Below are 222,817 nucleotides of genomic sequence, written 5' to 3' on the forward strand. Positions count from 1 at the left end.
CAGGCCGGGCTGGTCCAACTCCCGCTGTTCGCCACCGCGTTGGTCGTCTCGACGCTCACCGGGCATCGGCAGGCCATCCGGGGCAAGCTGCTGGTGGGCTCGGTCGGCCAGCTCGCCGCGTGCGCGCTGCTGCTGACCCTGACCGACGCGAGCCCGGTGTGGATACTGCTGGCCGTCGTCCTCGTCCTCGGTGTCCCGCAGGGCCTGAACGGCCTGGCCCTGCAGAACTCCGTCTTCCACCAGGCCGACCCCGAGCGCATGGGCTCCTCCGCCGGACTGCTGCGCACCTTCGGCTACCTCGGCGCGATCGTCGCCGCCGCCGCGAGCGGTGCCCTCTTCGGCCAGCGCGCCGACACCGGCGGACTGCACCATCTCTCCTGGCTGATGCTCGCCGTCAGCGCCCTCTTCCTCGCCGTGACGCTCGCCGACCGGTCCTTGCGCGGCCTGGGCACCCCGCGCGACGAGGCCACATCCCGCTAGGACTCCAGGGGCCCCGTCGCGGTGAGGACGAGGACGGCCTGGTCGTCGTCGATGTCGTGGCCGCCGGTGAAGACGTGCACGGCGTCGGTGAGCGTGTCGATGAGGTGCCGTGCGGCAGGCGGACGCGGGGACCCGGCCAGGGCCTGGGCGACGCGCTGCTCGCCGAACTGCTCGCCGTCCGGGGCGCGGGCCTCGGTGAGACCGTCGGTGTAGAGCAACAGGCTCTCCCGCGGCCGCAGTCGGAGCCGACGGGCACTGACCTGCGGGTCGGGGGCGACGCCCAGGAGGAGTCCGGACGCCTCGACGGTGTGGACGGCGTGGTCCGAGTCGAGGACGAGCGGCGCGGTGTGCCCGGCCCGGATCAGCTCGATGTCCAGACCCTCCGGGGTCGGGGTGAACTGCCCGTAGACGAGCGTGACGAAGCCGGTGCCGTGGCTGCCGGGGCGGTCGCACAGGGCACGGTTGACGGCCTCGACGACGGCCTGCGGGCCGGGCAGCAGCGGGGCGACGGCTCGGGCGGTGTGCCGGACCAGGGCGGTGGTGGTCGCGGCGGTCGCGCCGCGGCCGCACACGTCGCCGAGCATGAACGCCCACCGGCCGTCCCGCAGCGGGAAGACGTCGTAGAAGTCGCCGCCGATGTCGAGGCCCTCACCGGCGGGGTGGTAGTACGTCGCCACGTCGGCGCCGGGCACCTCGGGTACGCCGGGCAGCAGCAGCCCGGCCTGGAGGTCGCGGGCCAGGGTGACCCGGTGGGTGTACTGGCGGGCGTTGCGCGCGGCGGCGGAGGCCCGCCGGGCGAGTTCCTCGGCCAGCGCGACGGTGTGCCCGTCGAAGGTGTGGTCGCCGACGCTCAGCAGGGTCATGGTGCCGACCGTGCTGCCCCGGTCGAGCAGCGGCACGCACAGATAGCCGGTGACGCCCAGGTCGTGCCAGGGGCCCGGACCGGTGGGCGTACGGCGGGCGACCTCGCTCACCCCGGAGGCCAGCACGCGGGCCACGGCGTCGTCGACGGCGTCGTAGACCGGGATGTGGGACGCCAGCAGAGCGCGCTGTTCGGCGCCCGGTGCCGCCGTGGCGACACGGCGTACGCGGCCCGCCTCCACGATGTCGACCGCGCTCAGCGGTGCGAGGGCCGGGCTGCACGCGTCGGCCAGGCGCTGGAGCGTCTGGGTGGCGTCCAGGTCGTGGGCGAGGGAGGTGCTGGCGTCCAACAGGAAGGCGAGGTCGGCGCGGGCGGCCTTCTCGCGGGCCTCTGCGGCCTGGCGGGCCTGCTCGGCCTGGTGGCGTTCGATGGCCAGGGCGGCCGTGCCCGCGAAGATCCGGGCGAGCGCGAGATCGTAGTCCTGGGGCGAGCGGGGCGTGCGGTGGTACATGGCGAAGGTGCCGAGCAGCGATCCGTCGCGGGCCAGCACCGGGGTGGACCAGCAGGCGGCGAGCCCGGCCTTCTCGGCCAGGTCCCGGAAGTCGTCCCAGTACTCGTGCGTGGCGATGTCGGAGACGATCACGCTCTGCCGACGGTGGGCGGCGGTACCGCAGGAGCCGACGCCGTCACCGGCGGCGATGCCGTCGATGGCCTGGTTGTAGAAGTCGGGCAGGCTGGGGGCGGCGCCGTGGCGCAGGTGGCGGCCGTCGGCGTCGGCGAGCAGTACGGAGACCAGCACCTCCTCGGGCGCCAGCTCCTCGATGACCCGGGCCATGCCGTGCAGCACGTCGGTCAGCGGGGCCTGCCGGGCGATCTGCTCCAGCAGGGCCGCCTGCTCGGCCGTGAGCCGCTGGGCCTGCCTGACCTGGGTGGTCTCGACGCCGATCACGCGTACGCCGGTCACATTGCCACCGGCGTCGAGCCGGGGCTCGTAGGTGAAGTCGAAGAACGCCTCACGGGCGTCGGCGCCGGAGCCGAGCAGCACCCGCCGGTCCCGGCCGGTGACGGGGCGCCCGGTGCGGTAGACCCGGTCCAGCAGGGTGATCAGACCCTGCTCGACGAGTTCCGGCAGCAGTTCGCCGAGCGGCAGGCCGGTGCGGGCCCGCTCCGTGCCGCCGATCGCGGCGAAGAACGCCGGGTTCGCCGACTCCAGCATGTGCGCCGGACCGGCGAGGGAGGCGAACACGGCCGTCGAGTGCCCGAACAGCGCGCGCAGATCGTCGTCCAGCCCGCCCGAGGCACTCCCCGGCCGTCCGGGCTTGGGCTGGTTCAGCCCTGGTACGAGCGTCATGCGCTCCGCTCCTCATTCTGTTGAACCGCCGCGACGACGCCACGCGTGTCCGAGCCTGCGGCAAGCGCCTCAGCAGCGTCCATGTGCACGGAGAACAGCTGGTCCAAACCTGTCAGGGTGAACAGACGTGACACCGAGGCGGGTACGGCCGCCAGCCGGAGCGCCCGCTGCTGTGCCGAGAGTTGCTGGTAGAGACGGAGCAGCGCGCTGATCCCGGAGGAGTCGCAGAAGGTCAGGGCGGCGCAGTCGACGACGACCGGCAACGCCCCCTTAGATGTGGACAGTTCTTCGTCGGCAGCCTCGTGCAGTTGCACCACGCTGTCGAAGTCCAGCTCTCCGAACAACACGAACAGCACGCCCAGCGCGTGCTGTCTGACATCCACCGAGAACACCCTCAGCTGCCTCCCTTTCGGCTACCGCCGTCCGCCCTTCGTCACAGGAAGCGTCTCACGGGCGTGACCGCGGCCTCCTTCAGCCTTTGGAACGCCGCTCTCCGCCGCCATCTGGCGAGGTCGATGGCGACGCTGTGCTCCAGGTCGGCGTCGTAGTCGCGGTCGAGGGACGCGGTGAACCGCTCGTCCAGCACGGCGAGCATGACCTCCTCGTCGTGGTCCATGGAACGGCGGTTGAAGTTGGTGGACCCGATCAGGGCCGCCACCGAATCCACGGTGATGATCTTGGCGTGCATCATCGTCGGCTGGTACTGGCGGATGTCGACGCCCGCGCGCAGCAGCTTGGTGTAGTGGTGCTGTCCGGCGAGCTGGCAGGCCCGCTGGTCGGTGTACGGGCCGGGCAGCAGGATCTCCACCTTCACGCCCCGCTCGGCGGTGCGGCACAGCAGGTCGATGAAGTAGTCGTCGGGGGCGAAGTAGGCCGTGGCGAGGCGGAAGCGCTCCTCGGCGGAGGTGAGCATGACCCGGATGAGGGTCTGCATGTCCTGCCAGCCGATGCTGGCCGAGCCGCGCACGACCTGGACGACGGAGTCGCCGATCTGCTGGTGCTCGGTGAAGCGGTCGCGGTCGTCGAAGAGTTCGTCGTGGCACTCGGCCCAGTTCTGGGCGAAGGCGGCGGCTATCCCGTCCACCGCGGGACCGCGCACCTGGACGTGGGTGTCGCGCCACTCGCCGGGGTTGCGGGCGTCGCCGCACCACTCCTCCGCGATGCCGACGCCGCCGGTGAAGGCGGTGTCCTCGTCCACGATCAGCGCCTTGCGGTGGCAGCGGTGGTTCTGCTTGAACGGCGAGAGCCAGACGGGCTTGCGGAACCACGCCACCTGGACCCCGGCGGTGTCCATGAGGTCCAGCAGCGCGGGCTCGATCTGCTTGGCGCCGAAGCCGTCGAGCAGCAGCCGTACCCGCACCCCGTCCCGCGCGCGGTCGGCGAGGGCGGCGGCGAAGTCGCGGGCGATCTGACCGCGCCAGTACACGAAGGTCATCATGTCGATCGTGTGCCGGGCCGAGGCGATGGCCTCCAGCATCGCGGGGAAGATGGCGCTGCCGTTGCGCAGCGGGATCAGCTCGTTCCCCTCGGTCGCGGCCACCCCGATCAGCCGCTCCAGGCGTCGGCGCAGACGCTGCTTACGGGCGTCCGCGTCAGTTGCGCCGCCGGGCGCGAGAGCTACCGGTCTGCCGTCGAGGCTCACAGCGAATCTCCAGTGGTGCCGTTGCGCGAATGGGATCGGGACGGCCGGAAGACCCCCGAGGAAGCTCTTGCCCGGCACTCGGCCCATCATCCCGCGACCGTGAACCACCCCACATGTGACCGGCATCACAGTGCGTCGACCGCTGTCGTCAGGTCATCATATGACCCGACCGTCGGCGAAGGGGCCTGGCAGTGAAGGGCGTCCGGGCGGCCACTGCGAGACAAGGATGTTGCGCGTGAACGACCAGGAAAGGTCCGCCGCCCCACCCCGTGTGGGTGTGGTGGGACTCGGGGCCATGGGACTCGGGATGGCACGGAGCCTGCGGAACGCGGGGTACGACGTCGGGGTCCACGACCTGCGGCCCGACGTGGCCGCCGACTTCGCCAAGGAGGGCGGTACCGCCTTCGCCACGGCCGGTGAACTCGCCGCCACTGTTGATGTCCTGGTCGGCGTGGTCGTCAACTCGGCCCAGATCGAGCAGGTGTTGTTCGGTGCGGATGGTGCCGCCGAACGGCTGCGTCCGGGGGCCGTGTTCGTGATGTGCTCCACCGTCGACCCCGCCTGGTCGGACGAACTGGCGGGCCGACTCGATGAGTTGGGCGTGCTCTACCTGGACGCCCCGGTCTCCGGCGGTGCCGTGCGTGCGGCGGCCGGTGAGCTGACCATGATGACGTCCGGCGCCCCGGAGGCGTACGCGCTCGCCGGGCCGGTGCTGGACGCGATGAGCGCGACCGTCCACCGGCTCGGCGACAGCGCCGGGCTCGGCTCCAAGGTCAAGGTCGTCAACCAGCTGCTCGCGGGCGTCCACATCGCCGCGGCCGCCGAGGCGATGGCGCTGGGCATCAGGGCGGGCGTCCCGGCCGACACCCTGTACGAGGTCATCACGCACAGCGCGGGCAACTCGTGGATGTTCGAGAACCGTATGGCGCATGTGCTGGCCGGTGACTACACGCCCCTGTCCGCCGTCGACATCTTCGTCAAGGACCTGGGGATCGTGCTCGACTCCGCCCGCCCGGAGCGTTTTCCGCTGCCGCTGGCCGCCACCGCCCACCAGATGTTCCTCCAGGCCGCGGCCTCGGGGCTGGGCGGCGAGGACGACAGCGCGGTGATCAAGATCTTCCCCGGGATCGACCTGCCGAAGCCGGAGGATGGCTGACATGGGAATCCGGCTCGGCGCCATCGCCGACGACTTCACCGGCGCCACGGACCTGGCGAACAACCTGGTGCGCGCGGGCATGCGCGTGGTCCAGCTCATCGACGTCCCCGAGGAAGGCGGCCCAGACATCGCGGGGGACGTGGACGCGGTCGTCATCGCGCTCAAGTCCCGTACCGTGCCGGTCGCGGAGGCCGTGGACGCCTCGTTGCGCGCCCTGGCGTGGCTGCGGGGCGCGGGTGCCGAGCAGATCTACTTCAAGTACTGCTCGACCTTCGACTCCACCCCGGCCGGGAACATCGGGCCGGTCGCCGAGGCCCTGATGGACGCGCTGGGCACCGGCTTCACGGTGGCCACCCCGGCCTTCCCGGACAACGGGCGCACCGTCTTCAAGGGTCATCTCTTCGTGGGTGACGTGCTGTTGAGCGAGAGCGGCATGCGGGACCACCCGCTGACGCCGATGACCGTCTCCAACCTGGTCACCGTGCTGGGCGCGCAGACCACGCGTCCCGTCGGTCTCATCGACCACACGGTGCTCGCGGCGGGCGTGGACGCGGTGCGGGCCCGCATCGACGAACTCCGCTCCGAGGGCGTCGCGTTCGCCATCGCCGACGCCGTCTCCAACGACGATCTGGTGCGCCTGGGCGAGGCCGTGCGGGAGCTGCCGCTGGTGACCGCCGGTTCGGGCCTGGCCATCGGGCTGCCCGCGAACTGGGGGCTCCAACCGTCCACGGCAGCGGCTCAGTTGCCGCCCGCGGGTGGCCGCCAGGCCATCGTCTCCGGGTCGGTGTCCGTGGCCACCAACGGCCAGGTCCGGGAGTTCGTGGACAGCGGGCGGCCCGCGTTCAGCGTGGACCCCCTGCGTATCGCGGCCGGTGCGGACGTGGCCGGGGAGGCGCTGGCCTTCGCCGACGCCCACCTGGCCGACGGACCCGTGCTGATCTACTCCACCGAGGCGCCCGACGCGGTGCGCGGGGTACAGAGCAGGCTCGGTGCCGCCGAGGCCGGTGAGCTGGTGGAACGGACCCTGGCCGAGGTGGCGCGGGGGCTCGTGGCGCGCGGGGTGCGGCAGCTCGTCGTCGCCGGGGGCGAGACCTCGGGCGCGGTCGTCCAGGCGCTCGGTGTCACCGGGCTCCGGATCGGCCCGCAGATCGACCCCGGCGTGCCCTGGTGCGCGGCGACGCTGCCCGACGGGTCGCCGCTCCATCTGACCCTGAAGTCAGGCAACTTCGGCGCCCCCGACTTCTTCTCCGCCGCCTTCGCCCTGCTGGAGACGTCATGACAGACGCGGTGGAGGAGGCCCGGCGCGAGATCGTCCGGGTCGGCACGAGTCTGTTCGCGCGGGGCTATGTCCACGCCAGCGCGGGCAACATCAGCGCCCAGGTGGGCGACTCCCACCTGATCACCCCGACCGACGCCGCCCTGGGCTTCCTGGAGCCCGACCGGCTGGCCCTCGTCGACGCGCGGGGCGAGCAGCTCGCGGGCGACCGCGCCAGTAAGACCCTCACCCTGCACCGGCGGATCTACGCGGCCGACTCCACCGCCCGCTTCATCCTGCACACCCACTCCACGCACCTGGTCGGGCTGACCCTGGCCGGAGTGTGGAGTCAGGACGACGTACTCCCGCCGATCACCCCGTACTACGTGATGAAGGTCGGGCACGTCCCGCTCGTCCCCTACCACCGGCCCGGTGACCCGCGCGTGGCCGAGCTGGTGACCGCCCGCATCGCCGAACGCGCCGCGCGCGGTACGCCGATCCGGGCCGTGCTGCTCGACCGGCTGGGCCCGGTCGTCTGGGGGCCCGACGCGGCCTCCGCCCTGGCCGTCCTCGAAGAACTCGAGGAGACGGCCCGCCTGTGGCTGCTCACCGAGCGCACGCCCGCACCGCTCACAGAACCCGAACTCGCCGAACTGCGTGCCGTGTTCGACGCCCGCTGGTGAACCCCGCTCCTCCTACCCTCTGTCCCCGTCCCGCCCGAGAATCCCCCTGAGCCGCTCAAAGGATTCGCCATGTCGCTCCCCACGGTCGCCACCGAAGTCGACCTCATCCGCGAGAACGCCGTCTTCCGCAAGGTGGTCCGGCGTATCGTCCCCTTCCTCGTCCTCTGCTACATCGTCTCCTACCTCGACCGCGTCAACGTGGGCTTCGCCAAGCTCCAGATGTCGCACGACCTGGGGTTCAGCGAGGCGTCGTACGGCCTCGGCGCCGGGCTGTTCTTCATCGGGTACTTCCTCTTCGAGGTCCCCTCGAACCTGCTGCTCCAGCGGGTCGGCGCCCGCACCTGGATAGCCCGGATCATGATCAGCTGGGGCGTGGTCTCGGCGGCGTTCGTGTTCGTGACGAACGAGACGACGTTCTACGTGCTCCGCTTCCTGCTCGGCGCGGCCGAGGCCGGGTTCTACCCCGGTGTCATCCTGTACTGCACCTACTGGTTCCCGTCCCACCGCCGGGCCCGCGTCATCGCGATGTTCATGTCGGCGATCCCCGTGGCGGGCATCTTCGGCAACCCGCTCTCCGGCTGGATCCTGGACGCCTTCCACGGCACGGGCGGCTGGCAGGGATGGCAGTGGATGTTCGCGCTGGAGGCCCTTCCGGCGCTGGCCGTCGGTGTGGCCACGCTGTTCTACCTGGACAACGGCGTACGGGACGCGAAGTGGCTCAGCGACGAGGAGAAGGACGTCGTGGAGCGGGCGCTCGCCGAGGACGCCGCGCACCGGACCGTGCACGGCAAGGTCTGGGACGGTTTCCGCGACCCCAAGGTGTGGTTGATGAGCCTCATCTACTTCTGCTTCATCATGGGCCAGTACGCGCTGACGTTCTGGATGCCGACCTTCGTGGAGTCCACCGGCATCAAGGGCAACCTGACCATCGGTGTGCTGAGTTCGGTGCCGTTCCTGGCCGCCCTGGTGGCGATGAACCTGTTCGGACGCTCGGCGGACCGGCGCCGGGAACGCCGCTGGCACCTGGTGATCCCGAGCCTCATGGGCGCCGTCGGCTTCACGCTGGCCGCCTCCTGGTCCGGCTCGACCGCGCTGTCCCTCCTTGCCCTGTCCTTCGCGGCGGCCGGTGTCCTGACCTGCGCCCCGCTGTTCTGGTCGCTGCCCACCGCCTTCCTGGGCGGCACGGCGGCCGCGGCCGGGCTCGCCCTGATCAACTCGGTGGGAAACCTGGCCGGTTTCGTCAGTCCGTACATGATCGGCGCGCTCAAGGACAGCACCGGTTCGGCGGCGATACCGATGTACGTGCTGGCGTTCAGCCTCGTCGTGGGCGCCGCCGCCGTACTCACCACCAAGAAGGACGTCGTCAACCGCTGACCGACGCCCCATCGGCGTCATGGGAGTGACCATGCCGAGGTTCGCAGCGAACCTGTCCATGATGTACACCGAGCACCCGTTCCCGGCGCGCTTCGCCGCGGCCTCGGCGGACGGCTTCGCAGCCGTCGAGTACCTGTTCCCGTACGCGTACGACGCCGCCGAGCTGCGCCGCCGTCTGGACGACCACGGGTTGCGGCAAGTGCTGTTCAATGCCCCTCCCGGCGACTGGGATGCGGGCGAGCGGGGTACGGCCGCGCTGCCGGGACGCGAGGCGGAGACGCGGGCCGGGATCGACCGGGCGCTGGAGTACGCGGCCGCGCTGGACTGCCCGCGCGTGCATGTGATGGCCGGACTGTCTACGGCCGGCGCGGCCCGCGACACCTATCTCGGCAACCTCGCCTGGGCCGCCGAGCGGGCCGGGGCTGCCGGGGTGGACATCCTGATCGAGCCGATCAACCACCGTGACATGCCTGGCTACTTCCTGAACCGTCAGGAGGAAGCGCACGCTGTCGTAAGGGAGTTGGGCGCCGACAACGTCAAGGTCCAACTGGACCTCTACCACTCCCAGATCACCGAGGGCGACCTCACCACGGCCCTGCGCCGGGACCTGCCGACCGGCCGGGTCGGGCATCTCCAGATCGCGGGCGTGCCCGACCGGCACGAACCCGACGCGGGCGAACTGAACATCGGCCATCTCTTCGACGTCATCGACGAGTTGGCCTTCGAGGGGTGGATCGGCTGCGAGTACCGCCCCCGTGCCGGGACGAGCGAGGGGCTCGGCTGGCTGCGCGACTACCGAGGAGCACACGCATGAGGATCGTCATCACCGGTGGCTTCGGCTTCCTGGGCCGCCAGGTGGCCGAACGACTGCTGGAGACACGGACGTTCGACGGCGCACCCGTGGACCGGCTGGTACTGGCCGACCTGTTCGTACCGGAGGAGTCACCGCTGGCCGCCGACCCGCTCGTTCAGGTGGTGCGGGGTGATCTGACCGAGCGGCTGGGCGAGTTGTTCGCCGAGCCGGTGGACGTGGTGATCCATCTCGCGTCCGCCGTGTCGGCCGCGTGCGAGGCGGACTTCGACCTCGGCATGGCCGCCAACGTGGACACCACCCGCGCGCTGCTGGAGGCCGCCCGTGCCCAGTCGGCCGCCGGGGGCCCGGTCGTACGGCTGCTGTTCTCCAGCAGTGTCGCGGTGTACGGCTCGGACCCGGCGCTGCCGCTGCCCGAGCTGGTCGCCGAGGGCACCCTGCCGACGCCTCGGTCCAGCTACGGGGTGCAGAAGTTTGTCTGCGAGCAGTTGGTCGCCGAGTACACGCGGAAGGGGTTCGTGGACGGCCGGGTGGCCCGGCTGATGACCGTGTCGGTGCGGCCGGGCAGGCCCAACGCGGCCGCGTCCGGCTTCCTGTCCGGCATCGTCCGCGAGCCGCTGGCCGGGCTGCCCGCCGTCTGCCCGGTCGACCCCGCCCTGCGGGTGGCCCTGGCCTCGCCCCGGCGCACGGTCGCGGGCATCCTCCGGGTCGCGGAGCTGGAGCGCGGTGAGGGCCCCGGTCAGCTGAGCGGACGGCTCCCGGTCAACCTGCCCGCGCTGACGGTCTCCGTCGCCGAGATACTCCAGACCCTGCGCCGGGTGGCCGGGGACGCGGTCGCCGACCTGGTGACGGTGGTTCCCGAGCCCGCCGTGGAGGCCATCGTGGGCTCCTGGCCCGCCGACTTCGACAACGCGCGCGCCGCCACGCTCGGCCTCGCGGCGGACCCGGACTTCGAGTCGGTCGTCCGGGAGTACCTGGCCGACCACGCCGACGCGGTGACCGCCGTCACCGCGCTCGGGGCCGGGCCGCAGACCGCCGGTCGATAGACTGAAAAGCATGTTTTCCAAGGTGAGCGGTCCGATACGACTCGCGGACCGGGTCGCCGCGATCCTCGCGGAGGAGATTGAGTCCGGCCGGCTCGCCGAGGGCGACAAACTGCCGACCGAGGTCGCGCTGGTCAAGCAGCTCGGCGTGAGCCGTACGGTCATCCGCGAGGCGGTGTCCCGGCTGCGCAACGCGGGCCTGGTCGAGCCCCGCCAGGGCCTCGGCGTCTTCGTCCTGCCCCGGCGCACCCGGCCGCTCGACCTGGCGGCGGAGTCTCCGGGCACCAAGTCCAAGGTGCTGCAGATCGTCGAGGTCCGCGCCGCCCTGGAGGGGGAGGCCGCGGCGCTGGCGGCGACCCGTGCCACACCGGACGACATCGCCCGGATGCGGCTGGCGCTGGCCGCCCTGGACACGGCGGTCGCCGCCGACGGTGACGGAGTCGACGAGGACCTCGCCTTCCACCGCACCATCGCGGAGTCCACCGGCAACCCGGTCCTCGTCCAGACGGTGCGCTACCTGGGCGAGGTGGCCCGCGACGGCATCCGCGTCACCCGCGCCAACGAGGCCCGCCGCACCGACTTCATCGAAGCGGTCCGCCAGGAGCACCACGCCATCCTCGCCGCCATCGAGTCCCACGACCCCGAAGCCGCCCAGACCGCCGCCCGCCTCCACCTCCGCCACGCCGCATCCCGCCTCCAGGACGCGGACGACCGCTTCTGGACGGAGAACGACGGGCTGGACGTGCGGCTGGACTCGGGCACCTGACGACCGGGGCCTGTTCGGCGAAGACCGGCCAGGCATGTCCATGTCTCACCGTTCTGGATCATGGTTGACTTCACCTCGCGTTCACCTCCACGCACGGGCGCGGAGAGTTCACGAGGGATCACACATGCTGAAACGAATACGGCTCCTGCTGGCGGTGGTTCTCACCGCGCTCAGCACCGTCGTGGCACTGGCCGCGCCGTCGGCCGCGGCCGACACCCCGGTGCCCCCGTCGTCGGCGGGCCAGAGGTGGGCACTGAAGGTGGCCGACCACTACGTGACCGTCTCCGCCGGGTCCAACGGCGACAGCAAGCTCAGGGCCAACCTGACCGCCACCACGCCTGGGCCCACTGAGCAGTTCACGCTGCACACCGACTGGGTCACGGGCAAGGGCTTCGGCACCACGGTGAGCTTCCGCTCCGAGGCGACCGGCAACTACGTCACGACCGAGGACGACGCCAGCGACTCCATGCTGCGGACCCGGGCGACGACGATCGGGGCCTGGGAGCGCTTCACGCTGAAGCCGCTGTCCGGCGGAGTCTTCGGCCTGCTGGCGTCCAACGGCAAGTACGTCGCGGCGGAACTGGGCACGTACCCGGACAAGGGGCTGCTGCGGGCTCGTACGGCGCAGCCCGCCAATGTCGAGACCCTCGGTTCCTGGGAGCGCTTCTCCCTGGTGAGGGTCGACGGACAGGGTTCCACCAGCCCCGCGCCCGCGCCCACCGCCCAGGCGCCGGTCGCGCGTGACGTCGTCTCGTGGAACGTCTGCGCCAACAACAACGGCTCCTGCCCCCTGAACGACGCCCCGTCCGCGACCGTCGCCACCAACGTGTCGAACGCGCTGCACCAGGCCATGGGCACCCGGCGTCCCGACGCGATCTTCTTCCAGGAGATCTGCGAGAAGGCGGCCAAGCCCCTGGAGCTGGCGCTCGAGAGCTGGGCCGGTCCGATGGACGTGCGCTTCATGCCGACGTCCTTCAAGGTCGCGGGCACGTCCATCGAAGCCCAGAAGGACTGCGACGACTCCAAGGACGGTGTCAGCCGGGGTTCCTTCGGCATCGCGCTCGCCGTGCCCGACAGCAACACCTGGTACCAGGGCACCGTGCTTCCGTCGCCGCCCAAGAAGGGCACGGACCCGGCCAAGGAGCAGCGGCCCATGCTCTGCGCGGTCATGCCGGCCGAGGGCTCCGCGTACTGCGACGCGCACTTCAGCAGCGGCCCGTACACGGACGCGAACGGCAACCCGCAGGGTGACGACACCGACCCGTCGGACCTGTACCGCCCCAAGCAGGCCCAGGCCATGCGCGACACCGTCGACGCCCTGACCGCGAAGGGCTACGCCACCTACTACGGTGGTGACCTCAACACCACGCAGAACGACGTCAGTTACCTCGACGCCCTCTACCCCGGCCACCAGGAGTGCGGGCAGCCGACGCCGTCCTCGCCGCACACCGGCGCGCCCACGGACGGCAACAACAAGATCGACTACATCTTCGGCCCGCAGGGACCCACGTACACGTGCCGGGTCGTGGACGGCACGCTGTCCGACCACCGCATGATCAACCTCACCACCTCCTGAGCCAATGGGAGAGTGACCGCGAGGGCCGTCCCGGATCATCCGGGGCGGCCCTTCCGCGTACGCGCCGTGATCTACGTCATTCCGGGCAATCCGTGGAATTTTCTCGGCCGTCTGGAAGGTTGGTGTTTACATCTGATCGTCGAGGACGCGAGGCACCCGTGAACCACTCCCCCACCGAGCAGGCCGCCGACACCGTGGCCCGGCTGCGCGGCACGTTCCGTACCGGACGGACCAAGTCCGTCGAGTGGCGCGAGGAGCAGTTGCGCCGACTGCGCGCGATGCTCACCGAGCATGGTGCCGACCTCGCGGCCGCCCTCCACGCCGACCTGGGCAAGAGCGCCACCGAGGCATACCGCACGGAGATCGACTTCACGATCCGCGAGATCGACCACACCCTGGAGCACCTGGCGGAGTGGCTGCGCCCCGAGCCGGCGCCGGTCCCCGCGTACCTCGGTGACGACGCCACGGCGTGGACGCAGTACGACCCGCTCGGCGTCGTCCTCGTCATCGCCCCCTGGAACTACCCGGCGCAGCTCCTGCTCGCCCCCGTGGTCGGCGCCCTGGCGTCGGGCAACGCGGTCGTGGCGAAGCCGAGCGAGCTGGCCCCGGCCACCTCCGCCGCGCTGGCCGAGCTGATCCCGGCCTACCTCGACACCGACGCGGTCGCCGTGGTCGAGGGCGGCATCCCGGAGACCACGGCCCTGCTGGCCGAGCGCTTCGACCACATCTTCTACACCGGCAACGGCACGGTGGGCCGTGTCGTCATGCGGGCGGCGGCCGAGCACCTCACCCCGGTCACCCTCGAACTCGGCGGCAAGTCACCGGCGTTCGTCGACCGGGACACCGACCTCGAGGTGGTCGCCGACCGGCTGGCGCGCGGCAAGTTCCTCAACGCCGGGCAGACCTGTGTCGCCCCCGACTACGTCCTCACCGACCCGGAGACCGCCCCCGCCCTGGAGGCGGCGCTCGTCCGCGCCATCGAGGGCGTCTACGGCGCCGACCCGGCGGCCTCGCCGGAGTACGGCCGCATCATCAACGAGCGCCACTTCGACCGCCTCTCCGGCCTGCTGGACTCCGGCCGGGTGGCCGTCGGCGGGCACAGCGACCGTACGGACAAGTACATCGCGCCGACCGTGCTGGCCGACGTCGCCCCCGAGGCGCCGGTGATGCGGGAGGAGATCTTCGGCCCCATCCTCCCGATCGTGACCGTGCCGGACCTGGACGCGGCGGTGGACTTCATCAACGACCGCGACAAGCCCCTCGCGCTGTACGTCTTCACCGACTCCGACACCACCCGCGAGCGCATCGCCGCCGAGACCTCCTCCGGGGGCCTCGGCCACGGTCTGCCCCTCGCCCATCTCACCGTCTCCGACCTCCCCTTCGGCGGCGTGGGTGAGAGCGGCATGGGCAACTACCACGGCCGCTACTCCCTCGACACCTTCAGCCACCGCAAGGCGGTCCTCAGCAAGCCGCTGGCCTGACCCCTCACAGCCACCGCAGCGCCGCCTCGACGCTGTCCCCGCCTCCGGTGTTGAAGGCGAGGGCGGCCCGAGGGGCGTGGCGGTGGACGAGGTTCACGATCTGCTCGAACAGCGGCAGCAACTGCTCGGTCTTGCGGATGCCCCCGCCGACGACCACGACGTCCCACGGCCGCTCGGCCAGTGCCGCGACGAGCGTGGCCTCGGCCGTTCCGTCGAACACGACCAGCGCCATGCCCGCGTCGATCCCGTGCTCGCCGAACCGCGCCAACTCCGCGTCGAGCGCGGCCCGAAGGGCGTCCGCGTCGATACCGGGAATCGCTTGCGGGTCGTAACCGACGATGAGTACGGAAGCCATGCGGCCAACCTACCCCCCTCCACCACCCCGCCGGGCGGCAATTTCACACCGGTGCCGACGCGCTGACACGGCCGGTGAATGCCGCTAGCTTCCTGGCTGAGTTCGTGCCGACGCACGAGCCGACAGGGGAGGGATCTTCGGTGTTTTCCAAGAAAGTGCTGCCCAGAGGGCTGGGGAGAGCGGCGGCCGCAGTGACGGCGATGACGGTCGTCGCGGTGCTGGGCTCGGCCACCGCCGCCAACGCCGGTGCGAGTTGCAGCCTCGCGGGCTGCTCGTCCTCCGTGAACGACACCGCGCTGGGAGCGACCGCGCTCAAGAACTGGTGCCGTGGCGGGGACAGTACGGGCGCGTGGACGGCGACACAGCCGACGTGCAAGAGCGACAACGTGGCGCAGACCACCTACTACCTCTCCTCGGGCGGGGGTCACACCCCCTACAAGGAGGACTGGGACACGCTGCGCGTCGACGCCGGGTACTGCTACAAGGTGAAGTTCATCGTCGACCTGGGCTCGGACTTCACCAAGACCTACGACCGCCGGGGCACGTCGGCCGCCTATGTGAAGGCGGCGGACAACGCGGACGCCCACGTCGTCGGCCAGAGCTCCAGCTCCTGCCCGTGACCGCGCGGACGGGACAGTGACGAACCATCGGCGGACGGCCGGAAGACCGTCCGCCGGTGGCGTTCACTTGATCGCTACGACCCGCTCGCCGGTCCGCGGAGCCGCCTCGTGCCTCCGTACGGACGGTACCGCCAGCACCACCCCGACCGCGGTCAGCTGCCACAGCACCCCGAACCCCAGCAGCCGGTCGGCGCCCACGACCCCGGACACCGGCCCCGCCAGCGCCAGCCCGAGCGGTCCCAGCGCGAAGGCCCCCAGACTGTCGAAGGCGCTGATACGTCCCCGTACCTCCGCCGGGACGTCCCGCTGGATGACGGTCGCGGCGAGGGTGGTGCACACGGCGGCGCCGATCCCGGCGCAGAAGGCGGCGGCAGCCACCCAGCGGAGCGGCAGCCCGACGGCCAGCGCGGCCGCGGGTACGGCCCAGCCCGCGGACGCGGCCACCGACCAGGCGAGCCCCCGCCGGGGTTTCCGGCCGAGCAGCAGCGACCCGCCGACGATCGCGCCGATGCCCTCCAGCGCCAGCACCAACCCCCAGGCCCGCGCCCCGCCGAGCCGCTGCTCGGCCATGGACGGCCCGAGCACCAGGAACGGCGCCCAGAGGACGAAATTGAACAGGCCGATGTGGAGAGTGGTGACCCACAGCCAGGTGCGTGAGGTGAACTCCCGCCAGCCACGCCCCAGTTCGCTGAACATGCGACCCCCGGAGCCCCCGGCCGCCCGCGCCACCGGCAAGCCGGTCAGGGCGACGACGCTCACGCCGTAGCTGACCGCGTCGACAGCGACCACCGTCCCGGCGTCGAAGGCGGCGACGAGCAGCCCGGCCAGCCCCGGTCCCACGATGGAGGTCATCGGCCGGGCCATCTCCAACAGCGCGTTGGCGTCCGCGAGTTCGTCGGCCGGGACGAGACCGGGGACCAGTGCCGACAGGCCCGGCATGAAGCCGCCCTCCCCGATCCCGAGGAGCACCGCCAGCACGACCACTTCCCAGATCCGCACGCTGTGCGTGAGCAGCAGCACGGCCAGCACACCTTGGGAGAGGAAGCGGAGCAGATCCGCCGCCAGCATGACCGTACGGGCCCCGAGCCGGTCGGCGAGCACACCGCCGAGCAGCAGCGCGGCCAGCACCGCAAGAATCCGGGCCGCCATGACCCCGCCGACGGCGTCGACACCGCCGCCGGGGAGGCGCAGTACGGCGAAGGTCGTGGCGATCGCGTTCATCCCGGAGCCGAGCAGCGAGGTGGTCTGGCCGAGGAGGAATCGGCGGAACCGGGCGTGCCGCAGCACGCGCAGCCGGTGAGTTCCGAGTGTCATGAATGCGCACCCTGCCTTTGCCGAACAATGCGCCGCAAGGGTTTACGCGAATTAAATGGGCCTCTCGATGAAAAACTTTCCGCCCGCGATGACGGGCGCAGTAAATGACGCAGATTTACTGCAACATCCCTGGTGGTAAGGTCAGTTGCCGAAGCCGAAGGCAATTCATTTACTGCGGATGGGCAGCATGATCGAGGAGCATGTCACGCCGGTCGAATACGGTGCCGCCGTCGACCGCTATGTGGCCGCAGCGGAGCTCGGTCCCGCATCCCGGCGTATCTACCGCATATCGCTGCTCGGCTGGGCGTGGCCCCTGGTCGACCGGCGCACCCCCACCGGTCGGGACCGCCGAGGTGCCCACCCGCCGACCGTGCCCCTCGCGGTGCTGGACGACCCGAGGACCCCGCAGCGGCTGCGACAAGGACTGGCCGACCGCACCGCGATCGCACAACCCGCATCCCTCACCCGCGAGTTGGCCTGCCTTCGAGCAGCGGGCGCGTGGTGGCTGGCGCGAGGCTGGATCGGCACCGACCCGACCATCGGCCTGGCACAGCCACCCGCGCCACCCCGGCTCCCCACCCCGGACCGCGCCCGAGCCGCCCTGGCCCTGCGGGCGCCGCTCCGGGAGCTGACCCTGTGGTACCTCCTCCACGAGTCCGGAGCGCCGGTGGAACACGTACTCGCCCTGGACATCGACCACTTGGACCTTCCCGGGCGGCACACCAGAAGAGGCGCGGGGGCCGGGCTGGGCTGGGGGCCGGGAACCGCCCGCCTGCTTCCCCTGCTCCTGGCGGGCCGCACCGCGGGGCCGGTGTTCGTCACCGCCCGCCGGGCCCCCGCCACCGCGCCTCCGGCCGACCGCTGCCCGGTGACCGGCCGGGGCCGCCTCTCCTACCGCCGGGCGGCCGAACTCTTCACCGCCGCGACCAGCCCCCTCGACCCGAGCGGCCGGGGCTGGACGCTGCTGGCGCTGCGCGACAGGACGGCGGACGCACGGGACGCCCTCTAGGCCCCGTCCAGCACCACCCTCAACTGGTGCAGCCGTACCGCCAGATGGAGCCGCAGCGCGGAGTCCGCCGAGCGCCAGTCGTCGCCGAGGAGGGCCGTGATTCGGTCCAGGCGCTTCAGCAGGGTGTTGGTGTGGACATGGAGGGAGTGGGCGGTCCGGCTCAGGTTGCCGGAGTGGGCGAAGTAGGCGGCCGCCGTGCTCACCAGGTCGGTGGAGCGGCGGCGGTCGTAGTCGAGGAGGGGGCCGAGGGAGTCGTCGATGAACCCATCCAGTTCGTGGGAGCGCCGGGGGTCGAAGACGAGCCCGTACATCGCGTACCGCCGTGTGGTGGCGCCCCGGTCGGTCTCGCCGAGGGAGCGCATGACGTCCAGGCAGCGCTGGGCCAGCGTGACGGAGTGGGCGCGGTCGTGGCCGGTGATCCGGTCGGCGACCACGAGGACCGGCGTGCCGAGTCGGCGGCGCAGCCGCTGGTGCAGCGTCCGTACCGCGGCCTCGGGGTCGTCCGCGCGCAGCAGCATCGTCGCCCGGCCCAGGTATTCGCCCGCCAGCCCGGACCACTCCGGGGAGGAGGCGTGCAGCTCGCGGACGAGGTCACCGGCGGACCGGTCGGGGCAGTCGGCCGTGACCAGGACGTCGAGCCGGTCGACGTCGACGCCCCGGGCGAGCGCGCGGTCCCGCAGCGCGGGATGGACCGGCTGGAGCGGCGGGTGGGACAGCAGCTCGGTGAGCAGTTCGCCCCGTACCCGCTCCTCGGCCTCCACGCGGGCGTCGCGCATGAGCACGAGCAGGCCCGTGATCTGGGCCGAGCGCTCCAGCATCCGGACGTCGGCCGACTCCGTGGGGGCCCGGCGCCGCAGGGACAGGGAGCCCAGGTGGCTGCCACCGGCCTGGATGGCGGCCACGCTGAGGACCGTGCCGTCGTCGCCCTGGCCGTGGACGCACCGCCCGGTCCGGCGCGCCCGCTCCAGCGCCTCCCGCTCGAGCGCGGGGTCGGCGGCCGTGGTTCCGGCGCCGCAGGAGCGGGTGGCGACGACCTCGTCGTCCCGGTCCCGGATGGTGACCACGCCCCGCAGATGCTCGACCAGCGACTGCGCGATGTCGCCCGGTCCGCCGCCGGTCAGCACCACATGGGTCAGCGCCTCGTGCACCGCGGCGGCCAGCTCCATCGTGGCGACCTGGTCCTCGATGACGCGGTACGCGTCCTGGAGGCGTTGCAGTGCCACCCGGCTCTCGTCGTACAGCCGCGCGTTGTTGAGGGCGATGGCGGCATGGTCGGCGAAGGCGCTGAGGAGGGCGACCTCGTCCTTCTCGAAGGGGCGCTCGGTGCGGTCGGCCGCGAAGAGAACACCGATCACCCGGTCGCCCACCAGGAGCGGTACGCCGAGCAGTGCCACCAGTCCCTCGTCGGAGACGAGGCGGTCGAAGACGGGGTCGCGGTGGAAGCCGTCGGCGTGCCGGTAGTCGCTGACCCAGACCGGCGCCCTGGTCTCGATCACCCAGCCGCCGAGACCGGCCCCGGCGGGCATGCGGGCGGAGGAGAACTCCGGCGAGATGGTGCCCGCCGCCGCGCTGAGGGAGAGGACGCCGTCCGCGTCGCGCAGCGAGAGATAGACGAAGTCGCTGCCGATCAGCTCGTGCGCCTCCCGGACGATGGCCGGGAGCACCACGTCGACCTCGCCCAGCACGGTCAGCGAACGGGCCGTGGCGTACAGGCTGCTCAACTCGCGTTCGCGGCGCAGCCGGTAGGCGGCGAGTTCGCCCTGGCCGTCGTTCCTGTCGGGCTCGGACCCGGTCGGTGCCATCGCTCGCCTTCTGCCAGCGGGGACGAGAAAGGGAGGTGGTGGATTCACCCACCCCTGAAGTGCGAGGAGTGTAGCCAATCCCCATCTCCCAAAGCGCTTGCTCAGCCCTACTCTCACCCCACACAGAGCTGTGACACATACCCCGACCGGCCGGCGGGCGTCCCCGCACACACCCCTGACCAGAACCGGAGGGATGCCTCCCATGGCCTCATCCGCGCAGGCCCACATCCAGGACGAGGGCTCCGGTCCCGCCACGGTGTCCGAACGCCGTACCGGCTGGAAGCTGCTGGCGGCCGGACTGATCGGCAGCTCGATCGAGTGGTACGACTTCTTCCTCTACGGCACGGCGGCGGCGCTGGTCTTCCCGCACGTCTTCTTCCCGCACTCGTCGGCCTTCATGGGCACGCTGCTGTCCTTCAGCACCTTCTGGGCCGGGTTCGTGGCCCGGCCGCTCGGCGGGCTGCTCGCCGGTCACTTCGGGGACAAGCACGGCCGCAAGCCCACGGTCGTGGCCTGTCTGATCGGCATGGCCACGGCGACCTTCCTCATCGGCTGTCTGCCGAGTGCCGCGAGCGTCGGCGTTCTCGCCCCGGTCCTTCTGGTGCTGCTCCGCTTCGTCCAGGGGGCGGCGGCGGGCGGCCAGTGGGGTGGCATCGCGCTGCTCCTCACGGAGTCGGCGCACCCCAAACGCCGTGGTTTCGCGGGCACGTTCGGGCAGACGAGCGTGCCCGTGGCGGTCATCATCGTGAACCTCATCTTCACCACGACCGGCTCCGTCATCTCCGACGACGCGTTCCTGGACTGGGGTTGGCGCATCCCGTTCCTGCTCAGCGCGGTCATGTTCCCCGTCGTCCTGCACATCCAGCACAAGGTGGAGGACACCCCGGACTTCCGCGCACTCCAGGAGAAGGCCGCCGTCACGCCGGAGGCGAGCGTGGTCCGGGCCCCGCTGACCGAGGCGGTACGCCGTAACTGGCGGACCATCCTGCTCGGTTGCGGCACCCTGTCCGCGACCAACAGCCTCTTCTACGTGAGCATCACCGGCCTGCTGAGCTACGGCACGACGACGCTGCACATGGACCGCGACTCCCTGCTCACCGTCACCCTGCTCAGCTCGGCCCTGATGGCGGGAATACTCCCCTACGCGGGCCACCTGTCGGACCGCCTCGGCAGGCGCAAGCTGGTCCTCGTCGGCGGACTCGGCGTGGCGGCCTGGGCGTTCCCCTACTTCGCGCTGGTGGACACGGCGTCGGCGCCCCTGGTCTTCGTCGCGATCACCGTCGGTTTCCTCTTCCAGGGGCTGACGTACGGCCCGATGGCCGCCTACCTCGGTGAGCTGTTCGCGACCGACGTCCGCTATTCCGGGGCCTCTCTGGCCTACCAGTTGTCCGCCATCGTCGTCAGCGGCGGTACCCCGATCCTGATGACCACGGTGGTCGCGCGGACCGGGACGACCACGCTGGTCGCGGCGTACATCGCGCTCATGGGTCTGATCACCTTCGGCTGCGCCTGGTTCCTGCCCGAGACGAACACCGCCGAGGTGCGCCGGGACCCCGACGCGCTGCCCGGAGCGCAGCTGCACTCGTGACCGCCCGGAAGCCCCCACCAACGTCTGAACTAGTTGGTGCCCGCGGTGAGTTCGGCGAAGAGCCGGTTCGCCGCCTCCGAGGTGAACTGCCGCTGGAGTTCCGCCCGGGCGACCCGCTTGCGGAACTCTCCCTTGTGCCCGGGGTCACCGGCGTCGTGCATGACGTCGGTGATCCAGGTGGCGAACGCCTGGTAGTTCCAGATGTGGGGCAGGCAGGTCTCGGAGTAGCCGTCGAGCAGGCTCGTGTCGCCGTTCTCGGCCCAGCGCAGGACCGCGCGGGCGAACACCTCGGCGTCGTGCAGGGCGAGATGGATGCCCTTCGCGCTCATCGGAGGCACGATGTGCGCCGCGTCCCCGAGGAGGAAGAGCCTGCCGTGGCTCATCGGGTCGAAGACCACACCGCGCAGCGGCACGATCTGCCTGCTGACGATCTCCCCGCGCGCCACCGAGGTCCCGAACCGGGCTTCCAGCTCGCCCCAGACCCGCTCGTCCGGCCACTGCTCGGGGGTGTCGTCAAGGGCGCACTGGAGGTAGACGCGGGTGGCGTGCGGACCGCGCGGGATCAGTCCGGCGAGGCCGCGCGCGTGGATCGCCATGCCGGACGGGCTGGTCGGGACGGCGGCCAGGGCGCTGAGCCAGGAGTACCCGTACTGGTGGGAGTACTCGGTGAGGGCGCCCGCGGGGATGGTCCGCCGACTGACGCCGTGGAAGCCGTCGCACCCCGCGACGAGGTCGCACTCGACGACCCTGGTGGTGCCGTCGGCGTCCCGGTAGCGGGCGCGGGGGTGTGCGCCGTCGATGTCCTCCAGCGTCACGTCGGCGGCTGCGTAGCGGAGGTCGCCGCCCTCGCGGAGGAAGGCGTCGGTGAGGTTGCGCACGAGGACCTGCTGCGGGCAGTAGAGGCTCTCGTTGTCGTCGTCCACGTCGATCGGCATGGCCTCCCCGTCGAGGTAGAAGCCGCCTTCGCTCTGCGGGACCGGGTCCCCCGCCAGCACCTCGGCGAGCCCCCACTCGCGGAGCATCCGCACCCCGAACCCGTCGATGGTCCCGGCCCGCTGCCGCTGCTCGACGTAGGCGCGGCTGTGCTTCTCCAGGACGACGCAGCGGACGCCGTTGCGCAGCAGGAAGTTGCCGAGCGCCAGCCCGGCGACACCGGCTCCGACGATGACTACGGCGGTGCGGTCGATTGTCTCGGTCATGGGTGTACGGGCCTCCGTGCTCGGTGGGGTGGTCGGGGGGACTGCCACCACTCTGGAGCCGGGGCACGACGGGGAACCACCGGGAAAGGGACAGCGGATACCGGAAACCCGCCAACCTACCGGCCGCGCAGCTCCGCCTGATAGCGGCCGGGAGTCTGCCCGACCACCTCGGTGAACGCCTCGATGAAGCTGGAGGGGTTGGACCAGCCGCACACCATGGCGGTGTCGGTGACCGACAGGCCGCCGGTGAGGTGGGCCAGGGCGTGATGGACGCGCAGGGTGGTGCGCCAGCGGTGGAAGCTCATGCCCAGCTCGGTGTGGAACAGCCTGCTCAGCGTGCGCTCGCTCGCCCCGGCCGCCCGGCCCAGCCCGGCCAGGGTGGCGGGGTGCGCGGGATCGGCGTGCAGGAGGTCGGTGACGGCCCGCAGCCGGTCGTCGCGGGGTTCGGGCAGATGCAGTGACTGCTCGGGGGTCTCGGCCAGCTCGTCCATGACCACGGCGAGCAGCCGCGCGTGGGCGCCGGGGCGGGTCTCCGGCCGGTCGGTCAGCACCAGGACCGCCTCGCGCAGCAGCGGACCGACCGCGAACACGCTGGGCCGGTCGGTGAGTTCGCCGCACAGCTCCGGCGGGACGCTGAGGAGGCGGGCGTCGGTGCGGCCGTAGAAGCGGTGGGAGTGGGCGAATCCGGGCGGGGTCCAGGTCACCCGGTTGGCCGGGGCGACCCAGGTGCCGCGCTCGGTGGTGGTGGCCAGTACCCCGGCGGCGGCGTAGACGAGCTGGCCGTGGGGGTGTGTGTGCGGGTCGAGGTGATAGCCGTGCGGCAGCCAGCCCGCCCCGCGCAGCGGCACGTCCACCGACTCGGGCGGGGACAGGCGGTTCTCCGGCATCGCCCGGCAGCGTATCGCGCTCCCCCACGCTCACTCATTCGGCCGATGAGTAAATCGCCGTAAATCGAATTCCGGCACCTAACCTGCAAAAACCCCCAGCCAGCGGTCGTCCCCTCGGAGATCAGACATGAATGACCAGCAGAACGCGAACGACGTACCCCGGCGTCAGTTCGTCGCACTCTCCGGAGCCGTCGGCGCCGCGACGCTGCTGACCGGCGCGGCCGCGCTGAGCGGCGGCACGGCCGCGGCGGCGAGCGGTGTCGACGCGGGCCCGACACCCGACACATGCCCCACCACGCCTCCTCCCCCGGGCGGCGCGAGCCCCTGTCCCCCGGCCCAGCTCCAGGGCATCTGCGGCAGGCCCACGGACAACGAGCCGCTGTGGAACGACGTCCAGTACTGCGTGAACGGGACGGTTCCCCCGTCGGGGCAGAAGCCGGACTGCCTGAAGATGACCCCGAACTACATCGTGCTGCACGGAAAGCCGCTGAGCACGCAGAACTACCTCCTGGTGCCGACGTGCCGCATCACGGGGATCGAGTGCCCGTTCCTCGAGACCAGCGGGGTCGCGAACTACTGGCACGAGGCGTGGGAGACCGGGCGCAGCGGCGGGGACGTCCCCGTGCAGTCCCGGTACATCGGGTTCGGGATCAACTCGCAGGGCGCCCGGCAGCTCAACCAGCTCCACATCCACATGGCGGGCATCCGCCCGAGCACCCAGCGGCGCCTGCAGGATCTGGAGGCGCAGGGCCGGATGGCCACGTCCCCTTCGCAGTGGGCGGCCCCGGCGAACCACGCCCCCATCACGGGCACGGGAGGTGACCGGGAGTACCGCATCCTCCGGCTCCCCAACCTGACGGTCAACCTGTTCGACCTGGTGTACCGGAACGTGGCGCGGCCGAACTCGCTGAGCATGGCGGACCAGACCATCATCGTGGTCCCGAAGATCACCGCGACCGGCGGTTTCGCCAACGCCTTCTACATCCTCAACAGCGACAACTCGCTGCACGACGGCACGAGCACGTGCGACCGCCTGCTCGTCTACTGACGGACACCTGGGACGGCAGGGCACCGGCCCGGTGAGGTGCGCCGGGCCGTACCCCCGGAAGAGGTAATCCGGGTCCGCACACCGATCCGGCCGGGGTGACGGCACCGGATCACCGTCGATGAGGTCGAGCGTCCCCGCTCTCGGCACCGTGCTCGTCCCCACGCGTGAGGTGATGTCGTGCGCTCGTTCCGCGAGCTGTCCGTGGTGGCCCGGTTCCCGGTGTTCGTCGTGGCCGCCTGGCTGGTCGTGGCCGTGTGCACGGCCGTCTTTCCCGGCCGTCTCGCGTCGGTCGCGGCGCAGCGGCCGTCGATGACGCTGCCCGCGGCGGCCGAGTCGAGCCGGGTGGCGGAGGAGCTTCAGCGGGGTCGACCGGCCGCGGGGCCACCGGTCGTGGTCGTGTGGGAGGCCGCCGCGCGGCTGGACCCGGCGGCCGCACAGCGGGTCCTGGGCGCGCTGCCGCGTTCGGTCGGGTCCCCCGGCCCCGTGACCGCCTCGGCCGACGGCCGGGCCCTCGTGGGTGTCGTCACGCTCACCGACCCGGACGAGTCCCGGCTCCAGCCGACTCTGGAGCGCGTCAGGAAGATCGCCGGTTCGCTGCCGGACAGCAGGGTCCGGCTGGCCGGTCCCGCGGCGGCGCAGGCCGATCTTCAGACGTCGTTCGAGGGCATCGACGGCAGGCTGCTGATGATCGCGCTGGCCGCGGTCGCCGCCATTCTGTTCCTCGTCCACCGCAGTGTCCTGCTGCCTCTGGTGGTGGCCGCCTCCGGGGTCGTCGCGCTGACCCTGTGCAGTGCGGTGCTGTACGCGCTGGGCAGCTGGGGCGTGGTGACGGTCGACGGGCAGGTGCAGGGCATCCTCTCCGTGCTGGTCATCGGCGCGACCACGGACTACGGGCTGCTCCTGCTGGCGCGGTATCACGAGCACGCGCCGGAGATGCCCGCCCCGGCCGCCATGCGGACGGCGCTGCGGGCGAGTTGGGCGCCCATCACGGCGAGCGCGGCGACGGTGGCCTGCGCCATGGTCGCCCTGCTCCTCAGCTCCCTCCCCGCCAACCACTCCCTCGCCCTGGCCGGAGCGGTGGCGATGGCCTGCTGCGTACCGGCCGCGCTCACCTTCGTCCCGGCCGCCGTACTCCTCGGCCCCCGGGCGATGTTCTGGCCGCGGGGACCGCACTCCGGGCGGTCCGGCGGGCGGGTCTGGTCCCTGGTCGCGGCGGTGGTCGGGCGGTACGCGCGTCCGGTGTGGACGGTGGGCTGCGCGGCGCTCGCGGGCTGCGCCTGCCTCGCCGTACTGCTGGCGCCCGGCGGCCTTCCGCTGGGCCAGGCGCTCGCGGCGCGGGCGCCCTCGGTGCGGGCCCAGTCGGCTCTGGAGGCGCATTTCCCCGCAGGGACGGGCAGTCCGGCCATCGTCCTGGTCGACTCCGGCGGCGCGGCACGGACGCGGCAGCGGATCGACGCCACGACGGGGGTCGCGCGGACGGAGGTCGTGCCCGGCGCCGGTTCCGCAACGGGCCGCACAGCCCTCGCGGTCACCCTCGACAGCGCCCCGGACAGCGCCCGCGCCCAGAAGACCGTCGGCCGTCTCCGCGCGGCCGCCGCGGGCGCCCGAGCCCGGGTCGGCGGGCATCCGGCGCAGGTGTACGACATGCAGCGGGCGGCCGAGCGCGACCGCTCCCTCGTCCTGCCCGCGGTCCTGGTGATCGTGCTGCTGCTTCTGCTCGGCCTGTTGCGCAGCCTCGCGCTGCCGGTCCTGCTCGTGGCCATCGCCGTGGCCAACTTCCTTGCCGCACTGGGCATTTCGGCGCTGATCTTCGACGTGACCTTCGGTTCGACCGCGACGGAGCCGTCCCTGATCCTGTTCTCCTTCGTCTTCCTCATCGCGCTCGGGGTGGACTACAACATCTTCCTCATGCACCGCGTCCGTCGTGAGTCCCTGCTCGCGGGACAGCGGATCGGCACGCTCCGGGGACTGCGCGCCACGGGGAACGCCATCAGTTCGGCGGGGGTCGTCCTCGCCGTCACCTTCGCCGCGCTGACCGTCATGCCGCTGCGCTACCTCGCGCAGATCGGCATCATCGTGGCCGTGGGCGTCCTCCTCGACACCCTGTTCGTCCGCCCGTTGCTCGTCCCGGCCCTCGCCGTCGACACGGGCCCCTGGCTGTGGTGGCCGACGAAGCCTCCGGCCGGTCCGCGGCTGGGCAACGTCGGTGAGCAGCGGGCCCAGCCGGAGCTGGCCCCGGTGTGACAGCGGAACGGTGAGGCCGGCCCCCGCTCATGGGCCGACCTCACCGCGTTCGGGGTCAGTACCAGTAACCCGAGTGCCAGCAGCCGTTGCCCCACCAGCCGTTGTGCCAGTTGTTGTGCCAACGGTGGTGCGAGTTGCCCCAGCCGTCGTGGCCGTACCGGTCGTGGTCGTACCGGTCGTGATGGCGGTTGCCGTAGCCGTAGCCGTGGTGGCCCGACCCCCGGTCGCCGTGATGCTGGCTGTGGGAGGTCGGCGCCGACGTGGGTACGGACGCCGACGCGGTGCCCGCCGTACCGATGGCGGCGCCGCCCGCCAGCATCGCTCCGGCCGCCGCGAGGACGGCGGTCCGCTTCACACTGAGTGCGCGCATTGAGTACACCTCCTCTCAGGTCTCGAAGTGTTCATGCCCTTGATTCGGAGCGGTGGCTGCCATGGTTTGCCCCGGTTCGGGAGTTTCTGCCGAGGCCATCCCACCCGGCCGGACGCCCATCCGAGGTGCGTTCCGTGACGAATTACCTGAAAGGCGACTGAAAGGCCACTGAAGGTGTTCGTCATGAAGCGCGATTCCCGCCGTCTCCGCCACGACCGCGCGGCACCCGCCGACGCGGTGCGCGACGATCTGCGTGACCTTCTCGCCCGCTGGCAGGTGGCGGAGTTCGCGGACGACGCCACCGTGGTGGTGAGCGAGCTGCTGTCCAACGCGCTGCGCCACGGCAGGCCGCCCGTGCGGGTCGCGTGCGCGCTGCGCCGCCGGTTCCCCGGCCGGACGGCGCTGCGCATCGAGGTGGCCGACGCGGGGCCGAGCTTCGACACCACCCTGGTCCGGGCCCGGTGGCGGCATCCGTCCTTCACGCTCGAGGAGTCCGGCCGCGGCCTGTTCCTCGTCGACGCCCTGGCCAGCCGCTGGGGCGACGAGCCGACCCGGCACGGACACACCGTCTGGGCCGTCCTCGGCCCCACGGACGGCCCACCCCCGTGACCTCCCCCGGACACCCCCTGGCACTCGAACGGACGGACTTCCGGGCCCCCGGGCGTCCAGCAGGCGCGGGATCGGGACCGGGCACCCAGGCTGGACGGGGAAGAGCCCGGCCGGGCGGTGCGAGGACGAGGGGAGGAACGACACGGATGCACGGGGACAGATCCGCCGCGGACCGCCGTCTCGACGGCTACCTGACGGCGACCGCGCGCGGCAGCGAGGAGGCGTTCACCCTGCTGTACGACAGCCTGTCCGGCTCCGTGCGCGGCCTGGCCCTGCGCGTGGTGCGCGACGCCTCGCAGGCGGAGGAGGTCGCGCAGGAGGTGATGCTGGAGGTGTGGCGCACGGCGGCCCGTTTCCACCCCGAGCGCGCCTCGGCCAGGTCGTGGGTGTTCGCCCTGACGCACCACCGCGCCGTCGACCGGGTCCGCTCGGCGCAGGCCGCGTCCGACCGGGACCGCAGGGTGGCGCTGAGCAACAGCGAGCGCCCCTTCGACATGGTGGCCGAGCTGGTGCAGGACCGCGACGAGCGGCGCAGGCTCTACCGCTGCCTGGCGGCGCTGTGCGGGAACCTGCGAGTGCCGCTGGTGCTGGCCTACTACGAGGGCCTCACGTACGAGGAGGTCGCCCACGCCCTGAGCAGACCGGCCGGGACCGTGAAGACGCGGATGCGCACCGGGCTGCACCGGCTGCGGGAGTGTCTGGAGGCCGGCGGATGAACGCGGCACCCGGCGAGCACGACGCCGTCGGCGCCTACGTCCTCGACGCCCTGCCCCCCGATGAGCGGGCGGCCTTCGAGAACCACCTCGCGGCCTGCGCGGCCTGCCGCGAGGAGGCCGCGCAGCTCATGGACGCGGTCGTCGGACTCGCCGAGGCCACCGCGCTGCCCCCGGACGACGCGGCCCGCGCGCGCGTGCTGGCGGGCATCCGGAACACCCGGCAGGAGACCCCGCCCGCCCGGCCGGGCCACGGCCGACGGCTGCTCCCCTGGGCGCTCGCCGCGTGTCTCGCGGCGGCCGTCGCGGGCGGCTCGGTCGCCTGGTGGCAGCACGAGGAGGCGCGGGACGCCCGGCGCACGGCCCAGGAGCAGGAGCGGCGCACCACCTCGCTCGCCGACGTGGTCACCGCCCCGGACGCCACCGTGCGCACCGGCGAGCTGAGCAACGGCGCCCGGGCGAGCGTGGTCATGTCGCGGCAGCAGCGGAAGGCGGCCTTCGTCGCCGCCGGGCTGCCCGCCCTCGGCGGGGGAAAGGTCTACCAGCTCTGGTACGCCGACAACGGCACCTTCCGCTCGGGCGGCCTGCTCTCCGGCGCGGGCGGTCGCCAGGGCCGGGTACTGCTGGGCCCCCTCGGCCGGGCGACCGCCGTCGGGATCACGGTGGAGCCCGCGGGCGGCTCGAAGCAGCCGACCGCCACACCGCTGGGGGTGGTCCAGCTCTGAGGCCGTGCCCCGTGAGCCCCCCGTTCAGGCGCCGGTGCGCGAGGCCGTTTCCTGCTTGCCCGCCGTGACGACCAAGGCCATGATCAGCGCGCCCGCGACGAACACCAGGGCACCGGCCAGCAGGGCGTGCGTGAAGCCGTACGTCATGGCCGCCTGGGCCTTCACGACGAGGGCGGTGTCGCCCCGGTCCACCGCGTCGGAGTACACCTTGCCGGCCTTCGGCAGCCGGGTGTCGGCGATGGTGTGCGCCAGCATCGCCAGACTCGCGATGCCGAGGGCGCCCCCGATCTGCTGCGCGGTGTTGAGCAGGGCCGACGCGCTGCCCGAGTCGGCCTCGTCGACCCCGCGCACCGCACCGAGCGTCAGCGGTACGAAGGCCAGCCCGAGCCCGGCGGCGGTGATGAACATGGCGGGCATCAGGGTGCTCGGGTAGGAGGAGTGCGGGGTCAGTCGGCTCAGCCAGACCAGCCCGGACGCGGCGACGAGCAGGCCGGGCCCGGCCACGAGCCTGGGCGGCAGCTTGGCCACGAGCTTGGAGGCGACGGGGGCCATCACGCCGATGCCGACGCTGAACGGCAGATAGGCCAGACCGGTCTTCACCGCTCCGTAGTCCAGCACGTTCTGCATGTACAGGGTCAGGAAGTAGAAGGTCGAGAACATGCCGAGACCGGTGAGGAACAGGGACGCGTACGTACCGGCGCGGCTGCGGTCCTTCAGGATGTGCAAGGGAAGCATGGGGTGTTCGATGCGGGCCTGCCGCTCCATGAACACCACGAGCAGCACCGCGGCGACCGCGAAGCAGATCGCCGTCCGGCCGCCGGTGAAGTGGGTCAGACCGCCGCGGGTGACCCCGTAGATCAGGCTGAGCAGACCGGCGGTCCCTGCGGCCGCGCCCACCAGGTCGAGCTTGCCCTGGTCGCGGTCGGCCTCCTCGAGGACCGATGTCCCGGCCAGCACGGCGATGCCGATGGGGATGTTCACCAGCAACACCCAGCGCCAGTCGAGGTATTCGGTGAGGAGTCCGCCGAGGATCAGGCCCAGCACCGAACCGACACCGGCCATGGCCGCGTACGTGCCCATGGCCCGGTTGCGCTGCTTGCCCTCGGGAAAGTTCGTCGCGATCAGCGCGAGCGCGGTGGGCGCCGCGACGGCCGCGCCCACGCCCTGGAGCACCCGGGCGCAGATGAGCAGGGCCTCGTTGGGGGCCACGCCCCCGAGCACCGAGGCCAGCACGAACGTCACGACGCCCAGCCGGAACACCCGGCGGCGGCCGAAGAGATCGCCTGCCCGGCCGCCGAGGAGCATGAGTCCGCCGAAGGTGACCGCGTACGCGTTGACCACCCAGGCGAGATCGCTGTCGGAGATGTTCAGCGCGTCCTGGATGCTCGGCAGCGCGATGTTGACGATGGTGGCGTCGAGCACCACCATCAGCTCGGCCGCGGCGATGACCAGCAGAGCGAGGACCGGACGGCGACTGAACCCGCTCTGCGCCGCCGCCGCTCCGGGGCTCGTGTCGGCCTCTGCTACGGATGACATGGGACCTCCAGGTCGTGGCCCCCGCTACCGTTGGACTTCCTCGTCCTCGTGGCGACTTGGACAGCAAGAGCCGGATTACTCGACTAAGGACAGACTGATGCGTGTGCGCATACTGAAGGGCGTCGCCGTCACCGCGACCGGATTACTCGCGGGCGCGTTCGGATACGGCGCGGTGAATCTGGGACCGACCTTCTGGAAGGTGCCGGTGGACATGAGGCTCTCCTTCCATGCCGAACTGATGAAGATGAACTCCCCGGTGATGCTGACCGCGATGGGGACCGCCGCCGTGAGCGCCCTCGCGCTGACCCTGCGGACCACCGGCCGCGAACGGCTGCTCGCGGGCGCGTCGACGGCGCTGATCGGGACGTCGTTCCTCGTCACCCGCTTCGGCAACGTACCGATCAACGCGCGGATCAAGGAATGGGCGGTGACCTCGCCGCCGCCCGACTACGCCGAGATCCTGCACCGCTGGGACCTGTTCAACTGGACGCGCACCTCCACCGCGGTGGCGGCCTTCGTCCTGCTCGTCATCGTTCAGAACGGGTCCAGTCGACGGTCGACCCGTTCCGCCACGCCTGCCAGCTGACGGTCGAGGGCCTCCTCGGCCTCCGTCAGCGGCTTTCGCGAGATCCGTTCGGAAGGGTCCGGTGCCGGTTTTTCGAAATCCACGTCGGGAATGAACAACTGGCTCCGTCCGAACGCGACGAGTGCGTCCGCGAAGAAACGCAGCAGGGACCTCAGGAACAAGCGCATGGGAACATCGTGTCCGGTCATGAAAAAGCAGGGATAAAGCCCGGATGTAAGCGCGGGCACCCGCCCGGCCGAGGCCATGCCGCCGATGTCACGCACTGCGCGCCGAGGCCCGCATCGACAGGTGGTACGCCGAGTCGTCGGCGAGCACGGCCTGGTGGGACATGCACAGTTCGAGCCCGGGTTCGATGCCGAGCTCCTCGATGAGGTGGGCGCGGGTGCGGCGGTAGGCGGCGAGGGCGTCGCCGCTGCGGCCGCTGCGGTGCAGCACCGTCATGAGCCGGGCGCAGAAGCCCTCGCTCAGCGGGTTCTCCGCCACCAGCCTGCTGAGTTCACCGATGATCTCGAGGTGACGGCCGAGCTTGAGGTCCAGGTCGATACGCCGCTTGAGCGCGCTCATCCATGCCTCGTCGTACTGCAGGGCCGTGCCGGAGAGCGCGGAGCTCTCCCGGAGACCCTCCAGCGTCGGGCCCCGGCGGAGGCCGAGGGCTTCCCGGTACTGCTTCAGGGCCAGCTCGTGGTGGCCCGCCGAGGCCGACTCCGCGGCCAGCGCGCACAGCCGGTCGAAGCAGACGGTGTCGAGAATCCCCTCGTTGACCTGGAGCTGGTAGCCCGGCGCCCGGGTGCGCAGGGTGCACCACCGGCCGTCCAGGTCGTGGCGGATCAGGAACTTGCGCAGCTGCGAGACGTACACCCGCAGCGCGGCGAGCGCGGTGGCCGGCGGCCGGTCGCCCCAGAGTTCACGGATGAGGGATTCGTTGGACACGGTCGCGTTGGGTCGGATGAGCAGCGTGGCGAGGAGCTGGCGCAGCTTTCGCTGGGGCAACTGGACCTCGGAGGACCCGACGACGATCTCCAGCGGTCCCAGCAGGCGGAGCGCGACCCCGCGAGGGCCGGTCTCCTGCGGGCCGTACGCCGAGCGCTCCCGCGAGTCGATCGTCTTCGCCGGAATGACCGTCATCCCAGGACCTCCAGCTTCGGGTGGGCGCTGCGGAAGAACGTCAGCGGCTGCTCCTCGCGCAGGAGGCCCAGGTCGATGACCTCGCCGACGACGATGACGTGGTCCCCGCCCGGGAAGACGGCGTGCAGGCGGCATTCGAGGAAGGCGAGCGCGTCGCTGAGCACGGGAGAGCCGGTGGCACCGGGGCCGTGCGGCAGTTCGGCGAAGTCCGCGGTGTCACGGCGGGCGAAGGCCCGGCACAGACCGGCCTGGTCGGACGCCAGGATGTTGACGGCGAAGGCGCCGACGCCCTGGACGGCGGCCAGTGCCCGCGAATCCCTGTGCACGCAGAAAAGCACCAGGGCCGGGTCGAGGGAGAGCGAGGTGAAGGAATTGACCGTGACCCCTACCGGCTCCTCTCCCTCCGCCCCTCCACACGTAATGACCGCCACACCCGTCGGATAGTGGCCGCACACCTCGCGCAGCACCCGCGCTTCCACGGGCACCGTGCGCCTTTCACCAGTACTGGAAACAGTCAGACTGCTGCCCACATGACCCCCTAGAAAATGCCGCACACGCCTCTCACTGATGCGAAGAACGGTGTCGGGAACTCGCTGTGCGGATACCCGACCCTAACGAGACGGCGTCGGGACCGCCTACGCCCCAAAGGACGAGACCGGGGCGTACTTTCGGCCAGAACTCCCCTCCCGGAGCACTGGTTTGGACCACATAACCCCTGCTCAAGGACTGGTCGGGAAACGGCTCCGAGCTGGGACGACGCCGCCGACTGGGCAATCTGGGAGAGCCGGTGGCGGCGACGGGCCCCGGCCACCGCGAGGGCCCCCGGCGCGCGGCAGGGCTGCCGCCACGGTCGTCCGTCTTTCCCCCGAGCCGCTTTTCCATGCCCTCATTCGCGCTTTATCGCGTCGAGTGATCCTGTTTCGGCCGGCCATCGAGGACCGGACCGGAAGGGAAGGAAACCGCAATGCGCAGCACTCTCATCGTGGCTCGCATGAAGCCGTCCGCCGCGGCCGACGTGGAGCGCATCTTTGCCGAATCCGACGCCGGTGAGCTTCCCCATTTGATCGGTGTGAGGGAACGCAGGCTGTTCCGCTTCCACGATCTTTATCTGCACTACATGGCGTCCGACGACGATGTGCGCGGACCGATCTCCGAGATGAAGGGACACGAACTCTTCGTCGATGTCAGCAAGCGGCTGAGTCCTCATATCGCGGCGTACGACCCGGAGACCTGGCGCGGTCCGCAGGACGCCATGGCCCACGAGTTCTACACCTGGCGCGCGCAGGACTGAGGCGACTCGCGTTCGCACAGCCCGGCGACGACGCGTCACCGGGTGGGGGGACCGCACCGCCGGTGCGGGACGACGAAAGGAGGCTGGCGTGGCCAGCGAAGGAATGACCAAGATCGCGGCGAAGGACGTCGAGTCCAACCGGCGCCGGGGGGGCGATCTGCGTACCCTACTCAGCCCGGCCAACGCCCAGGCCACCTCGGGCTTCATGGGGGTGCTCACCCTCCAGCCCGGCGAGGTCGTCACCGAGCACTACCACCCGTACTCCGAGGAGTTCCTGTACCTCGTCAGCGGTGAGCTACTGGCGAGGATCGACGGGGAGCCGGTCCCGCTCGCCGCGGGTGAGGCGCTGCACCTGAAGATCAACGTGCGGCACCGGCTGGAGAACCACGGCACGGAGCCCGCCTTCATGGTCTTCCAGCTGGGTCCGCTCGCGCCCCGCCCCGAGCTGGGGCACGTCGACACCGAGCCGCTGCCGGGAGAGGAGCACGCGTGACCCGCCGCAAGGCCGTCGTCACCGGCATCGGTGTGGTGGCGCCCGGGGGCGTGGGCACCAGGGCCTTCTGGCAACTGCTGACCGACGGCCGTACGGCCACCCGGGCCATCTCCCACTTCGACGCGTCGGCCTACCGGTCCAGGATCGCGGCGGAGTGCGACTTCGACGCGGCGGCCGCCGGGCTGACCTCCGAGGAAGTCCTGCGCATGGACCGCGCGGCGCAGTTCGCCGTGGTCGCCGCGCGGGAGGCCCTGGCGGACAGCGGCGCGCCGACCGACGGCGTGGAGCCGCACCGGATCGGGGTGTCGATCGGCAGCGCGGTGGGCAACACCATCACGCTGGAGCAGCAGTACGTCCAGGTCAGCGACCACGGCAGCAACTGGGTCGTCGACCCGTCGAACCCGTATCCGCACCTCTACGGCGCTCTGGTGCCCGGTTCTCTCGCCACCGAGGTGGCGTGGACGGCCGGTGCCGAGGGCCCGGTCCGGGTGGTGTCGACGGGGTGCACCTCGGGCCTCGACTCCGTGGCGCAGGGTGCCCAGTTCATCGAGGACGGGCAGGCCGACATCGTGCTGGCCGGTGCCACCGACGCGCCCATCTCGCCGATCACCGTGGCCTGCTTCGACGCGATCAGGGCCACCTCGCCCAACAACGAGGACCCCGCGCACGCCTCCCGGCCCTTCGACCGCGACCGTGACGGCTTCGTGCTGGGCGAGGGCGCGGCCGTACTGGTCCTGGAGGACGAGGAGTCGGCACGTCGGCGCGGTGCCCGGGTGTACTGCGAGGTCGCGGGGTACGCGCAGCGCGGCAACGCGTTCCACATGACCGGGCTGCGCCCCGACGGCAAGGAGCTGGCGGAGGCGGTGCGGGTGGCGCTGGACCGCGCCCGTGTCCCCGCCGACGCGGTGGACTACGTCAACGCCCACGGCTCCGGTACCCGGCAGAACGACAAGCACGAGACGGCCGCGGTGAAGGTGTCGCTCGGCGAGCACGCCCACCGCACCCCGATGAGCTCGATCAAGTCGATGGTGGGGCACTCGCTGGGGGCGATCGGCGCCCTGGAGGTCGCCGCCTGCGCCCTCGCCATCGAGCACGACGCCATCCCGCCCACCGCCAACCTCCATCACACGGACCCCGAACTCGGTCTGGACTACGTCCCGTTGACGGCACGCGAGCAGCGCACCGACACGGTTCTCAGCGTGGGCAGCGGTTTCGGCGGGTTCCAGACGGCGATGGTCCTCACCGCGCCGGGCAAGGGGGCACGCCATGTCTGACAGAGCGACGGCCACGCGCCGTGTGGTGGTCACCGGCATCTCGGCCGTGGCGCCGAACGGGGTGGGGGTCAAGGAGTTCTGGGCGGCCGTGCTGGCGGGCCGCAACGGCCTGGGGCCGGTGACGCAGTTCGAGGCGGACTCCTTCCCCGTACGCACGGTCGGCGAGGTCTTCCAGGACGGCACCCTGCCCGGTGTCGACCCCCGGCTGGCCGTGCAGACCGACCGCTGGACCCAGTTCGCCCTGATGGCGACCGACGAGGCGCTGGCCGACGCGGGCGTGCGGCCGCAGGAGTTCTCCCCGTACGACCTCGGGGTGATCACGGCGTCCTCCTCCGGGGGAAACGCCTTCGGCCAGCGCGAGATCGCGGCCCTGTGGTCGAAAGGACCCCGGCACGTGGGTCCGTACCAGTCGATCGCCTGGTTCTACGCGGCCACGACCGGCCAACTGTCCATCCGGCACGGCATGAAGGGACCCTGCGGGGTCGTCGTGGCCGAGCAGGCCGGCGGTCTCGACGCGATCGCGCAGGCCAGGCGGGCCCTCGCGCGAGGGGACGCCCGGCTCGTCCTGACCGGCGGCACGGAGGCGCCGCTGAGCCCGTACGCGCTGACCTGCCAGACCACCTCCGGGCGGCTGAGCACGAGCGCGGACCCGGAGCGCGCCTACCGGCCGTTCAGCGCGTCCGCCCGCGGCCACGTGCCGGGTGAGGGCGGCGCGATCCTCGTGCTGGAGGACGAGGACGGCGCACGCGCCCGCGGTGTCGACACGCCGTACGGCGAGATCGCCGGTCACGCGGCCACCTTCGACCCCGCTCCCGGCACCCCGGGGGCCGGGACGTCCGGTGCGCTGCGCCGGGCCGTCGTGTCGGCGCTGGCCGACGCCGGGATCGGGCCGGAGGAGGTCGACGTCGTCTTCGCCGACGCGGCCGGGACGCCCGAGCTGGACCGCGCCGAGGCGGACTGCCTGACCGAGGTGTTCGGTCCGCGCGGGGTACCGGTGACGGCCCCCAAGGCCCGGTACGGGCGGCTGTACGCGGGCGGTGCGCCCCTCGATGTCGTCGCCGCGCTGCTGGCCCTGCGCGAGCAGGTGATCCCGCCCACCGGGCCGGGCACCGTCGCGGACACCGCGTACGGCGTCGACCTCGTGACCGAGAGCCGTGCGGCGCGGCTGCGCACGGCCCTGGTCGTCGCCCGCGGCCACGGCGGCTTCAACTCCGCCCTCGTCGTCCGGGCCCTCACCCCGTGACGACGCCACCGACGAACACGGACCCCACGAGCCCGAAAGGACCTCGACCCATGACCGCAGCTCCCCTCGCGTACGACGAGTTCTTGACCATCGTCGAGCAGTGCACCGGTGTTTCCCAGGAGACCCTCAAGGTGGACGACCCGACCCTGACCATCGACGACCTGGGCGTCGACTCGCTGGGTCTGATCAACGTCCTGACGGAGGTGGAGAACCGCTACGACATCCGGCTGGACGCCGAGGGCCTCACCCGGCTCCCGGAGATCTTCGCCCTGATCGATGAGCAGCTGCGACCGGCTGCCGCCCGCACCGAGAACAGCGTCGTCATCGACGCGCCGTTCGACCTGCTCTGGGACATCACCAACGACGTGGCGAACTGGCCGGACCTGTTCAGCGAGTACGCCGCCGCGGAGATCCTGGAACAGCACGGCGACACGGTACGGTTCCGCCTCACCCTCCACCCGGAGCCCGACGGCAAGGTCTGGAGCTGGGTCTCCGAGCGGGTCATGGACCGCGAGAACCGGACCGTCCGGGCCCACCGGGTCGAGACGGGCCCCTTCGCCTTCATGCACATCCACTGGACGTACCTCCAGACCGACGCGGGTGTGGAGATGCGCTGGGCGCAGGAGTTCCACATGAAGCCCGGTGCCCCGCTGGACGACGCGGGGATGACCGAACGCATCGACAGGAACTCCAAGGTGCAGATGGCGCTCATCAAGGAGCGCGTGGAGGCGGCGGCCCGCGCCGTGGCGGGGGTGGCCCGATGACCGCCCTCGACTTCGGCCTCAAGGGCAGGCACGCCCTGGTCACCGGCGGCGCCCGGGGCATCGGGCGGGCCACCGTGCTCGCCCTGGCCGCACAGGGTGCCGCGGTGACGGCCTGCTACGTCAACGAGAGCGAGCGGGTCGAGTCGCTGCGCCGGGAGCTGGCGGACCTGGGGGCCCACGGCACCATGGTGCGCTGCGACGTCGCCGACCACGAGCAGGCCGCCCGGCTGTCGGCCGAGGCGCACGAGCGGTACGGGGCGGTCGACACCGTCGTGAACAACGCGGGGGTCATCAGCCACCTCCCGCTGACGGACCTGGCCCCCGACGAATGGCATCGCGTCCTCGACACCAACCTGTCGGGCATGTACCACATGATCCGCGGGGCGCTGCCGTTCCTCGCCGACACCGCCTCGATCGTCAACATCAGCTCCGCCGTGGCGCATCACGGCATGCCGGGCGCCGCCCACTACGTGGCGTCCAAGGCCGGGGTGATGGGGCTGACCCGGGCGCTGGCCAAGGAACTGGGCCCGCGCGGCATACGCGTCAACTGCATCGCCTCCGGGCTGGTCGAGACGGACCAGATGAAGGCCGTCACGGCGGAGGGGAAGGCCGCGTACGAGCAGCGGATCTCGCTGCGGCGGCTCGGCAGCCCGGCGGAGATCGCCGACGCGGTGCTCTTCCTCGCCTCGGACGCCGCCCGTTACGTCACCGGCGCCACGCTCGACGTCGACGGCGGCATCTGACACCGAAGGAGACCGCACACCGTGCTCCGCACCGTGTTGGAGATGGTCGTCCGGGAGGGCTGCGAGGACCGGTTCCGCGCCGCCTGGCTGGAGACCGCACAGGTCGCCGCGGAACTGCCCGGCTGCATCGCCCAGTCGTTGCTGCGGGACCCGCGCGATCCCCGTATCCGTCTGGTCATGGCCGACTGGGCCGACCAGAGCGCCCTGGACGCCTTCCAGAAGAGCCCCGAGAGGGAGCGGCTCAGCGCCCGGCTGGAGCCGTTCCGTGAATCCGCCCGCAAGAACGTGCTCGATGTCGTCGAGCTCGTGCCGGGTTCCGCATCGATGAGAGGTGGTCCGTCGTGACCGTTCGCGTCATGGTTTCCGCACGTGTCCAGGAGAAGGACCAGGAGGCGTTCGAGGAGGCGTACCGGCAGGTCACCGCCGTGGTGAAGGGGACCCCCGGCCATCTGCGCGACGAGTTGCTGCGCGATGCCGAGGAGCCCGGCCGGTACATCCTGCTCGCCGAGTGGGAGAGCGAGGAGGCGTTCCGCCGCTGGGAGGACGCCCCGTCCCACCGTGAGATGGCGGCCCCGATGTACCCGTACTGGAGCGGCGGTGACATCGAGCGGCGCATCTTCGACCTGCGCGCGCGCCTCGACAGCGTGCCGTCGCGGGTCTGAGCGGACCGCGAGCCATGGCGACCATGCGTAAGGCCCTGGTGATCGGGGCCGGCATCGGCGGGCTGACCGCGGCGGCGGGCCTGCTGCGGCAGGGCATCGACTGCGAGGTCTTCGAGGCACGTCCCACTCCCGGACGGCTGCTGACCGGCGGCGGGTTCATGCTCTGGCACAACGCCTTCCTGGCGCTGCGCAGGATCGGGCTCGACGAGGCCGTCGCCGCCGACGCGGTGCGCATGCGGTTCCACGAGTTCCGCTCCGACTCCGGACGGCGCCTGGCCCGGTGGGAGTTGGACGAGCCGACGGAGCGGGCGGGGGCGCCCGCGTGCGCGCTGCGCCGTTCCGTTCTGCACACGGTGCTCACCGAGGCGGTCGGTGAGCACCGGGTCCGCCTCGGCTGCCGGTTCACCGGCTGCACCGAGGACGCCGACGGTGTCACCGCGCACTTCGAGGACGGCTCCACGGCGCACGGCGACGTGCTGATCGGTGCGGACGGGCTGCGCTCCACGGTGCGCGCGACGATGCGCAACGGGTTCGAGCCGCCCCCGCGGTACGCCGGTTACACGGCCTGGCAGGCCATCACCCGGCTGCCGGGCGAGTCGTTGGTCCCCACCGGCACGTTCTTCAACCTGTGGGGCAAGGGCGGACTGCGCTTCCTGTACTGCCGGTTGAACGAGGAGGAGGTCTACTGGGACGCCATCACCAGTGACCGCGCGTCCGCCGGGATCGACACCCTGAGCCTGTCGCGGGGGGCGGCGCTGGCGGCGGCGTACCGGGACTGGCCGCACCCGATCGGCGCGATCATCTCCTCGACGGACGAGGAGGCGATCCTGCCGGTGCCCATCCACGACCGGCCGCCGGGCGGCGGGTGGAGCAAGGGCCGGGCCGTGCTCGTCGGCGACGCGGCCCACCCGATGACGCTCAACCTCAGCCAGGGCGCGGGCCAGGCCATCGAGAGCGGTGTGGTGCTCGCCGACATGCTGGGGCGCTCCACCCCGGAGGCCGTGCCGGAGACACTGCGGGCGTTCGAGTCCGCCCGGCGGGCGCGGGCCGCGGACATGGTGACGACCTCGTGGCGGATCGGCACGCTGGGCCTCGCGCACAGCGGTCCGCTGTGCCGCCTGCGCGACGCCATGATGTACACCTTCTTCGACTCGGTCGCGCGTAAACAGAGTTACTCGCTGATGCTGGACGACCGGCTGGAGCGGGAACCGCTGCGCGCGGCCGATCCGCTCGGCCACGGGGCGGGGTGAGCCCGGCCGTGCTGGTCGCCCTGCTGGCCCTCGTGTTCGTGCTGTGCACGGGGGTCCTCGCCGGAGCCCTGATAGCGGTGGAACGCGCCATCGTCCCCATGCTGTTGCGGCTGCCGCGGCAGACCTGGTCCGACGTGCACCGGTTGCTGGACCCCGGGTTCGACCCGCTGATGCCGACCGTCAACAAGGTGGCCCTGGCCGCCGGTCTGGGGCTGGCCTTCCTGGCCCCCGGGGCGGGCGCGAAGGCTTGCTTCGCGGTGGCGCTGGCCGGGGTGGTGGGGGTGGCCCTGGTGTCGGAGCTGCGCAACGTGCGGATGAACCGGGTGATCGACGGCTGGGCCGCCGATGGGGAGATCCCCGACTCCTGGGACCCGCTGCGCGCCCGGTGGGCGCGCGCCAACCTGCTGCGGACCGTCTTCGCGGGCCTGGCGTTCTGCGTCGCGCTCGGCGGCAGCTGGCTGATGGCGGCCTGAGCGAGCCCCCGCACGTATCCCTTCTTCTTCACCTCTGGAATCGAGGAGTTGATCCGGTGAATCCGGCACACGAGGAGCGCGAGGCGCTCGAATCCGCCCCCGAGACCGCGGAGTTCGCGGGCCGGGTGGCCCTGGTCACCGGAGCCGCACGCGGCATCGGCGCGGCCACTGCCCGCATCCTCGCGGCCCGGGGAGCCCGCGTCGCGGTGAACTACCACAAAAGCGCGGACCGCGCCGAGGACGTCGTGGCCGCGATCCGGCGGCGGGGCGGCGAGGCCATGGCCGTCCAGGGCGACGTCACCGACCCCGACGGAACGGCCGCCCTGGTCGCGGCCGTCCGAGCCGGGCTGGGCCCGATCGACGTCCTGGTGCTCAACGCCGCGGGCCTGGGCGCCCACGAGGCACGCATAGCCCCCGCGGCGGACCTGGCCTGGGAGGACCTGGAGCACGTGGTCGGCCAACAGCTCAAGGCGCTGTTCCTGACCGCGCGCGCCGTGCTGCCCGACATGACCGCCCGGGGCAGCGGCTCGGTGGTGGCGGTCGGCGCGTCCCTCGCCCGTCGGCCCGCCCCGCGCTTCCTGCCGCTGGCCGTGGCCAAGGCGGGGGTGGAGGCCGCCGTACGCACGCTCGCGCTGGAGGCGGGCCCGCACGGGGTGCGCGTCAACGCGGTGGAGCCGAACCTCATCCTCACCGAACTCGCCCGCTTCATCCCCGAGGAGGCACGCCGGGCCGCCGCCGAACGGGCCGCGCTGCGGCGCAACGGGACCCCCGAGGACATCGCCGAGGTCATCGCGTTCCTCGCCTCGGACCGGGCGTCGTACCTCACGGGCAGCTGTCTGGTCGCCGACGGCGGCACGGCGCTCGCCTGACCGTCTTGGGTTTGCCCTGTCTTTATCTCCCCCTTTGCGGCCGCTGATTGTCTGTCACCCGGCCGCCGTCCGTCCGAGGACGATCCGAGCGAAAGGAACGCACCATGTCGAAGACCGAGCGGAAAGTCGTCAAACGCGACGATGTCGAGCCCGTCTGCTGGTTCGGTGAGGAGGGTCGCTTCCTGCTCCGCAAGGAGGACACGGGCGGCCTGTACAGCTTCTACCAGATCACGACACAGCCCGGCAGTGGTCCGCCGCTGCACGTCCACGAGAGCGCCGACGAGGCGTTCTTCGTGAACAAGGGCACGTACGAGTTCGAGATCGGCGGGGTCACCGAGACCATCACCGAGGGCACCGTGATCTACGGGCCGCGCGGGGTGCCGCACCGCTTCCTCAACGTCGGTGACGAAGCCGGCCAGTTGCTGGTGATCGCGACGCCCGGCGGTGTGGAGAACTTCTTCATCGGCCTGTCCGAGCTGGTCTCCGGCGGCGGCATGCCGGACTGGGAGAAGATGCAGCAGCTCGCCAACGACAACGAGATGCGCGGCTTCATGCCGCAGCCGGGCGCGCGCGGCGACGTGGCGGGCCCTCCGGCCGGGCCGCACGGCCGCCCGGGTGTTCCCGCCAGGGCGCAGGGCTGAGGAGGACACCATGCCCGCACAGCCCTCCGGCCACCGCGGCAACCTGCGGCTCGCCGCGCCGCCCCGGCGGCATGACGTGATCATTCTGGGTTCCGGGATCGCCGGGTCGACCCTGGGCGCCATCCTCGCCAAACAGGGTGTGTCCGTCCTCCTCCTCGACGGTGGCACCCACCCCCGCTTCGCCGTGGGCGAGTCCACGACGCTCTACACCCTGAAGGCGTTCCGGCTGCTCGCCCGCCGCTACGGCATCCCCGAGCTGGAGTCGCTGACGTCCTCCGACGGCATCCGTGACGACATCGCGCCGACGTCCGGCACGAAGCGGCACTTCGGCTTCATCCGGCACGAGGAGGGCAAGGAGCCCGACCCGGCCGAGTTCCTGCAGTTCAGCCCGCCGTCCAAGGCGCTGCAGACCGGTCACCTGTTCCGCCAGGACACCGACGCGTACCTCTTCCACGCGGCCATCCGCTACGGCTGCGACGTCCGCCAGGCGTTCCGGGTGGAGGACATCGAACTGGCCGAGGACCACGTCGCCGTGGTCGGCCAGGGAGGCGAGCGGTACGAGGGCCGCTACCTGGTGGACGCCAGCGGGTTCCGCTCCCCCATCGCCGGGAAACTCGGACTGCGCAAGGGGCCGGAGGCCCTCAAGCACCACTCCCGTTCCATGTTCACCCACATGCTGGGCGTGCGTCCGACCGACGAATGCCTGCGCGTGGGACCGGAGGACGCGCCGCCGATCCCCTGGGTCGAGGGCACGATGCACCACATCTTCGACCGCGGCTGGTTCTGGTCGATCCCCTTCAACAACTACCCGGGCTCGAAGAACCCCCTGGTCAGCGTGGGGCTCACGCTGGACGAGCGGATGTACCCGAGGAACCAGGACATCACCCCGGAGGAGGAGTTCCGCGGCTTCGCGGCACGCTTCCCCGCAGTGGAGCGGCTGTTCGCGGACGCCCGTACCGTACGGCCGTGGGTGTCGGCCGACCGGATCCAGTACACCTCGACGAAGACGGTGGGCCACCGCTGGTGCCTGATGTCGCACGCGGCCGGCTTCATCGACCCCCTCTATTCGCGCGGCCTCACCAACACCGGCGAGGTGGTCAACTCGCTGGCGTGGCGGCTGCTCGACGCGCTGGCGGAGAACGACTTCGACGAGGAGCGCTTCCGGTACATCGACGAACTCCAGCAGGGGTTGATCCGGTACAACGACGAGCTCGTCAACTGTTCGTTCGTCTCGTTCCAGGACCACACGCTCTGGAACGCCGTGTACCGCATCTGGTGCGCGGCCGAGGTGCCGATCAACCTGCGCTTCGACCGGTTCACCGAGCGCTTCATCGGGTCGGGCGACGACGGCGTGCTCCGCGCGATGGAGGAGGCGGCCTACCCGGGCCTTCCGGTGCCCGGATCGCACGGCTACAAGGCGCTGTTCGACGACATGGTGCGGGTGTGCGAGGCGGTCGACCGAGGCGAGCGCACCGCCGCCGACGCGGGCGTCGAGCTGATGAAGACGGTGGCGTCCTCGCCGGTCGTGCTGGACCACCTCGGCATCCGCGACGCCGACTGCCGCTTCGTCTACCCGATGGGTGACGATCTGCGGCGGATGGCGACCTGGCTGCGGCACGACGGCCCCGACGAGCTGCGCTATCTGACGACCGGCGTCGACGTGCACGGCGTACCGCTGCCGGCCGAGCCGGACGTGGAGATGGCACTGCCGCACTGAAGCACGAGGAAGCGGGCGGCACCCACGGAGTCCGTGGGTGCCGCCCGCTCCTTCGTAGCGCCTCAGGACCGGCGGGGCTCGGCGCGGAAGACGGGACAGCGGGCCGCGGCCGCCTCGAAGTCGTCCGGGGAGGCCGACTCGACCAGCCCGTTGCGCAGGAACGCGTCGACGCCGCGCGGGACCTGGCCGGGGAACTCCCGCAGGACGCGGCCCCGTTCCGCGACGGGCAGCTCGACCAGGTCCACCTGCCGGGCCCGGCGGCCGCGGGTCAGTACCCCGTGGCCCGCGGCGCGGGCGTTCTTGACCCAGTCGGCCTCGGGGTACGCCTGGAGGAGGTAGTGGATGCCGTCGACGACCACCGGGGCGACCGGATTGGTGCGGGGCAGGCCGCTGGCGCGGCCGGGGACCGTCAGCAGGTGCATGGGCCCGAAGGGCAGTCCGAGCCGGTGGAAGAGGATGACGACGTTGTTGCGGACCTTGTGCTTGCGGGAGAGGGAGTGCCGCCTGCTCATGCCGGTCACCTTTCGTGGACACGTCGGGTGATGGCACGGACCACCGACCGCGGCATGGCCCGCATGAGGGGGAGCCGGATGCGGTAGGCGAGCCCCGGCACCGTGGACGGCTCGCCCGCCGCCACCGCGTCCAGGCCCGCGCGGGCCACCTGCTCGGCCGTCAGCCACTTGATCTTGGGCAGTGCGTCGGCCGACACCCCGGCCGCGGCGTGGAAGCCGGAGCGGGTCAGGCCCGTGTGGACGGTGGTCACATGGACGCCGTGCCGGGCGACCTCCATGGCCAGGCTCTCGCCCAGCGACGACAGGAACGCCTTGGACGCGGCGTACGTCGCGGAGCGGGGCTTGGGCAGGACGGCGACGAGCGAGGAGACGTTCACGATGCCGCCGCCGTGGCGCGCGATCATGCCCGGCAGGCAGGCGCGGGTCAGTCTCAGCGGGACGATCGCGTTGAGGATCGCCGTGTGCAGCTCACGCTCCGCGGGCAGCTCCGCGAAGTAACCGGAGCCGCTCGAACCGGCGTTGTTCACCAGCAGTTCCACGGGCCGCTCGGGATCGGTGAGCCGCCGCTCGGCCACCGCGAGCTGGCTCTCGTCGGTGAGGTCGAGCACGAGCACCTCGGCGGTCACCCCGTGCGCGGTCTCAAGCTCGCTCGCGAGCTGCTTCAGCAGCTCGCCCCGCCTCGCCACAAGGACGAGGTCGACACCCTCCTGGGCCAGGAGTCTGGCGAACCCCTCGCCGATCCCGCTCGACGCCCCGGTCACCATGGCCGAGGCGTACGGAAATCGCCGCATGACATTCCTCAAATCTCTTGAGAATTCGACTCGATACCTGCCGACACATTAGCGGCCCACTCGGGTGACGAGCCAGCGGACGGAATAGTCCGGGCCACCTTCCGCAGGGCAGGTTTATTCCGGCTTAAGCGAGGGTTCATCGGCCGGTGATGAAATGCTGCAGCACGATTGGCTGGGCTTCTCCTGTCCGCCGCCCGCATCCCGTCCCCGTCGAAATGGCTGGTGTCGTTTCCATGAGTTCGTCCGCGCTCAAGCGGGAATCACCGTCCCGGGCACCCGACGCCGGTCCGGCCGGCCGGCTGCACTCCCTCACCGGCCTGCGCTGGATCGCGGCGCTCGCCGTCTTCCTCTCGCACGTCGGCACCCTGCTGCCGCTGCCCGACGCGAAGCCGGTGCTGAGCCTGGGCTCGTCCGGTGTGACGTTCTTCTTCGTCCTGTCCGGCTTCGTCCTCACCTGGACCTACCAGGACGGCGACCGGGTGGGACCGTTCTACGGCCGCCGGTTCGCCCGCGTCTGGCCGATGCTGCTGGTGGCCGTGCTGATCCCGCTGTTCCTGCAACTCCCCGACGCGCAGCCGGGCCAGAGCAGGTCACTGACGCTGATGGCGCTCTCCGCGGTCCTGGTGTACCAGGCATGGGTGCCCGGTTACATCCTGGGCAGCACGAACCCGGTCACCTGGTCGCTGGCCTGCGAGGCGTTCTTCTACGCGATCTTCCCGTTCGTCGCGAGGCTCCTGGCGCGCCGGTCACCGCGCTGGCTCGGCTGCGCGGCCGTGACGCTGGTGCTGGTGGGCTGGGGCATCAAGGTGTGGCTCTGGGAGGCTTATCCCCTCCAGCTGCCCCCGTCGTTCACCGGTGTGGACGGCATGATCTTCGGCATGTACTCCCCGATCGCGCGCGTCTGGGAGTTCCTGCTCGGTGTGGTCGCGGCGACCGCCCTGCGCAAGGGCTGGCGCCTGCCGCTCAGCGCCACCTCGGCCACCGCCCTGCTCGCCGCGGGCTTCTTCGTGCTGTGGGTGCTGCGGTTCGAGACCTGGCGCCTGGTCAGCCTCTACGACGCCCTGCCCCAGGTCACCGCCCCGCTGTACGCGCTCGTGGTGGTCGCCGTGGCGCAGCGGGACCTCTCGGGACGGACCTCGTGGCTGCGGGCGAAGCCGATGCGCGCGCTCGGCGAATGGTCGTACGCATTCTATCTTCTGCACTTCACCGTGCTTTTCGAGATTTCCTCCGCGGTATTCGACCGGAAGAGCATCATGGAATACTACATGCGCCCCGCCGAGGCGAGCTGGGCAAATGCGGGCTGGGCGGCACTCGCTCTTGTCATCAGCATTACGGCGTGCGGGCTGATGTACCAGTTCTTCGAGCGCCCGGCCGAGCGGTGGCTGCGGTCGAGAATCGGGCGGCGTGACGTGCGTGTTCCGGCTCCGGCCCCACGTACGGGAGCCCCCGGGGAGGCCCGTGCGGAGCAGGACGCCGCGTCGGTGAACGAGGTGCGACAGTCATGACGACACCGCTGGAAGACCCCTTCGACGTCATGTTCACCGGATGGTCCTTCTTCCGGAGCAGGCTCCTGACCGCGGCGATGGACCTCGGGGTCTTCTCCGTACTGGGCGACGGCTCGCTCGACGCCACGGAGCTGGCCGACCGCACAGGTCTGCACGCGCGGGGCGCCCGGGACTTCCTCGACGCGCTGGCCGCCATCGGCCTGCTGGTCCGGGAGGACGGCCGGTACCGCAACAGCCCGGGCACGCTCCGCCATCTGCTGCCGGACCGCGAGGACTTCGTGGGCGGCTTCCTGCGTATGACCACCGAACTCATGGGCCGCGACCCGGAGTCCTTCACCGGGATGCTGCGCGGCGGTACGGCTCGCGATCAGGGAGCCGACGGGGAGGTCCCGTTCACGAAGATCTTCCACGACCCGGCCCGACTGCGGCAGTTCCTCTCCGCCATGGACAGCTTCAGCGGAGCCGTCGGGAAGGAGCTGGCCCGCGTCTTCGACTGGTCCGGTGTCGCGACGTTCAGCGATGTCGGCGGCGCCCGCGGCAACCTGGCGGCGCACCTGGCCGCTGCCCATCCGGGGCTGACCGGCACCGTGCTGGACCGGCCGTCCATGGCGGAGCACTTCGACCGCCTGGTGGCCGAGCGGGGTGTGGCGGACCGACTGCGTTACGTCGGCGCCGACTTCTTCCAGGTCGATCTGCCGCGCGCGGATGTGGTGATCCTCGGCAGCGTCCTGCACGACTGGCCGACGGAGCAGCGGGCGACCTTGCTGCGCAAGGCGTACGACGCCGTCCATGACGACGGATGGCTGATCGTGTACGACACGATGCTCGACGACGAGCGGCGGGACCCTCAGGGTCTGATGCTCAGCCTCATCATGATGCTGCAGTCCGCGCAGGCGAGCGGCTTCGCCCCGGCCGAGTGCGGCCGGTGGATGACGGACGCGGGCTTCTCGGTCGAACGCACCGTGCGGCTGCCCGCCCTGACGACGGCGGTGATCGGCCGCAAGAAGTGAGCGGACGGTGAACACCCGCTCCGGGGCCGGTGTCCGGTGCCGGAGCGGGTGTCCGCACATGGTGCGGCCACCGTCCTCAGGGCAGAGATCCCCGGCGCCTCACGCGTGGCGAACCGTCCGGATTCAGGCGGCGTCCGCCACCGCGAGCAGGCTATTCTGACGCGCCATTGCGCAAGACATGATCTCGGGGGAGACCAAAGACAGTGACGGCGAACATCAGTGTCCTAGTGATCGATTCCCATCCCATCTCGCTGACGGGGCAGCACACCATTCTCGACGGCTGCCCGGATCTGAGAGTGGTCGGCACCGCCCAGGACTGCGAGACCGCGGCCGCGCTGTACCAGGAGCTGCGTCCTGACGTGGTCGTGGTCCATATGCATCAGGACACCGAACGGGCCCTGGACATCGTGCAGTCGCTGTCCGGGGCCCGCTCGTCGCTGCCCGCGGCCAACGCGCTCCTCCTGATCGACGACGTGGACACCGCAGCGGATCATGTGCTCCAGGCCGGTGTGAAGGGCGTGCTGGGCAGTGGCAGCAGCGCCGAGGAACTCGCCGCCGCCGTCCGCATCATGGCCACGGGCCGGTCCCTGCTCATCCCGCGCGCCCGGGAGGAGTCACGGGGCTCGCCGCTCGAGACGCTGACGGACCGGGAGGTCGAGGTCTTCCACCTCGTGACCCGCGGCTTCAGCAACGCGGAGATCTCGGCGGAGCTGGCACTGAGCCAGAGCACCGTGAAGTCCCACATCCAGCGGGCGATGGAGAAGCTCCGCCTGCGCAACCGCGTACACGCCGTGATCTTCGCGTACGAGAACAACATCATCCATTCGGGTGTGTAGCGAACGGCGCCGGTCCCGGGGGTTGCCCTTCCGGCGACCGCAGTTGGGCGAGGACCCGTGTCACGTCGAAGATGTTCCGGTCCTCCACCACCCGCCCGTTCTCCACCCGCCACAGCTGGATTCCGTCCGAGGAGATCACGCGTCCGGTGGGCGCGATACCGGCGAACTCCCCCACGTGCGTTCCACGCGTCGTGTACCAGCTCGTCACCCAGGGGCCCTCGGCCACCTGCAGTTTCACCTCGACCGTGAGCCCGGAGAACGCGGTCCGCCGCGACCGCACACTCTCCTTGGGGCCCGCGGGGCCGACCGCCCGGCCCCCCAGCAGGAAGTCCGGGGCGAAGATCTGGTCGGCGACGTCGAGCATCCCGCGGCTCCACCCTTCGTCGAACCAGCGGCGGGCGAGAGCCTTGTTGGCCTCTTGCGTGCTCGGTCGCGCGTCCGGTGCGAGGTCCGTCACCGGCTTCCCTCCACCAAGGGGGCGGCCGGTGCGCCGGCCGCGCGCAACGCCTCGAGACTCTCCCGGCCGACGGTGCTCAGCGCCGGGACCGGCGACCGCGCGGCCCACTGGAGGAAGTCCGCGATCTGGCCGCGGTCCGGGTGGATGAACCGCTGGTCGACGTCCTTCCAGCCGAACCCGGGGTGCACCGCCTCGGACTTCTCGATGAGGTCCAGGATGATGTCCGCCGCCCGGTCCCCGTCGATCTCCCCGGCCTCGTACCGCGCGCAGGCCGTCGCCGTACCGTCGAGCAGCGCCTTGAAGCCGTCGCTGTCGGGCCACCAGAGGCCGGTGTGCGGCACCTTCTCCAGGGCGTCGAAGACGCTCGCGTCGCGGTCCGCGCGGAACTTGCGCAGCGCGTTGTTGATCCGCAGGGTGCCGGGGGTGTTGCCGCTGCCCCAGACGCGGAACACGGCGTCCCAGAGGCGGAAGTGCGAGAAGGCGATGAACGAGCAGTTGACGAGGATGTCGTTGTAGTCGAGCAGCCCCTGTTCCAGCTCCTCGACGTACTGGAAGCGCTTCTCGGAGAAGTCGTCGTCCGCGAGCGCGGCGAGGAGCCGCGGGGCGAGGGCGTGGATGATCTCGAAGGTGTTGGACATGCCGCGCGAGTACAGCGGGTCCAGGAACCCGGCGGCGTGCGACATCAGACACCAGCGCTCACCCACGGTCTTGCTGGACGAGTACTGCAGGCGGCCGGTGGACACCCACTCGCGCACCTTCCTCGCCCCGGTGAACTGCCGCTCCACGGCCGGGAACCTGCTCAGCAGCCGCGCGAACTCCTCCTCGGGACCGATGTCCTCCGGCTTGGGGTACAGCCGCGGGTCGAGCGTGACGCCGACACTGCAGATCGGGTTGCGGGAGAGTTCATGGTTGTCGAACGGGATGATCCAGAACCAGCCCCGGTCGAAGAGGTGGTGCATGGTGCCGTTGTGCCAGGGCACCGGCGGCCGGCTCTCCTCGGGCACGTCCAGCACGTCGTCGAACGGCGTGACGCCGATCATGTGCGTGAACAGGGACCGGGAGTGGTGGTCGAACCGGGCGGGCTGCTCGCGCAGGCCGAGGTGGTCGGCCAGCGGGGAGCGGAAGCCGCTCGCGTCCACCAGGTAGCGGGCCCGGACCTCGTGCCCGTCGGTGCCGGTCACGGTGACGCCGTCGTCGTCGAAGTCGATCTTCTCGGCCCGCCACTGCTGGCGCGTGTCGCAGCCGTGCTGGACGGCGACGCGCAGCAGGTAGGCGTCGCTGTCCTGGCGGAAGAGGTGGCTCGCGGAGGTCAGCGCGTCGGGGATGACGAACTGGTGCGCTTCGGCCGGGTCGGGCTCCTGGCCCGGCCGGTGCAGCATGAAACCGAAGTGCTGCTTGCGGCCGAAGGTGTTGCTCACCTTCTCGTTGATGGTCGTGACGTCGGTGAGGGCCTCGAACTCGGGCACGTCGTAGCGTGCGGCGAGGACCTGGAGCCAGGCGACGAGCTGGGGAATCATGGACTCCCCCACCGCGAAGCGGGGGTGGGTGCCCGCGTCGGCGATGAGCACCTTGGCCCCGCTGCGGGCCAGTACCGCGCCGAGGGTGGCTCCGGCGATTCCCGATCCCAGGATCACCACGTCGTGGCTGGGCCTGTGTGTGGACACTGTCGGTTCCCTTCGCACTCGTCCGTCGCGGCGCCGCGCTGATGTCGGCGCCCGCCCGACCACCCTGGCCCACGCCGATGAAGCGGTGAGAAAGCGCGTGCAAGCCACCGCGCCGGAGCGCGGTGGCCCGCACTCGTCAGGCGCGGCTCTGCGGTCCGGCCTGCGTGGTGGGGGCCGTGGCGGACGCTCCCGCCACCTGCCCCTCGTGCCCTGCCGTGTCGTCTCCGGCGGGGCGGGTCCTCGGCCCGGGTGCTCGTTCGGGGGTGGTGACGAGCACCCGGGCCAAGGGGCGCGGGAACCACCAGTTGGCCCGCCCGAGAAGGGTGACCAGCGCCGGGGTGAGGAGGCCCCGGACCACGGTGGCGTCGATGACGATGCCCGCCGCCAGAGCGGTGGCGAACACCTTCACGTCGGTGATCGGAATGCTGGCCAGCGCGGTGAAGGCCAGGAAGAGGATGAGCGCCGCGGAGGTGACCAGGCGTCCGGTGCGGCTGATGCCGGTCACGACGGACGGGACGACGGTGTCGCGCTCGCCCTCGGCGGTCAGCTCCAGGTGCGTCTCGCGGATGCGGTGGAGGATGAACACCTCGTAGTCCATGGACAGCCCGAAGAGGAAGGCGAAGACCGCCATGGGAATCCAGATGGTCACCGCCCCGATCGCCGGGGTGTCGAACAGCGCCTCGCTGCCGTAGCCCTTCTGCCAGACGAGGACGATCACGCCGTAGGCCGCGCAGGTGGACAGCGCGTTGAGGATCAGGGCCTTGATGGGGAGGACGACCGAGTGCAGCGTCCGGGCGAGCACCACGAAGGTGAGCAGGGCGACGAAGACCAGGATGAGCCCGAGTGATCCGTAGACGGCGTCGATGAAGTCCACGTCCGTGGCGGGGCCGCCACCGGCCAGGGCGCCGGGGGTGTCCTGGGCGAGGTCCATGACCTCGGTGACCGTGTCGCGGCCGTCGCTGCTGGACGGATCGGCCTTGGTCCACACGTCGATGACGCGCTGTCCGCCGCCGGTCCACTCCCCCGGGGCGGCGGAACCGGCCACGCCGTCGAGAGCGGCGAGCTTGCCGTGCAGGGCGTCGGCGCCGCCCGCGTCCACGGTGACCTCGAGGGGGCGGGCGATGCCCTCGCCGAAGCCCGCGTCGACGATCCGCTGGAACGCGGCGGCGGGCTTGCCTCCCTGGGCCAGCGTCACGGTGGCGGGCTGCCCGAGGCGCAGGGCGAGCACCGGCGCGGCGACGGCGAGCAGCACCGCTCCGCTGAGCACGGCGCACAGGGCGGGACGGCGGGTGGTGAGTCCGGCGATCCGGCCCCACAGCTTGCTGTCCGGGCGGTGGGTCCGGCGCGGCCGGTCGAGCTTGTCGCCCAGGGAGTACAGCATGACGGGCAGCAGGGTGACCGCGATGGCGACGCTGACCAGCGGGATCAGCAGCCCGGCGTATCCCACGCTGCGCAGGAACGGCACCGGCAGGACCACGAGCGCGGCCAGCGAGATCGCCACCGTGGCGCCGCTGAGCACGACCGCGCGACCGGCGCTGGCGACGGCCCGTACGACCGCCTCGCGGCGCGCGGCGGGGTCGGCGCCGTCGGAGCCGGGCTTCTGCCGCTCCTCGCGCCAGCGGGTGACGATGAGCAGCGCGTAGTCGATCGCGATGCCGAGCCCGATGAGCGCCACCAGGAACTGCACGATGAAGGAGACATCGGTGACGCCGGTGATGCCGCGCACCAGCAAGAACGTGGTGGGGATGGCGACCGCGGCCATCAGCAGCGGCACGACGGCCAGTCCGCTGGCGAAGACCAGGGCCAGGACGACCAGGGCCCCGAGGGCTCCGATCAGGGTCTCGTAGATCGGGCTGCGGGCCGCTCCGCTGTCCCGGCCGGAGAGCACCGGCTGGCCGGTCAGCTCGACCGGGGCCCCGGCGATCTTCGCCTGCGCGACCGCGGCCTGGATGCCCGGGAGGGACTCGGCGTACGGGGCGTTGGACCGGTTGGCGGGCGGGTAGACCAGCGCGACCGTGGTGCGCTGGTCCTTCGAGACCAGGGACTCGCCGCCGGGGTCCGCGTAGGAGACGCTGCGGCCGCCCCGCGGAGTGACCTTGCCGACCAGCGCGCCCCACTGCTCACGTACGTCGGTGCTGTCGACGCTCGTGCCCTCAGGCACGGTCACCACGAGCAGCAGCGGGGCGTTCTTGCCGCCGGTCCCCGAGAAGCGCTGCGCCAAGGCGTCGTTGGCGGCCTGTGACTGCTTGTCAGGGAGCCTCGACTCGTACGAGAGCTTGTCGATCGTGCTTCCGGCGAGTGCCCCTCCGGTCAGGGTCAGCACCACCCAGAACAGGACGACGGGCAGCCGATGGGAGAGCACCCATCGAGTCATGCGCTCCAAGGTAACCCCTCCTATAGGGACACTACTGTGTAGTCACGCTACACATGCCGAAGGACAAGCTAGCCCGGTGATCGAGACGGCGCAACACATTCCGGAATACGCGAAAGAGCCCCCGGTGACTGTTCTCTGATGAACAGTCAGTAGTCGGGGGCTCTCGTGGTGCCGGTGTTACGGGGAGGCCACCCCGCGCAGGAAGGACACGAAACGCTTCAGCGCCGTACCGAAATACGCCCCCGCCAGCAGGGTCAGCGTGGCGGGGATGGTGACCATGGGCCAGTCCAGGGACTCCGGATGACTCAGGCCCCGGTTGAGCAGCAGCAGGGTCAGGGCCCCGAGCACGGTGAGCAGCCCGATGAGGCCCGCGAGCGTCCCCGTGATGACCATCTGGTCGCGCCGGTCGACCGCCGCGGCCAGCCCGATGCCCTTGCGGAGCCCGGAGAACGCGCCCGCCAGGGACAGCACGCAGCCGAAGGCCACCATCGCCAGGCCCATCAGCAGCAGCGGCGGATGGTACGGCCAGGGCGCGGCCGGGCCCCCGAGGAGCGCGGACGCCCAGGCGGCGGCGAGCAGCGGCAGGGCGCACATCGTCTGGACGGACAACTGGTTGGCGCTGATGCGCAGAGTGGCGTCGTTGTAGGCACGGGCGACCTCGGACGCCGGGCCCCACTCCCGGACGGCACGGTGCGCCGCCTCCTCGTGGTCGGCGCCGTCGTCCACGTTGCACTCCACCACGCACTGGAGGCCGTCCAGCACCTCGTCGATGATGGCCGAGCGGCGCGAGTCCGGTCCGACCAACCGCTCCGCGACGTTGTCCGTGTAACGCCGCAGTACGGCGGCCTGCGCCACGCCTATCCCCCCAGGACGACGGAGATGACGGAGGAGATCTCCTGCCATGCCGTCCGCTTGTCGGCCAGGGCACGGCGTCCGGCCGGGGTGAGGAAGTAGTTGCGGCGACGGCGGCCGTTGTGGACGGCCCACTCACTGCCGACCAGGCCGGCGGCCTCGAGCCGGTGCAGCGCCGGATAGACCGTCCCGGTGGGGAGGTTGATGGCATCGCCGCTGCGCCGCTTGAGTTCCTCGATCACGGCGTATCCGTGCTGGGTGCCGGGCTCCAGCACCGACAGCAGCATGCCTTCCAGATTGCCCCTGAGATTCTCCGCCTTCACGTCTACCCACACTACACATCGGGACCGGACCCGGACATGGCTCATTCCGTAGGCCGACGCCCGGCGGGGGCGGCGTCGCCTGGGGTGGGCACCGGCCGCGCGGCGTCGGGCGCGAGCGCGGGCGCGAGGTCCCGGCGGGCCCGGACTCCGAGTTTGCGGAAGATCCGGGTGAGGTGCTGCTCCACCGTGCTGACCGTGATGCGCAGGCGCCACGCGATCTCCTTGTTCGTGTGTCCGTCCGCCGCGAGGAAGGCCACCCGCCGCTCGGCGGCACTGAGCGGACCGGCCACGGCTGTCCGGTCGGCCGGGCCGCGTCGCGCCAGTGTCTCCGCCTCCGCCGCCAGGGCGGCCGCCAGCGGTCCCGCACCGCACCGCCCGGCGAGCCGGGCGGCCGTGGCGAGGCCCGTCCGGGCGCGGCCGGTGCGGCCCGCATGGAGGTGGTCGCGGGCGAGGTCGGCCAGGGCCCCGGCGGTCTGGAGGGGATCGCCCGCGGTGCGCAGGACGGCGACGGCCTCGGTCAGCAGGCCGATGCGTTCGGTGCCGTACTCGGTGTCCGCGAGCACCCGCAGGGTGAGCCCGCGCGTCCGGGTGGGCAGCGGTCCGGCCATGCCGAGCTGCTCCTGGGCGAGGGCACGGGCGGTGGTCGGGTCGCCCCAGGCCAGGTGGGCGCGGGCCGCCCCGGTCCGCCAGGGCGCGAGGGCGGGCTGATCGCATCCCCAACGGCGCATGAGGTCCGCGCAGGCCGTGAAGTCCTCGAGCGCCTCGTCGGCCCGTCCGGTCTCCAGCAGGTGGCGACCGCGGGCGTGCAGCAGGTGCAGCCCGAACCGGGTGTCGTACACCGCGTCCGGTACGGGCACGGCGAGGTGTTCCTCGGCGGCCAGATGGTCTCCCGAGTCCGTGGCGGCCTCGACGAGATGGGACAGGGGCTGACCGATCGTCACCCCCCAGCTCTCCACCGGCACCCGCGTCAGAGCCGCCTCGGCGAGGTCGCGCGCCGCGGCGGGATCGCCCTGGCGGCGCCGGATACCGGCCAGCAGGGAGGACAGCTCCGCCTCCCACAGGGGGACCTTGCGGGTGCGGGCCTCGGCCAGCCAGTGTCGGCACCACCGGTCGGCGGACTCGATCCGCTCGGCGTACAGCAGGGCCGTCACGGCGCACACGATCCATTCCGAGGTGCTCCTGCCCAGCCGCATGCCCCGGAGTGCCGCCTCCGCGGCGGCCACGGCCGACGCGGAGGGGCCGCGGGCGAGCACCTCGGACAGTGCCGCCGCCGCCCGGACCCGGGGATCGCCGCCGGTACCGTCAGCGGGCACCAGCACCGGTGGATGGATCGTCGCCAGGAGATGGCGGGTGGCGTGGACCTCCGCTCCGGCCGCCGGGTCCGCGCCCGGCCTCTCCGCCTGCTCCGCCGCCCGCCGGACGACCGTGGCGGCCTCGTCGAAACGGCCGTGCCACAGCAGGTGCCGGGCCAGGGCCAGGGCGTGACGGCCGGGCAGCAGATCGCCGTCCAGCACGGCCGCGAGGTCCGCGATGTGCCGGGTGCCGAGCGCGGGGTCCAGCAGCCGGGCCGTGGCGGCCAACCGGGCGCCCAGAGCCGTGCGTTCGCCCTCGTCGTGGCAGACCGCCAGGGCGGCGCCGAAGCAGTCCCGCGCCTCCAGGAGCCGGTCGGCCGCCAGATGGCGCCGCGCGGCCTCGTCGAGTACGGCCGGGGCCCAGGGTTCGTCGACGGGTGCGGCCGCGAGCAGGTGCGGGGTGATCCGCGGGGCGTCGGCCCCCGCCGCGTGGAGCAGCTCGGCGGCGCGGCGGTGCAGGGCCCGGCGGGCGGGTGCGTCCAGGCTCCGCAGGACCGCCGCGCGTCCCACGGGATGGCGGAGCCGTGTGCCGTCGAGGAGTCCGGCCGCCGCCAGATCCCGGCACCAGTCGGTGACCGCGGCGGGCTGCTCCTGGAGGAGCCGGGCCGTAAGGCCGGGGTGCGTGTCCGCTTCGTCGAGTACGGCGAGGACCTGCGCCAGCGCCAGGGCGGTCGGTCCGGCCCGGTGGAGGAGGGCCAGCACCGCGTCCCCGTAGGCGCGGGCGACGACGGGCCCGGGCGCCGGGGTGCCTGCCGAGGTGGCCTCGGCGTGCTTCTGGTCGGTCACGAGCGCCCGCAGGAGCAGGGGGTTGCCGCCGGTGACGCGGTAGCAGTCCGCCGACGGTGTCCGAGCCGCCGCGCCGCCCAGGGAGTCGGCGAGCACGGTGGCCATGTCGCCGGGGGCGATGCCTTCGAGGACGACCTGCCGGTAGCGGGGGTGGCGGCGCAGCTCGGCGTGCGACCGCGGGTGGGTGGGCCGCATCGTCGTGCACTCGGCGACGACCAAGAGGACGCGCGCCGCCCGCAGATGGGGCACGAGACGGCTGATCCAGTGCAGGGAAAGGGCGTCGGCGAGGTCGAGGTCGTCGACGCAGAGCAGGACCGGCACCCGCTCGGCGATCCGCAGCAGCACCGCGGTCAGTTCACGCAGGGCCGCGCCGGTCGCCTGGTCGGGCGGCCACCGGACGGAGCCGTCGGCGCCCGGGGAGAACAAGCACCGGGCCAGGGCGTCGCGATGGCCTTCGGGGAGGTCGGCGTACCGCAGCAGTTGGCCGAGCACGCCGCCCTGCGTGTCCCGCTCGGGACGGGAGCCCGCGGCTCGCAGGACGGCGTATCCGGCCCGGACCGCCACCGACCGCAGCGCGTGGAGGAGTTCCGTGCGCCCGCAGCCGACGCCGCCGCTGACGACGGTGACGCCGCCCCCGCCCTGGGTGACATCGGCGAGGGCGGCCGCCAGTTCGGCGAGAGGACGGGCCTGTTCAGCCAGTGGCACGGCTGCCTCGTTCGGGGCTGCCCGCGTCCTCCCCGGCCACGTCGCCGACGGCGCCGAGGTCGGGCACGGCGGCGAGCTCCCGCCGGGCACTCCTGGCACGGATCAGGTTCAGCAGCGGCCCGGTCATGGCCGTGGTCACCAGGGCCATGACAACCATGAGGGAGTACAGCGGGCCGTCCAGCAGCCCGAGTTCCAGCCCGACCCCGAGGATGACCAGCTCGGTCAGGCCCCGTGTGTTCATCAGCGCCGCCAGGGTTCCCGAGTCCTCGGCGGTGAGGCCCTGCGACCGGGCGCCCAGATACGTACCGCCGAACTTGCCGCCGATGGCGACGAGCAGGATGACGGCCAGCTCGGTGAGCCCTTCGAGCCCCACGCCGCGCAGGTCGACCTTGAGGCCCGCGACCACGAAGTAGACGGGCAGCAGCAGCGAGGTGATCTCGCCGGTGCGCGCACAGATCTGCTCGCGCACCGCCTCCGTGCCCTCGCGGGGCATCAGCGCGCCGAACAGGAAGGTGCCGAAGATGTAGTGCATCCCCATCAGCTCGGTCGCCGCGCCGGACAGGAAGATGCCGACCATCACGACGGCCAGCCCCGTCGGGGTGAGGCCGCTCCCGGAACCGCCGTACGTGAGGACCCGCTTCAGCAGGGGGCGCAGGGCCAGCAGGACCAGTGCGAACGGGATGAGCAGGGCGACCTGCCAATAGCTGTCGGCGCCGCCGACGACCGCCTGCACACCGGCCAGTGCCGACCAGGCGACGACGTCGACGACGGCGGCGGTGGCCAGCGCGAGCCCCCCGATCGCCAGCCGGGACATGCCACGGCTGACCAGGATGCGCGCGAGGACGGGGAACGCGGTCACGGACACGGACAGGCCGATGAACACCACGAAGGCCGCACGCTGCTCGGCCGGGTGGTGGCGCAGCAGGAAGAGGGCGAGGGGGATGCCGAGGAGGAACGGCACCAGGGTGGAGCCCACGGCCGCTCCGACGGTGATGTTGATCCGGCCCCGCAGGAAACGGTGTTCGAGTTCGAGTCCGACGACGAACATGAACACGGCGACGCCGATGTTCGCCAGCGCCCCCAGCAACGGCCGTACGTCGGCGGGGAAGAGCCGGTCGGCGAGCAGGCCGCCGAGCAGCGTGGGGCCCAGGATGACACCGGCGACGATCTCGCCGACCACGGGCGGCTGGCCGATACGGGCGGCCAGGGCGCCCAGGCCCCGGGCGAGCAGCAGAATCAGTCCGAAATCCAGGAACAGCAACTGCACTTGGTGACTGGTCATGATCGATACGATCCTCGGGTTGGCCAGCGTCGGAGAGAAGGCAAGGGCCGAACACCGCCTCGCGCGGTGCGCCGCGGCGGGGTGGTTCGACAGCCGCGCGGCGTCTCCCGGGGAGGTCGCGAGTCCTCTGATCGGCCCCCTCAGCCTGCTGTCCGGGCCCCACCGATGTCATCGCCCAGATTGCTCAACTGCCGGTGCGCGGAGGAGAAAAAGTTCCCTGCCCCAGGGCGTGGCCAAGACATCCACCCAGGGTGATTTGCCGGTTGCCTCGACGCGGCTCGTGTGCGAGGCTCCAACCAGTCGTGACAGATTGCAACGGGGGTTGCCGCGTGTCCAAGGACGAGCACAAGCGTTTGCAAGAACGACTTCGGCGTGGTGAGCCGTACCGGGCGAGATGAAGTCCGCCCACTCTCCCTGGTTGATCAACCAGATTTCGCATCGGCCGGCTGCTGCGCGAAAGCGCCGACAGAGTTTTCGCACCGGCTGAACAGTAGGGACCGTCAGTCCCGTGAACAGGTGCGCGGCACACTCCCGCGACACCTCTCCGCCTGAGCAGCACCTGCGGCGAGCCTTGCTCCGCCTTCACACGGGTGCGCTTTCGCGATGCCGTTTCAGATCCGCGGCACACTGACGGCCGCCCACCCATTCCTTATCGTCTTCCTCGTCGTCGTCGATTCAGGTTCAAGGAGTGCGGAATTCATGGAGCATTACGCCCGGCGCGCCATCGCGACCATTCACCAAAAATATCATGAGCCGCTGGCACTCGATGATTTAGCCAGATCGGCGATGATGAGCAAGTTCTATTTCATCAGAGTGTTCCAGCGCACGACCGGGGTGACACCGGGCCGCTTCCTGAGCGCCGTCCGGCTGCACGCGGCCAAGCCCCTCCTCGTCCACACCTCCGCCAGCGTGGCCGACATCTCGGCGCAGGTGGGGTACGGCAGCGCCAGTACCTTCTCGCGGCGTTTCACGGCCTCCGTCGGCCTCTCCCCCACCGAGTACCGGCGGATCGGGCGGGACGGCACGGGTGAGTACCCTCGCATCACGCCCCTCGCCGCCGAAAGCGGGCCCCTCGGGTCGGTGACCGGGACGGCCCGCGTGCTGGGAGCCTCGCGATCCCCCCTGCACATCGGCCTGTTCGACAGCCCGCTCTTCCAGGGGCAGCCCGCGGCCTGGACAAGGCTCGACGGGGGCGGCCCCTTCCGGCTGACGGACGTACCGCCGGGAACCTGGTACCTGCACGCCGCGACGCTCAGCGCCCGGCCGTCGAGCGATCAGTGGGGGGACTCCCCGCTGCTCGTGGGCACGGTCGGCCCGGTGCGCATCGGCGCCGACGACCGGACGCGCGTCGACGTGGTCCTGCGTCAGGAGGACTGGACGCGGCCGCCGGTGCTGCTCGCACTCCCCGGCTTTCGCTCACGGCCCGCCCGGCCCCGCGCCGCGGACACCGCCTGTCCTGCCGACCCGTACCGCGGACCCGCCATGACCGGGTACCGCACCCCGCGTCGGCGTACGGCGCCGGACCGGCGGCTCGTCGGCATATGAGGCCGCAGCCCGGCTCAACCCCGCCAACTGTGCGGAGCCTTGAAGCCCCTGTTGCGCCAGTCGGCCCTCTGGGGCGGCTCGTCCGGGGCGACGGCGGCCCGGGCTGCCACACAGGCCAGCAGGACCGCGGTGACAGCCGCGACCTCCTCCGGTTCGGCATGGCCCTTCTCGATGCACAGCACGTCCTCGGCAGCGGTCATGTCCATGGAACGGATCACTCCTCTCGTCCTTCGTCGCGTGAACCAGCGCTCTACTGAGGCGGGTTGCCGTGCTTGCGGGAGGGCAGGTCGGCGTGCTTGGTGCGCAGCATGGCGAGCGAGCGGATCAGCACCTCGCGGGTTTCGGCGGGGTCGATCACGTCGTCGACCAGGCCGCGCTCGGCCGCGTAGTAGGGGTGCATCAGCTCGGCCTTGTACTCCTTGACCATCTTCTGCCGCATCGCCTCGGGGTCCTCGGCGTCGGCGATCTGACGGCGGAAGATGACGTTGGCCGCGCCCTCGGCACCCATCACCGCGATCTCGTTGGTCGGCCACGCGTAGGTCAGGTCGGCGCCGATGGAGTGGCTGTCCATCACGATGTACGCACCCCCGTACGCCTTGCGCAGGATCAGCGAGATCCGCGGCACGGTCGCGTTGCAGTACGCGTACAGCAGCTTCGCGCCGTGCCGGATGATCCCCCCGTGCTCCTGGTCCACGCCCGGCAGGAAGCCCGGCACGTCCAGCAGCGTGATGATCGGGATGTTGAAGGCGTCGCACATCTGCACGAACCGTGCGGCCTTCTCCGACGCCTCGATGTCCAGGACACCCGCGAGGACCTGGGGCTGGTTGGCGATGATGCCGACGACCTGGCCGTCCAAGCGGCCCAGCGCGCAGATGATGTTGCGGGCCCAGCGCTCGTGGACCTCGAGGTAGTCGCCGTCGTCGACGAGCTCCTCGATCACCTTGGTCATGTCGTAGGGCCGGTTGCCGTCCGCCGGGACCAGATCCAGCAGGACATCGCCGCGCCGGTCGGCGGGGTCGGAGGACTCCACCCGCGGCGGGTTCTCCCGGTTGTTCTGCGGCAGCAGCGACAGGAGGTAGCGCACCTCGCCGATGCAGGTCTCCTCGTCGTCGTACGCGAAGTGCGAGACACCCGAGGTCTCGGCGTGCACGTCCGCGCCGCCCAGGCCGTTCTGGGTGATCTCCTCACCGGTGACCGCCTTGACGACGTCCGGGCCGGTGATGAACATCTGCGAGGTCTCACGGACCATGAACACGAAGTCGGTGAGCGCCGGACTGTAGGCCGCGCCGCCCGCACACGGGCCGAGCATCACCGAGATCTGCGGGATGACACCCGACGCCCTGGTGTTGCGCTGGAAGATACCGCCGTACCCGGCCAGCGCCGAGACGCCCTCCTGGATACGGGCACCCGCGCCGTCGTTCAGCGACACCAGCGGAGCACCGGCCGCGATGGCCATGTCCATGATCTTGTGGATCTTCGTCGCATGCGCCTCGCCCAGCGCGCCGCCGAAGATACGGAAATCGTGGGCGTAGACGAAGACCGTACGGCCCTCCACCGTGCCCCAGCCGGTGATGACACCGTCGGTGTACGGCTTCTTCGCCTCCAGACCGAAGCCGGTGGCGCGGTGCCGACGCAGCTGCTCGACCTCCTGGAAAGAATCCGGGTCGAGAAGCAGCTCGATACGCTCCCGAGCCGTCAGCTTGCCCTTGGCATGCTGCGCCTCGGTCGCCTTCTCACTGGGACCCGCGAGGACCTGCTCGCGCACGGAATGCAATTCGGCCACACGGCCACGGATTCCGGTTTCTGGAATAACCGCAGGGTCTGGAATTACCGCCCCTATTCCCATCCCGATCCCCCTCCCAGTCGTGCACACTCGGCACGGCCATCGCATTCCTCACGCTACACGCCGAGTGCGGGCTCACAAACCCCTGACCTCCACCCCCCTATGATTTACCGGCCCTTAATAGTGGTTCCCCTGTGCCACCGGCTCGGCCGCTGTCGCCGCGCGAATGTCAGATTCCGAATAACCGTGGCTTACGGTCGCTGAACTCCCGCACCCGTGAACACCCGCCAGAACCACAGCTGGCCCGCGGCCACCAGGACCAGTGCGGGCAGGACGATCACCGCCAGCAACGTGAGGGAGGCGGAGTCGGCGATCGCGCCGGACAGGGCCAGGCTGTTGCCGCCCGTGCGGGTGGCCAGCACCGTGGTGCCGTTCGCCGCGCCGACCAGGGCGGGCAGGGCCACCAGCGGTGCGGCACCCAGCAGCAGCGCCAGGCCGGTACGGCCGGTCGCCTGGACGCGGTCGGAGGCGTACACAGCGGCGCAGGCGAGCAGCGCGATGGCGGCCACCGTCGCGGGCGCGGGGGTGGCCATGACGCCGAAGGCGGCGACGAGCACGGACAGCAGGAGCAGGACCGGTGTCGACACCCGGGTCACTCGGCCCAGCGCGGCCCGCGGCGAGCTGCCCTCCGGCAGGCCGCGGGCGGCGAAGAGCGAGCCCTGACGCAGGCTTCCGGCGACGGCCAGACATGCGCAGAGCAGCGTGAAGGGGTGGAACAGATCGCCCGCCGCGGCCACGGCGTGCCCGTGGGACCCGATGGACAGGCCCCGGACCAGCATGCCGAGGACGGCTCCCCAACCGGCCGCGAGGACGAAGCTGGCGGCCGCCAGCACGATGTCCCAGGTCCGACGCCAACGGACGCCCTCGTGCGCCGTACGGAACCACAGCGCGGCATCGCGCAGGAACCACGCGCACAGCACCGCGAGGAAGGGCAGCCGCAGCGCCTGCAGCAGTTCCCCCTCCGCCACGGGCAGGGCCCCGAAGAGGAGTCCGCCGAACGCGACCAGCCACACCTCGTTCGCGAGGAAGAGGGGCACGATGGTGCGCCGCAGGCGTGCGCGGTCGCTCTCCTCGTCGGCGAACGGCAGCAGCATCCCGACGCCGAAGTCGAGGCTCTCCAGGGCCAGGTAGCCGGCGAGAAGGAACCCCAGCAGGGCGTACCAGAAGACATCCACGGTCGAATCCCCGTCAGCTTGGCTTGTGTGCGGTCATGGCGAGTCAGTAGGAGGGGTGGACGTCCGCCTCGGATGACCCCCGGTCTCCGTCCCGCGGGACCGTGCGCTGTTCGGTGCCCGGGAAGAGGGCCGCGTCGGCGAGCAGTCCCTTGTCCGGTCCGAGCCGCGCGAAGCGGACCATCAGCGTCCAGTCGACGAGGGCCAGGGTCGTGAGCACGAGGGTGAACACGACGAACGAGGCCAGCATCCCCCCGGGCGAGACGTCCGCGACGGCGTCGTGCACGGTGAGTTCGCCGGTGACCATCCATGGCTGCCGACCGACCTCACGGCTGAGCCAGCCGCAGATCAGGGCCACGAAGCCGAGCAGGAGCAGCACCGACGGCAGCCGCAGCCGGAACCGTCGGCGGGCCAGTGTCTCGCCCACCGCACCGCCGCGGGCGGCCGTGGCCGGGACCCAGGCCAGCAGGACCAGCACGACGCCGAGTACGAGCATGAGCACGGACGCCCCGCCCACCCACAGGGGCGGCAGCCAGTCGCCGTTGCCGTAGTGGGCCGCCGCGGCAGCGCGCACCGTGTCCAGTTCGGCACCGGTCCGGCCCATCAGCACGGCGTACTTCTCGGGCTGGTAGTCCTGGAGCGCTCCCAGCTGCACCGTCCCGGCGACCGAGGTGACGACCGCGCCGCAGCCCGCGAGGACCGAGCCCTGGACCAGGGTCGGGCGGAAGAACTCGGTGTGCTGATCGCGGCGCAGGTGGTAGGCGCTGACGGCGGCCATGAACAGTCCGGCGAGCAGGGCAACGGCGCCCGCGATGTGCAGGACGGCGTACCAGGTGGCCCCGTTGGTGAGGATCGCACCCCAGTCGGTGACGTGTGCGACACCGCCCCGCATCTCGTATCCGACGGGCCGCTGCATGAACCCGTTGACCACCATGACCCAGAACGTGGAGACGTACGCGGTGAGGGCGACACCCCAGATCAGCGCCAGGTGGGCGCGGGGCGGCACGCGGTCGAACCCGAAGGCCCAGAGCCCCAGGAAGGTCGATTCGAGGAAGAACGCGGCGATGCTCTCGATGGCCAGCGGGGCACCGACGACGTTGCCCATGACATGGGAGAGCCCGGACCAGTTCAGTCCGAACTGGAACTCCTGGGTGAGCCCGCTGACGATGCCGAGCGCGTAGTTGACGACGTAGAGGCCACCCCAGAAACGCACCCGGCGCATGCGGGTGGCACGCAGGGCGGGGTCGGCGGTGCGGATCGCCCGGGTCTGTGTCGCGGCGACGACCGTGACGAGTCCGAGGGTCAGGGCGACGAACAGGAAGTGCAGCGTCGCGGTGACCGCGAACTGGAGTCGCGCGAGATCAACTACGTTCACGTGGCGCTTTCCGTCGAGAGGGGAAGGCCGGTGCGGGCACGGCCGACGGGCGGGTGGTTCGCTGCGGCGGGCTGGACCTCAGGGCCGGCCGAGCCGCGTGCGCGCCCGTGACACGAAGGCCCGGGCCGCCGGACTCGTGCGGCCGCTGGACCGCCAGGCCAGGGCAAGGCCGCCGCGCAGATGCATGCTGGTGATCTCTACGGGGTGCAGCCGGTCGGGCTGCGAGAGGACGAACCGCTCGGGCAGGATCGCCATCCCCAGTCCCTGGGCGGCGAGTTGGGCCAGCACCCGGGGGTCGCTCGCCTCGAAGGCCACCCGGGGTTTGATCCCGGCGGCCGCCCAGGCGGCGTCGGACTCGGCGCGCATGGCGCTGCCGCTGGGCAGACACATCAGCGCGTAGCCCTCGACCTCGTCGACGGTGATGCTGCTCTGTCCGGCGAGCGGGTGATCGTGGCTCACCGCTCCGACCAGTAACTCGTCGGCTATCAAGAGGGTTTCGAGGTCCGCGGGCGGAGCGGTGCCGATGCCGACACCGATGACGGCGACATCGATCCGGCCCGCCCGCACGGCGTCGACCAGCTGTTCCGTACTGCCCTCGCCGAGGGAGATCTCCACGTCGGGGTAGGTCTCGCTGAAGTCCGCGACCAGTTCGGGGAGTCTTAGGGAGAGGGAGGACGCCACGGAGGCGAGGGCCACCTGTCCGCGTACGACGCCGGACACGTTCTCCACGGCGTCCCGGACGCCGTCGACGCCGGCCAGCACCGCGCGTGCGTGCGGCAGAACCGCCGCTCCGACACTGGTGAGTTCGACCGTGCGTCCGCCCCGGTCGAGCAGGTCCTGCCCCAACTCGCGTTCCAGCCGCCTGATCTGCGCACTCACACAGGGCTGGGTCACATAGACGCGCGCTGCGGCCTTCGTAAAGCTGGCCTCTTCGGCCACCGCTACGAGGTACTCCAGTTGACGCAGTTCCATACCGTGATCGTAGCGGCGGGACCGTCCGGGAAGACTTCATATTCGGACATCCTGGGAACGGGATGTACACGCATCCTCCCCACAGTGTCCGGGGAACGTCAGATCCCCGTGAAGGCGTCGTCCGCCGACACCGCGAGCCGCTTCAGCGTCCCGGCCAGGTACTGCTCACGGCACGGCCGACGGCGCACCTTGCCGCTAGTGGTCTTGGGGAGGGTCCCGCGGCGGATCAGCACCACGTCCGCCACCTCGATGCGGTGGTGGTGGCGCAGCGCCTCCCGCACGGCGTCCGTCACCTTCCGCGCGCTCGAGTACCGGCCCACCCGGCTGTCCCCCTCGACGACCACGACCACGGACTCCCGCGTGCCGTCGTCGACCGGGAACGCGGCGGCGGACGCCGGGCGCAGCAGCGGGTGGCTGCCCTCGACGGTGGCCTCCAGGTCCTGCGGGTAGTGGTTGCGGCCCTTGACGACGATCAGGTCCTTCAGGCGGCCGGTGATGAACAGCTCCCCGCCGTGCACGAAGCCCATGTCGCCGGTGCGCAGGTAGGGCCCGCCCGCCTCGGCGCCCGCGATGCGCGCCCGGAAGGTCCGCTCGCTCTCCTCCTCGCGCCCGAAGTAGCCCGCCGTCACGCACGGACCGGACACCCATATCTCGCCGACCTCGTCGGGTGCCGTCTCCCCGCGGGTGTGCGGGTCGACGATGCGTACCCGGGTGTCCCCGACCGTGCGGCCGACGCTCATGACGGTGCTGGTCACCACGGACGGGTCCCGGCGGTCGGCCACCGTGACCACCCTGCCCCGGCCCAGTGCCCGCGCGTCCAGCACGAGCGGCGCCGGTTCGGCGTCGGGCGGGCTGCCGGTGACCTTCAAGGTGTGCTCCGCCAGGCCGTAACTCGGGGAGAGCGCACGGCTGTCCAGGCCACTGGGGGCGTACTTGCCGATGAACTCCGCCATCGTGTGCTCGCGGACCGGCTCGGCGCCGTTGGCGGCCATCCGCCAGCGCGAGAGGTCGATCGGCCCGCGCACGCTGTCGCTGCGTACACAGAGGTCGTAGGCGAAGTTGGGGCCCGAGGAGTGCGTGCCGCCGAACCGGGACACCGCCTCCAGCCAGCGCCCGGGACGGCGGATGAACGCCTCGGGGCCCATCAGGTACGAGGGTCTGCCCGCCCACAGGGGCAGCACGATGCCCAGCAGGAGGCCCATGTCGTGGAAGAACGGCAGCCAGGAGACGACGCTTCCGTCGTCCTCCATCGGCCACAGCTGGTCCGTCTCCCCCGCGTTGAACCAGAAGTTGGCGTGCGTGACCATCACGCCCTTGGGTGTCCCGGTGGAGCCGGACGTGTACTGCAGCAGGGCCACGTCGGACAGCTCGGGCACGGGCAGTTCGGTGCCGGGTGCCGGTGCGGGCAGCTCATCGGTGGCCACGATGTCCAGGCCGTCCAGCTCGGGCAGTCCGGCGAAGTCCGCGAGGACCTGGTCGCGGACCTCGCGGGTGGTGAGCACCAGCGTGGTCCGCGCGTCGTCGGCGATGGTCCGCACCCGTCGCGCCGCGTGCAGGCGCGTCGGAACCTGGACCGGGGCTCCCTGGAGACCGGCCGCGGTGCAGGCCAGCCAGACCCTGATGAACTCCAGACCGTTGGGGTACATCAGCACCGCGCCGCGCCGCTCGCCCGCCAGTCCCGCGAGGGCACCGGCCCTCGCCCGTACATCGGCGTGCAGCTGGGCGTAGGTGATCTGCTCGCCGATCTCCTCACCGTTGCGCAGGTAGACGTAGGCGACGGTGTCGGGCAGCTCGTCGGCCCGCCGGGCCAGCAGGGCGGGCAGGGGCAGAGGCGTGCGCTCTGTCGTCACATCAGGGTTCATTGCCGTCCGTTCGTCATGGGTGGGACGCGGGCGTCGTCGAAGGGCCGCTCAGGCGACGTCGGTCAGCCCCGCGCGCGGCGCGTTGATCAGCGCCGCCATGTTTCCGGGGGGCTGACGGTTCTCGTGCATCATCTGGTGGGCGTCGCCGATCTCCGGCAGGGTGAACAGCCCGGACAGGCAGGGGTCGAGCTGCCCGGAGGCGACGAGGTGGATCACCGCGCGGCACTGGGCCGGGTTGAAGCCGTGCGAGCCCTGCAGCCGCTTCTGCCGCATCCACAGGAAGCGCAGGTCGACGTCGGCGGCGTAGCCGGAGGTGCCGCCGCAGATGGTGACCATGCCGCCGTTCTCGCACAGGTACATGGAGGTGGGGATGGTGTCCTGGCCGCTGTGCTCCAGCACGATCTTCGGCGCGCGGCGCTCGCCGAGGGCCTCCCAGTAGGCGCGGCCGAAGCCGCGGAGTTCACTCATCCAGGCGCCGAACGCGACGGAGTCGGTGAGGTCGGGCATCCGGCCCCAGTGGGAGAAGTCGCGGCGATTGACCGTGCCGACCGCGCCGAGGCCGCGGCAGTACTCGGCGCGCTCCTCGCTGGAGACCACCGCGACGGGCAGACCGCCCGCGTTGCGCACCAGTTGGATGCCCATGGAGCCGAGCCCGCCGGCGCCGCCCCAGATCAGCACCGGGTCGCCCGGCTTGACCGTGTTGGGCGCCCAGCCGAACAGCTGACGGTAGGCGGTGGAGCCGGTGAGGATGAAGGAGGCCGCGGACTCCCAGGTGAGGTTCTTCGGCTTCGGGTGGCACTGGTAGTCGGCGGCGAGCGCGAACTGGGCGAAGGTGCCGAAGTTGGACTCGTATCCCCACGCCTGCATCGTGGGCGAGAACGTCGGGTCGCCGCCGAGGCGGATGTCCGGCGCGGTCTCGTCCCACTGGCCGCCGGAGAGCACGACCTGGTCGCCCACGGAGACCCCGGAGACGCCCTCGCCGACGGCGAAGACCACGCCCGAGCCCTCGGAGCCGCCGATGTGGAAGTCCTCGGGCTCGCCGCGCTTCTGCCGGGCGGCGATGACGTCCAGCGGATAACCGAGCCCGGCCCAGACGTTGTTGTAGTTGATGCCCGCGGCCATCACCCAGACGAGCACTTGGCCGCGCCCCGGCTTGGGGGTGTCGATGACCTCGGTGGCGAAGGACTTCTTCGGTTCGCCGAAGCGGTTCGCGCGGATCACGGACGCGTACATCTTCTCCGGGACGGAGCCGAGCGGCGGCATCTCACCCAGCTCGTAAAGGTTCTTCCCCATGGTCACTGGTCTCCTGGTCGTCGTGGAAGGTGCGGGCGGTGCGGGGATGCGGAGGTGCGGGAGGTGCCCGGTCCGTCAGGCCGCGGGCGCCGGGAACCCGGTGCGTTCGTACGGGTAGCCCGGCAGGGAGGTCCGTCGGGGGGCGCGCGGCGGATGCAGCGCCGCCCACTCGATCGCCACACCGGCGGCCCACAGCCCGCCGAGCGCGGACAGCAGCACCTTGGGGTCGGGCGTCTCGTCGGTGGGATGCGGCAGGGTCTGCAGGATCGGGTGGCTGTGCCGCAGGTCCGCGTGACGGCGGGCCAGTGACGTCAGCGTGGTGCCGGGGCCGACCTCGACGAGGGCGCAGCGCTGGACGGCGTTCAGCGTCTCCAGGACGTCGTGGTAGCGCACGGCGTGCCGCATGTGACGGCACCAGTAGCCGGGTGTGCCTATCTCGTCCGGGTCGGCCCAGGTCCCGGTGGTGTCCGAGACCACGCGGATCGTCGGCCGGTGGAACGCGATGTCGGCGAGGAACGCCTCGTACTCGTCGAGCACCGCGTCGACCAGCGACGAGTGACCGGCGCCCGGGATCTTCAGCAGACGGGTCTCCAGCCCCTTGGCCGCGTGCTCCTCGACGAACCTGCGCACCGCCTCGCGCGGCCCGGAGACGGTCACCTGGTCGGGGCCGCTGATGACGGCGATCCCGACGCCCTCCGGGAGCAGCGGCAGGAGTTCGGCCTCGGGCAGCCGTACGGCTGCCATGGCGCCGGGGGCCAGGCTGAGCAGCAGCTCGGTGCGCTTGAGGATCATCCGGACCGCGTCGGGGAAGGAGAACACCCCGGCGACGCAGGCGGCGGCGTACCCGCCGAGGCTGTGGCCGACGACCGCGGCGGGGCGGACGCCCCAGCGGACGAGGGTCTTGGCGAGGGCGTACTCCAGGACGAACACGGCGAGTTGGGCTATCCGGCCGTCCGCGACGGAGCGCCGGGCCGCCTCGCGCGCCTCCTCGCCCTCGGGGTCGAAGACGCCGCCGAGGTCGATGTCGGCCGTGGCCCGTACGTGCGCGACGCACGCGTCCAGTTCGGCCCGGAAGCGCGGGTCGAGGCGGTACAGCCCCTGCGCCATGCCGACGTGCTGGCCGCCGTGCCCGGGGAAGGTGAACACCACCGGCGGGGGGTCACCCGCGGAGCCGCCCGCGGACCGTTCCGTGGTCCTGACCTTGACGTCGGCGAGCGCGGCGGCCGCCTCGGCGGGGTCGCGGGCGACGACGAAGCCCCGGTGGCCGTAGCGGGTCCGGCCCGTCTGCAGGGTCCAGGCGGTGTCCTGGAGCGTCTCGGCGCCGCCGCCTCGCTCCAGGTGGCGGCCGAGCCGTCCGGCCACCGCGGCGAGCGCGGCGGCGGACTTCGCCGAGTACGGCAGCAGTTGCCAGCCGTCCACGGCCGACCGGGGTGCGCGGGCGGGGGCCGCCGCGGGTGCCTGCTCGACGATGGCGTGGGCGTGGGTGCCGAAGTGGCCGGAGGCGCTCACCGCGGCGCGGCGTGGTCCGGCGGCGCCGTCCGGCCGGTCCGTCCCGTCGTGCACCGCGAGGACGGCGCGTACGAAGGCGGCGGCCGCGGGGGTGGTGTCGGTGACGCTCAGCCCCTCGGGGGTGTCCACCCCGACGACCGTGTCGGCCGCTGCGCCGCTCACCGCGAGAGCGTCGCGGAAGAGGCGTGCGCGGCCCGCGTCGGCGGACTCGTCGCGGCCCGTCGTGCCGATGGCCGTGCCACGGACGACCGCGTAGATCCGGTCGCCGTCGTCCAGGGCGGCCCGCAGCGGCTTCAGCACGGACACCGCGCAGCCGCCGTCCGGGTCGCCGGACGTGGGGGTGTGCACGGTGACCGACCCGGCCAGCGCCAGGTCGCACTCACCGCCGAGCAGCGCCTGGACGGCGGTGTGCACCGCGACCAGAGCGGTCGCTCCGGCGGCCTGCACGGAGACGGCGGGACCGGTGAACCCGAGCTTGTAGGCGACCCGGGAGGCGAGGAAGTCGGCGCCGGTGCCGACCCGGATCTGCCGGTCGTCCGTCGCGGGCGATCCGGCGGCCTGGCGGCGCAGCCGCGCCGCGTGGCCGGTGGTGGCACCGCCCGCGTAGATGCCGACGACGGCCTCGTCCTCGGCCGGGTCGTGCGCGGCGTCCTCCAGGGCGTGCTGGGCGCACTCCAGCAGGACGCGCTGCTGCGGGTCGAGGATCGCCGACTCGCGCGGCGAGATGCCGAAGAACCGGTGATCGAAGGCGTGGGCCTCGGCCAGCGGCCCGGCCGTCGCGTCCGCCGCGTGGCCGTCGCGGAACGCGTCGAGGTCCGCGGCCTGCCCGAAGCGCGCCGCCATGCCCACGACGGCCACGTGGGCGTCGAGGTCGAAGCCGGGGTCCTGGTGTGCCGGTGCGAGGTCCGTCATGCGGTCCGCCCTCCCCTTTCTCGTCGAATTCCTCGTCGAAGTCCCGTACGCGCGCGGGCCGGTCAGGCCACGGGGGTGGTCGGGTGGACGAACCGGGCGCCGGTGCGGCCCAGTGCGGCGTCCTGGTGGTTGGCGATCAGCTCGTAGGGCTGTCCCAGCCGGATCGCGCTGGCCTTTTCCAGCCGTTCGAACTGGTCGGTGTCGAGGGTGATGTCCAGCGCGGCGAGGTAGTCGTCGAGCTGGTCGACGGTGCGCGGGCCGATGACGGGGACCATCGCGGTGGCCGAGCGGGCCGCCCGGGCGCGCAGCCACGCCATGGCGACCTGTCCGGCGGGGGCACCGGTCTCCTCGGCGACGGCGAGCACCGCGTCGAGGACCGCGGTGCGCTGCTCGGAGTCCTCGACACGGATGGCCTGACCGTCCCAGTCGCTGAGGCGGCCACGGCGGCTCTCGCGGTACTTGCCGGTGAGCAGCCCCCCGCCGAGCGGCGACCACAGGGTGGTGCCCAGGCCCAACGCCTCGGCCATGGGGATCAGTTCGCGGTCGGCACCGCGCTCGGCGAGGCTGTACTCGAACTGGATGCCCACCAAACGGGCCGGGTACCGGAGTTCGGCGAGGGTGACAGCGCGGGAGACGCGCCAGGCGGGGAAGTTGGAGAGCCCCGCGTAGAGGATCTTGCCGGACCGGACCAGGCCGTCGAGGGCGCTCAGGATCTCCTCGACCGGGGTGACCGAGTCGGGGAGGTGGGCCCAGTAGACGTCGATGTAGTCGGTACCGAGCCGCCTGAGGCTGGCGTCGACGGACGCGCGGATGTTCTTGGCGCTGTTGCCGGTGTTGGAGATCCGGGCGCGGCCGGCGCCCAGGGTGAACTTGGTGCTGACCGTGAAGTGGTCGCGGTCGCCGCCGAGGAACTCCCCGAGCAGCTTCTCCGACTCACCGATCTGGTAGTTGTCGGCACAGTCGAGGAAGGTGCCGCCCGCCTCCGCGAACCGGTCGAAGATCTTGCGGGAGTCCTCGCGGTGGGCGCCACCGCCCCACAGGGTGCCGAAGTTGGCGGTGCCGAGGGCGTATTCGGAGACGCGCAGGCCGGTGGTGCGGCCGAAGGTGGTGTGACGCATGGGGTGTCCTCTAGTTCTTCGGGTTCTTCGCGCCCAGCGCGTCGCCGACGAGGCGCAGGAGCTCGGCCTGGGAGTGCGGGTCGCGGAAGTAGAAGTGGCCGCCGGGCAGGAGGTGCGCCGCGAAGTCCGTGCGGGTGTGGGAGGCCCAGTCGAGCTGGCGGGGGTCCTCCTCGTCCCCGGCGAAGGCGGTGATCGGGATGTCCAACGGCTCCTCGACGGCGTACTCGTGGGAGTCGGCGAGTTCGGCGTCCGCGCGCAGGTAGCGCAGCGCGAGCCGCTTGAGGTCCGGCTCCTCGTGGACGACCAGCGGCAGCGCGCCCCAGCGCTTCTCGATCTCGGCCAGCAGTTCGTCGTCCGACAGCAGATGGACGCCCTGTCGTGCGGTGAGGGGCGGCGGCTGCATGGAGGACAGCAACAGGGCGCGGGGTTGGCGCAGACCGGCCCGGCGCAGGGCGCGGGTGGTCTCGAAGGCGATCAGCGCACCCAGGCTGTGGCCGAAGAAGGCGAACTCCCGACGGCCGAAGTCGACCTGCTCGACGAGGTCGGTGACCAGGTCGGCGATCCGCCGGTACGGCGCCTCGTCCTGCCGGGGCGCGCGGCCCGGCAGCTTGACGGCCCAGAGGCGGACGCCGGGCAGGGCACCGGCCCAGCGGACGAACTCCCCCGCCGAGCCGCCCGCGTGGGCGAAGCAGTACAGGTCGATGGTGGTCTCGGTCCTGGGTCTGCGGCCGGAGAGCCAGCGGGCCCGCAGGTCCGCCGTCGTGGCCTCGGGCACCGGGCCGGTGCCGGTCGCTGTCGCGGCTCCGTCGCCGTTCATGCGGACTCCTCTTCCGTGTCCTGGTGCGGCTCGGCCAACTGCCGCTCGATCAGCGCGGCGAGGTCGGCCGCGGTCGCGGACTCGAACAGCGAGCGCATCTGGATGTCGACCGGGTAGATCTCTCTGAGCTGGGCGAAGAGCTTGACGGCGATGAGGGAGTCGCCGCCGAGTTCGAAGAAGCTCTCATCGGGTTCGATGTCGGGCAGTCCGAGGGCGTCACCGAACAGCCGCAGCACCACGCCGAGCGGAGTGTCGTCGGCGGGACGGTCCGCGGGTTCCGGTTCGCTCCCGGCGGGGGCGCTGCTCCGGGCAGCGGGCTCGTCGTCCACGGGCCGGGCGTCCTCGACGGCGGCCGGGGCGGTCCCGGTGGCCGTCTGGGCCTCCTCCGCGGGGTGGCGCACCAGGTACGGGAGCCGCTCGAAGGGGTAGGTGGGCAGCGCGACCTTGGCCCGCCGCTCGCCCTCGTGCACGCCCGCCCAGGAGACCCGGGCCCCGGACAGCCACAGCCGTCCGAGCGCTTCGTACAGGGCGGCCAGCGCGTCGCCGCCGTCGGGTCCGGCCAGCGTGCTCAGCAGGAGGTGCCGGGGGGTGTGGCCGGGCCGCTGCCGGGCGAGCCCGGTCAGGCCGGTCCCCGCGCCCACCTGGAGCAGGACGCGCTCGGGGTCGGCCAGGAGCAGGTCGAGCGCGGCGTCCGGGTCGGCCGGTCGGCGCAGCTCGTCCGCCCAGCTCTCGGCCGCGATCGGCTGCCCGGGGTCGTACTGGACGCCGTCGCCGAGGACGACGGGGATGCGGTGCGGCCGCGGAGTCAGGGACCGGACGAGTGCGCGCGCTTCGTCGTCGTCACCGCGGGTTCGGGCGGGTTCGGCGAGCAGGCGCAGCGCGTCGGTGAGCGGGAGGACCCCGGCGACGACGGCCGCGACCAGCGATCCGGTACCGGTGCCGAAGACGGCGGCCGGGCGGATGCCCCAGCGCTGCCAGAGCGCGGCCAGGGCGTACTCGAGGGCGAAGACGTAGGTGTCGCGTACCACCGGGTCGTCGGGCCAGGTCAGGCCCCGGGCCGCGTCCCGTACGTCGCGGACGAGACGGTCGTCGGCGTCGGCGAGGGCCGTGTCGAAGGCGTCCCGGAAGGCGGGCTCGGTGGTGTGCAGCCGCCATGCCTCGGCCGGGCCGATCCGTCCGGGGAAGAGGAACACCACGGGCCGCTCCCGCGGGGGTTCGGCCGAGTGGGCCGGTGCGCGGACCGGGCCGTCGCCGGTGACGGTGAAGGCGCGGTACTCGTGCTCGCGTCGGCCGGTCTGGAGGGTCCAGGCGATGTCCGCGTGCGCGGCGGGGGCCGTGTCGGCCAGGTGGTCGTCGAACCGGGCCAGCCGGGTGCGCAGCGCGGAGGGGGTGCGCGCGGAGTGCACCAGCAGGTGGGCGCGGCGTTCGGACTCGCACGGCGGGCGCGGCGGTGCCTCCTCCAGGACCAGGTGGGCGTTGACACCGCCGACGGCGAAGGAGCTGACCCCGGCGCGGCGGGGGAAGCCGTCGGGTGCCCAGTCGGTGAGTGCGGTGGCGACCCGGAAGGGGCTGCTCGCGAAGTCGATCTGGGGGTTGGGCTCGGCGAAGTGCAGGCTCGCCGGGATCTGCCGGTGGCCGAGCGCGAGAACGGTCTTGACGAAGCCCGCGGCGCCCGCGGCGGCGTCGGCGTGCCCGATGTTGGTCTTCACCGAGCCGATGGCGCAGAAACCCTGGTCGTCGGTGTCGCCCCGGAATGCCTGGGTGAGGGCCGTGACCTCGATCGGGTCCCCCAGCGGGGTGGCGGTCCCGTGGGCTTCCACGTACGTGATGGTGCGGGCGTCGGTGCCCGCGGTCAGCTGTGCCTCCCGGACCGCGGCGGCCTGCCCGGCGAGGGTGGGTGCGGTGAAGCCGATCCGGCCCGAGCCGTCGTTGGTCACCGCCGAGCCGCGGACGACGGCGCGGATGTGGTCGCCGTCGGCCAGCGCGTCGGAGAGGCGCTTGAGGACGACGACGCCGACTCCGTTGCCCGCGACCGTCCCGTCCCCCCGTGCGTCGAAGGCGCGGCAGACGCCGTCGGGTGCCAGTGTTCCGTCGGGGCCCGACCAGGTGATCTTCTTCGGCGGTACGTGCACGGCGACGCCGCCCGCCAGGGCCATGTCGCAGTCACCGGCGAGGAGGCCGCGTCCGGCCGTGTGGATGGCGACGAGGGCGGTGGCGCAGGCCGACTGCACGGCGACGGCCGGGCCCCGCAGGCCGAGGCGCTCGGCGGTGCGGGAGACCAGGAAGTCGGGCGCGGTGCCGAGGACGATGTCCTCCTCGGTGACCCCGGGGAGCTGGGCGAGCTGGGCCGAGAGGGCTTCGGCGTACCGGGTCTCGGTGCAGCCGCCGTAGACGCCGATGGCGCCGGGGAAGCGGTCGGGGTCGGCGCCCGCGTCCTCCAGGGCGGCGACCGCGCATTCCAGGAACACCCGGTGCTGCGGGTCGATCAGGAACGCCTCTCTGGCGGAATATCCGAAATAGTCGGCGTCGAACCACTCCGCGCTGTCCAGTCGGCCGCGGGACGGCACATAGGTCAGGTCTCCGCCGTCGGCCCCACCGCCCGGGACGACCTGGGGAACGTCGCGGGTGACCGAATCGATTCCGGCCGAGAGGTTGGCCCAGAATTCGTCGAGGTCGACGGCTCCGGGAAAGCGCCCGGCCATTCCGACGACGGCGATGAAGCCGTCGGCACCTTCCTGGTTCTCGATGTCACTCACCGAATTCTCCACGGCTTTCCGGGGTGTTTCCGTCGAGCTGGGCACGCCGCGTTCCCAGTCGGCTCAGCCGGCCGGCAGGGCGACGTCGGCCGTCGGTGACAGCGGCGGCCGGGGTCACCTCCTCGGTCGCCAGCCGGTGCGCGAGGGACCGGACGGTCGGGTGCGTGAAGAACTCGATGAGCTCGATGTTCTTCCCCGTGCGCCGCAGCACCCGCTCCTGGACCGTCTGGAGAAGCAGGGAGTGCCCGCCCAGATCGAAGAAGTTGTCCTCGACACCCACCGCGGGGACTTCCAGGACCTCGCACCAGATCTCGGCGACGACGGCCGCGAAATCTTTTTCCGGTGGATTCGCATGGGATGCGTGCACGCCACTCCTCCCCCTTCGGATCGCCCGTTCGGCGTCTTCCGTAGAATCATCTGCCGCCCCCGGGGAAGTGTCCAATAACGACTTTCCCTGGCGGGTAGAACGGTCCTTTATGGCAATGGGCATGAAACAGCGGCACCACCCGGCCGGGATTTCCGGAATCGAGAATTCCGTGCCGGGTCGCGCCGCTGAGGGTCAGGCGTCGACGCCCTGGGCGGCCAGCACCGCGCGGTGGATGTCGAGCGTCGCCGTGGACCGGTTCAGGGTGATGTAGTGCAACCCCGGCGCCCCTTCGGCGAGCAGCCGTTCGCACATCCCGGCGGCGTACTCCACGCCGATGGCGCGGCCCTCGGCGGGCCGGTCGCGCGCGGCGTCGAGCCGACGGGCCAGTTCCGCCGGGAAGGCCGCGTCACTGAGCTCCGCGAAGCGGCGGATCTGGCGTACGTCGGTCGCGGGCATGATCTCCGGGATGATCGGGATGTCGCAGCGGGCGGCCGCCACGCGATCGCGCAGCCGCAGGTAGTCCTCGACGTCGAAGAACATCTGGGTGACGGCGTAGTCGGCGCCCGCCCGGCACTTGGCGACGAAGTGCCGGATCTCGCTGTCCCAGTCGGCGGAGCGCGGATGGCGTTCCGGGAACGCCGCCACGCCGACGCTGAACGCCCCGGCCTCCCGGACGAGGGTGACCAGCTCGTGGGCGTACGTGAAGCCCTCCGGGTGCGGCACCCACGGCCCCCTCGGGTCCCCCGGCGGGTCCCCGCGCAGGACCATGACGTCCCGTACCCCCGCGTCCGCGTACTGGCCGATGACGCGGCGCAGTTCGGCCCGGGAGTGCCCCACCGCGGTGAGATGGGCCACCGGCCGCAAGGTGGTGTCGGACGCGATCCGCTTCGTCAGTCCGACGGTCCGGTCACGGGACGACCCGCCCGCCCCGTACGTGACGGAGACGAAGGTGGGGGCCAGTGCCTCGATCCGCCGGATGGCGTCCCACACCTGGGATTCCCCGGCCTCCGTCCGGGGCGGGAAGAACTCGAAGGAGAACGACCGGGTGCCGGAGGCGAGCGTCTCGCGCAACGTCATGCGTGCCGCCCGAAGGCGGGCCGCAGCTCCTCGGCCGCCGCCGCTCCGTACACGTCGTGCACGCGCGCGGCCAGCAGGTCCGGGTCGGCCGGGTAGCCCTGGGGGCCGACGGTGTCCAGCACGGACGCGGCCACGGCGCAGCCGAGCCGGCCGGCCGCCACCGAGGGCAGTCCGGCGGCGACGGCCGCGAGGAAGCCCGCGCGGAATCCGTCTCCGGCCCCGGTCGGATCGGTGACGTGACCGCACGGCACGGCCGGGACGAGCAGCACGGACTCCCCCGCGCGCTCGATCCGCACGCCGCGCTCGCCGAGCGTCGTCACCCAGGTGCCGACGCGCTCGAGGATGTCGTCGTGGGTACGGCCGACGCGCTCGGCCAGGAGCGCGGCCTCGTACTCGTTGGTGAACAGCCAGGTGGCGCCGTCGACCAGTTCGGTGGCCTCCTCGCCGGTCAGCCGCGCGAGCTGCTGCGAGGGGTCGGCGGCGAAGGGGATGCCCAGGTCCCCGGCCTGCCGGGTGTGGCGGAGCATCGCCGCCGGATCGTTCGCGCAGACCAGGACGAGGTCGGGGCGGTCCTGTGCCGTGACCGCCGCGAGGTCGATCTCGCGGGCCTCGCTCATCGCACCCGTGTAGAAGGCGGCGATCTGGTTGTTGTCCTGGTCCGTGAGGCAGACGAACCGGGCGGTCTGCGCCGTGTCCGACACCCGGACCGCGCTCGTGTCGACGCCGTGCTCCTTCAGCCATGCCTCGTACGGGCCGAAGTCGAGGCCGACGGACCCGACCAGCAGCGGGGGAAGTCCCAGCCGTCCGAGGCCGTAGGCGATGTTGGCCGCCACGCCGCCGCGGCGCACCTCCAGGTCGTCGACCAGGAAGGACAACGAGATGTGGGCGAGCTGATCGGGGATCAGCTGGTCGGTGAAACGGCCGGGGAAGGCCATGAGATGGTCGGTCGCGATCGACCCTGACACCGCTATCCGCATCGCTGCGCGCTCCCGTCGAGTCTCGTCCCGTGGCCGGTCACACGCCCGCGGCCCGGCGCAGGGCGTCGACGCGGTCGGTGCGCTCCCAGGTGAAGTCGGGGGTCTCGCGGCCGAAGTGGCCGTAGGCGGCGGTCTGGGCGTAGATCGGACGCAGCAGGTCGAGGTCGCGGATGATCGCGGCCGGGCGGAGGTCGAAGACCTCGTCGATGGCCTTCTCGATCTTCTCGGGCTCGATCTTGGCGGTGCCGAAGGTCTCCACGAACAGACCGACCGGCTCGGCCTTGCCGATCGCGTACGCGACCTGGACCTCGCAGCGCGAGGCGAGGCCCGCCGCCACGACGTTCTTGGCGACCCAGCGCATGGCGTAGGCGGCCGAACGGTCCACCTTCGACGGGTCCTTGCCCGAGAAGGCGCCGCCGCCGTGGCGGGCCATGCCGCCGTACGTGTCGATGATGATCTTGCGGCCGGTCAGACCCGCGTCACCCATCGGGCCGCCGATCTCGAAGCGGCCGGTCGGGTTCACCAGGAGCCGGTGACCGGCGGTCTCCAGCTTGATGCCGTCCTCCTCGAGCAGGCGCAGGACGTGCTCGACGACGTGCTCCCGGATGTCCGGGGTGAGCAGCGACTCCAGGTCGATGTCGCTCGCGTGCTGCGAGGACACGACGACGGTGTCCAGGCGGACGGCCTTGTCGTCGTCGTACTCGATGGTGACCTGTGTCTTGCCGTCGGGGCGCAGGTAGGGGATGGTCCCGTTCTTGCGGACCTCGGTCAGGCGGCGGGAGAGCCGGTGGGCGAGGTGGATGGGGAGCGGCATCAACTCGGGGGTCTCGTCGGACGCGTAGCCGAACATCAGGCCCTGGTCGCCCGCGCCCTGCCTGTCCAGCTCATCGCCTTGGTCTTCGCGGGAGGCACCCTCGACCCGGCTCTCGTACGCCGTGTCGACGCCCTGCGCGATGTCCGGGGACTGCGCGCCGATGGAGACCTCGACCCCGCAGGACGCCCCGTCGAAGCCCTTCTGCGAGGAGTCGTAGCCGATCTCCAGGATCTTGTGGCGGACCAGCGTCGGGATGTCGGCGTACGCCTTGGTCGTCACCTCGCCGGCGACATGGACCAGTCCGGTGGTGATCAGCGTCTCGACGGCGACGCGCGAGGAGGGGTCCTGGCGCAGTAGCGCGTCGAGGATCGTGTCGCTGATCTGGTCAGCGATCTTGTCGGGGTGACCTTCGGTCACGGACTCCGAGGTGAACAGGCGACGGGACACAACGCTCCCCAGGTTTGCGGCGGCTGCCGACTCGACAGTGCTTCCGGCCGCCCGGCGGGCGGACGGCTGGTTCGTCCGCGGCCGCTCAGGCGCGGACGACGGTCTTGCTGCGCATCAGGAACTCGCCCAGATAGCCGTCGTGCGGCAGACCCGGGCGGTGCCAATGGGTGGCATGGCTGCCCACGTGCAGATTGCTGATCGTCGGTTCGTCGATCAGCGTCTGTACGAGGTCCTCGTCCTCGGTGACGACGGTCAGGACCAGGGTGTCGAGGAACGGCTCGACGCCGTCCTCCCGGCTCCACGGCCCCACCCACACGCAGGGGAACGGGACTTCGGCGGCGAGCTGGGTGGCGTCGGCCGAGGCGACCTGGTGGACGGCCGGGCGCAACACGGCGCTGCCGTCGCCGAGTTCGTCGACGAACCCGGTCCCGCCGAGCCACGCGCGGGTGCCCTGGGCCCGGTCGAGCACGAACTTCTCCAGGGCCCGCGCCGCCTTGGTGCTCTGCACCGGCAGGACGGCCTTCTCGTCGTCGTGCGGCAGGCTGGGCAGGGCGGCCAGCCGTTCGGCGATCGCGCCCGCGAGCGGGGCCGGGTCGCCCTCGACCAGTACGGCGGTGGCGTTGACACAGCCGGTACCGGCGTGCCGCGTCACCGAGTCGATGATCATGTCGAGGTGGTCGCGCCAGTCGGTGTCCGCGGTCAGCAGGATCTTCGAGCGGCCCGGCCGCAGGGAGAGCACTCCGGGGTCGTCGGCGTACTGCCGGATGATCTCGTCACCGCCGTAGGCGAGGTCCGCACCGCGCACGATGGCGTCGGCCGCCTCGTGGCCGCAGGGCAGCAGGACGACGTGGTCGCCGCCGAACCCGGCCTCGCGCAGGGCCAGGACCAGGCGGTGCGCGGTGAACGGCTCGCGGACGGCGGGGCGCACGGCGACCCGGTACCCCAGCGCGAGCGCCTCCGGCCAGAACCCGTGGGTGCCGGGATGGTTGCCGGGCACATGGACGGCGAGCACCTCACCGCGCCGGGTCCACACGGCCTGCGAGGTGCGCACCAGCGGGTCGCGCCAGTCGGACACCGCGCCCGCGGGCCGGGCCAGTTGGACGCCGCGGTAGGAGTGCGCGACGCGATCGGCGCAGGTCGCGGTGGCGACCCGGACGACCTCGACGGGCAGGCCGGAGACACGGCTGACGGCCGCCTCGTACTCCCGCACCGTCAGCCCGCCGAGCGTCGCCGTGCGGAACAGCTCGGCCGCGCGGGCCAGGACCCCGGCCCGCTCGGCGGCGGGCAGCGGGGACGCGGCGTGCAGGGCCTTCATCGCCCGGTTGACGTAGAGCGCGGGCACCTGGCTCATCTCGGCCATGACCGCGCCGGTCACGTCGGTGATCTCCTGGCGGCTGTGGGCGCGGTACGGCCCGGCCGGGCCGAGCGCGTCCAGGACGGGCGTACCGGGGCCCTGGTCGCCCTCCGCCGTCGGCTGCGGCTGTTCGGCGGTCATCAGTAGACCCCCTCGATGACGGCCTCGTCGTCGAAGCGGGCGACCGGGGCGATGCCCGCGGCCGAGTCCCCGCGGCGGCCCTCGGGCGCGGGAACCCTGATCGCGGTGTCGCGCTCCAGGTTGTTGGGCAGCAGCAGCGCCTTGCTGACGTGGTGCATGACGACCTGGCCGCGCTCGCCGTAGGCCACCGGCTCCCGGGTGGCGGGGTCCACGACCTGGAAGGTGATGTACGGGGAGAAGGTGTCGAAGACGCACGGCGTGCCCAGCGGGGTGCCGTGGCGCTGACCCGCTATGCCGAGGATCATCGTGCTGCCGTAGTGCCCGTAGAGCGTGGCCTCGGGGAAGATCTCGGTGCGGTAGAGGGCCTCGGTGTCCGGGTCCAGCTGGGTGCCGCCCCAGCGGATCGCCTTCACCTTGCGGTTGATGAGCTCGACGAGTTCCTCGCGCTGGGCGATGCGCTCCAGCAGCGGCGGGGTCACGGTCATCACGCCGATGTCCTGGGTGCGCAGGATGTGGGCGGCCTGGTCGATGACGTGCTCGGCATAGGCGTCGGCCTGCCGTCCCTCGCCCGCCGCGATCACGCGCTTGACCCAGCGCGGGTCGAGGTCGACCTGGAAGGCGTACCGGCCGTGGGTGCGGGCCGAGCGCCGGAAGATCTCGCCGACGACATGGGGGCCGGACGGGGTGATGCCGAGCCAGTCGACGCCGCGCGGGAAGCCGTGCACGTCGAGGTTGGCGTTGCTCCAGCCGACCAGCTTCTCCATCCAGTCGGCCGGGCAGACCACCCGCTTGGGCGCGCCCGTGGTGCCTCCGCTCTCGAAGACGCCGAGGATGTCGGGGTGTTGGCCGTAGCCGCGGGGCACCAGGTCGGCCGCGGGCACGTCCCGCAGCTCGTTGGCGACGTTCGGGAAGAGGGCCAGATCGGCGTGGCCCTTGACGTCCGACAGGGGGTTGAAGTCGAGGGTCCGGGCCCGCTCCAGCCAGAACGGCGACCCCGTCTCCGGACCGAAGTGCCACTCCATCGCCGCCCGCACCAGGTCGTCGGGGTCCGGGTCCGCGTCGTACGGCAGATCCAGGATCGACAGATCGGTTGGCGCCACTCGTCCTCCAATGTCAGCGGCCGGCATGGCCGGGGGCCGGACAGGTCTCCCTCATTCGATCAGCGCCCTGCCGCCGATGCCTGAGTAGCGGCTACTCAATTCCCGCTTTCCGTAAGCCGATCGACTGAGTACCCGGCATCCGAATGCCACCCGGCCCATAAGCTGGCGTCATGAAGGCAATGATCGCGTGGTGGGACCTCACCGATTCGCAGCAGACCGCGAGTTCACTCAGAGATTTCATCCGGAAGGAGTCGGAACACTGGACGGGCATTCCCGGCCTGCTCCTGAAGGTCTGGCTGTCGGACCCGGAGGCGGGCCGCTGGGGCGCCCTCCTGCTGTGGGAGTCGGAAGAAGCCGCCCGAGCTGCGGTGTTACCCCGCAGTCCGGCCGAACTGATCGGCCACCCGGTGGACTTCCGGGCCTGGTTCGACGTGGAGGCGACGGCCGAGGGAGTGCATTCCCTGCGTTCTCTGGGCGGTATGGGACCGGCCCTGGACGGCCTCGCACTCATGGGCGCCGAGGAATACCCCGCAGAATAAGGGTACATGGCGAATTGGCGCCCCGGAATTCCGGGGCGCCGCTCACACGGAAGGCGATCCTTCGGCTGCCGCTACGCTCAGCCCACCGGCTCGATATTGCGATTGCAGCAGAACATATTGGCGGGGTCGATCTCGGACTTCAGCACGGTGAGCCGACGATGGTCGGCCGCTTCCCAGAAGTCCGTGGCCGGGGCGGCCGGAGCGCCCTCCGCGCACCCCCCGTACACCAGGCTCTGGAACCGGCCGCCGACGGACTCGGCGGCGAGCGTCCCGAGCACCTTCTCTCCGGCACCGCGCGCCTCGTCCGGTGTCGCGCCCATCAGCGGCATGAGCACGCGCAGGAGGTAGCGGGCCGACCGGTGTCCCACCGCGTTGGGGACCTCGGCCGGGCGCCCGAGCGCCCCGCCCAGATGGCGCACGTCGAGGACGCACGGGACGGGCGAGCCGGGCCCCACCAACTCGGTGACCTCGGCGGCCTGTTCGGGGCCGAAGGCGCGCAACAGCAGGTTGTCGCCCTGGTAGGCGTGCGGCTGCGGTGGATCGTCGTAGATGGCGCCGCACTCGGTGTACGGCATCTCCGCGACGCTGTCGGACAGCCGGGGCCCGAGTGCCCGGAGCGGAGCGACCAGTCGCTCGCCCGCGCGGGAGTCCCCGGTGTACGCGACGCGTACGTGGGCCACGAACCGGCCGCGCAGCACAGGCGGGAAGAAGGGCAGGTCCGGGTAGGCGAGCAGCGACACCGAGGAGGTCAGCCGCTCCGGGAGGCCCTCGGTCCAGCGCAGGTAGGCGGCGAGCAGGTCCGGGGTCCGGGCGAGGTCGAAGACCAGCTCGCCGCCGTACAGCCGACTGACCGGGACCAGGTCGATCTCCATCCCGGTGACCACGCCGAAGTTCGCACCGGCGCCGCGCAGCGCCCAGAACAGCTCGGGGTCGGTGTCCGCGGTGACGTGGCGTGGTCGGCCGTCGGCCGTGACGATGTCGATCGACCGCACCCGGTCCGCGGCGTAGCCGAACTCCCTTGCCAGCAGCCCGAGTCCACCGCCGAGGATGTAGCCGACCGCGCCGACGCCGGGCGCGGACCCGTTGAGGGGGGCCAGGCCGTGGCGGGCCGCCGCGTCGATGATGTCGGCGAAGCGGGCGCCCGCTCCGATCCGTGCCGTGCGGGCCGGGGCGTCGACCGTGACCTCCGACAGACCGGCGGTGCTGATGAGCACGCCGCCGTCGGTCGCGACCGCGAGTCCGTGCCCGGTCGCCTGGACCGCCACCGGCAGACCCTGGGCGGCGGCGTACCGCACCGCGGCCACCACGTCCTCGGGGTCGGCCGCGTCCACCAGCACGGAGGGCCGGTGCCGGTAGGCGGTCTGGAAGCCCGCGCACCGGGCGGCGAAGGTGTCGTCGCCCGGCAGCAGCACCTCACCCCGCACGCCGTCGCGCAGGGCCGCGATCGCGGCAGCGTCGTTCATCTGCGGTGTCCCTTTCTGGTCCGAGTTCTGGTCCGCGTTCTGGTCCGAGGCGTTCACAGGAGGATGGGCTCCAGCTCCCCCGAGACGACCCGCGTGCGCAGCGCCTTGCGGTCGACCTTGCCGTTGTCGTTCAGCGGGAAGGCGTCCAGCAGGTGGTAGGTCAGCGGGATCATGTACGGGGGCAGCGTCCGGCGCAGCTCCTCGTCCACGTCGTAGACGTCGAGCCCGTCGCCCGCCAGGATGCCCGCGAGGACCGTCACGCCCTCCTCGTCGCCCGGGACGGCGACGACGACGGCCTGGTCGACGCGCTGCTGCCGCAGCAGATGCGCCTCCACCTCGCCCGTCTCGATGCGGTGGCCGAGGATCTTCACCTGGGTGTCCGTCCGGCCCACGTAGCCGTACTCGCCGCTGTCCATGCGGCGCACGAGGTCGCCGGTGCGGTACCAGCGGTGGTCGGCGCCGTACGCCGACGCAAGGGTGTGGAAGGCGTTCTCGGTCTGCTCGGGGGCGTTCAGGTAGCCCTCGAAGACCTGGCGGCCGGAGAGGCACAGTTCGCCGGTCTCGCCGTGCGGAACCGGGCTGCCGTCCTCCGCGAGCACGGCGGCGGCCATGCCCGGGTAGGGGGAGCCGATCGCGACGACGCCGTTGACGACGCCCGCCGGTGAGGTCTTCGGGTTCCAGCGGTGCACCAGGCAGGCGATGGTCGCCTCGGTCGGCCCGTACAGGTTCTCCACCACGGACCCGGACGCGGCCTCCTGCCAGGCGCGGGCGGTGTCGGCGGGCAGCGCCTCGCCGCAGAACAGGCTCCAGCGGAGCGAGGGCAGGCTGTCCGGCGTCAGCGCGCCACGCCGGTGCTGGAGCACCGCCACCGACGGCACCGAGAACCAGACGGTGATGTCATGGGCGCGGACGAACTCCAGCGGCGTCATCAGGTCGAAGGTGTCCATCGGGACCAGGCAGCCGCCGCTGCCCCACGCCATGAACAGGTCGAATACCGACAGGTCGAAGGTCTGGTCGAAGGTGTTCGTGAAGCGGTCGTCCGCCGTGAAGGCGTAGCGCTCGGTGTTGGCGGACAGGAACGCGGCCGCGTTGGCGTGCGAGATGGGGACGCCCTTGGGGGAGCCCGTGGTACCGGAGGTGAAGAGCAGATAGGCGTTGTCCTCAGGAGCGACCGGCACCGGCTCGGCCAGCGGGACGGGGGCTTCGACGTCGGCGCGGGTGAGGACCCGTATCTCCGCGGGGAGGTTGCCGGGCGCCTCGTCGGTCTCCGGCAGCACCACCAGCGGGACGCCCGACGGAGCGTCGGCCAGACCGTCCAGCAGCGGCCCGAGTTGGGCGAGGGAGCCCGCGTCGGCCAGTACGACGTCGGCCTCGGCACGCTCCAGGACGTCGCGGTTGCGGGCGGCGGGGTACTTCTTGTTCAGGGGCACCACGGTCGCCCCCGCGTACAGGGCGGCCAGGAATCCCGCGTAGGTGACGATGCTGCGATGGCCGAGGATGGCCACGCGCTTCGGCCGTGTCACCTGCCGCGCCAGGACCGCGGCCCAGCGGCGGACGATGCCGTCCAGTTCCCGGTAGGTCCAGGTCTGCCCGTGCAGGGTCAGAGCGGGGTTGTCCGGGACGCGCCGGGCCGATGCCTGGAATCCGGAGTGGAGAAGGGGGGCGGCTGACTGCATGGTGTACTCGCGTTCCGCTTCGATGGGTTCGACGGGTCCTGCGGAGTGCCGGGCTCCAGGGGTGCGGCCGGGGGCCGGTCAGGGCTGGAGGCGGCCGACGCGCCAGCCTTCGCCGTCGCGGTCGTACCGCAGCCGTTCGTGCAGCCGGTCCGTGCCGTTGGCCCAGAACTCCACGCTGCCGTACCGCAGTTCGTAGGCGGCGAAGCCCTCCGGGCAGGGCAGCGGCCGACCGGTCCGGCCCAGCTCGAGGGCCCGCTCACGCAGCGCCTTCACGTCGTCGAGGCCGCCCGCCGGGGAGCTCTGCCGGGACGCGGTCGTCATGGCGTGGGTGTACAGGGGGCGTGCGTGCCACATCGCCTCGGCCTCCGCCCGGGGCAGCCGCACGACGGGTCCGTCGACGACGATCTGCTGGCTGGTCTCGCGCCAGTACAGCAGGCCCGAGGCCCACGGGTTGGCCGCCATCTCGCGTCCCTTGCGGCTGTGTTCGTGCGTGATGAACACGAGCCCGGTGTCGGTCACCCGGTTGATCACCACGACGCGGGTCGAGGGTCGGCCGGCCGCGTCGGCGGTGGCCAGCGCCAGCGCCCGCGGCTCGCGGACCTCGGCGCGGGCCGCGTCGGCGAGCCATGTGCGCAGCAGGCCCACCGGCTCGGCGGGCGGATGCCCGTACTCGGGGAAGGGGACCTCGACGGTCCCGGTCATGCTCTCCGACCTGGTACTGCTCATGGCTGTCTCCGAAGTGCCGGTGCTGCGGGGGGACGGGCGGTCCGCGGGCCGTGTCACAGGCGCAGCGTCCCTTCGAGCGCGATGACGCCGTCGCCGCCCACCACGACCTGGGTGGCCAGTTCACCGCTGCCCTCGGCGAGTGCGTGCATCGGGGAGGGCCTGCCCATCTCCACGCCCTGTGTGATGACGATGTGCTGCCCGTACTCGATCAGGCCGTGCCGAGCCAGGTGGATCGCGATGGGCCCCGCCGCGGAGCCGGTGGCCGCGTCCTCGACGACGCCGTACGCGGGCGAGAACATGCGGTTGCGCCACCGCGTACCGGAACCGGCGAAGCAGTTGGCCGCCATGTCCTCGAAGGCGCCGAGGGCCCGGTGGTCGGGGCGCAGCGCGGACAGCTCCGCGACGCTGTGCAGGCCGACCAGGACGTGGCGCGGCCCGTTGCGGTAGATCTCCACCGGCAGGGCGGTCTCCTCGACACCAAGCGCGGCCAGCAGTTCCTCGCGCCGGTCGAAGGGCTCCCACTCCGGTACGGGCTGCTGCATCCACGCCGCGGTGACCACACCGTCCGTACGGGTCAGCTCGAAGGGGATGATCCCCTTGGCCGTCTCCAGCTTGAGCTGGTCCAGCGGTCCCCGATTGCCGATCGCTATGGCGGTGCCGAGCAGGGGATGACCGGCGAAGGGCAGTTCGTTGACCGGGGTGAAGATCCGGACGAGTGCGTCGCCACCCTCCCGGGGCGCGAGGACGAAGGTCGTCTCGGAGAGGTTCATCTCCTGCGCCACGCGCTGCATCTGAGTGCTCGTCATGTCGTCCGCGTCGAAGTAGACGGCGACCGGGTTGCCCTTCAGCACCTCGGTCGCGAAGGCGTCGACAACCACATAGGGGTGCATCGAGATCTTCCGCTCCTCTTTCGTCATGGGGTGAACACGTGCTGGAGGGCACCGGCGAGGATGCGCGGGCCGTTCCGCGTGAGCAGGGACTCGGCGTGGAACTGCATGGTGATGAAGTGCGGGCCGCGCAGCCCGTACACCTCCCCCGTGGCCTGGTTCCGGCTGACCTCGACCATGCCGACGCCGTCCACCTCGTGCTTGTCGTCGTCGCTCACGGCGGCGAACGCGTTGTAGAAGCCGACCCGTTCGGCGGTGCCGAAGTAGTCGATCTCTTTCTGCAGCCCCTGGTTGGGGGTGGGCAGGCGGGACACCTGGAGGCCGAGCGCGAGGCTGAGCACCTGGTGGCTCAGGCAGACGGCGATGAAGGGCCGCCGCTCGGCGAGCAGGACGCCCGCGGCGGCGTGGAGGTGGGCGATACGGGGGTGGGCCGTGTCGCCGGGGTCCCCCGGGCCCGGCCCCATCACGACGAGGTCGTGGTCGTCGAAGGCGTACTCCTCGTCGAACCGGCGCACGGTGACCTCCAGCCCCAGGGACCGCAGTTGGCCCGCGATCATGGCCGTGAAGGTGTCCTCCGCGTCGACGACCAGGACGCGGCGCCCGGCGAGGCCGGTGTGCGCGTGCGGCCGGTGCCCGGTCCCGCTCAGCCAGAAATCGGCTATGGGCTCGTTGCGCCGCTCCAGGGCGGCCCGGACCTCGGGGTGGTCGGCGAACCCCCTGCTCCCACCGGCCTCCAGCGCACTGACCAGCCCGGACGCCTTGGCCCGGGTCTCGGCGGCCTCCCGGGCGGGGTCGGAGTGGCGCACCAGGGTGGCGCCGACGCCGATCTCGACCCTGCCGCCCGGGTCGATGTCCGCGGTGCGGATGAGGATCGCCGAGTCCATCGCCCGGTCGCCGTGTTCGTCACGCCCGATCAGGGCCGCGACGCCGCTGTAGTAGCCGCGCCCGGTGGGCTCGTACGCCTCGATGATCCGGCAGGCGCTCTCCAGCGGCGAACCGGTCACCGTGGGGGCGAACATGGTCTCGCGCAGGATGTCGCGCACATCGCGCGAGGTACGGCCCTCGATGAAGTACTCGGTGTGGGCGAGGCGGGCCATCTCCTTGAGATAGGGGCCCTTGACCCGGCCGCCCCCCTCGCAGATCCGGGCCATCATCTTGAGTTCCTCGTCGACGACCATGTACAGCTCGTCGGTCTCCTTGCGGTCGGCGAGGAAGTCCATGACCTCGGGCAGGGTGGGGCCGGTCGCCGGATAGCGGTAGGTGCCGCTGATCGGGTTCATCACCGCGGTACCGGCGTCGAGGCTGATGTGCCGTTCCGGGGAGGCGCCGACGAGGGTGCGCTCCCCCGTGTGGATCAGGAACGTCCAGTACGCGCCGACCTCGCGCTGCACGAGCCGCGAGAAGAACGACAGGGCGCTGTGCGGCCGGTAGTCGGTGATGTCGGCGACGAAGGACCGCTTGATGACGAAGTTGGCTCCGTCGCCCGCGCCGATCACGTCGTCGACGACCGCGCGGACGATCTCCTCATAGGTCTCGTCGTCCACGTCGAAGTGGGCGTCGGCCAGCTCGGTCGGCACCTGCGGGATGCGGCGCAGGGCGTCCGCGAGGGGAATCCGCTCCTGCCCGGTCACGTGCAGTGCGACCAGGGGCGCGCCGTCGTCGGTCGCCGTGAAGCCCCGCTCGGTGATCTGCCGGTACGGCACGACCGCGAGGACCTCGTGCCACGCCCCGGCCGGGCGGGCCGGGGCGTCCGGCAGCGGGATCTCCGCGAGCGTCGCGGGTGTCGTGACGGGGCCGACCAGGACGTCGAGGACGCCCGGCCTGCCCGCCTCCGGCCGATACAGCAGGGCGAAGGGCCCGGCGTGACCGGTCAGTACGTGGTCGAGCAGGTCGCCGCTCGCCCCGGTCATGCGAAGACCTGCTTGGCGGGGAGCACCATCGCGCAGCGCCCGGCGGCGTAGTCGAGGGCCATGCGGTGGTGGCTCTCGTCGAAGTCGGCGACGGCGTCGGCGACGAGGAAGGGCTGGATGTCGTGGGTGAACGCCTCGACCGCCGTCATCAGGACGCCGACATGGGCGTACACACCGCAGAGGATCAGCTGGTCGCGTCCGGCGTCCCGCATCCGCGCGAGGAGGGGTGAGTTGTGGAAGGCGCTGTAGCGCCACTTGGTCAGCCGCCAGTCGCCCTCGCGGGGGGCCAGCGCGTCGGCGACGGCGCGGTCGGCGAGGTCCCTGCGCATGCCGGGGCCCCAGAAGTCGGCCAGCAGACCGCGCTCCTGCTCGGTCATGCTGCCCGGCTGCGCGGTGTACGCCACCGGGACCCCGAGGGCGGCGGCGCGGTCGCGCAGTGCCGCCGCGTTGCTCACCAGCGGTTCGCGGATGCCGTCCGGGAAGGGCGCCAGGAAGAAGCGCTGCATGTCGTGGACCAGCAGCACGGCACGGTCGGGGTGGAGGGTCCACTGGGCGGTGTTGACGGGCAGGTCACCCGCGGTCGGCAACACATAGGGCTCGATGGGGGGAATTCCGGCCATTTTCTGCCTTCCAGCCTTCCAAAACCTGACTCGGAGGGAGCGGAGCAGGACGCGTCCGGCGTCAGACGCTCCAGGTGGACACGACGGCGACGGCCTGCTCCGGATTGAGCCGCGGATCGCAGAACGACGTGTACTTGTCGCCGACGCGGTCGAGGTCCGCCAGGCACGAGACGCACTCGGTGACGTCGTGCGGGGTGGTCTCCAGGTGCAGCCCGCCGCACACGCCGTCGGCGCCGAGGACGGCCTCCTGGAACCGCCGGACCTCGAGCGAGACCGTCTCGACGTGGCGGGTCTTGTTGCCGTCCGGCGCGGTGACGGTGTTGCCGTGCATGGGGTCGGTCAGCCAGATGACCGGATGACCGGCCTCCCGTACGGCCTTGACCAGCACCGGCAACCGCTCCGGGACCAGCTCGGCGCCCATCCGGGAGATGAGCGTCAGCCGTCCCGGCGTCCGAGCGGGGTCCAGGCGCTCGCACAGGGCCACCAGCTCGGCGGGGTCCATCGTGGGTCCCACCTTGCAGCCCACCGGGTTGCTCACCTGGGCGAGCAACGCCACGTGCGCGCCGTCCAGTTGGCGGGTGCGCTCGCCGATCCAGGGCCAGTGCGTCGAGCCGAGGAACGGCACGCCGACGTCGTCCGCGCGCAGCATGGGGATCTCGTAGTCGAGCAGCAGCGCCTCGTGGCTGGTCCACACCGGCGGGCCGAGGAGGCCGCGCAGCGGGGCGTCCGCCCGCCAGCCGAGGTGCTTCATGATCTCGTCGGCCGCCATGTGGCAGGTCAGCATGCGTAACGGGTCGGGCCGTCTGGCCTCGAGGTCCGGCTCGGGCCCGTTGACCATGTGGCCCCTGAAGGTGGGCAGCGGAGTGCCGCTCACCGACTCGGTGGCGCTGGAGCGCGGCTTGGCGAACTGGCCCGCGATGCGACCGACCCGGATGACGGGCTTGTGCGCGGTCATGCGCAGCGTCCCGGCGAGCAGGTCCAGGAGTGCCGCCTTGCGGGACACGTCCGTCGCCGTGCACTCGTCGGGGTCCTCCGCGCAGTCACCGGCCTGGACGACCAGCGCCTCACCGGTGACGACCCGGGCGAGCGCGGCACGCAGCGCCCGGACGTCGTCGGCCCGTACGAGCGCCGGCCCGGCCGCCAGTGTGTCCCCCACCCGCACGGCCTGCCTCAGGTCGGGCCAGTCGGGCTGCTGCAGTGCCTTGCGGATTCGAATGTCGCGCAGGACTTCGTCCACGGGATCGATCCTCCTATGCGGCAGGGCGTCCGCCGGTCAGGTGGGTATACCGGCGCGCTTGATCTCGGGGACGGGGATGCCCAGGGAGCGCAGCTGCTCGAACGGGTTCATGAACTCCCGCTGCAGCGTGATCCGGCCGTTCTCCAGCTCGAACGAGTGCAGGAAGTGGTTCTCGTAGTAACCCTCCGGATAGTCCGCGAAGCGGATCTTGCCCCGGCCGTCGCACTCCACCCAGAAGCGGTTGGGGTCCTGGGTCTCGAAGATCTGGACGTTGTACCACTCCCAGTCCGGGAAGGTCTTGAGCGACCACACCGCGTGCTCGCCGAGCCGGTCGCGGCCGCGGATGGCGATCGGGGCACCGGTGTCGGTGGTCCACAGACCTCCGACGCCGTCCTCCGTGAAGAGCAGGTGGCGCTTCAGGCGGGCCTCACCGAGGGCCGCCATGTAGGTCTCCACCGTCGCGCGGTTGATCCCGCGCAGCTCGGTCTCGTCGGTGAAGGCATTTCCCTGAGCGGATTCAGACATGGATGAACTCCCAATCGTGCGCTGACTGTTGATGTCCGGGTGGGAAGGGAGGAGAGGGCACCTGGGCCGGTCCCGTGCCGCGGGACGGGCGTGGTCGGGCACGCCGGGCGCGTGTCGACTCATGGGTGAGTACGGGGCAGCTCTCAGGCACACCCGAGCTGGAAGCCGACGCCGCGGACGTTGCGAATCCAGTCGCTGCTGCCGAGCTTGCCCCGCAGACTGCTGATGTGCGTGTCGATGGTGCGCCGGGACCATACGTCGCCCCAGACGGTCTGCATGATCGTCTTCCGTGGGACGACGTTCCGGGGCTGGACCGCCAGCAGGTACAGCAGATCGAACTCCTTGCGGGTGACGTCCACTCGACGGCCGTCCAGGCTCACCCGGCGGGCGGCCGCGTCGATGCGGAGCGGCCCGCGAACGATCACCGACGGGTCCGCGGCCGACAGGTGGACGCGCCGCATGAGCGCCTCCATGCGCGCCAGCAACTCCTGGAAGCCGTACGGCTTCACGAGGTAGTCGTCGGCACCGGCCCGCAGGCCGAGGACCCGGTCGAGTTCCGTGCCCCGGGCGGTCACCGCGATGACCGCCGTGTCCGCCTCGGCGCGGATCTGCCGACAGACCTCGAGGCCGTCCAGGTCGGGCAGTTCGAGATCCAGCAGAACGAGGTCCGCACCGCCGTACGCGCCGAGTGCCGGAATTCCGCCGGTAACCCGTTCCACATGATGCCCGTACCGCCGCAGCCTCGTCATCAAGGGGTCGGCGTCCTCATCATTGCTCTCCACGAGGAGAATGCGCCAGCCGGTGGGCGCGTCGCGCGCTGATCGCCTCGGAATGGACGCCTTCATCTCGGTCCAGCCTGCCCTCCCTGTGAGTGCACTCGTGTCGCGCACGGCCAGTCGATCACATGCCTTGTGCATTCTCTCCCCCGTAACACAAACCGGAATGTACAGGCCGCATGCTAAAGCCCCACTAAAACGGGTGTTAATCGGCCTGTCGAAGACTTCCGGCCCACCGGGGCGCCCGCCGTGCGGGTGTGCGGACCCCGGCCCGCCGCCCGCGATCTGAGTAGCCGGTACTCACGCGCCACGCCCGTCACCGTGGTGGTCTGGGAGGCGACAGAGCACGCATCAGGCCACGCCGCATCCCCTGGAGAGGCGTCGGAAGGGACCGCAATGAAGTTTGGCGACGTCTATCTGTCGGGCCTCGGCACCTTTGTGCCCGGCCTCGTGACAACGGAGCAGGCCGTGCAGTCCGGTTGGTACGGCGCGGACGTCCGAGAGGCTTCGGGACTGGAGTCCGTCGCGATCTCCGATTCGCTGTCCGCTCCCGAGATGGCCGTACTGGCCGCGAAGGAGGCGATTGAGCGCTCGGGTGTCGCGGCTTCGGAATTCGGCGCCCTGTTCCACAGTTCCGCCTATCATCAGGGCCCCGACGGCTGGTCCCCGGCCCATTATGTGCTCACCAATACCCTCAACACGCCCATTACGGCGCTGGAAGTCAAGCAGGGATGCCAGGGAATGCTTTCCTCCCTGGCCATTTCCGCGCACCGGCTCGCCTGCGAAATGCGTAAGACGGCGGTTCTGCTCACCGCGGCGGACAATTACTCCACCCCGCTGGTCGACCGCTGGACGACGTCCCGCCTTTCCATCTTCGGTGACGGCGCCGCGGCCGCGGTCGTCTCGCGCACCGGCGGCTTCGCCAAGCTGCTGTCCATCGGTACGTACTCCGCTCCCGGCATGGAGGCGCTGCACCGCGGCAGCGAGCCGATCTTCCCGCCGGCCGTGACCGTCGGCAGGGAGCTGGACTACGAGGCCCGCGTCAAGTTCTGGATGGAGGAGTGGGCCGCGGGCAACACACCGCCCATGGAGCACCCCGGCGAGGTCCTGCAGAAGGCCCTCGACGAGGCCCTGGCGGACGCCGGTATCACCGCGACCGAGATCAAGCGGGTCTGCCACCCGAGCGCCACGCTCGACGCGCTGCGCGACCAGTTCCTGGACCCGATCGGCTTCGGCCTCGACAGCGGCATCTGGGAGCACACCAGCAAGGTCGGCCACATCAGCGCCGCCGACGTCTTCATCGGCCTGGAGCACCTGTGGAGCACCCGTCAGGTCGGTCCGGGCGACAAGGTGATGCTGTTCACCGGCAGCCCTGGTTTCGAGGCGGGCGTCGCCATCCTGGAGATCGTCGCCGAACCCGCCGCATGACCCACCGGCCCCTCGGACCGACACGCCCTCTGCCCCACGCCATTCGGCCGGAAAGGACGACCACACCATCATGAGCGACCGCACCCCGACGGACACCGACCACCGGCAGAGCGTCGCGGCCGCCGCCCCCCTCACGGGTGAGGAACTGCGCGCGGCACTGGCCGACTTGATCGGCGTCAGCCCGTCCGAGATCGAGGACGACGCCAACCTCATTCAACTGGGCCTCGAATCCCTGCAGATGATGCGGCTGGTCACCAAGTGGCGTCGCGCGGGCCTGGCGGTGACCTTCGGAGAGCTGACCGGCACGCCGACCTTCGCCGCCTGGAACGAACGCGTCACGCGGGCACTGGCCGAGACGACGACGCCCTGACCGGCTCCGGTACGACGACGGGCGGGCCGGGTGTCGTCCACCGGCCCGCCCGACTCGCCTGACTCGCGCGCGATGGGACAGGGCCGCCGCGCCCGGTCCTTCCTCAGGCGATACGCCTGACCTGGACGGTCCCCCTGCTCAGGACGCGTGCGAGTTCCGTCCTCGCGGTGACGCCCAGCTTCCCGTACGCGCGGTAGAGATGGTTCTCCACGGTGCGTACGGACAGCACCAGCCGGTCGGCTATCTCCTGGTTGGACAGCTGGGAGACCGCGAGGCTCGCTATCTCCCGTTCCCGGGCCGTGAGTTCCGCCCAAGCGTCCGGGTCCCGACGGTTCCCGGGGACGGCCCACTCCGGCGGCTCCGCTCCGCACCGGGCGGCCAGCTCCGCACCGGCGGCCTGCGCGATCCGGGCCCCGCGGCGGTCGCCGGACGCCTGACGGGTGCGGGCGGCGTGCGCGGCCGCCTCCGCCGCGAGCAGCGGCGACCCCAGGTCGTCGAACCGCCGGGAGACCCCTTCCAGGGCCTCGCCGTCGCTTTCCGCGAGCGCCCTGACGTGCCGCAGTACGACATCGTCCGCCATCCGTACCGGGAGCACCTCGACCGTCCCCGCCCGGGGCGCCGCCCCCGCCCGGGCCGCCAGATGCAGCGCGGACAGGGCCTGGGCGAACCGACCCGCCGCCATCGCCCGCTCGGCGACTTCGACGGCCCGGCCCGCCGCGGCCTCACGGTGGCCGAGGCAGGCCGTCACCAGCGCGCCCTCCAGCTCCACGGCATCCGCCATCAGCGGGTACGCGCACTCGTCCCGCTGTGCCTCCCGGGCCTCCTCCAGCAGCGAGGCCGCCTCCACGGTGTCGCCCGACTCGGCCACCGCACCGGCCAGTCGGGCCAGGCGCACAGAACGCGTGCTGAGCCAGTCGACGGTCCCGCCGTACGCGGCGGCTTGCCGCAGCGGCTCGACCGCCTCGGCCGCACGGCCCGCCGCGCGCAGCATCCGCGCTTCCAGCATGCGGGCGTACAGACGCGTACGCGGGCCGCCGTCCCGAGCCTGCTCGCGCAGCTCCGCCAATACCGCCTCCGCCTCGGTCAGGCCCCTGGCGTGCGCGGTGACGCATCCGGTGACGTACAGGTGGTCGCAGCGTGCCGTCTCGTCCCGGTCGGCCAGGGTCGGCCGGGCCTTGGACAGGACCGCCAGGGCGGCCGCGTCGTCGCCCGCCTGGTGGTGGAGCAGGGCGAGCAGGGGCTCCATGCCCTCCGCCGTTCCGGCCAGCTGCCGGGCCTCCCCGATCCGGTCCTTGAGCAGCCGGACGACGGCACGTGTTCCGCGGTCCGTCGCGGCGACGGCTTCCGCTTCGGCGAGCCGTCCGAGGCCGAGCCCCATGTTGAGGGCGCGGGGACGCGGTGACCCTGCCTGTGCTCGCGCGAAGCATGCCTCGGCCTCGACGTGCCGGGACTGACCGGCCAGGGCCTGCCCCAGGATCACGTCCAGACCGGCGTCGGCCGTGGTGACCCCGGCGGCGAGGGCCGCGCGGCAGAGCCGCTCCGCGAGCCGGTGATCCTCGCCGCGCAGCGCACCGACGGCAGCCCGGGTCAGCTCGGCGGGCCCGGGCAGCGGCCCTGCCCCCAGCCGGAGCCCGGCGATCCGGGCGGCGTCGTCGGGGCGGCGGGCCCCGGTGCCCGAGATCGCGTCGGCGATCTCCATCCTCAGCCGACGTGCCGTCAGTTCCGGCAGGCTCGCGCCGACCACGGCCGCGCAGAAGGGGTGGGCGAGCCGCAGCGAGAGCCGGAACCGCGAGCGCTCGGCCACGAGGACGCCACGGCGGTTCAGCGACTCCGCCGCCTCTCCCCGTGCCTCGACGACGGACAGACCGGCCTCCAGCGGCCCGGCGAGGGCCAGCATGTTCACCAGCTCGCGCTCGGCCGGATCGAGGTCGCCGAGCAGCAGAGCCGCGAGGTCGGCGAGTCGACTGTCGGGCACGGCCGACAGGCCCGGCCACCGCCACCTCCCACGCACCTGGCGCAGGGTGCCCTCGGCGAGGGCCTGGTCCGCCAGTTCACGGAGGATCAGGGCGTTCCCGCGGCTGAGGTCCCAGAAGCGCTCCGCGGTAGCGACGGCCACCGGCCCGCCGAGCCGGGCGGTGAGCATGCGTACGACGCCGGTACGGCCGAGGGCGCCGACGGCGAGCCGCCGTACGCTCTTGCCGATCAGCAGGCGCCGCAGCCCGGTGGGCAGCGCGGCGCCGGGCTGGGCGGTGGCCAGCAGCAAAGCCTGGCCGCTGTCGGCCAGTCGGCACACCAGCCCCAGCATCTCCGGGTCGGCCGTACGCACGTCGTCGAGCGCCACGACTGTGCGGGGGTGTGCGGCCTTCGCCCGGCCCCACGCGTGGAGGTGGTCGCGCACGGCGTCGCCGCGCACCACCCGGGCCCCGTCGCGCTCGGCCTGCCGCAGTGCGGCGTTGAGGAGGGTGGTCTTCCCGACCCCCTGCTCGCCCACCAGGAGTGCGCCGACCCCCGCCGCCGTCCACTCCCTGATCTCCGCGAGTTCGGTCTCCCTCTCGGTGACCGGCCAGTCACCTTCGCCCCTTGCTGCCACTTCTCCCCCGCCGAAATGCCGAACGAATTCCCGGAAGGTTTTTTGCCTCAGCCGACCTCAGGCGCGGAGGCGCGCATGTAGACGATCGGAACGGGAACAGGGATGACTCCGTTCTCGTCCCGCAGGGCGTCCAGTCGTCGGCAGACCTCGGCGATGACTTCGCGGCGCTCGTTCTCCTCGATGCGCTCCCACATTCCCCGCATTCCGGTGGTGTACGTGAATTCGACCCACTGCTCGCCCGATTCCACGACGACCGGCAATTCTTCCTCGATCACCTCGATATCGGTGAAGCCCGCCTCCGCGAGGGTCTTCTCGATCGACTCCGCGGTGACGAGCCAGTTCGCACCGGCGTTGGCGAACTGGGAGTCGTACGCGCCGCTCTGCTTCAGCGACTGCAGCATGTACGGCATCAGCAGTTCGTTGACGGCGTCCGGGAAGAGCGCCCACTTGCCGTGCACCGTGGAGAAGAACGACGGCGCGGCCGTCGCGAACCGCCCTCCCGCGCGGAGCAGCTCCAGGTAGGGGCGCACGTCGTCGGCGCCCTTGACCCAGATGAAGAGGCTGCAGCTGCCGATCACCGCGTCGAACCGGCCGACCTCGAACTCCGGCCGCTGGCCGTTCATGACCCGCAGGCCGACCTGCTTCAGGCCGAGCTCTTCCGCGTCCCGCCGCGTGTACTTGACCATCTCCTCGGAGATGTCGACACCGACGACCTCACCGCTCTCGCCGACCGCGGCGGCAGCCGGGAACAGCGCGGCACCGCGACCGGCGCCGATGTCCAGCACGGAATCCCCGGCGGAAATACCCGAGAACTCGACAAGCCGACGCCCGATGGGCCGGAAGAACTCCACACCGCTCTGGTCATAAGCCTTGGCCGTCTTGTTGAAGAGGTTGTACATCTCTTCGGTATTCTCAACGGTTCCCACTACAGGTCTCCCGAAGTCAATAGGGCCACCGTGCCGCCCACCCATCGCACTGGCAGGCCAATATCAGCACGATCCAGCCACCGCGTCCAATAGCGAGCCACACTCTCCCCCATCACCAACCGTTATGCCAGCGACTCCCGCCCGGAATTTATCGGCCCTTAATCGACGGAACGGAGCCCGTCTCCGCTCCCACCGACCCGGCGAGCCTGCCGCCCGCGGCTCCCGCCGCCGGCGCGACGATGCAGGAACCTGCGGGGACATACGGCGCCCATCGTCATGGCGCCCATTCACCATGATGGCCAAGGGGCGGCGGGTGGTCGCTGTTGATGATCTCCGCGGCGGTGACCTGCGCAGGGGTACCAAGGAGGACCGTCTCGGCACCTGACTGGGCGACATATGTGGCGATGCGCCAGGTTGCGGAACCCGCGGGCTGTCGGTTGCCTCGTGGACAGAGCGCGAAAGATGCGCCGCACCGGGTAGGCCGGACACCGTTCCGTTGGAGGATTCGCATGCGTTACAGACACATAGGTGCAGGGATCGGCCTGGCTATCGGTGCCCTCGGACTGCAGATCCCGGTCGCCGCCGCCGACGACTCGGATGTCAGTATCTACCCGTGGAACGCCGCCCCGGGCTCCACGGTCACGGTCACTACGGACGCCTGCGACCCCGACGCGGACTACGGCAAGGGCCACTCGGAGGCGGGCGGGGATTTCCACCTCTTCGAAGGTGACGAGGAGGGGGAGCTCACCGGCGAGTTCCAGATCCCGGATGGAGCCAAGGCGGGCAGTGACACCGTCACCCTGAAGTGTCCGCCGCTGACCAAGGTCACGGAGACGTACGAGGTCACCGGTCACACCCCGAAGGGCTCGGTCAACGCCGGATTCGGACCGGCGGAGGACACCGGCGGCGTGGGGCTCGCCCTCGGCGGCGGACTCCTGGCCACGGCCGCCGCCGGAGGGCTGGTGCTGATGCGGCGCCGCCCGGACGACATCCGAGTCTGACCGCCGAGCCTGGCGATGGCACGCGGACTCTGGCCGAGACTCGGACGCCGTATCGGCGCTTCCCATGATCCGTACCTCTGCGCACGGCTCGGCCTGGCCTGCGCCATGGCGGCGGGTACGGTGCTGCTGATCTCCGGCGTGAGCGACGAGGGCCCGTCCCCGCACCGGCCGCCACGGGCGGGCTCGACCGCTGCCAAGTCCGACCGTCTCCCAGGGGTCTCCACGGACCCCGCCCGCCGCGCGGTCCCGGCGCTGCCTCCCGCGGCGCCGGTCCGGCTGCGGATCGGTGCCATCGGCGTGAACGCGCCGATGGCACGCGTGGGCCTCGACGCGGCCGGGGCGCTCCGGGCCCCGGCCGCGTCGAGCCCCGGCGTCGCAGGCTGGTACGGCGACGGCACGGCTCCCGGCTCTGCGGGTACCGCCCTCGCCACCGGGCATGTGGACACCCCCACCGGCGGTCCCGGCGTCTTCTACGACCTCGGCGACCTGACCGAGGGCGCGACCATCGAGGTCAGCCGGGCGGACCGGCGGACGGCGGTGTTCACCGTCCGCGCCGTCGAGCTTCACGACCGGAAGAACTTTCCCAGCGAGAAGGTCTACGGCAGTACCGGCCGACCCGAACTCCGGTTGATCACCTGCGGCGGCCGCTACGTCAAGGGCACCGGCTATCAGAGCAACGTCGTGGTCTACGCGACGCTGACCGCGGTGACGTAGGCCGAGCGGCTGGTCCCCACGAACAGCCGAGGGCCGGTTGCGGAATTCTCCGTAACCGGCCCTCACCTGCGACTCTCACGAGTCGGGACGACAGGATTTGAACCTGCGACCCCTTGACCCCCAGTCAAGTGCGCTACCAAGCTGCGCCACGTCCCGAGGTGATCCAGCGGAGTGTTCCGCGTGATCACGCAGGTCAACCCTACCGCACCCGCACTGGTGCCCGTACCGGCGTGTCACTTGATGAGGGCGTTGGCGATGACCACGACGAAGCCGAGGAGGGCGTCCGCGAGGCCGGTGAGGATCGCGGCGGGCCAGCTGCGGGCCGCCCAGTGGGCGGTGAGGAGGCCGAGGGTGAAGAGGATGGCGATGTTGAGGTAGAGCGCGGGGTACTCGACGTCGCCCGGCGGCCACCACCCCCAGCCCGCACCGGCCAGCAGGAACACGGTCGGCAGGGTCGCCGCGACGAGCGGCCACTCGTCGCGGAGGACGCGCAGCACCTCGCCACGGCGCCGGGGGCCGCGCTCGGCGACATGGTGGGCGTAGCCGTGGGCGAAGGCCGAGGCGAACGCGGTGACCAGCACCCACAGGGCGTCGTAGCGGCGGCTGGCCGCGGTGCCGTGCCCGTGCTGGGTGAGCGCGGCGACCAGGGAGCTGGCCAGGACGGCGCCGTACACCCCGCCGAACAGGACGGACTCGCGGGTCTCGCGCCGCGGCCGGGGTGCGGCGGTCTCCGTCGTCGGGTCAGCAGCCATGCCTCCCACGATCACCCGGAGCCCGGACCCCCGCACGCCGGTGTGCACCGGTCGGGGGCGTGCACCAGGGTTGACACCCGGTATTTGTCCGCACAAAGGTGGGCCGGGCAGATGTGGATCTGGTCCGGAGAAGGGCTGTCATGGTGGATGCGCTGGGTGTCGCCGTCGTCGGTTTCGGCTGGATGGGCCGGGTGCACACCCAGGCGTACGCCCGCCTGCCGCACCACTACCCCCGGCTCCCCCTGCGCCCCGAGCTGGTGACCGTCGCCGAGGAGGTGCCGGGGCGGGCGGAGGAGGCGGCCGCGCAGTACGGGTTCGCCACCGCCACCCGCGACTGGCGCGAGGTGGCCGCCGACCCCCGCGTGCGCGCCGTCAGCGTCACCGCGCCGAACTTCCTGCACCGCGAGATCGGCGTCGCCATGACGGAGGCGGGCAAGCACCTCTGGATCGAGAAGCCGGTCGGGCTGAACGGCGCGGACGCCCGCGCGGTCGCGGACGCGGTCGCCGCGGCCGGTGTGCAGGGCGCGGTCGGCTTCAACTACCGCAACGCGCCCGCCGTGGAGGCCGCCCGCGAGCTGATCGCCTCCGGCGGGATCGGCCGGGTCACCCACGCCCGCGTCCGGCTGCTGAGCGACTACGCGGCCCACCCGGACTCCGCCCTGACCTGGCGGTACGAGCGGGAGCGGGGCGGCAGCGGGGTGCTGGGCGACCTGGCGTCGCACGGCGCCGACCTCGCGTACTTCCTGCTCGGGGACATCGCGTCGCTGGCCGCCGACACGGCGGTGTTCGTCCCGGAGCGGTCCCGGCCGACCGGCGCCACCGCCGGGCACACCCTCGCGGCGGGCGGCGAGCGCGGCCCGGTGGAGAACGAGGACTACGTGAGCTGCCTGCTGCGCTTCGCCTCCGGCGCCCGTGGCGTGCTGGAGGCGTGCCGGGTGTCGGTCGGCGAGCAGAACAACTACGGCTTCGAGGTGCACGGCACCGAGGGCGCGCTGTTCTGGGACTTCCGGCGGCTGAACGAACTCCGCGTCAGCCGGGGCGGCACGTACCAGGACCAGCCGGTGAGCACGGTGTACGTCGGGCCGGGCGACGGCGAGTTCGCCGCGTTCCAGCCCGGCGCGGCCAACGCGATGGGCTACGACGACCTGAAGGTCATCGAGGCGTACCGGTTCCTCCGCTCGATCGCGCAGGGCAAACCGTACGGCGCCACGCTCACGGACGCGGTGCGCGCGGCCGGGGTGCTGGACGCGATGACGGTGTCGGCGGCGGACCGGGGGTGGGTCGACCTGCCGGTGAGCTGAAGCGCGGCCCCTGTCCCAGCACACGCGAGGAGCACTCGAGCACATGCGTATCGGAATTCTCGGCCTCGGCCGCATCGGCGCCTTCCACGCCGAGACCCTGTCCGCGCTGGACGCCGTCACCTCCCTCGTCGTCGCCGACCCGGTGGCGGACGCGGCGAAGGCGGCCGCCGAACGGTACGGGGCCCAGGTCGCGGACTCCCCCGAGGCGCTGCTCGCGGCCGGGGTGGACGGGCTGGTGATCGCGGCCGCCACCGACGCCCACCCGGCGCTGATCCGGGCCGGGGTCGCGGCGGGCGTGCCGGTGTTCTGCGAGAAGCCGGTGGCCCGCACGATCGCGGAGGGCGTGGCCGTGCTGGACGCCGTGCGGGACAGCGGGGTACCGATCCAGATCGGCTTCAACCGCCGCTTCGACGCGGGCTTCATGGCGGCGCGGGCCGCCGTCCGCTCCGGCGAACTGGGCAAGCTGCACACGGTGCGCTCCACCACCCTGGACCCGGCGCCGCCGCCCGCCGCGTACGTCGCCGCGTCCGGCGGCATCTTCCGCGACTGTTCCGTCCATGACTTCGACATGATCCGCTGGGTGACCGGCCGCGAGGTGACCGAGGTGTACGCGGTCGGCGGCAACCGGGGCGCCGCGTACATCGGGGAGGCGGGCGACGCGGACACCACGAGCGCGGTCCTCACACTGGACGACGGCACGATCGCCGTGGTGTCCAACTCCCGCCACAACGCGCGGGGTCACGACGTACGCATGGAGCTGCTCGGCTTCGCGGACTCCCTCGCGGTCGGCCTCGACGACCGGCTCCCGCTCCGCTCGGCCGAGCCCGGAGTCACCTTCCCCTCCGGCACCCCGCACGACTTCTTCATGGACCGCTTCACCCCCGCCTACCGCGCCGAACTCACCGCCTTCACCGAGGTGGTGGCCACTACCCGCCCCTCCCCCTGCACGATCGAGGAGGCGCTCGAAGCGGGCTGGATCGCGGAGGCGTGCACCCTGTCGCTGCGCGAACACCGACCGGTGCCCCTGGCAGAGGTGCGCACCGGCTGACGCGCTCAGCGGTCGACGGCCGGAATCCGGTCCAGCCCCCCCTCTCCTAGGTGCCGACCGTCATGACGGGGCGGGTGCGGGCTGGGGTGCGGTCATGTCGAGTAGGAGGAGGGCGTCGTGTTCGGGGGTGCCGGGTTCGGCGGTGTAGACGCCGATGCGCTGGCCGGGGGTGGCTTCGACGTGCAGGACCTGGGAGGTGAGGGTGACCGTGCCGATGTGGGGGTGGTGGAACGTCTTGGTGGCGGGTTTGCGCCGGGTGACTTCGTAGCGCTCCCAGAGTCCGGCGAACTCCGGGCTCTTGAGCAGGAGTTCGCCGACGAGTCGGGTGAGGTCGGGGGCGTCCGGGGCGGTACCGGCGACGGCACGGAGGCGGGAGACGCAGCCGGTGATCAGCTGCTCCCAGTCGGTGAAGAGGTCGCGGGCCGCGGGGTGCAGGAAGAAGTAGCGGGCGAGGTTGCGCTGCGTGGCGGGCCAGTCGGCGATGCCCGCGTAGAGGGCCAGGCCGCCGGGGTTCCAGGCGAGCAGGTCCATGCTGCGGCTGATCACGTAGGCCGGGTACGGGCGCAGCGATTCGAGCAGCAGCTTGAGGTGCGGGCCCACCGAGCGGCTGGGCGCGGGCGGCGGCTCGGGGGTGTAGCGGGCGGCGCGGGCGGCGAGTTCGCGCAGGTGGTGGTGCTCCTGGTCGTCCATGCGCAGGGCGCGGGCGAGGGCGTCGAGCACGGCGGGGCTGGGCCGGGTCTCCTTGCCGCGCTCCAGGCGTACGTAGTAGTCGATGCTGATCCCGGCGAGCGTGGCCAGCTCCTCGCGGCGCAGGCCGGGGGTGCGGCGGATGCCGGGGCCGGGGGTGAGGCCGACGTGCTGGGGGCTGGTCCCGGTGCGGCGGGCGCGCAGAAAGCGGCCCAGTTCGGCGCTCTCGCTGTCTGATGCCATTCCCCCAGTCTCCCCCAGCGGGGCGCGTACGAGAGGGGCCCTGTCATGACCCCCGAAGAGCCCGCCCTGCCACCTGGGCGCCGACCGGGCGAAGGTGGGAGCCCCCTCTCCCCCAGGAGCACTCATGCGCGCAGCAGTGATGTACGGAGCCGGAGACGTCCGCGTCGAGGACCGGCCCGACCCGAAGATCATCAAGCCCTCCGACGCCGTGGTCCGTACGGTCGCCGCGTGCGTGTGCGGCAGTGACCTGTGGCCGTACGCCTCGATGCCCGCCACCGACACCGGCCGCCCCATGGGCCACGAGTTCCTCGGCGTGGTCGAGGAGACCGGCGCCGAGGTGACCGGGCTGAAGGCGGGTGACCTGGTCGTCGCCCCCTTCACCTACTGCGACAACACCTGCGACTACTGCGCCCGGGGCCTGCACATCTCGTGCCGCGACGGCGGCCGGTACGGCTTCGACGGCGTCGACGGCGGCCAGGGCGAAGCGGTCCGCGTCCCGCACGCGGACGGCACCCTGGTGAAGCTGCCCGTGGCCGCCGACTCCGCCCTGGTGCCCTCACTGCTGGCCCTCTCGGACGTCATGACCACCGGCCACCACGGCGCCGTCACCGCGGGCGTCGGCCGCGGCAACACGGTGCTGGTCATCGGGGACGGCGCGGTCGGACTCTGTGCGGTGATCGCCGCCAGGCGGCTGGGCGCCGAGCGGATCGTCCTCGCGGGGCGCCACGCGCAACGTACGGACCTGGGAAGGGAGTTCGGCGCCACCGATGTCGTCGCCGAGCGCGGTCCGGAGGGCGTCGCCCGCATCCGTGACCTCACCGGCGGGGTCGGCAAGGTGATCGAGGCCGTCGGCACCCGCGAGGCCCTCGACACCGCCCTGGGTACGGTCCTGGACGGCGGCACGATCAGCCGCCTCGGCGTCCCCCAGTACGAGCAAGGGCCGCTCGGCCGACCGGAGTTCCTGCGCAACATCACCCTGACCGGCGGAGCGAGTCCCGCCCGCGCCTACATCGAGCACCTGCTGCCCGACGTCCTGGACGGCACGATCGACCCCGGCCGCGTATTCGACCGCCAATTCCCCCTGGACCAGGCGCCGGACGCCTACCGGGCCATGGCGGAGCGCCGAGTCCTCAAGGCGCTCATCCGCCCCTGAGCCGACATCACGGCAGCTCCGCCACGTCCACTCCCCGCACCTGCGCCAACTCATGCTTAAGCGCCGTGAGTTCGGTGCCACCGGCCATGTGGTTGGTGAGGTCCTCCAGGGTGATGTCGCCGCGGGCCGCGCTGAGTTCGAGGGTGCCGAGGCGCAGGACGCTGAAGTGGTCGCCGACCATGTAGGCGTGGTGGGGGTTGTGGGTGATGAAGATGACGCCGAGGCCCCGTTCGCGGGCGGCGGCGATGTACTTGAGGACCACCCCGGACTGCTTGACGCCGAGCGCGGCGGTCGGCTCGTCCAGGATCAGCACGCGGGCGCCGAAGTGGACGGCGCGGGCGATGGCCACGCACTGGCGCTGGCCGCCGGAGAGGGTGCCGATGGGCTGTTCCAGGTCGTCCAGGGCGATGCCCATCTCCCGGAGCTCGCGGTCGGCGGTCTCCTTCATCCGGGCGATGTCCAGGCGGCGCAACGGCCAGGGGCCCTTGGTGAGTTCGGAGCCGAGGAAGAAGTTCCGCCAGACCGGCATCAGCGGGATGGTCGCGAGGTCCTGGTAGACGGCGGCGATGCCCTGGGCGAGGGCGTCGCGCGGGCTGTCGAAGCGCACCGGCTCGCCGTCCACGAGGAATTCGCCCTCGGTGTGCCGGTGCAGGCCCGAGATGATTTTGATCAGGGTGGACTTGCCCGCGCCGTTGTCGCCGAGGACGCAGGTGACCCGTCCGGCGTGCACGGTCAGGTCGACGCCGTGCAGGGCGCGTACATTGCCGTACGCCTTGCCCGCGTCGCGCAACTCCACCAGCGGGGCGGTGCTTTGGTCGGTCATCTCACTCACCTCCGGGTCGCCGTGCGCTGGACCCACAGATTGATCAGGACGGCGCCGAGCAGCATCACGCCGAGGAACGCCTTGAACCAGTCGGGGTTCCAGCCCGCGAAGACGATGCCCTGGTTGACCATGCCGAACATGAACGCGCCGAAGACCGGCCCGATCGCGGACCCCGAGCCCCCGGTGAGCAGACAGCCGCCGATCACCGCGGCCGCGATGTAGATCAGCTCCTGGCCCACGCCCTCGCCGGACTGCACGGTGTTGAACGCGAACAGGTTGTGCATGCCGACGAACCACGCGCCGAAGCTGACCAGCATGAACAGCGTGATCTTGGTGAAGTCCACCCGCACACCGACCGCGCGGGCGCTCTCCTTGCTGCCACCGACCGCGAAGATCCAGTTGCCGTACTTGGTGCGCAGCAGCACCCAGGTGGCGAGCGCGGCGAAGGCCAGCCAGTAGCAGACGGTGATCTTCACCTGGACGCCCCCGATGTCGACCGAGGACGCGAAGACCGCCTTGGCCTGGCCGAAGCCGTCCATGTCACTGATGTCGTCGGTGGCGACATTGCCGGTGACCAGTTTGGTGACGGCGAGGTTGACACCCTGGAGGATCAGGAAGGTGCCGAGCGTGACCAGGAAGCTGGGCAGCCCGGTGCGCACCACCATCCAGCCGTTGAACGCCCCGATGGCCAGGCAGAGGACGAGGGAGACGAGGACGCCGGTCCAGGCGTTCACCGTCAGTTGGTAGCTGAGCATGCTCGCGGTGAGCGCGGAGGTGATGACGGCGACGCCGGAGGACAGGTCGAACTCCCCGCCGATCATCAGCAGGGCGACCGGCAGCGCCATCAGCCCGATGGTGGAGCACTGGTAGAGCACGGTGGCCATCGAGTCGCCCTGGCGCAGCGAGGGCGCGGCGATGAGGAAGAAGACCATGACGGCCAACGCGCCCAGGAACACGCCCACTTCGGGCCGGGCCAGCAGCCGCAGCGCGAGCGGGCGCCCGGCGCTCGACGGCGGGCCGGAGGCCGGTGCCGTCTGCTCGGCGGTACTCATCAGCGGGTGCCCTTCGCCGCGAACTCGGCGACCCGGTCCACGTTGGACTTGTCCACGAAAGCCGGACCGGTGAGCACCGGCTGCTCGCCGCCACCGCTGGAGTTGCCGTTGTTCTTGTACAGCCACAGCGAGTCGACGGCCAAGTAGCCCTGGAGGTAGGGCTGCTGGTCGACGGCGAACTCGATGGTGCCCTTCTGGATGGCGCCGGTGAGATCCTTGTTGAGGTCGAAGGTGGCGACCTTGGCCTTGCCCCCCGCCTCGGCGACGGACTGCACGGCGGTCAGCGCGAAGGGGGCGCCGAGGGTGACGACATGGTCGAGGGAGCTGTCCTGCTTCAGCTTGGCGGTGATGGTGGACTGCACGGAGGGCCGGTCGGTGCCGTTGACGTACAGCGTCTCGGTCGTGCCGGAGAAGGTCTTCTTCACCCCGTCGCAGCGCTGAGTGAGGCCGACGTTGCCCTGCTCGTGGATCACGCAGACGATCTTCTTGGCGCCGACCTCGTCGAGCTTCTTGCCGAGCGCCTCGCCCGCGACGCTCTCGTCCTGCCCGAAGAACTGGAGCAGTCCGAGCTTCTTCCAGTCGCTGAGCCCGGAGTTGAGGCCGACGACGGGTATCTTCGCCGTGTTCGCCTTGGCGATGACGTCCTTCATCGCGTCCGGCTTGGCCAGGGTGAGCGCGATGCCGTCCACCTTCTGGTCCACGGCGTTCTGCACCAGGTTGGCCTGGGTGCCCGCGCTGGGGTCGGCGGAGTAGACGAGCTTGATGTTGTCCTTGGCGGCGGCGGCCTCGGCGCCCTTGCGGACGATGTCCCAGAAGGTGTCGCCGGGCGACTGGTGGGTGACCAGCGCGACCGTCATCCGGGGGGTGTCGGCCTTCCCGGCCGGTGCCCCCGAGCCGCCCTCCGCCGCCTTCTTCCCGCCGGAACCGCTGGAGCAGCCGGCGAGGGTGAGGGCTGCCGCGGCGGCCACTGCCACGACGGGGGCCAGTCGGCGCGAGCGCGAGCGAGAAGAGCGGTCCATCTGTCCTGCACCTCACTGTGCTGGGAAGGGTGAGCGCTGTTGCGTCGGGACGGGATACAAGTCCCTGCACCGTCCGCTGTCAATGGTTTGTCCAGACATGCCGACCGGGTCAGGTCAGGATGTAAGGACAAAGAGGTATTTCCCGGTCAGCCGGTGACCGGGGCGAGCTGGGCGATCCGGGCGAGGACGCGGGCCGCCGGTGCCGGGTCGACCAGCCATTTCAGATGGCTGCCCGCGAGGGTGCGTACGTCGTAGGGGTTGTCCGGGGTCAGCTCGTCGCCCTCGCGGATCAGCCGGTCCTGGAGGGCGAGGGGCATGCTCGCGTCGTCGGCGAGGCGGACGTAGGTCTTCGGGACGCGGCCCCAGGTCCCCGCTTGGGCGCGGTCGGCCGGGGTGCCCGTGTCGAGGTTCTCGTCGGGCTGGAAGGTGTTGAGGAAGACGAGGAACTCGTCGTCGGTGCCGTCCGCGAGGAAGGCGGCCTTGAGCGCGGCGAGGGCTTCCGGGTCGGCGGTGCGGAAGTTGACGCGGAGCAGGCCCAGCTCGGCCGGGTTTCCGGCCAGGGCGAGGGCGAGCGAGGCGGGGTCGACCGTGGCCATCTCCGGCTCGGCGTAGTACTGACTCGCCTCCAGCGCGACCGGCGCCCAGGCCGACACGTACACCAGCCGGTCGATCAGGTCCGGACGCGCGTTGGCGGCGGCGGTGGCCGTCATGCCGCCCCGGCTGTGCGCGACGAGGACGACGGGGCCATTCGCCTTGGCCCGCTCCAGCACCCCGATCAGGTGGGCGGTGTTCTCGGCGAGCGTGACGCCCTTGATCGCACCCGGCGCGGTGGCGAGCCCCTCGGGGTCCTGCGGTGCCTGGTAGGCGTGCGGATACGTGGCGGCGAACCCGTGGCAGGGCAGGTCGACGGCGACCGAGCGGTGCCCGAGCAGCCCCAGCTCGGCCTGGAGCGGGGCGAAGGAGAAGGAGTTGGCGAAGGCGCCATGCACCAGTACGAACGTCGGCTGCACCGTCTGCTCACTCCCACCCGCGAGGCCCGTCATCGGTGGGCCACCGTACGCAGCCGAAGATCACCGGCACTAGCGGTAGGAGGTGATCCGCTTGTGCAGTTAGCCGGTACGACGAAGCCCGGCGGCCTCCTGGGAGACCGCCGGGCTTTCGCGTGTTCAGGCCCCGGCGCGGCGCCGCCGTCCGGCCATCACGGCGTAGACGAGGATGCCGACGAACAGGAACAGCACGCCCTGGTAGACCGCCGCGTAGCCCGCGCCCGCGACCAGCCAGATGGAGAAGCCCGCGGCGACGGCGGCGATCACCGCGTCGCGCACCAGTCGCCGTCCGTCGACGGCGTCACGGCGGCCGGAGGCGAGGTGGTACAGCTGCGCGGCTGTGGCCAGCAGGTAGGGGACGGTCGCCGTGAAGGTGGTGACCAGCACCAGCACCTCGAAGACGTGCGCCGAGCCCGCCATGAAGTTGTAGACGGTCAGCAGCGACGACAGGACGACCGTGACACCGACGCCGACGGTCGGCACCCCGCGACGGCGCCGGGTGAAGGCGGCCGGGAAGAGCCCGTCCCGCGCGGCGGCGTACGGGGTCTGCGCGCTGAGCAGGGTCCAGCCGTTGAGGCAGCCGGTCATCGAGACCAGCGCGGCGAGCGCCACGGCCCAGCCGCCCCAGGTGCCGCCGAACATCGAGTTCACGGCGTCGGAGAACGGCGCGGTCGACTTCACCAGGCTGCTGTGGGAGACGGTGCCGAAGACCGAGACCGTGCCGAGGAGGTAGACGACGGCGGCGCCCACGGTGCCGATCACGGTGGCCCGGCCGACGTTGCGACGGGCGTCGCGGACCTCGCCCGCGCTGACGGCGGCGGACTCCACACCGAGGTAGGAGTACAGCAGCAGCGCGGCGGAGGCGGAGATGGCACCGAGCGGGCTGCCCCCGCCCGCGTGGAACGGGCCCAGCTTGTCCGGGTCGAAGAAGAACAGTCCACCGACCGCCACGAGCAGCAGCGGTACGAACTTCAGCACGGTGGAGACCAGCTGCACGGCGCCCACCCAGCGGGTGCCCGCGAAGTTGGCGAGGGCCGGGAGCCACTGGATGACCAGGGCGGCCAGGCACGCGGTCCAGCGGTGGTGGCTGACCGGGATCAGTACGTCGAGGTAGCCCACGGCGGCGACGGCGAGCGCGGCGTTGGACACCCAGGTGGTGATCCAGTACGCCCAGGCCGCGAGGAACCCGGCGAAGTCGCCGAACGCCTCGCGGGCGTACACGTACGGCCCGCCGGTGCGCGGGTCGCGCTGGGCGAGCCGACCGAAGACCAGGGCGAGCGCGATGGCGCCGACCGTGAGGACGCCGAGGGCGACCAGGCTGACCGTGCCGTAGGGGGCGACGGAGGCGGGGAGCAGGAAGATGCCTCCGCCGATGATGTTGCCCATGACCAGGGCGGTGGCGACGGGCAGCCCGAAGCGGCGGGCGTGCTTGTTCGCGTTGCCGCCCGGCTCCTCGGCCGGGGCGCCGAGGGGGCCCGTCGCCGGAGCCGACGGCGGAGCGGTCCCGGTGACCTGCATGGCTGGGGGTTACCTCTCGCGGAACTGGCCGTGACCGGGCCAGAGGGGGGACGGGCGGTGACCTGGCTCACGGAAAAGGCCAGGTGAGGGGCCCTCCCGGGGCACCGGGCCGAGCCCTATGGTCGGTGATGCCCCGAGTCGCCGCCAAATCGCCGCTTCTTGTCCTGTCCCGTCCACGTGATCACGCAAGAACCGCGCTTATGGGGGCTTGACACCGGCAGATATTCACCCTTGTTGTCGAACCCGTGTCCGGCCTCGGACCGGTCTGGAGAGGGTGCTCAAGTCCGGAAGGTGCTCAGGTCTGGAAGGTGATCACGTCGACTTCGTCGGTGCCCGTCAGTTCCGGGTAGTGGCGCTTGAGAACGTCCCGGAGTTCGGTCGCGGTCGTCAGCGCCTCGGCCTGGGCGTCCTGGTCGGTGAGGTCGCTGACCAGGCAGTGCCTGATGTCGGTCACCTCCGCCGACAGGACGACTTCGGGGTCGCTCTCGAACACCAGCCGGGCCGGTCCGAGCTGGGCCGGGTCCTGGTAGCGGGTGGTCCTGGTCTTGGCACCGGAGCGGACGGCATCGAGATAGCGGGGGCTGAACCGGATGATCGGCGGACCGGCCGACTCGGGGTCCTTCGTGCGGCGCGCCAGCTCCATGAGCTGGCGCTCGTCATCATCGAGAGCTCGTGCGGATGACGGTACGTACACGGTCACAGCCTTCCCCTACACCGACGGTCGCCGCAGAGCATTCCACGCCACATAGGTGGACTCCACAGGATTTCGGCTCGCCCCGACCGGGCTATGTGGGCTGCTCACATAGCTGTCGCCGCTGCCGCCGCCCGGCCCGCCTGGCGGCCGGAGAAGAGGCAGCCGCCGAGGAAGGTGCCCTCCAGCGAGCGGTAGCCGTGCACTCCCCCGCCGCCGAAGCCCGCGACCTCCCCGGCCGCGTACAGCCCCGGAACCGGTTCGCCGGAGGCGCCGAGCACGCGCCCGGAGAGGTCGGTCTGGAGCCCGCCGAGGGTCTTGCGGGTGAGCACGTTGAGCCGTACGGCGATCAGCGGGCCTGCCGACGGGTCGAGGATCTTGTGCGCGGGGGCGGTCCGGCTGAGCGAGTCCCCGATGTAGGCGAGGGCGTTGCGGATGCCCATGACCTGCACGTCCTTGGTGTACGGGTTGTCCATCTCCCGGTCGCGGGCCTCGATCTGCCCCTTCAGCCGGGCGAGGTCGATCAGGTTGTCGCCGGTCAGCCTGTTCATCCCGGCCACCAGCTCGGACAGCGACGAGGCGACCACGAAGTCGGCGCCGTTCTTCTTGAACTTCTCGATCGGCTCGGGCGTCTGCCAGATCCGGGACAGCAGCTGCCAGACGTTCTTGTTGGTGAGGTCCGGGTTCTGTTCCGAGCCGGACAGCGCGAACTCCTTGGCGATGATCTTCTGTGTGGTCACGAACCATGAGTAGTCGTAGCCGGACGCGGTGATCGAGCCGAGGGTGTGCAGGGTGTCGTAGCCGGGGATGTCGGGGGTGCCGAAGCGCTTGCCTGTGGCGTCGAACCACATGGAGGACGGGCCGGGCAGGATGCGGATGCCATGGCCGGGCCATATGGGGTCGTAGTTGCGCAGCCCCTCGGTGTAGTGCCACATCCGGTCGGGGTTGACGATGCGGCCGCCCGCCCGCTCGGTGATGGCGAGCATCCGCCCGTCGACGTGCGCGGGCACCCCGGTCACCATGGTCCTGGGCGGCGTCCCGAGCCGCGCGGGCCAGTTCTGGCGTACGAGGTCGTGGTTGGCGCCGATACCGCCGGAGGTGACGACCACGACCGGCGCGCGCAGCTCGAACTCGCCGATCACGGTACGGGAACTGGGCTTGCCGCGGGCCGCACTGCTGGGTTCGAGGACGGCACCGCGTACGCCGGTGACGACACCCCCGGTGGTGACGATGCCGTCGACCCGGTGCCGGAATCTGAAGGAGACCTTCTCGGCCGCCACCGCCGCCCGCACCTTCTTCTCGAAGGGCTCGACCACGGCGGGCCCGGTGCCCCAGGTGACATGGAAGCGCGGCACCGAGTTGCCGTGTCCGTCCGCGAGGCCCCCGCCACGCTCGGCCCAGCCGACGATCGGGAACCACTGCACGCCGAGCCCCGCGAGCCAGGACCGCTTCTCCCCGGACGCGAAGTCGACGTACGCCTCGGCCCACTTGTACGCCCAGTGGTCCTGCCCCGCCGGATCATCCACGCCCCGGTCGAACCCGGCGCTGCCCAGCCAGTCCTGCCAGGCCAGGTCGTGGGTGTCCTTGACGCCCATCAGCCGCTGTTCCTCGGAGTTGACGAAGAACAGCCCACCGAACGACCAGAACGCCTGCCCGCCGAGACTCGCCTCCGGCTCCTGGTCCAGCAGCAGCACCTTCCGCCCTGCGGCGGCGAGTTCGGCCGTGGCGACCAGTCCCGCGAGGCCGTGTCCGACGACGATCGCGTCCGCGTCCTGCGCCTCCCCGGCGAAGGCCGGGAAGGCATGGGCGGCCAGCGTGGCCCCGGCGAGCATCCCACCGGTGACGGTGAGGGCGCGGCGACGGGTGATCCCTGCGGGAGCGATGGGGTGGTCCATGGCTGCCTTTCGTCAGAGTTTCGTCCACGATTCGTCAGGGGTACCGGTGGTGCGGGGTGACGAATGAAGGCTGCCGAGGCAGGGAGGAGGTGCTGACGGTCGCCGTCGACAGGTGTTACCGACGGTAGCCCAGGGGGTGCGGGGCGACCAGAGGTGTGCGTCAACTCCATTGCCCTGTAGGCGAGTTATGGCCTGCGAGGGGGCTTGAAGGCATACAGACCGAGGATGTCGGGCAGCGGGGCGACACCCGGCCCGCCGTCCCGCACCCAGCCGAGGATGTCCTCGGTGGCGTCGGGGTCGTTGACGAGGCCGAGCCAGACCGGGCGGCCCCCGGCGGCGCGTCCGGCGGCGGAGGGCTGGACGACGATCACATTGGCCTGGTCGCACACGTCGAGGCACTCGGAGATCCGTACGGGCGCGCTCTCGGCGAGCCGCGCGGTCTGCGCGGCGTGGTCGACCCCGGTCACCTTGGGACTGCCGCAGCAGCAGTCCCGGCACACCACGATCCGGCAAGGGGCGGGCTTTATCTCGGACATGCCGTGATCGTCGCATCCGGGCTGGTGGAACGTCAGTACCACCCCGGTTCGTTGGTGGACCGGGTGCGGGAGGCCGCCTATGCTTCTACACACTTGTAGAAGCTGGAAGGAGTGGACGCCGCATGGTGTTCAAGAGGCTGCTCGGCTCGCTCGGCGTGGGAGGACCCACGGTGGACACCGTTCTGGACCCCGGTGCCGTGCTGCCCGGCGGCACGCTGTCGGGAGAGGTCCGCCTCACGGGCGGGTCCGCCGCGGTCGACGTCGACCACATCACGCTGGAGCTGGTCGCCCGGGTGGAGGCCGAACACGAGGACGGCGAGAGCGAGGGCTCGGTCGTCTTCGAACGGTTCACCGTGGGCGGCGGGTTCCGGCTCAGGGAGGGTGAGCGGCGCGCGGTGCGGTTCGACGTGCCGCTGCCGTGGGAGACGCCGGTCACCGAGCTGTACGGGCAGCCGCTCGGCATCGCGCTGGGCGTGCGTACCGAGTTGGCGGTCACCGGGGCACGGGACAAGGGCGACCTGGACCCGCTGGCCGTCCGTCCGCTGCCGGTTCAGGAAGCGGTCCTGGAGGCGCTGGGCCAACTGGGCTTCGGCTTCCGGTCGGCCGACCTGGAGTACGGCCGTATCGGCGGTACGGGCCAGCGACTCCCCTTCTACCAGGAGATCGAGCTGACCCCGGCACCGCAATTCGCCTACGGGGCAAGCGAGTTCGAGCTGACCTTCCTCGCCCACCCCGGCGGCATGGAGGTCGTGGTGGAGGCGGACAAGCGGGGCGGCTTCCTGGGCGGCGGGCATGACACGCTCGGCCGGTTCACGGTCACCCACGACACCGCGGGCGTGGACTGGAACACGGTGGTCGACGACTGGTTCCGCCAACTGCTGGAGAACCGGGGCGCGGTGTACGCCGAGCCCCACCACGTCCACCAGGAAGGCCACCACGGCTCGCGCCCCGGCATGGGCACCGCTGTCGCGGCGGGCGCGGCCGGACTGGCGGTCGGCGTGGTCGGCGGCATGGTCGCGGCCGAAGTCGTGGACGAGGTGGGCGACTTCTTCGAGGGCGACGAAGAAGAGGACTGAGGAACTTCCCTACGACGAGGGACACTTGGGGGCCGGGCAGCGGCACGGCTCCTTCCGTTCGAGATCTGGAGTGCTCATGGCCCTGTGGGACCGATTCAAGGAATCCGCCGCCACCATGCAGACGCAACTGGTGGCACGGAAGAACGACCTCAAGAGCGGCGCCTTCCGCGACGCCTCGATGGCGATGTGCGCGCTGGTGGCGGCCGCCGACGGCACGGTGGACCCGTCCGAGCGGCGACGTGTCGCTCAACTCATCTCCGGTAACGAGGTGTTGCAGAACTTCGACGCGATGGATCTCCAGCGCCGGTTCGAGGACAACCTCGGCAAGCTGACCGCCGACTACGACTTCGGCAAGGTCAGCGTGCTCCAGGAGATCGCCAAGGCGAAGAAGAAGCCCGCCGAGGCGCGTGCCGTCATCCAGATCGGCATCGTGATCGGCGGCGCGGACGGCGACTTCGACAAGGACGAGCAGGCGGTGGTCCGCGAGGCGTGCTTCGCCCTCGACCTGCCGCCGCACGAGTTCGACCTCTGATACGCGTCTGAGGCTCGGGGGCGGCCGCCTCTACAGCGGGGTGGCCGCCTTCAGCACGAGGAAGAGCGTCACCGCCGAGTTGGCCGAGGACAGCGCCGAGATCATCGTCCCGGCGGCGGCCGTCCACGCCGCCACTCCCACGGCGGTGAACAACGAAGGCCAGACGTGCACGGCGGGCGCGGGCCCCAACAGGGCCGCGACGCGGCGCGGTACGGGTCCTGGAGCCGCGAACCCCGCGAGAGCAGGGTCCAGTTGCGGCCGCGAGACCAGTGCCGCCTTGCCGATGGCGCGTGCCACCGTCTGCCGACTGCGCACCACCCCGGCCGCTTCCTCATCGGCCCACCGCTCCACGGTGTACGACACGGCGGTACGCAGCGGGCGCAGGAACGGGTTGGCCCGCGCGGCCAGTTGGACCAGCAGCAGGAACCGGTGGTGGCCGCCCCCCAGATGCGCCCGCTCGTGCGCGAACAGCGCCCGCCGCTCCCGTGCGGCCAGCCGGGCCAACAGGCCGGTCGACACCACCACCCGCCCGCGGTTCCGGCCCGGCAGGGCGTACGCGTAGGGCTCCGGGTCGGGCAGCACGGCGACCGTGCGCCGGGGCAGACCCGCGAGGCTCCGCTCGGCGCGCCGCCGTACCCGTAGATGCCGCCAGAGCACACGCGAGCAGCCCGCGAGCACGGCGAGCAGGGCGGGAATCGCGGCCTGGCCCGCGACCTCGTCGTACGGGACGGCCTCGCGCACCTCGTCGTCCGACCAGGCATCTGGCAGGGGATTGCCGGGGAGTTGAGCGGTACCGACCACCATGAGCAGGGTCAGGCAGAGGGTGCTGCACAGGGCCAGCGCGCAGGCGGTGACGGTGAGCAGCCAGGTCGCGGCGCGGGGGTGCAGCCGCTGTTCGGCCAGCCGGGCGACCGGCCATGCCGTCAGGGGGAGCACCAGCGGCAGCAGGACGAACACGCCCATGGATCTCTCTCAGCCTTCTCCGTCCGGGCCCAACTCGCCCAGCAGGTGCCGCAGGAGACGTTCGTCGTCCGGTTCGAGGGAGGTGACGAAGCGGGACAGCACCGCCTCGCGGTCGCTCTCGCCGTCGAGCACCTTGCGCATCCGGTGCGCGGCGAGGCCCGCCTGGTCGGACACCGGGGTCCACACGAAGGAACGTCCGGCCCGCTCCCGGCTGACGGCGCCCTTGGCGAGCAGACGGGTGAGGATGGTGATGACGGTGGTGTAGGCGAGGTCGCCGCCGAGGTGTTCCTGCACCCAGCCGGTGGACGCGGGCGCGTGTGCCTCGCGCAGGGCGGAGAGCACCAGCCCCTCCAGCTCGCCCTGTCCCCGTCGCCGGGTACGCCGCTGGTCGTCCACGCCCACTCCTTCCCCTTCCGCCGTGGGTAGATCGTAGGCCGCGGGTGGGTCAGCTCCGTTCGTCGCGGGGCAGGACGGTGCCCTCGATGACGGGTCCCGAGGTGGCCGGGGCGTCCTGGGTGCGGACGGCGCGGGCCTCTTTCTTGAAGATGCGGGTGGCCTGACCGGCCGAGCGGACGAGTCCGGGCAGCTTCCGCACACCGAGGAGGACGATCAACACGATGAGGAGCAGGGCGACTTCACTCAGGCCGAACATCGGATGCGGTTTCCTCCCAGCGGGGCGGTGACCAGGACCGGTCGGCCCCGCTCACCATCATTATCTACATTGCTGTAGAAGTCTCGTACAGAGTCCGGCTGAGCACAGGAACGGGAGCAGGGCCCGGCGGTCGCTCCCCCGGACCGCCGGGCCCTGCTCCCGCACGCGCGGAAGCTTCGCTCAGTGCCCCGGGCCGTACTGGCCGTAGTGACCGCTGATCTGGTCCCGGTACGCCGGGTCCCCCAGATGCTTGTCCTTGTCGAACTCGGGCGCGTCCTTGATCTGCTCCTTGGTCCGCGCCACGTGCAGCGTCCGCTCCTCGTGGTCGATCCCCGTGATCGTCCCAGCGGGCAGCAGCACCTCCTTGCCGAAGATCCACACCCCGGTGTCCACGACGATGTACTGCTCCCCCACGTCGTTCGAGTGCTTGTCCACCTTGCCGATGTGCCCGTCCAGCGCCTCGACCTTGTACCCGCTCAGATCAGCATCCGGCGTGTGCCCAGCGGTCGGGCCATAGCTCCACATGTTCTCGGCAGTCATAGACGCCACCTCCATACTCCAGCCCCAGGAGGTGGATGCGGTCCACATCCGATCTCCCACCAGGGGCGTAACGGGCGGGTGTCCGGCCTGGGGGTGAACAAACCCGAGGTCCCTCTAACGGAGCCGATGGCGCTGGCCTTCTGCGCCGCCGCATCGAGCGGGTACCTCACACTGCGACTGGCTGCCTGATCTCGTACGCGTGATGTCCGCAGGTCATCGGAGCAGACCAGGCGTTCCCTGCATCGGGTCAGCAACGGCCTGGGCTGCGGGGCGTCAGCGATGTCACAGAGTCGGCGGAGCGTCCGGATGGGTCGGACTCACACCTCCGCGGTGCACCGAACCACGTCACGCAGCGTTGCCACCGACCCCATCATCGCCCGCTATGTTGATCCGATCGGATGAGCAACAGGTGACGAAGGTCGGCAGCGATGCAGCAGGAGCGGGTCGCGGAAGTGGCGACGCCTACCCCGGCGGGATGGCTGCGGTACTGGCCATGGGTTCTGCTGGGTGCGGCCGTGTTGCCCGGTGTTGTCGTGTTCGTCGTGGGCGAGTGGGGCGAGGCCCCGGCCGTGCAGGCGTGGCGGACGGTGGCGCTGGCGGTGTTCCTGCAGGCCGTGCCCTTCATGCTGCTCGGTACGGCGCTGTCGGGTGCGATCAACGCGTTCGTACCGGCGTCCGTGTTCACGCGGCTGTTGCCGAAGCGGCCCGCGTTGGCGGTTCCCGTGGCGGGGGTTGCCGGGGTGGTGCTGCCGGGGTGTGAGTGTGCGTCGGTGCCGGTGGCGAACAGTCTGATCGGGCGCGGGGTGGAACCAGCGGCCGCGTTCGCGTTCCTGCTGTCGGCCCCGGCCGTGAACCCGATCGTGCTGACCGCGACGGCGGTGGCTTTCCCCGGTCAGCCCATGATGGTGCTGGCCCGGCTGCTGACCTCGCTGGTCGTCGCGGCCCTGATGGGCTGGCTGTGGCTGTGGCGAGGGAAGGCGGAGTGGCTGCGGCCGTCCGTACGCCACACCGGTCACCGCCACGGGCACAGTCGCTGGGCGGAGTTCCGGGGCGGCTTCCAGCACGACTTCCTGCACGCGGGCGGGTTCCTCGTGGTGGGCGCGCTGGCCGCGGCGACCTTCAACGTGGCCGTACCGCCTGCCGTACTCGACGCGTTCACCGGCTCGGCCTGGCTGTCGGTGCCGTTCCTGGCGGGGCTGGCCGTGTTGCTGGCGGTGTGCTCGGAGGCGGACGCGTTCGTGGCGGCCTCGCTGACCGGATTCTCGCCGGTGGCGCGGCTGACGTTCATGGTGGTGGGCCCGATGGTCGACCTGAAGCTGATCGCCTTGCAGGCGGGGACATTCGGGCGAGCCTTCGCCGTACGGTTCTCCGCCACGACGGCACTCGTGGCGATCGTATGCAGTGCGGTGATCGGAGGAGTACTGCTGTGAGACGTCCCGTGCAGGCGGCGTTGCTCGTACTCAGCGGCCTTGCGCTGCTACGGGTCTCTCTGTTCTCCGACCTGTATCTCCGCTACGTCAAGGCGGGCATGCGCCCCCTGCTGATCGCCTCCGGCGCCGTACTCCTGACGCTCGGCCTCGCGGAGGCGTGGTCCTGGTACCGCCGTACGCGCCACGACGACAACCACCTCCCACCCCGCACCGCCTGGCTCCTGTTCCTCCCCATCCTCAGCCTCGCCCTCTGGGCCCCACCAGCACTCGGCGCCTACACGGCGGCCCGGGAGGCCCCGAAGTCCACCACCACCCAGCCCCAGGACTTCGACCCCCTCCCCACCACGTCCCCCCTCCCCCTGACCCTGGGCGACTTCACGGACCGCGTACGCGAGGACCACACAAAGGCGATCCGCACCCGGACCGTCCAAATGACAGGCTTCGCGACCCCCGCAGGCCAAGGCGGCGGCTGGTACCTGACCCGCCTGATCATCAACTGCTGCGCTGCGGATGCCCAGTCGGTGAAGGTCCGCGTCTACGGCACCCCGTCCCCTAAGCCCGACACCTGGGTAACGGTGACAGGCATCTGGCACCCACAAGGCACCCTCGGCACCCCATCAGCCGAAGTAGCCCTGACCGCCCACGCCTTGAAGAAGATCCACCGCCCCACGAACGGCTACACGGACGCCCTCCCCTTGGGCTGAACCTGGCTACGGCATCCCAAGGATCGCTGCCACGGCCTCCTGAACCCGCGTGGAGATCCGGCTCAACTCAGCACATCCCCCAGCTCGCTCCAACTGCCACTCGATGAACATGGGCGCGAACCATATGAGTTGGACGAGCCGCGAATCAACGGTTCCCCCGACGGGCGGAATCCGGGAAAGCAGCGCCACGTACGCCTCCCCGGCCACCGGGTCGAACTCCCCCGCCCGAAGCTTCCCGAGGAACCCGACCTCGTCGTCCCACGCTTCATCGAGAAGCTCCAGCACGTCGTCCGACCCCGGCGTGTTGGACGCCTGCACTCGACTGCCCACTCAATTCTCTCCAGAACTCTTGGCACCGCTGAACAGCTTTGTCGTACTCAGCGGGATGAGCCATCCTTGCATCACCGTGGACTGAATTGGCTACCGCGCGGTGGGCCCGGATGCGCAGAAGCCCCGCCAGAAATAACCTGACGGGGCTTCATATCACTCGAACCGACGCGCTTTACCGGAGGCGGGATGCCACCTCCCTGGCTCCCCCCAACCCGCCTGAGAGCAACTTCTTTCGCTTCCCCCAGCCCTCGGCCCGGACGACAGCCTGGTCAAGGAGGTCGAGCACTTCCGTTCGCGCATCCCGCTCGGGATGCCTGGGGAGTGCCACCTGGACGACCAGCGATCGAAAGTCCTCCAGAAATGACCCGATTCTGATGCCGGAGAACTTCGGTCCGTAGACTTCTCCCGGAACGAAATAGGTCACCGTGAGATTGAACGGAACGTCGAACGACGCCTCGACCTCGCGCAATGACACCTGCAGAGAGTCGATCACGGAGGTCCACCGTCTGTCCTCGAGCCCACCGCCGATGACCGATCTCACCGTCAGAGGTTCAAGGGGCGCCTTCGCTTCCCCATCCATGTCCGTCATCACAATCCCAGATTCTTCTTCCCCGCGTGTGACTCTTTGTTGAAGGGTCCAGGCCAACGCTCCACGATCCATCTCTCCAGGTCAAGCATGTTCGAACGCGAACCACGCGTCAGGACGCGCATGCGCGCCGCACCCATCGCAGCCATGTTCCTCGCGGAGTACCGGCCTGCCGGATTCTGGGTGATGCCGGTCTTGAGGTAATCCCCATTGGCATCCTCCAGAACGTAGAGATAGTTCATCGCGGAACTGTTGCGTGAGTTTCCGTGGGTGGAGGGAGCCTGCTGTGGGCTCGGATTGAGACTGGCTCCCATCTGGCCGTTGGCCATCCTGGGCTGAGCCCCGGAGACACACGCACAGGCGGTCGAATGTCCCGCAACGCCGCCACCACAGTTGTGAACCAGAACCGGCGCGGCCCCCGCCAGCACGTAGTACGTATGCGCCTGCGTGACCGTCAGGTTGTAGACGGCCGCCTGTGCCGTCCATGCCTCGACCGCGCCGATCTGGACCCAGGTGCCCGAGGACGTCTGGAGCCATTGGCCGGGCTCGAGGTGGCCCGCGTCGATCCACTCCCGCAGGGTCGGGACCCAGAAGGGGTGACCGGCGGTCGCGGTGACCGTGGTTTTCGCCGTGGCGGAGGAGCCGTCGTGGACGGTCAGGGTGATGCGGACCAGGTCCTTCTGGCCCTTGCCCAGGATCTTCGCCGTGGCCGTCTGGACCGAGGTCTTCCCGGTCCTCGGGTCGGTCGCGACGACCTTGTCGCCGACCTTGACCTTCTCGATCGGCTTGGTCGACCCGTCGGCCATCAGGACCTTCGTCCCGGGGACGAAGCTGTTGGACTCACCGCCGACCGCCTCGCAGGCCGCGCCCTGGGCTTCCTCCCTGGCGGTGTCCTTGGCCTCCTCCCGGACCTCCTTCGCGGTGTTCTTGGCCGCACGCCGTACCTGCGACGGCCGGGGCCGCGCCTTCGGCTGGGAGCGGGGCTTGGCACGCGGCTTCGGACGTGCCGCCGCCTTCCGGGCCGCGGCCCGACGCGCCGCCGACCGCTTCGCCGCCGCACGGGCCGCGCGGGCACGTGCCTGCGCCGCCGCACGGCGAGCCGCCGCGCGCTTGGCCGCCGCGCGGGCCGCTGCCCGCTTGGCCGCCGCCCGCTTCGCCGCGGCCGCCTTGCGGGCCGCCTCCCGGCGGGCCTTGGCCGCCGCACGCTTCGCGGCCTCGATCGCCCGCTTGCGCGCCAGGGCCGCGGCGCGCCGGGCCGCCGCCTGGGCCGCCTTGCGCGCCGCGATGATCGCCGCGCGCCGGGCCGCCGCACGGATCGCCGCCTGGATGGCGATGCGGGCCGCGATACCGAGCACCACCACGACCGGGAAGAACTCGCCCGAGGGGTCGGAGAACGTGGCCGGGGCGTTGTTGCTGTAGGCGTACGGGTTCATCGTGGCCGGCTGACCGAAGTCGACCATCGGGTCGACGGTGAGGAACCTGCCGGTCAGCGGGTCGTAGTCGCGGGCGCCCAGCCGGGTCAGCCCCGTGTCCCGGTCGACCGTCCCGCCGACGAAGCCGCGCTGTCCGGGCCAGGCGGTGGGCTGTGTCCCGCGCTCCTCGCCGAACGGCATCGACTTGCGCCGGGTGACGCCCATCGCCGGGTCGACCATGTCCACGACCGTCTGGGACGTGCCATGGTGGTCGGCGAGCATCATCTGACGGACCCCGCCGGTCGCGCGGACCGTCGTGGAGCCGTCGGGATGCGGGTAGAAGCGCTCCGCCTTCGCCGTGGTGTTGGCCGCGTTGACGGTGAGCTCCGCGTCGCCGAGGTACAGCGTGCGACTGCCGTCCGCGCCGGTGCGGATCAGGCGTTCACCGTCCGCGCCGTAGAGGTAGGACGTGGTCTGCGTGCCGCCGCCCTCGACGGGCTGGCCCACCTTGCGCAGCTGGCCCTCGATGTCGTACTCGAGCGTCTGCTGGTTGCCGCCGTGCTGGCGGCCGGTGGTGTTGCCCGCCTTGTCGTAGGAGAAGGTGTTCAGGCGTTCGCCCTGCGGGCCGACGGACTTGATCTCCGCGAGCGCGTTCGGGCCGCCGACCCCGTCCTTGCCGTAGGTGTAGGTACGAGTGACGTCCTTCGCCGTGTCACCGGCCGCGTCGTGCTCGACCAGCCGCTTCCGGTTGCCCGCGTCGTCGTACTCGTACGACTGCCAGTAGGCGTCCGGGCCGCCGACCGTGGTCTTGGACGGTCCGGACGAGCAGTCGTCCGTCTTCGCCGTCCAGGCCGAGGTCATCTGCCGCAGCTGGTCGTGGACGAAGCACTGGGTGTCCGTCTTGCCCGCGTCCGGCGCGGCGCTGCCCGGCACGTCGGTGATCTTCGTGATGTTGCCCGCGTCGTCGTAGCCGTACCGCGTCTCGCTGATGCGGCCGGGGCTGACGGAGCGGTCGAAGGTGGCCGACTGGAGCCGACGGGTGAACTCGTCGTAGACGTAGGAGCCGTAGACCTTCTTGCCCGCCGGTCCCGCGTCGGTGCGCAGGATCTCGCCGAACGCCGAGTACTGCACGTCCGCGAGGTAGGTGGACGCGCCGCCGACGAAGATGGGCAGGTCGTCGGAGTTGTAGCGGAAGAGGACCCGCTCGGTCACCAGGCCGCCCAGACCGGGCACTTCGACCCAGGCGAGGTTGCCGGTGGGGGTGTAGGAGTAGGAATAGGTGTAGGTGCCTCCCAGCCCCGTCTCCTCGGCCGGGATCACCGTTTTGGTCGACTTCACCCGGTAGGCGTTGTCGTAGGCGGTGACCTCCTCCCGGTACTCACGACCGCCCTCGTAGCGGATCTGCGCGGTCGGCAGGCCCTTGACGAGGCTGTCGTACGTCCACTCCACGCGCTTGGGCCCGGTGTCGCTGCCCTCGCGCAGGGTGGTGGGGCGTCCGCCCTTGTCGTAGGTGGTGACCAGGGTCCGTTCGAGCGGGTCGACGGTGGCGACCACGTTGTCGGCGTTGTCGTAGCGCACTTCGGTGCGCCCGCCGTCGGGGTCGGTGCTCGCGGTCTGACGGCCGCGCTTGTCGTACTCGAAGACGGTGGCGGCGCCGCCGGGGGCGGTCACCTTGCGCAGGTTGTCGAGGTCGTCGTACTCGTAGAGGGTGTCCCGCCACTTGGTGCGGGCCTGGTCGGTGTACTCGCGCTGCCGCTCGACCCGGCCCTCGGCGTCCTCGAAGACCGCCGTGACCGTGTCGCCCTTGGGCGGGAGGGTGGTGGTGACGTCGCCGTCGCGCTCCGTCGTGGTGCGCAGCTTCTCGGCGCCGCGGTAGTAGGTGATCTCGGCGGTGGACTGGCCCAGGCCGTCGAAGAGGGTCCGGCTCTGGGACGGAACCTCGTTGTCGCCTACCAGCAGGAGCTTGGGTTCGGGCTCGGCCGCGTTGTAGTAGCCCTCGTTCTCCTTCCACTTGCGGCCCGCGCTGTCGTAGAAGGCGTCGTTGACGATCCGGCCCGCGCCGACCGCCTCGTCTTGCGTCTGGCGCTCGCGCCCCAGGCCGTCGAGGATCTCGTGGGAGACGGCGTACTGGCCGTTGTCCTTGAGCGTGCGGGTGGTCACGACGGTGGGGCCGTCACGACGTACCGCGTAGTCGTACGTCGCCGAGGGGGTCTGCGTCGCCGGGTCGCGGTCGATCTCCCAGACCTTCAGCAGCCGACCCAGCGGGTCGTACACCATGGTGGACGACTTGCCGTTGGTCTCGGTCTCCTTCAGCGGCAGACCGCGGACCGGGTCGAAGTCCGTGGTCTCCGTGTGGTCCAGTGGGTCGGTGGAGACCTGCTTCAGCGGCCGGGCCACCGTCGCGGGTGTGTAGGTGATCCACGTCTTGCGGTCGTCGGCGTCCCAGGTCGCGGTCTCACGGCCGTGGATGTCGTACTCGGTACGGTCGATCGTGACGTAGCCGTCGCCCGAGCCGTTCAACTCCTGGACCTGCGTGGGCAGACCCTTGGTGGGCGTCGCGCCGAAGGCCAGGCCGTCGTAGAACGTCCGGGTGTCCTCGACGACTTCGGGGTCCGCCGTGCCGCACGCGCCGAGCGTCGTCCTCTCACGGGACTCCGACTCGATTAGGTGCGCGCCCGTGTTGCGGGCGTACTCCACCGTCGAGCAACGGAGCTTGCCACCCGGCGTCTTCTCCTCGACGCGGTACGGCAGGCCGTAACTGTCGTACGTGGTGGTCTCGGTGGAGGTGCGCCAGGTCTCGCCCTTGACCCGCTCGCGGGTGCGGACGGTCTCCGGCCGGGTCATCCACGCTTCCAGGGGCGTGTTGCCGGTACGGGTCCGGGTGGCGGTCTTCACCGCCCAGGGCGTGGTGACCGTGGCGGAGTCGACGGGGCCGCCGTCGGACTCGTAGGTGAGCTGCTCCAGCAACTGCCCCTGGTACTGCGGCAGATCGCTGTACGTCTTGCCCTCGCTGTCCGTGATGGTGACGGAGCGGTTGCCGGAGGGCAGCTTGTCGCCGTGCATGCCGCGGAAGTAGCGGTGCTCGGTCAGCTGCTTGACGTCGTCGCCCGCGCCCTGCCGGGTGCGGACGCGCTCGTAGCCGCGGAACTGGGACCAGGTCCGGTGCTTGTTCTCGGTGAACTCGCTGTCGTCGTGGGCCCATCCGGCGCCGCCGAGGTACTCGTAGGAGGTGACCTTGGCGGGGCTGTCGGCGACCAGGTCCTCCTCACGCACCTCGCTGACGACGTACTTGTGGAACCAGTCCTTGACCGGGTTGAGGGCGCCCTTGGGGGTCCAGTACTGCGGGAAGCAGCGCATGGTGTTGGACTCGGGCGAGGCCGGCATCCGCCTGGGCTCCAGCGCCTGGCAGTCGCGCGGCGAGTAGGTGACGGCGATACGGCCGCCGGTCTCGGTGTCGATGGCGTGCACGCGGTAGCGGGAGAAGGGCGGCAGCCCCTCCACCCTGTCCACGCGGTTGTCCATCTGGAGACCGGAGAAGGTGACCTTCGGCATGTCGGCGGTGCCGCCCGCGCCGTGGCCGGTGCGGGTGATCGACTCCAGCCACAGGGCCGGGGAGGTGCCGTCACCGGTGGCCGGGAAGGACTGCTCCAGTGTCCAGGAGTCGACGACGCTCAGGGCGCTGCCGACGAGCACACTGGTGGTGATCTTCTTGAGCCGCTTCGTGGTCCAGAAGGTGGGTGCGTACTTGTCGGTGCACTTGGCGCCGGAGGCGCATTCCTGGTCCAGTGGGGTGTCCGGCCAATAACTGGCGTTGGTCGCGGTCCGCTTGGCCTCGGCGCAGTCGAACGACGTGTCGGGGACGCACCGTTCGGTGGTGGTGAAGGCGACCCGGCCCGCGGGCTGGGTGCCGAACAGCTTGTCGGCGCGCAGACCGTAGTCGATGCGGGAGAGCTGCGCGGCGCGGGTGTAGGAGATCTGCTGGTCGGCCTTCATGTTCTGGCCGTAGAAGTTGGCCTCCTTGGCCCACCACAGGGTCATGGCGTCACCGAGCGGGTCCACCACGTAGTCCAGGTTCCAGCGGTACGCCTGGGCGCAGTCGGAGTCCATGAAGGCGGTGGCGTGGCACGGCTCGCCGGGGTGGTTGCCGAACACCGGCACGGTGAGGGCGGAGTTGGTGACCGTGCCGTCCGGGGCGCCGGGCAGCTTGTTCAGCCCGAAGTGGTACTGCGTGCCGTCGGTGGTGGTCAGGACCCAGTGTTCGCCGTCCTTGGTGTCGTTGGCCGCGCCGCTCTTGTGCTGCAGGCGGGAGCCGTCGTCGTCGGCGGGACGCCACTCGTCGGTGCCGTCCTTCTTGACCAGTTCGGTGGTGTTGCCGCCGAGCGACATCACCACGTGGTCGGAGCCCCAGCACAAGTCACCGCTGTCGCCTGTGTTGTTGGGCTTCTTTCCGTCGATCTCGGCCTTGTCGTCGGAGCAGGAGCGGTAGCGGCGTTCGATGAAGCCCGGCTCGTAGTCCCAGCCCTCGGCGATCCAGGAGGATTGGGCGTTGGTGGAGGCGGTGCGGCCGTCCACGGCCTGGGACGAGTAGGAGAGTTCGACCTCGGGCTCGGGGCCGCCGGGGACCTCGGGCGCCTCGATCGGGTAGGTCCAGGCGAAGCCACCGGAGGAGGAGCCCGCCATCCAGGAGCCGGACGGCGACAGGGAGGTCGCCTCGTGGCTGCCGCCCGGCCCGGAGGCGGCGGCGGTCGCGGCCAGCACCATGGGCGCCGCCTTGGCCGCCGGAAGGTCGACGGCGCCGGAAACGGTCTGGCCGACCGGGTCGTTGGCGCCGTCGAGCGCGGTACGGGTGCGGCAGCGCTCCTGCTCGGGCGTGGTCAGCGCACACGCGGGCAGACGGTGCAGCTTGAGCCGGGTGCCCCAGTCGCCGCCGTAGGAGTCCTTGATGGAGGAGTAGTCCAGCTGGAGTTCGACGGCGCCGGACGCGGCGCGGGCGAGGCCGCCTTGGGCGGGTGCCGCGGTGAACAGTACGCCCTGGACACCGGCCTTGCGGGCGGCGGCGGGGCTCTTGACCTCGATCTGGACACCGCTGCCGGGGGCGGCTGCCGGAGACTTCACGGCTTGGCCGCGGGTCCGGACGCCGCCCGCGGCTCGGCCGGTCTTGCGGGCCTGATGGGCGCTCACCAGCCCGGTGTGGAGGGTGTTCTTGCCGTCGGCGGACAGCGGCACGCGCCGGGCCGTGGTGGGCGGAGCGTCGGTGACGAGGGTCGTGAAGTCGGCCGCCGCGACGGTGCCCGCCGTCGGCCTGAAGGTGACCCCGGCCTCGTCACGGACTTTGGGGCGCTTCCTGGCGTGATCCCTCCCCGGCACCGACGGGTCCTGCTTCAGCTCGGAGACGCGGGAGCTGCCGGAGGCGGCGCTCGCGTCGTCCGGTATCAGGCCGATGAACAGCAGGAGTCCGACGACCAGGGACACGGATCTGTGCCAGTGACCGAAGTACCTGAGATGTCTTATCAGTTGGTCCACAGATGGACCTCCCCCTCACTCTGAGTAACCACTTCTGTGAAGACTCAGAGAGTAGGCGATGATGATCACCTCTACAAGTAAAGCGAAAGCAATGCAACAATCCCCACTTGATCCATCAGTTGGCAAAGAACGCACCACACGTCACTATGATTCCGGGGGGATTCACACATGTCACACACATCACGAAGACGACGCCACGTCAGGGGCGTGGTCGGTACGACACTTGTCGCGGCTCTGACCCTGGCGGCCACCGGGGTGGCGCCGACCACGAGCGTCGCCGCCGGAAGTACAACGGCTACGTTGTCCCTTGACGCCGAGTCGGACGCCATGGCGAAGGCCGCACGGACCGGTGAGCCGGTCGAGGTGGCCGCCGCCCGCACCGAGACGAGCGAGACGTACGCGCTGCCGAACGGCAACCTCAGGCACACCCAGCACTCGATCCCCGTGCGGGTCAAGCGCGAGGGCGCGTGGACTCCGGTGGACACCACGCTCACCGAGGCGGGGGGCCGGATCACTCCCCGGGCCACGCCCGGCCGGGTGAGCTTCTCGGCGGGCGGTGACACGAGTCTGGTCACCTTGGCCGACCGGGGCGGCGAACTCTCCCTCACCTGGCCCGAGCCTCTGCCGCAGGCACGGCTCGACGGCTCCACCGCCACGTATCCCGAGGTCTTCCCCGGTGTGGACCTCGCCGTCCGGGCCGGTGTGGACGGATTCAGCCAGGCCCTGATCGTGAAGACACCCGAGGCCGCGGACCGGCCGGAACTGGCCGAGATCGGTTTCGGACTCCACACCGAGGGCCTGGAGGTGCACAAGGACACCTCGGCGGGCACGATCCGGGCCGTGAACGCCGCGGGCCAGACGGTGTTCGCCTCCTCGACGGCCCGGATGTGGGACTCCTCCGCCAGGGCCGAGGAAGCACCGGCCTCCCGGTCGGCGCGGCAGGCTCCCACTGCCGCCGCTCCCGCGAGCGCGGAGCCCTCCCCGCTCACCCCCGGCACCAAGAGCAGCACGGTCGGTGTCGAGATCACCGACGAACAGGTCCTGCTGACGCCGGATCAGGCTCTGCTCAACGCCCCCGATACCCGGTTCCCGGTCTACATCGACCCGCGGATGACCGGTACGCGCGAGGCGTGGACGATCGCCTACAAGCCGCATCCGAGCAGCAGCTACTGGAACGGCACCGGCTGGGACGGCGGCACCACGAGCGAGGCGCGCGTCGGCTACGAGTCCTCGACGGGCGGCACGGCCCGCTCCTTCTTCCGGGTCGGCTCGAAGTTCCTGGCCGGGGTGAAGGTGGTCGACGCGCAGTTCCAGATCACCGAGACGCATTCATGGTCCTGCACGCCCAAACCGGTGGAGCTGTGGCTGACCGGCGGCATCAGCTCCTCGACCACCTGGAGCAAGCAGCCGTCCTGGGCCACCCGCCAGGACAGCCGCAACTACGCCCACGGCAACGAGACTTACGGTTGTCCCAATGCGGCGGTCGACTTCACCGCCAAGGACGCGGCGGTCAAGGCCGCCGCGGGCAAGTGGTCCAACATCACCTTCGGGCTGCGTGCTCCGCAGAGCGCCGAGGACGGCAAGGACGCCTACAGCTGGAAGAAGTTCAAGCCGGACGCCAAGCTGATCGTGGAGTTCAACCGGCCGGCGAAGGCTCCGTGGGACCTCGACACGGTTCCCAGCACCAAGGTGAGCAGTACCGAATGCGGCAACGGCACGTCGTACGTCACGCTCGGCAACACCGATGTCCAGTTGACGGCGCAGGTCTGGGACCCCGACGGAGGTGACGTCAACGTCCAGTTCCACCTGTGGGCCACCGGCAAGCACGACGTCTCGCCCGGCATCCTCCTCGACAAGAAGGTGAAGGTCACCGTCAAGGCGAGCGACTCGAAGGGGGCCCGGGCCCGCGTCACCGTGCCCAAGGACCTGTTGGCAGCCCACATCGGCGCCAGCAACGGGCAGTTCTCCTGGAAGGCGCAGGCGGAGGACACCGCCGACGCCGCGTTCGCCTCCGACTGGACGCCGACGCAGGGCGCGTCCGGCTGCCGGTTCGGCTTCGACCCGAAGGCGCCGACCGTGATGCCGAAGGTCAGCTCCAAGGACGGTCTGTTCCCCGAGACGACACCGGACGGGGAACCGGTCGAGGGCGCGCTCGCCCGCACCGAGGGCCAGTTCGAGTTCGGCGCCAACGGCGAGACGGGGGCGACGGACTACCTGTACGGCCTGGACCGCACCCCGCCGAGCACCTCGGCCAAGCCCACGAGCAAGGGCGGCCCGGCGACGGCCAGACTCACCCCGCTGACTCCGGGACCGCACACGCTGTACGTGCGCATCGTGGACGCGGGCGGCAACATGGGCCCGGTCTATCCGTACCGCTTCTACGTCAAGAGCCCGGGAGTGATGGACAAGCCCGGCGACGTCAACGGTGACGGCGCGCCGGACTTCTTCGCCGTCGATGAACCGGGCAACCTGCGCCTCTACGGCGGTACGGGCAACGGTGCGATGGCGACCATGGTGCCGCTGTCCTCGTCCGGGGGCTGGAGCGGCGCTCTGCTGACGCACCGCGGCGACTGGACCGAGGACTTCTACGAGGACCTGGTCGCCCGCCGTCCCGACGGCAAGCTGTGGCTCTACCCCAACAACGGACTGGGCGAGTTCACCGAGGACACCAAGCAGGAGGTCTACTTCTTCGCCGACCCCGAGACCGGGGCCGTCATCGATCCGGCCACCATCAGGCAGATCGTCTCGGTCGGCGACATCACTCCCGACAGCGAGTCGACCAACCCGGACTTCGTCGCGGTCATCGGCGACCAGCTGTGGTTCCTGCCCGGCTACACCTACGGCAGCATCGACGCGGGCTATCTGATCGGCAGCACCGGCTGGGGCAAGATGCACCTGGCGTCGCCGGGAGACGTGGACGGGGACGGGTTCACGGACCTGATCGCCCGCAACACCCAGACCGGTGAGCTGTGGCTGTACCACGGTCGCGGTCCTGGCGACGCGGACGGTGACGGCGTCTTCGACGGGGGCACCGACCCGGCCTCGCTGGGTGTCGGGACCAATCGCACGGCGTACGCCACCGGTTGGACCACGACGGCCCGTCCCCTGCTGACGGCTTCCGGTGACTCCAATGGTGATGAGGTGCCAGACCTGTGGAGCACCACAGCGAGCACCACGGCCGGTCTGGAGTTCGTCCCCGGCCGCCGCACCGGTCCGGTCGGCCCGCCGGTGACGGTCGGTACGGGCGGCTGGCAGGCGATCAGAGCGATCTCCTGAGCAGGGCGTAGGAACATGGCCGAGGGGTTGCCGCGGAAGTGTCCGCGGCAACCCCTCAGTCGCATGCCGTCGCCCGTCCTCGAAGACGGCTCACTCGTCGCCCTCCTCCCCCGCCCCCGGCGTGTCCACCTCCGCCCAGATCGTCTTCCCGCCCCCGCTGTCGTACCGGGTCCCCCACCGGTCCGCGAGCTGGGAGACGATGAACAGCCCGCGTCCGCCCTCGTCGCCCTCCTGTGCGTGCCGGAGCAGGGGTGCGTTGCCGCCCGCGTCGGAGACCTCGATGGTGAGGGCCTGGTCGAAGATGAGGCGGAGGCGGGCGGGTGGGGAACCGTGGCGGACGGCGTTTCCGGCGAACTCGCTGACGATCAGCTGGCCGTTGAAGCGGACGTCCTCGTCGAGTCCCCACTCGCTGAGGTACCGCTCGCAGCAGGCGCGGGCGGCCTCGGCGGCCTGGGGGCCGTCGGGCAGGGAGAGGGTGGCCACGCGTTCGCGGGGGAAGGCCATGACCCGGCACACCAGTACCTGCGCCTCGACCGCGCGCGGGTGGGAGGTGAGCAGGGGGGCCAGTTCGTCGCAGAGGGCGCGCGGGTCGACGCCGTCGGAGTCGTCGGGGAGCCGGTCCAGCGCCTCGCGCAGCAGGCCGGGGACGGCGCCGGGGTCGTCGGTGAGGCCGGGGGTGTGCAGGATCAGCAGCGACTCGGGCGGGACGGCGGCGGTGACGGACGGGATCGGCTCGGCCGGACCGCCGAGGTGGGGGCCCTCGGGGGTGGCGATGGTGTCGATGGTGCCGTCGGGGCGGACGAGGACGATCTCGGGTCCGCCCGCCCGTGCGACGGTGACCTCGCAGGACAGCGGGTCCCACTCCGCGTACGTGCACCCGGCGCGCAGGGGGCCGGACTTCCGCTGTGCCGCGCTCCGGTCGCGGGCCAGCGTGGCGGTCGTACGGCTCAGCCGCGCCAGCAGTTCGCCGGGCTGGAGGTCGAGCGTGGCGAGGGAACGCCCGGCGGTTCTCAGCTCGCCCATGGTGGTGGCCGTCCGTACGCCGAACCCGGTGACCTGTCCGACGGCCAGGCCGGTACGGGCGCCGGACAGCGGCATCACGTCGAACCAGCCGCCCCCGCTCTCCTCGCCGGGCAGCCGCAGGTCCGCGATGTCGAGCGCGGCGCCGGTCGGTGGCTGTCGGGGCAGCAGCGAGTGCTGGATGGCCAGCGCGATGGTGTGTTCGCGGTGGAAGCGCCGGGCGTGGTCCAGGCACCGTGCCGTGTGCGCGCAGACCTTCTCCACGAGGGCGATGTCCTCGGGGGAGAACGGCGCCGGTGTCTCGCCCCGGTAGAGCAGCAGCAGGCCGAGTACGGTGCCCTGCCGGGTGATCGGGGCGGCGAGCAGCGCGTGCGCTCCGGCCGCGCGCAGCAGGCGTTTCAGCGCGGGTTCGGCGTCCAGCCAGCCGGTGTCGGTCTCGGTGTCGGTGGCTCGCGGAACGCGGGCGGCCAGGAGGGGGGCGAAGGGCCGCTGGTCGGCGGGCCAGATCCGGCTGTCCTCGGGGACGCCGCCGCACGCGATCGGGCACAGTGGCTCCGGGTGGTGCGGGGCCAGCGGCGGGGGTTCGCCCTGGGTCAGGTGTTCGGCGAGGGCGATGACGACGGTGTCGGCGGCGCCGGGGACGAGTGCCTCGGCGAGTTCGGTGCAGGTGGTGTCGTGGTCGAGCGTGTCCCCCACCTCGCCCTGGATGGCGGCCAGGCGGCGCAGCGGGTCGGCGGCGGCCTGGTCCCTCTCGTCGGGGGTGATGTCCGCGATCGTGCAGACGAGCCCGGCACTCTCCTGGCCGGGCGGCGCCGGAAAGAAGGAGAGCGACAGGGTCCTGGGGCTCTGCCGGAGGGTGCGCTGGGTGCGGACCAGCCGGTTCAGGGAGGCGACGCCGCTGGTACGTACCTCGCGCGCGTCGGCCGTCTCGGCCTCGGGGTCGCGCAGCGGGAGCACGTCGGTGAGCGCCTGGCCGGTCAGCTCCTCGGCGGTGCTCGACAGCAGGCGGTGCGCGGCCTCGTTGCACTCGGTGACGCGCAGCTCGTCGTCGAGGACGAGGATCGCCAGGGGTGATGCGGCAAGGGCCTCGCAGGCCACGCGCATGGCCTCCGGGCAGGTCTCAAGGGTGCGCTCGCGTCGGGCGTCGCCTTCCATGGCACCTCCCCTAACCAGCATGCGCAAGGTGCTGGCGGGGCGCACTCCGGGCGGGGTTCCGCCCCGGCGATCGTTGCCGCCGGGGCGGACCCGCGTACGGATCAGGCCGTGCGGCGCCGGATGACGCGGAAGGAGGCCAGGACGAACAGCGCCGCCACCGCCAGCACCAGCACGCTGGAGGCGATCTGGAACGGCCAGTAGTCGCCGGTGTCCAGGGCGTTGATGAGGTAGGCGTCCTGCGGCAGCGCGTCGTAGAACATCAGACCGAATACGGCGCCGGGGTGATATCCGTCGACCTTGGAGAGCACCGGGAGGTCGAGCAGCAGCATCGCGCGCGAGCGGACGAGCAGCGCGGCCACCAGCCAGGTCAGGAGCGGGGCGGCGACGAGCGTGGGCCACAGGCGCCGCAGGAGAGTGCCGGTCAGGGCACCGGCGGCGACGCCGAGGAGGACGTACGCGACGGTGACGGGGCCGATCGTGTAGTACGCGTTCTGCCGCTCGGCGCCGTAGGTGAGCAGGTTGAGGCCGAAGGCGTGGACGACGCTCATCCGGTACAGCGCCACCAGCGGGACGGTCAGCACCACGAGGATCGCCGCCAGCACCGCCCAGCGGACGCCGAACCAGCGCCGGGGGGTGACCGTCTGGGTGAGGGCGAGGACCACACGCCGGGACTCCCATTCACGTGCGGTCAGCACACCAGTGAGGAGCGCGGCGGCCAGGGCCGGTTGGAAGGCGAGCATGGCGCCGTCATCCATGAGTTTCGCGGTCATGGTGTGGGCGTCGTCCGTGTAGCGCCCGAAATGGTACGCCTCGCCGCCGACGCGGTCGCGCAGGGCGATGGCGTCGGCCCAGCCGTGGTAGTGGTACACGATCTGCACGCCGATGCGCAGGGCCAGCAACAGGAGGATCGCGCCGGCGAACCAGCACTGGCGCAGGGCTATCCCCGCGAGGGGTCGGAGACGGCCGGGGCGGGTCGGCTTCGGTGCGGCGGCGATGGTGGCGCTCATGCGGCGGTGTCCTTGCGGTGCGGTGTCGCGGCGGGAAGGGACGAGCCGGTGAGGTGGGCGAGCACCAGTTCCTCCACGGAAGGAGGCCGGACCTCCCAGTCGGCGGGCAGCGGACGCTCGCGGAGGATCAGGGCGCTGGTGCCGCGCCCGGCGGGGCGGGACTCGACGACGGCGTGGCCGTCGAGCCGCTCGGCGCCCCCGGCGAAGGCCACCACCGCGTGGGCGTCGGTCAGTTCGTCCATGTCGCCGCACAGCCGGGCCGTACCGCGGTCGAGGAGCAGCAGGTGGTCGCAGACGTCGGTCAGCTCGGACAGGATGTGCGACGACATGATCACCGTGGCGCCGGTGTCGGCGACATGCGCCATGAGCAGGCCCATTAGCTCCTGGCGGGCGAGCACGTCCAGGTCCGCCATCGGTTCGTCGAGCAGCAGCAGGTCGGCCCGCTTGCCGAGGGCGAGGGCCAGGGCGATCCGGGTCCGTTCGCCGCCGGACAGGTTGCCGACGCGGTCGCCCTTGCCGAAGCGGGACGGGTCGGCGAACCGCTCCGCCAGTTCGGCGTCCCAGTTGCCCTCGTTGAGCCGTGCGCCCAGGCGCAGCGTCTCGGCGACCGTGAACCGGGGGAACAGGGGGCGGTCCTGGGCCAGGTAGGCGACTCGCGGATGGCCGATGCGCGCGGGCCCGCCGAAGACCTCGACGGAGCCGGAGGTGGGACGCTGCAGGCCGGCCGCCAGCTCCAGGAGGGTCGACTTGCCCGCGCCGTTCGGTCCGACGAGCGCGCAGACGACCCCGGCGGGGACGGCGAAGGCGCAGCCGTCGAGCGCGTCCGGACCGCCGCGCCGGTATCTCCGTCTGACGCCGTCCGCGGCGAGCGCCGCTTCAGGGCTGCTGGTGGGGAACGACATCGGGTTCCTTCGGTGAGTAGAGGTCTTCGACCACGGCGGTGAACAGCGCGGCGAGGTCCTCGCGCTCCAGTCCCGCCGCACGGGCGCGCGCGGCCACGTCCGCCAGCTCCGCCCGCCAGGGCGAGTCGCCGGACGAGGCGCCCAGCGTGCCGGTGATGAACGTCCCGTGCCTGCGCCGGGTCTCGACCAGGCCCTGGGACTCGAGCTCGCGGTAAGCCTTGAGCACGGTGTTGGGGTTGAGCGCGGTCGCCTCGACGACCGCACGGGCGGTCGGCAGACGGTCACCTGGTTCCAACTGGCCCAACCTCAGGGCCTGTTGGACCTGCTGGACGATCTGGACGTAGCTCGGCACCCCACTGGACCGGTCGATCCGGAAGGCGAACGCCACGAGTGATCCCCCGCTTTCAACCAATGAACTAGTGGAATAATGCATTGAGTGTTCCGGGCACGTCAAGGGGTGCTCGCCCTGGCGTGACGGAGTGCCCGGGTCCCCTGAATGGGCGGGTGCGCTCGCCTGCGCTGCGGCTGTGGGGAAGGGTGGGCGGGGCCGAGTGTCACCGCGAGGGAGTCCCCCATGGCCGAGACCAGCGAGCCCAAGGCCGCGGAACCGAGCATCACGACGGGCAACGCCGCGATCCACGAGCAGTACCCCTTCGACGACACACGGGACTTCGAGGACGCGCGCCGAGGCTTCGTCGGCACCGCCGAGGAGACCGTGGTGCGCGGCGAGGACGGCGAGGTGTGGGACCTGGGCGCATACGGGTTCCTCGACCGGGACTGCCCGCCCACCGTCAACCCCAGCCTGTGGCGTCAGAGCCGTCTCGCGGCCCTGCACGGTCTGTTCGAGGTGACCGAGGGCATCTACCAGGTCCGGGGGTTCGACCTGTCCAACATGACGATCGTCGAGGGCGACACCGGCATCCTGGTGATCGATCCCCTGATCAGCACGGAGACGGCCGCGGCGGCCCTCGCGCTGTACCGCCGCCACCGCGGCGATCGGCCGGTCACCGGTGTGCTGTACACACATAGCCACGTCGACCACTTCGGCGGTGTCAGAGGTGTGCTCAGCGATGAGGACGTCGCGGGCGGGGTGCCGGTCATCGCCCCCGAGGGCTTCCTGGAGCACGCGGTCAGCGAGAACGTCTACGCCGGTACGGCCATGGGGCGCCGGGCCGCCTACATGTACGGGGCCGCCCTGCCCACCGGTGAGCGCGGGCAGATCGGCGCCGGGCTCGGGCAGACCACGTCCACCGGCACCGTCACCCTGATCCCGCCCACCCTGTATGTCACGCACACCGGGCAGACGGAAACGGTAGATGGCATCCATATGGTCTTCCAGCTCACGCCGGGCACCGAGGCCCCGGCCGAGCTGAACATCCACTTCCCCGACCACGCGGCGCTGTGCATGGCCGAGAACGCAACCCACAACCTGCATAACCTGCTCACCCTGCGCGGCGCCCAGGCACGCAACCCACATGTGTGGGCCCACTACCTCACCGAGGCAATTCAGCTGTTCGCCACACATGTGGACGTGGTCTTCGCCTCCCACCACTGGCCGACGTGGGGACGGGAGCGCGTCGTCACCTTCCTGTCCGAGCAGCGCGACCTGTACGCGTATCTGCACGACCAGACCCTGCGCATGCTCAACGAGGGCATGACGCCGCTGGAGATCGCCGAGGCCATGGAGATGCCCCCGGCCCTGGAGCGCGCCTGGCACACCCACGGCTACTACGGCTCGGTCAGCCACAACACCAAGGCGGTCTACCAGCACTACCTGGGCTGGTTCGACGGCAACCCCGCCCACCTGTGGGAGCACCCCCCGGTCGAGGCCGCCACCCGTTACGTCGATTTCATGGGCGGAGCGGACACCGTGCTGCGCCGGGCCCGCGAGTCCTACGCGGCGGGTGACTTCCGCTGGGTCGTGCAGGTCGTCAACCACGTCCTCTTCGCCGACCCCGGCAACGCCGAGGCACGGGCCCTCCAGGCGGACGCCCTCGAACAGCTCGGCTACGGCAGCGAGAACGGCACCTGGCGCAACTTCTACCTCACCGGCGCCCTGGAACTCCGCGAGGGCCCGGTCGGCACCCCCACGGTGGCCGCCTCCCCGGACATCATGCGCGCCCTGCCCCTCCCTCAGCTCCTCGACTCCCTCGCCATCCGGGTCGACGGGCCACGCAGCTGGGAGGCCGACCTCTCCATCCGGTTCCGGCTGCGCGACGCCAACCCGGTCACCCTGCGGCTGCGCAACGGTGTCCTGATCCACACGGCGGGCACGACACCGGGCGAGCGCGCCCCCGACACCGAGATCACCCTCACCGAGGCCGACCTACGGGCGCTTCTCCTCGGCACGAACACGCTCACCGACCTCGCGGCCCAGAACCGCGCCGAGATCTCCGGCGACCCGGGCAAGCTGACCGACCTGTTCACCCACCTCACCGCCCCCGACCCGGACTTCACCATCGTCACCCCGTGAGCCGACCCCGGAATGCCTCGTCCGAAGTGCGGCTCAGATGTTGGCCCCTGGCGCTGTCGACATCCAGTCCCGGACCTCGGTGGGGTCGTTCACGCGGGCCCACCTTCACGCCGAGCGTCACCGGCACCGCCACTTCGGCTCGATCGGCGCTGTCGGCGCCGGTTGAGCACGCCGACAAGGCCCGCCAAGTCCGCCGCCCCCGCCGCATCGTCCGCATACCGGGTGACCTGGAGCGGCCCGACCTCCGGGAGGACAACGCCCTCGCGGGCCAGGACGTGGACCAGGGTCAGCAGCGCCGCGCGGGCGTTGCCGTCCGGGAAGGGGTGGAAGAAGGCCACGTCGAGGTAGGCCCGGGCGGCGCGGGCCGACAGTGGGAGTTCCGTGCCGGTCGCCCCGCGCAGGCAGGCGGCGAAGTCGGCCCGGGTGTGCGCGGTCAGTGCGTACCGCTCGCGGCCGGCCTTGGCGTAGGCGTCGGCCGAACGGAACGGTGCCTCCGTGCCGAGGACTTCACGCTGCCAGCCCGACAGCAGGGCGAAGTCGAGCGGGGCAGCCCGCACGGCATCGGCATGTGCCATGGCATGCGCGGCAAGCAGACGCTCTGCCCGGATGGGGTCCCGGCGGCGGACCGGCCCTTCGCACCACGCCCGGAATCCATCGGCAACGGGCAACACCCCGTGCAGAGCGGGTGCTTGATGCCACGCGACCTCACCACGAATCCGCAGCCAGACCGCCAGACTGTCAGGCTCGGTCATGGAGATTCTCCAGGTCTTCCCGCTCACGGTGATCCCGGTAGGGCGGGTGACCGGTGAGGTCGACGGCCAGGTTCTCGCCGACGGATTCGACCAGGGCACGGCCGGGGTCGGCCCAGCTCTTGAACCGGCCCCCGATCGCGCGGTCCACCGCCTGATCGGCCTCGACCCAGTCCATGCCGGTGGAGGTGAGGAACCAGCCGATGGCCAGCGCGGCCTGGCCGTACCAGCCGCCTTCCGCCCCGGAGTCCAGGACCATGGTCACCAGCCGGACGCTCGCCCGCTCCAGGTACCAACTCCGGTCCTCGGCGGAGGCATCCGACGGCGGAGCAAGCCGCGCGAACCGCTGAGCCATCTCCTCCAGCCACGCGCGCCACTCCAGCAGCGCGGCCACGGCGCGGGTCGCGGTCTCGTCCGGGGTCGTCACCGAGCTTGTCCCGGTGACCCAGCTGCCGATGGGTCCGCCGTGCCGGTAGCACCAGTTCCACCCCTGCGCCCAGTTCCCGTAGCGGTCCCGGATGATCGCGTCGATCTGGTGCGCACACCACCATTCCGCCTGCCACCAGCCCGCCATGCCGGAGAGCACGGGCGGCACCCACTCCCGGACCAGCGCGCGAAGGCGGGCCTCCTCGGCCGGGTCCCAGGCGAACGGGTGGCGCGCGGGGTCGACCTCGGCCCAGTTCCGGATGTCAGTGGGGCGCGGCACCAGGTTCTCGGGGAGGGGCACGGTGTCACGGTTGTACGTCAGGGTCGGCCCGCTTTCTCTGTCGGCTGTGCTCAGCCTGCGAGTCTCGGCCCACGAACATCGAGTTGGCGAACGATTATCCGACTGTACGGCCGACGGGTGCCTCACCCGTACAGCCGTCCGGGACGCTCGCCACTCGGGCCACTGCGCCAGGCTGGCGTTGCGGGACGAACCGAGATCCTCCGGGAGGGCTTCATGGGCGGGGCACTGAAGGCGCGGTTCCGGCCGGGGCTGGTCGCCCGGCTGCTCGCGCGGTGCGCCGTGGTGGCGGCGATCGGTGCCGTGGTGGTGCTGCTGCTCGCGCTGGGCGGAGGCGGTCTGCTCGTGGCGGTGGCCGGGGTCGTCGGGCTGGTGCTCTGCGCGGCGGGCGTCTGGTGGTTCGTGGCCCGGCGCGGCGTGGTGCGGCTGTTCGGGGCGCTGGTGGCGGTCGCCGCGCCGGTCGGCGTCCTGGTGTTCCTCACGCGGAGCGGTCTGTGGCTGATCGCGCTGATCTCCGCCGTGTGCTGGGCGGTCGCGGGTGTCACGGGCCGCGCGGCGCTGCGCAGGGCGCGGCCACCCCGCTCGCAGCGGCCCACCCGGGCACACCGCCCGAAACGGCCGGTGCTGATCATGAACCCGAAGTCGGGCGGCGGCAAGGTCGGCAAGTTCGACCTGGTGAAACGGGCGGAGCAGCTCGGCGCGCGGGTGATCCTGCTGGACCCCGAGGACCCGGCCGACGTGGGCAAGCTGGCGCGTGAGGCCGTGGCCGACGGCGCCGACCTGCTCGGCGTCGCGGGCGGCGACGGTACCCAGGCGCAGGTCGCGGCCGTCGCCGCCGAGCACCACCTGCCGTTCCTCGTGATCTCCGCGGGCACCCGCAACCACTTCGCCATGGACCTCGGCCTCGACCGCGCCGACCCCGCCCGCTGCCTCGACGCGCTGACCGACGGCGAGGAGATCCGGGTCGACATCGGCGACGTCTCCGGCCGCCCGTTCGTCAACACGGTGTCCTTCGGGGTGTACGCGGACATCGTGCAGAGCCCCGAGTACCGCGACAACAAGACCGGCACCGCCCTGAACCTGATGCCGGACCTGCTGGCCAGGGAGGGCGTACGACGGCTGGACGCGAACGTGGACGGCACCACGCTCGACGACCAGCAGGCGCTGCTGGTCAGCAACAACCCGTACGTCTCCCCCGACGAGCTGAGCGGCGGCGGGCGGCGGCCCCGGCTCGACAGCGGTGAGCTGGGCGTGATCGGGATCAGGGTGGAGAACGCGGCCCAGGCGGCGGAGCTGGCCGTACGGGGCTCCCAGGCGCCGGGGCTCACCGTGACGACCGCACGGCGGGTCGAGGTGACCGCCGGGGAGCCGCAGATCCCGGTGGCGGTGGACGGCGAGGCGCTGTGGCTGCGCTCACCGGTCGCGTGCTCCGTACGGCCGGGCGCGCTACGGGTGCTGCTGCCGCGCGACCGTCCCGGCGTGCCGCCACCCGCACCGGCCGTCGACTGGCGGAAACTGCTCGACCTCGCGTTCGGTCCCGCCGAGCGCACAGCACCAGGAGAGAACCGTGCCTGACCGGAACACCGTCCCCGCCGTCCTCGGCGACCTGCGCGCGGTCGACGGAGCGCTGTACGCGGCCGTGGCCGCCACGCCCACCCCCGCGCTGGACCGTGCGCTGCGGAGGGTGTCGCACGCGGCCGACCACTCGAAGATCTCGTTCGGTGTCGCGGCGGCCCTCGCCCTGCTGCCGGGCCGCCCCCGCCGCGCCGCGCTGGCCGGGGTCGCCTCGGTCACGCTGGCGTCGGCGGCGGCGAACCTGTTCGGCAAGCGGATGGTGCGCCGCCACCGCCCCGACCGGGAGGAGGCGCAGGTGGCCGTGGCCCGGCACGTGCCCATGCCCGCTTCGGCGTCCTTCCCCTCCGGTCACACCGCCTCGGCCACCGCCTTCGCGACCGCCGTGGGCGTCGTACTGCCCCCGGCGGCGGCCCCGCTGGGCTCGCTCGCGGCCGCCGTCGGCTACTCCCGCGTCCACACCGGCGTGCACTATCCGGGCGACGTCGCGGCGGGCGCGGTCCTCGGCTTCGCGGCGGCGGCGGTGTCGCTGGCCTTGGTACGCGGCCTCTCGCAGCGGGGTCATTGCTTCAGCATGTCGCCTACTTCTGGAGCAACGCTCCGCGCGCCACGCGATAGCGGAGGTAGCGGACTCCTGAGCTGAACGCGCGGGTCTCGACGAGTTCGAGATCCACCCGGCGCTCATGCTGCGGAAAGAACGGAATACCGCCACCGACCAGCACCGGGTGGACCCTGACCCGGTACTCGTCGATCAGCCCCGCCGCGGCCGCCTCGGCGGCGAGAGTCGGGCCGCCGATCGCGATGTCGCCCTCCCCCGGCGCGGCCCGCAACCGCTCGATCTCCTCCGCCAGGCCGCCGGAGGCCAGCCGGGCGTTGCCCCGTACCGTCGACAGCGTGGTGGAGAACACCACCTTCGGAAGCGGCTTCCAGAGAGCGGCCCACTCGCGCATCGAGTCGTCGAGCGAGGGGTCCTGGTCGGCGGTCTCCCAGTACAGCATCGTCTCGTACAACCGTCGCCCCAACAGATGGACGCCGACCTGCCGGATCTCGTCCGTGACGAACCGAAAGACCTCCTCGTCGGGCGCCGCCCAATCGAAGTCGCCGTCCGGCCCGACGACATAGCCGTCCAGGGACACACCCATCGAGCAGGTCACACCGCGCATCGAAACCCCTCCTCGGGAACAGCTCCGACACTACGACCGCCGGTCGCCTAACTGATCGTTTCAGAATGCCGTCCTGCGGAGACGCTGGCGGCCTCATGGAACAATCCCTTCAGCCGCGGGCTCAGGGGGGATGACGCCGTATGGAACGGGTTGGGGCTGCACGGGAGCTCGTGCTCGGTTACGTCCACGCTCTGAACGCAATTGACGAGGCCATGAGGGTGGCGATCCCCTCGCTGGAGCGACTGGGAGATGTCCTCGGCTTGGTCCGCTCGCGCCGGATCATCAGCCGGAGTGGACGCGTCGGCACCTACTCCTACACGGTTCATGGGGCAGGGTGCCGCTTCGTCAGCGACGACGGCACTGAGGTCGATGTGGATTTCGCAGCCGACGGGAGCGAAGTCTTCGACCTCTGGCGGCTGCGCTGCTATGGGCTGAGCCTGCCGGAGCCTCTTGACGTCACGGATCAGGACCTTCGGTCCGCAGTGCGGTCCCTGCAACCGCTTCTGGACGAGGTGCGGCCGGGGTGGTTCAGCGTCGCCAACTGATCGCTCAGGATGAGGTTCGCAGGCGGCGCAGGCATATGAGGCTGCAGGCCAGTTCGAGCAAGCCCCGATGGAGATCGGCGCGGCGCTCGTAGCGGGTCCGGAGCCGTTTGAACTGGTGCAGCCAGGCGAAGGTGCGCTCGACCACCCAGCGCACCTTGCCCAGTCCGGAACCGTGGGCGACGCCGCGTCGCGCGATCAACGGCTTGATGCCGCGCTTCCACAGCAGGCGGCGGTACTTGTCGAAGTCGTAGCCTCGGTCCGCGTACAGACGCCGGGGCCTGCGGCGGGGGCGTCCCCGTAGTCCCCGGATCGATGGGACGGCGTTCACCAGTGGCAGGAGCTGGGTGACGTCGTGTCGGTTCCCGCCGGTCAGCGTCACGGCGAGCGGAGTTCCATGGCGGTCGACAATCAGGTGGTGCTTGGAGCCGGGGCGGGCGCGGTCGACGGGTGAGGGGCCGACATGATCCCCCCTTTAAGGGCCCGGACGTGGGACCCGTCCACGTAGCAGTCATCCAGGTCCAGCAGGCCGGCGCGTCGAAGCTCGGTTAACAGGGTGGCATGCAGGCGCGGCCACACGCCAGCCTCGGTCCAGTCCCGCAGCCGACGCCAGGCCGTTACTCCGGAACAGCCCACAGTCTCCGCGGGGACATCGCGCCACGCGACACCAGTCCGCAACACGTACATGACGCCGGCGAGCGCCGCCCGGTCGGGAACACGCAGCCGCCCGGGATAGCGGCGGCGGCGCTCGGGAGCGGGCGGCAGCAGCGGGGCCACCCGCTCCCACAGGTCGTCAGGAACAAGATCAGCACGCACTCCGGACACCCTGCCGACCAAGATCGGCGAGGGCAAGACCCGAGCTCAACTCATTCTGAAACGATCAGTAAGGCTGGTCAGTTCGTCGGCGGGACCGGAACCGGAACGGCCGTCGGCTGCCACTCCCGCCTGATCAACCCGAACACCCACGAGTCGGACACCTCACCGTTCACGACGCAGTCCTCCCGCAAGGTCCCTTCGCGTACGAAGCCGATCTTCTCCAGTACCCGGGCGGATGCCGCGTTGCGTGTGTCGGTCTCGGCCTGAACGCGATTCAGGTCCAGGGCGTCGAATGCCCACCGCAGCAGGGCGTGCGCGGCCTCCGTCGCGTAGCCGTGTCCCCACATCGCTTCGTCGAGGACGTAGCCCAACGACGCGCTGCGATAGTCCGGATTCCATCCGGTCAGACCGCACCAGCCGACGAAGACCCCGTCAGAAGCGCACTCGATGGCCACCCGGGCCCCGGTGCCTTCGTCCGCCATCTTGTCGCACCTGTTGATGAACCCTTCGGCACGGGCCCGTTCGACCCACGGCGGGGAGTCCCAGTAGCGCATCACGTGCGTGCTGCTGTGCAGGGCGAAGAGCGGGTCCGCGTCGGCGTGGGTGAAGGGGCGCAGTCGCAGGCGAGCGGTGCGCAGCGTCGGGGTGGCCAGGCTCATGCGCACCATCTTGTGTCCTCGTGGGCGGGCAGAACACCGAAATATCCGGTGCGGGTCGCTCGCCTGGGCCATCGGTCGTCGGTCACGAGACGGACCTGGTCCACGACCGTGGACGGAGGTCCTGGCGGAGCCTCCCTTGGCAGACTGACCTCCTCTTCCCGCCGACGTGAACGGGGTGTGTACCGGTGCCTGTGCGGCTGTTCGACGACAACGACGTCCGTACCCGGATCGATGCCGGGACGGCGGTCCGGGCCATGCGGACGGCAATCCTGGCGCACCACGAGGGCACTGTGCAGGCGCCGCCGCGTGTACGTGCCGATCTTGGCGGCGGGCACCTGGTCATCACAGCCGGGCAGCTGCGCGAGCAGGAACTGTTCGGCTTCCGGGCGTACGACACCCTTGTCGGTGCGGAGCAGTTGGTGGCCGTGTGGAATACCCGGACTGGCGAGCTGACCGCACTGGTGCGTGGTGCGGAGCTGGGCGCACGACGGACCGGCGCGATCGGCGCTGTCGCCGTGGAGGTGGCGGCCTGCCCCGGCCCTGTCCGCGTGGGCATCGTGGGCGCCGGTGCACAGGCGTGGACGCAGCTATGGGCCATGCTCGCGGTACGAGAGGTCGAGGAGGTCGTGATCGCGGCTCGTCGCCCCGAACGCGCCGAAGCCTTCGCCCACAGGGCCGCCGATGAGCTGGGAGTAAGGGCGCGCGCGGCAAGGACGGCCGAGGACGCCGTACGCGATCGGGATGTGGTGATCGTGGCCACGAACAGCGCGGTGCCGGTACTGGACGCCGCCTGGATCGCCCCGGGGGCACATGTGAACACCATCGGCCCCAAGACTGCCTCCCGGCACGAACTACCCGCCGCCCTGGCTCACCGTGCCTCGGTGGTCATCACCGACTCCCCGGCACAGGCGGCCAGTTACCCCGAACCACTCATCTTCGCCGCCGACCGCATGGTCGACCTCGGCGCTGTACTCGCCGGGGCGGTGCGTGTCCGTACCGAGCCCGATCAGATCACGGTCTTCGGTTCCGTCGGTCTGGCCGGGACCGAAGTCGCCCTCGCCGCCACACTTGTACGTCGTCCACCCCGCCCGTCCAGTGCCGTCGTGACCGAATAGGTAAGCCGAAATGATCACACCTCGAACCGTCAAACAAGCAGCGGTACTTGTCGTTGCCGCAGTCCTGATGAGCGGTTGTTCGTCAGAGGACCCGGCACAGGCCGAGGAGTGGCGACGGGACTACTGCACCAAGTTGGGCTCCTGGCAGGACGTGGCGCACGCCGCGACAAGCGGCGCGGCGGACGCCGGTGACGGGCAGGATGTCGAGTCGCCCGACGCCGACGACGCCGCATCGACAGGGCGCGCGGTCGTCGATGCCGCGAAGAGGCTTGACCGGGCAGGTCTGGAACAGGGTGGCACCTACATCCTCGATGACACGGACGACGCGGTCGGCGGCGACACCGGGGCGGAGAGTCGTGCGGTGTCCTACTGCGACCACTCGGGCTTCGAGACCTTGGTCAGGTCGGCCGGCTAGGCGAAGTGCCCCCGCGCTCTGATCCACCGGCACCCCGACACCGCAGGCGGTCCCGCTCCGGGTCAGGTTTCCGGAGCGGGACCGCAACGAAGACGCGGGCAGGGCGCGTCTGTCAGCCCGTGTACGCCTCCAGCTCGGACAACTGTGCCGCGGGCCAGCCGGTGTTGGCGGTGATTGTCACGCGGAGGTAGCGGGTCGGGGTGCCGGACAGCATGATGGTCGCGGTGTTGCCGCTCGACGGGTTGAAGGTGTACCCCGCCGACGGCTTCAGCGTGCCGAAGGTGGAGTTGTCGGTGCTGCCGAGGACGCTCAGCGTCTGGGTGCGGGTGGCCCAGGCCGCTGCCGGGGGCAGCTTGAGGACGACGCGTTTGACCGCCTTCGCCGCGCCCAGGTCGACGGTGACGGACTGCGGGAAGGCGTTGTTGGCGCTCTCCCAGTACGTGTCCGCGTTGCCGTCGACGGCCTTGGCGGCGGGGTAGACGTCGGTGTGGCTCGTCTCGGTGACGGGACGGTTCTTGGCGAGGTTGACGGTCGGGTCGGTCGGCGGGTCCGTGGGGGGATCGGTGGGCGGGTCGGTCGGTGTGGTGCCCCCGCCGGGTACTCCGCCGTTGGTCCACTTCGGGTCCGGCCAGGTGCCGGTGCAGGCCGGTGGGTCCGCGTACCAGCCGCTGTTGCCGGTGCCGCGGGTGATGACGAAGCCGGAGCCGACGCAGTTGTGGATGGGGTTGGACTGGGCGATGTGCGTGGCGGTGACGTTGGTGAACGAGGCGTTGCCGGGTGACTGGATCTGCAGGGCGTAGGTGCCCGCCCCGTCGATCCGGACGTTCTCGAAGTGCAGCCCCTTCGTCGCGCCCTCGATGTTCATGATGGCGGCGTAGGAGCTGTCGAGGATCTCGGTGTCGGTGATGTTGACCGTCGCGTCCAGCGCTTCGTTGAGCCCGCTGAACCAGACCGCGCCGACGCCGAACTGCCAGTTGTAGTCGTTGTTCCCGGCCCGGATCAGGGTATTGCGGGCGGCTGTCGTGGTACCGGAGACGGCCGTACCCTGACCGGAGTTGACACCGGGATACCGGTTGGCGACATGCAGGCCGCCGCCGTTGGTGATGGTGTCCGCCATCACGTTGTCCGAGATGGTGATGTCCTTGCCGCCGTACGTGACGATGTTGTTGGCGAGGATGGGCAGGATCACCGTGTTGAAGGTGAACTTGTTCTTGACGTTCGGTATGGCTTCGGCCCACATGGCGAGTCCGTCGTCACCCGTGTTGCGTACGAACGTGTTGGTCACCGTGGAGTTGGTGACACCCATGTGGAAGTTCACGCCGTCCGCGGTCTGATCCAGGATGCGGCTGTTCTTGATGGTGAAGTCGTCCATGGGGCCGTCCATCCAGGCCCCGCACTTGGTGTGCTGCATCCACACGTTGTCGACGGTGGAGTTGGACATCGCACCGCCGATTGCGTTGACCTGGTCGTCGTCGACGCGCTCGCGGATGTCGCCGAGGATGGCGAAGTCCTTGAGCGTGACGTTCTTGCTGCCGCCCTGGTTCGCGTACTTGCCGTACACGCCCACGGCCTTCGCCCGGTTCACCGGGTCGCGGCCGGTGAGGACGCTGTACCAGGGACCCGCCCCCGCCAGGGTCACCTGGTCGACGACTATGTGGTCCCGCACCTGGAAAGTGCCCTGCGGTATGTAGACCGCCCTGCCCTGCGCCTTGCCCGCGTCGACCGCCGCCTGAATCTTGGCGGTCGAGTCGGCCGCCCCGGTCGGGTCGGCACCGAAGTCACCGACGACGTCGAGGGCTCCGGACGGCTTGCCGAGGGGCGCGCCCACCTGCTCGAAGTCGGCGAGGTCGATGGTGAACGTCGGTGAGGCGCTGGTGGACGACACCTGCAGGCGCACCTTGGTCCCGATCGGCAGGGTCGAGCCGAGCAGGGTGCGGGTCTCGTCGTAGAAGTGGTGGGGGTTGGTGTCGCCGGGGTTGTTGTTGAACGGATAACCCCCGTAGTACCAGCCGTACTTGGAGGTCACCGGAACGCTCTTGAGCTGGTTCCCGTCGATCTTCAGGTCGAGGCTGGCATCGCGGCCGGTGCCCGCGGAGTTGTCGGGCAGCGAGTAGCGGAACGACATCGCGTTGGCGGGCGCGGTCAGCGTGAACTCGACGTACTCGCCCGGCGCGTCCAGTGTCACCGCCTGCCGTCCGGACGCCTCGGAGGGGAGATGGCCGTAGAGGCGGTCCGGCCCGATGAGGGTGCCGTTGGTGGCGGCGTACTCGGCCTCCTGCTCCTTGAACGGGACGTTCGCGCCACGGCCGGATATGCCGACCGGGGACGGCGCGGGCACCCCGGCAGCGGCGGCGTCGGGTGCGAGCGCCACGGCGACGAGGGTGCCCGCCGCGGCCAGTGCCAGCGACACGCTCGCCGCCAGGGATCGGCGCAGGGGTCTGCGGTTGGGGGGTGAGGTCATGGGTGTGCGTCCTTAGGGCTCGTGGGGTGAGCGGACGCAAGAAAAGTAGGAGCGTACGGAAATGAAGTCTATGAAGCTGCGCAAGATTGTTACAGGACGCCGCAGATTCTCGACGGCCGACCGCCCGCCCACGCGCCGCCACCCCCGTTGATCCACATGGCAGGATGACCGGACCGGCGGGGGAAACATGGTCCCTGCGCTGATCAAGAGCGTCATCGGAAGAAAACGGCGGGGTCCCGGACATGGCTGCTGAGTGGTACGTCCTCATCGAAGAGGACACTCGGGTGACGGAGTACGTCGACGGCAACCAACTGAAGCTGCACCGCTGGATGTTGACGGGCACCCACCACATCGGCGGCGACGAGGCGCAGGCCGTCGCGGCGGCCGAGGACGCGGCCTTGCACTACATACCGGGGACCATCGCCCGGCACGCCAAGCCGGGGGACGAACCGGCCCGGCACGCTCTGCTCGCCCAGGACGGCGCGTGGGTGGTGATCGTGCGGCAGCGCCACCGCGAGTGCCGCATACGCGTGACGACGGCCCGGCTCATGCACTCCCAGGAGGAGAAGGAGGCTCCGCCGAAGACCCTCAAGCAGACCCTCCGCGGCGCCCTCCAGGCCCCGCCGACGCCCCTGAAGCCCTGGGCGCCGCCCGGCCAGGGCTGAGGCTCACCACCAGACCCCCACCACGGGGACTCCTACGTCTCGGGGTCGGTGTGGAGGACTTCGCGGGCCTGTTCGGCGGCGCGGGTGATGCTTTCGCTGATGAAGTCGAGGAAGCGGGCGATGTTCTCCAGGCGGGTGGCGGCGGGGGTGTGCGGGCCGAGGACGGCGACACCCCGGCGGGCCGTTTCGACGAGCCGGTCGTTGGCCCGGGCGCTGGCGATCGTCGCCTGATAGAAGAGCTCGTCGTCGACGACGTAGCGGTCACGGCGGCGTTCGTCGCGTTCCCGGCGGACGAGACTCTGACTCTCCAGGAAGGCGATCGCCTTGGAGACGGACGACGGGCTGACCTGGAGACGCTGGGCGAGCTGAGACGCGCTCAGGCTGCCCGCGTCGGTGGTGAACAGGCAGGTCAGCACACGTGCCGACATCCTGTTCAGGCCCGAGCCCATGAGGACGGCGGTGAACGTCTCCTCGTACTCGGCCATGGCGTCGGCGTCCCGTCCGTGCGGCTGCGGGGCCGACTCCGGCCCCCGGGAGGCGGCCGACCTGCGTCGGTGGGCGCGGCGTTCGGTGGCCTGGTGGGCCAGGTCGGCGCGGTAGGCGGTGGGTCCGCCGTTGCGCATCACCTCGCGTGTGACCGTCGAGGTCGGACGGTCGAGGCCGCGGGCGATCTCGGCGTACGGGAGGCTGTCGGCCAGCCCCAGCGCGATCTGCCGACGCTCCTGATGGGTGAGCCTGCCTCCCGGCATCGCTGCCTCCTCATTGATCCTTCGTGACGGTCTCCGAGCGCTCACAGTAGCGTTCACTTCGCATTCATTGCAATGAACGCGCCAGCTGACGTTGCATTACCTCCGAGACCATTGCAACACTTTATGGGCTCCTAACTGCATAGATGACTTCCCAGTGCAACAAGTACGTTGCCCAATCATGGAACGCAACGTAGCGTTTTCGATGTCAGAAACGACGAGCACTCGGGAGTAGACGATGCAGAAGTTCGACACCCCGGCCCCGATCTCCGCCGTCCTGGAGATCCCCGCCGGACGCGTCCGGTTCATCGCGGCTCAGCGCGCCGACACCACCGTCGAGGTGCTGCCCGCCGACCCCGGGAAGAGCCGGGACGTCAAGGCCGCCGAGCAGACATCCGTCGCCTACGCCGACGGTGTCCTGCGGATCACGGCCCCGGCCCCGGACAGCCGCCTCTTCGACCCCTCCGGGTCCGTGGAGGTCACCGTCCAGCTCCCGGCCGGTTCCCACGTCGAGGGCAGGGCCGACGGCGCCGAACTCCGCGGCGTCGGGCGCCTGGGCGACCTCTCCTTCGAAGGCGCGTACCGCCACATCAAGATCGACGAGGCCGCCGGTGTCCGTCTCACCGCGATCGACGGCGACATCGAGGTCGGTCGCCTCGGCGGCCCCGCCGAGATCAGCACCACGCGGGGCGACATCCGGATCATGGAGGCCCGGAGCGGCACGGTCGTGCTCCGTACCCAGGCGGGTGACATCTCGGTCGCCGCCGCCACCGGCGTCTCGGCGGCCCTGGACGCCGCCACCGACCACGGCCGCGTCAGCAGCGCCCTCCAGAACGACGGCACCACCGCGCTCGAGATCCGCGCCACCACCTCGAAGGGCGACATCATCGCCCGCAGCCTCTGACGGAACACCGCCGGAACTTTCCAGGACCAGGGGGAACGCATGACGAAGAACAGCACTTCCGCGAACGGTTCGCAGTGGACCGGCATGGTGCCGGTCGAGGACACGGCCCTCGCCGTCACCGACACCGGCGGCCCCGGTATCCCGGTGGTCTACCTCAACGGCCAGTTCGCCACTCAGGGGTACTGGCGGCGGGTCATCGCCGAACTGGGCACGGAGTGGCGGCACATCACCTACGACGAGCGGGCCCGCGGCAGATCGAGGCGGTCGGCGGACTACTCCTTCGAGGCGGCCGTCCGGGACGTCGACGCCGTGCTCGCTGCCAGGGGGGTGGACCGGGCGCTGGTGGTCGGCTGGTCCTACGGAGCGGTCGTCGGGGCGCACTGGGCCGAGCGGAACCCGGAGCGCGCCCTGGGCGCGGTCCTGGTCGACGGCGCCTTCCCCTACGACTGGCTCGACGAGGCCATGGAGCTGCGCATCCGCAAGCTGTTCCGCCGCATGAGCTGGTTCCTGCCGCTGCTGCGCCCCACCGGCCTGGCCCCGCGCATGACCGCCGAGCAGCAGGCGAACAGCAACATCGAACTCGGCAGGATCTCCCGCGAGAGCGAACTGGGCCCGGTCCTGGACGGCATCACCGTCCCGGTGCGGTACGTGGTCGCCTCGGGAACGTCATTCGGCAGCCGCGGCGACGAACAGGAACGCATCCGCGCCGGTCTCGACACGGTGACCGGCCGCAACCCGAACATCCGGATCGCCGCGAAGGTCACCAGCAACCACGGCGCACTCCTCAAGAAGGACTTCGCGGCCATCGCCGGGGCCGTACGCGAGGTCGCCGCCCTCTCGAGTTGATGAGCTGATGGTGGGACGCGGGTCCCCGAAACGGCCGAACTCGGGGCAAAGGAGGGCTGGTCCACTCGTCCAGGTCGCGCATGATCGCCCGCGCCCGCGTCAGCGCGCCCGGGGCGTCGGGAAAGGAAGCGCACTCTGATAAAGCGTCGAAGACAAGGAGTCGGCCTCGCGGTTCGTGAGGATCAGCAGGGCCCTGACCAGGGTGGTCGTACTGGTCCCCGAAAATGATCAGCGGCCGCTTCAGAATCCCTTCTGAAGCGGCCCCTGACCCGCGACTTCGTAAAGTCGGGACGACAGGATTTGAACCTGCGACCCCTTGACCCCCAGTCAAGTGCGCTACCAAGCTGCGCCACGTCCCGATGCGCTCACTCGCGGTGACCCGCGTGATCGCGCGAACAGCACTTTACCCCACTTACGGGACTCCTCCGAAGCGGGTTAAGGGCGGGGAGGGGCAGAATCGGCCGCATGGCAGACGCAGACGGAGACGGAGACATCGGCGGGCGGGACCGGGACCCGGAGGGTCGGGCGCGCAACGCGCGGCCCCGGGACGGGCTGGGGCGGCCCTTGCCGTACGGGGCGGACGGGGTCGAGCGGCAGCCGGAGGGGGTCGTGCGCAGCCCGGCCGAGACGGTCGCGGAGGCGCAGGCGCTGTTGGACGCCGGTAAGCCGTTCCACGCGCACGAGGTGTTCGAGGACGCCTGGAAGTCCGGCCCCGACGAGGAGCGGGAACTGTGGCGCGGCCTCGCCCAGCTCGCGGTGGGCCTCACCCACTCCGCGCGCGGCAACACCACCGGCGGCGCCCGCCTGCTGCGACGCGGCGCTGCCGCAGTGACGGAGTGGTCAACCGAGCAGCACCAGCCCCGCCCCTACGACCTCGACCTCACCGGCGTGGCCTCCTGGGCCGGTGCCCTGGCCGACCGGGTGGAGCGAACCCCCACCCCCATCGACGCGGGTACCGAGGCACCCCGACTCCGACATACCTGAGCACCTGCGCTCACCGGGTCCGGATACCGGACGCCGATGCCCGAGCCACCTCGGCCTCGTACTGACCCGCGTCGAAGTGGAACGTCGGGGGCCGCACCCCGCCCTCGGGGACCTCCCAGTCGGACCACTCCACGATGTCCCCATGCCGTCGCACGAACACGGAGAGGTAGCCGCAGCAGCCGCCCGTGCACTCGGGCTCTCCCAACACCACACGCCGCCCCTCCCCGGTCGCTCGGAGGACCTCGTGCGCCAGCGGACCGCGTCCCCCCTCGCCCACCGCATCTGGCACCACTGCTTCACCGTCGACCCGCAACAGCAGCTGGGCGGGCCACCGAGGTCCCGGTGGCAACGAGCTGATCTGCAGTCGGTTCACCATCCACCCCCCATGTCGATCCTATTTTCGACGCCCGCGACACCTACGCCCTACGCCCCCGCAGCTCCTCGTCCGCCACGCCCCCGGCGCCCAGCAGGCCGGTCGGCGGAAGCGCGTGGTCGGCTTCCAGGCGGGGCAGCGCTCGGCGGGAGACGCGCAGCACGACCGGGGGGAGGATCGCGCGCCCCAGCTGGGCCAGCCGTAGCCAGGCGGGGACGTAGACGGAGGTGCGGCGGTGTTCCACCGCGCGGACCAGCCGTTCCGCGACGAATTCGGCCGGGTACACCTTGCGGGCGGGCGCGGGCATGTGGGCGCGGAGTTCGCGGAGTACGGGGTAGTGGTCGGCGTCGCGGGTCATGTCGGTGTCGGTCCAGTTGATGTAGGCGATGCCCACACCGACGGATTCGTGCGCGACCTCGGCCTGGAGCGCGTGGGCGAAGGACTCGACGCCCGCCTTGGAGGCGCAGTAGGCGCTCATCATCGGGGAGGTGCCGATGGACGCCAGCGAGGCCACCTGGAGGAAGTAACCGGACGTGGCCAGCAGGTCGGCGAGGAACGCCCGCGCGGTCAGGGCGCTGCCGACGAGGTTGACGTCGATCACCCGCCGCCAGGACTCCGGGTCGGACCCGGCGAAGGGGCCGCCCTCGGCGATCCCCGCGTTGGCGACGACGACGGACGGGCGGCCCAGCCGGTCCCGTACCTCGTCGGTGGCGCGCTCCAGGGCCCGGTAGTCGGTGATGTCGACCTCCAGGGCGATCACCGGCGGCGGGAGCGAGGCGGCCACTCCCTCCAGTTCCGGCCGCTCCAGGCCGAGCAGGGCGAGCCGGGCGCCGCGCTCGGCGAAGGCGTGGGCCAGGGCCGCGCCCAGTCCGCGCGCGGCTCCGGTCACGACGACGGTGCGGCCTGCGAGGGGGCTGTCGTACATGGGGCGCTGCCTCCGTCCGCCGGACCCGGCCGGTCCGGGCTCACCGGAAGGACCGAGTACCCACATGTGACGGGATGCGTCGACCCCGTACCCGGCCCGCCCGGAGCCGTGCGGCAGACTCGGGGCGTGCGAGAGATTCATGTCATCGGTATCGGCGCGGGCGACCCCGACCAGCTGACGTTGCAGGCGGTCAAGGCGTTGCGCGGCACGGACGTGTTCTTCCTGCTCGACAAGGGCGAGGTGAAGAGTGATCTGACGCGGCTGCGCCGGGACATCCTGGACGCGCATCTGCCCGAGGGCTCGTACCGGGTGGTGGCGGCCCGCGACCCGGAGCGGGACCGGCGGGCGGGCGGTGCGGCCTACTCCCCCGCCGTCGAGGACTGGCGCGCTGCCCGTGCGGGGATCTACGAGCGGCTGATCGCCGAGGAGGTCCCGGAGGACGGCACGGGCGCGTTCCTGGTGTGGGGCGACCCCTCGCTGTACGACAGCACGCTCGGCATCCTGGAGGAGGTGCTGGCCAAGGGCTCGGTCGCGTTCACCTACGACGTGGTGCCCGGCATCAGCAGTGTCTCCGCGCTGGTCGCCCGGCATCGCACCGGCCTGAACCGGGTGGCGCGGCCGGTACAGATCACCACCGGGCGTCGGCTCGCCGAGGGGTTCCCCGAGGGGGTGGACGACGTGGTGGTCATGCTCGACGCGCACCAGGCGTTCCGGGAGTACGCCGGGGACGACATCGACATCTACTGGGGCGCGTACATCGGCACCCCCGACGAGATCCTGGTGTCCGGGCCGCTCGCGGAGGCCGGTCCGGAGATCGAGCGGGTGCGGGCGGAGGCGCGGGAGCGCAAGGGCTGGATCATGGACACGTATCTGCTGCGCAGGCATCCCCGGGGGCAATGACCTCGGCCAGCCAGTCCAGTACGCCGTCCACGTCCGGCAACGCCCGTACATCAAAAGGGAGTTCAGGGCGGCGTACGACGACCACCGGCAACGACAGCGCGCGGGCGGCGGCCAGTTTCGGTGCCGTCGCCGCTCCCCCGCTGTCCTTCGTCACCAGTACGTCGATGCGGTGCGCCCGGAGCAGGTCCAGTTCGTCGGCGAGGGTGAACGGGCCGCGCGCCAGGACCAGTTCGCAGTGTGCGGGCAGCGGGGGCTCCGGTGGTTCCACCGAGCGGATCACGAACTGAGTGTCCGTCAAGTCGCGGAAGGCGGCCAGTCCGAGCCGTCCCGTGCTGAGGAACACCCGTTGTCCCAGGCGGGGTACGACCCGCGCCGCCTCCTCCAGGGAGGCCACGGAACACCAGTCGTCGTCGAGGCCCCAGCCGGGGCGGCGCAGGACCGCGTGCGGGACTCCGGTCAGCCGTGCCGACTCCGCCGCGTTCGCCGTGATCCGCTCCGCGAAGGGGTGGGTGGCGTCCACCAGCGCGGTCACCCGGTGGGCGCGCAGCCAGTCGGCCAGCCCCGGCACGCCCCCGAATCCGCCGATCCGGACCTCACCGTCGACCGCCCCCGGCCGGGTCACGCGGCCCGCGAGCGAGGTGGTGACGCGGACGCCGGGGCGGGCTGCGAGGGCGGTGGCGAGGTGGCGGGCCTCGGTGGTGCCGCCGAGGATCAGGACGTGCGCGGACATGGGGTGAGCGTACGCATCCGGTCAGGTCAACAGGAGTTCGACCGCCCCGACGACGGTCGCCACGATGACGATGCGGTCGAAGAGCCGCTGGTTGATCTTGTGGACGGCCCATCTGCCGAGGAACGCGCCGGGGAGCACGAAGACCAGCAACGCCGCGTCCAGCAGCAGTGAGTTGGCGTCGATCAGGCCGAGGGCGGCGCTGAAGGGGATCTTGGCGACGTTGACGATGAGGAAGAAGAAGGCGGAGGTGCCGAGGAAGCCCATCTTGCGGAAGCCCGCGGAGAGCAGGTACATCGACATCACCGGTCCGCCCGCGTTGGCGACCATGGTGGTGAAGCCCCCGGTCACGCCGTAGGCGGCGGCTGTCGCGCGGCCGGTCCGGGTGCTGACGTCCTCCGTCGCCTCCTGGCGCCGTCGCCACAGGGTGATGCCGGTCATCATCAGCAGGATCACGCCGATGGAGATCCGTACGATCCCGTCGCCGACGCGGGCGAGGAACAGGGTGCCCGCGACCACCCCGGCCGCGACGGCGGGGAACAGCCGCCACAGGGTGGGCCAGTGGGCGTGCCGCCGGTAGGTGAGGACGGCGAAGGTGTCGCCCGCGATGAGGAGCGGGAGCAGGACGCCGGTGGAGGCGCGGGCGGGCAGGACGGCCGCGAAGACGGCCAGGCTGACCGTGTTGGCCCCGCTGACCGCGGTCTTGGAGAAGCCGACCAGGAGGGCGGCGAGGGCGAGGGCGGCGAACTCCCAGCCGGATATGTGCCAGAGCGTCATCATGTTCATGCGGAGACCGATGCTATGTGCACACGTCCGGCCGGGCGCCGGGGGCTCAGCGTGCGGTGTACCGGGCGCGCAGTTCCCGCTTGAGCACCTTCATGCTGGGGCCGAGCGGGAGTTCGTCCGTGAACTCCACGCGGCGCGGGTACTTGTGCTTGCCGAGGTGCTCCTTGGACCACGCGGTGATCGCCTCGGCGTCGGGGGTGACGCCCGGTGCGGGGACGACGACCGCGCAGACCTCCTCGCCGTGCAGCTCGTCGGGCAGGCCGATGACGGCGACCTGGGCGATCTCCGGGTGCCGGGCGAGGACCTCCTCGACCTCGCGGGGGTAGACGTTGTAGCCGCCGCGGATGATGACGTCCTTCTTGCGGTCGACGATCCGCAGGAACCCGTCCTCGTCCTTGGTGCCGAGGTCCCCGGTGCGGAACCAGCCGTCGACCAGCGCCTCGGCGGTGGCCTCCGGGCAGCCGAGGTAGCCGGAGAACACGTTGTGGCCCCGGATGACGACCTCGCCCAGCTCGCCGGGCGGGAGGAGGTCGACGCGGTCCTCGACGTCCGCCCGGGCGATCTCGGCGTCCACGCCCCACAGCGGATGGCCGATGGTCCCGGCGCGGGTGCCGAAGACGGGCTGGTTGACGGTGGCCGCCGGGGAGGTCTCCGAGAGGCCGTACCCCTCGTAGATCCGGGCGCCGAACGCCGTCTCGAACCTCTCCAGCACGGCCACCGGCAGCGAGGCGCCGCCGGAGACGCACAGCCGCAGCTCGGGCAGGGCCGGGGCGTCGGCCGCGGCGGCGGCCAGCGAGACGAACATGGTGGGCACGCCGTGGAAGGTGTTGACGTGCTCGGCGACCATGATGTCGATCGCGCGGGCGGCGTCGAAGCGGGGCAGCAGGACGAGCGTCGCGCCCGCGCGCCAGGTGGAGTTGAGGGACACCGTCTGCCCGAAGGCGTGGAAGAGCGGGAGCGCGCCGAGGACGATGTCGTCGGGGCGGATGTCGTTGGCGTCGAAGGCGTTGACGGTCGCGTTCATCACGATGTTGAAGTGGCTGAGCACGGCGCCCTTCGGGACGCCGGTGGTGCCGCTGGTGTAGAAGACGACGGCCGGGTCGTCGGCGGACCGGGTGACGTACGAGTACGGCGGCTCGGCGTCCACCGCGAGCTTCTCCAGCTCCTCGCCGAGGACGACCACGCGGATGCCGAGGGGGTCGGCGGCCGCGCGGGCGGTGGCCTCCTGGGCGGGGTGCGCGAGCAGCAGGGTGGCGCCGCTGTCCTTGAGGACGTGCTCGACCTCGGACGCGGAGAGCAGCAGGTGGACGGGGACGACGACTGCGCCAACCGCCATGGTCGCGTAGTAGGCGAGCGGGAACTCGGCGGTGTTGGGGGCCATCAGGGCGACCCGGTCACCCGGCCGTACGCCGAGGGCGGTGAGCGCGCCCGCCTGGGCGAGGGAGTGCCGCCAGGCTTCGGCGAAGGTGAGGCGCAGGTCGCCCTCGACGAGCGCCGTCCGGTCGGGGCGGCGGCGGGCGTTCTCGGCCAGGATGGCGGCGACGGACAGGGTTGCCATGTGGTGCGGCTCCGTTTCCTGCGGTGCGACTCGTGCTGCGGAACTCCCCTGTGGGGAAGTCCCGTCGGGGTGGTTCAGGGGCGCTCCACCAGGACCGCGCTGCCCTGCCCGACGCCGACGCACATGGTGGCGAGGCCGCGTCCGGCGCCGGTGCGGCGCATGCGGTGCAGCAGAGTGGTGAGGATGCGGGCGCCGGAGCAGCCGAGGGGGTGGCCCAGCGCGATGGCGCCGCCGGTGGGGTTCACCAGGCCGGGGTCGATGCCCAGTTGGTCGACGGAGGCGAGGGCCTGCGCGGCGAACGCCTCGTTGAACTCGGCCTCTTGAAGGTCCTCGACGCGCCAGCCGACGCGGGCGAGCGCCTTGCGGGTGGCGGGGACCGGGCCGATGCCCATCACGTCCGGGTGGACGCCCGCCGAGGCTCCGGCGACATACCGGCCGAGGGATTCGAGGCCCAGTTCCTCGAGCGCGTCCTCGCTGACCAGGAGGAGTCCGGCGGCGCCGTCGTTCATGGGTGAGGCGTTGCCCGCGGTGACCGTGCCGTCCTTACGGAACACCGGCTTGAGGCGGGCGAGTTTCTCCAGGGAGGTGTCCTCGCGTACGCATTCGTCGCGGTCGACGGTGATGCCGTCCGGGCGTTCCACGGGGAGGAGTTCGGCGTCGAAGTGGCTGTTCTTGCGTGCGGTGGCGGCGAGTTGGTGGCTACGCAGGGCGAACTCGTCCTGCCGTTCACGGGAGATGCCGTACTTCTGGGCGACCTCCTCGGCGGTCTCGCCCATGGCCAGGACGCCGTGCAGGTCCTTCATCGCCGGGTTGGTGAGACGCCAGCCGAGGCGGGTGTCGTAGGTCTCCATGCGGTGCGGGAGGGCCTCGTCGGGGCGGGGCAGCACGAAGGGGGCGCGGCTCATGGACTCCGAGCCGCCCGCGATCACGATGTCCGCCTCACCGGCCGCGATGGTCCGGGCGGCGGTGGTGACCGCCTCCAGGCCGGAGGCGCAGAGCCGGTTGACGGTGGCGCCGGGCACGGAGTCGGGGAGCCCGGCGAGCAGGACGGCCATGCGGGCGATGTTGCGGTTGTCCTCACCGGCCTGGTTGGCGGCGCCCCAGTACACGTCGTCGACGCGGGCCGGGTCGAGGGCGGGCACGCCGCCGACCAGGTCGCGGACGACGGCCGCCGCGAGGTCGTCGGGCCGCACGCCGGACAGGGCTCCGCGCAGCTTGCCGATGGGGGTGCGGCGGGCGGCCGCGAAGTGGACGGGACGCAACTCGGGGACTCCTGACCGACGACGTTGTGGATCAGCCTGAACCTATGCCCCGCCGAGGCGGAGCGACGTGATGAGCAGCGACTTAATTAGCACTGCTAGTTTTGGGCTCTACCGGACTATAGACCGCACACCGGCCCGCTGGGAAGATCCTCCCGGAGTGACCCACGCGACCACGCCGGAGGAGACCCGCATGACCGACGTACGCGCCCACACCCGCCAGGGCGTCCACGGAGCACTGCACATCCGCGCCTGGCCGCACCCCGGCCCCCGCTACCTCGCCCTGCTGGTGCACGGGTACGGCGAGCACGCGGGCCGGTACGACGAGGTCGCCGGAGTGCTCACCGACCACGGCGCGGCGGTGTACGCGCCCGACCACCTCGGGCACGGCAGGTCGGCCGGGGAACGGGTGCTGATCGAGGACTTCGAGGACGTGGTGACCGACGTCCACGCGGCGGCGGACCTGGCCCGCGCCGAGCACACAGGTCTGCCGCTGGTCATGGTGGGCCACTCCATGGGCGGCCTGATCGCGGCCCGGTACGCCCAGCGGTACGGGTCCGAGCTGAACGCGCTGGTGCTGTCGGGGCCGGTGATCGGCGAGTGGGCGCTGCCCGGCCAACTGCTCGCGCTGGACGAGGTCCCGGACGTGCCGGTCAGCCTGGCCGCCCTGTCCCGCGACCCGGCCGTGGGCGCGGCCTACGACGCCGATCCGCTGGTGTGGCACGGCCCCATGAAACGGCCGACTCTGGTGGCCTTCGAACACGGGCTCGCGGCCGTGGCCGAGGGCGGCGACATCGGGGAACTCCCGCTGCTGTGGCTGCACGGCGACGACGACCGGCTCGTCCCGCTGCCGGGCAGCCGGATCGGCGTCGACCGCCTCGGCGCGGGCCGGGCCACCGCACGCGTCTTCCCCGGCGCCCGCCACGAGGTCTTCAACGAGACCGACCGGGCGAAGGTCTTCGCGGAGCTGACCGGCTTCCTGGACCGGGTGCTGGACGAGCGCACGGCCCGCTGAACCGGAGCGTGCGGGCCGGAGGGCGCGGTAGCTTGCCGCCATGTGCATCTCAACCGGCGCGGCCGAGTTCTCCGGCACGATCGTGTACTGCGGACGGCGGCACCACCCCGAGCACGGCCTCATCCACGTCCTGGGCTACCAGAACACCGCCGTCAACCTGGCGGAGGGCCCGAACGCCATGCTGCTGCACCTGCCCACCGGGCGGCTCGGCCCCGGGCACTTCCTCTCCGCCGGCCGCACCGGCGACGTCCTGCTCCGCATGGTCGCCGCCGTCAAAACGGACGCTCCAGAAGCCGACGGCATCGCCTGGATGGGCGCGGAAGCGGAGCCCGTCCAGGTCTTCGACCACGACGTGTACACGGTGCTCTTGGCGAACGACCCCACCACGATCCCGGCCGCGCTGGAGCAGGTGCCGCCGCACCGGCGCCCCGCTCTCGATCTGGACCTGCTCCGGTTCTACGCCGACCACTTCCCGGACCACACCATCGCCGTCTGCTGCTTCGACAACGCCGACGCGCGCCGCGCCAAGCCCCTGCTGCTGTGGTACCCGCCCCTGGACCCCGACCGGCTGACCGTGCCCGCCCTGGACAGCCACACCGGCAAGGCGCCGGACCTCGACGCCCATGTGCCCGTGGACCACTGGGTCCTGCTCGCCACCGACCAGGCGCCGACCGGCTGGGGCACGCCCGTCGAGTACCCGGAGAACATGCGCCACCGCCTGCGCGCCTTCCTCCCCGACACCGTGGTGGGCCGCCACTACGGCGAGGGACAGCGGCTGCCCAACGGCGACTTCACCATCAGCCACGACGACCTGCTCACCGGCGACCTCGACCACGTCGAGCGGTCCCGACCGACCCGGCATTGACGGCCGTCACAAGCCCTGGAGGTCGATGCCGAGCATCCGCGCGACCGTCCGCGGCACGCCCTGGTCGTTGTTGGACGGGGCCAGGTGGCGGGCCCGCCGGATGACGTCCGGGTGGGCGTTGGCCATGGCGAAGGACCAGTCGGCGGCGTCGAGCATCTCGAGGTCGTTGAGGTAGTCGCCGAAGACCATGGTCTGGGCGGGGGTGATGCCCAGTTCGCGCTGGAGGCCGCGCAGGGCGGCGCCCTTGTTGGCGGTGCGGTTCATGACGTCCACCCAGTGCTCGCCGGACACCACCACCTGGTGGCTGTCGGCGAACGGCGCCAGGGCGGGGGCGGCGCCGGTCTCGGCGGAGCCGAAGTCGTACACCGCGACCTTGATGATCTCGTCGTCCACCGCGGTCACGTCCTCGACCACACGGTGCTCCACGTAGTACTTGCGCACCTCGGCGAGGAACGCCTCGTCGGTCCGCTCCACGTACGCGGCCCGCTTGCCGCAGACCACGGCGCCCGCGTCCACGCCCCGCGCGGCCAGGCCCCGTACGGTGCGGGCGAGGTCGGCGGCCGAGGCGGCGTCCAGCGGGTCGGAGCTGAGTTCCACCCCGTCGCGGACCACATAGGTGCCGTTCTCCGCTATGAACACCATGCCCTCGGCGACCTCGGCGAACTGCCGGGCCAGTGTGGCGTACTGGCGGCCGCTCGCGGGGCTGAACAGCACGCCCCGGCGCCGGAGTTCGGCGAGGAGCGGCCACAGGGTATCGGGCGGGCACTTGTCGTCGTCCAGCAGGGTGCCGTCCATGTCGGTGACGACGAGGCGGATGTCGGCGGGGCCGGTGGGCGGGCCGGGGACGTCGAGGAGGTGCGCGGGCGTCGCTGACATGTGCTGCTTCCGGTCGGTTCGCGGGACGTCTCCAGTGTTCCTCATGCCCCGAACATGCTTTCCCCTGGGCGGTGCGGCCAGGTCCGGGAGTCGTCCGGGGATGCCCGTTCGGTGCCCGTTCGCGTACCGTGCGCGATTTTCGGGACAGCGCGATAGCCGGACGGCACAATGACGGGACGACGTGATCAAGGGCGGCGCACGACCGCACGTATCCGAGCCCGCCCGCACCCGCGGCGGGTCCCCACCCGGAAAGTATGATCAAGCAATGTCTGACATGACCGAGACCACGCCCGGCTGGCTGACCACGGACGAGCTGGAGATGGCCAGGGCCCGGATGCCGATCCTGTACGTCGAGGCCGTGCCCGTGCGGGTGGACGACAGCGGCGAAGTCACCAGTATCGGACTGCTGTTGCGCATAGGACCGGACGGCACGGTCAGCCGCACCCTGGTCTCCGGCCGCGTCCTGCACCACGAGCGGGTGCGCGACGCGCTGCTGCGGCACCTGGAGAAGGACCTCGGACCGGTCGCCCTGCCCCGGGTCCCGGTCTCCACCCAGCCGTTCACGGTCGCGGAGTACTTCCCCACGGCCGGCGTCACCCCGTACCACGACCCGCGCCAGCACGCGGTGTCGCTGGCCTTCATCGTGCCGGTGGCCGGTGACTGCCGTCCCCGGCAGGACGCGCTGGACCTGGTCTGGTTCACCCCGCAGGAAGCGGCCTCCGCGGCGCTGCACGGCGAGATGCCGGGCGGCCACGGCGCCCTGCTGAAGCAAGCACTGGCACACGTGGGCATCGTCTTCTAGCGCGCGACCGGCCGGGGGCCGAAAGGTCCCCGGCCGGGGCCGGACGGCCCGTGGCGCACCGGGCGCGGGCGGTACGACCCTGGGGGCGGACGCCTCGAAGGGAGCCGGTGCGATGACCACGACCACCATGACCACGGCCCTGGAGCCGCCGCATCGCGCGCGGCTGATGGAGCTGGCCCGCGAGGTCTCCTTCCCGGCCGGCGCCCGCCTGTTCGAGGAGGGGCGGCGCGCCGACCGGTTCTGGATCGTGCGCACCGGCACCGTCTGCCTCGACCTCCATGTCCCCGGCCGCCGCCCGGCCGTCGTGGAGTCCCTCGGCCACGGTGAACTCGTCGGCTGGTCCTGGCACTTCACGCCCCGCGTGTGGCATCTGGGCGGCGAGGCGATGAGCCCGGTGCGGGCCTGGGAGTTCGACGCCGAGGCGGTCCGGGCGCGGTGCGCCGAGGACCCCGCGTTCGGGCGGGCGGTGGCCGTCTGGGTCGGCCGCGTGGTCGCCCACCGGCTGCACTCCTCCCGCGTCCGCCTGCTCGACCTGTACGCCCCGTACGGCAGCGGCGGTCTGCGGTGAGCGGGGTCAGCGCGGCTGTCGCGGGTCCAGCTGGGAGGCGAGTACCGCCGCCTGGACGCGGCGCTGGACGCCGAGCTTGGCGAGCAGGCGGGAGATGTGGTTCTTGACCGTCTTCTCGGAGAGGTAGAGCCGCTGGCCGATCTCCCGGTTGGTGAGGCCGTCGCCGATCAGGGCGAGGATCTCCCGCTCACGGGGCGACAGGCTCTCCAGCTCGGGCGGCAGCGGGGGCGTGGTACCGGCGGGGTCGGCGCGCAGCGAGCGCATCAGCCGGGCGGTGGTCGCGGGGTCCAGCATCGACTGCCCGGAGGCGACCGTACGCACCGCGGACACCAGGTCGGAGCCCTTGATCTGCTTGAGCACGTATCCGGCGGCCCCGGCCATGATGGCGTCGAGCAGGGCGTCCTCGTCGTCGAACGAGGTCAGCATCAGGCAGGCCAGACCGGGCACCCGGTCGCGCAGTTCCCGGCAGACGGTGATGCCGTCGCCGTCCGGCAGGCGTACGTCGAGCACGGCGACATGCGGGCGCAGGGCGGGCCCGCGGGCGACGGCGTGCGCGGCGGTGTCCGCCTCGCCGACCACGGCGATGTCCGGTTCGGCGTCCAGGAGGTCGGCGAGGCCCCGGCGGACGACCTCGTGGTCGTCCAGCAGGAAGACCCGGACCGGGTCCTGCTCCGTGAAGGTGCGTGTCTCGGGCATGACGGCCTTCCGTTCTCCTGAGCCTCGATCCCGTGGGCCGATCGGCTCATGGGAGGGCCTACCAGCACGATCATCGCCTGTCGGCCAGACTCGGACTAGGGCCGACCGGACCTGCTCGACGCTTGGCCGGGTTCCCCGTATGCCGCCGCTTCCGAGGCCGGTCGGTCCCCCGGAGGGACCTGTGGCCGTGGCCCGGGCGGCCCGTTGCGGTCAGGCTGGTGGGTGGGGCTCCTTCGGCCCCCGGAAGAGCCAGGGAGGTGTGGACGATGCCCCGGACCGTGACCGTAGGACTGGACGGCTCCGCCGAGAGCCGGGCCGCCGCCGAGTGGGCGGCGCGCGAGGCGGTGCTGCGCGGGCTGCCGCTGCGGCTCGTCCAGGTGTGGGAGCCGCTGCCCGACCCGCTGGCGCAGGCCCCGCTGCTCGGCGCCGAGGCCGAGCAGGAGTGGACCGAGCGGGCGCCGAGCGAGAGTGCGGCGGGGCTCCGGCTGCGTCACCCCGGCCTGGAGGTGAGCACCGAGCAGCGCACCGGCGACCCGGTGGACGAACTGTGCGAGGCCGCCGGTACGTCCGAACTGCTGGCGCTCGGCTCACGCGGCCTGGGCGGCCTCCACGGGTTCCTCGTCGGCTCGGTCGGCATGGCGGTCGTCGGCCATGCCGGATGCCCGGTGGTGATGGTCAGGGCGGGTGAGCAGGCCGCCGACGAGCACCTGGCGGACCCGGCGGGCATCCCGTCGGCCGCGACACCGTTCCGGCCGGTCGTGCTGGGCCTGGACATCACCGCGCCGAACGCTTCCCTGCTGGACTTCGCCTTCGGCACCGCCGCGCTGCGCGGTGCCCCGCTGCGGGTGGTGTACGCCTGGGTGCCGCAGCCCCCGCCCTCGTACACCCCCGGCTACGCCTACGAGGCGGAGACACCGCCCGTCACCGAGGAGGCGCTGGAACCACGGAACGCGTTCATGCTCGGCAGGGCGCTGGAACCCTGGCGGAAGTCGTTCCCGGACGTCGACGTGGCCGAGGCGGCCGTCGAGGGCAGCGCCGGATCGGTGCTGGTGGACGCCTCCCGCGACGCCAGCCTGGTCGTGGTCGGCCGCCGGGTGCGCAAGGCCCGGCTCGGCGCCCACCTCGGGCATGTCGCGCACGCCGTGCTGCACCACTCCCCCGCCCCCGTCGCCGTCGTCCCGCACAGCTGACCGAAGTGGAGAACCCGATGGACGAGCCGATCGTGGTCGGCGTGGACGGTTCCGCGCCCAGCCTGCGCGCCGTGGACTGGGGCGCGGAGGAGGCGGCCCTGCGCGGGGCGCCGCTGCGCCTGGTGTACGCCTCGCTCTGGGAGCGCTACGAGGGTGAGCTGATCGCCCAGGAACTGAACCGTCCCGTGGAGGAGGTCATGGCCCGCGACGTGGTCGGCACCGCCGAGGCGCGGGCCCGGTCGCGCCGCCCCGGTGTGGAGGTCACCACCGATGTGCTGCCCGGCGAACCGGAGTACGCGCTCGTCCGGGAGAGCCGTACCGCCCGCGCGGTGGTGGTCGGCAGCCGGGGGCGCGGCGGGGTCGCCGAGGCGCTGCTCGGTTCGGTCAGCCTGACGGTCGCCGGGCACGCGCACTGCCCGGTGTTCGTGCTGCGCGACGGCCCCGAGGAGGAGGAAGGCGGGGGTTCCCCGCGGATCGTGCTGGCGGTCGGGGACAAGCCCCGCGACGCGGCCGCCGCCCGGTTCGCGGCCCAGGAGGCCGAGCTGCGCGGGCTGCCGCTGGAGGCGGTACGCGCCTGGCGGCGGCCCTCGGGCCCCTTCACCGGCCACGACGCGGCCGAGACCGACCCGGAGGAGGCCGCGCGGGAGGCGGCGGCCGAGGCGCTGCGGGAGGTGCCGGAGGGGGTGGTGACGGTGGTCCGTACCCCGGAGGGGCACACCCGTGACGCCGTGGCCGAGGCGGCGCGCGGCGCCACTCTTCTCGTGGTCGGGGCGCACCCCCGGCATGGCGGGTTCGGTCTGCAGCTGGGTCGGGTGGCTCATGGCCTGCTGCACCGTGCGCCCTGTCCGGTGGCGGTGGTCCCGGAACCGGCGTAGGGGGGACGGGGGTGGGCGCGGCTCGGCGGACCGGGTCGGTGGGGTTCTCGGCCGTGGGCCGAGCGGTACGTGTGTGGATTCGCGCTGTGTGGGGTCGCAATATGTGGCGTCGCACTGTGTAGGGCCGCGCTATGTGGGGTTGCACTGTGTGGGGCCGCACCGTGTGGGCCCGCACAGTGTGGGGCCGCGCTATGTGGGGTCTCCCCATGTGGGGTCGCCCTGTGTGCTGTCGCCCTACGTAGGCCCGCACCGACCCCGTCCCGGGTACCCGTACGCCCCGCCGCGTCGCGCATGGCCCGGGCGGCCCATGCGCGCTAGGGCCAGGACGGCGAAGCTGGAGACAGGGGCCGGTTCCTGGCCGTGACGGCAGGCGCGGGGTCAGCAGCGGGCCGGCCGACGAGGTGAGGAGCGCGCCATGAAGGGCTTCGTCTTTCACGGACCGGGCCAGGCGTCCTGGGAGGACGTCCCGGACCCCGCGGTCAAGGAGCCGACCGACGCGATCGTGAAGGTCGGCATGGTGTCCATCTGCGGGACCGACCTGCACATCCTCAAGGGCGACGTGCCCGAGGTGCCGCCCGGCACGGTGCTCGGTCACGAGGCGGTCGGCGAGGTCGTGGACGTGGGCAGCGATGTGCGCACGGTCCGGCCGGGCGACCGGGTGCTGGTCTCCTGCATCACGTCGTGCGGCCGGTGCCGCTTCTGCCGGGAGGGCCGGTACGGGCAGTGCCTGGGCGGGGGCGGCTGGATACTCGGGCATCTCGTGGACGGCACCCAGGCCGAGTACGTCCGGGTCCCGTTCGCCGACCTGTCCGTGCACCCGCTGCCCGCCGCCGTGCCGAGCGAGGTCGCGGTGCTGCTGGCGGACATCTTCCCCACCGCGTACGAGGTGGGGGTGCTCAACGGGGAGGTCCGGGCGGGCGACACGGTGGTGATCGTGGGGGCCGGGCCGATCGGGCTGGCGGCCGTCGTCGCGGCGCGGCTGTACGCGCCCGAGCGGATCATGGTGGTGGACCTGGCCAGGACCCGGTTGCAGGCGGCCCGGCGGCTCGGCGCGGACGTGGTCGCCCTCGCCGGTGAGGACCCCCGGCTGCTGGTGGACGATCTCACCGGCGGCCTCGGCGCGGACGTGGCCGTGGAGGCGGTCGGCTTGCCGGAGAGCTTCGAGCTGTGCACCCGTGTGGTGCGGCCCTGTGGGCACGTGGCCAACGTCGGCGTCCACGGCTCCGCGGCGATGCTGCACCTGGAGGACCTGTGGATCAGGGACGTCACCATCACGACGGGCCTGGTGGACACGTACTCCACCCCGACCCTGCTGCGGATGGCGGCGGCGGGCCGACTGCCGACCGCGGAACTGGTCACCCACACCTTCCCGCTGAACCACATGGAGGAGGCGTACGAGGTGTTCGCCCACGCCGCCGAGACGGGTGCCCTGAAGGTGGTGCTGGGCGCGGACCGGCACGAGGTGGCCATCCCGATGCCATGACCCCCGTACCGACGGGGCCGGACCGATACGGTGGAGTCGACGACCCACCGGTGCCGACTTCGCGCGCCGAGCCGACGTGGAGGACCGTGGTGGCAACCCCCAGACAGCCACGCGAGCCACGAGAGCCACGCGTACTGCTGCCGCAACTGAAGCTGGACGAGCTGCTGGAGGAGTTGCAGGCCAGGATCGACGCGGCCCGCGGCACTCGGGACCGGGTGCACAGCCTGCTGGAGGCGGTGCTGAGCGTCGGCCGGGAACTGGACCTGGAGCAGGCGCTGCACTCGATCGTGGAGGCCGCGGCCGCCCTGGTCGACGCCGAGTACGCGGCGCTCGGCGTGATCGGGCCCGACGGCCGCACCCTGTCGGCGTTCCACACGGTCGGCGTCTCCGACGAGAAGATCACCGAGATCGGCCCGTACCCGCAGGGTCACGGCATCCTCGGCGAGCTGATCCGGCACCCGGAGCCGCTGCGTCTGTCGAAGATCTCCGAGCACGCGGCGTCGTACGGCTTCCCGCCCAACCATCCGCCGATGCGGAGCTTCCTCGGGGTGCCGATCCGGGTGCGGGGGCAGGTGTTCGGGAATCTGTACCTGACCGAGAAGCGCGGTGGCCTGGAGTTCGACGAGGAGGACGAGTCGGTCCTGTCGACGCTGGCGGTCGCGGCCGGGGTGGCCATCGACAACGCCCGCCTGTACGAGGACTCGCGGCTGCGGGAGCGCTGGCTGCTGGCGAACGCGGAGATCACGCACCGGCTGATGCCGGGCAGCGAGCGCTCGGAGGCGCTGGACCTGATCGCCGAGCGGGCCCGCGACATCACCGGGTCGGCGCTGGCGGAAGTGGCCATGCCGACGGCGGACACCCCGTCGCTGACCGTGGAGATCGCGGTGGGCGAGGGCGCCGACGCGCACCGGGGGCTGGTGCTGCCGCTGCACGAGGGGCTGATGGGGCTGGCGTACTCCACGGCCGCTCCGGTCACCAGCGACGACATCACCCGCGACGACCGGATCACCGCCGAGCCGCCCCGGTTCCTCGGGCTCGGACCAGCGGTGGCGGTGCCGATCGGCACCGGTGAGGTGGGCGCGCGGGGTGTGGTGCTGCTGGTTCGGAAGGCGGGTCGGCCGGTGTTCTCGGACAAGGAGACGGAGATGCTCCAGGGGTTCGCCGCGCAGGCGGCCATCGCCATGGAGCTGGCCGAACGCCGTCAGGACGCACAGCAGTTGGCCCTGCTGGAGGACCGTGACCGGATCGCACGCGATCTGCACGACCTGGCGATCCAGCGGCTGTTCGCCACGGGGATGACGCTGCAGAGCGCGGGCCGTTTCATCGAGCATCCCAAGGCGGCCGACCGGGTGCTGCGGGCGGTGGACGACCTGGACGAGACCATCAAGATCATCCGGTCGACCATCTTCGGACTGCGGGCCCGTGAGGGCGGTGCGGGCAGCGGGCTGCGCGCGCGGGTCGTCCGGGTGGCCGGTGAGGCGGCGCCGGTGCTGGGCTTCGCGCCCGGGGTGCGCATGGAGGGGCTGATCGACACCGAGGTGCCGCAGCGGATCGCCGACCATGTGGTGGCCGTACTGTCGGAGGCGCTGACCAATGTGGCCCGGCATGCCCATGCGCACGCGGTCGAGGTGGTGTTGACGACCGACGGCCGCGAGGTGGTGCTGCGGGTGGCGGACGACGGGGTGGGCATCCCGTCCGGCGGGCGGCGCAGCGGACTGCGCAACATGGCCGAACGTGCCGAACAGCTCGGCGGTCGGCTGGAGTTGGGCGGCACGGAGAGCGGTGGAGCGGTGCTGGTGTGGACGGTGCCGCTGCCCGCGGAGGCGTAGCGCCGGTCAGGTGCGCCAGAGGGTGGCCGCGGCGGCGGCGAGGGTGACCAGAGCCGAGAAGGCCACCATCACGGTTCTGAGGCTGCCCGGCCAGCGCGCCCCGCGCTGCCGACGTGGGGGTTCGGGGGGCCGGTCGGCCGGCCGCAGGAGCAGCAGGCACCAGGGGCACTCGTCGTCGGGCGGGTGCGGCGGCAGCCAGTGGATCTCGCCGCGCGGGGGCGGGCGGCGGTTGTCGCGCGCGTCTCTGTCGTCCCCGTCGTCCCGATCGTCTCTCATGTCACTCCGTGAGCGCGGTGGCCACCGCGTCATCGTTGCGAAACCTTGGGCCTTTGCCTCACCTAACAGCTAGGCCCTGGGGAGAGGTTGCGGGTCATGCCTGCCGCACGGCCGTTCTGCACATGCGCGAGCGATGGGTCATGGCTTCCACGGGACGCCGGAGGGGGTCAGCGGCGGCAGTCGCCCGCCACCACCCCGTAGGTGACGGCGCCGAAGACCAGGTGGGGCACCACGTCCGACACCCAGTCCTTCGCGGACCAGGTCCTGGGGTCGGTGACGCCCAGCTGGGTCATGGACGCGTCCGTGGCCGCCATGGCGAGCACGCCCGTCACCAGGCTCCCCGCCCACCACGGCAGCCGGACGCCGACGCGGTGCGCCAGGGAGACGACCACACCGGTGGCGACACCGACGCCGATGCCACTGAGCGCGCCGAGCCCGGAAAGCCGGTTCTCCCGCGTGTCGCCGGTGCCCCCGACGTGGAGCCCCACGTCCTCGGCGAGCTTGTCGGCGGCCTGGGCGGGCACGTCACTGGCGCCCCTGCCCCGCAGGGCCATGTCGGCATAGGTGGCGGCGTCGAGGGCGGTGGTACCGGCGGCGCCCGCCGCCGCACCGCGCAGAATGCTACGAATCATGCGCCCCCGAGTTCCCGGAACGCCGCCCGCGAACCACGAGGGACCGCCGTACGGGTGAGTGGTCTACACACATGGGGTATCCACACACGGGATCTCCGCACACCAAGGTCTCCGCACTATGGGGTCTCCACACACCCGCAAAGAACCTGTCACACAAGAACCGGAATGCGGCCTCGGGCGATGGCCGTTCTGTAGGACATGACTGTGGGAGCAGTGCTCAACACGCCCGGCGCCGTGAACCAGGTCGACGCCTCCGTCCTCCAAGCCCGCGAGGCCGCCGCAGCGGGACTGCGGTCCGTCTGGTTCGGCCAGACCTTCGGCGCGGACTCGCCCCAGCTCGCCGCGCTCGTCGGCCGCGAGGTGCCCGGTCTCCAGGTGGGCACCTCCGCGATCCCGGTGTTCGGCCGCCACCCCCTGCTCGTCTCCAGCCAGGCCCAGACCGCCCAGGCGGCCACGCACGGCCGCTACCACCTCGGTCTGGCCCTGGGCACCAAGCTGCTGACCGAGGGCGGGTTCGGGCTGCCCTTCGAGCGTCCCATCGCCCGGCTGCGCGAGTTCCTCACCGCGCTGCACCAGCTGACCGAGACCGGGAACGCCGACTTCCACGGCGAACTGCTCACCGCGGTCACCCCGATCCCGGCACGGGTACCGGGTGCCGAGGACGGGGTACCCGTACTGGTCGCCGCGATGGGCCCGCAGGCGCTCAAGGTCAGCGGCGAACTGGCCGACGGCATCCTGCCGTACCTCGCCGGACCCCGGGCGCTGGAGCGGGACATCGTCCCGGCGGTCACCGCGGCGGCCGAGGCGGCGGGGCGGCCCGCGCCCCGGATCGTCGCCCTGGTGCCGGGCGTGGTCACCGACGACGCGGACGCCGTACGGGAGAAGGCGACCGAACAGCTCGCGTTCTACGAGCAGATCCCGTCCTACGCCCGCGTCATCGAACGCTCCGGCGCCCGCCGGGCGTCGGACGTGGCCGTGATCGGCGACGAGCGGACGGTCGCCGCCGAGGTGCGCCGCTACCGGGACGCGGGGGCCACGGAGGTGGTCTTCGCGGGCACCGAGATCGCCGGTGACGAGGCCCGGCTGCGCACCTGGGCCCTCCTCGGCGAACTGGCGGAATGAGCCGTCCCCCCGCACCCCCCGTAGGCACGACACACCCTCGTAGACACGACGAAGGAGCACCGATGACCACCCACGCCCCCGCAGCCGACCTCCACGCCTTCACCGAGTCCTGGCTCGACTGGTACCGCGCGCACGAGGAACGTCTCGCCGACCCGCACGGCTTCCTCGCGGTCACCAGCCTGAACTGGCTGGACGAGCACCCCCGGCGCTTCCCCGACGCCCCCGGCACCTGGCACACCGGCCCCGACGGCGTCACCGTGACCCTGGACGACGACGAGGAGCTGACCGTGGCCGGGGAACCGGTGCGCGGGGAGCACCACTTCGGCGTCCTCCCGGAGCGCGGCGGCGTGGAGGCGGTGTGGGGAGACGCCGTGATCGAGGTGGCCAGGCGTGGCGGCCACGACATCGTCCGTCCCCGGCACCCGGACGCCCCGCTGCGCACCGCCTTCGCCGGGACGCCCGCCTACGCGCCCGACCCGCGCTGGGTGGTGACGGGCCGCTACGAACCCTTCCCCGAGCCCCGCCCCACCACCGTTGGCGCCGCCGTGGAGGGTCTTGAGCACGTGTACGACGCGCCCGGCCGGATCACGTTCGAGCTGGAGGGTCGCACACTGTCCCTGACCGCCTTCCCCGGCAGCGCACCCGGCACCCTGACGGTGTTGTTCACCGACGAGACCTCCGGCCGCACCACGTACGCCGCGAACCGGGTCCTCTCCCTGGCGCCGCCCGCCGCCGACGGCACGGTGGTGCTCGACTTCAACCGGGCGGCGAACCTGCCCTGCGCCTACACCGACCTGGCCACCTGCCCACTGCCCCCGGCGGAGAACCGGCTGCCGGTGGCGGTGGAGACGGGACTGAAGATCCCGCGCGAGCGGGGCGGCGACGCCTGACGGAACATCAAGAGCCTTTGCAGTAAGAGCTCTTGACCTCAGTCGCGCGGGAAGAGGTGATGAAGCGGCTCTCCCGCCGCGAACCGGCGTACCTGCTCGACGATGAGACGTTCCGCACGGGGCCGGAACGCGGCCGAGCCGCCCGCGACATGCGGGGTGAGGAGCACGCCGGGGGCGTGTCGCAGGGGGTGTTCGGCGGGCAGCGGCTCGGGGTCGGTGACGTCCAGGGCCGCCCGCAGCCTGCCGGACCGGGTCTCGGCGAGCAGGGACGCGGTGTCCAGCGTGCGGCCGCGCCCGACGTTGACGACCAGTGCGCCGTCGGGCAGCGCGGCCAGCTCCGCCGCGCCGAACATGCCGACGGTGTCCGGGTTCTCGGGCAGCACGAGCACGACGATGTCCGTGTCCGGCAGCAGCGCGGGCAGGTCGGCCACGGCGTGGACGCCCTCCTCGGGCCGGGCGCGCCGCGCGACCCGGACGACCTCCGCCTCACAGGCGAGCAGCCGCCGTTCCAGCGCCGCGCCGATGGAGCCGTAACCGACGATCGTGACGCGGGCGTCGGCCAGGGAGCGGGTGAAGTGGGGCTCCCAGCGCCCGGCGGTCTGGTCGGCGACCCACTGCGGGAGGTCGCGCTGGGCGGCGAGGATCAGCCCGAGGGCGTGTTCGGCGGTGGAGGCGTCGTGCAGGCCGCGCCCGTTGTGCAGGGTGACCCCGGCGGGCAGGTACGGGACGAGCTTCTCGACCCCGGCGCTGAGCGACTGCACCGCGCGCAGGTTCGGCAGCTTGGGCAGCAGGTCGACGGCGTCCGGCACGGCATAGGGCATCACCCACAGGCCGACGCGCGCGAGCACGTCGTCGGCGGGTTCGGTGCCGGGGGTGGTGCCGTCCCACATGTGGACATCCACACCTTCGGGCCAGGGGCCATGGTGGCGGTCCAGCTCGGGCCAGGGCAGCAGGACGCCGGTGGCGGTGTGGTGCAGATCTCTGGTCATCGGACCCTCCGTCTCGTACCGTGCTTTCCGTCCAGTGAAACATTTTCCACCACACGGAAAACAGGGGGTCCGGGATGACAGCGACGTCACCCGCCACCGACACCGCAGCGGCGGCACCTGCGCAGACAGGCTTCTGGCGGTCCTCCCGCGCCCGGTATCTGATGCCGGTCGCGTTCGTCACCTACTCGCTCGCCTATCTCGACAAGTCCAACTACGCGATCGCCTCCGCCGGGGGCATGGCCGAGGACCTCAAACTGTCGGCGGGGGCGGACTCCCTGATCGCCGCGTCGTTCTTCCTCGGCTACTTCTTCTTCCAGATTCCCGGCACGATCTACGCCGAACAGCGCAGCGCCCGCCGCCTGGTGGCCTGGTCGACCGTGGCCTGGGGACTGCTCGCCGTCCTGCAGGGCATGCTCAGCAGCCCGGCCCAGCTGATCGCGGTGCGCTTCGCGCTGGGCGTGGTCGAGGGCGCGGTGCTGCCGTCGATGGTGATGCTGCTCGGCCGCTGGTTCACGCGCGGCGAGCGCGGCCGCGCCAACACCCTCCTCATCCTGGGCAACCCGGTCACGGTGATGTGGCTGTCGGCGGTCTCCGGCTGGCTGGTGTCGGTCTCGGACTGGCGGGTGATGTTCATCGCCGAGGGCGTGCCGTCGGTGCTGTGGGGCGTGTGCTGCCTCTGGCTCATCAAGGACCGCCCGGAGCAGGCCCGTAACCTCCCCGAGCCCGAACTCGCCCTTCTCCGAGCCGACTTGGCGGCGGAACAGGCGGCCGCACCGCCGGTGACCGGCACCCTGCGCGAGCGGTACGGCCGGGTACTGCGCTCCCCCGCCGTGCTCACCATGGCCGCGCAGTATTTCTTCTGGTCGTTCGGCATGTACGGCTTCGTCTTCTGGCTCCCGGCCATCATCAAGAAGGGCTCCGGGGAGGGCATCGGCGCCACCGGCCTGCTCACCGCGATCCCGTACGCCTGCGCGGCCGTGGCCATGCTGGTCAACTCCCGTATCTCCGACCGCAGTGGGCGCCGACGGGTGGCCGTGTGGCCGTGGCTGGCCTGCGGCGGACTCGCCCTGCTCGGCTCGTACGCGGCCGGAGACGACTTCCCGCTCGCGCTCACCCTGCTGGTGGTGGCGGGCGTGTGCCTGTACGCCCCGTACGGCCCGTACTTCGCCCTGGTCACCACCCTCGCCCCGCCGGGAATCGCGGGCGCGGCCGTCGCGCTGGTCAACTCCTTCGGCGCGCTCGGCTCGTTCGCCGGGACCTACCTGGTCGGCTGGGTGCGCGGCACCGAGCTGGGCGACGCGGGCGCGTTCGGCCTGATGGCCGTGTGCACCCTGATCGCCGCCGCCCTGACCCTCGCGGCGCCCGAGCCCGCGAAGAGCGCCGGCCCGGTCCCGGTACGGTGACCGTCGAAGCGGCGGCCGCCCCGGCACACGTACGGACGGCCGCCGCACCCCATCCCCACCCCGGCCACGACAGCGGCAGTGAACGACGAAAGGCGCGCACGGTGACCACACCATCCGGCGACGACATGCTGGGCCGGGGGCTGCGCCTGCTCACCGTGCTGGCCGAGCACCCCGCCGGTCTCGGCGTCAGCGCCGCCGCTCGCGCCGCGAAACTGCCCGTGAGCAGCGCCCACCGCATCCTCGGCCGCCTGGTCGAGGAACGGTTCGCCACCTACGACGCGGAGGCCCGGCGGTACGCGCTGGGCTCCCGGGTGCTGGAACTGTCCCGCGGCTTCCAGCGCTCCCCCGCGGGCTACTCCGCCGCGGCCGCGCCGATGCGCGGACTCGGCGCGCGCACCGGCCTGCCCGTGATCGCGGGCATCCTCAACGACAGCGAGGTGCTGCTCGTCCTCTCCGTGCAGGGCACCCAGCATCTCCAACTGCGCAACGCCGAGGGCACCCGCAACCCCTGGCACGCCACCTCGCTGGGCAAGGCGCTGGCCGCCTGGCTGCCGGAGGAGGAACGCGAACGCCTGCTCGCCGACCCCCTCCCGGCGGTGACCCCCCGCACGATCACCGATCCCGCCCTGCTCCGCGCGGAGTTGGCCTTGGTGCGGGAGCGGGGCTGGGCGGAGGTCGACGAGGAGAACGAGATCGGCGTCCGCTCGATCGCGGTGGCACTGCCCGACACACCAGAGGGCACCCCGCCGCTCGCACTGTCCCTCGCCGCGACGGTCATCCTGACGGACGCCGACCAACTCCGCGCACACGCGCCCGCGTTGCGGGAGTGCGCGGAGGAAGTCGCGGCGCGGATGTCGCCGTAGGCCCGTCAGGACTCGGTCGGCGCTAGCAGAACCAGCCGTCCTGGACCCAGCCCCGGCGGTTGATGTCGCCGTAGGCGAAGCCGTACGCCCAGCCGGACTGCTTGCTCTCCACGAGGAACGTCTGTCCCTTGCTGAGCGTGCCCATCCAGGCGCCCAGGGGCTCGGTCCGCACGAAGAGATCCTGCGCGCAGACGGTCTCGCGGGTGCCGACGGTGCCGTTGGCGGCCTGCGCGGGGCCGGAACCCAGCAGCAGGACGGCGCCGATGGCGGCCGCGAGCGCCGCGAAGCGGACGGTACGGGGTGCGGACATGCCCTTGCCTCCCAGATCCCGGCTCACCATGAGCCGTAGCCGCCGATGCATTCGTCGCGCACATAGCCCCAGTCGTTGGGGCCGAAGTCGAAGGTGGCGGCCCAGCCGTTGTAGACGGGGTGCGCGCCTCGGGTATGGCCGACCTTGTCGCCGTAGTACAGCGTCCGGACCAGGCCGGTGGGGCCGGAGGAACTGTCGTAGTTGGCGTAGAAGCTGGCGCTCTGGCAGGTGATGATCGCGTGATCCGGGACGACGGCGGCCTGGGCCGGGGCCGGGATCTGGAGCAGCGCGGCGGTGGCCAGCGCGGGGGCGGCGAGAGCGAGGGCTCGTCTGATCAGGGGCACAGTGCATCGACTCCTCGTGGGGGAGGTGTGGGTTGACGCGGGTAGACCGTAGCGCCGTTTGGCATGCGCGCAACAGGGCGCACCGCGGATAGGTCACGCCTATGACCGCGTCGACAGGCCCCCTCGGAGCCCCCTCAGGGGCATAAAAGAGCGGCCGTTTTAACCGGTGCTGCATTCCGTACTGGAACACCGGATAAAACGGCCGCCGAACCTTTTACTTCAGGTTCAGTTCTTCTTGTCGCCTGCGGTGTAGGAGGCGGCGCCGGTGCCGGCGAGCTTTCCGCCGTCGACGATGAGGTATTCGTCGCGGATGGGCTTGTTGTCGAAGAAGTCTTCGAGGATTTCGCGGGTGCCTGCGGCGTAGCGGGCCTGAGCGGTGAGGGAGGTGCCGGAGATGTGGGGGGTCATGCCGTTGAAGGGCATGGTGCGCCAGGGGTGGTCGGCGGGGGCGGGCTGGGGGTACCAGACGTCGCCCGCGTAGCCGCCGAGCTGGCCGGATTCCAGGGCGCGGACGACGGCGTCGCGGTCGACGATCTGGGCGCGGGCGGTGTTCACGATGTAGGAGCCCTTGCGCATGCTGTTCAGGAGGTTCTCGTCGAACAGGTTCTGCGTCTCGGGGTGGAGGGGGGCGTGGATGGAGACCACGTCGACGTTCTTGGCGAGGTCCTGGGCGGTTTCGTGGAAGGTGAGGTTGAGTTCTTCCTCGACCTCGCGGGGCAGGCGCCGCTTGTCGGTGTAGTGGAGCTTGACGTCGAAGGGCTTGAGGCGGCGCAGGACGGCGACGCCGATGCGGCCGGCGGCGATGACGCCGACGTCCATGCCTTCGAGGTCGTAGGAGTGGGAGACGCAGTCGGCGATGTTCCAGCCGCCCTCGGCCGCGATCTTGTGCGAGGGGAGGTAGTTCCGCACCAGGGAGAGCACCATCATCACGGCGTGCTCGGCGACGCTGATGGAGTTGGAGTAGGTGACCTCGGCGACGGTGATGCCCCGGGCGATCGCGGCATCGAGGTCGACGTGGTCGGAGCCGATCCCGGCGGTCAGCGCCAGCTTCAGCTTGGGCGCCTTCGCGATCCGCTCGGGGGTGAGGTAGGCGGGCCAGAACGGCTGGGAGATCACCACATCGGCGTCCGGCAGCTCACGGTCCAGGACCGAGTCGGGGCCCTCCTTGTCGGAGGTGACGACCAGGGTGTGGCCGCGGGATTCGAGGAACTCGCGCAGGCCCAGCTCGCCGGAGACGCTGCCCAGCAGCTCACCGGGGGTGAAGTCGATGCCCTGCGGGCTGGGCAGGGTCTGCCCGCCGGGATAGCCCTCGATCTTCGGCAGACTCGTCCGGGCGTACCGGGGCGGGAATCCGTCGACCGGGTCCGGGTAAAGGACGCAGACAATCTTAGCCACGATTTCCTCCTCTGGAATGACGGAATAACCCCGGAATTCCTTACCGGCTTCCGTTCCGAAAACCACACTCCACCCGTCCGGGCAGCGGGGTCAAAGAGGGGAATTCAACCGCTTGATAGGGGTGGCTTATTGATTGAGGCGTTCAACCTCTGCGAGGGAAGGGCGCGGCAACATCCGATCGTGGCCGCCGGGATCGAACTACCGCATCTGCGCTGCGAGTTCGACCATCCCTCGCATACGTTCACACACGTACGGGGCGCCTGCGGCGTCACCCCCACCCGGCACCCTGCGCCCACTCAAGCCGCCTTCAACGTGATGGACGCCACATCATGAAGCCTCCGCATATGCCAGGACAACGAGCACCAGCAGCCGCACATGCAACCTGAAGCACGCCTTTAACGGCGCATACGCGTGCGTCACCTCGAATTCGATGCGATGTCGGCGGTCAGTCGGGCATGGGCTCGGCGTAGTGCCGGAAGCCGGTCCGCTCGGTGTGGAGGGTGTAGAGGCGTTCCGCCAGGAGGTCCACGATGAGCTGGGCCGCGTGGATGTTGTCCGCGGCCAGCGCGTCGTGGAGGAGCCGTGCGTAGGCGCTCTCGGCGGCGAAGGCGATCGAGGTTCCGGCCCGCTCGGGGTGTGGGCGGACAGCGGTGCCGCCGTTGACGAACAGCAGCGTGCCCCGGCCCAGCGTCCGCATCCCCGGCAGGACGGCCTGAACGCAGGTGACCGGGCCCTTCACGGAAAACGCCAGCGGGGCGTCGAGGTCGGCGGCGTCCGTGTCGAGGACCGGCTTCATGAAGTCGGCGCGCGGCACCGGGCTGTACTGGAGGATCTCGATCGGCCCCAGTTCCTCGGCGGCGGCCGTCAGGGCGGCGGTGAGGGAGGCGGTGTCGAGTACGTCGGCGGGGTAGCCGCGGGCCCGGACGCCGTCGCGGCCCAGCTCCTCCGCCAGGCTCTCCAGGTGGTCCGCCTCGCGGGCGATCAGGGCGACGTCGTGTCCGGCGGCGCCGAAGCGGCGGGCGGTGGCGAGCCCCAGTCCGGGGCCCGCCCCGACGACGGCGAATGTGGTCATGACGCGTCCTCCGAAGGATTCAAGGCTTCAGGGCTTCGGATCTTCGGGGCTTCAGGGCTTCAGGGCTTCAGGGCTTCAGGGCTTCAGGGCTTCAGGGCGTCAACAACGTCTTGATCGCGCGCCGCTCGTCCATCGCCCGGTACCCCTCCGCCACCTGGTCCAACGGCAGTGTCAGGTCGAAGACCCTGCCCGGATCGATGCGGCCCGACAGGACTAGGTCGATCAGTTCGGGGAGGTAGCGGCGGACAGGGGCCGGGCCGCCGCGCAGGCCGACGTGGGAGAAGAAGAGTTCCTCGGCGTCGATCGTGACGTCGTGCGGGACGCCAACGAAGCCGACGTTCCCGCCTGGCCGGGCCGAGTGCAGCGCCTGTCGCATGGACTCTGCGGTGCCGACGCATTCCAGGACCGAGTCGGCGCCGATCCCGTCGGTGAGGTCCTTGATCCGGGCGACGCCCTCCTCACCGCGCTCGGTGACGATGTCGGTCGCGCCGAACTCCAGGGCGAGTCGCTGCCGGGGCTCGTGGCGGCTCATGGCGATGATCCGCTCCGCGCCCTGTTCCTTGGCCGCGATCACCCCGCACAGCCCGACCGCGCCGTCCCCGACGACCACCGCGGTGGAGCCGGGCCGGACCTCGGCGGCCAGGGCGGCGTACCAGCCGGTGCCCATCACGTCGGAGACGGCGAGCAGGCCGGGCAGGAACTCGTCGCCGGGGATCTCCTCGGTGGCGACGATGGTGCCGTCCGCGTTCGGGACGCGTGTGCGGTCCGCCTGGCAGGTGCTCATGAACTCCCGGTGCAGACAGCTGGACTGCCAGCCGTTACGGCAGTTCGCGCAGGTGTTGTCCGAGGTGGCGAAGGAGCCCACGACGAACTGTCCCGGCCGGACGGAGGTGACCTCACTGCCGACCTCCTCCACCACCCCCACGTACTCGTGCCCCATTGGATGCGGGTCCCCGATCGGCTCCAGACCCCGGTACGGCCACAGGTCCGAGCCGCAGACACAGGTGACGACCGTACGGATGATCGCGTCGGTCGGCTGGAGGATCTTCGGGTCGTCGAGCGTCTCGAGGCGCACATCGCCGGGGGCGTGGATCACTGCTCCGCGCATGACGGGCTCCTTGGGTGCTGGTGCGGTTGCTTCCCTATCCAGGTACCCGCTGTTGCGCGTGGGGAGCGAGGCACCCCGGACGTCCGGAAGTCCGTGGCCCGCGCCCTCCAGCCGGACGACGCCGAGCGGGCCCACCTGCCGCACCTGGCCCAGGCCGCCGCCGGTGCCATCACCAGCCCGGCGCGGCCTCCTGAACGGGACGGACGTCCGCGCCCGCGTCGGACCGGCGGTCGTCCGCGGCAGGACCGTGCCAGTCCAGGCACAGCACCGTGGCGTCGTCCTCGATGCGGTCGCCGCAGGCCGCGATGACTGCGGCGACCAGGATGCGGACGACCTCGCGCGGGTGCTCCCCGGCGGTGGCCTCGAGGAGCGCGGGGAGGTCGACGGACTCCGCCCGCCGTTCCTGCATGCCGTCGGTGCAGAGCAGCAGCCGGTCGCCGGGCCGCAGGTCGAGGTCCTGCACCTGGTGCGGGCCATGCTGTCCGGGCACGCCGAAGGGCAGGTTGACGTCCAGCGGGATCTGTTCGACCACGCCGTCGCGCAGCCGCAGCGGCCAGACGTGCCCGGCGTTGACGATCTGGGCGCGGCTCCCGTCGAGGGCGATGCGCAGCAGTTGGCCGGTGGCGAAGGTACGCCGACCGTGGTCGAGCAGGGCCTGGTGGATGTGGTGGGCCTGTTCCCCGAGGCCGGTCCCGGCTCTGCGGGCGCCGCGCGAGGCGTTGACCAGCAGGGTGGCCATCAGGGCGGCGTCGACGTCGTGGCCCATCGCGTCGGTGACGGACAGGTGCAGGGTGTCGCGGTCGAGGCTGTAGTCGTACGTGTCACCGGCGTTGCTGTCGGCCGTGACCAGGGCGGCGGCGAGGGCGAACTCGGCGGATTCGCAGGAGGGGGCGGAGGGCAGGAGCTGGCGCTGGATCTCCGCGGCGAGGCTCACCCGTGTGGTGCGCTGCCCCAGGTGGTAGAGGTCGGTGAAGCGGCGGTCGGTGACGACGATGTACGCCAGCGCGTGCGCGGCCTCCTCGACCTGCTCCAGTACGTCCTGCGTGACCTCGGGGAGCCACAGTTCCAGCACCCCGATGGTGTCCCCGCGGTTGGTGACCGGGGCGAGGACCTGCTGTCCCTCCGCGCCGTCCACCGCCCGTACCGGCTTCTGGGTCCGCAGGACCTCCTCGTAGACACTGCCGACGAGGGGAATCCGGTCGGGGTGGCCCCCCTGCCGCGTGGCCGTCTCCTCGGCGACCCGGACCACGCATCGGCCGACGACGTCGACGAACAGGAACGACACGTACTGCGCGCCGAACCGCTCGCGCAGGTTGCGCGCGACCACGTCGAGCGAGGCCACGGGCGCCGCGGCCTCCGCCGCCTTCAGCACCTCGGCCAGTTCGATCCTGTCGCGCGTCACATCAGCCTCCCCGGTTTTCGACCATTCTCCTTCCCGTCGGCCGGACCAGTACACGACCATGACCCGGGTGGCCGATCATCATTCGATGACCGGGGGTGTCGACCGCATGCCCCGGCTCCAGCGCAGCGTCAGTCTGATCAGCCCCGCCAGCGTCAGCAGCCAGGTGGCCGCGAAGACCCAGAGCAGGACGGGGTGCGCGTAGGCGACGGCGACCGCGAGCAGCGTGAGGGAGAGGACGGCGAAGGCGATCACCGCGACGGCGAGGGCGTGCGGCCGTCCGCGCAGGGTGGCCAGGGGGCCGGGGCGCGTGCCCGGTACCGTCCCGAGCCGACGGGCGAGCGCCGGATCGCGGCTGAGCGCCCGCTCCATCTCGGCCAGTACGCGCTTCTCGTGCGGAGACAGGCGGACGTCCTTCATGGCGAGCACCTCCTGCTGGGAGCCGTCACCTGTGCTTCCGCCGTCCGCGCGCCCCCGGATGCGGCGAGGGGGCCGCGCCCGTCGGACGCGGCCCCTCGTGGTGCACTCCTGCTAGTCGAGCAGCGTGACCGAGTAGTCCAGCGTGGTGCCGGTGACGGAGTACGTCGCGGTCTGGCCGTTGTCGCAGTACGAGACGTACCGGTTGCCGTAGTTCTTGGTGCCCGCGACGGCGTCGACGTACGGGCGCAGGTCGGTGCCCTCGGGGAACGACGTGGTCGTCAGGTCGATGGTCCGGGTCTGGTTCACGGGGTACGCGTCGGTCGACGGCGACTGCTCCCCGGTACGGGTGCTCGCGGCCCAGGAGAGCACGAACCCCGAGTTGTTCACCACCGCGACCTTCTGGACACAGGGCGCCGCCTGCGCGGGCGCGGCCTGCGCGGTCACCGCCGGGACGGCGGCGAGCGCGACGGCACCCATCAGCGGCAGCGCGGTCCTGAAGAGCTTGCGGTTCATCGTTCGACTCCCTCTCGGTAGTACGTCAAGTCTCGCTTCTTGTACGGGACTTGGGATGCGGCGCGAGTACCCGGAGATGCCACGCGAGCACTACCGTCCCGGGCCCGACGCAGGGAATCGGCCATTCGTTCGGATTTGAACGGCGCGGCCGGACACGTCGGCCCACCAGACACGTGTCACACCTGCTGACCGCCCGTACCGCACCCCCGCCGCCGGGCAGCGCCCCGCGTCACCGGCACGGGGCGGCCACCCCGTCGTACGAGGCGGGGCGAGAGCGGGGGCGGATACGGAATGGCCGGATCCGAAGGACGTCAGCGACTGCCGATCGGCGCCGCGGGCACACCCCCGACGATCGAGAACGGCTCCACACTCCGTGTCACCACGGCTCCCGCGGCGACCACCGCGCCCCGGCCGATCGTCACCCCTGGCAGGAGCACCGCGTGAGCCGCGATCCAGGCACCGTCCTCGATCGTTATGGGACCCAGTTTGTGGCCCTGCCCGCGGATCGGCCGACTCCGGTCCCGGTATTCATGACTGCCGGAGTTGATGACGACGTAGGGACCGATCAGAACGGAGGAGCCTACGACCACCTGCACGGGCGCGGTGATGTGGACCCCGGAGTTGATGACGCACCGATCACCTATGGAGATGTTCCACGGGTAATGCAGGAACACCCCGGAGTACACGCGGCACGATTGCCCGAACGAGCCCATCGTGGCCCGGTAGAAAGCAGACCTGCGCGTCGTGTACGGGTCGATGGGCGCCTTGCGGGCCAACGCGGCCTGGCGCCTGTGCCAGGCCGGAGAGCCCAGGCCCATGCACGCGTACCGCACGTTCCAACACCAGCTGACAGCCGCTCCGAAGGGTCGAGCCATCGCGTGTGCGACATGCGCGCGTCTACCGGCGCGTTGCCAGTAGTTCTCCAACTCCTTACGCATGCCGCGCCCCACCACCTCCGTCAGCACGCCCTACGGCGAGCCAGAGTCGGGCTCCGGCGTCCACCCGCGCCATTTCGGTCAGGGCGCCGGGCAGATTCCTCGCCAGCACGTACACCCCGTGGGCGTGATCCAGGAAGGCGAGACCGTGCTCACGAAGCGCACTCCCCCGCTCGCTGGCAAGTGCCGCCAGCTCCGGGATCAACACGCCGCTTTCTCTGATCGCACGCGCGTCCGGGTCACCGGCATCGGAGTAAGCGACAGGGCGTCCCAACACGGGTACTTCACCGATGGGTTCGAGGGGCGGCAGTCCCTTCAGACCGGGAGAGAGGCAGGAGGCCAGGTAGGCGGCCCCGGCGTGGGAGTGCAGCACGGCACCGCACTCCGGGAAGAGGGCATAGATCGCGTGATGCACCTCCAGGCCGATGGGAGGGCGCAGACCGCGGGCGGCGGAGGGGTTTTCGCCGGGCGGGCACAGAATGACGTCTCCGGCCGTCAGCTCCCAGAAGGCCCGTGCGGAGCCGCCCCGAGTGAGCAGCGGCCCGTCGTCCGTTCGTACGCTGAGCGCGCCCCCGGTCCAGTCGAGCAGCCGCTCCTCTCGGAGGAGACGAACCGCCCGCAGAATGTCGGCCACTACTCGCTCACTGGAAGCCAACCGGCCCGCCTTTCCCCTGGATCACAACGGTGAACAGCATGGCGCTAGTACAAGTACCGTTCCTGCGGCGCGCTGTCACTACCGCAGGTCGACGCACTCGAAACACGCGTGCTTCTCCGCCCCTCCGAACACACCAGCCCCTGCCGGAACAAAGCGGAGTTGACGCATGGTGGGCACCGTACGGCTCCGCTACACTCCTCTCGACTTCACCCGCTTTCAGGGGTGTTGACCAGGCGCCATGACGAACCGGGAGGCGCGATCTGATCGAGAACATGTTCCCTCTCGGTCCGCTCCCGAGTGGAAGCGCCCGCGATCTGGCGACAGTTCAAATCACACGCGGCCTGCGGGCGATCCGCTGGGGCGTGACCCGCCTGGCGGGAAGTGAGGCGGCCAACTCCGTCGGATTCGTTCCACTCGGAGATTTCACGACGTCACTGAACGAGACCAGAGCAGCCTTGGGCTATCCGGTCGGCGGGATTCTGTTCTGGGGTCCCGGAAACCTCCCGCTGGTACCGGCGGGAATCGGCCCGAACCATTGCGGCATGCTGGTCGCCGAGGTCGATGAAGCCGTGACGGCCGACCAGCTCACGCTGCGGATCGAGCGACTACGCACAAGAATGCCCGTACTCGAGGGCGTTCCACTCCAATGGGACCTGGGACGTAAGAATCATTTTCTCAACGTCTATCGGTCGTCAGCAGGCCGCCGTATCGCGGTGATGCACTGCTCTTTACCTGAAGCCCGAGAAGACGGCGCCCTGGGCATGGGGCACGATCTTCGAGAGAGTCACCTCCTGCAAAAAATGGTCACCACGCTGGACACCCCCGTCGGGCCCTTCGAATTCTTCTGCGACGATTCGGCATCGAGTGTCCTGCAACAGGCCGAGGAATATTCCCTGCTGGCCCGCAGAAAGCGCGAGATCATCTGCAGGGCTCTGTTCAAGGATTGCCTCGTCCTCTCCAATGAGAACCACATGCGACTCCTGGACCACAACGCCATGCAGTTCGGATCGTACGCATCGAGCACACCGATGAGAAACCTGCCACTGATGGTGGGACCTGGCCGCCGCGCCCACCTCGTCGATACGGAGAATCCCATCGAGGCATTCGGGCGCATTTTGTTCCTAACCCCGCACGGAACGGGCGCCAGGTCATCATCCCTCGGCACGGTGGAGTACGACACGGAGACCGAACGTCATTTCATCACCGACGGAACGGGGCGTCGGCATTTCCGGCAACTCGCCGAGATCTTCGATGACCACCAGGATGACAGCACCGTTCTGGCTCCCGAGTACGAACGGTTCTACCGGGTGCGGGAGACACTGACACCGCAGATCGAAACCAAGTTCCTGTGAACAGGGCTGCCTCAGCCCGGAACTCAAAGGGGGCGTCGGCCCGCATCTCCGGCGCCCCCCTCGCGGCTCAGGCGGTGAAGCCCCCGTCGACGTGGACCGAGGCCCCGGTGATGTATGCGCCGTCCGGGCTCGCCAGGTGGGCGATCGTCGCCGCGATCTCGGAGGCTTGCGCGTAACGGCCCACCGCTGTGAGGCCGGTGATCGCCTCGGCGTTCGGACCGTCGGCGGGGTTGGTGTCCGTGTCGGTGGGGCCGGGGTGCACCAGGTTGACGGTGATCCCGCGCGGCCCGAGTTCGCGGGCCAGCCCCTTGGTCATCCCGGTCAGCGCCGTCTTGCTCATCGAGTACAGCGCGAGTCCGGGGAAGGGGGCGCGGTCGGCGACGTTGCTGCCGACGCTGATGATGCGGCCGCCCGGGCCCATGTGGCGCGCGGCCGCCTGGGACGCCACGAACGGCGCCCGGACGTTCACCGCCAGGGTGCGGTCGATCTCCGCCGGGCCCATGTCCTCCAGCGGGCCCACCAGGAAGACGGCCGCGTTGTTGACCAGGATGTCGATCCTGCCGAACGTGGCGGCGGCCTCCTCCACCGCGGCGACGACCGCCTCGGAGACGGCACTGTCGGCCTGGACGGCCAGAGCCCGGCGCCCCAGGGCCTTGACCTTCTCCACCACCTCTTCGGCGAGGTCCGCGCGGCTCTCATAGGTCAGCACGACATCGGCGCCCTCTTCGGCCAGCCGTAGCGCCACCGCGGCGCCGATGCCCCGGCTGCCACCCGTGATCAGGGCGACGTTTCCTTCGAATCGGTTCATGCCGTCGAGCATCGCCGCCATCGGCACCCGGGGCTGGCGGGAACCGGACCTGGCGTCACACCACCCAGGGGGCTGTCCGCTCGCGGACCCGGAGGGCAGCTCAGTGACCGGCGCCGAGCTCGATGCACAGCACCCCGACGGCGATGAGGCCGATACCGGTACCCATGACCCTGGTGAGGGGTTCGCCGAAGAAGGCACGGGAGGCGAGGGCGGTGAGCGCGACACCGGCGGCGGCCCAGATGCCGTAGGCGACACCGAGCGCCATGCCGCCGTGCAGGGCCAGGGTGAGCGCGGTGAACGCGGCCAGATACCCGGCCACGGCACCGGCGAGCCACCGCTTGCCCGCGCCTCGGGAGGCCATCCCCAGGCACAGGGTGGCCCCGACCTCGACGAGGATGGCCGCGATGAGGAAGACCCAGGTCACGAGGCCGCTCCTTCCTCGCCGGACCCGCTCGCCCGGGCGGACTGTGCGCCGAGTTCGACACAGAGCACCCCGGCGATGACCAGGGCGATGCCGACGCCCATGACCGCGGTGAGCGGGTCCCCGAAGAAGAGCGCGGCCAGGACCGCGGTGAGCGCGACACCGCAGGCGCCCCAGACGCCGTAGGCGACACCGAGGGCCAGTCCCGCGCGCAGCACCAGGGCCAGGACGGTGAAAGAGCCGATGTAGCCGACGACCACGAGGACATAGAGCGCCGGATGGTCGATGGCGCCGCGCAGGGAGAGGGTTGCGGTGACTTCGAGGAGGATCGCCGCGGTGAGCAGCAGCCACTTCCTCATGACGCGCCCTCCTCTCCCAAGAGGCCCGCGATGACGGTCAGCAGTTCGGCGCGGTCGCGCTCGGGGACGGGGAAGACACCGGTGGCGGCGGCCATCCAGTACCCGTCGGCCAGCAGCCGGGCCGCCGTGAGCCGGGCCCGCACCGGTTCCGGCAGGTCGTCCGGCAGGGTGAGCCAGGGTTCGATGCGGCGCACCCAGGCTTCGGTCAGCGCGGTGCGATAGTGCGCGTCGGTGTAGATGGCGAAGTCCGCGCGGTCGAACGGGGCGTCCAGGGCGACTTCGACATGGGCCCGGATGCGCTGGGCCGGAGTGGCGGTCTCCAGGGGTTGGCCCAGCCGTTCGAGCAGGAGCCTGTCCCAGCGGTCGGCGACATGGTCGATCACCCCCAGCATCAGGGCTTCCTTGGTCGGAAAGTGGTACATCAGCCCCGGCTTGGACAGTCCGACCTCCTTGGCCGCCGCCTCCAGGGTGATCGCCCCACCGCCCTCGGCCCGGAGCAGGTTCAGCGCGCCGTCGAGGATGCGCTGCTTCGCGTTCTTGGCCATGAATCGACTTTACCAACCGGTTGGTAAAGCAAGTCAAGGGCCAATCACCTCACTAGACCGATCGATCAAGAATCGATACGGTTTCCCCCGTGGCCAGGACCAAGGAATTCGACCCGGACGCGGCACTCCAGTCAGCCCTCGAACTGTTCTGGCGGCGCGGCTACGAGGCGACCTCGATGGCGGACCTCGTCGCGCACCTCGGCATCGGCCGCGCCAGCATCTACGCCACCTTCGGCAACAAGCACGACCTGTACCTGAAAGCACTGGACCGCTACACCGAACACCGCGACCTGACCCTCCTGCACGAGCTGTCCCAACCGGGCCCCGCCCTGCCGGTCGTACGCGCGGTGGTACGCCGCTTCGCGGCCGAGGCGAGCAGCGAAGTCCAGCGCGGCCAGGGGTGTTTCGTCACCAACACGGCGGTCGAACTGGGCGCCGACGACCCGGCCGCGCGCAGCCGCGTCGGGACGAGCTGGGACCACGTCGAGACCCTGCTGCACTCGGCGCTGGTACGGGCCCACGCGCAGGGCGAGCTGCCCCCGGACCGCGATCCGCGGGCCCTCGCACGGATGCTGCTGGTGCTGATGCAGGGCTTGCGGGTGGTCGGCAAGGCGTCGAGCGATCCGGGCCGGGTCGTGGACGCGGCCGAGCAGGCGCTGCGCCTGCTGGATTGAGCGGGGGCGGATGGTCCTGCCTCGCATGTGGAACGAACAGTCAACAAGGGGAGTCGTCACTGTGACCGCACGCTTCACCGGCAAGACCGTCCTCGTCACCGGCGCGGGTTCCGGCATCGGCCGGGCCATCGCTCTCGCCTTCGCCGCCGAGGGCGCCTCGGTGGTCGCGGCCGGACGCACCGCCGCCCCGCTCGACGAAACCGTGACGCTCATCGAGGCAGCGGGCGGCAAGGCGGCCGCGATCACGGCCGACGTGAGCCGCTCCGCGGAGGTCCGGGAGCTGGTCCGGCGCAGCGTCGACCAGTTCGGGAGCCTCGATGTCGCGGTCAACAACGCGGGCGTCTTCCGGGGCGGCGCACCCGTGGCCGATCTCCCCGAGGAGGACTGGCGGGCCCTGCTCGACATCAACGTCAGCGGAGTCCTGTTCAGTCTTCAGGCCGAGATCGCCCAGATGCGCACCCAGCCCGGCGGCGGCGCGATCGTCAACATCGCCTCCAACCTCGGCGCGCACCGCCGCGCGAAGGGCCTGGCCGCGTACATCGCGAGCAAGGCGGCCGTCTCCGCGCTGACCCGCGCGGCCGCGCTGGACCACATCGGCGACGGGGTGCGTATCAACGCGGTGAGCCCCGGCCCGTCCGACACCGCGATGTCGCTGCGGCCGGGCGAGTCCGACGCCAACCGGGCGGCCCGGATGAAGGAGGTGGCGCCGCTGGGGCGGGTGTCCTCCACCGCCGAGATCGCGGCGGCCGTGCTGTACCTGGCCTCGCCGGATGCCGCCTCCGTGGTCGGCACCGACCTGGTCGTGGACGGCGGCGCGGCGGCCTGACACGGCCCACAAGCAGCGGCCTGAGGGGGCTCATCAGCGGCAGCCTGACGCGGCTCACCAACGGCGACCCGACGAGACCCACCATCGGCGGCCCGACCCGGCTCACCAGGGCACGACGCCCGCGTCCTCGTAGAACGCCCCGGACGGCCCGTCGTCGGGCAGGGTGGCGAGCCGGATCGCCGTGGCCGCGCCCTGCTCGGGGGTGCGCGAGCCCGCGAAGTCGTTGAAGTCGGTGGCCACCAGGCCGGGGCACATGGCGTTGATCAGGACGCCGGTACCGGCGAGCTGCCGGGCGTACTGCACGGTCATGCCGTTGAGGAACGTCTTCGACGGGGCGTACGCCGCCATGACCGGCCCGACGTCGATGTCCGGGTCCGCCTGCCGGGTCAGCGAACCGACCGAGCTGGAGACGTTGACGACGCGCGGCGCGGCCGAGCGGCGCAGCAGGGGCAGCATCGCGTTGGTCACCCGGACGACGCCGAGGACGTTGGTGTCCACGACGGTGCGGACCATATCGAGGTCGATCGTGGTCGGGTCCTGGACCCAGTCCGGCCCCAGATCGCCGGAGATGCCCGCGTTGTTGACCAGGACGTCCAAGCCTCCCGCCTGCTTCTCGATCAGCGCCGCGGCCTCGGCGACGCTCCGCTCGTCGGTCACGTCCAGCGGCACCCCGAACGCGTCCACCCCGGCGGCCCGCAGCTTCTCGACCGCCGCCTCGCGCCGCGCGTCGTCGCGGGCGCCGACGCCCACCCGGTAGCCGAGGGCGCCGAGACCAGCCGCGATCTCGTACCCGATTCCCTTGTTCGCGCCGGTCACCAGCGCGGTCTTCGCTTCGCTCATGCTTCGATGCTCGCTCGTGGAGCGGGGGTGGTGCCAACACCAATGGGGTGGGCTGTGATACCCGGCGGGTATCACCGGGTCTACGCTGGAGGCATGGAGGCACTGGAGACCCGTGAGCTGCGGTACTTCATGGCGGTGGCGGAGGAGCTGCACTTCGGCCGCGCCGCCGAGCGCCTCGGCATGGCGCAGCCGCCGCTGTCGCGGGCGATCCAGCAGCTGGAGCGGCGCCTCGGAGTCACCCTGCTGGCCCGCGACCGCCGGGGTGTCTCCCTGACCGGCGCCGGTGAGGTGCTGCTGCACGAGGGCCGCGTGGCGCTCGACGCGGCCACCGCCGCCGCCCGCCGTACCCGCCGCGCGGGCGGCGCCGACGGTGCGGGCGGCTCCCGTGACCGTCTGGTGCTGGCGGTGAAGGCCGCCGCCTCCCACGACCTGCTGCAGAAGCTGCTCGCCGCCCACGCGGCCGAGCCCGGCGCCGCCGAGATCGAGGTGCTGCCCAGCGGGATGTGCGAGCAGGAGGAGATGCTGCGCGACGGCCGTGCCGACGCGGCCCTCATGCACGCCCCGTTCAACTCCCTCGCCGGGTTCGACCACGAGGAGCTGATGCGCGAGGGCCAGATCGCCGTACTGCCCGCCGGGCACCCGCTCGCCACACGCACGACCCTCACCCTGGCCGACATCACCGACGTCCCCGGCCTGCCGCACGCCCGCTGGCCCCGCGACGGCGCGTACCCGCCGGGGCCGGGCCCCGAGATCCACGACCAGACCCAGTTGGCCCAACTGATCGCCCTGGGCCGCACCATGGCCGTCTTCCCGGAGTCCGCGCGCGCCTGGCTGTGGTCCGAGCACGCCGCCGTACCCCTGACCGACGCGCCCCCGGTCGTCACCCACATCGCCTGGCCCGCGCACAGCCGTTCCGTCGCCCTGGCCGGGCTGATCCGTACGGCGACCCGGCTCTGACGGTGCCAGACTGGTCCTGTGACGGACACGGACCAGCGGCTCGAGCAGACCATCATGAGCCTGCTGGAACAGCGTGCCGAGACGTCCTCGATCTGTCCGTCCGACGCCGCCCGCGCGGCCTACGAGGGTGACGACGACGGCTGGCGCGACCTGATGGAACCGGCGCGCCGGGCGGCCTGGCGGCTGGTGGCGGCCGGAGAGGTCGAGGTGACGCGGTCCGGACGCCCGGTCAAGGAGTCCGAAGCCCGCGGACCGATCCGCATCCGCCGCGCACGCCAGTAACACACCTCCGCATCAGGACAGTTGACGCTCCGTCACCTTCTCCAGGCGTGCCCGATCACCGTCGGCCGACCGTGCCTGTTCCAGCAGCAGCCTGGCCGAACGGCCCTTCAGGTTCAGGGTCATGAGCTGGTTGCCGAACCAGGGGCCACCGGTGTGCCGCCAGACGACGGGGAGTTGGGCGCAGCGTCCGTGCCGGGCCAGCAGCCGTCCCAGCGCGCGTGCCGTCCGGCTCCAGCCGAAGCGGAAGCCGAACCGCATCGACCGGGGCACCGAGTTGTGCACCGGCGAGCAGGTGAGCTGCGTGACGCGGGAGTCGACCGTGGCGGACCGCCAGACGGGCTCGGCGACGTAGGCGTGGTGGACGTCGCCGGACAGGACGCTGATCGTCGCCGGTGCCCCGGGGCCCGAGCCGGCCTCGGCGATCAGGTCCGCCAGCGCGGCGAACGACGCCGGGAACGCCGCCCAGTGTTCCAGGTCGGCCGCCCGGCGCAGCCACTCCCCGAACCGGGCCCAGCGCGGGCCGCGCTCCCCCTGGCACAGGGCCGCGTCCCACGCCTCGGCGTCGTGCACGAGGTGGGGCATCAGCCAGGGCAGCGAGGTGCCGATCAGCAGGTGGTCGACGGACCCCCGGTCCGCGAGTGCCTGGTCGCGCAGCCAGCGTTCCTCCTCCGGGTCGAGCATCGCCCGCTCGTCCTCGGCCAGCACCCGCGCCGCCCGCGAGTCCACGATCAGCACGCGTACCCGGCCGAAGTCGCGGCGGTAGCTCCAGCGGGTCGAGGCCGGGTCGGCGTCGGCCTCGGCGGCGAAGGCGCGCAGCGCGTCGGTGCCGTCGGCGGCGGAGGTGACGGCGGTGTACAGCGGGTCGGCGGCCAGGTCGTCCGGGGCGAGGTTGCCGATGTGCTGGTAGACCCAGTAGGACATCAGGCCGCTCAGCAGCCGCTCGCGCCACCACGGGGTGGCCCGCATGTCGGCCAGCCAGGAGGCGGAGGTGTTCCAGTCGTCGATGACGTCGTGGTCGTCGAAGATCATGCAGCTGGGCACGGTGGACAGCAGCCAGCGCACCTCCGGGTCGAGCCAGGACTCCCGGTACAGCCCGGTGTACTCCTCGTAGTCCGCCACCTGGGAGCCGGGCGGTTCGTCCAGGTCGCGGCGGGCGGCGATCCGCTTCTGGGTCTCCTCGGAGGTCTCGTCGGCGTAGACCTGGTCGCCGAGCAGCAGCAGGACGTCGGGGCGTTCGCCGCCCGCGACGAGCCGGGTGGCGAGGGTGTCGAGCGCGTCCGGACCGGCCGGGTCGTGGCCGCCGTCGGCGGGCGGCGCGGACCAGCGACAGGAGCCGAAGGCAACCTTCAGACCGTCCTCGGGACCGGGTACGCGGATGCGGGACGGCGGGAAGGGCGAGTCCGGCAGCGGCCACACGGACTCGCTCTCCAGCAGCACCTCGTACTCCGCCTCGGTGCCCGGCGTGAGACCGGATACCGGTATCAGGGCGTAGTGGTGCCCGGCTATCTGGAAGGTGCGCGCGGCGCCCTTGGCGCCGTCGGAGCAGCGCACCTCCGCGGTGCACGGACCGCTCGTCTCGACCCAGACGGTCGCGGACGAACCGTCGACATGGCGCAGCAGGGGGCCCAGGGTCAGGCTCGGCAAGATGTCCTCCGTCCCGCCCCGGCCGGTGCGGACGGGGCGGACCGTACGGTAGTCAACGAGGAACACGGGCCGACAGCCCCTCCCCCACGGCCGGGCGGGATCGCCGACGGCCGGGGTGCGCCGCTGTCGGCAGCACCGTGCGGGTCCGTTACTCCACCCGAGTGTCAAAACCCCCCGATCGGCGGCGTGTCGGCCGCTCAGCAATTCGGGGTCGGGTCCGAGCGGCCAGGATGGCCGTCACTGACGCCACGGCGCGGGCGGACCTCGATTACCAGGAGAAGCGCGACCTGTGACAATCATCAATCAGCCCGAGCCGGCGGCTGAGGACTCGAGCGAGAACGAGCTTCTCATCCAGCGCAGGCAGCCCGGCAATGTCGTGATCAAGTGGCTGACGACCACTGACCACAAGACGATCGGCACGCTCTATCTGGCCACGTCGTTCGGGTTCTTCCTGTTCGGTGGCGTGATGGCGCTGCTCATGCGTGCCGAACTGGCGCGTCCGGGCATGCAGATCATCTCCAACGAGCAGTTCAACCAGGCGTTCACGATGCACGGCACCGTGATGCTGCTGATGTTCGCCACTCCCCTCTTCGCGGGCTTCACGAACTGGATCATGCCGCTCCAGATCGGCGCGCCCGACGTGGCGTTCCCCCGGCTGAACATGCTGGCCTACTGGCTCTACCTGTTCGGCTCGCTCATCGCGGTCAGCGGGTTCATCACCCCGCAGGGTGCAGCCGACTTCGGGTGGTTCGCCTACTCCCCGCTGACGGACGCGATCCGCTCCCCCGGTGTCGGCGGCGACCTGTGGATCATGGGTCTGGCCTTCTCCGGGTTCGGCACGATCCTCGGTTCGGTCAACTTCATCACCACGATCATCTGCATGCGTGCCCCTGGCATGACGATGTTCCGGATGCCGATCTTCGTGTGGAACGTGATGCTGACCAGCGTGCTGGTCCTGTTCGCCTTCCCCGTGCTCGCGGCGGCGCTGCTGGCGCTGGAGGCGGACCGCAAGTTCGGCGCCCATGTCTTCGACGCGGCCAACGGTGGGCCCTTGCTGTGGCAACACCTCTTCTGGTTCTTCGGCCATCCAGAGGTGTACATCATCGCGATCCCGTTCTTCGGCATCGTCACGGAGATCATCCCGGTGTTCTCCCGCAAGCCGATCTTCGGCTACATGGGCCTGATCGCGGCCACGATCGCCATCGCCGGTCTCTCGGTGACGGTGTGGGCGCACCACATGTACGTCACCGGCGGTGTGTTGCTGCCGTTCTTCTCCTTCATGACGTTCCTCATCGCGGTCCCGACCGGGGTGAAGTTCTTCAACTGGATCGGCACCATGTGGAAGGGATCGGTGTCCTTCGAGACACCCATGTTGTGGGTCACCGGGTTCCTCGTGACGTTCCTCTTCGGTGGTCTGACCGGTGTCATCCTGGCCTCGCCGCCGATGGACTTCCACGTCTCGGACTCGTACTTCGTGGTGGCGCACTTCCACTACGTGGTGTTCGGCACCGTGGTGTTCGCGATGTTCGCGGGCTTCCACTTCTGGTGGCCCAAGTTCACCGGCAAGATGCTGGACGAGCGCCTGGGCAAGATCACCTTCTGGACGCTGTTCATCGGCTTCCACGGCACCTTCCTGGTCCAGCACTGGCTGGGCGCCGAAGGGATGCCGCGCCGGTACGCGGACTACCTGTCGGCGGACGGCTTCACCGCGCTGAACACGGTCTCCTCGATCTTCTCGTTCCTGCTCGGCCTGTCGATGCTCCCGTTCTTCTACAACGTCTGGAAGACGGCCAAGTACGGCAAGCCGGTCAAGGTGGACGACCCGTGGGGCTACGGCCGCTCGCTGGAGTGGGCGACCTCCTGCCCGCCGCCGCGGCACAACTTCCTCACCCTGCCGCGCATCCGCAGCGAATCCCCGGCGTTCGACCTGCACCACCCGGACATCGCGCGGGCGGAGCGCGAGGCGTACGCCATCGGGCACTGAGTCCGGAGATCACCATGACCAGAGTGCCGGGGCAGGAAGCCGAAGGCGCCGAACTCGGCAACGAGGTCGAGGGGTATCTGCTGTGGCAGGCCACCATCGCGGTGGCCGAGCAGCGGGCGCGGGAGTTCGTGGAGCGCATGGACTGGCTGACCACGGCGCAGCGCGAGGAGATCGAGCAGCTCCACATCTCCGACAGTCTGCGCCGTGCCCGGCAGGACCTGGAGCGCGTCGCGGCCCGCTGCCGGTCCCTGCGGGGCGAGTACGAGGAGCGCTACCGCGTGTTGCGGCTGCGCTGTGTGGGATACACGCTGGGCGCGGCGGCCGGTCTCACCTCCGTGGCGGCCGCCGCGCTCGCCCTGAGCCGCTGACCGGAGAGGACCTCCCCCATGAAGATCGCTGTCGTCGGAGCGGGCGGATTCGTCGGATCGCGCCTGGTCAAGAAGTTGCGGACGACCGGCAACGAGATCACCGCGCACGACCGTTCCACCGGAGTCGACCTGCTGACCGGGCAGGGCGTGCCGGAGGCGCTGGCCGGAGCCGACGCCGTCGTCAACACCATCGACGCGCCCAGCTTTGACGAGTCCGCCGTCCCGTTCTTCCGCACCACGACGGAGACGCTGCTGCGTGCGGCGGACCGGGCCGGGGTCCAGAACGTGGTGCTCCTGTCCATCGTCGGCATCGACCAGGTGCCGGATGTGGACTACTACCGGGCGAAACTGGCGCAGGAGCAGCTGGTCGAGTCCGGGCCCGTCCCGTTCACGATCGTGCGGGCCACCCAGTTCATGGACTTCGTCGAGCCGATCATGTCCTGGACGAGTTCGGGCGACACCGTACGGCTGCCCACCACGCGCATCCAGCCCGTCGCCATCGAGGACGTGGTCGACACGCTCGCCGAGGCCGCCACCTCCGCCGCCCTGAACGGCATCATCAACGTCGCGGGCCCGGACGTCTTTACCCTCGATGAACTCGGCCGCCTCACCCTCCAGGCCCACCCCGACGGCCGTGACGTGATCGTCGACGAGAACGCCGGACTGTTCGGCCAGGTCCCGCCGGACGCCGTCACCGCACCGCCGGGGGCCCACATCGGCACCACGTCGTACGAGCAGTGGCTCCAGCACCACTCCTGAGACGGACCTTTCACACCCCGGCCCCGCCCCCGACCGGCTTCGGCCCCGGAAACCCGGACAGAGGTAGTGCGATGCCCCAGAACGACGAGCCCACCCAGGGACACCGGTCCGAGGCGTGGAAAAGCGCCGTGACCGTGATCGGCGAAGCGGAGCCTCCCGCCTTCCCCGACGGCGCCCGCGTCGTCACCGCCCGGGTCGAGTTCCCGCCCGGAGATCCTGGCACCCCTCCGCACCGGCACTCCGGCCCCGTCTTCGGCTATGTGATCGAGGGCGAGATGCTCTACGAACTGGAAGGACAGCCGCCGCGAGTGATCCGCGCCGGTGAAGCCTTCTGGGAGCCGGGTGGCGACGTCATCCACTACCAGGATGCGAACCACCGTACGGACATCCCCCTCCGCTTCCTGGCCACCCTGGTCTGCGAGCCGGACAAGCCCCTCCTCGAACTCGTCGACGAGCGGGAACTCGAGCAGCGGCGGCACCGGCGCGCACCCCGGACCACCTGACGGACCCGGCGGCGAGCGACCCGAACAAGGCGTGACCCCGCCGCGAGCCGAGCCGGGTAGCGCCTGCGGGCAATCCCATTACCCAAAGGTCTGCCTCGTAGCTCCTCCTCAGGGCGTCGCACACCGCATCACACTGTGATCGCGAGGTGTATCCAGCGTCGAGGAGGACGACCCGTGCGTGCGCATGGCAAGGAAGACGATCGCGTCGAGGAATGGTCCGCGCGGAGCCGTCCGACCGGCCCCGCGGCCACCGGTCCCCTCGCCGGACTGCAGGCGCTGCAGCGCACGGCGGGCAACGCGGCCGTCTCACGGGCGATCGCGAGAGAGCGGCAGGACGGGCAGGGCGACGGATGCCCGACCGCGCATGACAGCGGTGCGCACCAGGAGGCCGGGGCCCCGCACATCCAGCGGGTCACGGACGAGGAGCTGCGCGCGGCGAAGAACCCGGAGGAGATGCTCGCCGCCCTCAGGAAGTCGGGGCACTCGGACGACGACGCCTGGGAACTCATGCGCCACATGACCTCGCAGCAGTTCACCGCCGGTGAAGGGCAGGGCGAGTTCAACATCCTCGACCACATCAAGAACGCCTCGGACGACAAGTCCAAGCCGATCCGGAAGAAAATGGCCGCCGGGCTGATGGCCAAGCGGTGGACGATCCGCCACTACACCGGCTCCGACCCGACGACCCCGCCGAGCTTCATGGACATCGCGTCGACGTACGACAACGCGGCCGCGGGCAGGGCGAGTGAGCACACGAACGTCGCGGACTGGCGCTCCCTCGGCAACATCAAGTTCACGTTCTACCTGGTGGCCGTGGACGGCCGCGTGCCCCCGCGGAAGTGGCTCGGCAACACCCACTGGTACGCCGAGTGGGACCTCGACCAGATCTCGGAGTGCTGGGTCTCTCCGGATCTGCTGGAGAAGATGAACAAGCCCATGGACGCGGACGGGGCGCGTGCGGCGATGCAAGGGACCCAGGCGTTCCGCGGTACCGGTCAAGAGCTCAAGGAGATGCTCGCCGTCCACTCCTTCGGCAAGGACAACGACCCGGTCACCGCACTGGACAACACGATCGGCGGCGCGTTCGAGCTCAAGGTCCCCGGTGGCCTGCCGGTCACGGAGTGGAAGAAGAAGTAGCCACCCACTGCCGATACGTGCCCTATACCACATAAGTCAGCCATCAAGCCATTAGACATTGACAAGATTGGGCGTTACACGCAAACTGGACAGTCTCTCAAAAGACTTTTGTCCGCTTCTGTGCGGTTACATCGAGTTCAGGAGCGAACCTCATGGCATTCCCGTCCGAGAACCGGCGCATCACGCTCGCCGAGCACACGGCCGACCAGGTCATACGGGCCGGTCGGCCGTTCGAGGTGGTGTCCCGCCACACCCCGTCCGGGGACCAGCCGAAGGCGATCGCCGAGCTGGAGAAGCACGTCCGCGCCGGGGAGAGCGACGTGGTCCTGCTGGGCGCCACGGGCACCGGCAAGTCCGCGACGACCGCCTGGCTCATCGAGAAGCTGCAGCGGCCCACCCTCGTGCTCGCCCCGAACAAGACACTCGCCGGACAGCTCGCCAACGAGCTGCGCGAGCTCTTCCCGCACAACGCGGTGGAGTACTTCGTCTCCTTCTACGACCACTACCGGCCCGAGTCGTACGCCCCGAGCACCGACACCTACTTCGCCAAGGAATCGGTCTCCAACAAGGAGGTCGACCGGCTGCGCCACTCGGCGACCTGGTCACTGCTGAGCCGTCGTGACGTGATCGTCGTGGCGTCCGTGTCGTGCATCTACGGCCTCGGCACGCCCCAGTCCTACCTCGACCGCTCCTTCCAGCTCGCGGTGGGCGACACCGTGGACCGGGAGGAGCTGCTCGCGGCACTGGTCGACATCCAGTACACGCGCACCGACGCCGAACCGGCCTCGGGCACCTTCCGCGTCCGCGGCGACACCATCGACATCCACCCCGCCTACGAGCACACGATGCTGCGGGTGGAGATGTTCGGCGACACCATAGAACGACTCACCATCGCCGATACGGAGACCGGCGAGGTGCGCGACGTCATCGACCGCACCCGCGTCTTCCCCGCCACCCACTACTCCGCCGGACCCGAGCGGATGCGCGCGGCGGCGGACTCGATCCAGGCCGAGCTGACGCAGCGGGTCGCGGAGCTGCGCCGGGGCGGCAGGCTGCTGGAGGCGGACCGGCTGCAGACGCGGACGGAGTACGACATCGAGCTGATCCGGCACACCAAGGTCGCCTCCGGTATGGAGAACTACTCCCGGCACCTGGACGGCCGCTCCCCCGGCGCGCCCCCGTCCACGCTGCTGGACTACTTCCCCGACGACATGCTCGTCGTCATCGACGAGTCGCACGTGACCGTGCCGCAGCTGTCCGGCATGAGCCACGGCGACGCCGCGCGCAAGAGCACGCTGGTCGAGCACGGCTTCCGGCTGCCGTCCGCGCTGGACAACCGTCCGCTGACCTGGTCGGAGTTCGCCATGCGCTGCCCGCAGCGGGTCTACCTGTCCGCGACCCCGGGCCGGTTCGAGCTGACCGCCGCACGGGGTGCGGTCGTCGAGCAGATCATCCGGCCCACCGGACTGCTCGATCCGCAGGTGACGGTCAAGCCGACCGCCGGGCAGATGGAGGACCTGCTCGAGGAGATCCGCGAGCGGTCCGCCCGCGGCGAGCGGACCCTGGTGACGACGCTGACCAAGCGGATGTCGGAGGAGCTGACCGAGTACTTCGACACACAGGGAGTGCGCGTCCGCTACCTGCACTCCGGCGTGACGACCATGCGCCGCGTGGAACTGCTGGCCGACCTGCGCCGGGGCGAGTACGACGTACTCGTCGGCATCAACCTCCTGCGCGAGGGGCTCGACCTCCCGGAGGTCTCGCTGGTCGCGATCCTGGACGCCGACAAGGACGGGATCTTCCGCTCCGACACGGCACTGATCCAGATGATCGGCCGCGCGGCGCGCAACGTCAGCGGCGAGGTGCACATGTACGCGGACCGGATGACGCCCTCGATGCTCCGCGCGATCGACGAGACCAACCGGCGCCGCGCCCTGCAGGAGGCCCACAACGAGACCCACGGGATACGCCCGACCGCTCTGCGCAAGAAGATCAGGCACACGGTGTCGGCCCTGTACCCCCAGGCCCAGCACCCGACCACCGGCACGTCCTACAACCGCGGGATGGCGGCATAGCAGCCAGGGCCGCCATGCCGCGGCGGCACGTCTCAGGTGCCGGTGACTCCGTCTAGCTGCTCGCGGATGAGATCGGCGTGACCGTTGTGACGCGCGTACTCCTCGATCAGGTGCACCATGATCCAGCGCAGTGAGACCCGCTGATCGCCGACAAGGCCGGCCTCCCGTTCGGACAGGTGGCCGGAATCGTCCAGCGAGGCGTCGGCGATCAGCGCGCGGCCGCGGGCGATCTCGGCCTGCCAGGCGGCCGTCGCCTCGTCGAGCCCTCGGTCGGGCTGGACGGCGTAGCCGTTGAAGTTGTCCTCCCCGAAGACGGGCGGAACGTCCTGACCTGCGAAGATGCGCTGGAACCAGTTGCGTTCCACCTCCGCCAGGTGCTGCACGAGACCGAGCAGCGTCATCGACGAGGCCGGCACCGCGGCAAGCCGTAACTGATCATCCTTGAGGCCCGAACACTTCAGGGCGAGAGTCGCACGATGAAAGTCCAACCACGCTTCGAGCATGCCGCGCTCGTCGGCGTGCGGGGATGGGATGAGGCGTCCGTCCGGTGTCGTGTGCATCGACACACCATGGCAGGAAGCGAGTTCGGGCAACAGGTGCTGATCCATGGCTGGCCGAGAGACCGCGTTGTCAGTGGGTTCTGTCAGGGTGTGCCGGGTGGATGAACTGGTGGAGCGGGTCGATCGGCACGATCGTGTCCTGGGGGTGGTCACCCGTCAGCAGGCCACCCGGGAGGGTTGGCTGCACCGCATCGCCTCGACGGTGTGCCGTGATGAGCGTGGCCGGTTCCTCGTCCATCGGCGGTCGGAGCAGCTGTCGCGCTTCCCCGGGCTCCACGAGGTCGTGGTGGGCGGCGCCGTGGGCGTCGGCGAATCCTACGAGCAGGCTGCCGCAAGGGAGTTGGCCGAGGAGCTGGGCGTTCGCGGTCTGCCGCGCCCGCTGTTCACGTTCATCAACCGCAGCGGCTTGAGCCCTCACTGGCTCGGCGTGCATGAAGCCGTGCTCCCGGACGCTGTGGTCCCTGATCCCGACGAGGTCGCCTGGCATGGCTGGCTGAGCGAGTCGGAGCTTCACTCGGCCCTGGCGGGGTGGCGCTTCACTCCCGACAGCCATGAAGCCTTCGGCCGGTATCTCGCGTTCCGGGCGGCGCGGTCCTGAACGTTCTCCGCGAAGTCGGCGCCGGGCGCGGGCGGCTCAATCGACGACACCGCCATGATGTGCGCGCGCCCGGTCCCCGAAAACGATCGAAGGCCGGTTTCGGATTTCTCCGAAACCGGCCCTGATCTGCGACTCTCTCGAGTCGGGACGACAGGATTTGAACCTGCGACCCCTTGACCCCCAGTCAAGTGCGCTACCAAGCTGCGCCACGTCCCGATGCTGTTTGACCTGGGGTTTCCCTGGTCGAAACGCGCAGGGAAACTCTACCGCACTCGGGTCGGTGCTCGCGCACCGCTCACTGTTGACCTCAAGCGGGCTTGAGGTTGCAGGATCGTCGGCATGACGATCACAGCGGACCAAGGCTACGACGATCTGCCCCGGCTGATGAGCCGGATGACCGGCGACGAGAAGCACGACTTCGCCGCCACCTCCACGCTCGACGTGCTGTGGGTGCTCTACGACCGGGTGCTCGACGTCACCCCCGAGCGGGCCGAGGCGCCGGACCGGGACAGGTTCCTGCTCAGCAAGGGGCACGGGCCGATGGCGTACTACGCCGTCCTCGCGGCGAAGGGATTCGTGCCGGAGGAGTGGCTGCCCGGCTTCGGGTCGTACGACTCGCCGCTCGGGCATCACCCGGACCGCGTCCTCGTGCCGGGAGCGGAGATCGGCAGCGGGTCGCTCGGGCACGGGCTGCCGCTCGCCGTCGGCAGCGCGCTGGGGCTGCGGGCGCAGGGGCTCACGGACCCGGCCGTGTGGGTGCTGATCGGGGACGCCGAGCTGGACGAGGGCAGCAACCACGAGGCCATCGCCTACGCCGGGGCGGCCGGGCTGGACCGGCTGCACACCGTGGTCGTGGACAACGCCTCCGCCAGCCACGCCCTGCCCGGCGGCATCGCGGCCCGGTTCGAGGCCGCGAACTGGTCGACCGCCACCGTCGACGGACGCGACCACGCCGCGCTGTACGAAGCCTTCACCGCCCCGCATCCGGGCCGCCCGCACGCGGTCGTCGCCCGGGTGGAACCGAAGAACGCCCGCTGACCGGATCAGAAAGGCCCACCCTCGTGGAAATCATGGAAACCATGCGTGACCGGTTCGGCGCCGTCGCCTCCCGGCTGCTGGACGAAGACCCGCGGGTCGCGGTCGTCCTCGCCGAGATCGGCCGGGACGCGTTCACGGACGCCGCGCGCCGCCACCCCGACCGGCTGATCAACGTCGGCATCCGCGAGCAGCTCCTCGTGGGCGCCGCCGCGGGGCTGTCGCTCACCGGGATGCGGCCCCTCGTGCACACCTTCGCCGCGTTCCTCGTGGAGCGCCCCTTCGAGCAGGTCAAGCTGGACCTCGGCCACCAGGACACCGGCGCGGTGCTGGTCAGCGCGGGCGGCTCCTTCGACTGGCCGGCCGGGGGCCAGACCCACATGTCGCCCGGCGACGTAGCCCTCGTGGACACCCTGGACGGCTGGACCGTGCACGTCCCCGGCCACCCGGACGAGGCCGAGACCCTGCTCAGGCACGCCGTCGCGGCGGGCGACGACAAGGTGTACGTACGCCTCTCCCTCCAGCGCAACCGGCTCCCCCTCCCCGTCGACGGCGCCCGCTTCCAGACCGTGCGCGAGGGGCGGGCCGGGGTGGTCGTCGCGGTCGGCCCGATGCTGGACCCCGTGCTCGCCGCCACCGAGGGCCTGGACGTGACCGTGCTCTACGCGACGACCGTCCGCCCCTTCGACACGGCCGCCCTGCGCCGGGCCACCGAGGCGGCGGGCACCGACGTGGTCCTCGTCGAGCCCTACCTCGCCGGAACCTCGACCCGCGCCGCCACGGAAGCCCTCGCCGACGTGCCGCACCGCGTGCTCGGACTGGGCGTCGGCCGCCGGGAGCTGCGCCGGTACGGCACACTGGACGAGCACCTCGCCGCGCACGGCCTGGACGCCCGTGGCCTGCGGGAACGGATCGGCGCGTTCGTGGGAGCGGGCGCGGTCAGCGCTTAGCCGTCCTGCGGCACCCCCAGCCCCGGATGCTCCTCCAGCAGCCGTATGGGTGCCGCCTGGCGCCAGGAGTCGGCGAGGATGTCGCGGAGTTCGTCCTCGCCGTCCAGCGCGGCGAGTCTCGCCCGCACCCAGGCGAAGTGGGCCTCGTGGTCGGCGATCCAGAACTTCTCCGGCTCGGCCAGCACGAGTTCGTCCCGCTCCTCCTTCGGGCAGCGCACCGCGAGGGAGGTCTCCTCCTCCGGGAGCGTGGCGAACATCTTTCCGGCCACCCGGAAGGTGGGCATGCTCCAGGCGACCTTCTCGGTCGTGTCCGGCAGGGACAGGGCGATACGGCGTACGTCTTCTGCGTCCGGCATGCAACGCACCGTAACCCCCGGCACTGACAACGGCCCCGGCTCAGCCCTCGGCGGCGGCCTGCCCGAGCGCCTCCAGCACCGGCCGGATCAGCGGATGCGCCTCCGCGCCCCGGCGCACGGCCGCGAACACGCGCCGGGTGGGGGCCACGCCGTCCACGGGCCGTACGACCACACCCGTCAGGTCCATGCCGCGCAGCGCGGAGCGGGGTACGAGCGCCACACCCGCGTCGGCGGAGGCCAGCGCGACCACCGCGCGGAAGTCGTCGGAGGAGTGCTCCAGCCGCGGCTGGAATCCGGCGCTCTCGCAGGCCAGCACGACCACGTCGTGGCAGGGGTTGCCGGGGTACGGGCCGATCCACGGGTCCTTGGACAGCTCCGCGAGCGGCACCTCCGCGTCGTCGGCGAGCCGATGCCCGAGCGGGACGACGGCGTCGAACGGCTCGGCGTACAGCGGGAGATGGGTCAGCCGGGGGTCGTCGGCGGGCGGCGCGCCCCGGTACTCGACGGCCACCGCCACGTCGACCTGCCGGTCCAGCAGCATCCTGAGGCTCGCGTCGCCCTCGGCGTCCTGGACCCGGATGCCTATGCCGGGCGCCGCACGGCCCAGCCGGGCCAGGGCGGGCGCGACGACCTGGGCGATACCGGTGGCGAAGGCGGCGACGGTGACCGTCCCGGCCTCGCCCTTGCCGTAGGCCGCGAGTTCCGCCTCGGCCCGCTCCAGCTGGGCGAGGACGGCGTTGGTGTGGCTGAGCAGGATCTCACCGGCCGGGGTGAGCCGTACGCCCTTCGCGCCCCGGTCGACCAGGCGGTGCCCGGTCTCCTGCTCCAGCGCGGTGAGCTGCTGCGAGACGGCGGACGGGGTGAGATAGAGCGCGGCGGCCGCCGCCGTGACCGTGCGGTGGTCGGCCACCGCACGGAGGATGTGGAGCCGCCGCGCCTCGATCATTCCGCCATTATCGCAAGGCGGCCGCCCTGTTCCGGCGCAGGTCAGCCCGCCAGCTCGGCGCGGGCCGCGATGAAGGCGTCCACGGCGCGGTTCACGTCCTCGGTGGAGTGCGCGGCGGACAGCTGGACGCGGATGCGCGCCTTGCCCTGCGGGACCACCGGGTACGAGAAGCCGATCACGTACACCCCGCGCTCCAGCAGCAGCTCCGCCATGCGGCCCGCCTCGGACGCGTCGCCGATCATCACCGGGGCGATGGCGTGGTCGCCGGGGAGGATGTCGAAACCGGCCTCGGTCATGCGGGAGCGGAACAGCGCGGTGTTCTCGGCGAGCCGCACCCGCAGGTCGTCGGCGGACTCCAGCAGGTCGAGGACCTTCAGGGAGGCGGCGGCGATCACCGGGGCGAGGGTGTTGGAGAACAGGTACGGGCGCGAACGCTGGCGCAGCAGGGCGACGATCTCGGCGCGGGCCGCGACGTAGCCGCCGGAGGCGCCGCCGAGGGCCTTGCCGAGGGTGCCGGTGATGATGTCGACGCGGTCCATGACGCCGTGCAGTTCGGGCGTGCCGCGGCCGGTGGGGCCCACGAAGCCGACGGCGTGCGAGTCGTCGACCATGACCATCGCGTCGTAGCGGTCGGCCAGGTCGCAGATCTCGGCGAGCGGGGCGACGTAGCCGTCCATGGAGAAGACGCCGTCGGTGACGATCAGCTTGCGCCGGGCGCCGCCCGCGGTGGCCTCCTTGAGCTGGGTCTCCAGGTCGGCGAGGTCGCGGTTGGCGTAGCGGAAGCGGCGGGCCTTGGACAGGCGGATGCCGTCGATGATGGAGGCGTGGTTGAGGGCGTCGGAGATGACCGCGTCCTCCGCGCCGAGCAGGGTCTCGAAGACACCGCCGTTGGCGTCGAAGCAGGAGGAGTAGAGGATCGTGTCCTCCTGGCCGAGGAACGCCGAGAGGCGGGCCTCCAGCTCCTTGTGCACCTCCTGGGTGCCGCAGATGAAGCGCACGGAGGCCATGCCGTAGCCCCAGCGGTCGAGCGCCTCGTGGGCGGCGGCGATCACCTCGGGGTGGTCGGCCAGGCCCAGGTAGTTGTTGGCGCAGAAGTTGAGGACCTCACCGGGGCGGCCGCCCTCGGTGACCTCGACGGTCGCGGACTGCGGGGTGCCGATGACCCGCTCGGGCTTGTGCAGTCCGGCGGCGCGGATCTCGTCGAGGGTGGCGCGGAGGTCGTCGCGGACGGTGTCGAACATGGGGGCTCCTTCGAAGGTGCTGACGGGGGTTATGCGGTCCAGTCGAGGATGATTTTCCCGCCCTTGCCGCTGGCCGCGTCCTCGAAGGCCGCCTCGTAGTCGCGGTAGTCGTACCGGCCGGTGATCACGGGGGCGAGGTCGAGGCCGCCCTCCAGGAGGACCGACATGGCGTACCAGGTCTCGAACATCTCGCGGCCGTAGATGCCCTTGATGGTGATCATCGAGGTGACGATCCGGGACCAGTCGACCGGGAACTCCTGCGACGGCAGGCCCAGCATGGCGATGCGGCCGCCGTGCGTCATGTTGGCGATCATGTCGCGCATGGCCTCGGGGCGGCCGGACATCTCCAGGCCGATGTCGAAGCCCTCACGCAGGCCCAGCTCCCGCTGACCGTCCGCGATCGAGGATCGCGAGACGTTCAGTGCCAGGCTCACCCCTATCTTGCGGGCCAGTTCGAGGCGCTCCTCGCTGACGTCGGTGACGACGACGTTGCGGGCGCCCGCGTGCCGGGCGACGGCCGCGGCCATCAGGCCGATCGGGCCCGCGCCGGTGATCAGGACGTCCTCGCCGACCAGCGGGAAGGACAGCGCGGTGTGCACTGCGTTGCCGAACGGGTCGAACACGGCGGCGATGTCGAGGTCCACGGGGACCCGGTGCACCCACACGTTGGCCGCGGGCAGCGCCACGTACTCGGCGAACGCGCCGTCGCGGCCCACGCCCAGGCCGATGGTGGAACGGCACAGGTGGCGGCGGCCTGCGAGGCAGTTGCGGCACTTGCCGCACACCAGGTGGCCCTCGCCGCTGACCCGGTCACCCACCCGGATGTCGGTGACGTCGCGGCCCATGGACACGACCTGTCCGACGAACTCGTGGCCGACGATCAGGGGGGTACGGATCGCCTGCTGCGCCCAGCCGTCCCAGGCGCGGATGTGCAGGTCGGTGCCGCAGATACCGGTCCGCATGACCTTGATGAGCACGTCACCGGGACCTACTTCGGGCTCGGGCACGTCCATGAGCCGGAGACCGGGCTCCGCCTTCTCCTTGACCAGCGCCTTCAACGCTACGGCTCCTGTGGGTGAGGCCCGGCCGTACGGGCACGCCTGGGCGTCCGCACCGGGTCCGAGGGGTGGAATCACCCCGCAATCTGCCGTATGCGCCGACCGGAATCCATCGAGCTTTTCTTAACCGGCGCCACAGGTTTCCTTCACGCGTCGGGGGCTTCGACTCAACTCCGTTCTTATTTACGTTCGTTCAGATGGGTAGACCGTCGTCGGCGGCCCGTTCGATCCGTACGGCGAGTTCGGCGGCCATCCCCTTGATGGCCTCAAGCCCGGTCCTGCCCCAGCTACGGGGCTCGGTGTCGGCGGCGCACACGGTGCCGAGCACCATGCCGGAGCTGTCGATGAGTGGGGCGCCCATATAGGAGCGGATGCCGAGGTCGTCGACGATCGGGTTGCCGGCGAAGCGGGGGTAGTCGCGGACGTCCTCCAGCACCAGCGCCTTGTGGCGGACGACCACATGTGGGCAGAACCCATGTTCGCGGGGCAGTACCCGGCGTGCCACGTCCTCGCGTGTGAGGCGGCCGGTGGGCGGCGCGCTCAGGCCCGCGAAGAACTGCTGCTGCTCGCCGATGAAGTTGACCATGGCGTACGGCGCGCCGGTGACCTGGGCGAGATGGTCGGCGAAGGCGTCCAGCGCGGGCTCGGCGCGCTCCCCGAGGCCGAGGCGGCGCAGCCGGGAGGCGCGGGCCGGGGCTTCCTTGTCCTCCGGGGTGAGCAGCAGACCCCGGACCCGGCGTACCGGCTCGTACATCATGACCGCACTCCCTGGACGGGGGCTCCCTGCACGGGGGCGGGCGCCGGGACGTGGGCGAGGAGGTGGCGTACGAGGGTGAGCAGGGTCTGTACGCCGGAACTGGAGATACGGGCGTCGCAGGGCACGACCGGGACGGCGGGGCTCAGATCGAGGGCGGCGCGTACCTCGTCGGGGTCGTAGCGGAAGGCGCCGTCGAACTCGTTGACGGCGATGATGAAGGCGACGCCGCGTTCCTCGAAGAAGTCGACGGCGGGGAAGCACTCCTCCAGGCGGCGGGTGTCGGCGAGGATGACCGCGCCGAGCGCGCCCTCGGACAGCTCGTCCCACATGAACCAGAACCGTTCCTGGCCGGGCGTGCCGAACAGGTAGAGGACGTGCCGGGGGTCGAGGGTGATGCGGCCGAAGTCCATGGCGACGGTCGTCTCGACCTTGTTCTCGACGCCGTCGAGGTTGTCGGTGGCCGCGCCGACCGTGGTGAGCAGTTCCTCCGTGCTGAGCGGCGCGATCTCGCTGACCGCGCCCACGAAGGTGGTCTTGCCCACCCCGAACCCGCCCGCCACCAGGATCTTGAGCGCGGTGGGGAACGGGTCAGAGCTGTCGTCGTAGTCCATCGAGCACTGCCTCCAGCAGAGACCGGTCAGTGGGGTTGTGGCGGAAGGCGGGCGGCTTGGTGGTCAGCGCCCCGCAGTCGACGAGGTCCGAGAGCAGCACTTTGGTGACCACGGCGGGCAGCCGCAGGTACGCGGCCATCTCGGCCACCGAGACGGGCGCGCGGGACAGGTCGAGCGCCTGCGCGTACTCGGGGCCGAGATAGCCGAGCGGGGTGACTCCGGTGGCCATCACCTGGGAGATCAGGTCCAGCGCGACACTGGGTTCGGTACGGCCGTCGCTGACCGTGAACGGCCGCACCAGCCGCCCGGCCGCGTCGTCGAGCCAGGGCTCGTCGCCCACGGCGGCCACGCTCACGGCCTCATCGCCGTGGGGTCGGTGGCGGGCTGGCGGGGCGCGGTGACGAGGTACGGCCGGACGCTCTTCACCAGCATCGCCATCTCGTAGCCCAGCACGGCGGCGTCGGCCTCGCGCCCGGCGAGCACGGCGAGACAGGTACCGGAACCGGCGGTGGCGACGAACAGCAGCGTGGAAGCCAGTTCGACCACGACCTGCCGCACCTCCCCTCCGTCGCCGAACCGGACGCCCGCGCTGCGGCCGAGGGAGTACAGGCCGGAGGCGAGCGCGGCCATGTGGTCGGCGCTGTCGGGGTCCAGCCCGTGCACGGACTTCACCAGCCCGTCGCAGGACAGGAGCACCGCACTACTGGTGTGCGGTACGCGCTGCACGAGGCCGCTCAGCAGCCAGTCGAGGTCGGATGCGTGGGCGGTCGGCGCATCGCTGGCCATGGTGGATCGACTCCTTGGGGTACGGGGGGCTGCGGGAGCGGTGGGGGGTGTGGGGGCGGTGGGGGTGTACGTCATGTGGGGGGCGCGCTCCTGTCCAGGGGGCCGGGGGGCATGTGGTCCGACTCCATGTGCTCCGAATCCATGTGGTCCACCGCCATGTGGTCCACCGCCATGTGGTGGGGCTCTGTGGGAAGAGACGCCGTGGGGTCGAACGCCATGTCGGGCAACACCGTGGGGTCCGGCTCCATGTGCGCGGAAACCATGTCCTCGGCACCCATGTGCGGAGGCTCCGCCTGGGTGCCCTCCATGTATGCCGTCTCCGCAGGCACTCCCTCACCACCAGGCACCGGCTCCCCGAACGCCTCCCCCGCCGCCTCCAGGCTCTGCTGGGACTCCGCCAGCCCGATTCCGCGCTGGAAGGCGGCCATCAGACCGGGGTCGTGGCCCACGACAACATCGTTGTCCTGGCGCGGTACGGGCCCGCCCCGGAGCTGCGGAACGATGTGCTCCTGGGCACGACGACGAGGCAGCGAGGGCCTTTCCGTACCCAGGGGCGCCGCACCGGCTCGCGGTGTCGGCAGCGTGCCCGCGTTGGCCTCCACGACGGCCCGGTCCCCGGCGCCGATGCCGGGCACCGCTTCGGCGGGGTTGGCCCGCTGCTCCTGAGCCCCGCGCATGGGCAACGGAGGCGGCGTCGCAGCCCCCGTACCGGTACCGGCGTCCCCGCTCCCTCGCCGGGCCACCTGCCGATGCCGCCCGGTGGCCGGAGCGGGAGCAGGAGCACTCGGAGCAGCTGCCACCGCCCCAGCCACCTCGGCCGGAGGGCCGGCGATCTCCGCACCGGCCCCCGCCGCAGCCCCCGCCCCCTCGACCCCCGGCAATCCCCCCGCCGAAGCCCCCAACAACCCCTGCGGCACGACGAGTACCGCCTGCACGCCCCCGTAGATGTTGGTCTGGAGGCGTACCGAGATCCCGTGCCGACGGGCCAGTTGGGAGACGACGTACAGCCCGATGCGGCCGTCGGCCAGCAGGCTGGCGACGTTGACCTGGTCGGGGTCGGCGAGGAGGGCGTTCATCCGGTGCTGTTCCTCGACCGGCATGCCGAGTCCGCGGTCCTCGACCTCGATGGCGAGCCCGGAGGTCACCAGGTTGGCGCGGAGCAGGACTTGGGTCTGCGGGGCGGAGAACACCGTGGCGTTCTCGACGAGTTCGGCGAGGAGGTGGATGACGTCGGCGACGGCGTGGCCGCGCAGTTCGCCCTCGATGGGCGGGACGAGTTTGACCCGTGAGTACTGTTCGACCTCGGCGATGGCGGAGCGCAACACCTCGGTCATGTCGACCGGGTTGCTCCACTGGCGCCGGGAGACGGCGCCGCCGAGCACGGCGAGGTTCTCGGCGTGGCGGCGGATGCGGGTGGCGAGGTGGTCGACGTGGAAGAGGCCCTTGAGCAGGTCGGGGTCCTCGATCTCGTTCTCCAGCTCGTCGAGGATGGAGATCTCCCGGTGCACCAGGGACTGGAGTCGTCGGGCGAGGTTGACGAAGACCTCGAGTTTCTGTTCGTTGGCGGCCTGGCTGGAGAGTTGGGCCGCGCGGACGACGGCGGTGACGGCGCCGTCGTGCGCGCGGGCCAGGTCGGCGGCGAGGAGTTCGAAGTCGTCGGCGTCCTCGGGTGGTCGGCGCCGGGGTTTGCCGCGTGGCGGTGCGTCGCCCCGGCGTAGCCCGTCGACCAGGGCGCGCAGGTCGGCCTCGCCTCGGGCGGCGTTGCGGCGCAGCGCGCCGACGCGGTCGCCGACGGACCGGGCGGCGCGATCGGCGGCGACGGCGGCGACGGCGATCGCGGCCCCGGCGACCACGACGGCGGCGGCGAGCATCGCCCAGAGAGCGAGGCTGGTGTGGGTGCCGTCGGCGCGGACGGTGAAGACGACGGCCGCGGTGGCGGCGAGGGCGACCGCGACGGGCGGGAGTACGGCGAGCCGCATGAGCTGGGGCCGTAGGAGCGTCTCGGGCAGTGCGGGAGCGGGTCGGGCGACCGGTCTCCCGTGTCGGCCGCCCTCTCGGCGGTCGGCACGGGCGGCCGGTGCGCGGAGGTGAGACATCTGCGTCCTCGTACTGGTCCGTCGGGCCTGGTGTCGGAAAGAAAGAAGGGGAAAGAAAAGGGGCCCTGATGTGTCCGACGGGAATTCACGTTAGTTGCCTCTGCGGTAGGTGCGGCGGGCAGTTGACAAAGTCTCCCGGCCTGCGTCCCGCTCTGGTATGAGGCGTCGTACGCCCGATCGATAAAGCCGGTGAATTTCCACTGCAGAGGGAAAAGAAAACAGTCCGTCTCGATCAGAAGAAATCATTCCCCGTGATCCGTACGTGATCAACGCCCCGTACGCTCCCGCCTGATCGGTGTACGCGAACGTGCGACAACTGCGGGGGACGGAAGATGACTTGGGGACGTGCGGCGATACCGGCGCTGGTCGGCGGGCTGCTGCTGACGGCGTTGCTGTGGTGGGCGGGGGCGAGCATGGAGGCGCTGCACCTGCCGGGGAGCGGCGATCTGCTGGGCGGGGAGGCGGTGGCCGATCTGGAGCGGTGGCTCACCCCCTGGGCGTACGACCCGTCCGCGCCCGCCCAGTATCCGCAGGGCAGCGACGGCACGCCCCACCTCGACCTGTTCCACACCGCGATGCAGATCCGGTTCGGAGCGCTCTTGGTGTTCTTCACCGTGGGGGCGCTGCCGCTGACGCGGTGGCTGCCGCCGGTCGCGGGGCGGGGGCCCGCCGCGCTGCTCGCGCTGTGGGCCTGGGGGCAGGTGTCCGCCATGCTCGCGGTGACGCTGTCGGCGCCGTGGCAGATCGCCGCGTACGGGCACGGCAGCTATCGCTTCCTGCCCAATCTGTCGGGCGTGATGACCCAGGGGCGCGAACTCGCGGTGGTGGCCGGGCTGGTCGCGGCGGCCGCGACGGTACTGGTGGCGCGCGCCGCCGCCAAGGGTGCGGGCCCGCTGCCTCGGCGTGAGGTCCCGGCGCGTGCCGCGCGATGGGCGGCCACGGCCGGTACGGCGGTGATCGCGCTGTCGCTGCTGGTGCTGTCGTACCAGGGGGTCGCCGCCGCGATCCAGACGGCGCCGTACGGCGGGGGGTTCTTCTCCGAACCGGGTGAGCTGCTGCGGGAGTTGCTGCTGCTCGGCGCCTGGTCGGGCCCTTCGGGCACACCGGTCGTCGACTGGCTGCTCGCCCGGCTGTGCGACGTGCTGGTGCTCGCGGTGGTGTGGTGGGCGCTCCGGCTGCTGCCCGGCCTGCTCACCAGGGCCACGGTTCCGGCGATGGCGGTCGGTACGGTCTGCGCGACCGTCGTCGGGCTCGGGGCCGGACAACTGCTGCGGGCGGCGACCATCGACGGCGGCCCCAAGTGGGGACTGCGGTACCTCGTCACCAACCTGGGCGTCGGCCTCCCGGCCGCGTTGCTCTGGGGGCTGGTCGCGGGCGCGGTGGCCGCCGTGACGCTGCGGTTGGCGGCCGGGCCCACGCCTGCCGGGGAGTGAGTCTCAGACGAGGGTGAGGACGACCGCGAGCGTGGAGTCGTACTTCTGCTGGCGTCCGGCGACCGATTCGAGGACCTGCTGGGCGCTCTCCCACTGCTCGGGCTGGGCCTTGGCGTAGTCGCGCCAGCCGAGGACGACGAGGAGGCGGCCCGCCACCTCGGGGCCCCAGCCGATGTCGCCGCAGGCGTCCTGGAACGCCTGCCAGTTGCGTCCGGCGAACTCGGGCAGGTCGAGGGCCTTGGTGGCGCGGTCCATGAATCCGGCCTGGTCCGTGACGCCGGCGAGGTCGAGCGGGATGACCTTCCAGCCGGCCTGGTGGACGACCTCGGCGAGGGTGGCTGCGGGCATGTCGGCACCGCCTTCGGGGTCCGGGGATGGCGTCGGTCCACCCATCATGCCCCGGTCGGAGCGGGTCCGCAGGTTCGCCGGACCGAGCCCGGAGGCGGCGCCGGGGTAGGCTGGCGCCTTTGTGCCCGGGAGCCGTACCGGGTGCGCCCGAGCCCGACAGGTACCCCTCGTCTTGACCACCTCCGCTCCCTCGCGCCGTCTCCGCCGCCCGTCCTGGCTGTCCGACCCGAGGGTGCTGCGCACCGAGGTGCTGGGCGGTCTGGTGGTCGCTCTCGCGCTGATCCCGGAGGCGATCTCGTTCTCGGTGATCGCCGGGGTGGACCCGGCGATCGGGCTGTTCGCGTCGTTCACCATGGCGGTGACCATCGCGTTCGTGGGCGGGCGCCCGGCGATGATCTCCGCGGCGACCGGCGCGGTGGCCCTGGTCATCGCCCCGATGAACCGGGAGCACGGCTTCGGGTATCTGATCGCCACGGTGATCCTGGCGGGTGTCCTCCAGATCGTGCTGGGCGCGTTGGGGGTGGCGCGGCTGCTGCGGTTCGTGCCGCGGGGTGTGATGGTCGGCTTCGTGAACGCGCTGGCCGTGCTGATCTTCCTCACCCAGCTCCGGGAGCTGACCGGGGTGCCGTGGCCGGTGTATCCGCTGTTCGCGGGCGGGGTGGCGTTGCTGGTGCTCTTCCCGAAGGTGACGCGGGCGGTTCCGGCGCCGCTGGTGTCGATCGTGGCGCTGACCGCGGTCACCGTGGCGGCGGGCATCGCGGTTCCCACCGTGGGCGACCGGGGCGCGCTGCCCTCGGCGCTGCCGGTGCCGGGGCTGCCGGACGTGCCGTTCACCCTGGCCACGCTGACCACGATCGCGCCCTACGCGCTGGCCATGGCGCTGGTCGGCCTGATGGAGTCGCTGATGACGGCGCGGCTGGTGGACGACATCACCGACACCCGCTCCTCCAAGACGCGTGAGTCGGTTGGGCAAGGCGTCGCCAACATCGTGACCGGGTTCCTCGGCGGCATGGGCGGCTGCGCGATGATCGGCCAGACCATGATCAACGTACGGGTGTCGGGTGCCCGTACCCGGCTGTCGACGTTCCTGGCCGGGGTGTTCCTGATGGTGTTGTGCATCGTGTTCGGGCCCGCGGTGTCGAAGATCCCGATGGCCGCGCTGGTCGCCGTGATGGTGATGGTGTCCGTGGCCACCTTCGACTGGCACTCGGTCGCGCCGCGCACGCTACGGCGGATGCCTGCCGGGGAGATCTTGGTCATGGTGCTCACGGTGGTGGTCGTGGTGGCCACCCAGAACCTGGCGATCGGTGTGGTGGTGGGCTCGCTGGTCGCCCTGGGGGTGTTCGCCCGCCGGGTCGCCCGGTCCGCCGAGGTCACCTCGGTCCTGGACCCGGACGGCTCGACAGTGGTGTACCGGATCACCGGCAACCTGTTCTTCGCCTCGGCGGACGGCCTGGCACACCGTTTCGCCTACGCCACCGACCCCGGCCGGGTGGTGATCGACATGTCGGCCGCCCACATGTGGGACGCCTCGTCCGTCGCCGCGCTGGACGCCGTCGAGGCGCGGTACGCCGAGCACGGCAAGACGGTCGAGATCAGTGGCCTGGACGAACGCAGCGCCCGTCTGCACGGCACGCTCACCGGCGAGCTGGCGGGCAAGGGCTGAGCGGACGCGGACCGTGTGGGCGCGCACCGTGTGGGCGCGGACCATGTGGGCGCCGACTACGTGGGCGCGGACCCGTCACCCGGTCGCGGCCAGCAGGGTGCGGCCGCCGAGCGCGACGGAGAACTGGTCGGTGATCTGGGCCAGCGCCTCGGCGGTGCCGGGGGCGACGGCGAGGCTGCCGTCCTCACGCACCACTATGTCCTTGTCGAGGGTGAACCAGCCCTGGACTATATGGGCGGCACCCATGGAGCTGAGCACCGGCCGCAGCGCGTAGTCGATGGCGAGCACATGGGCCGTGGTGCCACCGGTGGCGAGCGGCAACACCGTCTTGCCGGTGAGCGCGTACTGCGGGAGCAGGTCGAGGAAGGACTTGAGCAGCCCGGAGTACGCGGCCTTGTACACGGGGGTGCCGATCACGACGCCGTCGGCCCGGTCGACCAGCTCGGCGGCGGCCGCGATCGCCGGATGGCGCACATCGGCACCGAGCAGCGCCTCGGCGGGCAGCCCGCGCACGTCCAGCGGGACCACCTGGTGTCCCTGACGGCTCAGCCGCTCGTCCAGGTGGCGCAGCAGACGGCCGGTGCGGGAGGTGGCGGAGGGGCTGCCGGAGATGGACAGGACGGTTGCCATGGGGGGACCTTTCAAGCGGGGTTCGGTGGGCGGGGGTCAGGGGGTGTCTCGCTACGACAGCCCCCTACGCCTGCTGCCACAGGGTGGTGGGCGCTTCTGTCCGCACCACGGGTGCGATCTCCTCGGCGAACCAACGGAGTTGGTCGATCTGCCGGGGCAGGGAGAGGCCGGAGCCGTCGACGGTGACGGACTGGAGGTCGTGGCGGTAGGCCGCGTGGAAGCCGAGGATCTTGTCGATGACCTGCTGCGGGCTGCCGATGAGGTGGGGCCCGTCCGCGATGGCCTCCTCGACGGTGCGGAACGGCGTGTTGTAGCCGGGCTTGCCCGCCAGATGGGGCTTGTACGACTGGCGGACGCGGGCCTCGTAGAAGTCCTTGAACTCGGCGACGGCCTGCTGGGTGGTGCGGGCGATGAACAGGCCGCCGGAGCCCGCGCCGACGTAGGCGCCGGCCGGATCGTGGCCGTGGGCGGCGAAGCGTTCCCGGTAGTGGTCGATGAGCCGGGTGTACGCCTCGCGGGGCTGGATGGCGTTGGCGCTGAACAGCGGGTCCCCGTATCGGGCGGCCAGCTCTGGGGAGTTGAGGCTGGTCGCGGAGCCGTGCCAGACGCGGGGCGGGCGGCCCTCGTACGGGCGCGGGAGGGTGGTGACGCCGGTCAGGGGCGGGCGGAACTTGCCCTGCCAGGTGACGTCCTCCTCGCGCCAGAGCCTGCGCAGCAGCTCGTACTTCTCGGCCTGGTAGTCCCACTGGAGGCCCTCGTCGAGGCCGAAGAGGTCGAAGTGGCCGGCCTCGGCGCCCTTGCCGATGACGAGTTCGAGGCGGCCGCGGGAGAGCTGGTGGAGGCTGGCGTAGTCCTCGGCGACCCGTACGGGGTCGAGGATGGCGAGCACCGTGACGCCGGTGAGCAGCCGGATGCGGGAGGTGCGGGCGGCGAGCGCGCCGAGCAGCACGGTGGGGCTGGAGGACAGGAAGGGTCCAGCGTGCCGCTCCCCGATGGCGTACGCGTCGAAGCCCAGCTCCTCGGCGGCGACACCGGTTTCCACGATCTCGGTCAACCGGTCTGCGGCAGAGGGCTGTTCGCCGGTCAGGGGGTGCGGGGCGTGGCCGCCGATGGTGAGGACCTGGAACCTCATGCGGACTCCTCCTTACGCGGTGCGGGGCGGCCGAGGCCGAGGTGGTCGCGCAGGGTGGGGCCCTGGTACTCGGTGCGCAGGACCCCTCGTTCCTGGAGCAGCGGGACGACCCGGTCGACGAACTCGTCAAGACCGCCCGGGGTGAGATGGGGTACGAGGATGAAGCCGTCGGCCGCGTCGGTCTGGACGTGTTCGTCCATGGCGGCGGCGACCGAGCCGGGGGTGCCGATGAAGGACTGGCGGGCGGTGAGTTCGATGGCCAGCTCGCGGATGGAGAGGTGCTTCTCCTCCGCGAGGGCCCGCCAGCGGGCGGCGATGCCGAACCGGTCGGCCATGTGGGCCCAGCCCTGGGCGAGTTCGCCGTCGGGCACCGGTTCGATGTCCGGGAGGGGACCGTCGGGGTCGTGGCCGGTGAGGTCGCGGCCCCAGACGTTCTCCAGCGTGGCGATGGCGGTCTGCGGGCTGACCTGCTGACGCCGGATGTGCGCGGCGCGTTCCTGTGCGTCGGCCTCGCTGTCGCCGAGGACGACGGTCGCGGCGGGCATGATCTTCAGCTGGTCCGGGGTGCGCCCGTACCGGGCCAGGCGTCCCTTGACGTCGGCGTGGAAGACGCGGCCCGCCTCCAGGGTGCTGTGTCGGCTGAAGACGATGTCGGCGGTGCGTGCGGCGAACTCGCGGCCCTCGTCGGAGTCCCCGGCCTGGATGAGGACGGGGTGCAGCTGGGGCGAGTGGGGCAGCGTGGCTCGGGCGGTGATGTCGAACTGGGGCCCGCTGTGCCGCACGGTGCGCGGGGTGCCGCCGCTGGGCCAGGAGTCCCACAGGGCGCGGGCCACCTCCACGAACTCGGCGGCGCGCAGGTAGCGGTCGTCGCGGTCGAGATAGCCGCCGCGCCGGAAGTTCTCGCCGGTGAACGCGTCGGAGGAGGTGACGATGTTCCACGCGGCCCGGCCGCCGGAGAGGTGGTCCAACGAGGCGAATCTGCGGGCGAGTTCATACGGCTCGTTGAACGTGGCGTTGACGGTGGCGGCGAGTCCGAGGTGCTCGGTGACGGCGGCGAGCGCGTTCAGCACCGTCAGCGACTCGGGACGGCCGACCACGTCCAAGTCGTGGATGCGGCCCTTGCGTTCACGCAGCCGCAGCCCCTCGGCGAGGAAGAAGAAGTCGAACCGGCCGCGTTCGGCGGTGCGGGCCAGGTGCTGGAAGGAGGCGAAGTCGATCTGGCTGCGCGAGTCGGGGTCCCGCCACACGGTGATGCTGTTGACGCCGGGGAAGTGTGCGGCGAGGTGGATCTGCTTGCGTCCGGCGGGAGTTGGTGAACTCATCGTGTGGCTCCCGTCCGTACGGCATAGCGGTTGGCGGGGCGGGCGAGGCCGAGGTGGTCGCGCAGGGTGTGGCCGGCGTGGGTGGCGCGGAACAGGCCGCGGGCGCGCAGCGCGGGTACGACGTCGTGGATCACGGCGGGCAGTTCCTCCGTGGGGTCGGTGAGGGCGAGGTGGAAGCCGTCCGTACCGGCCTCGGCGTGCCAGTCGGCGAGCAACTCCGCGAGCCCGTCCGGGCTTTCGGTGACCCGTATCAGTACTCGCAGGTCATCCCGGTCGGCACGCCTCAGCAGTTCGGTGCGGGCCTCGCGGGCGGTGGCCGGGCTGTCCGCGTCCAGCAGCACGATCTCGGCGTGGCGGGCGGCCAACTCCCAGCGCACGTCTCGCCCTTGAGCGTCGAGTACGACGGCAATGGGCGGCTGTCCCTGGGGCGGCCGGGGCACGATGGACGGTCCCCGGACCGAGAAGCGCGGCCCCTCGAAGTCGGTGTAGTGCAGCTTGTCGCGGTCGATGAAGCGGCCGGTGTCGGCGTCCCGTATCTCGGCGTCGTCCTCCCAGCTGTCCCAGAGCCGGGCGGCGACCTCGGCGGCGTCGGCCGCCTCCGCCCATAGCTCGGCGTCGGGCGCGGGGTCGCGGCGGCCGACGGCGCGGGCCGCTTCCTCGGTGGTGGAGACGTCGACCAGCCAGCCCGCGCGGCCCTGGCTGACGAAGTCCAGGGTGGCGAGGGCAGTGGAGGTGTGGAAGGGCTCGGTGTGGGTGGTGGTGACCGCGGGGATCAGGCCGATGCGACTCGTGCGGGCGGCGGCATACGCCAGTACGGCGACGGCGTCGAGGCGGCCGTCGGCGTCGGCCGGGTCGAGGGAGTCGTCGAGGGTGACGAAGTCGAGCGCGCCGAGTTCGGCGAGCTGGACGAGCCCGGTCCAGTGGGCGGCGGGCCGGGGTCCGGCGCTGCCGAGGGCGACGGAGAGATGGAGTTCGCGGGTCATGCTGTCCTCCTCCCCTACTTCCCGGTCTTGGGCAGGCCGGGCGGGTTGATCTCGGACTTGGCCACCGCCTCGTCGGACAGCCCCCAGCGCTTGAGCACCTTCGCGTAAGTGCCGTTCTCGATCACGTGGTTGATGGCGTCCGCGAGGGGCTTGGCGAGGCCGCTGTCCTTCTTGGTGGTGGCCGCGATAAGGCCCTGGAGGGTGGCACCGGCACCGGAGTAGGTGCCGACGACCTCGGTCTGCCCGGCGGTGGCCGCGTGGTAGGCGGCGGTGGGGTTGGGGCCGACGTAGAGGTCGATGCGGCCGGAGCGGAGGGCCAGGTAGGTGTCGCTCTCATCCTGGTAGTACTTGATGCGGATCGGCTTACGGCCCGCCTTCTCGTTCTCCTTGCTCCACTCGACCAGGAGTTTCTCCTGATTGGTGCCGCTGGAGACGGCGACGGTGCGCCCGGCGAGGTCGGCGGGGCCGGTGACCTTCAGTCCACTGCCCTTCTTCGCCGAGAAGCCGAGGTTGTCCTCCCGGTAGGTGGCGAAGTCGTACTTCTCCTTGCGTTCCTCGGTGACCGTGATGTTGCTGAAGCCCACGTCGTACTTGGCGCTGTCGAGGCCGACGAAGATGTTCTCCCAGGACACGTTGTTGAGGTGGGGCTTGAGCCCGAGCACTCCGGCGACGAGGTACGCGAGGTCGGGTTCGACGCCGATGACGGTCTTATTGTCGGTGGCGTGGAAGCCCAGGGGCGCGGCCGAGCCCGAGGAGTCCACGATCTCCAGGGTGCCTCTCTTGCGGATCTTCTCCGGGACCTCGGCGGCGATGGAGGCGACCTGCGGCGTGGTGATCCGGTGCTGGTCGGGGCTGAGGTTGATCTTCGTGGTGGTGCCCTTCCCGGCCGCGACCTCGGCCGTGCCGCCGTCGGTGGGGTTGGCGCAGGCGGCCAGGACGAGGGCGGAGGCGAGGCCGAGTGCGGGGACGGCGATACGGCGGGCGGTGGTGGACACGCGGAAATCTCCTAGGGGAAAGATGAGTTGGGGAGTTCAGAGGACCTTGGCGAGGAAGGCGCGGGTGCGTTCGCGCTGCGGGTCGTCCAACACGGCGGACGGCGGCCCCTGTTCGACCACGGTGCCGTCGTCCATGAAGACCACGGTGTCGGCGACCTCGCGGGCGAAGCCGATCTCGTGGGTGACGACGATCATGGTGGTGCCGGTGCGGGCCAGGTCCTTGATGACGTCCAGGACCTCGCCGACCAGCTCGGGGTCGAGCGCGGAGGTGGGTTCGTCGAAGAGGAGCACCTTGGGCTCCAGGGCGAGCGCGCGGGCGATGGCGACGCGCTGCTGCTGGCCGCCGGAGAGCTGGCGCGGGTAGGCGTCGGCCTTGTCGGCGAGGCCGACCCGGTCCAGCAGGCGGCGCGCGGTGGCCTCGGCCTCCTTCCTGGGGCGGCGCAGCGCGGAGACGGGGGCTTCGAGGAGGTTGTCCAGCACGGTGAGGTGCGGGAACAGGTTGAAGTTCTGGAACACGAACCCGATGTGGGTGCGCTGCTTGAGGACGTCCCGTTCCTTCAGTTCGTGCAGCTTGTTCCCGGCGCGGCGGTAGCCGATGAGTTCGCCGTCGATGCTGATCCAGCCGCTGTCGACCTTCTCCAGATGGTTGATGGTCCGCAGCAGGGTGGACTTGCCGGAGCCGGACGGCCCGAGGATCACGGTGACCTCGCCCGCCCGTACGGTCAGGTCGACGCCGCGCAGGACTTCCAGCGGGCCGAAGCTCTTGTGGACGCCACGTACGTCCACCATGACGTCGTTCATCGGCTCTCTCCCCCAAGGTGAAGTGCGGTGACGGGTGCCTCGCGCCGGGCGGCGGCCGCGCGCAGGTCGCGCAGGAAGCGGCGGGCCCGCTGGAGCGGAGTGGGCGGCGGGGTGCGGTCGGCGCCGCGGGCGTAGCGGCGCTCCACGTAGTACTGGGCGACCGACAGCAGCGAGGTCAGCAGGACGTACCAGGCGGTGGCGACGAGCAGCAGCGGGATGACCCGGCCGTTGCGGCCGTAGACGACCTGGACCTGGTAGAACAGCTCGCCGATGGCCATCACGTAGACCACCGAGGTGCCCTTGAGCAGGCCGATGATCTCGTTGCCCGCGGTGGGCAGGATGGCGCGCATGGCCTGGGGCAGCACGATCCGGCGGATCTGCCGTAGCCGGGGTATGCCGAGCGCGGCGGCGGCCTCGCGCTGTCCGGCGTCGACGGAGAGGACTCCGCCCCGGACGATCTCGGCGGCGTAGGCGGCCTGGTGGAGGGTGAGGCCGATGACGGCCGCGCCGATGGTGCCGATCAGGCTGTCGCTGTCGACGGACCAGAAGACGGGCCCGAACGGGATGCCGATGCCGAGGCGTTCGTACAGGGCGCTCAGATTGAACCAGAACACCAGCTGCACGATCATCGGGATGGACCGGAACACCCAGATGTAGGTCCAGGCGACGGTCTGCAGCACCGGGCTGTGCGAGAGCCGCATGAAGGCGAGCACCGTACCGAGGAGGAAGCCCAACACGGTCGCGTAGGCGGTGAGTTGGAGGGTGACCCAGACGGCCTGGACGATCGTCTCGGACAGCACGTAGTCGCGGAAGACGCGCCACTCCCAGACCGGGTTGGTGGCGAGGCCGTGCGCGAACTGGGCGATCAGGACGAGTACCGCGGCGGCGCCTGCCCAGCGGGCGGGGTGCCGGGCGGGTACGACCTTGTAGGCGGCCGGGTCGGCGGTGGCGGGCGGCACGCGGGGCGCGGCCGGGGCGGTGTCGGGGGCGGCGGTGGTCATGGTGGGTTCCGTCGCTTCTCAGGCGTGCTCGGGCGGGCTGATCCGCGAGCTGTCGATGGCGGAGCCGGTGGTGCCCCACTTCTTGAGGATGCGGTCGTAAGTGCCGTTCCTGATCAGCTCGTTGACGGCCGCCTGGAACGCCTTGGTCAACTTCGAGCCCTTCTTGAAGGCGAAGCCGACGTCGAGACGGTGGAACTCGCCGAGGAACGCGGTACGGGCGGCGGGCTGGGCGGCCTGGTAGCGCAGGCCGTTGATGGTCGACATGATCACGTCGATGCGGCCCTGCTGGAGCGCGGTGACGGTCGCCCCGTTCTCCGAGTACACCTTCACCTCGTACGGCTTCTTCCCGGCCTCGGCGCAGACCCCCTTCCGCGCGGCGAGGGTGGCCTCGAAGGTGGTGCCCGCGTTGATGCCGACGGTGCGGCCGCACAGCTGGGTCAGCTCGGTGATCTTCTTGCCGAAGGAGGTGTCGCCCTGCTTCACGGCGAAGCCCTGGCCGTCGTCGATGTAGGTGACGAAGTCGATGGTCTTCAGGCGCTCGGTGGTGACGCCGAAGTTGCCGGTGCCGACGTCGTACTTGCCGCTGCCGAGGGCGGGGAGGATGGTCTCGAAGGAGGCGTCCTGCCGCTCCAGCCTGATCCCGAGGACCTTGGCGACCGCGGCGGCGATGTCGATGTCCTGGCCCTGGGGCGTGCGGGAACCGTCCGGGTAGTACGCGGAGGGTGGCGCGCCGACCGAGCTGCCGATGCGCAGGGTGCCCGCGGAGCGTACGTCGGCGGGCAGCAGGGCGGCGGCGGAGTCGATCTTGTGGACGGCGGCCACGGGGTCCGCGGTCGGTGCGGGCGAGCCGCCCGCGGCGGTCGCCTCGGCGGGGTCGCCGGAGCCGCACCCGGTCAGGGCCAGCAGGGGCAGGAGCGCGGCGGCGGCCACGAGCGGGCGGGTGCGGCCGGGGATGCCGGGGAGCTTCACTGGGCGGTGGCCTTTCCGGTGCGGAGGTCTTCGGCGTGCTCGGGCTGTCTTTCGAGGTGCTTCTCGAAGGGCAGTGGGCCGATGGACTCGGGGTCGGCCTCGGTGTCGAACAGCGGGCGGTAGCCGGTGTTCAGGTACAGCGCGCGGGCCTCGGGCTGGCGGGGTCCGGTGGTCAGGTAGATCCGCTGGTAGCCGCGGGCGCGCGCCTCGCGTTCGAGTTCGGCGACGACCTCGCGGGCGAGGCCCCGGCGGCGGTGGGCGGAGTGGGTCCAGATCCGCTTCAGCTCGGCGGTGGCCGGGTCGTACCGGCGGAAGGCACCGCCCGCCACCGGTTCGCCGCCCTCCAGGATCAGCAGGAGGACGCCGCCGTGCGGTGCGGTGAACTCCTCGTCGGGGTAGCGGGCGAGTTCGGCGTGCGCGTCCTTGCCGTAGCGGGCGGAGTACTCCTCGCCGAGTTCGCGCAGCAGGGGGCGTACCCGTGGGTCGGAGACGGTCACCTGGACGACCGAGCGGGCGGAGAGTGCGGAGAGGGCGGGCAGGCTCACTCGCCCACCGCCGCCGTGAGCGGGCCGGTGCCGGCCGCGCGGGCGGCGTCGCGCTTGGCGACCTCCTCGCGGACGATCGGGATGACATGGCGGCCGAAGTCGATGGCGTCGCCGAGCAGGTCGTAACCGCGTGCGGAGAGGATGTCGACGCCGAGGTCGTAGTAGTCGAGCAGGGCCTGGGCGACCGTCTCCGGGGTGCCGACCAGGGCGTTGGAGTTGCCCGCGCCGCCGGTCGCGGCGGCGGTCGGGGTCCACAGGGCGCGGTCGTAGCGTTCGCCCGCCTCGGCGATGGCGATCAGCCGCTGCGAGCCGGTGTTCTCGGGGGCGCCGCCGCGGCGGTGGCGGACGAGGCCCGCCTCGCGGCGCTGCTTGATGGCGCCGACCGTGCGGTGCGCCTTCTCCCACGCCAGCTCCTCGGTGGGGGCGATGATCGGGCGGAAGGCGACCTGGATGCGGGGTACGTCGGTGCGTCCGGCCGCGCGGGCGGCGGCCTTGACCTTCTCGATCTGCGCGGCGGTCTCGGCCAGCGGTTCGCCCCACAGGCAGTAGATGTCGGCCTCGGCGCCTCCGGCGGCGTACGCGGCAGGCGAGGAACCGCCGAACGAGACGCCCGGGCGCGGCTGTTGGACGGGGAAGACATCGCTGACGAAGTCGTGGAATTGGTAGTGCCCGCCCTCGTGGTCGAACGCCTCGTGGGTGGTCCAGATCTTCTTGACGATCTGGATGTACTCGAGGGTGCGGGCGTAGCGCTCGTCCTTGGTGAGGGTGTCGCCCTCGCGGCCCTGTTCGTGGTCGTTGCCGCCGGTGATGAAGTGGACGGTGAGCCTGCCGTCGCTGATCTGGTCGAGGGTGGCGAAGGTCTTGGCGGCGAAGGTGGGGTACGAGACGTTGGGCCGGTGGGCGAGCAGCAGCTGGAGCCGGTCGGTGCGGGCGGCGATGTACGCGGCGGCGGGGGCGGGGTCCGGGGAACCGGAGCCGTAGGCGAACAGCACCCGGTCCCAGCCGTGGTCCTCGTGGGCGCGGGCGAGGCGGAGGGTGTAGTCCTTGTCGAAGGCCGCGCCCGAGCGCGGGGTGGTTTCGGAGCCGTCGTTGGTCGCGGCTATGCCGAGGAACTCCACTGGCATGAGTGAGCCTTTCCGGCGAGAAAGCGCAGGCGTGCAGGGCTGAACTGCCGTGCTCGATAAGCAAGTTGATGAAGCATCAGAAACGTCGGAACAATGACGTCAGAAATGCGGCGTGACGACGACGGGCGTCGGGCGGAACGGGGCGGCGGCAGCGCGCGGAAGGGTGGGCATCGGCCCGCGCCGGGGTGGTGCCGGCGGAGGGAAAGGGCCGGTCAGACGGCCCGCTGCCGAGTCAGACGCAACACGAGGACGACCACACTCGACCGAAGTCGATGTGATCGCGCGTGACCAAGCGCTGCTGGGCATCCATGCGGTCAATTGAGCAGCGCATCTCGCTTTTCGTCAACCCATGACCGCATGTCGGACCACAACCGACGGGCTGTGCGGTGTGGTTGCCGGATGTGTGGTTGACAGACATGTGTGCCCCACCCATACGATCGACGGCGGACGGGCCCGTCACGCGGCGGGCTCCTCCGGTCGCGTTGAGGGACGCGGCACGTGACGACGCAGGCCACCGGCCGCCGCACCGTACGCGAGTACGTGTGCCACCGGACGGTCCCCACGTCCGCACCTCCCTCCCGGAGCGTCTACCGATGGCCACGCCTTCCGATGTCACCTCCCCTTCCCTGCTGAAGCCCCCGGCGGCCGCGCCGCCCTCCGACGGCACCGAGCTGCCCCGGATCGTGCCGCGCCGCCACCCCGGCCGCTGGCTCGCCGCCGCCGTCGCCCTGCTGGTCCTCGCCATGGTGCTCAACTCCGTGGTGCGCAACGACGCCTTCCAGTGGCAGGTGGTGGGGCAGTACTTCACCACCGCCGCCGTGCTCGACGGGCTGCTGCTCACCCTGTGGCTGACCGCCGCCGTGATGGTGCTGGCGTTCCTCCTCGGCACCGGCATGGCGGTGCTCCGGCTCTCCGCCAACCCCGTGCTGCGCACCCTGAGCTGGGGCTATGTGTGGATCTTCCGGTCGACGCCGCTGCTGGTGCAGTTGCTGTTCTGGTTCAACATCGGCGCGCTGTACCCGACGCTCGGCATCGGCATCCCGTTCGGCCCCGAGTTCATCACGGTCAAGACGGTGAACCTGCTCGGGCCGACCCTGACCGCGCTGATCGGCCTCACCCTGCACGAGACGGCGTACGCGGCCGAGGTGATCCGGGGCGGCATCCTGTCCGTGGACGCCGGGCAGACCGAGGCGGCGCAGGCGCTGGGCCTCGGCAGAGGGCGCACCCTGCGCCGGATCGTGGTCCCCCAGGCGATGCGCTCCATCGTGCCGACGGCCGGGAACATGCTGATCGGCACCCTGAAGGGCACCAGCATCGTGAGTGTGCTGGCTGTGCACGACCTGCTGTTCTCCGTCCAGCTGGTCTACAACCGGACCTACCAGGTGATCCCGCTGCTGCTGGTCGCCACGGTCTGGTACATCGCGGTGACCTCGGTGCTTAGTGTGGGCCAGTACCACGTCGAGCGGTACTACGGCCGGGGCGCCGCACATGTGCTGCCGCCCACCCCTCTCGCGCGGCTGGGCCCCTGGCTCACGGTGCTGCGCGGCCGGGCCCGGCGTACGCCCCTCGGCGGTGACCGATGAGCACGCGCACCCTGGTGATCGTCGGCGCGGGACCGCGCGCCACCGGACTGCTGGAGCGCATCGCCGCCAACGCGCCCGAC

The 222,817-nt window shown here is 71.3% G+C and carries 216 protein-coding genes, 3 tRNA genes and 1 pseudogene (2 of these 220 only partly in view); 91 read left to right on the forward strand and 129 right to left on the reverse strand.

Annotation, left to right across the window (positions count from 1 at the left end; translation table 11 throughout):
* A protein-coding gene (locus tag ACI2LY_RS03945) for an MFS transporter (protein WP_404706476.1) crosses the window boundary here: on the forward strand, positions 1-480 show its 3' end. Its footprint begins 867 nt before the window's first position; only the last 480 of its 1,347 coding nucleotides appear in the window; its start codon lies beyond the left edge, outside the window; its stop codon occupies positions 478-480.
* On the opposite strand, the gene ACI2LY_RS03950 is transcribed toward ACI2LY_RS03945, so the two are convergent.
* The 3 genes from ACI2LY_RS03950 to ACI2LY_RS03960 are packed head-to-tail and all read right to left on the reverse strand — an operon-like array spanning position 477 to position 4,335.
* Positions 477-2,693 carry a SpoIIE family protein phosphatase gene (locus ACI2LY_RS03950; RefSeq protein ID WP_404705723.1) on the reverse strand — a complete coding sequence of 739 codons (2,217 nt, stop codon included), beginning with the start codon at positions 2,691-2,693 and terminating at the stop codon, positions 477-479. The two genes, ACI2LY_RS03945 and ACI2LY_RS03950, sit on opposite strands and share 4 nt — an antisense overlap.
* Positions 2,690-3,085, reverse strand: coding sequence for an STAS domain-containing protein (locus ACI2LY_RS03955; RefSeq protein WP_404705724.1), 396 nt, complete (start codon positions 3,083-3,085; stop codon positions 2,690-2,692). Before ACI2LY_RS03955 ends, ACI2LY_RS03950 begins: the two co-directional genes overlap by 4 nt.
* 41 nt (positions 3,086-3,126) lie before the next feature.
* Positions 3,127-4,335: a phosphatidylserine/phosphatidylglycerophosphate/cardiolipin synthase family protein gene (locus tag ACI2LY_RS03960; RefSeq protein WP_404705725.1), complete on the reverse strand. Its 1,209-nt coding sequence runs from the start codon at positions 4,333-4,335 to the stop codon at positions 3,127-3,129.
* Positions 4,336-4,561: 226 nt separating this feature from the next.
* On the opposite strand from ACI2LY_RS03960, the gene ltnD reads away from it, so the two are divergent.
* The 9 genes from ltnD (at position 4,562) to ACI2LY_RS04005 (ending at position 14,480) form a co-directional block, all read left to right on the forward strand.
* Positions 4,562-5,491, forward strand: coding sequence for an L-threonate dehydrogenase (gene ltnD, locus ACI2LY_RS03965; protein WP_404705726.1), 930 nt, complete (start codon positions 4,562-4,564; stop codon positions 5,489-5,491).
* 1 nt (position 5,492) lies between these two features.
* Positions 5,493-6,770: a 3-oxo-tetronate kinase gene (otnK, locus tag ACI2LY_RS03970; RefSeq protein WP_404705727.1), complete on the forward strand. Its 1,278-nt coding sequence runs from the start codon at positions 5,493-5,495 to the stop codon at positions 6,768-6,770.
* The gene (locus ACI2LY_RS03975; RefSeq protein WP_404705728.1) at positions 6,767-7,429 is read left to right on the forward strand and encodes an aldolase; all 663 of its coding nucleotides are present in this window, start codon (positions 6,767-6,769) and stop codon (positions 7,427-7,429) included. The genes otnK and ACI2LY_RS03975 overlap by 4 nt, the downstream gene beginning before the upstream one ends.
* Positions 7,430-7,498: 69 nt before the next feature.
* Complete coding sequence (locus ACI2LY_RS03980) at positions 7,499-8,803, forward strand: MFS transporter (RefSeq protein WP_404705729.1); 1,305 nt, start codon at positions 7,499-7,501, stop codon at positions 8,801-8,803.
* A gap of 31 nt (positions 8,804-8,834) precedes the next feature.
* Positions 8,835-9,617, forward strand: coding sequence for a 2-oxo-tetronate isomerase (otnI, locus tag ACI2LY_RS03985; protein WP_404705730.1), 783 nt, complete (start codon positions 8,835-8,837; stop codon positions 9,615-9,617).
* Positions 9,614-10,660, forward strand: a complete 1,047-nt coding sequence (gene denD / locus ACI2LY_RS03990; RefSeq protein ID WP_404705731.1) for a D-erythronate dehydrogenase — start codon at positions 9,614-9,616, stop codon at positions 10,658-10,660. The genes otnI and denD overlap by 4 nt, the downstream gene beginning before the upstream one ends.
* A 10-nt stretch (positions 10,661-10,670) precedes the next feature.
* The gene (locus tag ACI2LY_RS03995) at positions 10,671-11,423 is read left to right on the forward strand and encodes a FadR/GntR family transcriptional regulator (RefSeq protein ID WP_404705732.1); all 753 of its coding nucleotides are present in this window, start codon (positions 10,671-10,673) and stop codon (positions 11,421-11,423) included.
* 124 nt (positions 11,424-11,547) lie between these two features.
* Positions 11,548-12,999, forward strand: coding sequence for a fascin domain-containing protein (locus ACI2LY_RS04000; RefSeq protein ID WP_404705733.1), 1,452 nt, complete (start codon positions 11,548-11,550; stop codon positions 12,997-12,999).
* A 158-nt stretch (positions 13,000-13,157) separates the two neighbouring features.
* Positions 13,158-14,480, forward strand: coding sequence for an aldehyde dehydrogenase family protein (locus ACI2LY_RS04005; RefSeq protein WP_404705734.1), 1,323 nt, complete (start codon positions 13,158-13,160; stop codon positions 14,478-14,480).
* Positions 14,481-14,484: 4 nt separating this feature from the next.
* Here the strand turns inward: ACI2LY_RS04005 and ACI2LY_RS04010 are convergent, their stop codons facing one another.
* Positions 14,485-14,835, reverse strand: coding sequence for a hypothetical protein (locus ACI2LY_RS04010; protein WP_404705735.1), 351 nt, complete (start codon positions 14,833-14,835; stop codon positions 14,485-14,487).
* 140 nt (positions 14,836-14,975) lie between these two features.
* Here ACI2LY_RS04010 and ACI2LY_RS04015 point away from each other — a divergent pair, with 140 nt between their 5' ends.
* Positions 14,976-15,455, forward strand: a complete 480-nt coding sequence (locus tag ACI2LY_RS04015) for a hypothetical protein (protein ID WP_389005852.1) — start codon at positions 14,976-14,978, stop codon at positions 15,453-15,455.
* Between the two features lie 63 nt (positions 15,456-15,518).
* Here the strand turns inward: ACI2LY_RS04015 and ACI2LY_RS04020 are convergent, their stop codons facing one another.
* Complete coding sequence (locus tag ACI2LY_RS04020; RefSeq protein ID WP_404705736.1) at positions 15,519-16,769, reverse strand: MFS transporter; 1,251 nt, start codon at positions 16,767-16,769, stop codon at positions 15,519-15,521.
* A 187-nt stretch (positions 16,770-16,956) separates the two neighbouring features.
* Here ACI2LY_RS04020 and ACI2LY_RS04025 point away from each other — a divergent pair, with 187 nt between their 5' ends.
* The gene (locus ACI2LY_RS04025; protein WP_404705737.1) at positions 16,957-17,778 is read left to right on the forward strand and encodes a hypothetical protein; all 822 of its coding nucleotides are present in this window, start codon (positions 16,957-16,959) and stop codon (positions 17,776-17,778) included.
* On the opposite strand, the gene ACI2LY_RS04030 is transcribed toward ACI2LY_RS04025, so the two are convergent.
* Positions 17,775-19,580: a helix-turn-helix domain-containing protein gene (locus ACI2LY_RS04030; protein ID WP_404705738.1), complete on the reverse strand. Its 1,806-nt coding sequence runs from the start codon at positions 19,578-19,580 to the stop codon at positions 17,775-17,777. The two genes, ACI2LY_RS04025 and ACI2LY_RS04030, sit on opposite strands and share 4 nt — an antisense overlap.
* 202 nt (positions 19,581-19,782) lie before the next feature.
* Here ACI2LY_RS04030 and ACI2LY_RS04035 point away from each other — a divergent pair, with 202 nt between their 5' ends.
* Positions 19,783-21,168 carry an MFS transporter gene (locus ACI2LY_RS04035; RefSeq protein ID WP_404705739.1) on the forward strand — a complete coding sequence of 462 codons (1,386 nt, stop codon included), beginning with the start codon at positions 19,783-19,785 and terminating at the stop codon, positions 21,166-21,168.
* Positions 21,169-21,197: 29 nt separating this feature from the next.
* Here the strand turns inward: ACI2LY_RS04035 and ACI2LY_RS04040 are convergent, their stop codons facing one another.
* Positions 21,198-22,367, reverse strand: coding sequence for a 4-hydroxybenzoate 3-monooxygenase (locus tag ACI2LY_RS04040; RefSeq protein ID WP_404705740.1), 1,170 nt, complete (start codon positions 22,365-22,367; stop codon positions 21,198-21,200).
* Positions 22,368-22,483: 116 nt separating this feature from the next.
* Positions 22,484-23,254 carry an AraC family transcriptional regulator gene (locus ACI2LY_RS04045; protein WP_404705741.1) on the reverse strand — a complete coding sequence of 257 codons (771 nt, stop codon included), beginning with the start codon at positions 23,252-23,254 and terminating at the stop codon, positions 22,484-22,486.
* Between the two features lie 127 nt (positions 23,255-23,381).
* Here ACI2LY_RS04045 and ACI2LY_RS04050 point away from each other — a divergent pair, with 127 nt between their 5' ends.
* Together ACI2LY_RS04050 and ACI2LY_RS04055 are read left to right on the forward strand one after the other, a co-directional pair.
* Entirely contained in the window at positions 23,382-24,302 is a 921-nt protein-coding gene (locus ACI2LY_RS04050; protein ID WP_404705742.1) for a CDP-diacylglycerol diphosphatase, read from the forward strand.
* Between the two features lie 177 nt (positions 24,303-24,479).
* Positions 24,480-26,546: an MMPL family transporter gene (locus ACI2LY_RS04055; RefSeq protein WP_404705743.1), complete on the forward strand. Its 2,067-nt coding sequence runs from the start codon at positions 24,480-24,482 to the stop codon at positions 26,544-26,546.
* Positions 26,547-26,601: 55 nt separating this feature from the next.
* On the opposite strand, the gene ACI2LY_RS04060 is transcribed toward ACI2LY_RS04055, so the two are convergent.
* Complete coding sequence (locus tag ACI2LY_RS04060) at positions 26,602-26,916, reverse strand: hypothetical protein (protein ID WP_404705744.1); 315 nt, start codon at positions 26,914-26,916, stop codon at positions 26,602-26,604.
* Positions 26,917-27,099: 183 nt separating this feature from the next.
* On the opposite strand from ACI2LY_RS04060, the gene ACI2LY_RS04065 reads away from it, so the two are divergent.
* The 3 genes from ACI2LY_RS04065 (at position 27,100) to ACI2LY_RS04075 (ending at position 28,963) form a co-directional block, all read left to right on the forward strand.
* A complete protein-coding gene (locus tag ACI2LY_RS04065) occupies positions 27,100-27,525 on the forward strand; it encodes an ATP-binding protein (RefSeq protein ID WP_404705745.1) in 426 nt (141 codons plus the stop codon).
* Positions 27,526-27,671: 146 nt separating this feature from the next.
* Positions 27,672-28,241, forward strand: coding sequence for a sigma-70 family RNA polymerase sigma factor (locus ACI2LY_RS04070; RefSeq protein ID WP_404705746.1), 570 nt, complete (start codon positions 27,672-27,674; stop codon positions 28,239-28,241).
* Positions 28,238-28,963 (forward strand): anti-sigma factor domain-containing protein, encoded by a 726-nt coding sequence (locus ACI2LY_RS04075; protein WP_404705747.1) that lies wholly within the window; start codon positions 28,238-28,240, stop codon positions 28,961-28,963. The genes ACI2LY_RS04070 and ACI2LY_RS04075 overlap by 4 nt, the downstream gene beginning before the upstream one ends.
* Before the next feature lie 24 nt (positions 28,964-28,987).
* Here the strand turns inward: ACI2LY_RS04075 and ACI2LY_RS04080 are convergent, their stop codons facing one another.
* Positions 28,988-30,499 carry an MFS transporter gene (locus tag ACI2LY_RS04080; RefSeq protein WP_404705748.1) on the reverse strand — a complete coding sequence of 504 codons (1,512 nt, stop codon included), beginning with the start codon at positions 30,497-30,499 and terminating at the stop codon, positions 28,988-28,990.
* A 97-nt stretch (positions 30,500-30,596) separates the two neighbouring features.
* Between ACI2LY_RS04080 and ACI2LY_RS04085 the strand changes: the two genes are divergently transcribed.
* A complete protein-coding gene (locus ACI2LY_RS04085; RefSeq protein ID WP_404705749.1) occupies positions 30,597-31,085 on the forward strand; it encodes an anthrone oxygenase family protein in 489 nt (162 codons plus the stop codon).
* Here the strand turns inward: ACI2LY_RS04085 and ACI2LY_RS04090 are convergent.
* Genes ACI2LY_RS04090 through ACI2LY_RS04100 form a run of 3 tightly spaced genes read right to left on the reverse strand, consistent with a single transcriptional unit; the run spans position 31,034 to position 32,695 of the window.
* Positions 31,034-31,348: a hypothetical protein gene (locus tag ACI2LY_RS04090; protein ID WP_404705750.1), complete on the reverse strand. Its 315-nt coding sequence runs from the start codon at positions 31,346-31,348 to the stop codon at positions 31,034-31,036. The two genes, ACI2LY_RS04085 and ACI2LY_RS04090, sit on opposite strands and share 52 nt — an antisense overlap.
* Positions 31,341-32,210, reverse strand: coding sequence for a BTAD domain-containing putative transcriptional regulator (locus tag ACI2LY_RS04095; RefSeq protein WP_404705751.1), 870 nt, complete (start codon positions 32,208-32,210; stop codon positions 31,341-31,343). The genes ACI2LY_RS04090 and ACI2LY_RS04095 overlap by 8 nt, the downstream gene beginning before the upstream one ends.
* Positions 32,207-32,695 carry a flavin reductase family protein gene (locus ACI2LY_RS04100; protein ID WP_404705752.1) on the reverse strand — a complete coding sequence of 163 codons (489 nt, stop codon included), beginning with the start codon at positions 32,693-32,695 and terminating at the stop codon, positions 32,207-32,209. Before ACI2LY_RS04100 ends, ACI2LY_RS04095 begins: the two co-directional genes overlap by 4 nt.
* A gap of 479 nt (positions 32,696-33,174) precedes the next feature.
* Here ACI2LY_RS04100 and ACI2LY_RS04105 point away from each other — a divergent pair, with 479 nt between their 5' ends.
* From ACI2LY_RS04105 to ACI2LY_RS04170, 14 genes and pseudogenes are all read left to right on the forward strand, one after another.
* Complete coding sequence (locus ACI2LY_RS04105; RefSeq protein ID WP_404705753.1) at positions 33,175-33,501, forward strand: TcmI family type II polyketide cyclase; 327 nt, start codon at positions 33,175-33,177, stop codon at positions 33,499-33,501.
* A 103-nt stretch (positions 33,502-33,604) separates the two neighbouring features.
* A complete protein-coding gene (locus tag ACI2LY_RS04110) occupies positions 33,605-33,994 on the forward strand; it encodes a cupin domain-containing protein (protein ID WP_404706477.1) in 390 nt (129 codons plus the stop codon).
* A complete protein-coding gene (locus tag ACI2LY_RS04115; RefSeq protein WP_404705754.1) occupies positions 33,991-35,268 on the forward strand; it encodes a beta-ketoacyl-[acyl-carrier-protein] synthase family protein in 1,278 nt (425 codons plus the stop codon). The genes ACI2LY_RS04110 and ACI2LY_RS04115 overlap by 4 nt, the downstream gene beginning before the upstream one ends.
* Positions 35,261-36,511, forward strand: a complete 1,251-nt coding sequence (locus tag ACI2LY_RS04120; protein WP_404705755.1) for a ketosynthase chain-length factor — start codon at positions 35,261-35,263, stop codon at positions 36,509-36,511. The genes ACI2LY_RS04115 and ACI2LY_RS04120 overlap by 8 nt, the downstream gene beginning before the upstream one ends.
* A gap of 50 nt (positions 36,512-36,561) precedes the next feature.
* Positions 36,562-36,747 (forward strand): annotated as a pseudogene (locus ACI2LY_RS04125) (acyl carrier protein); the annotation flags it as partial.
* Positions 36,748-36,795: 48 nt separating this feature from the next.
* On the forward strand, positions 36,796-37,275 hold the full coding sequence (locus ACI2LY_RS04130; protein WP_404706478.1) for an SRPBCC family protein: 480 nt from the start codon (positions 36,796-36,798) through the stop codon (positions 37,273-37,275).
* Entirely contained in the window at positions 37,272-38,018 is a 747-nt protein-coding gene (locus tag ACI2LY_RS04135) for an SDR family NAD(P)-dependent oxidoreductase (protein ID WP_404705756.1), read from the forward strand. The genes ACI2LY_RS04130 and ACI2LY_RS04135 overlap by 4 nt, the downstream gene beginning before the upstream one ends.
* A 21-nt stretch (positions 38,019-38,039) precedes the next feature.
* Entirely contained in the window at positions 38,040-38,363 is a 324-nt protein-coding gene (locus tag ACI2LY_RS04140) for a putative quinol monooxygenase (RefSeq protein WP_393912141.1), read from the forward strand.
* Between the two features lie 11 nt (positions 38,364-38,374).
* The gene (locus tag ACI2LY_RS04145; protein WP_393600712.1) at positions 38,375-38,680 is read left to right on the forward strand and encodes an antibiotic biosynthesis monooxygenase family protein; all 306 of its coding nucleotides are present in this window, start codon (positions 38,375-38,377) and stop codon (positions 38,678-38,680) included.
* 14 nt (positions 38,681-38,694) lie between these two features.
* A complete protein-coding gene (locus ACI2LY_RS04150) occupies positions 38,695-39,930 on the forward strand; it encodes an FAD-dependent monooxygenase (RefSeq protein ID WP_404705757.1) in 1,236 nt (411 codons plus the stop codon).
* Complete coding sequence (locus ACI2LY_RS04155) at positions 39,927-40,403, forward strand: anthrone oxygenase family protein (RefSeq protein ID WP_404705758.1); 477 nt, start codon at positions 39,927-39,929, stop codon at positions 40,401-40,403. The genes ACI2LY_RS04150 and ACI2LY_RS04155 overlap by 4 nt, the downstream gene beginning before the upstream one ends.
* A gap of 56 nt (positions 40,404-40,459) precedes the next feature.
* A complete protein-coding gene (locus ACI2LY_RS04160; RefSeq protein ID WP_404705759.1) occupies positions 40,460-41,272 on the forward strand; it encodes an SDR family NAD(P)-dependent oxidoreductase in 813 nt (270 codons plus the stop codon).
* A gap of 104 nt (positions 41,273-41,376) precedes the next feature.
* Complete coding sequence (locus ACI2LY_RS04165; protein WP_404705760.1) at positions 41,377-41,913, forward strand: cupin domain-containing protein; 537 nt, start codon at positions 41,377-41,379, stop codon at positions 41,911-41,913.
* A gap of 10 nt (positions 41,914-41,923) precedes the next feature.
* Complete coding sequence (locus tag ACI2LY_RS04170; protein WP_404705761.1) at positions 41,924-43,630, forward strand: tryptophan 7-halogenase; 1,707 nt, start codon at positions 41,924-41,926, stop codon at positions 43,628-43,630.
* Positions 43,631-43,692: 62 nt separating this feature from the next.
* Here ACI2LY_RS04170 and ACI2LY_RS04175 read toward each other — a convergent pair whose 3' ends face one another.
* Both ACI2LY_RS04175 and ACI2LY_RS04180 read right to left on the reverse strand, forming a co-directional pair.
* Entirely contained in the window at positions 43,693-44,142 is a 450-nt protein-coding gene (locus ACI2LY_RS04175; RefSeq protein WP_404705762.1) for a nitroreductase family deazaflavin-dependent oxidoreductase, read from the reverse strand.
* A gap of 5 nt (positions 44,143-44,147) precedes the next feature.
* Positions 44,148-44,933, reverse strand: coding sequence for an SDR family NAD(P)-dependent oxidoreductase (locus ACI2LY_RS04180; RefSeq protein ID WP_404705763.1), 786 nt, complete (start codon positions 44,931-44,933; stop codon positions 44,148-44,150).
* Between the two features lie 233 nt (positions 44,934-45,166).
* Between ACI2LY_RS04180 and ACI2LY_RS04185 the strand changes: the two genes are divergently transcribed.
* The 3 genes from ACI2LY_RS04185 (at position 45,167) to ACI2LY_RS04195 (ending at position 48,284) form a co-directional block, all read left to right on the forward strand.
* Complete coding sequence (locus ACI2LY_RS04185; RefSeq protein ID WP_404705764.1) at positions 45,167-46,438, forward strand: acyltransferase family protein; 1,272 nt, start codon at positions 45,167-45,169, stop codon at positions 46,436-46,438.
* Positions 46,435-47,448 (forward strand): methyltransferase, encoded by a 1,014-nt coding sequence (locus ACI2LY_RS04190; RefSeq protein ID WP_404705765.1) that lies wholly within the window; start codon positions 46,435-46,437, stop codon positions 47,446-47,448. Before ACI2LY_RS04185 ends, ACI2LY_RS04190 begins: the two co-directional genes overlap by 4 nt.
* Positions 47,449-47,675: 227 nt before the next feature.
* The gene (locus tag ACI2LY_RS04195; protein WP_404705766.1) at positions 47,676-48,284 is read left to right on the forward strand and encodes a response regulator transcription factor; all 609 of its coding nucleotides are present in this window, start codon (positions 47,676-47,678) and stop codon (positions 48,282-48,284) included.
* On the opposite strand, the gene ACI2LY_RS04200 is transcribed toward ACI2LY_RS04195, so the two are convergent.
* The 7 genes from ACI2LY_RS04200 to ACI2LY_RS04230 form a co-directional block, all read right to left on the reverse strand.
* Positions 48,265-48,741: an ester cyclase gene (locus tag ACI2LY_RS04200; protein ID WP_404705767.1), complete on the reverse strand. Its 477-nt coding sequence runs from the start codon at positions 48,739-48,741 to the stop codon at positions 48,265-48,267. The two genes, ACI2LY_RS04195 and ACI2LY_RS04200, sit on opposite strands and share 20 nt — an antisense overlap.
* Entirely contained in the window at positions 48,738-50,405 is a 1,668-nt protein-coding gene (locus tag ACI2LY_RS04205; protein WP_404705768.1) for an NAD(P)/FAD-dependent oxidoreductase, read from the reverse strand. The genes ACI2LY_RS04200 and ACI2LY_RS04205 overlap by 4 nt, the downstream gene beginning before the upstream one ends.
* 136 nt (positions 50,406-50,541) lie before the next feature.
* Positions 50,542-52,779: an MMPL family transporter gene (locus ACI2LY_RS04210; RefSeq protein WP_404705769.1), complete on the reverse strand. Its 2,238-nt coding sequence runs from the start codon at positions 52,777-52,779 to the stop codon at positions 50,542-50,544.
* Positions 52,780-52,956: 177 nt separating this feature from the next.
* The gene (locus tag ACI2LY_RS04215) at positions 52,957-53,634 is read right to left on the reverse strand and encodes a hypothetical protein (RefSeq protein WP_404705770.1); all 678 of its coding nucleotides are present in this window, start codon (positions 53,632-53,634) and stop codon (positions 52,957-52,959) included.
* A 2-nt stretch (positions 53,635-53,636) separates the two neighbouring features.
* Positions 53,637-53,954 (reverse strand): PadR family transcriptional regulator, encoded by a 318-nt coding sequence (locus ACI2LY_RS04220; RefSeq protein WP_389005882.1) that lies wholly within the window; start codon positions 53,952-53,954, stop codon positions 53,637-53,639.
* Between the two features lie 41 nt (positions 53,955-53,995).
* Positions 53,996-56,797 carry a LuxR C-terminal-related transcriptional regulator gene (locus ACI2LY_RS04225; RefSeq protein ID WP_404705771.1) on the reverse strand — a complete coding sequence of 934 codons (2,802 nt, stop codon included), beginning with the start codon at positions 56,795-56,797 and terminating at the stop codon, positions 53,996-53,998.
* The gene (locus ACI2LY_RS04230; RefSeq protein ID WP_404705772.1) at positions 56,784-58,079 is read right to left on the reverse strand and encodes a cation:proton antiporter; all 1,296 of its coding nucleotides are present in this window, start codon (positions 58,077-58,079) and stop codon (positions 56,784-56,786) included. Before ACI2LY_RS04230 ends, ACI2LY_RS04225 begins: the two co-directional genes overlap by 14 nt.
* A 603-nt stretch (positions 58,080-58,682) precedes the next feature.
* Between ACI2LY_RS04230 and ACI2LY_RS04235 the strand changes: the two genes are divergently transcribed.
* A complete protein-coding gene (locus ACI2LY_RS04235; RefSeq protein WP_404705773.1) occupies positions 58,683-59,624 on the forward strand; it encodes a helix-turn-helix domain-containing protein in 942 nt (313 codons plus the stop codon).
* A 14-nt stretch (positions 59,625-59,638) separates the two neighbouring features.
* Here the strand turns inward: ACI2LY_RS04235 and ACI2LY_RS04240 are convergent, their stop codons facing one another.
* From ACI2LY_RS04240 to ACI2LY_RS04320, 17 genes are all read right to left on the reverse strand, one after another.
* Positions 59,639-59,830 carry an acyl-CoA carboxylase subunit epsilon gene (locus ACI2LY_RS04240; protein ID WP_404705774.1) on the reverse strand — a complete coding sequence of 64 codons (192 nt, stop codon included), beginning with the start codon at positions 59,828-59,830 and terminating at the stop codon, positions 59,639-59,641.
* A 44-nt stretch (positions 59,831-59,874) separates the two neighbouring features.
* Positions 59,875-61,470, reverse strand: a complete 1,596-nt coding sequence (locus ACI2LY_RS04245; RefSeq protein ID WP_404705775.1) for an acyl-CoA carboxylase subunit beta — start codon at positions 61,468-61,470, stop codon at positions 59,875-59,877.
* Between the two features lie 188 nt (positions 61,471-61,658).
* On the reverse strand, positions 61,659-62,642 hold the full coding sequence (locus tag ACI2LY_RS04250) for a cytochrome d ubiquinol oxidase subunit II (RefSeq protein WP_404705776.1): 984 nt from the start codon (positions 62,640-62,642) through the stop codon (positions 61,659-61,661).
* A 43-nt stretch (positions 62,643-62,685) separates the two neighbouring features.
* Positions 62,686-64,014, reverse strand: coding sequence for a cytochrome ubiquinol oxidase subunit I (locus ACI2LY_RS04255; protein WP_404705777.1), 1,329 nt, complete (start codon positions 64,012-64,014; stop codon positions 62,686-62,688).
* 78 nt (positions 64,015-64,092) lie between these two features.
* Positions 64,093-64,986: a LysR family transcriptional regulator gene (locus ACI2LY_RS04260; RefSeq protein WP_404705778.1), complete on the reverse strand. Its 894-nt coding sequence runs from the start codon at positions 64,984-64,986 to the stop codon at positions 64,093-64,095.
* Positions 64,987-65,084: 98 nt separating this feature from the next.
* Positions 65,085-66,836, reverse strand: coding sequence for a fatty acyl-AMP ligase (locus tag ACI2LY_RS04265; RefSeq protein ID WP_404705779.1), 1,752 nt, complete (start codon positions 66,834-66,836; stop codon positions 65,085-65,087).
* Positions 66,837-66,896: 60 nt separating this feature from the next.
* Positions 66,897-68,141, reverse strand: a complete 1,245-nt coding sequence (ccrA, locus tag ACI2LY_RS04270; RefSeq protein WP_393591407.1) for a crotonyl-CoA carboxylase/reductase — start codon at positions 68,139-68,141, stop codon at positions 66,897-66,899.
* Positions 68,142-68,216: 75 nt separating this feature from the next.
* Positions 68,217-70,562, reverse strand: coding sequence for an acyltransferase domain-containing protein (locus ACI2LY_RS04275; protein WP_404705780.1), 2,346 nt, complete (start codon positions 70,560-70,562; stop codon positions 68,217-68,219).
* Between the two features lie 62 nt (positions 70,563-70,624).
* Complete coding sequence (locus tag ACI2LY_RS04280; RefSeq protein WP_404705781.1) at positions 70,625-71,680, reverse strand: aldo/keto reductase; 1,056 nt, start codon at positions 71,678-71,680, stop codon at positions 70,625-70,627.
* Between the two features lie 10 nt (positions 71,681-71,690).
* Positions 71,691-72,497 carry a thioesterase II family protein gene (locus ACI2LY_RS04285; protein ID WP_404705782.1) on the reverse strand — a complete coding sequence of 269 codons (807 nt, stop codon included), beginning with the start codon at positions 72,495-72,497 and terminating at the stop codon, positions 71,691-71,693.
* Entirely contained in the window at positions 72,494-75,253 is a 2,760-nt protein-coding gene (locus ACI2LY_RS04290) for a type I polyketide synthase (RefSeq protein ID WP_404705783.1), read from the reverse strand. The genes ACI2LY_RS04285 and ACI2LY_RS04290 overlap by 4 nt, the downstream gene beginning before the upstream one ends.
* Positions 75,246-75,743, reverse strand: a complete 498-nt coding sequence (locus tag ACI2LY_RS04295; RefSeq protein WP_404705784.1) for a phosphopantetheine-binding protein — start codon at positions 75,741-75,743, stop codon at positions 75,246-75,248. Before ACI2LY_RS04295 ends, ACI2LY_RS04290 begins: the two co-directional genes overlap by 8 nt.
* Before the next feature lie 69 nt (positions 75,744-75,812).
* The gene (metF, locus tag ACI2LY_RS04300; protein WP_404705785.1) at positions 75,813-76,697 is read right to left on the reverse strand and encodes a methylenetetrahydrofolate reductase [NAD(P)H]; all 885 of its coding nucleotides are present in this window, start codon (positions 76,695-76,697) and stop codon (positions 75,813-75,815) included.
* Positions 76,694-77,674, reverse strand: a complete 981-nt coding sequence (locus ACI2LY_RS04305; protein WP_404705786.1) for a carbohydrate kinase family protein — start codon at positions 77,672-77,674, stop codon at positions 76,694-76,696. The genes metF and ACI2LY_RS04305 overlap by 4 nt, the downstream gene beginning before the upstream one ends.
* Positions 77,675-77,711: 37 nt before the next feature.
* The gene (gene metK / locus ACI2LY_RS04310; RefSeq protein WP_404705787.1) at positions 77,712-78,935 is read right to left on the reverse strand and encodes a methionine adenosyltransferase; all 1,224 of its coding nucleotides are present in this window, start codon (positions 78,933-78,935) and stop codon (positions 77,712-77,714) included.
* Positions 78,936-79,020: 85 nt separating this feature from the next.
* The gene (locus tag ACI2LY_RS04315; RefSeq protein WP_404705788.1) at positions 79,021-80,430 is read right to left on the reverse strand and encodes an aldehyde dehydrogenase family protein; all 1,410 of its coding nucleotides are present in this window, start codon (positions 80,428-80,430) and stop codon (positions 79,021-79,023) included.
* Positions 80,430-81,530 carry a phenazine antibiotic biosynthesis protein gene (locus ACI2LY_RS04320; RefSeq protein WP_404705789.1) on the reverse strand — a complete coding sequence of 367 codons (1,101 nt, stop codon included), beginning with the start codon at positions 81,528-81,530 and terminating at the stop codon, positions 80,430-80,432. Before ACI2LY_RS04320 ends, ACI2LY_RS04315 begins: the two co-directional genes overlap by 1 nt.
* 170 nt (positions 81,531-81,700) lie before the next feature.
* On the opposite strand from ACI2LY_RS04320, the gene ACI2LY_RS04325 reads away from it, so the two are divergent.
* On the forward strand, positions 81,701-82,069 hold the full coding sequence (locus ACI2LY_RS04325) for a hypothetical protein (RefSeq protein WP_404705790.1): 369 nt from the start codon (positions 81,701-81,703) through the stop codon (positions 82,067-82,069).
* Positions 82,070-82,146: 77 nt separating this feature from the next.
* Here ACI2LY_RS04325 and ACI2LY_RS04330 read toward each other — a convergent pair whose 3' ends face one another.
* From ACI2LY_RS04330 to ACI2LY_RS04370, 9 genes are all read right to left on the reverse strand, one after another.
* A complete protein-coding gene (locus ACI2LY_RS04330; RefSeq protein WP_404705791.1) occupies positions 82,147-83,532 on the reverse strand; it encodes an FAD-binding oxidoreductase in 1,386 nt (461 codons plus the stop codon).
* Positions 83,533-83,585: 53 nt separating this feature from the next.
* Entirely contained in the window at positions 83,586-85,208 is a 1,623-nt protein-coding gene (locus ACI2LY_RS04335; RefSeq protein ID WP_404705792.1) for an amino acid adenylation domain-containing protein, read from the reverse strand.
* Between the two features lie 78 nt (positions 85,209-85,286).
* A complete protein-coding gene (phzG, locus tag ACI2LY_RS04340) occupies positions 85,287-85,934 on the reverse strand; it encodes a phenazine biosynthesis FMN-dependent oxidase PhzG (RefSeq protein ID WP_404705793.1) in 648 nt (215 codons plus the stop codon).
* Between the two features lie 53 nt (positions 85,935-85,987).
* Positions 85,988-86,851 carry a PhzF family phenazine biosynthesis protein gene (locus ACI2LY_RS04345; RefSeq protein WP_404705794.1) on the reverse strand — a complete coding sequence of 288 codons (864 nt, stop codon included), beginning with the start codon at positions 86,849-86,851 and terminating at the stop codon, positions 85,988-85,990.
* Positions 86,848-88,731, reverse strand: coding sequence for a chorismate-binding protein (locus ACI2LY_RS04350; RefSeq protein WP_404705795.1), 1,884 nt, complete (start codon positions 88,729-88,731; stop codon positions 86,848-86,850). Before ACI2LY_RS04350 ends, ACI2LY_RS04345 begins: the two co-directional genes overlap by 4 nt.
* The gene (locus ACI2LY_RS04355) at positions 88,728-89,351 is read right to left on the reverse strand and encodes an isochorismatase family protein (RefSeq protein WP_404705796.1); all 624 of its coding nucleotides are present in this window, start codon (positions 89,349-89,351) and stop codon (positions 88,728-88,730) included. Before ACI2LY_RS04355 ends, ACI2LY_RS04350 begins: the two co-directional genes overlap by 4 nt.
* A gap of 61 nt (positions 89,352-89,412) precedes the next feature.
* Positions 89,413-90,588: a 3-deoxy-7-phosphoheptulonate synthase gene (locus ACI2LY_RS04360; RefSeq protein ID WP_404705797.1), complete on the reverse strand. Its 1,176-nt coding sequence runs from the start codon at positions 90,586-90,588 to the stop codon at positions 89,413-89,415.
* Positions 90,589-90,624: 36 nt separating this feature from the next.
* Positions 90,625-91,113, reverse strand: a complete 489-nt coding sequence (locus tag ACI2LY_RS04365) for a PhzA/PhzB family protein (protein WP_404705798.1) — start codon at positions 91,111-91,113, stop codon at positions 90,625-90,627.
* A gap of 143 nt (positions 91,114-91,256) precedes the next feature.
* Positions 91,257-91,958, reverse strand: a complete 702-nt coding sequence (locus tag ACI2LY_RS04370; protein WP_404705799.1) for a response regulator transcription factor — start codon at positions 91,956-91,958, stop codon at positions 91,257-91,259.
* Positions 91,959-92,285: 327 nt separating this feature from the next.
* Between ACI2LY_RS04370 and ACI2LY_RS04375 the strand changes: the two genes are divergently transcribed.
* Together ACI2LY_RS04375 and ACI2LY_RS04380 are read left to right on the forward strand one after the other, a co-directional pair.
* Positions 92,286-93,317: a ketoacyl-ACP synthase III family protein gene (locus ACI2LY_RS04375; RefSeq protein WP_404705800.1), complete on the forward strand. Its 1,032-nt coding sequence runs from the start codon at positions 92,286-92,288 to the stop codon at positions 93,315-93,317.
* A 70-nt stretch (positions 93,318-93,387) separates the two neighbouring features.
* Entirely contained in the window at positions 93,388-93,687 is a 300-nt protein-coding gene (locus ACI2LY_RS04380) for a phosphopantetheine-binding protein (protein ID WP_404705801.1), read from the forward strand.
* A 103-nt stretch (positions 93,688-93,790) separates the two neighbouring features.
* On the opposite strand, the gene ACI2LY_RS04385 is transcribed toward ACI2LY_RS04380, so the two are convergent.
* Positions 93,791-96,277 carry a LuxR C-terminal-related transcriptional regulator gene (locus tag ACI2LY_RS04385; protein ID WP_404705802.1) on the reverse strand — a complete coding sequence of 829 codons (2,487 nt, stop codon included), beginning with the start codon at positions 96,275-96,277 and terminating at the stop codon, positions 93,791-93,793.
* 47 nt (positions 96,278-96,324) lie between these two features.
* The gene (locus ACI2LY_RS04390; RefSeq protein ID WP_404705803.1) at positions 96,325-97,176 is read right to left on the reverse strand and encodes a methyltransferase domain-containing protein; all 852 of its coding nucleotides are present in this window, start codon (positions 97,174-97,176) and stop codon (positions 96,325-96,327) included.
* A 536-nt stretch (positions 97,177-97,712) separates the two neighbouring features.
* Here ACI2LY_RS04390 and ACI2LY_RS04395 point away from each other — a divergent pair.
* Both ACI2LY_RS04395 and ACI2LY_RS04400 read left to right on the forward strand, forming a co-directional pair.
* Complete coding sequence (locus ACI2LY_RS04395; protein ID WP_404705804.1) at positions 97,713-98,204, forward strand: sortase; 492 nt, start codon at positions 97,713-97,715, stop codon at positions 98,202-98,204.
* Between the two features lie 15 nt (positions 98,205-98,219).
* Positions 98,220-98,918 carry a class F sortase gene (locus tag ACI2LY_RS04400; RefSeq protein WP_404705805.1) on the forward strand — a complete coding sequence of 233 codons (699 nt, stop codon included), beginning with the start codon at positions 98,220-98,222 and terminating at the stop codon, positions 98,916-98,918.
* 82 nt (positions 98,919-99,000) lie between these two features.
* On the opposite strand, the gene ACI2LY_RS04405 is transcribed toward ACI2LY_RS04400, so the two are convergent.
* Positions 99,001-99,074, reverse strand: a tRNA-Pro gene (locus ACI2LY_RS04405).
* Positions 99,075-99,151: 77 nt separating this feature from the next.
* Positions 99,152-99,670: a hypothetical protein gene (locus tag ACI2LY_RS04410; RefSeq protein WP_404705806.1), complete on the reverse strand. Its 519-nt coding sequence runs from the start codon at positions 99,668-99,670 to the stop codon at positions 99,152-99,154.
* Between the two features lie 140 nt (positions 99,671-99,810).
* Here ACI2LY_RS04410 and ACI2LY_RS04415 point away from each other — a divergent pair, with 140 nt between their 5' ends.
* Together ACI2LY_RS04415 and ACI2LY_RS04420 are read left to right on the forward strand one after the other, a co-directional pair.
* A complete protein-coding gene (locus ACI2LY_RS04415) occupies positions 99,811-100,971 on the forward strand; it encodes a Gfo/Idh/MocA family protein (RefSeq protein WP_404705807.1) in 1,161 nt (386 codons plus the stop codon).
* 43 nt (positions 100,972-101,014) lie between these two features.
* Positions 101,015-102,019 (forward strand): Gfo/Idh/MocA family oxidoreductase, encoded by a 1,005-nt coding sequence (locus tag ACI2LY_RS04420; protein ID WP_404705808.1) that lies wholly within the window; start codon positions 101,015-101,017, stop codon positions 102,017-102,019.
* A 60-nt stretch (positions 102,020-102,079) separates the two neighbouring features.
* Here ACI2LY_RS04420 and ACI2LY_RS04425 read toward each other — a convergent pair whose 3' ends face one another.
* Entirely contained in the window at positions 102,080-102,949 is an 870-nt protein-coding gene (locus ACI2LY_RS04425; RefSeq protein ID WP_404705809.1) for a helix-turn-helix transcriptional regulator, read from the reverse strand.
* A gap of 124 nt (positions 102,950-103,073) precedes the next feature.
* Between ACI2LY_RS04425 and ACI2LY_RS04430 the strand changes: the two genes are divergently transcribed.
* Positions 103,074-104,102 carry an alcohol dehydrogenase catalytic domain-containing protein gene (locus ACI2LY_RS04430; protein ID WP_404705810.1) on the forward strand — a complete coding sequence of 343 codons (1,029 nt, stop codon included), beginning with the start codon at positions 103,074-103,076 and terminating at the stop codon, positions 104,100-104,102.
* A 7-nt stretch (positions 104,103-104,109) separates the two neighbouring features.
* Here the strand turns inward: ACI2LY_RS04430 and ACI2LY_RS04435 are convergent, their stop codons facing one another.
* The 8 genes from ACI2LY_RS04435 to ACI2LY_RS04470 all read right to left on the reverse strand — a co-directional run bounded on the left by ACI2LY_RS04435 (position 104,110) and on the right by ACI2LY_RS04470 (position 112,682).
* Complete coding sequence (locus ACI2LY_RS04435; protein ID WP_404705811.1) at positions 104,110-104,925, reverse strand: ATP-binding cassette domain-containing protein; 816 nt, start codon at positions 104,923-104,925, stop codon at positions 104,110-104,112.
* A gap of 5 nt (positions 104,926-104,930) precedes the next feature.
* Positions 104,931-105,977 carry an ABC transporter permease gene (locus ACI2LY_RS04440; protein WP_404705812.1) on the reverse strand — a complete coding sequence of 349 codons (1,047 nt, stop codon included), beginning with the start codon at positions 105,975-105,977 and terminating at the stop codon, positions 104,931-104,933.
* A complete protein-coding gene (locus tag ACI2LY_RS04445) occupies positions 105,977-106,996 on the reverse strand; it encodes a sugar ABC transporter substrate-binding protein (RefSeq protein ID WP_404705813.1) in 1,020 nt (339 codons plus the stop codon). The genes ACI2LY_RS04440 and ACI2LY_RS04445 overlap by 1 nt, the downstream gene beginning before the upstream one ends.
* Before the next feature lie 146 nt (positions 106,997-107,142).
* Positions 107,143-108,039: an alpha/beta hydrolase gene (locus tag ACI2LY_RS04450; protein WP_404705814.1), complete on the reverse strand. Its 897-nt coding sequence runs from the start codon at positions 108,037-108,039 to the stop codon at positions 107,143-107,145.
* A 123-nt stretch (positions 108,040-108,162) separates the two neighbouring features.
* Positions 108,163-109,560 (reverse strand): amino acid permease, encoded by a 1,398-nt coding sequence (locus ACI2LY_RS04455; RefSeq protein ID WP_404705815.1) that lies wholly within the window; start codon positions 109,558-109,560, stop codon positions 108,163-108,165.
* A gap of 295 nt (positions 109,561-109,855) precedes the next feature.
* Positions 109,856-110,254, reverse strand: a complete 399-nt coding sequence (locus ACI2LY_RS04460; protein ID WP_404705816.1) for an ASCH domain-containing protein — start codon at positions 110,252-110,254, stop codon at positions 109,856-109,858.
* A 104-nt stretch (positions 110,255-110,358) separates the two neighbouring features.
* Positions 110,359-112,146: an FAD-binding dehydrogenase gene (locus ACI2LY_RS04465; RefSeq protein WP_404705817.1), complete on the reverse strand. Its 1,788-nt coding sequence runs from the start codon at positions 112,144-112,146 to the stop codon at positions 110,359-110,361.
* A 185-nt stretch (positions 112,147-112,331) separates the two neighbouring features.
* The gene (locus tag ACI2LY_RS04470; protein ID WP_404705818.1) at positions 112,332-112,682 is read right to left on the reverse strand and encodes a hypothetical protein; all 351 of its coding nucleotides are present in this window, start codon (positions 112,680-112,682) and stop codon (positions 112,332-112,334) included.
* 122 nt (positions 112,683-112,804) lie between these two features.
* Between ACI2LY_RS04470 and ACI2LY_RS04475 the strand changes: the two genes are divergently transcribed.
* Positions 112,805-113,758, forward strand: coding sequence for a sporulation protein (locus tag ACI2LY_RS04475; RefSeq protein WP_404705819.1), 954 nt, complete (start codon positions 112,805-112,807; stop codon positions 113,756-113,758).
* 76 nt (positions 113,759-113,834) lie between these two features.
* The gene (locus ACI2LY_RS04480; protein WP_404705820.1) at positions 113,835-114,290 is read left to right on the forward strand and encodes a tellurite resistance TerB family protein; all 456 of its coding nucleotides are present in this window, start codon (positions 113,835-113,837) and stop codon (positions 114,288-114,290) included.
* Between the two features lie 30 nt (positions 114,291-114,320).
* Here ACI2LY_RS04480 and ACI2LY_RS04485 read toward each other — a convergent pair whose 3' ends face one another.
* The 4 genes from ACI2LY_RS04485 to ACI2LY_RS04500 all read right to left on the reverse strand — a co-directional run bounded on the left by ACI2LY_RS04485 (position 114,321) and on the right by ACI2LY_RS04500 (position 116,445).
* Positions 114,321-115,253 (reverse strand): M56 family metallopeptidase, encoded by a 933-nt coding sequence (locus tag ACI2LY_RS04485; protein WP_404705821.1) that lies wholly within the window; start codon positions 115,251-115,253, stop codon positions 114,321-114,323.
* Positions 115,254-115,262: 9 nt separating this feature from the next.
* A complete protein-coding gene (locus tag ACI2LY_RS04490; protein WP_404705822.1) occupies positions 115,263-115,649 on the reverse strand; it encodes a BlaI/MecI/CopY family transcriptional regulator in 387 nt (128 codons plus the stop codon).
* 49 nt (positions 115,650-115,698) lie between these two features.
* Positions 115,699-115,905 (reverse strand): twin-arginine translocase TatA/TatE family subunit, encoded by a 207-nt coding sequence (locus ACI2LY_RS04495; RefSeq protein ID WP_404705823.1) that lies wholly within the window; start codon positions 115,903-115,905, stop codon positions 115,699-115,701.
* Positions 115,906-116,085: 180 nt separating this feature from the next.
* Positions 116,086-116,445, reverse strand: coding sequence for a PRC-barrel domain containing protein (locus ACI2LY_RS04500; RefSeq protein WP_404705824.1), 360 nt, complete (start codon positions 116,443-116,445; stop codon positions 116,086-116,088).
* A 428-nt stretch (positions 116,446-116,873) separates the two neighbouring features.
* On the opposite strand from ACI2LY_RS04500, the gene ACI2LY_RS04505 reads away from it, so the two are divergent.
* Complete coding sequence (locus ACI2LY_RS04505) at positions 116,874-117,875, forward strand: permease (RefSeq protein ID WP_404705825.1); 1,002 nt, start codon at positions 116,874-116,876, stop codon at positions 117,873-117,875.
* A complete protein-coding gene (locus ACI2LY_RS04510) occupies positions 117,872-118,579 on the forward strand; it encodes a TIGR03943 family putative permease subunit (RefSeq protein WP_404705826.1) in 708 nt (235 codons plus the stop codon). The genes ACI2LY_RS04505 and ACI2LY_RS04510 overlap by 4 nt, the downstream gene beginning before the upstream one ends.
* Positions 118,580-118,585: 6 nt before the next feature.
* Here ACI2LY_RS04510 and ACI2LY_RS04515 read toward each other — a convergent pair whose 3' ends face one another.
* From ACI2LY_RS04515 to ACI2LY_RS04525, 3 genes are all read right to left on the reverse strand, one after another.
* A complete protein-coding gene (locus ACI2LY_RS04515; RefSeq protein ID WP_404705827.1) occupies positions 118,586-118,864 on the reverse strand; it encodes a hypothetical protein in 279 nt (92 codons plus the stop codon).
* A 217-nt stretch (positions 118,865-119,081) separates the two neighbouring features.
* Positions 119,082-119,498 (reverse strand): hypothetical protein, encoded by a 417-nt coding sequence (locus ACI2LY_RS04520; protein ID WP_404705828.1) that lies wholly within the window; start codon positions 119,496-119,498, stop codon positions 119,082-119,084.
* Positions 119,498-126,379 (reverse strand): polymorphic toxin-type HINT domain-containing protein, encoded by a 6,882-nt coding sequence (locus ACI2LY_RS04525; protein ID WP_404705829.1) that lies wholly within the window; start codon positions 126,377-126,379, stop codon positions 119,498-119,500. The genes ACI2LY_RS04520 and ACI2LY_RS04525 overlap by 1 nt, the downstream gene beginning before the upstream one ends.
* A gap of 351 nt (positions 126,380-126,730) precedes the next feature.
* Between ACI2LY_RS04525 and ACI2LY_RS04530 the strand changes: the two genes are divergently transcribed.
* Complete coding sequence (locus ACI2LY_RS04530) at positions 126,731-129,706, forward strand: FG-GAP repeat domain-containing protein (protein ID WP_404705830.1); 2,976 nt, start codon at positions 126,731-126,733, stop codon at positions 129,704-129,706.
* Between the two features lie 90 nt (positions 129,707-129,796).
* On the opposite strand, the gene ACI2LY_RS04535 is transcribed toward ACI2LY_RS04530, so the two are convergent.
* The 4 genes from ACI2LY_RS04535 to ACI2LY_RS04550 form a co-directional block, all read right to left on the reverse strand.
* Complete coding sequence (locus ACI2LY_RS04535) at positions 129,797-131,881, reverse strand: SpoIIE family protein phosphatase (protein ID WP_404705831.1); 2,085 nt, start codon at positions 131,879-131,881, stop codon at positions 129,797-129,799.
* 101 nt (positions 131,882-131,982) lie between these two features.
* On the reverse strand, positions 131,983-132,888 hold the full coding sequence (locus tag ACI2LY_RS04540; protein WP_404705832.1) for a hypothetical protein: 906 nt from the start codon (positions 132,886-132,888) through the stop codon (positions 131,983-131,985).
* Complete coding sequence (locus tag ACI2LY_RS04545) at positions 132,885-133,790, reverse strand: ABC transporter ATP-binding protein (protein ID WP_404705833.1); 906 nt, start codon at positions 133,788-133,790, stop codon at positions 132,885-132,887. The genes ACI2LY_RS04540 and ACI2LY_RS04545 overlap by 4 nt, the downstream gene beginning before the upstream one ends.
* Entirely contained in the window at positions 133,765-134,178 is a 414-nt protein-coding gene (locus tag ACI2LY_RS04550; RefSeq protein WP_393912067.1) for a GntR family transcriptional regulator, read from the reverse strand. Before ACI2LY_RS04550 ends, ACI2LY_RS04545 begins: the two co-directional genes overlap by 26 nt.
* A gap of 186 nt (positions 134,179-134,364) precedes the next feature.
* Between ACI2LY_RS04550 and ACI2LY_RS04555 the strand changes: the two genes are divergently transcribed.
* Complete coding sequence (locus ACI2LY_RS04555) at positions 134,365-136,263, forward strand: alkyl/aryl-sulfatase (protein ID WP_404705834.1); 1,899 nt, start codon at positions 134,365-134,367, stop codon at positions 136,261-136,263.
* Positions 136,264-136,352: 89 nt separating this feature from the next.
* On the opposite strand, the gene ACI2LY_RS04560 is transcribed toward ACI2LY_RS04555, so the two are convergent.
* Both ACI2LY_RS04560 and ACI2LY_RS04565 read right to left on the reverse strand, forming a co-directional pair.
* Positions 136,353-136,838 carry a Fic family protein gene (locus ACI2LY_RS04560; protein WP_404705835.1) on the reverse strand — a complete coding sequence of 162 codons (486 nt, stop codon included), beginning with the start codon at positions 136,836-136,838 and terminating at the stop codon, positions 136,353-136,355.
* Between the two features lie 163 nt (positions 136,839-137,001).
* Positions 137,002-137,739, reverse strand: a complete 738-nt coding sequence (locus tag ACI2LY_RS04565) for a hypothetical protein (RefSeq protein ID WP_404705836.1) — start codon at positions 137,737-137,739, stop codon at positions 137,002-137,004.
* 213 nt (positions 137,740-137,952) lie between these two features.
* Here ACI2LY_RS04565 and ACI2LY_RS04570 point away from each other — a divergent pair, with 213 nt between their 5' ends.
* Positions 137,953-139,311: a diacylglycerol/lipid kinase family protein gene (locus ACI2LY_RS04570; RefSeq protein ID WP_404705837.1), complete on the forward strand. Its 1,359-nt coding sequence runs from the start codon at positions 137,953-137,955 to the stop codon at positions 139,309-139,311.
* Positions 139,304-139,951, forward strand: a complete 648-nt coding sequence (locus ACI2LY_RS04575; RefSeq protein WP_404705838.1) for a phosphatase PAP2 family protein — start codon at positions 139,304-139,306, stop codon at positions 139,949-139,951. Before ACI2LY_RS04570 ends, ACI2LY_RS04575 begins: the two co-directional genes overlap by 8 nt.
* Here ACI2LY_RS04575 and ACI2LY_RS04580 read toward each other — a convergent pair.
* Positions 139,890-140,471 (reverse strand): dihydrofolate reductase family protein, encoded by a 582-nt coding sequence (locus tag ACI2LY_RS04580; protein ID WP_404705839.1) that lies wholly within the window; start codon positions 140,469-140,471, stop codon positions 139,890-139,892. The genes ACI2LY_RS04575 and ACI2LY_RS04580 overlap by 62 nt on opposite strands.
* A gap of 170 nt (positions 140,472-140,641) precedes the next feature.
* On the opposite strand from ACI2LY_RS04580, the gene ACI2LY_RS04585 reads away from it, so the two are divergent.
* Positions 140,642-141,016 (forward strand): DUF6896 domain-containing protein, encoded by a 375-nt coding sequence (locus ACI2LY_RS04585; protein WP_404705840.1) that lies wholly within the window; start codon positions 140,642-140,644, stop codon positions 141,014-141,016.
* A gap of 4 nt (positions 141,017-141,020) precedes the next feature.
* Here ACI2LY_RS04585 and ACI2LY_RS04590 read toward each other — a convergent pair.
* Together ACI2LY_RS04590 and ACI2LY_RS04595 are read right to left on the reverse strand one after the other, a co-directional pair.
* A protein-coding gene (locus ACI2LY_RS04590) for an IS5 family transposase (protein WP_404705841.1) occupies positions 141,021-141,829 on the reverse strand; the annotation gives its coding sequence in 2 pieces (ribosomal slippage) (positions 141,021-141,490 and positions 141,490-141,829; 810 coding nt in all).
* Between the two features lie 77 nt (positions 141,830-141,906).
* Positions 141,907-142,488: a GNAT family N-acetyltransferase gene (locus ACI2LY_RS04595; RefSeq protein ID WP_404705842.1), complete on the reverse strand. Its 582-nt coding sequence runs from the start codon at positions 142,486-142,488 to the stop codon at positions 141,907-141,909.
* A 185-nt stretch (positions 142,489-142,673) separates the two neighbouring features.
* Between ACI2LY_RS04595 and ACI2LY_RS04600 the strand changes: the two genes are divergently transcribed.
* Positions 142,674-143,603 carry an ornithine cyclodeaminase family protein gene (locus ACI2LY_RS04600; protein WP_404705843.1) on the forward strand — a complete coding sequence of 310 codons (930 nt, stop codon included), beginning with the start codon at positions 142,674-142,676 and terminating at the stop codon, positions 143,601-143,603.
* Positions 143,604-143,613: 10 nt separating this feature from the next.
* A complete protein-coding gene (locus ACI2LY_RS04605) occupies positions 143,614-144,018 on the forward strand; it encodes a hypothetical protein (protein ID WP_404705844.1) in 405 nt (134 codons plus the stop codon).
* 112 nt (positions 144,019-144,130) lie between these two features.
* On the opposite strand, the gene ACI2LY_RS04610 is transcribed toward ACI2LY_RS04605, so the two are convergent.
* A complete protein-coding gene (locus ACI2LY_RS04610; RefSeq protein ID WP_404705845.1) occupies positions 144,131-146,479 on the reverse strand; it encodes a discoidin domain-containing protein in 2,349 nt (782 codons plus the stop codon).
* A 242-nt stretch (positions 146,480-146,721) separates the two neighbouring features.
* On the opposite strand from ACI2LY_RS04610, the gene ACI2LY_RS04615 reads away from it, so the two are divergent.
* The gene (locus ACI2LY_RS04615; protein ID WP_404705846.1) at positions 146,722-147,144 is read left to right on the forward strand and encodes a hypothetical protein; all 423 of its coding nucleotides are present in this window, start codon (positions 146,722-146,724) and stop codon (positions 147,142-147,144) included.
* Positions 147,145-147,176: 32 nt separating this feature from the next.
* Here ACI2LY_RS04615 and ACI2LY_RS04620 read toward each other — a convergent pair whose 3' ends face one another.
* Entirely contained in the window at positions 147,177-147,893 is a 717-nt protein-coding gene (locus ACI2LY_RS04620) for a helix-turn-helix domain-containing protein (protein ID WP_404705847.1), read from the reverse strand.
* Positions 147,894-148,128: 235 nt separating this feature from the next.
* Between ACI2LY_RS04620 and ACI2LY_RS04625 the strand changes: the two genes are divergently transcribed.
* Complete coding sequence (locus ACI2LY_RS04625) at positions 148,129-148,794, forward strand: DUF4097 family beta strand repeat-containing protein (protein WP_404705848.1); 666 nt, start codon at positions 148,129-148,131, stop codon at positions 148,792-148,794.
* A 39-nt stretch (positions 148,795-148,833) separates the two neighbouring features.
* Positions 148,834-149,640 (forward strand): alpha/beta fold hydrolase, encoded by an 807-nt coding sequence (locus ACI2LY_RS04630; RefSeq protein ID WP_404705849.1) that lies wholly within the window; start codon positions 148,834-148,836, stop codon positions 149,638-149,640.
* A 285-nt stretch (positions 149,641-149,925) separates the two neighbouring features.
* On the opposite strand, the gene ACI2LY_RS04635 is transcribed toward ACI2LY_RS04630, so the two are convergent.
* Positions 149,926-149,999, reverse strand: a tRNA-Pro gene (locus tag ACI2LY_RS04635).
* 106 nt (positions 150,000-150,105) lie between these two features.
* Here ACI2LY_RS04635 and ACI2LY_RS04640 point away from each other — a divergent pair.
* A complete protein-coding gene (locus tag ACI2LY_RS04640; RefSeq protein WP_404705850.1) occupies positions 150,106-150,624 on the forward strand; it encodes a DUF309 domain-containing protein in 519 nt (172 codons plus the stop codon).
* Between the two features lie 10 nt (positions 150,625-150,634).
* On the opposite strand, the gene ACI2LY_RS04645 is transcribed toward ACI2LY_RS04640, so the two are convergent.
* Together ACI2LY_RS04645 and ACI2LY_RS04650 are read right to left on the reverse strand one after the other, a co-directional pair.
* Positions 150,635-150,835 (reverse strand): hypothetical protein, encoded by a 201-nt coding sequence (locus ACI2LY_RS04645; RefSeq protein ID WP_404705851.1) that lies wholly within the window; start codon positions 150,833-150,835, stop codon positions 150,635-150,637.
* Positions 150,836-151,040: 205 nt separating this feature from the next.
* Complete coding sequence (locus ACI2LY_RS04650; protein ID WP_404705852.1) at positions 151,041-151,922, reverse strand: SDR family oxidoreductase; 882 nt, start codon at positions 151,920-151,922, stop codon at positions 151,041-151,043.
* Between the two features lie 126 nt (positions 151,923-152,048).
* Between ACI2LY_RS04650 and cobF the strand changes: the two genes are divergently transcribed.
* Positions 152,049-152,822, forward strand: coding sequence for a precorrin-6A synthase (deacetylating) (gene cobF, locus ACI2LY_RS04655; RefSeq protein ID WP_404705853.1), 774 nt, complete (start codon positions 152,049-152,051; stop codon positions 152,820-152,822).
* Here cobF and ACI2LY_RS04660 read toward each other — a convergent pair.
* The 4 genes from ACI2LY_RS04660 to ACI2LY_RS04675 all read right to left on the reverse strand — a co-directional run bounded on the left by ACI2LY_RS04660 (position 152,779) and on the right by ACI2LY_RS04675 (position 157,155).
* The gene (locus ACI2LY_RS04660) at positions 152,779-153,552 is read right to left on the reverse strand and encodes a cobalt-precorrin-6A reductase (RefSeq protein ID WP_404705854.1); all 774 of its coding nucleotides are present in this window, start codon (positions 153,550-153,552) and stop codon (positions 152,779-152,781) included. The two genes, cobF and ACI2LY_RS04660, sit on opposite strands and share 44 nt — an antisense overlap.
* Before the next feature lie 21 nt (positions 153,553-153,573).
* Positions 153,574-154,335: a sulfite exporter TauE/SafE family protein gene (locus ACI2LY_RS04665; protein ID WP_404705855.1), complete on the reverse strand. Its 762-nt coding sequence runs from the start codon at positions 154,333-154,335 to the stop codon at positions 153,574-153,576.
* Between the two features lie 46 nt (positions 154,336-154,381).
* Entirely contained in the window at positions 154,382-155,893 is a 1,512-nt protein-coding gene (locus ACI2LY_RS04670) for a long-chain fatty acid--CoA ligase (protein WP_404705856.1), read from the reverse strand.
* 74 nt (positions 155,894-155,967) lie between these two features.
* Entirely contained in the window at positions 155,968-157,155 is a 1,188-nt protein-coding gene (locus ACI2LY_RS04675; protein ID WP_404705857.1) for a thiolase family protein, read from the reverse strand.
* Between the two features lie 190 nt (positions 157,156-157,345).
* Here ACI2LY_RS04675 and ACI2LY_RS04680 point away from each other — a divergent pair, with 190 nt between their 5' ends.
* Positions 157,346-158,167 carry a lysophospholipase gene (locus tag ACI2LY_RS04680; RefSeq protein ID WP_404705858.1) on the forward strand — a complete coding sequence of 274 codons (822 nt, stop codon included), beginning with the start codon at positions 157,346-157,348 and terminating at the stop codon, positions 158,165-158,167.
* 40 nt (positions 158,168-158,207) lie between these two features.
* A complete protein-coding gene (locus tag ACI2LY_RS04685) occupies positions 158,208-159,032 on the forward strand; it encodes a hypothetical protein (protein WP_404705859.1) in 825 nt (274 codons plus the stop codon).
* Positions 159,033-159,038: 6 nt separating this feature from the next.
* Here the strand turns inward: ACI2LY_RS04685 and ACI2LY_RS04690 are convergent, their stop codons facing one another.
* Positions 159,039-159,908: a Cof-type HAD-IIB family hydrolase gene (locus ACI2LY_RS04690; RefSeq protein WP_404705860.1), complete on the reverse strand. Its 870-nt coding sequence runs from the start codon at positions 159,906-159,908 to the stop codon at positions 159,039-159,041.
* Between the two features lie 274 nt (positions 159,909-160,182).
* Between ACI2LY_RS04690 and ACI2LY_RS04695 the strand changes: the two genes are divergently transcribed.
* Complete coding sequence (locus ACI2LY_RS04695; protein WP_384363073.1) at positions 160,183-160,710, forward strand: NUDIX hydrolase family protein; 528 nt, start codon at positions 160,183-160,185, stop codon at positions 160,708-160,710.
* Positions 160,711-160,822: 112 nt separating this feature from the next.
* Positions 160,823-161,278, forward strand: coding sequence for a Crp/Fnr family transcriptional regulator (locus ACI2LY_RS04700; protein WP_404705861.1), 456 nt, complete (start codon positions 160,823-160,825; stop codon positions 161,276-161,278).
* Between the two features lie 6 nt (positions 161,279-161,284).
* On the opposite strand, the gene ACI2LY_RS04705 is transcribed toward ACI2LY_RS04700, so the two are convergent.
* Positions 161,285-161,974: a response regulator gene (locus tag ACI2LY_RS04705; RefSeq protein WP_404705862.1), complete on the reverse strand. Its 690-nt coding sequence runs from the start codon at positions 161,972-161,974 to the stop codon at positions 161,285-161,287.
* A 266-nt stretch (positions 161,975-162,240) separates the two neighbouring features.
* Here ACI2LY_RS04705 and ACI2LY_RS04710 point away from each other — a divergent pair, with 266 nt between their 5' ends.
* From ACI2LY_RS04710 to ACI2LY_RS04725, 4 genes are all read left to right on the forward strand, one after another.
* Positions 162,241-163,164 carry a universal stress protein gene (locus ACI2LY_RS04710; protein WP_404705863.1) on the forward strand — a complete coding sequence of 308 codons (924 nt, stop codon included), beginning with the start codon at positions 162,241-162,243 and terminating at the stop codon, positions 163,162-163,164.
* Positions 163,165-163,181: 17 nt separating this feature from the next.
* The gene (locus tag ACI2LY_RS04715) at positions 163,182-164,039 is read left to right on the forward strand and encodes a universal stress protein (RefSeq protein ID WP_404705864.1); all 858 of its coding nucleotides are present in this window, start codon (positions 163,182-163,184) and stop codon (positions 164,037-164,039) included.
* A gap of 415 nt (positions 164,040-164,454) precedes the next feature.
* Complete coding sequence (locus tag ACI2LY_RS04720) at positions 164,455-165,522, forward strand: zinc-dependent alcohol dehydrogenase family protein (protein ID WP_404705865.1); 1,068 nt, start codon at positions 164,455-164,457, stop codon at positions 165,520-165,522.
* 89 nt (positions 165,523-165,611) lie between these two features.
* Complete coding sequence (locus tag ACI2LY_RS04725; RefSeq protein ID WP_404705866.1) at positions 165,612-167,351, forward strand: GAF domain-containing protein; 1,740 nt, start codon at positions 165,612-165,614, stop codon at positions 167,349-167,351.
* 6 nt (positions 167,352-167,357) lie between these two features.
* Here ACI2LY_RS04725 and ACI2LY_RS04730 read toward each other — a convergent pair whose 3' ends face one another.
* Both ACI2LY_RS04730 and ACI2LY_RS04735 read right to left on the reverse strand, forming a co-directional pair.
* Positions 167,358-167,627, reverse strand: coding sequence for a hypothetical protein (locus ACI2LY_RS04730; protein WP_404705867.1), 270 nt, complete (start codon positions 167,625-167,627; stop codon positions 167,358-167,360).
* 167 nt (positions 167,628-167,794) lie between these two features.
* Positions 167,795-168,259 (reverse strand): hypothetical protein, encoded by a 465-nt coding sequence (locus tag ACI2LY_RS04735; RefSeq protein ID WP_404705868.1) that lies wholly within the window; start codon positions 168,257-168,259, stop codon positions 167,795-167,797.
* Between the two features lie 198 nt (positions 168,260-168,457).
* Between ACI2LY_RS04735 and ACI2LY_RS04740 the strand changes: the two genes are divergently transcribed.
* Positions 168,458-169,381, forward strand: coding sequence for an LLM class F420-dependent oxidoreductase (locus tag ACI2LY_RS04740; RefSeq protein ID WP_404705869.1), 924 nt, complete (start codon positions 168,458-168,460; stop codon positions 169,379-169,381).
* Positions 169,382-169,443: 62 nt separating this feature from the next.
* A complete protein-coding gene (locus tag ACI2LY_RS04745) occupies positions 169,444-170,271 on the forward strand; it encodes a DUF1684 domain-containing protein (protein WP_404705870.1) in 828 nt (275 codons plus the stop codon).
* A gap of 38 nt (positions 170,272-170,309) precedes the next feature.
* Here ACI2LY_RS04745 and ACI2LY_RS04750 read toward each other — a convergent pair whose 3' ends face one another.
* Positions 170,310-171,260, reverse strand: coding sequence for a 2-hydroxyacid dehydrogenase (locus ACI2LY_RS04750; protein WP_404705871.1), 951 nt, complete (start codon positions 171,258-171,260; stop codon positions 170,310-170,312).
* A 74-nt stretch (positions 171,261-171,334) separates the two neighbouring features.
* Here ACI2LY_RS04750 and ACI2LY_RS04755 point away from each other — a divergent pair, with 74 nt between their 5' ends.
* Positions 171,335-172,663, forward strand: coding sequence for an MFS transporter (locus ACI2LY_RS04755; protein ID WP_404705872.1), 1,329 nt, complete (start codon positions 171,335-171,337; stop codon positions 172,661-172,663).
* A 101-nt stretch (positions 172,664-172,764) separates the two neighbouring features.
* Positions 172,765-173,526, forward strand: coding sequence for an IclR family transcriptional regulator (locus ACI2LY_RS04760; protein ID WP_404705873.1), 762 nt, complete (start codon positions 172,765-172,767; stop codon positions 173,524-173,526).
* Between the two features lie 22 nt (positions 173,527-173,548).
* Here ACI2LY_RS04760 and ACI2LY_RS04765 read toward each other — a convergent pair whose 3' ends face one another.
* From ACI2LY_RS04765 to ACI2LY_RS04810, 10 genes are all read right to left on the reverse strand, one after another.
* Complete coding sequence (locus tag ACI2LY_RS04765) at positions 173,549-173,836, reverse strand: hypothetical protein (protein WP_393912025.1); 288 nt, start codon at positions 173,834-173,836, stop codon at positions 173,549-173,551.
* A gap of 23 nt (positions 173,837-173,859) precedes the next feature.
* On the reverse strand, positions 173,860-174,180 hold the full coding sequence (locus ACI2LY_RS04770) for a hypothetical protein (protein WP_393591559.1): 321 nt from the start codon (positions 174,178-174,180) through the stop codon (positions 173,860-173,862).
* A gap of 225 nt (positions 174,181-174,405) precedes the next feature.
* A complete protein-coding gene (locus ACI2LY_RS04775) occupies positions 174,406-175,575 on the reverse strand; it encodes an NAD-dependent formate dehydrogenase (RefSeq protein WP_404705874.1) in 1,170 nt (389 codons plus the stop codon).
* A gap of 445 nt (positions 175,576-176,020) precedes the next feature.
* The gene (locus ACI2LY_RS04780) at positions 176,021-176,647 is read right to left on the reverse strand and encodes an SDR family NAD(P)-dependent oxidoreductase (RefSeq protein WP_404705875.1); all 627 of its coding nucleotides are present in this window, start codon (positions 176,645-176,647) and stop codon (positions 176,021-176,023) included.
* A gap of 91 nt (positions 176,648-176,738) precedes the next feature.
* Positions 176,739-177,755 (reverse strand): zinc-dependent alcohol dehydrogenase family protein, encoded by a 1,017-nt coding sequence (locus ACI2LY_RS04785; RefSeq protein ID WP_404705876.1) that lies wholly within the window; start codon positions 177,753-177,755, stop codon positions 176,739-176,741.
* A 169-nt stretch (positions 177,756-177,924) separates the two neighbouring features.
* Positions 177,925-179,157 (reverse strand): PP2C family protein-serine/threonine phosphatase, encoded by a 1,233-nt coding sequence (locus tag ACI2LY_RS04790; RefSeq protein ID WP_404705877.1) that lies wholly within the window; start codon positions 179,155-179,157, stop codon positions 177,925-177,927.
* 78 nt (positions 179,158-179,235) lie between these two features.
* Complete coding sequence (locus ACI2LY_RS04795; protein WP_404705878.1) at positions 179,236-179,574, reverse strand: DUF3040 domain-containing protein; 339 nt, start codon at positions 179,572-179,574, stop codon at positions 179,236-179,238.
* Positions 179,575-179,685: 111 nt separating this feature from the next.
* Positions 179,686-180,087 carry a hypothetical protein gene (locus ACI2LY_RS04800; protein ID WP_381138857.1) on the reverse strand — a complete coding sequence of 134 codons (402 nt, stop codon included), beginning with the start codon at positions 180,085-180,087 and terminating at the stop codon, positions 179,686-179,688.
* 311 nt (positions 180,088-180,398) lie between these two features.
* Entirely contained in the window at positions 180,399-180,905 is a 507-nt protein-coding gene (locus ACI2LY_RS04805; protein WP_404705879.1) for an acyltransferase, read from the reverse strand.
* A 112-nt stretch (positions 180,906-181,017) separates the two neighbouring features.
* On the reverse strand, positions 181,018-181,656 hold the full coding sequence (locus ACI2LY_RS04810) for a class II aldolase/adducin family protein (RefSeq protein ID WP_404705880.1): 639 nt from the start codon (positions 181,654-181,656) through the stop codon (positions 181,018-181,020).
* A gap of 383 nt (positions 181,657-182,039) precedes the next feature.
* Between ACI2LY_RS04810 and ACI2LY_RS04815 the strand changes: the two genes are divergently transcribed.
* Positions 182,040-183,029, forward strand: coding sequence for a hypothetical protein (locus ACI2LY_RS04815; protein WP_404705881.1), 990 nt, complete (start codon positions 182,040-182,042; stop codon positions 183,027-183,029).
* A gap of 67 nt (positions 183,030-183,096) precedes the next feature.
* On the opposite strand, the gene ACI2LY_RS04820 is transcribed toward ACI2LY_RS04815, so the two are convergent.
* From ACI2LY_RS04820 to ACI2LY_RS04835, 4 genes are all read right to left on the reverse strand, one after another.
* A complete protein-coding gene (locus ACI2LY_RS04820) occupies positions 183,097-183,837 on the reverse strand; it encodes a 3-oxoacyl-ACP reductase family protein (protein WP_404705882.1) in 741 nt (246 codons plus the stop codon).
* Between the two features lie 100 nt (positions 183,838-183,937).
* Positions 183,938-184,261, reverse strand: a complete 324-nt coding sequence (locus ACI2LY_RS04825) for a DMT family transporter (protein WP_404705883.1) — start codon at positions 184,259-184,261, stop codon at positions 183,938-183,940.
* The gene (locus ACI2LY_RS04830; protein WP_404705884.1) at positions 184,258-184,617 is read right to left on the reverse strand and encodes a DMT family transporter; all 360 of its coding nucleotides are present in this window, start codon (positions 184,615-184,617) and stop codon (positions 184,258-184,260) included. The genes ACI2LY_RS04825 and ACI2LY_RS04830 overlap by 4 nt, the downstream gene beginning before the upstream one ends.
* The gene (locus tag ACI2LY_RS04835; protein ID WP_404705885.1) at positions 184,614-185,162 is read right to left on the reverse strand and encodes a TetR/AcrR family transcriptional regulator; all 549 of its coding nucleotides are present in this window, start codon (positions 185,160-185,162) and stop codon (positions 184,614-184,616) included. Before ACI2LY_RS04835 ends, ACI2LY_RS04830 begins: the two co-directional genes overlap by 4 nt.
* 89 nt (positions 185,163-185,251) lie before the next feature.
* On the opposite strand from ACI2LY_RS04835, the gene ACI2LY_RS04840 reads away from it, so the two are divergent.
* On the forward strand, positions 185,252-185,836 hold the full coding sequence (locus ACI2LY_RS04840; protein ID WP_404705886.1) for a TetR/AcrR family transcriptional regulator: 585 nt from the start codon (positions 185,252-185,254) through the stop codon (positions 185,834-185,836).
* Positions 185,837-185,897: 61 nt separating this feature from the next.
* Positions 185,898-186,662, forward strand: coding sequence for an SDR family NAD(P)-dependent oxidoreductase (locus ACI2LY_RS04845; RefSeq protein ID WP_404705887.1), 765 nt, complete (start codon positions 185,898-185,900; stop codon positions 186,660-186,662).
* Between the two features lie 102 nt (positions 186,663-186,764).
* Here the strand turns inward: ACI2LY_RS04845 and ACI2LY_RS04850 are convergent, their stop codons facing one another.
* On the reverse strand, positions 186,765-187,502 hold the full coding sequence (locus ACI2LY_RS04850) for an SDR family NAD(P)-dependent oxidoreductase (protein ID WP_404705888.1): 738 nt from the start codon (positions 187,500-187,502) through the stop codon (positions 186,765-186,767).
* Positions 187,503-187,595: 93 nt separating this feature from the next.
* Between ACI2LY_RS04850 and ACI2LY_RS04855 the strand changes: the two genes are divergently transcribed.
* Both ACI2LY_RS04855 and ACI2LY_RS04860 read left to right on the forward strand, forming a co-directional pair.
* Positions 187,596-188,459, forward strand: coding sequence for a LysR family transcriptional regulator (locus ACI2LY_RS04855; protein WP_404705889.1), 864 nt, complete (start codon positions 187,596-187,598; stop codon positions 188,457-188,459).
* Positions 188,460-188,477: 18 nt separating this feature from the next.
* Positions 188,478-188,741, forward strand: a complete 264-nt coding sequence (locus ACI2LY_RS04860) for a DUF3253 domain-containing protein (RefSeq protein ID WP_404705890.1) — start codon at positions 188,478-188,480, stop codon at positions 188,739-188,741.
* 12 nt (positions 188,742-188,753) lie between these two features.
* Here the strand turns inward: ACI2LY_RS04860 and ACI2LY_RS04865 are convergent, their stop codons facing one another.
* Positions 188,754-190,385, reverse strand: coding sequence for an alkaline phosphatase D family protein (locus tag ACI2LY_RS04865; RefSeq protein WP_404705891.1), 1,632 nt, complete (start codon positions 190,383-190,385; stop codon positions 188,754-188,756).
* 289 nt (positions 190,386-190,674) lie between these two features.
* On the opposite strand from ACI2LY_RS04865, the gene ctaD reads away from it, so the two are divergent.
* The 6 genes from ctaD (at position 190,675) to uvrB (ending at position 197,211) form a co-directional block, all read left to right on the forward strand.
* Complete coding sequence (ctaD, locus tag ACI2LY_RS04870; protein WP_404705892.1) at positions 190,675-192,369, forward strand: cytochrome c oxidase subunit I; 1,695 nt, start codon at positions 190,675-190,677, stop codon at positions 192,367-192,369.
* A 14-nt stretch (positions 192,370-192,383) separates the two neighbouring features.
* Positions 192,384-192,737: a cytochrome C oxidase subunit I gene (locus ACI2LY_RS04875; protein ID WP_389001562.1), complete on the forward strand. Its 354-nt coding sequence runs from the start codon at positions 192,384-192,386 to the stop codon at positions 192,735-192,737.
* 18 nt (positions 192,738-192,755) lie between these two features.
* Positions 192,756-193,496, forward strand: coding sequence for an SDR family oxidoreductase (locus tag ACI2LY_RS04880; RefSeq protein ID WP_404705893.1), 741 nt, complete (start codon positions 192,756-192,758; stop codon positions 193,494-193,496).
* 71 nt (positions 193,497-193,567) lie between these two features.
* A complete protein-coding gene (locus ACI2LY_RS04885) occupies positions 193,568-193,999 on the forward strand; it encodes a cupin domain-containing protein (RefSeq protein ID WP_404705894.1) in 432 nt (143 codons plus the stop codon).
* Between the two features lie 174 nt (positions 194,000-194,173).
* A complete protein-coding gene (locus ACI2LY_RS04890) occupies positions 194,174-195,136 on the forward strand; it encodes a hypothetical protein (RefSeq protein WP_404705895.1) in 963 nt (320 codons plus the stop codon).
* Positions 195,137-195,288: 152 nt separating this feature from the next.
* Positions 195,289-197,211 (forward strand): excinuclease ABC subunit UvrB, encoded by a 1,923-nt coding sequence (gene uvrB, locus ACI2LY_RS04895; RefSeq protein WP_404705896.1) that lies wholly within the window; start codon positions 195,289-195,291, stop codon positions 197,209-197,211.
* A 32-nt stretch (positions 197,212-197,243) separates the two neighbouring features.
* On the opposite strand, the gene ACI2LY_RS04900 is transcribed toward uvrB, so the two are convergent.
* Positions 197,244-197,771 (reverse strand): DinB family protein, encoded by a 528-nt coding sequence (locus ACI2LY_RS04900; RefSeq protein WP_404706479.1) that lies wholly within the window; start codon positions 197,769-197,771, stop codon positions 197,244-197,246.
* A gap of 46 nt (positions 197,772-197,817) precedes the next feature.
* Here ACI2LY_RS04900 and ACI2LY_RS04905 point away from each other — a divergent pair, with 46 nt between their 5' ends.
* On the forward strand, positions 197,818-198,369 hold the full coding sequence (locus tag ACI2LY_RS04905; RefSeq protein ID WP_404705897.1) for an NUDIX hydrolase: 552 nt from the start codon (positions 197,818-197,820) through the stop codon (positions 198,367-198,369).
* Between the two features lie 142 nt (positions 198,370-198,511).
* Here ACI2LY_RS04905 and ACI2LY_RS04910 read toward each other — a convergent pair.
* Positions 198,512-198,585 (reverse strand) — tRNA-Pro (locus ACI2LY_RS04910).
* A 123-nt stretch (positions 198,586-198,708) separates the two neighbouring features.
* On the opposite strand from ACI2LY_RS04910, the gene ACI2LY_RS04915 reads away from it, so the two are divergent.
* Both ACI2LY_RS04915 and ACI2LY_RS04920 read left to right on the forward strand, forming a co-directional pair.
* Entirely contained in the window at positions 198,709-199,407 is a 699-nt protein-coding gene (locus ACI2LY_RS04915; RefSeq protein ID WP_404705898.1) for a transketolase, read from the forward strand.
* 32 nt (positions 199,408-199,439) lie between these two features.
* Entirely contained in the window at positions 199,440-200,354 is a 915-nt protein-coding gene (locus ACI2LY_RS04920) for a transketolase family protein (protein WP_404705899.1), read from the forward strand.
* Here the strand turns inward: ACI2LY_RS04920 and ACI2LY_RS04925 are convergent.
* From ACI2LY_RS04925 to ACI2LY_RS04965, 9 genes are all read right to left on the reverse strand, one after another.
* Entirely contained in the window at positions 200,351-200,710 is a 360-nt protein-coding gene (locus ACI2LY_RS04925) for an MmcQ/YjbR family DNA-binding protein (protein ID WP_404705900.1), read from the reverse strand. The two genes, ACI2LY_RS04920 and ACI2LY_RS04925, sit on opposite strands and share 4 nt — an antisense overlap.
* Before the next feature lie 40 nt (positions 200,711-200,750).
* Positions 200,751-201,656, reverse strand: a complete 906-nt coding sequence (locus ACI2LY_RS04930) for a LysR family transcriptional regulator (RefSeq protein WP_393911461.1) — start codon at positions 201,654-201,656, stop codon at positions 200,751-200,753.
* Between the two features lie 41 nt (positions 201,657-201,697).
* On the reverse strand, positions 201,698-202,897 hold the full coding sequence (locus tag ACI2LY_RS04935; protein WP_404705901.1) for a glycine C-acetyltransferase: 1,200 nt from the start codon (positions 202,895-202,897) through the stop codon (positions 201,698-201,700).
* A 29-nt stretch (positions 202,898-202,926) separates the two neighbouring features.
* Complete coding sequence (gene tdh / locus ACI2LY_RS04940) at positions 202,927-203,955, reverse strand: L-threonine 3-dehydrogenase (RefSeq protein WP_389001652.1); 1,029 nt, start codon at positions 203,953-203,955, stop codon at positions 202,927-202,929.
* A 193-nt stretch (positions 203,956-204,148) separates the two neighbouring features.
* On the reverse strand, positions 204,149-204,712 hold the full coding sequence (locus tag ACI2LY_RS04945) for a GAF domain-containing protein (protein WP_404705902.1): 564 nt from the start codon (positions 204,710-204,712) through the stop codon (positions 204,149-204,151).
* Positions 204,709-205,323, reverse strand: a complete 615-nt coding sequence (locus ACI2LY_RS04950) for a GTP-binding protein (protein WP_404705903.1) — start codon at positions 205,321-205,323, stop codon at positions 204,709-204,711. The genes ACI2LY_RS04945 and ACI2LY_RS04950 overlap by 4 nt, the downstream gene beginning before the upstream one ends.
* Entirely contained in the window at positions 205,301-205,672 is a 372-nt protein-coding gene (locus tag ACI2LY_RS04955) for a DUF742 domain-containing protein (RefSeq protein ID WP_404706480.1), read from the reverse strand. Before ACI2LY_RS04955 ends, ACI2LY_RS04950 begins: the two co-directional genes overlap by 23 nt.
* 2 nt (positions 205,673-205,674) lie before the next feature.
* The gene (locus ACI2LY_RS04960) at positions 205,675-206,109 is read right to left on the reverse strand and encodes a roadblock/LC7 domain-containing protein (protein ID WP_393911464.1); all 435 of its coding nucleotides are present in this window, start codon (positions 206,107-206,109) and stop codon (positions 205,675-205,677) included.
* A 71-nt stretch (positions 206,110-206,180) separates the two neighbouring features.
* The gene (locus ACI2LY_RS04965) at positions 206,181-208,205 is read right to left on the reverse strand and encodes a sensor histidine kinase (protein ID WP_404705904.1); all 2,025 of its coding nucleotides are present in this window, start codon (positions 208,203-208,205) and stop codon (positions 206,181-206,183) included.
* 332 nt (positions 208,206-208,537) lie between these two features.
* Here ACI2LY_RS04965 and ACI2LY_RS04970 point away from each other — a divergent pair, with 332 nt between their 5' ends.
* Positions 208,538-209,638 (forward strand): hypothetical protein, encoded by a 1,101-nt coding sequence (locus tag ACI2LY_RS04970; RefSeq protein WP_404705905.1) that lies wholly within the window; start codon positions 208,538-208,540, stop codon positions 209,636-209,638.
* 3 nt (positions 209,639-209,641) lie between these two features.
* On the opposite strand, the gene ACI2LY_RS04975 is transcribed toward ACI2LY_RS04970, so the two are convergent.
* Positions 209,642-209,986 carry a barstar family protein gene (locus tag ACI2LY_RS04975; RefSeq protein ID WP_161146586.1) on the reverse strand — a complete coding sequence of 115 codons (345 nt, stop codon included), beginning with the start codon at positions 209,984-209,986 and terminating at the stop codon, positions 209,642-209,644.
* Between the two features lie 172 nt (positions 209,987-210,158).
* Here ACI2LY_RS04975 and ACI2LY_RS04980 point away from each other — a divergent pair, with 172 nt between their 5' ends.
* Positions 210,159-211,652: a SulP family inorganic anion transporter gene (locus ACI2LY_RS04980; RefSeq protein WP_404705906.1), complete on the forward strand. Its 1,494-nt coding sequence runs from the start codon at positions 210,159-210,161 to the stop codon at positions 211,650-211,652.
* A gap of 75 nt (positions 211,653-211,727) precedes the next feature.
* Here the strand turns inward: ACI2LY_RS04980 and ssuE are convergent, their stop codons facing one another.
* From ssuE to ACI2LY_RS05030, 10 genes are all read right to left on the reverse strand, one after another.
* Positions 211,728-212,282 carry an NADPH-dependent FMN reductase gene (gene ssuE, locus ACI2LY_RS04985; protein WP_389001673.1) on the reverse strand — a complete coding sequence of 185 codons (555 nt, stop codon included), beginning with the start codon at positions 212,280-212,282 and terminating at the stop codon, positions 211,728-211,730.
* Between the two features lie 64 nt (positions 212,283-212,346).
* A complete protein-coding gene (locus tag ACI2LY_RS04990) occupies positions 212,347-213,414 on the reverse strand; it encodes an LLM class flavin-dependent oxidoreductase (protein WP_404705907.1) in 1,068 nt (355 codons plus the stop codon).
* Positions 213,411-214,736 (reverse strand): NtaA/DmoA family FMN-dependent monooxygenase, encoded by a 1,326-nt coding sequence (locus ACI2LY_RS04995; RefSeq protein WP_404705908.1) that lies wholly within the window; start codon positions 214,734-214,736, stop codon positions 213,411-213,413. Before ACI2LY_RS04995 ends, ACI2LY_RS04990 begins: the two co-directional genes overlap by 4 nt.
* Positions 214,733-215,719, reverse strand: coding sequence for an LLM class flavin-dependent oxidoreductase (locus ACI2LY_RS05000; protein WP_404705909.1), 987 nt, complete (start codon positions 215,717-215,719; stop codon positions 214,733-214,735). Before ACI2LY_RS05000 ends, ACI2LY_RS04995 begins: the two co-directional genes overlap by 4 nt.
* Positions 215,720-215,733: 14 nt before the next feature.
* A complete protein-coding gene (locus tag ACI2LY_RS05005; protein ID WP_404705910.1) occupies positions 215,734-216,714 on the reverse strand; it encodes an ABC transporter substrate-binding protein in 981 nt (326 codons plus the stop codon).
* 36 nt (positions 216,715-216,750) lie between these two features.
* Positions 216,751-217,515 carry an amino acid ABC transporter ATP-binding protein gene (locus ACI2LY_RS05010; RefSeq protein ID WP_404705911.1) on the reverse strand — a complete coding sequence of 255 codons (765 nt, stop codon included), beginning with the start codon at positions 217,513-217,515 and terminating at the stop codon, positions 216,751-216,753.
* Positions 217,512-218,516 carry an amino acid ABC transporter permease gene (locus tag ACI2LY_RS05015; protein WP_404705912.1) on the reverse strand — a complete coding sequence of 335 codons (1,005 nt, stop codon included), beginning with the start codon at positions 218,514-218,516 and terminating at the stop codon, positions 217,512-217,514. The genes ACI2LY_RS05010 and ACI2LY_RS05015 overlap by 4 nt, the downstream gene beginning before the upstream one ends.
* A gap of 18 nt (positions 218,517-218,534) precedes the next feature.
* Positions 218,535-219,485, reverse strand: a complete 951-nt coding sequence (locus ACI2LY_RS05020; RefSeq protein ID WP_404705913.1) for an ABC transporter substrate-binding protein — start codon at positions 219,483-219,485, stop codon at positions 218,535-218,537.
* Entirely contained in the window at positions 219,482-220,030 is a 549-nt protein-coding gene (locus ACI2LY_RS05025; RefSeq protein ID WP_404705914.1) for a GNAT family N-acetyltransferase, read from the reverse strand. Before ACI2LY_RS05025 ends, ACI2LY_RS05020 begins: the two co-directional genes overlap by 4 nt.
* Positions 220,027-221,154, reverse strand: coding sequence for an LLM class flavin-dependent oxidoreductase (locus tag ACI2LY_RS05030; RefSeq protein ID WP_404705915.1), 1,128 nt, complete (start codon positions 221,152-221,154; stop codon positions 220,027-220,029). Before ACI2LY_RS05030 ends, ACI2LY_RS05025 begins: the two co-directional genes overlap by 4 nt.
* 593 nt (positions 221,155-221,747) lie before the next feature.
* Between ACI2LY_RS05030 and ACI2LY_RS05035 the strand changes: the two genes are divergently transcribed.
* Both ACI2LY_RS05035 and ACI2LY_RS05040 read left to right on the forward strand, forming a co-directional pair.
* Positions 221,748-222,737: an amino acid ABC transporter permease gene (locus tag ACI2LY_RS05035; RefSeq protein ID WP_404705916.1), complete on the forward strand. Its 990-nt coding sequence runs from the start codon at positions 221,748-221,750 to the stop codon at positions 222,735-222,737.
* Positions 222,734-222,817 carry the beginning of an FAD/NAD(P)-binding protein gene (locus tag ACI2LY_RS05040; protein WP_404705917.1) on the forward strand. Its footprint extends 2,094 nt past the window's final position, so 84 of the gene's 2,178 nt are visible here — the first part of the coding sequence; its start codon is at positions 222,734-222,736; its stop codon lies off the right edge, out of view. The genes ACI2LY_RS05035 and ACI2LY_RS05040 overlap by 4 nt, the downstream gene beginning before the upstream one ends.

The sequence above is a fragment of the Streptomyces sp. NPDC002176 genome, assembly GCF_044903645.1.
GTDB lineage: Bacteria > Actinomycetota > Actinomycetes > Streptomycetales > Streptomycetaceae > Streptomyces.

Excerpts from the sequence above, each read along its gene's own strand:
- ACI2LY_RS04105 (WP_404705753.1), top strand. The coding sequence starts at position 33,175 with ATGCGCAGCACTCTCATCGTGGCTCGCATGAAGCCGTCCGCCGCGGCC.
- ACI2LY_RS04765 (WP_393912025.1), bottom strand. The coding sequence starts at position 173,836 with ATGTCCGCACCCCGTACCGTCCGCTTCGCGGCGCTCGCGGCCGCCATC.
- ACI2LY_RS03975 (WP_404705728.1), top strand. The coding sequence starts at position 6,767 with ATGACAGACGCGGTGGAGGAGGCCCGGCGCGAGATCGTCCGGGTCGGC.
- ACI2LY_RS04625 (WP_404705848.1), top strand. The coding sequence starts at position 148,129 with ATGCAGAAGTTCGACACCCCGGCCCCGATCTCCGCCGTCCTGGAGATC.
- ACI2LY_RS04450 (WP_404705814.1), bottom strand. The coding sequence starts at position 108,039 with ATGACGGGCCTCGCGGGTGGGAGTGAGCAGACGGTGCAGCCGACGTTC.
- ACI2LY_RS04630 (WP_404705849.1), top strand. The coding sequence starts at position 148,834 with ATGACGAAGAACAGCACTTCCGCGAACGGTTCGCAGTGGACCGGCATG.
- ACI2LY_RS04325 (WP_404705790.1), top strand. The coding sequence starts at position 81,701 with ATGAAGGCAATGATCGCGTGGTGGGACCTCACCGATTCGCAGCAGACC.
- ACI2LY_RS04435 (WP_404705811.1), bottom strand. The coding sequence starts at position 104,925 with ATGACCGACCAAAGCACCGCCCCGCTGGTGGAGTTGCGCGACGCGGGC.
- ACI2LY_RS04710 (WP_404705863.1), top strand. The coding sequence starts at position 162,241 with ATGCCCCGGACCGTGACCGTAGGACTGGACGGCTCCGCCGAGAGCCGG.
- metF (WP_404705785.1), bottom strand. The coding sequence starts at position 76,697 with ATGACGTTGCGCGAGACGCTCGCCTCCGGCACCCGGTCGTTCTCCTTC.
- ACI2LY_RS04535 (WP_404705831.1), bottom strand. The coding sequence starts at position 131,881 with ATGGAAGGCGACGCCCGACGCGAGCGCACCCTTGAGACCTGCCCGGAG.
- ACI2LY_RS04570 (WP_404705837.1), top strand. The coding sequence starts at position 137,953 with ATGGGCGGGGCACTGAAGGCGCGGTTCCGGCCGGGGCTGGTCGCCCGG.
- ACI2LY_RS04170 (WP_404705761.1), top strand. The coding sequence starts at position 41,924 with ATGCCCGCACAGCCCTCCGGCCACCGCGGCAACCTGCGGCTCGCCGCG.
- ACI2LY_RS03980 (WP_404705729.1), top strand. The coding sequence starts at position 7,499 with ATGTCGCTCCCCACGGTCGCCACCGAAGTCGACCTCATCCGCGAGAAC.
- ACI2LY_RS04730 (WP_404705867.1), bottom strand. The coding sequence starts at position 167,627 with ATGAGAGACGATCGGGACGACGGGGACGACAGAGACGCGCGCGACAAC.
- ACI2LY_RS04455 (WP_404705815.1), bottom strand. The coding sequence starts at position 109,560 with ATGCAGGTCACCGGGACCGCTCCGCCGTCGGCTCCGGCGACGGGCCCC.
- phzG (WP_404705793.1), bottom strand. The coding sequence starts at position 85,934 with ATGAGCAGTACCAGGTCGGAGAGCATGACCGGGACCGTCGAGGTCCCC.
- ACI2LY_RS04380 (WP_404705801.1), top strand. The coding sequence starts at position 93,388 with ATGAGCGACCGCACCCCGACGGACACCGACCACCGGCAGAGCGTCGCG.
- ACI2LY_RS04795 (WP_404705878.1), bottom strand. The coding sequence starts at position 179,574 with ATGAAGGACGTCCGCCTGTCTCCGCACGAGAAGCGCGTACTGGCCGAG.
- ACI2LY_RS04560 (WP_404705835.1), bottom strand. The coding sequence starts at position 136,838 with ATGGCACATGCCGATGCCGTGCGGGCTGCCCCGCTCGACTTCGCCCTG.
- ACI2LY_RS04165 (WP_404705760.1), top strand. The coding sequence starts at position 41,377 with ATGTCGAAGACCGAGCGGAAAGTCGTCAAACGCGACGATGTCGAGCCC.
- ccrA (WP_393591407.1), bottom strand. The coding sequence starts at position 68,141 with ATGGGGAAGAACCTTTACGAGCTGGGTGAGATGCCGCCGCTCGGCTCC.
- ACI2LY_RS04650 (WP_404705852.1), bottom strand. The coding sequence starts at position 151,922 with ATGTACGACAGCCCCCTCGCAGGCCGCACCGTCGTCGTGACCGGAGCC.
- ACI2LY_RS04335 (WP_404705792.1), bottom strand. The coding sequence starts at position 85,208 with ATGCAGTCAGCCGCCCCCCTTCTCCACTCCGGATTCCAGGCATCGGCC.
- ACI2LY_RS04175 (WP_404705762.1), bottom strand. The coding sequence starts at position 44,142 with ATGAGCAGGCGGCACTCCCTCTCCCGCAAGCACAAGGTCCGCAACAAC.
- ACI2LY_RS04975 (WP_161146586.1), bottom strand. The coding sequence starts at position 209,986 with ATGCCCGCAGCCACCCTCGCCGAGGTCGTCCACCAGGCCGGCTGGAAG.
- ACI2LY_RS04415 (WP_404705807.1), top strand. The coding sequence starts at position 99,811 with ATGGTGGATGCGCTGGGTGTCGCCGTCGTCGGTTTCGGCTGGATGGGC.
- ACI2LY_RS04610 (WP_404705845.1), bottom strand. The coding sequence starts at position 146,479 with ATGACCTCACCCCCCAACCGCAGACCCCTGCGCCGATCCCTGGCGGCG.
- ACI2LY_RS04540 (WP_404705832.1), bottom strand. The coding sequence starts at position 132,888 with ATGAGCGCCACCATCGCCGCCGCACCGAAGCCGACCCGCCCCGGCCGT.
- ACI2LY_RS04395 (WP_404705804.1), top strand. The coding sequence starts at position 97,713 with ATGCGTTACAGACACATAGGTGCAGGGATCGGCCTGGCTATCGGTGCC.
- ACI2LY_RS04425 (WP_404705809.1), bottom strand. The coding sequence starts at position 102,949 with ATGGCATCAGACAGCGAGAGCGCCGAACTGGGCCGCTTTCTGCGCGCC.
- ACI2LY_RS04430 (WP_404705810.1), top strand. The coding sequence starts at position 103,074 with ATGCGCGCAGCAGTGATGTACGGAGCCGGAGACGTCCGCGTCGAGGAC.
- ltnD (WP_404705726.1), top strand. The coding sequence starts at position 4,562 with ATGTTGCGCGTGAACGACCAGGAAAGGTCCGCCGCCCCACCCCGTGTG.
- ACI2LY_RS05030 (WP_404705915.1), bottom strand. The coding sequence starts at position 221,154 with ATGCCAGTGGAGTTCCTCGGCATAGCCGCGACCAACGACGGCTCCGAA.
- ACI2LY_RS04555 (WP_404705834.1), top strand. The coding sequence starts at position 134,365 with ATGGCCGAGACCAGCGAGCCCAAGGCCGCGGAACCGAGCATCACGACG.
- ACI2LY_RS03950 (WP_404705723.1), bottom strand. The coding sequence starts at position 2,693 with ATGACGCTCGTACCAGGGCTGAACCAGCCCAAGCCCGGACGGCCGGGG.
- ACI2LY_RS04660 (WP_404705854.1), bottom strand. The coding sequence starts at position 153,552 with ATGTCCGCGCACGTCCTGATCCTCGGCGGCACCACCGAGGCCCGCCAC.
- ACI2LY_RS04930 (WP_393911461.1), bottom strand. The coding sequence starts at position 201,656 with ATGATCGAGGCGCGGCGGCTCCACATCCTCCGTGCGGTGGCCGACCAC.
- ACI2LY_RS04485 (WP_404705821.1), bottom strand. The coding sequence starts at position 115,253 with ATGGGCGTGTTCGTCCTGCTGCCGCTGGTGCTCCCCCTGACGGCATGG.
- ACI2LY_RS04615 (WP_404705846.1), top strand. The coding sequence starts at position 146,722 with ATGGCTGCTGAGTGGTACGTCCTCATCGAAGAGGACACTCGGGTGACG.
- ACI2LY_RS04440 (WP_404705812.1), bottom strand. The coding sequence starts at position 105,977 with ATGAGTACCGCCGAGCAGACGGCACCGGCCTCCGGCCCGCCGTCGAGC.
- ACI2LY_RS04305 (WP_404705786.1), bottom strand. The coding sequence starts at position 77,674 with ATGCGGATAGCGGTGTCAGGGTCGATCGCGACCGACCATCTCATGGCC.
- ACI2LY_RS04745 (WP_404705870.1), top strand. The coding sequence starts at position 169,444 with ATGACCACCCACGCCCCCGCAGCCGACCTCCACGCCTTCACCGAGTCC.
- ACI2LY_RS04135 (WP_404705756.1), top strand. The coding sequence starts at position 37,272 with ATGACCGCCCTCGACTTCGGCCTCAAGGGCAGGCACGCCCTGGTCACC.
- ACI2LY_RS04410 (WP_404705806.1), bottom strand. The coding sequence starts at position 99,670 with ATGGCTGCTGACCCGACGACGGAGACCGCCGCACCCCGGCCGCGGCGC.
- ACI2LY_RS04315 (WP_404705788.1), bottom strand. The coding sequence starts at position 80,430 with ATGACCGCCGAACAGCCGCAGCCGACGGCGGAGGGCGACCAGGGCCCC.
- ACI2LY_RS04595 (WP_404705842.1), bottom strand. The coding sequence starts at position 142,488 with ATGAGCCTGGCCACCCCGACGCTGCGCACCGCTCGCCTGCGACTGCGC.
- ACI2LY_RS04800 (WP_381138857.1), bottom strand. The coding sequence starts at position 180,087 with ATGAACCGCAAGCTCTTCAGGACCGCGCTGCCGCTGATGGGTGCCGTC.
- ACI2LY_RS04390 (WP_404705803.1), bottom strand. The coding sequence starts at position 97,176 with ATGTACAACCTCTTCAACAAGACGGCCAAGGCTTATGACCAGAGCGGT.
- ACI2LY_RS04275 (WP_404705780.1), bottom strand. The coding sequence starts at position 70,562 with ATGACGGACCTCGCACCGGCACACCAGGACCCCGGCTTCGACCTCGAC.
- ACI2LY_RS04670 (WP_404705856.1), bottom strand. The coding sequence starts at position 155,893 with ATGGCAACCCTGTCCGTCGCCGCCATCCTGGCCGAGAACGCCCGCCGC.
- ACI2LY_RS04995 (WP_404705908.1), bottom strand. The coding sequence starts at position 214,736 with ATGAGTTCACCAACTCCCGCCGGACGCAAGCAGATCCACCTCGCCGCA.
- ACI2LY_RS04950 (WP_404705903.1), bottom strand. The coding sequence starts at position 205,323 with ATGGACTACGACGACAGCTCTGACCCGTTCCCCACCGCGCTCAAGATC.
- ACI2LY_RS04505 (WP_404705825.1), top strand. The coding sequence starts at position 116,874 with ATGCAGCAGGAGCGGGTCGCGGAAGTGGCGACGCCTACCCCGGCGGGA.
- ACI2LY_RS04875 (WP_389001562.1), top strand. The coding sequence starts at position 192,384 with ATGACCAGAGTGCCGGGGCAGGAAGCCGAAGGCGCCGAACTCGGCAAC.
- ACI2LY_RS04740 (WP_404705869.1), top strand. The coding sequence starts at position 168,458 with ATGACTGTGGGAGCAGTGCTCAACACGCCCGGCGCCGTGAACCAGGTC.
- ACI2LY_RS04640 (WP_404705850.1), top strand. The coding sequence starts at position 150,106 with ATGGCAGACGCAGACGGAGACGGAGACATCGGCGGGCGGGACCGGGAC.
- ACI2LY_RS04900 (WP_404706479.1), bottom strand. The coding sequence starts at position 197,771 with ATGCACACGACACCGGACGGACGCCTCATCCCATCCCCGCACGCCGAC.
- ACI2LY_RS04280 (WP_404705781.1), bottom strand. The coding sequence starts at position 71,680 with ATGCGTCACACCACCTTCGGCCGCACCACCGGCCTGCGCGTCTCCGAA.
- ACI2LY_RS04370 (WP_404705799.1), bottom strand. The coding sequence starts at position 91,958 with ATGAAGGCGTCCATTCCGAGGCGATCAGCGCGCGACGCGCCCACCGGC.
- ssuE (WP_389001673.1), bottom strand. The coding sequence starts at position 212,282 with ATGGCAACCGTCCTGTCCATCTCCGGCAGCCCCTCCGCCACCTCCCGC.
- ACI2LY_RS04990 (WP_404705907.1), bottom strand. The coding sequence starts at position 213,414 with ATGAGGTTCCAGGTCCTCACCATCGGCGGCCACGCCCCGCACCCCCTG.
- ACI2LY_RS04445 (WP_404705813.1), bottom strand. The coding sequence starts at position 106,996 with ATGGACCGCTCTTCTCGCTCGCGCTCGCGCCGACTGGCCCCCGTCGTG.
- ACI2LY_RS04075 (WP_404705747.1), top strand. The coding sequence starts at position 28,238 with ATGAACGCGGCACCCGGCGAGCACGACGCCGTCGGCGCCTACGTCCTC.
- ACI2LY_RS04010 (WP_404705735.1), bottom strand. The coding sequence starts at position 14,835 with ATGGCTTCCGTACTCATCGTCGGTTACGACCCGCAAGCGATTCCCGGT.
- ACI2LY_RS04820 (WP_404705882.1), bottom strand. The coding sequence starts at position 183,837 with ATGAACCGATTCGAAGGAAACGTCGCCCTGATCACGGGTGGCAGCCGG.
- ACI2LY_RS04060 (WP_404705744.1), bottom strand. The coding sequence starts at position 26,916 with ATGCGCGCACTCAGTGTGAAGCGGACCGCCGTCCTCGCGGCGGCCGGA.
- ACI2LY_RS04970 (WP_404705905.1), top strand. The coding sequence starts at position 208,538 with ATGACTTGGGGACGTGCGGCGATACCGGCGCTGGTCGGCGGGCTGCTG.
- ACI2LY_RS04785 (WP_404705876.1), bottom strand. The coding sequence starts at position 177,755 with ATGCGCGGAGCAGTGATCCACGCCCCCGGCGATGTGCGCCTCGAGACG.
- ACI2LY_RS04185 (WP_404705764.1), top strand. The coding sequence starts at position 45,167 with ATGAGTTCGTCCGCGCTCAAGCGGGAATCACCGTCCCGGGCACCCGAC.
- ACI2LY_RS04715 (WP_404705864.1), top strand. The coding sequence starts at position 163,182 with ATGGACGAGCCGATCGTGGTCGGCGTGGACGGTTCCGCGCCCAGCCTG.
- ACI2LY_RS04365 (WP_404705798.1), bottom strand. The coding sequence starts at position 91,113 with ATGTCTGAATCCGCTCAGGGAAATGCCTTCACCGACGAGACCGAGCTG.
- ACI2LY_RS04375 (WP_404705800.1), top strand. The coding sequence starts at position 92,286 with ATGAAGTTTGGCGACGTCTATCTGTCGGGCCTCGGCACCTTTGTGCCC.
- ACI2LY_RS04190 (WP_404705765.1), top strand. The coding sequence starts at position 46,435 with ATGACGACACCGCTGGAAGACCCCTTCGACGTCATGTTCACCGGATGG.
- otnI (WP_404705730.1), top strand. The coding sequence starts at position 8,835 with ATGCCGAGGTTCGCAGCGAACCTGTCCATGATGTACACCGAGCACCCG.
- ACI2LY_RS04000 (WP_404705733.1), top strand. The coding sequence starts at position 11,548 with ATGCTGAAACGAATACGGCTCCTGCTGGCGGTGGTTCTCACCGCGCTC.
- ACI2LY_RS04780 (WP_404705875.1), bottom strand. The coding sequence starts at position 176,647 with ATGACCACATTCGCCGTCGTCGGGGCGGGCCCCGGACTGGGGCTCGCC.
- ACI2LY_RS05015 (WP_404705912.1), bottom strand. The coding sequence starts at position 218,516 with ATGACCACCGCCGCCCCCGACACCGCCCCGGCCGCGCCCCGCGTGCCG.
- ACI2LY_RS04245 (WP_404705775.1), bottom strand. The coding sequence starts at position 61,470 with ATGGGAATAGGGGCGGTAATTCCAGACCCTGCGGTTATTCCAGAAACC.
- ACI2LY_RS04400 (WP_404705805.1), top strand. The coding sequence starts at position 98,220 with ATGGCACGCGGACTCTGGCCGAGACTCGGACGCCGTATCGGCGCTTCC.
- ACI2LY_RS04830 (WP_404705884.1), bottom strand. The coding sequence starts at position 184,617 with ATGAGGAAGTGGCTGCTGCTCACCGCGGCGATCCTCCTCGAAGTCACC.
- ACI2LY_RS04355 (WP_404705796.1), bottom strand. The coding sequence starts at position 89,351 with ATGGCCGGAATTCCCCCCATCGAGCCCTATGTGTTGCCGACCGCGGGT.
- ACI2LY_RS04700 (WP_404705861.1), top strand. The coding sequence starts at position 160,823 with ATGACCACGACCACCATGACCACGGCCCTGGAGCCGCCGCATCGCGCG.
- ACI2LY_RS04755 (WP_404705872.1), top strand. The coding sequence starts at position 171,335 with ATGACAGCGACGTCACCCGCCACCGACACCGCAGCGGCGGCACCTGCG.
- ACI2LY_RS04735 (WP_404705868.1), bottom strand. The coding sequence starts at position 168,259 with ATGATTCGTAGCATTCTGCGCGGTGCGGCGGCGGGCGCCGCCGGTACC.
- uvrB (WP_404705896.1), top strand. The coding sequence starts at position 195,289 with ATGGCATTCCCGTCCGAGAACCGGCGCATCACGCTCGCCGAGCACACG.
- ACI2LY_RS04920 (WP_404705899.1), top strand. The coding sequence starts at position 199,440 with ATGGAAACCATGCGTGACCGGTTCGGCGCCGTCGCCTCCCGGCTGCTG.
- ACI2LY_RS04685 (WP_404705859.1), top strand. The coding sequence starts at position 158,208 with ATGTGCATCTCAACCGGCGCGGCCGAGTTCTCCGGCACGATCGTGTAC.
- ACI2LY_RS04070 (WP_404705746.1), top strand. The coding sequence starts at position 27,672 with ATGCACGGGGACAGATCCGCCGCGGACCGCCGTCTCGACGGCTACCTG.
- ACI2LY_RS04855 (WP_404705889.1), top strand. The coding sequence starts at position 187,596 with ATGGAGGCACTGGAGACCCGTGAGCTGCGGTACTTCATGGCGGTGGCG.
- ACI2LY_RS04520 (WP_404705828.1), bottom strand. The coding sequence starts at position 119,498 with ATGACGGACATGGATGGGGAAGCGAAGGCGCCCCTTGAACCTCTGACG.
- ACI2LY_RS04040 (WP_404705740.1), bottom strand. The coding sequence starts at position 22,367 with ATGACCGAGACAATCGACCGCACCGCCGTAGTCATCGTCGGAGCCGGT.
- ACI2LY_RS04935 (WP_404705901.1), bottom strand. The coding sequence starts at position 202,897 with ATGTTCGACACCGTCCGCGACGACCTCCGCGCCACCCTCGACGAGATC.
- ACI2LY_RS04030 (WP_404705738.1), bottom strand. The coding sequence starts at position 19,580 with ATGGCACCGACCGGGTCCGAGCCCGACAGGAACGACGGCCAGGGCGAA.
- ACI2LY_RS04080 (WP_404705748.1), bottom strand. The coding sequence starts at position 30,499 with ATGTCATCCGTAGCAGAGGCCGACACGAGCCCCGGAGCGGCGGCGGCG.
- ACI2LY_RS05010 (WP_404705911.1), bottom strand. The coding sequence starts at position 217,515 with ATGAACGACGTCATGGTGGACGTACGTGGCGTCCACAAGAGCTTCGGC.
- ACI2LY_RS04605 (WP_404705844.1), top strand. The coding sequence starts at position 143,614 with ATGATCACACCTCGAACCGTCAAACAAGCAGCGGTACTTGTCGTTGCC.
- ACI2LY_RS04580 (WP_404705839.1), bottom strand. The coding sequence starts at position 140,471 with ATGCGCGGTGTGACCTGCTCGATGGGTGTGTCCCTGGACGGCTATGTC.
- ACI2LY_RS05000 (WP_404705909.1), bottom strand. The coding sequence starts at position 215,719 with ATGACCCGCGAACTCCATCTCTCCGTCGCCCTCGGCAGCGCCGGACCC.
- ACI2LY_RS04295 (WP_404705784.1), bottom strand. The coding sequence starts at position 75,743 with ATGCCCATTGCCATAAAGGACCGTTCTACCCGCCAGGGAAAGTCGTTA.
- ACI2LY_RS04750 (WP_404705871.1), bottom strand. The coding sequence starts at position 171,260 with ATGACCAGAGATCTGCACCACACCGCCACCGGCGTCCTGCTGCCCTGG.
- ACI2LY_RS04210 (WP_404705769.1), bottom strand. The coding sequence starts at position 52,779 with ATGACTCGATGGGTGCTCTCCCATCGGCTGCCCGTCGTCCTGTTCTGG.
- ACI2LY_RS04500 (WP_404705824.1), bottom strand. The coding sequence starts at position 116,445 with ATGACTGCCGAGAACATGTGGAGCTATGGCCCGACCGCTGGGCACACG.
- ACI2LY_RS04470 (WP_404705818.1), bottom strand. The coding sequence starts at position 112,682 with ATGTCCGAGATAAAGCCCGCCCCTTGCCGGATCGTGGTGTGCCGGGAC.
- ACI2LY_RS04180 (WP_404705763.1), bottom strand. The coding sequence starts at position 44,933 with ATGCGGCGATTTCCGTACGCCTCGGCCATGGTGACCGGGGCGTCGAGC.
- ACI2LY_RS04465 (WP_404705817.1), bottom strand. The coding sequence starts at position 112,146 with ATGGACCACCCCATCGCTCCCGCAGGGATCACCCGTCGCCGCGCCCTC.
- denD (WP_404705731.1), top strand. The coding sequence starts at position 9,614 with ATGAGGATCGTCATCACCGGTGGCTTCGGCTTCCTGGGCCGCCAGGTG.
- ACI2LY_RS04110 (WP_404706477.1), top strand. The coding sequence starts at position 33,605 with ATGACCAAGATCGCGGCGAAGGACGTCGAGTCCAACCGGCGCCGGGGG.
- ACI2LY_RS04050 (WP_404705742.1), top strand. The coding sequence starts at position 23,382 with ATGAATGACCAGCAGAACGCGAACGACGTACCCCGGCGTCAGTTCGTC.
- ACI2LY_RS04695 (WP_384363073.1), top strand. The coding sequence starts at position 160,183 with ATGACCGAGACCACGCCCGGCTGGCTGACCACGGACGAGCTGGAGATG.
- ACI2LY_RS04150 (WP_404705757.1), top strand. The coding sequence starts at position 38,695 with ATGGCGACCATGCGTAAGGCCCTGGTGATCGGGGCCGGCATCGGCGGG.
- ACI2LY_RS04235 (WP_404705773.1), top strand. The coding sequence starts at position 58,683 with ATGCCGTTTCAGATCCGCGGCACACTGACGGCCGCCCACCCATTCCTT.
- ACI2LY_RS04850 (WP_404705888.1), bottom strand. The coding sequence starts at position 187,502 with ATGAGCGAAGCGAAGACCGCGCTGGTGACCGGCGCGAACAAGGGAATC.
- ACI2LY_RS04885 (WP_404705894.1), top strand. The coding sequence starts at position 193,568 with ATGCCCCAGAACGACGAGCCCACCCAGGGACACCGGTCCGAGGCGTGG.
- ACI2LY_RS04545 (WP_404705833.1), bottom strand. The coding sequence starts at position 133,790 with ATGTCGTTCCCCACCAGCAGCCCTGAAGCGGCGCTCGCCGCGGACGGC.
- ACI2LY_RS04665 (WP_404705855.1), bottom strand. The coding sequence starts at position 154,335 with ATGAACATGATGACGCTCTGGCACATATCCGGCTGGGAGTTCGCCGCC.
- ACI2LY_RS04350 (WP_404705795.1), bottom strand. The coding sequence starts at position 88,731 with ATGACCGGGGCGAGCGGCGACCTGCTCGACCACGTACTGACCGGTCAC.
- ACI2LY_RS04945 (WP_404705902.1), bottom strand. The coding sequence starts at position 204,712 with ATGATGTACGAGCCGGTACGCCGGGTCCGGGGTCTGCTGCTCACCCCG.
- ACI2LY_RS04805 (WP_404705879.1), bottom strand. The coding sequence starts at position 180,905 with ATGGGCCTGGGCTCTCCGGCCTGGCACAGGCGCCAGGCCGCGTTGGCC.
- ACI2LY_RS04330 (WP_404705791.1), bottom strand. The coding sequence starts at position 83,532 with ATGAACGACGCTGCCGCGATCGCGGCCCTGCGCGACGGCGTGCGGGGT.
- ACI2LY_RS04035 (WP_404705739.1), top strand. The coding sequence starts at position 19,783 with ATGGCCTCATCCGCGCAGGCCCACATCCAGGACGAGGGCTCCGGTCCC.
- ACI2LY_RS04240 (WP_404705774.1), bottom strand. The coding sequence starts at position 59,830 with ATGGACATGACCGCTGCCGAGGACGTGCTGTGCATCGAGAAGGGCCAT.
- ACI2LY_RS04965 (WP_404705904.1), bottom strand. The coding sequence starts at position 208,205 with ATGTCTCACCTCCGCGCACCGGCCGCCCGTGCCGACCGCCGAGAGGGC.
- ACI2LY_RS04145 (WP_393600712.1), top strand. The coding sequence starts at position 38,375 with ATGGTTTCCGCACGTGTCCAGGAGAAGGACCAGGAGGCGTTCGAGGAG.
- ACI2LY_RS04720 (WP_404705865.1), top strand. The coding sequence starts at position 164,455 with ATGAAGGGCTTCGTCTTTCACGGACCGGGCCAGGCGTCCTGGGAGGAC.
- ACI2LY_RS04020 (WP_404705736.1), bottom strand. The coding sequence starts at position 16,769 with ATGACACTCGGAACTCACCGGCTGCGCGTGCTGCGGCACGCCCGGTTC.
- ACI2LY_RS04495 (WP_404705823.1), bottom strand. The coding sequence starts at position 115,905 with ATGTTCGGCCTGAGTGAAGTCGCCCTGCTCCTCATCGTGTTGATCGTC.
- ACI2LY_RS04230 (WP_404705772.1), bottom strand. The coding sequence starts at position 58,079 with ATGACCAGTCACCAAGTGCAGTTGCTGTTCCTGGATTTCGGACTGATT.
- ACI2LY_RS04260 (WP_404705778.1), bottom strand. The coding sequence starts at position 64,986 with ATGGAACTGCGTCAACTGGAGTACCTCGTAGCGGTGGCCGAAGAGGCC.
- ACI2LY_RS04285 (WP_404705782.1), bottom strand. The coding sequence starts at position 72,497 with ATGAACGGCGACGGAGCCGCGACAGCGACCGGCACCGGCCCGGTGCCC.
- ACI2LY_RS04345 (WP_404705794.1), bottom strand. The coding sequence starts at position 86,851 with ATGACGAAAGAGGAGCGGAAGATCTCGATGCACCCCTATGTGGTTGTC.
- ACI2LY_RS04480 (WP_404705820.1), top strand. The coding sequence starts at position 113,835 with ATGGCCCTGTGGGACCGATTCAAGGAATCCGCCGCCACCATGCAGACG.
- ACI2LY_RS04045 (WP_404705741.1), bottom strand. The coding sequence starts at position 23,254 with ATGCCGGAGAACCGCCTGTCCCCGCCCGAGTCGGTGGACGTGCCGCTG.
- ACI2LY_RS04880 (WP_404705893.1), top strand. The coding sequence starts at position 192,756 with ATGAAGATCGCTGTCGTCGGAGCGGGCGGATTCGTCGGATCGCGCCTG.
- otnK (WP_404705727.1), top strand. The coding sequence starts at position 5,493 with ATGGGAATCCGGCTCGGCGCCATCGCCGACGACTTCACCGGCGCCACG.
- ACI2LY_RS04705 (WP_404705862.1), bottom strand. The coding sequence starts at position 161,974 with ATGCCCGAGACACGCACCTTCACGGAGCAGGACCCGGTCCGGGTCTTC.
- ACI2LY_RS04680 (WP_404705858.1), top strand. The coding sequence starts at position 157,346 with ATGACCGACGTACGCGCCCACACCCGCCAGGGCGTCCACGGAGCACTG.
- ACI2LY_RS04915 (WP_404705898.1), top strand. The coding sequence starts at position 198,709 with ATGACGATCACAGCGGACCAAGGCTACGACGATCTGCCCCGGCTGATG.
- ACI2LY_RS04925 (WP_404705900.1), bottom strand. The coding sequence starts at position 200,710 with ATGCCGGACGCAGAAGACGTACGCCGTATCGCCCTGTCCCTGCCGGAC.
- ACI2LY_RS04475 (WP_404705819.1), top strand. The coding sequence starts at position 112,805 with ATGGTGTTCAAGAGGCTGCTCGGCTCGCTCGGCGTGGGAGGACCCACG.
- ACI2LY_RS03995 (WP_404705732.1), top strand. The coding sequence starts at position 10,671 with ATGTTTTCCAAGGTGAGCGGTCCGATACGACTCGCGGACCGGGTCGCC.
- ACI2LY_RS04835 (WP_404705885.1), bottom strand. The coding sequence starts at position 185,162 with ATGGCCAAGAACGCGAAGCAGCGCATCCTCGACGGCGCGCTGAACCTG.
- ACI2LY_RS05035 (WP_404705916.1), top strand. The coding sequence starts at position 221,748 with ATGGCCACGCCTTCCGATGTCACCTCCCCTTCCCTGCTGAAGCCCCCG.
- ACI2LY_RS04960 (WP_393911464.1), bottom strand. The coding sequence starts at position 206,109 with ATGGCCAGCGATGCGCCGACCGCCCACGCATCCGACCTCGACTGGCTG.
- ACI2LY_RS04420 (WP_404705808.1), top strand. The coding sequence starts at position 101,015 with ATGCGTATCGGAATTCTCGGCCTCGGCCGCATCGGCGCCTTCCACGCC.
- ACI2LY_RS04690 (WP_404705860.1), bottom strand. The coding sequence starts at position 159,908 with ATGTCAGCGACGCCCGCGCACCTCCTCGACGTCCCCGGCCCGCCCACC.
- ACI2LY_RS04085 (WP_404705749.1), top strand. The coding sequence starts at position 30,597 with ATGCGTGTGCGCATACTGAAGGGCGTCGCCGTCACCGCGACCGGATTA.
- ACI2LY_RS04065 (WP_404705745.1), top strand. The coding sequence starts at position 27,100 with ATGAAGCGCGATTCCCGCCGTCTCCGCCACGACCGCGCGGCACCCGCC.
- ACI2LY_RS04095 (WP_404705751.1), bottom strand. The coding sequence starts at position 32,210 with ATGACGGTCATTCCGGCGAAGACGATCGACTCGCGGGAGCGCTCGGCG.
- ACI2LY_RS04905 (WP_404705897.1), top strand. The coding sequence starts at position 197,818 with ATGGCTGGCCGAGAGACCGCGTTGTCAGTGGGTTCTGTCAGGGTGTGC.
- ACI2LY_RS04120 (WP_404705755.1), top strand. The coding sequence starts at position 35,261 with ATGTCTGACAGAGCGACGGCCACGCGCCGTGTGGTGGTCACCGGCATC.
- ACI2LY_RS04025 (WP_404705737.1), top strand. The coding sequence starts at position 16,957 with ATGATCGAGGAGCATGTCACGCCGGTCGAATACGGTGCCGCCGTCGAC.
- ACI2LY_RS04620 (WP_404705847.1), bottom strand. The coding sequence starts at position 147,893 with ATGCCGGGAGGCAGGCTCACCCATCAGGAGCGTCGGCAGATCGCGCTG.